At 41.9% G+C, this 230,686-nt stretch carries 168 protein-coding genes, 3 tRNA genes and 2 pseudogenes (2 of these 173 only partly in view); 30 read left to right on the top strand and 143 right to left on the bottom strand.

Going from position 1 to position 230,686, the window contains the following annotated elements; all coding sequences use genetic code 11:
• Positions 1–934, bottom strand: partial view of a polyribonucleotide nucleotidyltransferase gene (gene pnp / locus F1644_RS19705; RefSeq protein WP_118304273.1) — the 5' end (the start) only. The gene continues 1,313 nt to the left of window position 1, outside the view; the window shows 934 of its 2,247 coding nt (coding positions 1–934); its start codon is at positions 932–934; its stop codon lies beyond the left edge, outside the window.
• Positions 935–1,053: 119 nt separating this feature from the next.
• A complete protein-coding gene (gene rpsO, locus F1644_RS19700) occupies positions 1,054–1,323 on the bottom strand; it encodes a 30S ribosomal protein S15 (protein WP_087422516.1) in 270 nt (89 codons plus the stop codon).
• A 132-nt stretch (positions 1,324–1,455) separates the two neighbouring features.
• Here rpsO and F1644_RS19695 point away from each other — a divergent pair, with 132 nt between their 5' ends.
• Both F1644_RS19695 and F1644_RS19690 read left to right on the top strand, forming a co-directional pair.
• Positions 1,456–2,151: a DUF1573 domain-containing protein gene (locus F1644_RS19695; protein WP_118304274.1), complete on the top strand. Its 696-nt coding sequence runs from the start codon at positions 1,456–1,458 to the stop codon at positions 2,149–2,151.
• Positions 2,152–2,185: 34 nt separating this feature from the next.
• Complete coding sequence (locus F1644_RS19690; protein WP_118304275.1) at positions 2,186–4,672, top strand: endonuclease MutS2; 2,487 nt, start codon at positions 2,186–2,188, stop codon at positions 4,670–4,672.
• Positions 4,673–5,126: 454 nt separating this feature from the next.
• Here F1644_RS19690 and F1644_RS19685 read toward each other — a convergent pair whose 3' ends face one another.
• The gene (locus F1644_RS19685) at positions 5,127–5,465 is read right to left on the bottom strand and encodes a helix-turn-helix domain-containing protein (RefSeq protein WP_087422464.1); all 339 of its coding nucleotides are present in this window, start codon (positions 5,463–5,465) and stop codon (positions 5,127–5,129) included.
• A 190-nt stretch (positions 5,466–5,655) separates the two neighbouring features.
• Here F1644_RS19685 and F1644_RS19680 point away from each other — a divergent pair, with 190 nt between their 5' ends.
• From F1644_RS19680 to F1644_RS19670, 3 genes are all read left to right on the top strand, one after another.
• Positions 5,656–7,869: a hypothetical protein gene (locus F1644_RS19680; protein ID WP_118304276.1), complete on the top strand. Its 2,214-nt coding sequence runs from the start codon at positions 5,656–5,658 to the stop codon at positions 7,867–7,869.
• A 55-nt stretch (positions 7,870–7,924) separates the two neighbouring features.
• Positions 7,925–8,674: a BT1926 family outer membrane beta-barrel protein gene (locus F1644_RS19675; RefSeq protein ID WP_118304277.1), complete on the top strand. Its 750-nt coding sequence runs from the start codon at positions 7,925–7,927 to the stop codon at positions 8,672–8,674.
• A 470-nt stretch (positions 8,675–9,144) separates the two neighbouring features.
• The gene (locus F1644_RS19670) at positions 9,145–10,434 is read left to right on the top strand and encodes an arginine deiminase (RefSeq protein ID WP_087422467.1); all 1,290 of its coding nucleotides are present in this window, start codon (positions 9,145–9,147) and stop codon (positions 10,432–10,434) included.
• Between the two features lie 196 nt (positions 10,435–10,630).
• On the opposite strand, the gene ubiE is transcribed toward F1644_RS19670, so the two are convergent.
• The 4 genes from ubiE to F1644_RS19650 all read right to left on the bottom strand — a co-directional run bounded on the left by ubiE (position 10,631) and on the right by F1644_RS19650 (position 14,418).
• A complete protein-coding gene (gene ubiE / locus F1644_RS19665) occupies positions 10,631–11,323 on the bottom strand; it encodes a bifunctional demethylmenaquinone methyltransferase/2-methoxy-6-polyprenyl-1,4-benzoquinol methylase UbiE (RefSeq protein WP_118304278.1) in 693 nt (230 codons plus the stop codon).
• A 143-nt stretch (positions 11,324–11,466) separates the two neighbouring features.
• Positions 11,467–12,507 carry a DUF2776 family protein gene (locus tag F1644_RS19660; RefSeq protein WP_087422469.1) on the bottom strand — a complete coding sequence of 347 codons (1,041 nt, stop codon included), beginning with the start codon at positions 12,505–12,507 and terminating at the stop codon, positions 11,467–11,469.
• A 96-nt stretch (positions 12,508–12,603) separates the two neighbouring features.
• The gene (gene obgE, locus F1644_RS19655; RefSeq protein ID WP_087422470.1) at positions 12,604–13,596 is read right to left on the bottom strand and encodes a GTPase ObgE; all 993 of its coding nucleotides are present in this window, start codon (positions 13,594–13,596) and stop codon (positions 12,604–12,606) included.
• Positions 13,597–13,863: 267 nt separating this feature from the next.
• Positions 13,864–14,418 carry a phosphoribosyltransferase gene (locus F1644_RS19650; protein WP_118304279.1) on the bottom strand — a complete coding sequence of 185 codons (555 nt, stop codon included), beginning with the start codon at positions 14,416–14,418 and terminating at the stop codon, positions 13,864–13,866.
• Between the two features lie 107 nt (positions 14,419–14,525).
• Between F1644_RS19650 and purE the strand changes: the two genes are divergently transcribed.
• Positions 14,526–15,032 carry a 5-(carboxyamino)imidazole ribonucleotide mutase gene (gene purE / locus F1644_RS19645; RefSeq protein WP_087422472.1) on the top strand — a complete coding sequence of 169 codons (507 nt, stop codon included), beginning with the start codon at positions 14,526–14,528 and terminating at the stop codon, positions 15,030–15,032.
• A 198-nt stretch (positions 15,033–15,230) separates the two neighbouring features.
• Here purE and F1644_RS19640 read toward each other — a convergent pair whose 3' ends face one another.
• From F1644_RS19640 to F1644_RS19600, 9 genes are all read right to left on the bottom strand, one after another.
• Positions 15,231–16,223 carry an IS110 family RNA-guided transposase gene (locus tag F1644_RS19640; protein ID WP_118594402.1) on the bottom strand — a complete coding sequence of 331 codons (993 nt, stop codon included), beginning with the start codon at positions 16,221–16,223 and terminating at the stop codon, positions 15,231–15,233.
• Positions 16,224–16,658: 435 nt separating this feature from the next.
• Entirely contained in the window at positions 16,659–17,795 is a 1,137-nt protein-coding gene (locus F1644_RS19635) for a metallophosphoesterase (RefSeq protein WP_118304281.1), read from the bottom strand.
• 98 nt (positions 17,796–17,893) lie between these two features.
• Positions 17,894–19,261, bottom strand: a complete 1,368-nt coding sequence (locus F1644_RS19630) for a DUF4302 domain-containing protein (protein WP_158572090.1) — start codon at positions 19,259–19,261, stop codon at positions 17,894–17,896.
• A 5-nt stretch (positions 19,262–19,266) separates the two neighbouring features.
• Positions 19,267–20,127, bottom strand: coding sequence for a zinc-binding metallopeptidase (locus F1644_RS19625; protein WP_087422476.1), 861 nt, complete (start codon positions 20,125–20,127; stop codon positions 19,267–19,269).
• Between the two features lie 26 nt (positions 20,128–20,153).
• On the bottom strand, positions 20,154–21,713 hold the full coding sequence (locus F1644_RS19620) for a RagB/SusD family nutrient uptake outer membrane protein (protein WP_118304283.1): 1,560 nt from the start codon (positions 21,711–21,713) through the stop codon (positions 20,154–20,156).
• A gap of 33 nt (positions 21,714–21,746) precedes the next feature.
• Complete coding sequence (locus F1644_RS19615; protein ID WP_087422478.1) at positions 21,747–25,352, bottom strand: SusC/RagA family TonB-linked outer membrane protein; 3,606 nt, start codon at positions 25,350–25,352, stop codon at positions 21,747–21,749.
• 147 nt (positions 25,353–25,499) lie between these two features.
• On the bottom strand, positions 25,500–26,684 hold the full coding sequence (locus F1644_RS19610; protein ID WP_158572089.1) for a FecR family protein: 1,185 nt from the start codon (positions 26,682–26,684) through the stop codon (positions 25,500–25,502).
• A gap of 129 nt (positions 26,685–26,813) precedes the next feature.
• Positions 26,814–27,392 (bottom strand): RNA polymerase sigma factor, encoded by a 579-nt coding sequence (locus F1644_RS19605; protein WP_087422480.1) that lies wholly within the window; start codon positions 27,390–27,392, stop codon positions 26,814–26,816.
• A 155-nt stretch (positions 27,393–27,547) separates the two neighbouring features.
• On the bottom strand, positions 27,548–28,480 hold the full coding sequence (locus F1644_RS19600) for a calcium/sodium antiporter (RefSeq protein WP_118304284.1): 933 nt from the start codon (positions 28,478–28,480) through the stop codon (positions 27,548–27,550).
• A 142-nt stretch (positions 28,481–28,622) separates the two neighbouring features.
• Here F1644_RS19600 and F1644_RS19595 point away from each other — a divergent pair, with 142 nt between their 5' ends.
• Positions 28,623–29,885 (top strand): Nramp family divalent metal transporter, encoded by a 1,263-nt coding sequence (locus F1644_RS19595; protein ID WP_118304285.1) that lies wholly within the window; start codon positions 28,623–28,625, stop codon positions 29,883–29,885.
• Positions 29,886–30,067: 182 nt separating this feature from the next.
• Here the strand turns inward: F1644_RS19595 and F1644_RS19590 are convergent, their stop codons facing one another.
• The 9 genes from F1644_RS19590 to F1644_RS19550 form a co-directional block, all read right to left on the bottom strand.
• Positions 30,068–31,207, bottom strand: a complete 1,140-nt coding sequence (locus F1644_RS19590; protein ID WP_118304286.1) for a TlpA disulfide reductase family protein — start codon at positions 31,205–31,207, stop codon at positions 30,068–30,070.
• 22 nt (positions 31,208–31,229) lie between these two features.
• Positions 31,230–32,825: a PKD-like family lipoprotein gene (locus tag F1644_RS19585; RefSeq protein WP_118304287.1), complete on the bottom strand. Its 1,596-nt coding sequence runs from the start codon at positions 32,823–32,825 to the stop codon at positions 31,230–31,232.
• 38 nt (positions 32,826–32,863) lie between these two features.
• Positions 32,864–33,604 (bottom strand): DUF4843 domain-containing protein, encoded by a 741-nt coding sequence (locus F1644_RS19580; protein ID WP_118304288.1) that lies wholly within the window; start codon positions 33,602–33,604, stop codon positions 32,864–32,866.
• A gap of 5 nt (positions 33,605–33,609) precedes the next feature.
• On the bottom strand, positions 33,610–35,037 hold the full coding sequence (locus tag F1644_RS19575; RefSeq protein ID WP_118304289.1) for a RagB/SusD family nutrient uptake outer membrane protein: 1,428 nt from the start codon (positions 35,035–35,037) through the stop codon (positions 33,610–33,612).
• 12 nt (positions 35,038–35,049) lie between these two features.
• The gene (locus tag F1644_RS19570) at positions 35,050–38,343 is read right to left on the bottom strand and encodes a SusC/RagA family TonB-linked outer membrane protein (RefSeq protein ID WP_229782419.1); all 3,294 of its coding nucleotides are present in this window, start codon (positions 38,341–38,343) and stop codon (positions 35,050–35,052) included.
• 148 nt (positions 38,344–38,491) lie between these two features.
• On the bottom strand, positions 38,492–39,640 hold the full coding sequence (locus tag F1644_RS19565) for a FecR family protein (protein ID WP_118304291.1): 1,149 nt from the start codon (positions 39,638–39,640) through the stop codon (positions 38,492–38,494).
• Positions 39,641–39,772: 132 nt separating this feature from the next.
• Entirely contained in the window at positions 39,773–40,330 is a 558-nt protein-coding gene (locus tag F1644_RS19560; RefSeq protein ID WP_118304292.1) for an RNA polymerase sigma factor, read from the bottom strand.
• A gap of 158 nt (positions 40,331–40,488) precedes the next feature.
• Positions 40,489–41,700 (bottom strand): ornithine--oxo-acid transaminase, encoded by a 1,212-nt coding sequence (gene rocD, locus F1644_RS19555; RefSeq protein WP_118304307.1) that lies wholly within the window; start codon positions 41,698–41,700, stop codon positions 40,489–40,491.
• A gap of 125 nt (positions 41,701–41,825) precedes the next feature.
• Complete coding sequence (locus F1644_RS19550) at positions 41,826–46,262, bottom strand: translocation/assembly module TamB domain-containing protein (protein ID WP_118304293.1); 4,437 nt, start codon at positions 46,260–46,262, stop codon at positions 41,826–41,828.
• A gap of 237 nt (positions 46,263–46,499) precedes the next feature.
• On the opposite strand from F1644_RS19550, the gene tsaD reads away from it, so the two are divergent.
• Genes tsaD through F1644_RS19535 form a run of 3 tightly spaced genes read left to right on the top strand, consistent with a single transcriptional unit; the run spans position 46,500 to position 49,114 of the window.
• Complete coding sequence (gene tsaD / locus F1644_RS19545; protein ID WP_118304294.1) at positions 46,500–47,528, top strand: tRNA (adenosine(37)-N6)-threonylcarbamoyltransferase complex transferase subunit TsaD; 1,029 nt, start codon at positions 46,500–46,502, stop codon at positions 47,526–47,528.
• 24 nt (positions 47,529–47,552) lie between these two features.
• On the top strand, positions 47,553–48,482 hold the full coding sequence (locus F1644_RS19540) for an NAD(P)-dependent oxidoreductase (RefSeq protein ID WP_118304295.1): 930 nt from the start codon (positions 47,553–47,555) through the stop codon (positions 48,480–48,482).
• Positions 48,482–49,114: a SagB/ThcOx family dehydrogenase gene (locus F1644_RS19535; protein ID WP_118304296.1), complete on the top strand. Its 633-nt coding sequence runs from the start codon at positions 48,482–48,484 to the stop codon at positions 49,112–49,114. The genes F1644_RS19540 and F1644_RS19535 overlap by 1 nt, the downstream gene beginning before the upstream one ends.
• Before the next feature lie 47 nt (positions 49,115–49,161).
• On the opposite strand, the gene F1644_RS19530 is transcribed toward F1644_RS19535, so the two are convergent.
• Positions 49,162–49,737, bottom strand: a complete 576-nt coding sequence (locus F1644_RS19530; RefSeq protein WP_118304297.1) for a DNA-3-methyladenine glycosylase I — start codon at positions 49,735–49,737, stop codon at positions 49,162–49,164.
• Positions 49,738–49,965: 228 nt separating this feature from the next.
• Here F1644_RS19530 and F1644_RS19525 point away from each other — a divergent pair.
• Both F1644_RS19525 and F1644_RS19520 read left to right on the top strand, forming a co-directional pair.
• Positions 49,966–50,047: transfer RNA gene (locus F1644_RS19525), tRNA-Tyr, on the top strand.
• Between the two features lie 7 nt (positions 50,048–50,054).
• Positions 50,055–50,127: transfer RNA gene (locus tag F1644_RS19520), tRNA-Gly, on the top strand.
• Between the two features lie 278 nt (positions 50,128–50,405).
• Here the strand turns inward: F1644_RS19520 and F1644_RS19515 are convergent.
• The 21 genes and pseudogenes from F1644_RS19515 to F1644_RS19410 form a co-directional block, all read right to left on the bottom strand.
• Positions 50,406–51,551, bottom strand: a complete 1,146-nt coding sequence (locus F1644_RS19515; RefSeq protein WP_273493712.1) for an IS256 family transposase — start codon at positions 51,549–51,551, stop codon at positions 50,406–50,408.
• Positions 51,552–52,342: 791 nt separating this feature from the next.
• Positions 52,343–53,422: a DUF4925 domain-containing protein gene (locus F1644_RS19510; RefSeq protein WP_158571878.1), complete on the bottom strand. Its 1,080-nt coding sequence runs from the start codon at positions 53,420–53,422 to the stop codon at positions 52,343–52,345.
• Between the two features lie 28 nt (positions 53,423–53,450).
• Positions 53,451–53,963, bottom strand: coding sequence for a hypothetical protein (locus tag F1644_RS19505; RefSeq protein WP_147344471.1), 513 nt, complete (start codon positions 53,961–53,963; stop codon positions 53,451–53,453).
• An 84-nt stretch (positions 53,964–54,047) separates the two neighbouring features.
• Complete coding sequence (locus tag F1644_RS19500; RefSeq protein WP_087422497.1) at positions 54,048–55,148, bottom strand: thioredoxin family protein; 1,101 nt, start codon at positions 55,146–55,148, stop codon at positions 54,048–54,050.
• 33 nt (positions 55,149–55,181) lie between these two features.
• Complete coding sequence (locus F1644_RS19495; protein WP_087422498.1) at positions 55,182–56,609, bottom strand: ABC transporter permease; 1,428 nt, start codon at positions 56,607–56,609, stop codon at positions 55,182–55,184.
• The gene (locus F1644_RS19490; RefSeq protein WP_087422499.1) at positions 56,606–57,730 is read right to left on the bottom strand and encodes an ABC transporter permease; all 1,125 of its coding nucleotides are present in this window, start codon (positions 57,728–57,730) and stop codon (positions 56,606–56,608) included. Before F1644_RS19490 ends, F1644_RS19495 begins: the two co-directional genes overlap by 4 nt.
• Positions 57,731–57,734: 4 nt before the next feature.
• Positions 57,735–59,367, bottom strand: a pseudogene (locus F1644_RS22750) (ABC transporter ATP-binding protein); the annotation flags it as partial.
• Positions 59,368–59,401: 34 nt separating this feature from the next.
• Positions 59,402–60,304 (bottom strand): HlyD family secretion protein, encoded by a 903-nt coding sequence (locus tag F1644_RS19475; protein ID WP_118304963.1) that lies wholly within the window; start codon positions 60,302–60,304, stop codon positions 59,402–59,404.
• 51 nt (positions 60,305–60,355) lie between these two features.
• On the bottom strand, positions 60,356–61,705 hold the full coding sequence (locus F1644_RS19470; RefSeq protein ID WP_229128218.1) for a TolC family protein: 1,350 nt from the start codon (positions 61,703–61,705) through the stop codon (positions 60,356–60,358).
• A 152-nt stretch (positions 61,706–61,857) separates the two neighbouring features.
• Positions 61,858–62,865 (bottom strand): hypothetical protein, encoded by a 1,008-nt coding sequence (locus F1644_RS19465; protein ID WP_140402606.1) that lies wholly within the window; start codon positions 62,863–62,865, stop codon positions 61,858–61,860.
• Between the two features lie 4 nt (positions 62,866–62,869).
• The gene (locus tag F1644_RS19460) at positions 62,870–64,414 is read right to left on the bottom strand and encodes a RagB/SusD family nutrient uptake outer membrane protein (protein ID WP_158571879.1); all 1,545 of its coding nucleotides are present in this window, start codon (positions 64,412–64,414) and stop codon (positions 62,870–62,872) included.
• A gap of 12 nt (positions 64,415–64,426) precedes the next feature.
• A complete protein-coding gene (locus F1644_RS19455; protein WP_118304961.1) occupies positions 64,427–68,104 on the bottom strand; it encodes a SusC/RagA family TonB-linked outer membrane protein in 3,678 nt (1,225 codons plus the stop codon).
• 287 nt (positions 68,105–68,391) lie between these two features.
• Positions 68,392–69,891: a hypothetical protein gene (locus F1644_RS19450; protein ID WP_118304960.1), complete on the bottom strand. Its 1,500-nt coding sequence runs from the start codon at positions 69,889–69,891 to the stop codon at positions 68,392–68,394.
• Between the two features lie 289 nt (positions 69,892–70,180).
• Positions 70,181–72,553, bottom strand: a complete 2,373-nt coding sequence (locus F1644_RS19445; RefSeq protein WP_118304959.1) for a S9 family peptidase — start codon at positions 72,551–72,553, stop codon at positions 70,181–70,183.
• A gap of 17 nt (positions 72,554–72,570) precedes the next feature.
• The gene (locus F1644_RS19440; RefSeq protein WP_118304958.1) at positions 72,571–73,713 is read right to left on the bottom strand and encodes a TlpA family protein disulfide reductase; all 1,143 of its coding nucleotides are present in this window, start codon (positions 73,711–73,713) and stop codon (positions 72,571–72,573) included.
• Positions 73,714–73,734: 21 nt separating this feature from the next.
• On the bottom strand, positions 73,735–75,399 hold the full coding sequence (locus tag F1644_RS19435) for a S8 family serine peptidase (protein ID WP_118304957.1): 1,665 nt from the start codon (positions 75,397–75,399) through the stop codon (positions 73,735–73,737).
• Between the two features lie 197 nt (positions 75,400–75,596).
• A complete protein-coding gene (locus F1644_RS19430) occupies positions 75,597–76,751 on the bottom strand; it encodes a FecR family protein (RefSeq protein WP_118304956.1) in 1,155 nt (384 codons plus the stop codon).
• A 114-nt stretch (positions 76,752–76,865) separates the two neighbouring features.
• A complete protein-coding gene (locus F1644_RS19425) occupies positions 76,866–77,423 on the bottom strand; it encodes an RNA polymerase sigma factor (RefSeq protein ID WP_118304955.1) in 558 nt (185 codons plus the stop codon).
• 429 nt (positions 77,424–77,852) lie between these two features.
• On the bottom strand, positions 77,853–78,710 hold the full coding sequence (locus tag F1644_RS19420; protein ID WP_118304954.1) for an AraC family transcriptional regulator: 858 nt from the start codon (positions 78,708–78,710) through the stop codon (positions 77,853–77,855).
• 83 nt (positions 78,711–78,793) lie between these two features.
• Complete coding sequence (locus F1644_RS19415) at positions 78,794–79,201, bottom strand: pyridoxamine 5'-phosphate oxidase family protein (RefSeq protein ID WP_118304953.1); 408 nt, start codon at positions 79,199–79,201, stop codon at positions 78,794–78,796.
• A 71-nt stretch (positions 79,202–79,272) separates the two neighbouring features.
• Complete coding sequence (locus F1644_RS19410; RefSeq protein ID WP_229782453.1) at positions 79,273–80,268, bottom strand: helix-turn-helix transcriptional regulator; 996 nt, start codon at positions 80,266–80,268, stop codon at positions 79,273–79,275.
• Between the two features lie 79 nt (positions 80,269–80,347).
• Here F1644_RS19410 and F1644_RS19405 point away from each other — a divergent pair, with 79 nt between their 5' ends.
• From F1644_RS19405 to F1644_RS19380, 6 genes are all read left to right on the top strand, one after another.
• Positions 80,348–81,226, top strand: coding sequence for a Cbp1 family collagen-binding glycoprotein adhesin (locus F1644_RS19405; RefSeq protein WP_118304952.1), 879 nt, complete (start codon positions 80,348–80,350; stop codon positions 81,224–81,226).
• A 137-nt stretch (positions 81,227–81,363) separates the two neighbouring features.
• Positions 81,364–82,104, top strand: coding sequence for a L,D-transpeptidase family protein (locus tag F1644_RS19400; protein ID WP_118304951.1), 741 nt, complete (start codon positions 81,364–81,366; stop codon positions 82,102–82,104).
• Between the two features lie 60 nt (positions 82,105–82,164).
• A complete protein-coding gene (gene map / locus F1644_RS19395) occupies positions 82,165–83,004 on the top strand; it encodes a type I methionyl aminopeptidase (RefSeq protein ID WP_027200060.1) in 840 nt (279 codons plus the stop codon).
• 10 nt (positions 83,005–83,014) lie between these two features.
• Positions 83,015–84,958, top strand: a complete 1,944-nt coding sequence (locus F1644_RS19390; RefSeq protein ID WP_118304950.1) for an AAA domain-containing protein — start codon at positions 83,015–83,017, stop codon at positions 84,956–84,958.
• Positions 84,959–85,046: 88 nt separating this feature from the next.
• A complete protein-coding gene (ppk1, locus tag F1644_RS19385) occupies positions 85,047–87,116 on the top strand; it encodes a polyphosphate kinase 1 (RefSeq protein ID WP_118304949.1) in 2,070 nt (689 codons plus the stop codon).
• Positions 87,113–88,015, top strand: coding sequence for a Ppx/GppA phosphatase family protein (locus F1644_RS19380; protein WP_209279541.1), 903 nt, complete (start codon positions 87,113–87,115; stop codon positions 88,013–88,015). The genes ppk1 and F1644_RS19380 overlap by 4 nt, the downstream gene beginning before the upstream one ends.
• Positions 88,016–88,085: 70 nt before the next feature.
• On the opposite strand, the gene fldA is transcribed toward F1644_RS19380, so the two are convergent.
• Entirely contained in the window at positions 88,086–88,592 is a 507-nt protein-coding gene (gene fldA / locus F1644_RS19375) for a flavodoxin FldA (RefSeq protein ID WP_027200058.1), read from the bottom strand.
• A 113-nt stretch (positions 88,593–88,705) separates the two neighbouring features.
• Positions 88,706–90,901 carry a B12-binding domain-containing radical SAM protein gene (locus F1644_RS19370; protein ID WP_118304948.1) on the bottom strand — a complete coding sequence of 732 codons (2,196 nt, stop codon included), beginning with the start codon at positions 90,899–90,901 and terminating at the stop codon, positions 88,706–88,708.
• A gap of 117 nt (positions 90,902–91,018) precedes the next feature.
• On the opposite strand from F1644_RS19370, the gene F1644_RS19365 reads away from it, so the two are divergent.
• Entirely contained in the window at positions 91,019–91,528 is a 510-nt protein-coding gene (locus tag F1644_RS19365) for a bacterioferritin (RefSeq protein ID WP_087421841.1), read from the top strand.
• A gap of 17 nt (positions 91,529–91,545) precedes the next feature.
• Here F1644_RS19365 and F1644_RS19360 read toward each other — a convergent pair whose 3' ends face one another.
• Positions 91,546–92,844 (bottom strand): NAD(P)/FAD-dependent oxidoreductase, encoded by a 1,299-nt coding sequence (locus F1644_RS19360; RefSeq protein ID WP_118304947.1) that lies wholly within the window; start codon positions 92,842–92,844, stop codon positions 91,546–91,548.
• A gap of 132 nt (positions 92,845–92,976) precedes the next feature.
• Positions 92,977–94,437, bottom strand: a complete 1,461-nt coding sequence (locus F1644_RS19355; protein ID WP_118304946.1) for an OmpP1/FadL family transporter — start codon at positions 94,435–94,437, stop codon at positions 92,977–92,979.
• Between the two features lie 163 nt (positions 94,438–94,600).
• On the opposite strand from F1644_RS19355, the gene F1644_RS19350 reads away from it, so the two are divergent.
• The gene (locus tag F1644_RS19350) at positions 94,601–94,807 is read left to right on the top strand and encodes an RNA-binding S4 domain-containing protein (RefSeq protein WP_118259665.1); all 207 of its coding nucleotides are present in this window, start codon (positions 94,601–94,603) and stop codon (positions 94,805–94,807) included.
• A gap of 70 nt (positions 94,808–94,877) precedes the next feature.
• Here the strand turns inward: F1644_RS19350 and F1644_RS19345 are convergent, their stop codons facing one another.
• From F1644_RS19345 to F1644_RS19330, 4 genes are all read right to left on the bottom strand, one after another.
• Positions 94,878–95,087 carry a heavy-metal-associated domain-containing protein gene (locus tag F1644_RS19345; RefSeq protein WP_087421837.1) on the bottom strand — a complete coding sequence of 70 codons (210 nt, stop codon included), beginning with the start codon at positions 95,085–95,087 and terminating at the stop codon, positions 94,878–94,880.
• A 17-nt stretch (positions 95,088–95,104) separates the two neighbouring features.
• Complete coding sequence (locus F1644_RS19340; protein ID WP_027200034.1) at positions 95,105–95,533, bottom strand: Fur family transcriptional regulator; 429 nt, start codon at positions 95,531–95,533, stop codon at positions 95,105–95,107.
• Positions 95,534–95,539: 6 nt separating this feature from the next.
• The gene (locus tag F1644_RS19335; protein WP_118304945.1) at positions 95,540–97,417 is read right to left on the bottom strand and encodes a heavy metal translocating P-type ATPase; all 1,878 of its coding nucleotides are present in this window, start codon (positions 97,415–97,417) and stop codon (positions 95,540–95,542) included.
• Positions 97,418–97,549: 132 nt separating this feature from the next.
• Positions 97,550–97,903, bottom strand: coding sequence for a winged helix-turn-helix transcriptional regulator (locus F1644_RS19330; protein WP_118259671.1), 354 nt, complete (start codon positions 97,901–97,903; stop codon positions 97,550–97,552).
• 165 nt (positions 97,904–98,068) lie between these two features.
• Between F1644_RS19330 and F1644_RS19325 the strand changes: the two genes are divergently transcribed.
• A complete protein-coding gene (locus F1644_RS19325; RefSeq protein ID WP_087421835.1) occupies positions 98,069–98,599 on the top strand; it encodes a DJ-1/PfpI family protein in 531 nt (176 codons plus the stop codon).
• A gap of 210 nt (positions 98,600–98,809) precedes the next feature.
• Here F1644_RS19325 and F1644_RS19320 read toward each other — a convergent pair whose 3' ends face one another.
• From F1644_RS19320 to F1644_RS19305, 4 genes are all read right to left on the bottom strand, one after another.
• A complete protein-coding gene (locus F1644_RS19320; RefSeq protein ID WP_118304944.1) occupies positions 98,810–99,778 on the bottom strand; it encodes a DUF5106 domain-containing protein in 969 nt (322 codons plus the stop codon).
• A gap of 112 nt (positions 99,779–99,890) precedes the next feature.
• Positions 99,891–100,850 carry a helix-turn-helix domain-containing protein gene (locus F1644_RS19315; protein ID WP_168044421.1) on the bottom strand — a complete coding sequence of 320 codons (960 nt, stop codon included), beginning with the start codon at positions 100,848–100,850 and terminating at the stop codon, positions 99,891–99,893.
• A 14-nt stretch (positions 100,851–100,864) separates the two neighbouring features.
• Positions 100,865–101,128 carry an HU family DNA-binding protein gene (locus F1644_RS19310; RefSeq protein ID WP_087421833.1) on the bottom strand — a complete coding sequence of 88 codons (264 nt, stop codon included), beginning with the start codon at positions 101,126–101,128 and terminating at the stop codon, positions 100,865–100,867.
• Between the two features lie 351 nt (positions 101,129–101,479).
• Complete coding sequence (locus tag F1644_RS19305) at positions 101,480–102,448, bottom strand: helix-turn-helix domain-containing protein (RefSeq protein WP_118304943.1); 969 nt, start codon at positions 102,446–102,448, stop codon at positions 101,480–101,482.
• A 238-nt stretch (positions 102,449–102,686) separates the two neighbouring features.
• On the opposite strand from F1644_RS19305, the gene F1644_RS19300 reads away from it, so the two are divergent.
• Positions 102,687–103,271 carry a DUF3575 domain-containing protein gene (locus F1644_RS19300; RefSeq protein WP_118304972.1) on the top strand — a complete coding sequence of 195 codons (585 nt, stop codon included), beginning with the start codon at positions 102,687–102,689 and terminating at the stop codon, positions 103,269–103,271.
• An 8-nt stretch (positions 103,272–103,279) separates the two neighbouring features.
• On the top strand, positions 103,280–104,350 hold the full coding sequence (locus tag F1644_RS19295) for a DUF3868 domain-containing protein (RefSeq protein WP_118304942.1): 1,071 nt from the start codon (positions 103,280–103,282) through the stop codon (positions 104,348–104,350).
• A gap of 477 nt (positions 104,351–104,827) precedes the next feature.
• Here F1644_RS19295 and F1644_RS19290 read toward each other — a convergent pair whose 3' ends face one another.
• The 7 genes from F1644_RS19290 to F1644_RS19260 form a co-directional block, all read right to left on the bottom strand.
• Positions 104,828–105,598 (bottom strand): exodeoxyribonuclease III, encoded by a 771-nt coding sequence (locus F1644_RS19290; RefSeq protein WP_118304941.1) that lies wholly within the window; start codon positions 105,596–105,598, stop codon positions 104,828–104,830.
• Between the two features lie 94 nt (positions 105,599–105,692).
• The gene (gene gpmA / locus F1644_RS19285) at positions 105,693–106,382 is read right to left on the bottom strand and encodes a 2,3-diphosphoglycerate-dependent phosphoglycerate mutase (protein ID WP_118259686.1); all 690 of its coding nucleotides are present in this window, start codon (positions 106,380–106,382) and stop codon (positions 105,693–105,695) included.
• A gap of 123 nt (positions 106,383–106,505) precedes the next feature.
• Positions 106,506–107,399 carry a phospholipase A gene (locus F1644_RS19280; RefSeq protein ID WP_118304940.1) on the bottom strand — a complete coding sequence of 298 codons (894 nt, stop codon included), beginning with the start codon at positions 107,397–107,399 and terminating at the stop codon, positions 106,506–106,508.
• Between the two features lie 3 nt (positions 107,400–107,402).
• Positions 107,403–107,651, bottom strand: coding sequence for a GlsB/YeaQ/YmgE family stress response membrane protein (locus F1644_RS19275; protein WP_118304939.1), 249 nt, complete (start codon positions 107,649–107,651; stop codon positions 107,403–107,405).
• A gap of 129 nt (positions 107,652–107,780) precedes the next feature.
• Positions 107,781–108,815, bottom strand: coding sequence for an inorganic phosphate transporter (locus tag F1644_RS19270; RefSeq protein ID WP_118304938.1), 1,035 nt, complete (start codon positions 108,813–108,815; stop codon positions 107,781–107,783).
• Positions 108,816–108,820: 5 nt separating this feature from the next.
• Positions 108,821–109,471 (bottom strand): DUF47 domain-containing protein, encoded by a 651-nt coding sequence (locus F1644_RS19265; protein ID WP_087421825.1) that lies wholly within the window; start codon positions 109,469–109,471, stop codon positions 108,821–108,823.
• Between the two features lie 90 nt (positions 109,472–109,561).
• Positions 109,562–110,560: a 4Fe-4S binding protein gene (locus F1644_RS19260; RefSeq protein ID WP_118304937.1), complete on the bottom strand. Its 999-nt coding sequence runs from the start codon at positions 110,558–110,560 to the stop codon at positions 109,562–109,564.
• Positions 110,561–110,635: 75 nt separating this feature from the next.
• Between F1644_RS19260 and F1644_RS19255 the strand changes: the two genes are divergently transcribed.
• The gene (locus F1644_RS19255; RefSeq protein WP_118304936.1) at positions 110,636–112,900 is read left to right on the top strand and encodes a cation:proton antiporter; all 2,265 of its coding nucleotides are present in this window, start codon (positions 110,636–110,638) and stop codon (positions 112,898–112,900) included.
• Positions 112,901–113,014: 114 nt separating this feature from the next.
• Here F1644_RS19255 and F1644_RS19250 read toward each other — a convergent pair whose 3' ends face one another.
• From F1644_RS19250 to F1644_RS18955, 60 genes and pseudogenes are all read right to left on the bottom strand, one after another.
• The gene (locus tag F1644_RS19250; protein WP_087421822.1) at positions 113,015–113,470 is read right to left on the bottom strand and encodes a hypothetical protein; all 456 of its coding nucleotides are present in this window, start codon (positions 113,468–113,470) and stop codon (positions 113,015–113,017) included.
• A gap of 188 nt (positions 113,471–113,658) precedes the next feature.
• A pseudogene (locus tag F1644_RS19245) lies at positions 113,659–114,744 on the bottom strand (DNA polymerase III subunit gamma/tau); the annotation flags it as partial.
• Between the two features lie 642 nt (positions 114,745–115,386).
• A complete protein-coding gene (locus F1644_RS19240) occupies positions 115,387–116,142 on the bottom strand; it encodes a tetratricopeptide repeat protein (protein WP_087421818.1) in 756 nt (251 codons plus the stop codon).
• 53 nt (positions 116,143–116,195) lie between these two features.
• Positions 116,196–118,013 carry a BatD family protein gene (locus tag F1644_RS19235; RefSeq protein WP_118304933.1) on the bottom strand — a complete coding sequence of 606 codons (1,818 nt, stop codon included), beginning with the start codon at positions 118,011–118,013 and terminating at the stop codon, positions 116,196–116,198.
• 48 nt (positions 118,014–118,061) lie between these two features.
• A complete protein-coding gene (locus F1644_RS19230; protein WP_118304932.1) occupies positions 118,062–118,895 on the bottom strand; it encodes a tetratricopeptide repeat protein in 834 nt (277 codons plus the stop codon).
• 17 nt (positions 118,896–118,912) lie between these two features.
• On the bottom strand, positions 118,913–119,965 hold the full coding sequence (locus F1644_RS19225; RefSeq protein ID WP_118304931.1) for a VWA domain-containing protein: 1,053 nt from the start codon (positions 119,963–119,965) through the stop codon (positions 118,913–118,915).
• 84 nt (positions 119,966–120,049) lie between these two features.
• Entirely contained in the window at positions 120,050–121,042 is a 993-nt protein-coding gene (locus tag F1644_RS19220) for a vWA domain-containing protein (RefSeq protein ID WP_118304930.1), read from the bottom strand.
• 85 nt (positions 121,043–121,127) lie between these two features.
• Positions 121,128–122,171, bottom strand: a complete 1,044-nt coding sequence (locus F1644_RS19215; RefSeq protein ID WP_118304929.1) for a hypothetical protein — start codon at positions 122,169–122,171, stop codon at positions 121,128–121,130.
• A gap of 26 nt (positions 122,172–122,197) precedes the next feature.
• Positions 122,198–123,076 (bottom strand): DUF58 domain-containing protein, encoded by an 879-nt coding sequence (locus F1644_RS19210; protein ID WP_087421813.1) that lies wholly within the window; start codon positions 123,074–123,076, stop codon positions 122,198–122,200.
• A gap of 150 nt (positions 123,077–123,226) precedes the next feature.
• Positions 123,227–124,219 carry an AAA family ATPase gene (locus F1644_RS19205; protein ID WP_027199954.1) on the bottom strand — a complete coding sequence of 331 codons (993 nt, stop codon included), beginning with the start codon at positions 124,217–124,219 and terminating at the stop codon, positions 123,227–123,229.
• Positions 124,220–124,659: 440 nt separating this feature from the next.
• Positions 124,660–127,116, bottom strand: a complete 2,457-nt coding sequence (gene priA, locus F1644_RS19200) for a replication restart helicase PriA (protein ID WP_118304928.1) — start codon at positions 127,114–127,116, stop codon at positions 124,660–124,662.
• A gap of 18 nt (positions 127,117–127,134) precedes the next feature.
• A complete protein-coding gene (gene pfkA, locus F1644_RS19195; RefSeq protein WP_087421811.1) occupies positions 127,135–128,115 on the bottom strand; it encodes a 6-phosphofructokinase in 981 nt (326 codons plus the stop codon).
• A gap of 88 nt (positions 128,116–128,203) precedes the next feature.
• A complete protein-coding gene (locus F1644_RS19190) occupies positions 128,204–129,055 on the bottom strand; it encodes a 4-hydroxy-3-methylbut-2-enyl diphosphate reductase (protein WP_118304927.1) in 852 nt (283 codons plus the stop codon).
• Entirely contained in the window at positions 129,039–129,740 is a 702-nt protein-coding gene (gene cmk, locus F1644_RS19185) for a (d)CMP kinase (RefSeq protein WP_118304926.1), read from the bottom strand. The genes F1644_RS19190 and cmk overlap by 17 nt, the downstream gene beginning before the upstream one ends.
• A gap of 87 nt (positions 129,741–129,827) precedes the next feature.
• Positions 129,828–130,658 (bottom strand): hypothetical protein, encoded by an 831-nt coding sequence (locus tag F1644_RS19180; RefSeq protein WP_087421808.1) that lies wholly within the window; start codon positions 130,656–130,658, stop codon positions 129,828–129,830.
• Between the two features lie 592 nt (positions 130,659–131,250).
• Entirely contained in the window at positions 131,251–133,785 is a 2,535-nt protein-coding gene (locus F1644_RS19175) for a zinc-dependent metalloprotease (RefSeq protein WP_118304925.1), read from the bottom strand.
• Positions 133,786–133,791: 6 nt separating this feature from the next.
• A complete protein-coding gene (locus tag F1644_RS19170) occupies positions 133,792–134,673 on the bottom strand; it encodes a zinc-binding metallopeptidase (RefSeq protein ID WP_118304924.1) in 882 nt (293 codons plus the stop codon).
• A 16-nt stretch (positions 134,674–134,689) separates the two neighbouring features.
• Complete coding sequence (locus F1644_RS19165; RefSeq protein ID WP_118304923.1) at positions 134,690–136,099, bottom strand: RagB/SusD family nutrient uptake outer membrane protein; 1,410 nt, start codon at positions 136,097–136,099, stop codon at positions 134,690–134,692.
• Between the two features lie 12 nt (positions 136,100–136,111).
• Positions 136,112–139,630 carry a SusC/RagA family TonB-linked outer membrane protein gene (locus F1644_RS19160; protein WP_158571880.1) on the bottom strand — a complete coding sequence of 1,173 codons (3,519 nt, stop codon included), beginning with the start codon at positions 139,628–139,630 and terminating at the stop codon, positions 136,112–136,114.
• A gap of 135 nt (positions 139,631–139,765) precedes the next feature.
• Positions 139,766–140,917: a FecR family protein gene (locus F1644_RS19155; protein WP_118304921.1), complete on the bottom strand. Its 1,152-nt coding sequence runs from the start codon at positions 140,915–140,917 to the stop codon at positions 139,766–139,768.
• 53 nt (positions 140,918–140,970) lie between these two features.
• Complete coding sequence (locus F1644_RS19150; RefSeq protein WP_118304920.1) at positions 140,971–141,522, bottom strand: RNA polymerase sigma factor; 552 nt, start codon at positions 141,520–141,522, stop codon at positions 140,971–140,973.
• A 119-nt stretch (positions 141,523–141,641) separates the two neighbouring features.
• Positions 141,642–142,721: a TlpA family protein disulfide reductase gene (locus F1644_RS19145; RefSeq protein ID WP_158571881.1), complete on the bottom strand. Its 1,080-nt coding sequence runs from the start codon at positions 142,719–142,721 to the stop codon at positions 141,642–141,644.
• 23 nt (positions 142,722–142,744) lie between these two features.
• On the bottom strand, positions 142,745–143,884 hold the full coding sequence (locus F1644_RS19140; RefSeq protein ID WP_158571882.1) for a TlpA disulfide reductase family protein: 1,140 nt from the start codon (positions 143,882–143,884) through the stop codon (positions 142,745–142,747).
• A 6-nt stretch (positions 143,885–143,890) separates the two neighbouring features.
• Positions 143,891–145,348, bottom strand: coding sequence for a hypothetical protein (locus F1644_RS19135; RefSeq protein WP_118304917.1), 1,458 nt, complete (start codon positions 145,346–145,348; stop codon positions 143,891–143,893).
• Positions 145,349–145,351: 3 nt separating this feature from the next.
• A complete protein-coding gene (locus tag F1644_RS19130) occupies positions 145,352–146,092 on the bottom strand; it encodes a DUF4843 domain-containing protein (RefSeq protein ID WP_158571883.1) in 741 nt (246 codons plus the stop codon).
• A 12-nt stretch (positions 146,093–146,104) separates the two neighbouring features.
• Positions 146,105–147,541: a RagB/SusD family nutrient uptake outer membrane protein gene (locus F1644_RS19125; protein ID WP_118304915.1), complete on the bottom strand. Its 1,437-nt coding sequence runs from the start codon at positions 147,539–147,541 to the stop codon at positions 146,105–146,107.
• 12 nt (positions 147,542–147,553) lie between these two features.
• Entirely contained in the window at positions 147,554–150,790 is a 3,237-nt protein-coding gene (locus tag F1644_RS19120) for a SusC/RagA family TonB-linked outer membrane protein (RefSeq protein WP_168044425.1), read from the bottom strand.
• Between the two features lie 153 nt (positions 150,791–150,943).
• Entirely contained in the window at positions 150,944–152,113 is a 1,170-nt protein-coding gene (locus F1644_RS19115; protein ID WP_158571886.1) for a FecR family protein, read from the bottom strand.
• 319 nt (positions 152,114–152,432) lie between these two features.
• Entirely contained in the window at positions 152,433–153,011 is a 579-nt protein-coding gene (locus tag F1644_RS19110; RefSeq protein ID WP_118304912.1) for an RNA polymerase sigma factor, read from the bottom strand.
• Between the two features lie 808 nt (positions 153,012–153,819).
• Positions 153,820–154,914: a thioredoxin family protein gene (locus F1644_RS19105; RefSeq protein WP_118304911.1), complete on the bottom strand. Its 1,095-nt coding sequence runs from the start codon at positions 154,912–154,914 to the stop codon at positions 153,820–153,822.
• Positions 154,915–154,932: 18 nt separating this feature from the next.
• Entirely contained in the window at positions 154,933–155,946 is a 1,014-nt protein-coding gene (locus F1644_RS19100; RefSeq protein ID WP_118304910.1) for a hypothetical protein, read from the bottom strand.
• Between the two features lie 34 nt (positions 155,947–155,980).
• Complete coding sequence (locus F1644_RS19095; protein ID WP_087421789.1) at positions 155,981–157,429, bottom strand: RagB/SusD family nutrient uptake outer membrane protein; 1,449 nt, start codon at positions 157,427–157,429, stop codon at positions 155,981–155,983.
• 11 nt (positions 157,430–157,440) lie between these two features.
• Positions 157,441–161,013 (bottom strand): SusC/RagA family TonB-linked outer membrane protein, encoded by a 3,573-nt coding sequence (locus tag F1644_RS19090; RefSeq protein ID WP_118304909.1) that lies wholly within the window; start codon positions 161,011–161,013, stop codon positions 157,441–157,443.
• Between the two features lie 83 nt (positions 161,014–161,096).
• On the bottom strand, positions 161,097–162,272 hold the full coding sequence (locus F1644_RS19085; RefSeq protein WP_118304908.1) for a FecR family protein: 1,176 nt from the start codon (positions 162,270–162,272) through the stop codon (positions 161,097–161,099).
• A 136-nt stretch (positions 162,273–162,408) separates the two neighbouring features.
• A complete protein-coding gene (locus F1644_RS19080) occupies positions 162,409–162,945 on the bottom strand; it encodes an RNA polymerase sigma-70 factor (RefSeq protein ID WP_087421786.1) in 537 nt (178 codons plus the stop codon).
• Positions 162,946–163,107: 162 nt separating this feature from the next.
• Positions 163,108–164,430 (bottom strand): TlpA family protein disulfide reductase, encoded by a 1,323-nt coding sequence (locus F1644_RS19075; RefSeq protein ID WP_158571887.1) that lies wholly within the window; start codon positions 164,428–164,430, stop codon positions 163,108–163,110.
• A gap of 14 nt (positions 164,431–164,444) precedes the next feature.
• On the bottom strand, positions 164,445–166,733 hold the full coding sequence (locus F1644_RS19070; protein WP_118304906.1) for a Gldg family protein: 2,289 nt from the start codon (positions 166,731–166,733) through the stop codon (positions 164,445–164,447).
• Between the two features lie 21 nt (positions 166,734–166,754).
• Complete coding sequence (locus F1644_RS19065; protein ID WP_087421783.1) at positions 166,755–167,678, bottom strand: ABC transporter ATP-binding protein; 924 nt, start codon at positions 167,676–167,678, stop codon at positions 166,755–166,757.
• A 171-nt stretch (positions 167,679–167,849) separates the two neighbouring features.
• On the bottom strand, positions 167,850–168,554 hold the full coding sequence (locus tag F1644_RS19060; protein ID WP_087421782.1) for a fibrobacter succinogenes major paralogous domain-containing protein: 705 nt from the start codon (positions 168,552–168,554) through the stop codon (positions 167,850–167,852).
• Positions 168,555–168,561: 7 nt separating this feature from the next.
• Positions 168,562–169,497: a hypothetical protein gene (locus tag F1644_RS19055; protein ID WP_118304905.1), complete on the bottom strand. Its 936-nt coding sequence runs from the start codon at positions 169,495–169,497 to the stop codon at positions 168,562–168,564.
• A 5-nt stretch (positions 169,498–169,502) separates the two neighbouring features.
• Complete coding sequence (locus F1644_RS19050; RefSeq protein WP_087421780.1) at positions 169,503–171,044, bottom strand: RagB/SusD family nutrient uptake outer membrane protein; 1,542 nt, start codon at positions 171,042–171,044, stop codon at positions 169,503–169,505.
• Positions 171,045–171,054: 10 nt separating this feature from the next.
• On the bottom strand, positions 171,055–174,576 hold the full coding sequence (locus F1644_RS19045; protein WP_229782454.1) for a SusC/RagA family TonB-linked outer membrane protein: 3,522 nt from the start codon (positions 174,574–174,576) through the stop codon (positions 171,055–171,057).
• Between the two features lie 135 nt (positions 174,577–174,711).
• Positions 174,712–175,893 (bottom strand): FecR family protein, encoded by a 1,182-nt coding sequence (locus F1644_RS19040; protein ID WP_087421778.1) that lies wholly within the window; start codon positions 175,891–175,893, stop codon positions 174,712–174,714.
• 57 nt (positions 175,894–175,950) lie between these two features.
• Positions 175,951–176,547 carry an RNA polymerase sigma-70 factor gene (locus F1644_RS19035; protein ID WP_087421777.1) on the bottom strand — a complete coding sequence of 199 codons (597 nt, stop codon included), beginning with the start codon at positions 176,545–176,547 and terminating at the stop codon, positions 175,951–175,953.
• A gap of 168 nt (positions 176,548–176,715) precedes the next feature.
• Complete coding sequence (locus F1644_RS19030) at positions 176,716–177,879, bottom strand: TlpA disulfide reductase family protein (RefSeq protein ID WP_087421776.1); 1,164 nt, start codon at positions 177,877–177,879, stop codon at positions 176,716–176,718.
• 12 nt (positions 177,880–177,891) lie between these two features.
• The gene (locus F1644_RS19025; RefSeq protein WP_087421775.1) at positions 177,892–179,517 is read right to left on the bottom strand and encodes a PKD-like family lipoprotein; all 1,626 of its coding nucleotides are present in this window, start codon (positions 179,515–179,517) and stop codon (positions 177,892–177,894) included.
• A gap of 19 nt (positions 179,518–179,536) precedes the next feature.
• Positions 179,537–180,334, bottom strand: coding sequence for a DUF4843 domain-containing protein (locus tag F1644_RS19020; protein ID WP_087421774.1), 798 nt, complete (start codon positions 180,332–180,334; stop codon positions 179,537–179,539).
• A gap of 11 nt (positions 180,335–180,345) precedes the next feature.
• Positions 180,346–181,740: a RagB/SusD family nutrient uptake outer membrane protein gene (locus F1644_RS19015; RefSeq protein ID WP_087421773.1), complete on the bottom strand. Its 1,395-nt coding sequence runs from the start codon at positions 181,738–181,740 to the stop codon at positions 180,346–180,348.
• 11 nt (positions 181,741–181,751) lie between these two features.
• Positions 181,752–185,192 carry a SusC/RagA family TonB-linked outer membrane protein gene (locus F1644_RS19010; protein WP_087421772.1) on the bottom strand — a complete coding sequence of 1,147 codons (3,441 nt, stop codon included), beginning with the start codon at positions 185,190–185,192 and terminating at the stop codon, positions 181,752–181,754.
• Positions 185,193–185,292: 100 nt separating this feature from the next.
• The gene (locus F1644_RS19005) at positions 185,293–186,453 is read right to left on the bottom strand and encodes a FecR family protein (protein WP_087421771.1); all 1,161 of its coding nucleotides are present in this window, start codon (positions 186,451–186,453) and stop codon (positions 185,293–185,295) included.
• Positions 186,454–186,545: 92 nt separating this feature from the next.
• Positions 186,546–187,079, bottom strand: a complete 534-nt coding sequence (locus F1644_RS19000) for an RNA polymerase sigma-70 factor (protein ID WP_168044427.1) — start codon at positions 187,077–187,079, stop codon at positions 186,546–186,548.
• A 148-nt stretch (positions 187,080–187,227) separates the two neighbouring features.
• Positions 187,228–188,571, bottom strand: a complete 1,344-nt coding sequence (locus tag F1644_RS18995) for a TlpA family protein disulfide reductase (RefSeq protein WP_087421769.1) — start codon at positions 188,569–188,571, stop codon at positions 187,228–187,230.
• Between the two features lie 28 nt (positions 188,572–188,599).
• Positions 188,600–189,766, bottom strand: coding sequence for a TlpA disulfide reductase family protein (locus F1644_RS18990; RefSeq protein WP_087421768.1), 1,167 nt, complete (start codon positions 189,764–189,766; stop codon positions 188,600–188,602).
• A 13-nt stretch (positions 189,767–189,779) separates the two neighbouring features.
• Positions 189,780–191,414, bottom strand: coding sequence for a PKD-like family lipoprotein (locus tag F1644_RS18985; protein ID WP_087421767.1), 1,635 nt, complete (start codon positions 191,412–191,414; stop codon positions 189,780–189,782).
• A gap of 12 nt (positions 191,415–191,426) precedes the next feature.
• Positions 191,427–192,215, bottom strand: a complete 789-nt coding sequence (locus F1644_RS18980; RefSeq protein WP_087421766.1) for a DUF4843 domain-containing protein — start codon at positions 192,213–192,215, stop codon at positions 191,427–191,429.
• Between the two features lie 41 nt (positions 192,216–192,256).
• Entirely contained in the window at positions 192,257–193,657 is a 1,401-nt protein-coding gene (locus F1644_RS18975; RefSeq protein ID WP_087421765.1) for a RagB/SusD family nutrient uptake outer membrane protein, read from the bottom strand.
• Between the two features lie 11 nt (positions 193,658–193,668).
• Positions 193,669–197,148 (bottom strand): SusC/RagA family TonB-linked outer membrane protein, encoded by a 3,480-nt coding sequence (locus tag F1644_RS18970; protein ID WP_118304904.1) that lies wholly within the window; start codon positions 197,146–197,148, stop codon positions 193,669–193,671.
• Positions 197,149–197,230: 82 nt separating this feature from the next.
• Positions 197,231–198,388, bottom strand: a complete 1,158-nt coding sequence (locus F1644_RS18965; protein ID WP_118304903.1) for a FecR family protein — start codon at positions 198,386–198,388, stop codon at positions 197,231–197,233.
• Positions 198,389–198,792: 404 nt separating this feature from the next.
• On the bottom strand, positions 198,793–199,299 hold the full coding sequence (locus F1644_RS18960) for a TlpA family protein disulfide reductase (RefSeq protein ID WP_229128226.1): 507 nt from the start codon (positions 199,297–199,299) through the stop codon (positions 198,793–198,795).
• Between the two features lie 41 nt (positions 199,300–199,340).
• Entirely contained in the window at positions 199,341–199,913 is a 573-nt protein-coding gene (locus F1644_RS18955; RefSeq protein ID WP_229782455.1) for an RNA polymerase sigma-70 factor, read from the bottom strand.
• A gap of 196 nt (positions 199,914–200,109) precedes the next feature.
• Here F1644_RS18955 and bla point away from each other — a divergent pair, with 196 nt between their 5' ends.
• Together bla and F1644_RS18945 are read left to right on the top strand one after the other, a co-directional pair.
• Complete coding sequence (bla, locus tag F1644_RS18950) at positions 200,110–201,030, top strand: class A beta-lactamase, subclass A2 (protein ID WP_118304902.1); 921 nt, start codon at positions 200,110–200,112, stop codon at positions 201,028–201,030.
• A gap of 4 nt (positions 201,031–201,034) precedes the next feature.
• The gene (locus F1644_RS18945; RefSeq protein WP_118304901.1) at positions 201,035–201,562 is read left to right on the top strand and encodes a GNAT family N-acetyltransferase; all 528 of its coding nucleotides are present in this window, start codon (positions 201,035–201,037) and stop codon (positions 201,560–201,562) included.
• A 30-nt stretch (positions 201,563–201,592) separates the two neighbouring features.
• On the opposite strand, the gene F1644_RS18940 is transcribed toward F1644_RS18945, so the two are convergent.
• The 12 genes from F1644_RS18940 to F1644_RS18885 all read right to left on the bottom strand — a co-directional run bounded on the left by F1644_RS18940 (position 201,593) and on the right by F1644_RS18885 (position 219,430).
• Complete coding sequence (locus F1644_RS18940; RefSeq protein ID WP_118304900.1) at positions 201,593–203,011, bottom strand: alkaline phosphatase; 1,419 nt, start codon at positions 203,009–203,011, stop codon at positions 201,593–201,595.
• An 82-nt stretch (positions 203,012–203,093) separates the two neighbouring features.
• A complete protein-coding gene (locus F1644_RS18935; RefSeq protein WP_118304899.1) occupies positions 203,094–204,443 on the bottom strand; it encodes a TolC family protein in 1,350 nt (449 codons plus the stop codon).
• Between the two features lie 38 nt (positions 204,444–204,481).
• On the bottom strand, positions 204,482–207,532 hold the full coding sequence (locus F1644_RS18930) for an efflux RND transporter permease subunit (protein WP_087421758.1): 3,051 nt from the start codon (positions 207,530–207,532) through the stop codon (positions 204,482–204,484).
• A gap of 154 nt (positions 207,533–207,686) precedes the next feature.
• The gene (locus tag F1644_RS18925) at positions 207,687–208,763 is read right to left on the bottom strand and encodes an efflux RND transporter periplasmic adaptor subunit (RefSeq protein ID WP_087421907.1); all 1,077 of its coding nucleotides are present in this window, start codon (positions 208,761–208,763) and stop codon (positions 207,687–207,689) included.
• 151 nt (positions 208,764–208,914) lie between these two features.
• Positions 208,915–209,841, bottom strand: a complete 927-nt coding sequence (locus tag F1644_RS18920) for a magnesium transporter CorA family protein (RefSeq protein WP_087421757.1) — start codon at positions 209,839–209,841, stop codon at positions 208,915–208,917.
• Between the two features lie 137 nt (positions 209,842–209,978).
• Entirely contained in the window at positions 209,979–210,992 is a 1,014-nt protein-coding gene (locus tag F1644_RS18915) for an endonuclease/exonuclease/phosphatase family protein (RefSeq protein WP_118304898.1), read from the bottom strand.
• A 2-nt stretch (positions 210,993–210,994) separates the two neighbouring features.
• Positions 210,995–214,099 (bottom strand): ATP-binding protein, encoded by a 3,105-nt coding sequence (locus F1644_RS18910; RefSeq protein ID WP_118304897.1) that lies wholly within the window; start codon positions 214,097–214,099, stop codon positions 210,995–210,997.
• Between the two features lie 88 nt (positions 214,100–214,187).
• On the bottom strand, positions 214,188–214,544 hold the full coding sequence (locus tag F1644_RS18905) for a carboxymuconolactone decarboxylase family protein (RefSeq protein ID WP_087421754.1): 357 nt from the start codon (positions 214,542–214,544) through the stop codon (positions 214,188–214,190).
• Positions 214,545–214,561: 17 nt separating this feature from the next.
• The gene (gene rseP / locus F1644_RS18900; protein WP_118304896.1) at positions 214,562–215,896 is read right to left on the bottom strand and encodes an RIP metalloprotease RseP; all 1,335 of its coding nucleotides are present in this window, start codon (positions 215,894–215,896) and stop codon (positions 214,562–214,564) included.
• A gap of 16 nt (positions 215,897–215,912) precedes the next feature.
• Positions 215,913–217,079, bottom strand: a complete 1,167-nt coding sequence (locus F1644_RS18895; protein WP_087421752.1) for a 1-deoxy-D-xylulose-5-phosphate reductoisomerase — start codon at positions 217,077–217,079, stop codon at positions 215,913–215,915.
• 33 nt (positions 217,080–217,112) lie between these two features.
• Positions 217,113–217,979, bottom strand: coding sequence for a M23 family metallopeptidase (locus tag F1644_RS18890; protein WP_087421751.1), 867 nt, complete (start codon positions 217,977–217,979; stop codon positions 217,113–217,115).
• A 212-nt stretch (positions 217,980–218,191) separates the two neighbouring features.
• Positions 218,192–219,430, bottom strand: coding sequence for a mechanosensitive ion channel family protein (locus F1644_RS18885; RefSeq protein ID WP_229128227.1), 1,239 nt, complete (start codon positions 219,428–219,430; stop codon positions 218,192–218,194).
• Positions 219,431–219,648: 218 nt separating this feature from the next.
• On the opposite strand from F1644_RS18885, the gene F1644_RS18880 reads away from it, so the two are divergent.
• Entirely contained in the window at positions 219,649–222,465 is a 2,817-nt protein-coding gene (locus tag F1644_RS18880; protein ID WP_118304895.1) for a M16 family metallopeptidase, read from the top strand.
• A 93-nt stretch (positions 222,466–222,558) separates the two neighbouring features.
• On the opposite strand, the gene F1644_RS18875 is transcribed toward F1644_RS18880, so the two are convergent.
• The gene (locus F1644_RS18875) at positions 222,559–222,846 is read right to left on the bottom strand and encodes an HU family DNA-binding protein (protein WP_087421749.1); all 288 of its coding nucleotides are present in this window, start codon (positions 222,844–222,846) and stop codon (positions 222,559–222,561) included.
• Positions 222,847–223,111: 265 nt separating this feature from the next.
• Here F1644_RS18875 and F1644_RS18870 point away from each other — a divergent pair, with 265 nt between their 5' ends.
• Both F1644_RS18870 and F1644_RS18865 read left to right on the top strand, forming a co-directional pair.
• Positions 223,112–224,029: an arginase family protein gene (locus F1644_RS18870; protein ID WP_308424609.1), complete on the top strand. Its 918-nt coding sequence runs from the start codon at positions 223,112–223,114 to the stop codon at positions 224,027–224,029.
• A gap of 480 nt (positions 224,030–224,509) precedes the next feature.
• Positions 224,510–224,582, top strand: a tRNA-Lys gene (locus F1644_RS18865).
• 96 nt (positions 224,583–224,678) lie between these two features.
• Here the strand turns inward: F1644_RS18865 and F1644_RS18860 are convergent.
• From F1644_RS18860 to F1644_RS18845, 4 genes are all read right to left on the bottom strand, one after another.
• Positions 224,679–225,278, bottom strand: a complete 600-nt coding sequence (locus F1644_RS18860) for an IMPACT family protein (protein ID WP_118304894.1) — start codon at positions 225,276–225,278, stop codon at positions 224,679–224,681.
• A 15-nt stretch (positions 225,279–225,293) separates the two neighbouring features.
• Complete coding sequence (gene dnaA, locus F1644_RS18855) at positions 225,294–226,721, bottom strand: chromosomal replication initiator protein DnaA (protein ID WP_087421746.1); 1,428 nt, start codon at positions 226,719–226,721, stop codon at positions 225,294–225,296.
• A gap of 374 nt (positions 226,722–227,095) precedes the next feature.
• Complete coding sequence (locus tag F1644_RS18850) at positions 227,096–228,283, bottom strand: MlaD family protein (RefSeq protein WP_087421745.1); 1,188 nt, start codon at positions 228,281–228,283, stop codon at positions 227,096–227,098.
• A gap of 22 nt (positions 228,284–228,305) precedes the next feature.
• Positions 228,306–229,490, bottom strand: coding sequence for an N-acetylmuramoyl-L-alanine amidase family protein (locus F1644_RS18845; RefSeq protein ID WP_118304893.1), 1,185 nt, complete (start codon positions 229,488–229,490; stop codon positions 228,306–228,308).
• A 116-nt stretch (positions 229,491–229,606) separates the two neighbouring features.
• On the opposite strand from F1644_RS18845, the gene F1644_RS18840 reads away from it, so the two are divergent.
• Positions 229,607–230,686, top strand: the 5' portion of a protein-coding gene (locus tag F1644_RS18840; RefSeq protein ID WP_229782456.1) for a putative LPS assembly protein LptD. The gene runs 1,545 nt beyond the window's last position; only the first 1,080 of its 2,625 coding nucleotides appear in the window; it begins with the start codon at positions 229,607–229,609; the stop codon falls past the right edge of the window.

The following is a 230,686-nucleotide window of genomic DNA, read 5'->3' as shown; positions in this document are numbered from 1 at the left end:
AAATCATTCTCCGGACAGCCTCTTTCTCCACGTCATGATAATAACGGGCAACCATATTCTTCTTCGCGTCTCTCTCTTCTTCCGGAAGTGATTCCAAGTATCCTTCTTTCACTTCGGTAAATAACTTTTCGCGTAAATGCTTGTCGGCATTACATTGACGGGCAACAGCATACGCTTTATCGTAGCATTTAGCCCAGATGTCTTTACGCAACTCTTCATCATTCACTTCATGACAATAAGCCCGTTTTTCTTTATTCACGGCTTTTGCCAATTCCATTTGAACCAAACAATGATCTTTAATAGCTTCATGAGCAAATTTAATAGCGTCGAGCATTTCTTTCTCGGAAACCTCGTTCATCTCGCCCTCAACCATCATGATATTCTCGTAGGTTGCAGCAACCATAATATCCAAATCGGCAGTTGCCAACTCGCTCTTGGTAGGGTTAATCATAAACTCCCCATTCACACGAGCTACACGTACCTCGGAAATAGGACCGTGGAAAGGAATATCACTCACGGCAATAGCTGCAGAGGCAGCCAATCCGGCCAAACAATCCGGCATAGACTCTTCATCTGCCGAGTACAACGTTACCTGCACGAAAGTTTCTGCATGGTAATCATCCGGGAACAAAGGTCTCAGAGCCCGGTCAATCAGACGGGATACCAAAATCTCGTAATCGGAAGCCCTTCCCTCTCTACGGGTGAAACCACCGGGGAAACGTCCTACCGCTGAAAATTTTTCTTTATAATCTACCGACAAAGGCATGAAGTCCACGTCCGGACCGGCCTCTTGCGCGGAACAAACCGTAGCCAACAACATCGTGTTGCCCATTTTCAGCATGACAGCACCGTCCGCTTGCTTGGCTAACTTTCCGGTTTCCAATGTTATTACCCGACCATCTTTCAGGGTAATGCTTTTTTCAATAATGTTCATAGAAATAATAAAACTGTTAAAATACTAAACATTTTAACGGAATTCTTTTTAGATAAAAGGAGGAGGAGGGGAGGATTAAAAGTAAAACGACCCGGACGACCCGGGTCGTTTTTATGTAATTATTTACGTAAATTCAATGCTTTAACGATAGCACGATATCTATCGATATCTCTCTTCTTCATGTAATCAAGCAACGCTCTACGTTTTCCAACCAATTTAATCAAAGATCTTTGAGTAGCGAAATCTTTGTGGTTTTTCTTTAAATGCTCAGTCAAATGAGCGATACGGTAGGAAAATAAAGCTACTTGTGACTCAACAGAGCCGGTATCTTTATTAGACTTCCCGTACTGTGAAAAAAGTTCTTCTTTCTTTTCTGATGTCAAATACATGATGTACAGTCTTTTATATTTAATAATAATTTTAACGCCGCAAAGATACGTTTTATTCCGACATAAACCAATCTTTTCCAACCCTTTTTGTATTTTTGTATTCCAATTTTCCACAAACAAAAAGAAATACAGATGAAGATATTTATATATGTAATATTACTTTTCATCCCCACGCTATCATTCGCCCAGCGGGCCAAGATCGCGTTCGAAAAGACCACGTTCAACATGGGACTCGTGCAGGAAAACGGGGGAAAAGTAACTCACGAATTTAAATTTACAAACAAAGGGAAAGCACCCCTGTTGATAAAATTTATCGAAACCACGTGTGGTTGCACTACTCCCAAATGGAACAGGAAACCCATTCCTCCCGGAGACAGTAGCGTGGTCACCGTCACGTTCAACCCGAAAGACCGCCCCGGCGTGTTCTCGAAAAAGATTATCGTGTACACGAACGCCACTCCCCCGAACATCGTATTGCGTTTAGAAGGAGAAGTCATCACGAAATCGGTTGACATCCCGACAACCTACCCCATCGTGGTGGGTAACTTACGTTTCACCACGGACACGATCCACTTAAAACAGGCAGAGACGAAACACCAGATCATAAACCTGATCAACACGGGCAAAAAGAACATATCGATCCTGTCGATTTTCAAACCCGACTACCTGGAAGTGGACTGTACCCCCCTCACGTTGGGCAAGGAAATGATGGGTAATCTCATCATCCGGTATCTCCCGAAACACGCGGACAAGATCAAGCCGGATGATTACGTCCTCATCAAAACAGATCAGGGAACGACACACAAGTTTATGATCTCGAACAAGTAATTTTCAATTTTGTACTTTCAATTTTCAATTCAATATGATTTATCCCGAAAATTTTGAATCTAAAATAAAATTCGACAAAATAAGACAACTTATCAGCAATAACTGCTTGAGTGACATGGGCCGGGAACTGGTCAGCGACATCAAGTTCTCCACCAATGCCGGATGGATCGAAACCTCTTTGGCCGAAACCTCCGAATTCATGCGGATCTGTCAAGAGGAAGAGAACTTTCCGGTCTCCTATTACCATGATGCCCGTCCCTTCTTGTTGCGTATAAAAGTAGAGGGTTTGTTTCTGGAAGTAAACGAGCTGGTTGTCTTAAAAAATTCACTGGAGTCGCTGAACGCCATCATGCGTTTCTTCAACACCAAACAAGAAGTTTACCCTCATCTGGTAGCCCGGGCCGGAGACGTACGAGTATTCCCCTATATCCTGCAACGTCTGGACTCGATCGTTTCAAAATTCGGGACAATCAAGGACACCGCCTCACCCGCTTTAGGCAACATACGTCATAGCATTGCTAAAAAGCAATCCGGAATCTCCCGACGTATGCAATCCCTGTTGCAGAAAGCACAGGAGGAAGGATGGGCCGACAAGGACAGCAACATTGCTATCCGGGACGGTAGAATGGTGATTCCCGTGCCTGCCGCCTTCAAGCGGAAATTAAATGGTATCGTGCATGATGAATCCACCACCGGGAAAACCTCTTATATCGAACCCGCGGAAATCATCGAGACGAACAATGAAATCCGGGAACTGCAACTGGAAGAAAAACGGGAAATCACCCGTATTCTCCGGCAATTTGCCGACGACTTGCGTCCTTATATATATGACTTGATCCCGGCATACGATTTCATGGCATTCGTGGATTTCGTGCGAGCAAAAGCACTCTTTGCCATCCGGGTGAATGCCATCGTCCCCCTTTTTGAAGATACCCCTTCCATGCTATGGTACAGGGCAAAGCATCCCCTACTCTACCTAAGCTTGAAAGCAAACGGGAAAGAGGTTGTTCCCCTGGATATTGAAATAAATGAAGATCAGCGAATCATCCTGATTTCCGGTCCTAACGCGGGTGGTAAATCAGTCTGCCTGCAAACAGCCGGTTTATTACAATATATGTTCCAATGCGGCGTACCCGTACCCGTGGAAGAATCCAGTAAATTCGGGATATTCCACAAAATACTCATTGACATGGGAGACGAACAGTCTCTTGAAAATGATTTGAGTACATACAGCTCGCATCTGGTAAACATGAAGAATTTCATCCGTTACGCCTCGCAAGACACGCTTATCCTGATCGACGAGTTCGGTACGGGAACCGAACCCATGCTAGGCGGAGCGATAGCTGAAGCCATTTTAAATGCTTTAAATAACAACCAAACGAGAGGTGTCATCACGACACACTACACCAATTTAAAACATTTTGCCTCTTCAGCTTCCGGAATTGCAAACGGGGCCATGCTTTATGACAGCCATCGGATGTTGCCGCTTTTCCAACTGGAAATCGGAAAACCGGGTTCGTCTTTTGCATTCGAAATCGCCAAGAAAATCGGGTTACCCAAAGAAATTTTGGACGATGCCGCCAGCAAGATCGGTGAAGACCGGGTAAATTTCGACAAGCACTTGAAAGAAATCCTACGGGATAAACGTTACTGGGAAGAAAAACGGAAACGCATCCATGAAAATGAAAAACGCTTGGAAGAAGTGCTGGAGCGTTATAAAAAAGAACTGGACGATGCCTCCAAACTCAGGAAAACAATCATCCAAGAAGCCCAAGAGAAAGCCAAAGAACTCATCTCCGGGGCGAACAAAACGATAGAAAATACCATCCGGCAAATCAAAGAAAGTCAAGCCGAAAAGGAGCAAACCCGACTGGCCCGACAAACATTCGAGGAAGAAAAACGACGGTTACTGTTCAGCGAAGAAGAAGAGGAAGAACGCCTGAAGAGAAAAATCGAGAAATTGAAAAACCGGGAAAAGAAACAAAAGGAAAAAGGGAAACGCTCCCAAACCTCCACGTCGGAAGAGACCGATCAACAGCAACAGGCGCCAACTTTCAGCAAAGGAGATCTCGTGCAACTGGATAATAAAGCCGTGGGTGAAATTATCGAAATTAACGAGAAAAACGCTGTTATCGCTCTCGGCGGTCTCATGACTACCGTGAAAGTGGAACGCCTCTCGAAAATATCGAACAGTGCAGCCAAGAAAATCACGCAAAACAGGACGCCACGCCCCTCTTCCAATTACCTGGAAAACATCAGCCAGAAACGCATGGATTTCAAACCGGAGATCGACGTACGAGGACTACGGGGAGACGAGGCGCTCATGAAAGTATCGGAATTCATTGACAATGCCGTTATGCTAAACATGAAAGACCTACGCATCTTGCATGGAACAGGTACAGGGGCCCTCCGGCAAATCATACGGGATTTTTTAAAGACCAATCCGGTCGTGGGTTCCTGCGGGGATGAACATGTACAAATGGGAGGCTCGGGAATTACCGTGGTGAAACTGGATATATAAACCACACGCGGTTATATTCCGGATAAATCCGCATCCTTGATATTCGCGAAAGCGAGGGCAACCAACAAAACGAGAATTATTCAAGAATACCCTAAATTCGTGTTTCAACACTCACGGATTTAGGGGTGTTCTACAAAAATTCAATGCAAAATAATGTAAAATAATGTTACCAAAACAGGATTATCTTGTTATCATATTGCGAGCCGCTCCCATTCCGCTCCCATTCCTCCCCTATTCCGCTCCTATCAAAATAACAATATATTAAATTACAATAGTAATTATTAACATCCGAATAAGTCTATCATAACAATTTGAAAACAGGATAATAACCCCATCAGATAGAAATTTCATTTGAATGCCCACTTTACTGGGACAAATCACTATTTCCCCGACTACCTATGAGCGTGGAAACAATTGTTTGTATCGAATTCCGGAATTAAGAATAATTGAAGGGCTATATGTTTAATGCTTTTTGGATCATTTTTTGATACTCTTCATCATCCAATTCAATCTCCAGCATAATCTTTCGTTTGGACGATACACTCTCTGCTTTTTGGGAATGACATGCCCCAATAATATTATTTTCTTGTCTCAACTTCTCCGAGAACAGACTAAACAAGTCCACATTCAACACCATGCAAATCTGATACAACAAATCTGTATCAATAGATTGACGCTTGAAAAGATGATATACCAACGTCCTTTCTTTGTTAATCATACGAGCGAACTGGCTGGCACTCAAACCACTTTTCTCGAACTCTTGCCTTATAATCTCTCCTATATCCAATTTCATAGTTCAAAATTACGAGAATTATCATGAGAAAAGTTTTAATAAAGGTAATATATAACTACAAAAATGTTGAATATTATTTGCACATGTAAATTTTATACCATACTTTTGTCAACAAAATACAACGAAGCGTTTGTAAATGTATTAAATAAATTATTGAATTATTAAATGTTTAATTAAAAAACAAGGTGTTATGAGAAAAATAAGTTTATTATTTGTGTTGATAACTGTCGCCTTATTGTCATCCTGCGTGGATGACAAAGAATCTGCTACAGTTGAACAAATCCGTACCGCAAAAACGGAATGGCTGAAGGCACAAGCCGAAATGCTGAAAGCCCAAGGAGAGGCTCAAAAATTACTGGCAGAAATCGAAAAATTGAAAGTAGAGAATGAAGCTAAAAATGAAGCAGCTCGCCTTGAAATTGAACGTTTGATCGCAGAAGCCAATGCAGCCAAAACGGAAGCTGAAGCTGAAAAACTACTTGCAGAAGCTGAAAAGATTCGGAATGAAGCAAAAGCAGCAGAAATAGCAAATGAATATCAACAAAAAATTTATGAACTTGAATACGAAACTCGTAAAGCCGAGGAAGCATACAAGCAACAAGATTTTTTGAACAAATTAAATGCCGCCATTATTGCCGGTAAACTCAACCCGGAACTAGAGCAAATGTATGCAGACTATGTCAAAGCCCTGCGGAAACTTCGTAATAATCAAAACGAAATCGCCAATAACGAAGACAGAGTAAATCGGTACAAGAATCTCATTTCTGATAATTTCGAGGTGCACCTCGCTAGTTTCCAAGAAATAATAAAAGAAAATCAAGAAAAAGTAACCACTGCAAAAGAAGCTATTGCTGAGCTTGAAGCCTCAAAAACGCTGACAGACGCCGCTATTGAAAAAAAAATCAATGAACTTAATACAAAGCTTGAAGAACTTACCAAAGAGCTTGATTCCAAAACGGCAGAAATGATCAATACTGCTGACGAAGCAAAAAAATTATTGAAAGCTATTTGTGATGCAGAACAAGCAGTGGAAACGGCCAAGCAAGAGGCTAGTACCAAAGAAAAGGCTTACGAAAAAGCAAAAGAGGATTACAACAGCAATCCCACGAAAAAATTGGTCTCTCCGTTCGAAATAACAGTTATAACAAGCAAAGGAACTGAAAGAACATTCCCTTTCCCAGGATATCCTGAATTTGAACAAAATATCACAACCAAGATTACTGCCGAGAAAGAGAAACAAGCAACCACTATTGAAATGAAAACGACAGCAAAAGAAGAAGCTGAAAAAGAACTAGCTGAAACAAAAGCAAATTTAGGAAAATTAGAGAAAGCAGCAACAGCTGCAAAAGCTGCTTTGACACCACTTGAAGAAATAATCAACGAACAAAAAACGAAACTTGAAAAAGCGACAAAAGACAAAGCTACTTACGAAAGTAAAGTAAGCGAATTAAATAATAAAAAGACTGCTGCCCAAACAGATTACGATGCGAAAAAAGGCGTGGTGGTAAAATATACCAACGAGCTGAAAGATCCGGATCTTACTCCTGAGAAGAAAGCCGAGCTAGAAGCTTTATTGGGTGTTGCCAAGACAAATGAAGCAAAAGCTTTAGCTGAACTGACTAAAGCAAGCGATGCCGTAACAGCAAACGATGCCGCATTAGCAACAGCTAAAAAAGATATCGCTGATGCCACCAAAGCTCTTGAAGAAAATGAAACAGCATACGAAAAGGCAAAAGAAAATGTCACAATCACACAAAAAGCATACAATGATGCTGTTGCTGCTGTTTCGGAAATCAATCAAGGTGAACTTGTTGTTAAGGTACAAAAAGCAATTGATGAATTAGAAATCGCAACGTTACTAGCCGATGAATTCAACACGATCGTTGACAATGCAGCCAAAACAACCGAAACGTTACTGGCAGAGATGAATCAAGCCAAAGCAGATTGGGATGAAGCGGTAGCCAACATTGAGGCGGCTGAACAGAAAAAAGAAGAAGCAGAAGCGGCTTTAGAGAATTCAGCATACACCACATTAATAAGAGAAGCTAATGAATTAAGCTCCCAAATAGAGCGTATTAATCACCTGTTGGAAATTCTAACTTCTTCAGACATCGAAGGCATCAATGAGCAAATAGAGACCTACAAAAAAGAGATAAAAACAGCAGAAGAAGCCATCGCTAAAGCAGAGCAATCCATCAAAGAATTCAATGCTCTTGCAAGTGACGAAGAAAAGAACGAAGAATTAGAAGCTTGCATCAGAATACAAAATGAAGAATACCAGGCAGAAATTAATGTTCTCAACAACGAGATTTCAAAACTCAAAGAAATCCAACCTGAACTACAAGCACGTGTTGACCGTTTACAAGCAGCTATTGATGCCGCAGAAGCAGCACTTGCCGAATAAGTAAAACCCAATGCCAGTGGGGAAATCCCCACTGACATTCACTAAATTTGTATATATGCTAAAAAGAGTATTGACAATTGCTATCATCATGACAGGATCGGTACTGCTTGCCAACGCACAAACAAAAGATGACTTTACACCAAAGAAAGGGGACAAATCCGTCTCTTTAAATTTAGGTGTAGGCTCGTTTGTCGGTATGGAAGCCCCGGCCCCGGATTTGAGCACCTACAATATCTCCGCCCCACAAACCAGCTGGTTCGATAAACAGTTGTCACTGAATTTCGAATTCAGATGGATGTTTGCGAAAAAATGGGCGCTGAAAGCAATGGGAGGATTTTCATTCAAGCATAATCCCGAGTACCAAGCTTTACCCGGTAACAGCACGGATGGAAAATTCGAAACCGGAGACATTCCAGATTACAATTTCGTAACATCAAAAGATAAAATAAAATATTCTATCGTCCTCGGAGCGGAAAGATTCGTGAAAACCAAATATGACAAACTATTTTTCCGTTATGGAGGTGAATTCGGATTCTCTTACGGGAAACAAGAAGCAAAAGCGGATGACGAATCCTATCTAGGAAAATCTATTGGAGAAGCTTTCGGGTACCGGGTTGCCGGTGTCACCGGATTCGATTATTTCGTTTCCAAAGCATTTTTTATTTCTATCGAAATTCGACCGATTGCCTATGACTACACGGTATATAACATCCGACCACAAGTCGGGTTGAAACTCCTATCATCAGACACTCACGGATTTGATTTTCTATCTAACCCGATGTTGAAAATTGGATTTAGATTCTAAAGTTCACACATAAAAAATAACCCATCATTTGCAAAATTCCGTTTGGGTTATCAAAAGCCATCCCAGGTTATCTTGGGGTGGTTTCTTGTATTACAAACACAAAACAAAGCATTACACCAATAGTCCCTACCAACCGATAATTATGTTGACGTTTATTTGTTATTATCAATTTTAAATTATAATTTTGCAAAGAATATTTAGGTGAAATATTCCACGATTGAAATGGATGTATATAGACAATTCTGAAAGTGATGGAAAACGTTGAATTGTATACTCAAAATATTTAAGATGCAACCAGCTCGGAGAGGCCGGACAACTCTTCGAGATATTGAAAGGGGTACGTCATGTATCCCTTTCTCCTTTTAAATAGTGCATATTTATTTTCACCTTTTGCATAATTATAGTGGTGATTTATAAGGTTTATCAACCTTTATATCGTAATTTTGCCATGTAATCAAAAAAACACATATATGTCTAAGATTGTAGAGGTAAATGTTCAATCCGAAATCGGAAAACTGAATGGAGTAATACTCCATACACCAGGCGAGGAGGTAGAAAACATGACTCCCGAGAACGCTGAGAGGGCGCTCTATAGCGATATTCTAAATTTATCAATCGCACGAAAAGAATACAAGCAACTCAGTGAGGTTTTAGGTAAAATCACGAAAACCTACCAGGTCAAAGACCTCCTGACAAACATTTTAAAAGACGATGCCATCAAACTGGAAGTGTTGAACCGCATCGAAAAGATAGAGCCTTTTATTGCCGAAGTAACTCCCAAAGGATCAATTAAAGATCAATTGTTGGATGAAGATGCAGAAAATTTGGCCCGTTTGCTGATCGAAGGGGTTGAAATGAAACGCGACACGTTGACCAAATTCTTGAATAAAGATTGGTACGACTTGCGCCCGTTACATAATTTCTTCTTCACCCGCGACGCCTCCATGAGTATGTACAACGAAGTACTTATTGGTAGGATGGCTAACGCTGTTCGTGATCGCGAGGCAATCATCATGCAATCTATTTTTGACTTCACGCCCGGATTTAACACCAAAACGTTAAGTTTGAACACGGAATCTGATCCCCTTCGTAAATTAACCATCGAAGGTGGTGACGTACAGATTGCACGGGATGATATATTGGTTATCGGTAACGGTATGCGCACGTCAACCCGCGCTATCGACGCCTTGATGTATAACTTTATCAACCGAAACGAAGACAAGGTACAACATATTCTTGTACAGGAACTACCCCATTCCCCGGAATCCTTCATTCACCTGGATATGGTGTTCACTTTCTTGGATAAGGACAAATGTATGGTTTACGAACCCTTGATCATGAGTCCGGGCAATTACCAGACGGTTCACATCAAGATTCAACACGGGAAACTAATCAGCATCCGCCGGGAAAAGACATTGTTACACGCCTTGAAAAAACTGGGTATGGACTTGGAACCCGTGTATTGCGGTGGAGAAGACGAAACTTGGAACATGGAGAGAGAACAATGGCATAGTGGTGCAAACTTCTTCTGCGTGGCCCCGGGTAAAGTGTTAGGCTACGCACGCAACAATTATACCGTTGAAGCCATGAACAATGCCGGTTTCGAGATTATTCGTGCTAACGACGTGATCAGCAACAAAGTCGATCTGAGCAAATACGAAAAATACATGATTACCATCGAGGGATCAGAACTTCCCCGCGGAGGTGGTGGTGCAAGATGCATGACCATGCCGATCAACCGCGATGCTGTTGAATGGTAAAATAAAAGAGGATGTGTCAAAAGTCATTTTTCAAACTCCCTCCCCCCTTCGGGGTACTCCCTCTATAAACAGAGGGAGAGTTGAAATACTCCCTGTATTCGGGAAGAGTCACCAGCTCCTCCTCTGTTTATAGAGGAGGTGGCACGAAGTGACGGAGGAGTTTTTGAGGATAAAATACCTTTTGACACAGCCTCTTTTATTTCTCTCCTACATATAAACTGGCAATTCCAAAAGTCAGCCGCTGTTGCGAAACATTCGAGTAACCGGCACTCCGCATAATATCCAGAAAATCCTTCCCCTGCGGAAACGCGAACACGGAGGCTGGCAAATATTCATACGCCTTCCGGTTTCCGGAAATCACGCCTCCCACAAAAGGCAGAATATGTTTAAAATAAAAATTATACAACTGTTTCATCGGGAAATGTTCAGGCGTCGAAAATTCTAGAATAACCACCTTTCCCCCGGGTTTCAGCACCCGACACATTTCTGTCAGTCCTAATTCAAGATGTTCAAAATTACGCACGCCAAAAGCAACTGTCACGGCATCAAAAGTATTCGAGTCGAAGGTGAGGTTCTCGCTATCCCCAAACTGAAAATCAAGCTGATCAGATAACCCCTTTGCTTTCGCTTTCTCCCGTGCCACGGCCAGCATATTTTCCGAAATATCGGCCCCGACCACTCGTTTCACTCCATGTTTCAACGCCTCGATCGAAAAATCTCCCGTCCCGCAAGCAATATCCAACACCAAATCCTTTCGCCCCGCACCAACAACTTTCATTGCCTTCTTACGCCAACTCTTATCTATACCCATAGACAACAGATGATTCAACAAATCGTACTTCGGTGCGATCCCGTTAAACATCTCCTGTACCTTCTCTTTTTTAGCCATGACTTTATTCTTTTATTTCGGAGGCGAAAATAACGAATTCTACCACGTTTTAAAAGATTACAAACAAAGAATCGCGAAAACTCTCCCAAAAGAGTTTCCGCGACTCGGAAATATAAACTCAAATCAAAACCTCCAAAAGGATATTATTTACTGGAAGTCCCGCTTTCCAGAATACTGACAATCGAGAACAGGGAGAAACAAATACCACCCAAACCGATCAGTACCCGGGCAGGCACGAAAAATGCATTATCAACCGTCGACTCTTCAAAAAGGAATGCGCCCAGAAAAAGAGCCAACAAGGCAGTCATCACGGGAATCAACGGGATGCGATTCGCCAACTTGAACTCTTGACGCCACACTTTGGCTAATAACAGAATCTTACTGGAAATACTAAAACAGACAAGACCTAAACCGATCAGAATAAAACCGGTTGTATTCACGGGGACAGGTGCTGCCAACAGCTCAACAATTCCCCCCACGATACAGATTGTCCCCATGAAAAACACCAGTCTTGGCCAATACTTCCGATCCTTCTCGCCATAATCATTCCTGATCTGACGAGATATACTTGCAACCAGCCCGATCAAACTCGTACAAATACAAGCCAATCCGGCCATCACGCTCCCAGCAACCAAATGATCACCCCCGGAGCCTGACAATAATACTATCGCCCAAACCCACGCTACCGTGGAAAACAAAACGGTTAAACCGATCAACACTGTTTCCGTGGTAGCCGAGAAACCGTTAGGATTAATTTTATCGCTTGTCCCGTGTGAATTCACCGGAATAAGTGTGAATTTAGTAGATGAAGTTGCTGCCGTTGAAATACAAGCCGCAATCAACGACACACCACAAATCACGTGTCCCGGGACAAATAAATTCTGCGGTTCAGGAGAACTGAACAGATAAATACCCCAAATCATCGTTCCTAAAGCGAATAAATATCCCATACCGGGTAATAAATATTTCGCAACAGGGTTATACGTGTGGATCAATTGCCGAATAATCGTGGCTGCCGTGGCAAACAACGCGATACAAAGTACGCCTAATGAAAATACGACCGGCCCCGCTACCCACCGTGCTTCATCATTCCCGAATCCAAAAATATACCCTCCAAAGAAAAAGCAAATCAACGCCATCAACAAGGGAATAAATCGAAACAATACACTAATTCCGTAATTCATAAGTCATTTATTTAAATTCTTATGAATATACGGCGATTAACATATTCGGTTACCCCGTTTACTTGAAAAAAATATAAAATAAGAAAAGGCCGTTCGCTACTCTTCGTTCAAGACCCTCCACAGCATATCTTTCAATTCCATGATTCCACTCCCCGTCACGGAAGAAATGAACACGTAGGGAATATCCGGTAAATCTTTCTCCATTTCAGACATCAGCTCCTTATCAATAAAATCCGATTTACTGATAGCCAGAAGTCGTTTTTTATCCAACAACTCGGGATTATACTGTTTTAGCTCGTTCAACAAAATTTTATACTCCCCGTGAATATCCTCACTATCTGAGGGAACCATAAACAACAATACCGAATTTCGTTCGATATGCCGCAAGAAACGAAGTCCCAAACCTTTTCCCAGATGCGCCCCCTCAATGATTCCGGGAATATCAGCCATCACAAAAGAACGGTTATCCCTGTAATTCACAATTCCCAAATTCGGAACCAACGTGGTAAACGGATAGTTCGCAATCTCCGGTTTTGCCGCGGAAACAACGGATAACAATGTCGACTTACCCGCGTTCGGGAAACCCACCAATCCGACATCGGCAAGCACTTTTAATTCCAGAATAACATTCCGTTCCACCCGGGGTTCTCCCGGCTGCGCGTAACGAGGCGTCTGATTTGTAGCTGAACGAAAATTCCAGTTACCCAAACCACCACGCCCCCCTTTGACAGCAACACAAAGCTCTTCGTCTTTCGTGATCTCGCAAATCGTTTCCCCGGTATCCGCATCCCGAGCAACAGTTCCCAGTGGAACATCTATAATGACATCTTTCCCGTCAGCTCCCGTGCATAAATTTCCACTCCCGCTCTCCCCGTCCTCTGCATACACGTGGCGCTGAAATTTCAAGTGAATCAAGGTCCAGTAATTCCGGTTTCCCTTTAATATCACGTGTCCTCCGCGTCCACCATTACCACCATCAGGTCCTCCCTTGGCAGAACGTTTATCTCGATGAAGATGCATAGATCCCGGCCCCCCGGCTCCACTACGACAGAATATTTTCACGTAATCGACAAAGTTCGTTGATGCCATTCTTTTTATTTTAGATTTATAATTTTAAATTTTAAATTAAACTCCTCCGTCAGCTTCGCTGCCACCTCCTCTATAAACAGAGGAGGAGCTGGTAACTCTTCCCAAAGTCGAAAAGTAATTCAACTCTCCCTCTGTTTATAGAGGGAAACCAGCGAGTAAGCGAGAGCAATGGGGAAGCTTGCTTCCGAATTGCCGAGCAAGAGCTGGTTCGAGACCGGTTTCCGGGCTCAATACCCCGAAGGGGGGAGGGAGTTTGTTTTTTCATTTTCAATTTTCATTTGTTCCCTCGTCCACCACGTACAAGTCAGGATAATTACGCCCTAACCCGTCATAATCCAACCCATGCCCTACCACGAAATCATTCTCCAACGCAATACACTTGTAATCGATCGTTAGGTCGTACTTCAACGCTTTCGGTTTGTAGAACAAGGCAGCCACCTTTACTTGTTTCGGATGTTTCTCTTCCAACATTTTTTTCATATGCATAATGGACTCTCCCGAATCAATCATATCCTCCAGAATCACTACAGTTCGTCCCGTAATATCTTCCCGTAACCCGATCAGGTCCTGAACCTTTCCCGTCGAGGACAATCCGGCATAAGAAGCAATCTTCACGAAACTGATTTCCGCCCCCTCAATCGTGATATGTTTCAACAAATCAGCCACGAACATAAACGCCCCATTCAACACTCCTAGAAACAAAGGACGTTCTCCTGCCAGTTCCCGATTAATTTGAGTCCCCACCCTCTCTATTTCCCGGTCGATCACGTCAGCCTCAATCATCAGTCGGAAACACCGATCATGCAATTTGATTCTTTTCATCCTGTGCATATTTCTCTTTTGAATGATAGACCTATCGTCTCTCTAATCCATTTTTTTATTTAACTTTGCGCAAAAGTACAACTTTGAATTTAAAATCCGGTAAAAATATGGACCCAAAAGTAAGTATTATCATGGGTAGCACGTCAGACCTGCCCGTAATGGAAAAAGCCGCAAAAGTGTTAAACGACTTTTGCATACCTTTCGAGATCAATGCCCTCTCCGCTCACCGCACTCCGGCTGAAGTGGAGTCTTTTGCCAAAAACGCACAGAAACGGGGTATTGAAGTTATCATCGCCGGAGCCGGAATGGCCGCACACCTACCGGGTGTTATCGCTGCCATGACACCAATTCCCGTGATAGGTGTTCCCATCAACGCCTCTCTCGACGGAATGGACGCTCTTTTAGCCATCGCCCAAATGCCTCCGGGCATCCCGGTTGCCACCACCGCCATCAACGGGGCCATGAATGCCGGTATTCTGGCTGCACAAATTCTGGCTGTTGGCGACAATGCATTGAAAGCTAAAATCGTGGACTTCAAAGAATCTTTGAAAAAGAAAATCGTTGATGCCAACAACGAACTGGCAAAAGTAAAATACGATTACAAAACGAACTGATCTCCCCGGAAAGAATCAATATAACAAGGGGCTGAATTCTAAGTCTCTTGCAACTATTTAATGAAGAAAATCGTGGTAAAATGTATTTTTATTGCGATTTTCTTTCCCCCCACAGCTTCTTTTTCTTTTCAAAAATCTCGTGATTCGCGAGAGACTTTCGAAAAGAAAAATAATCTTTCCCTCGCGCGTGTCACCGCCCTATGCTCTTAATGTAACGAATGGAGTTTTCCTTTTAATAACTGCAAAACACCTTGCAATAATTTTCGCCCTGACGGCATTAATCACTGATGCCTTGTGCTTTCCTTCTCCCGTTTTCCTTTTATAGTATGCTTTAATTTGCGGATCCCATGATATAGCTGTTATGGCAGCCCTGGTCAAGTATACTTTCACTTCCCTGTTGGCTAGATTAGAAGTTTTCGTTTTACCCCGTATAGAGGTTCCTGACGAGTGTTCAAAAGGAGCCACCCCACAATAACAGGCAAATTTTCGCGGATCAGAAAAACGGTGAAAATTACCCGTGACACATAAAAGGACAATGGCATTAATGGGGCCGATGCCTTTTATACTTGTTAGTAACTGGTAATTTGTTAAAAGAGCAATATTCGAGGAAATGATTTTTTCCATTTCCTGTTCGACATAAGAGATTTTCTCTTTTACCAGGCTGAGCTGTTTTTCTAAAAAAGTCATGGCAGTCACAAGATCAGCCAGACCGGAAGTTTCACGGGGCAGTTCCAGTAGTTTGCGGGAAGATACTTTTTGTTTTACCAGGTTATCTCTTATGACCATCCAGTTCCTCAACCTGACCAGATCTTTATCAGGTAATTGATATAACCTGAGTTTACGGTAATGCAAACAGGCATACCGCGCGATTCGCCGCGCGTCGATCCGGTCATTTTTGCCACGTTGCAAGCCGATCGATCTCTTTATTGTCAAGGGACATTCAAGAGCCAGGGGGAAATGGAACTGGTAGCTGGATAAACACAAGTCGATCACGTGACTACCCATGTTTTCAGCACAAAAAAGGGCGGTTTCAACTTCCACCCCATGCTGTTTTACCCGATGTAATAATTCTTCGATGCCTCCAGGGGTATTGGGAAAGGTATGATGACTTAATTCCTTGTCTAAAGAAACCAGGCAGGCATCAAAGGACTTTTTTCCCACATCAAGACCTACAAAATGAGAATAATTCATACTTTTGCATTTACAGTTAAACAAAGAGGAGAAGTAGTTAATACATTTAACAGGCCTTAATGCCTAAAATTCTAACTGGCTAAATTCTCCGAAAGTTAGAGTTGCAGTCTGATTCAGCCTGTAGTCCTGAAAGACTAGTCCAAAAATTAGTGCACTGCAACTCTTCTTTTTCAAAGATACACGATTTTTCGTGTTATTGAATAGTGCAAAAGTAAATGTCCAAGAAGTCTTATCCAGTATCTACAGACTACCCACTCCAACTCCCCCTTACACAGGGGGAGTTAGTGGGGGGTAGTTGTTTAAATTGGAGCTGGTGACTCTTCCCGAAGACAGGGAGTATTTCAACTCTCCCTCTGTTTATAGAGGGAGTACCCCGAAGGGGGGAGGGAGTTTGAAAATGACTTTTGACACATCCTCATTATTGAAATAAAACAGCTAGAATTTACGAGGCTTACCCTTATCGTATATAACATACAGGGTATTTCCCTGCATCAAGATTCCCCGGCCTTTACCTGCCTCCCGGTTCTTTTGATTATTCACGTTCACGGCCACGACTTTCCCGTCAAAGAAGGGAGTCACGTCATCAAATATCGTGTGTCCCACGAATATACGGTCTACACCGTATTGTTCCAAAATACGCTCCACATCCTCCGGCGTGGAAGGACGATATTTCTCCTCATCTTTCACCATCCCCCGGAACCAAAAAGGTCCCCGATCACAATAGATGGAATCAGACAAGGCAGACAACTCCTGCCGTTCTTTTTTCGGCAAGAAAATAGATCTCGCCATCTCTTCGTTTACTTCTGTCACGGCATTTCCCATTCCGGTAAACTCCTTGCTCAGTCCGGCATGGACGAACAAATTCTTTCCCACGACCTGAATCAGATTACGAGAACGCAACCAACGCCCCAACTCGCTCTTCTCATGCCACAAGTCGGCATATTCCATCCCAAGTGATGTTGCTAAATCCTTATACTTGCTCCGGGTATATTTTAAGTTACCCCGCAACACCATTTCCTCGTGATTCCCTAACATAAAAGTCATCACCCCTCCCGCATCCTTCGCCTCCTGTTCCAACTTATACATCAACCAGAAAATGGGCAACACGTCCTTTCCCCGGTCAAAGACATCACCGATAACAATCACCTGATTCTTACCGAACTTCCATTTATAATTCTTTCCGATCACGCCATTGTTGCGCAACACGGAAACGAAACTCTCCAAGTCCCCGTGAGGATCAGAAATAATCAATGTTTTCTCCCGCTGCCCGGACTTCCAAAGTGGACGCTCCACGGGATGTAGTTTCACCTGAAAACGATGGCCACCTTTCTGCGAAACCACGTTTAGTTTAAAACCTTCCGGAACCTCATCGTAAACACGATCTTGTAATACTCCGTGTTCATCAACATGAATCACCCTCATTCGTCCGGTTTCATCGTACAACACATAGGGGCCATCCACAGACGCCACTTTTGTCGTTGTATCTTTATTTTGTTTTAAATCTCGTGCCAAACACACGTCCCACACTGTACCCAACAACAGGCACAACACCCATATCTTTAATGTTTTCATCTTAATTCTTTTTATAAGCGAAATACAGCCGAGACCCACCGAAATCCCGGCTGTCAAAAAAACAACTAATCCTTCATAGGACGACACACAGCTCTATTTTAATCAGCTTCCAGTTTCATCCAAACTTCCGGATTCTGAATACTCCTAATCCAGAAGATCTCTTCCGAATCCCGAATCACCGTGAAACCTTTACTATCAAAGAAAGCATTATATATTGCTCCCACACGAGCATTCTCACCAGCATCATATAACGCTTTATCCGTGAAACCGGAAGAAGTAGAATGACTCTTCTTGCTATTATCAAACCGTACTTGATTCACCGTATTATTCAACAAGGTAAAGGCTCCAAAGTCATAATTATGGCTTTTGGATTTTCCGTCACCACTATTGATAGCCGTCACCCGGAACGACCCCTCGTAACCGTCTTTACGATCCATCTCCAACGTAAATTTCTCAAAATTCGGTAACTCAGCCTGCAAAGCTTCCCATTCAACCTTCAAGGAGGCACTCATGTCCGTAATGATATACTCGTCATGGCTTTTCAACATATCCACAGAGGCTATGTATTTGTTAGGTACAAAGGTCGGCACTTCTGCCGGAGTCAAATTCAAAGGGGAAAGATCCATAATAAAGAAACGAATTGCCTGATCCGCATCATTGGATACGAATTCCCGATTAGTCACCCCGTTACTCAGATCCACGGTCAAACCGGAAAATTTCACCCCGGCCACTTCCACTTCGTTCTCAAACAAGCATCCTTCATTCGTGATTATATACGGAGTCTCCACGGACACCGTGTTTCCCTCTTCATCTTTGTAAGCCATTGTACACAAATGGAATATATCGTTCAATTCTACACGTCCGCCAATAGCTAATTCCCCGTTCACCGTCATGCCTAACCCACTATTTCCCAACACAAAGTAGCCAGCCATCTCTGCTAATTTTTCCACGGTAGTCCAATCCGCAGCGGTAGCCTTCTCCAACTTTACCTCCACACGGGTTTTCTTACCAATTAATTCAATAACATCTTCCTTTACCTCCTTCACGATAAATTCGAAATCACCTTCCAATCCGTAACCTTTATCACCGTCGTGAGCCGGTGCCCCGTAATTGGGATTAGACAACTGGTGAATCGGACTATCAGAATCAAAAGTCAACACCAACCCCTCGGAGAGATTCAAATTATAAGAATAATCTCCTTTTATCGGTTCGAAATCACTGATCATCTCCACCCGGTTCTTCTCACTGAATCGAAACACAAAAGTAAAACCACCATACACACCCTTTTGGGGATAATAAACAAGTTTCCACCCGTCGGTCGCTCCTCGCAGAGTTGTCTGGCACTCCTTCTGGAAAGCCTCTATCCGCTCGCTCGGTAATTCCGAAAACACGTATTCGTCATCATCAGAACAAGCCGTTACCAACATCATGCTTGCAGCAATGAATAAATATATAAGATTTTTCATACTCATCAAGGATTAACAGTTACACCATTAACAACATCATACAAGGCTTGTTCACATTCAGCCTGCAATGCGTACAAATCAACATTCCAAGTGTCCCGGTAATAAATCACAACCATCTCCACCTTCTGTTTCAATTTATCTTTCGCCTCCTGCGAGGTCGGGTAATCCAACATTTTCTCCCAGTCCTCCGCACTATTAGAAAGCATGAAGCCAACAATCTCTGCAAAATCCTCACCCGGTTCACTCATCGCATAACCGGAAAGAAATCCTTGATCATAAGCATCTTGATCTTTGATCTTATCCCATCCCTCCACGTAATTCGGAGTGATATTCTCGAACTCCTTCGGATACTCTACCGTTTGTGCCGCAATATGAGCAAACTCATGGTGAATTGTCTTCATATAGCGTTTCAGGCGTGTCGCATTTGTCCTGTCATACTGGTCAACCTCGAAAATGACAATCTTACGTCCCCCCTCAGCCGTACCCTTAGTTACCGTCCCACTACTCGTGTAACGAGAAGAACCGATGAACAGCAACTGTTTAGGGGACAAACTTTTGAAGAAGGATTCCCCTCCGATTTCAACATATGGTTTACACCAAATATTCAGTAACACATCCGCCAATCCTTTCGCATTGTCTTCCTTTGGTGGAGTCAGGTTGTACTCCATACTCGTTTCAACATCACGCCACTTGTAAATCACCTCTATATTATAGGGTTCCACAAAATTTTTCTGCATCCAAAGATCCAGCTCCGTCAACTCTTCAGTAGTGGTATCAAAGATGGAAGGTCCCAGATCATCGTCCGAACATGCCGTCACGCAGAACAGCAATGCCAACAGTAATAAGTTAAATATATACTTTTTCATAATCTACTGTATTTACAATTATTATACTAACGAGGATTCGCCTCCACTCCAAAAGCCTGTGCCTCTGACGGGATCTGTACGGCACGCCGAAGATCATCTTTTGTAAGCGTAATCGACGGATCACCCGAAACGGTAAACGTATGTACAACCGGTAAATGGAAACGCTTGATGTCAAACCAACGTAATCCCTCCTGCATAAACTCTTTTCGCCGCCAATCAACCACACATTTCAACATAGACATCTGGTCCTCTGAAATCGTACTTGCATAGAACGGTTCAAAATCAGGGAATTCCTCTTTTCCATCATAAAATGCCTTTATCTTCGCCAAATTCACTTTATACGGTGTAAAATCCGCATGAGGATCATCTTTATCCACACGCACCCGTTCAGCAAGATATAAATTAATATCCTCTAAAGCCAAATCAAACTGATTCTTCATCACGTAAGCTTCTGCCCGGTTTAAGAGAGCCTCTTCACTGGACAATAGGGTTGAAACCGTATATCCCTGTCCGGAACTGGAACCAATAGAACTACGGATAAATAATTCGTCAAATTTATACATCCGCGCACAACCTGCTGAATTTGTCGAGATCACAAAGAACGTGGCATACGTCCCGGTCACCGGACTACCCGTAACGTTCTTTTCCGTGAACAAAGAAGCATGCTCATCCTTTTTCATACTATAACACAAGCTGAATGACTGCCCATCCCTTGCCCACCAACTCTTAGCCGAGATCATCAGGAAAGGAGACGGTTGAGTTACTTTAAAATATTTAGCCGCATAAGCGTCCTTATCTCCCCATTGCCCGTTAGCTTGATCCGGATTTCTCAAATCACGTAATTTACTCTTCGGATTACTTCCCAAAGCTGCCGTCGAGTGTACAATCACACTGTCCCATTCGCCCTTATACTGATAGAAACGAGCGGCAAAAGCATGAGCCGCAGCCTTTGTGAAATGATATTTTGGAACCTCGTACGTCTGATCTTGTAATAACGGTAGTCCCGTTTGCAAATCTTCTTCAATCTGGTCATATACCTGCTTCAAGTTATCACGTTTGTAATACACGATAGCTTGTGTTTCCGGTTTCACACAATAAGGAATTCCCAACATTTGCTCTGCCTTATCCGGATCATAATGTTCCGCAAAAAGATTCACCAGGATAAAGTGACAAAACGCACGACAAACCAACGCTTCCCCTTTAATTGCCGCATACTCTTTCGTATCGCCCTCTTCTTCCACGGCTTCCAATGCCAGATTGGCTGCAGCTATCGCCTCGTAATAATTTGTCCACACGTAAACCGGGTAATCCGTTCCCGTACCGGTTCCGTCCATCCACTGATACATTTGCTTGTTCAAGGTCGCCCGGCTATGCGTTCCACTGACCAAACGTTCCGCAACATTATCACTCATCACCTCACACATGTGGTAATAGTGAGCCTTCGGATAAGCCGATACCAGCAACTCCTTGATCGCTTCCGGGCTATCCAATTCGGTACGGTTATCCGGAACAACATCCAGAAACGAGTTACACGCTGTCACCAAAAGTGCAAACATCCCGACCGTTAATATTTTATATGCTTTCATTTTCTCTGTTTTAATGATTTAATATTCTTCACGTCAAAATCCTACTCTCAAAGAGAATGTCACTTGTCGCGGAACAGGCAATGCCACTCCTCCGGAACGGAAGAACTCCGGATCCTGTCCGTGTAATTTCTTATCTCTATACAATAATGCCACGTTGGACATGATGCACTTTAATGACATGGAACCAAGCCCGATGCTCTGTACCCACTTGTCATCAAATTTATAGGTCAAACTAATGTCTTTCAAGCGAATGAAAGAACCATCAGCAATTCGTTCCGTGGAATAATTATAAGCATTATAAACTTCCTTATACTCGCTCTTTGTCCGGGAATTCTGACGTGCAGAAAGGATTACAGGAACCGAAGTACGATTCTCGTCTCCGGGCATCATCCAACGATCCAAAAAATCTTTCGGCATGGCTGTCAAATCATTATACTCGTTTTTAAAATAATTATGTAGCCGAACTTTATTTCCAAATTGATAATTCAAGAATACGGCCAAAGTCAAATTCTTATATTTGAACGTGTTCTCAAATCCTCCCGTAATTCTCGGATCAACGGGGCCTTCATACTTCAGAAAGTCAAGCTTGTTCGTTTCCTGAAAATTAATATCCCCGACGCTAATATTACCATCCGGATCCATGACCGTGGGAATTCCTTCATTTGTCAATCCCATAAAAGGAACCGAAAATATAGCTCTTACCGCATATCCCTGCCTGGGCGCCCCCTCTGCTTTTACCAAATCCATCACACGAGGACGGGATTCCAAATTCGTGATTCTGTTTTTATTATAGGAAAATGTCCAATTCGTAACCCAACTAAAAGAAGAGTATACTAGATTCTTCGTGTTTAACGTGAATTCTACACCATGAGATTTCATATCGGCATAATTCGCTTTCTTGGACTGTTGTCCCCCGATACCGGAAACCCGCACACTACCAATCAGATCAAATCCTTTTCGCCAGTACACATCGGCACTCAAGCTAATTCGGTTATCGAAAATTCCCAGATCAACACCCACATTCGTTTCATATTGTTTCTCCCAAGTCAATTCACTATTTTCCAAAGCACTGATATAAATACTATTTTCCTTCTCCTGTTGCGTGGGGCGTTTCGTTACCTCATTGTACAACACGGCCCGGGAATTACTTGAAGGTCCCATACTGGCCGTCAAACCATACGTGGCACGCAAAGTCAAACGGGAAATCTTCTCCAATGATTCCATAAATGCCTCATTCGACACGTGCCAAGCCCCACTAATATTCCAAGTCGGTAACCAACGAGCGGAACGGGATTTTCCCAAACGATTGGAACCATCGTAACGCCCGGTTGCATTAAACACGTAAGTACCATTATAACTATATCCCGCCGTGGCAAAGAAAGCTACGAAACGATCAAACTCCTCTTCCATCGAGTAATAAGACAAACCTGACTCTATCTGCTGTTTCAATAAATCAGGATCTAGGAAAGCAACTCCACCGCGATCCCACTGATAACCAAATCCCTGATTACTGGCATACGTCCGGTTCGTGTAACGTAGTTCCTCTCCTCCCAACACGTTCAAAGTATGTTTTCCGCCATCAAAAGAGGCATTATAATTCACGATCATCCGTTGATAATAGTTCAACATGGAATTCTCGTTCCGATTATAAAGTCCCCCTTTCGGCATCACCACCTTGGCAGGGTAGCCTGGCATATCCGGATCCTCGTATAACAACTTGTTTCCATCCCGAATCGTGGCATCCCCGGCAGCACGATAAGCCTCCGCCGCATTGGATGTATCATAAATCCGGTGTTCCCGTGTCGTCTTCACGTAACGAACAGCCCCCAACATCTTCACGTCCAACCCGGTCAATGGACGAAACTCCAATTCCATCTGGAACTTCGTATCCAACATATCAATTTTCAACTTATTATTCTCCAACTCGTGTAATATACTGAATGGAGCGTAATTCATCGTGTAGAACTCGTAATTACCATCATCATCATAAGCACGTAACGCCCTACTCGTGTTCAGAGCATAACTAAACGGGTTAATGTCAAAAGAACGCTCCACTTCACCACTCACGGCATTCGTGTTCCGGCTATTGGTTCCCGGAGCATCCTGCATACGTAACGAACCATTGGTCAATAAATTCACGGTCAACCATTTCTTTATATCAAAAGAAGCATTCATGTTCGCCGTGTAGCGTTCCACCTTGTCGGCAATTGACCATCCCCCGTCATTAAAATAACTCAAGGAGGCATAGAAACGAGATTTATCTGTTCCTGATGACAAACTCAAAGAATGTACTTGCTGTAAAGAATTACGGAAAAGAATGTCAAACCAATCCGTATTTGCCATCTCGTACTTCTGCAAGAAAGCATTCTTGGCCTGTTGGGTATTCTCCAAACCAAATTTCCCGGTAGTCTCATCATACGTGGAAATCAAATCAGCCATTTTCTTGTAAACACCACCGTTTTTCTTACGAGAAACATCCGCATAATTCAGCCACCCTTTCGCCTCCATCTCTTTATACACCATCATCTGTTCCTGTGAATTCATCAGGTTATATTGATCATAACTCGGTTTCATGCGCACCGTAAACTCTCCACTGTAATTTACCTTCATCGTCCCCTTCTTCCCCTTTTTCGTGGTAATCACTACCACTCCGTTCATTGCTCGTGCCCCGTACAATGCTGTTGCGGAAGCATCTTTTAGAATCTGGAAACTCTCGATGTCATCGGCATTCAGGCCGGCAATTGCAGAACTGATTAAAGTTTCCGAATCTCCCGATGATAAATCATCGGCAGAAACCTCTACCACGTCTTCCAGTACCAACCCATCAACAACCCACAACGGTTTCTGGTTCCCGTTAATGGAAGAAGCTCCCCGCACTCTCATCTTAGGAGAAGCTCCGAAAGTTCCGGATACATTTTGTATCTGTACCCCGGCCGCTTTTCCCTGCAACATACGACTTACATCTATTGCTCCCTCAACCATCGCATCTTCCGCTTTAATTACTGCTGCGGCACCGGTAAATAACTTCCGGTCAATTCGCTGGTATCCGGTCACCACAACTTCTTCTATATTCTTCAACTCTTCTTTCAAAACGACCTTTTTCAAGGATACCGTGTCGGATGCTGCAATCAAACGAGACACATAACCGACAAATGACACCTCCAACATCACTTTCCTATCCGGTACATTTAACGAGAATTTCCCGTCCGGCCCTGTTACCGTACCTATCAACACGCCGTTCCCCTCGTTTCCTTTCACCTTGACCGTAGCCCCAGGCATCGGATCTCCCTGTTCATCCACCACCAAACCTTTCACGTCTATCCCCTTCTTCGATTGATCGTTTAATCCATAGAGAATGATCGTACGATCTTTAATCCGGTAAGCAACATTCGAGCCTTTCAGACAAGCCTTTAAAACAGCCTCAATATCAGCCTGCCGCATGTGTAAAGTAATATCTTTCAAACTCATCACCATTGCATCGTGAAAGAAGAAAGTGAATTCTGTCTGTTTTTTCACTTGTTCCATGAATTCGGCGAAATTGGCTTTCTCCAAATCAATATCCAAACGCACCTCTTGAGCGTGGACCATCCCAAATGAATGGCAAACCGTCAGCATGAGAAAAAGCATCGTAGCTTTCATAATCCTACAAATTTTTTTTAATGACCCCAACCTAGGAGGGTCATATTCTCCATTTTTTTTCATACATTTGTGTCGTTTAAGTTATTATTGCTGATAAACTTACTCTTAGAGCGACCCGTGTTCCAGCACGAGTAGCTCTTTTTATTATTAATATACTACTATTGTCTTACCTTTCACTTGAAAGCGCGCAATCTGCGTCATCTCGATAACTTCCAATATTTCGGAAAAATCCTCATACTTCTGCACCTCTCCGGTAAACGTGAAATCCTTCAATTCCGATCGGGAAAAAACAATATCCACATCATACCACCGGGCTAAACGTCGTAACATATCTTCCAAACGCACTTTACTGAACACCAAACGCCCTTCTCTCCAAGCCGAGTACATCTCCGTGTCCACCTCCCACTTTGTCAACTCTTTGCCCACCAAGCAAGCTTGTTCACCCGGTTTTAAACGTATTTCAGAACCTGTTTCACGAACTTCCATGCCGATCGAACCCCGTACCAGAGTGGCCGTCGTTTTCTCTTCGTCCTCATAGGCAGAAACATCAAAAGATGTTCCAAACACCTTGACATCAGCGTGTTTCGTTTCTACAACAAACTCAGACTCTTTATCCTTAGCCACGTCAAAAAACGCTTCCCCTTCCAAATATACCCTTCTTTCCTTACCGACAAACGTCACCGGGTAACGTAAACGACTCGCTGCATCCAGCCAAACACGAGTCCCATCACTCAACACTAGCGAAAACTCACCACCCCGCGGAACCGAAATGATGTTAAACTGCGGAATTTCTTTATCTTTTGCTTTATCAACCCGGTATTCGATTACCCCGGAATCCTGTTTAATCTCGATTCCATTTTCTTGCTTTATACGTTGTGTCGTTCCCGCAGTCAGCATAATCTCCTCTCCCGATGCAAGCTGGAGCATAGCCCGTGGTTTGCCGGCAGGTAAAACAACAACCTCTTTCACGTCTTCCATACTTTCACCGGAATCTCCCCTATGAATATGTAGCATGAAAGCAATAGCCAAAGGTAGAATAACGGCCGCCACTCCTGTCGCCCATGTTATAAAGCGACGCTTTTTCCTCATCTGCTCCATTTTCCTCTTCTTCCTCAACAGGTCTTCCAATGCCTCATATAAATCAATCCGTCCATAAGCCTTTATTTTTTCCGATTTTTTAGCCTCTTTCACTAAATCCTCAAACAAATACTTATGATCCGGTTTCTCATCCAGCCATCGTTCCAATTGCTCTTTTTCCTCATCCGCCAATTCTCCCAGAATATACCGGAAAATAATTTCTGACACTCGAAAAGTTTCATTTGCTCTATTCATAAACATTTTTATTCATGTTTCTATAAATAAAACACCCTTTGAAATAAAACGGGGGGGATGAAAAAGAGAAAAAATAAATAAAATTTTCTCTTTTTATTTTTTATAACTTATGATTCAATGAAATTGTATCTAGAAAAATAATTGCACGAACATACTTAATCCTAATGTCTGCAAACGAGTTGTCAATCGTTTTTTACTCTCTTTTTTATATTCTTTCGCCGTTTCAAGAGAAATTCCCATTTTCTCCGCAACTTCAGAAATTTTGTATCCTTCCAACGAAAGTGTCATCACACTCCGGCATTGCTTGGGGAGTTCCTCGACCATCTCCATCACACGGGAATAAACATCTTCTTCCAACACTCGGTCCCAAAACAAATCCACATCATCGAACTCCTGCATCACGAAAGCCTCGTAACGCCCTTTTACCCGCTCATGCCGTAAATAGTTCGTACACCTATTCTTAACCGAACTATAAAGATAAACTTTTAATGCTGTAACATTCTCGAATTCTTTTTTTAGTCCCAACATGGAAATAAAGAACTCTTGTACTACATCCTTCGCCTCCTCCTCATTATTAATATATTTACTAGCAAAAAGCACCATCGGAACGTAGAATTGCTTGTACAATAGAGTATAAGCCAAATCACTATCTTTGGCTAAATGTTCCAATAATATTTGTTGCTCATTCTGCATGAAACTTCCCCCCATAATTGTGTTACTCCTTAAAATACACCACTACCAAGCACTCAAGTAACGCAACCAAATTTAAGGAAAATAACCCATTCCTACCAAGAAATAAACATTCTTTTTATTCCCTCACACTTTTTTTCTCTCCTCTAAAGGTTTCATATACCAACAAACAATTAATAAACAAGCAAATAGACGGTATAAGCGATATAAATAACGAACAGCACGACACCTTCCCCCCGCCCGATCTTGAATCCCGTTCGCATGAAAGGCAACAGAAGTAAAGAAGTTCCGAGCATCACCAGCATATCCGTCCAGTTAATCTGGTTGGTCTCCACGGGTGCAATCGTCGCCGTTAATCCTAAAACAGCCAAAAGATTGAATATATTCGAACCGATCACGTTACCGATGGCAATATCCGTACGTTTTTTCAAGGCAGCCACCACGGAAGTTGCCAGTTCCGGCATACTTGTCCCTGCTGCCACGATCGTCAAACCGATCACCGCCTCGCTCCATCCCAAGGCTTTCGCGATAATCACGGCATTATCGACGAGCAAGCCCGATCCCCATACCAACAAAGCAAGTCCCGCGATCACCAACACGACATCCAGCATCCAGCTCTTCGTGGGTTTGATTTCCTCGTCCCCTTCAACCACCTCTCCCCGCTTGGCCTTGTACACGCAGTAAATCATATAGGCACATATCCCGGCAAAAAACAATATCCCGGCCCATCTTCCGAAACTCCCGTTATGAAATATCCCCACGAACAATAACGTGGCCACCAGCATCACGGGTGCATCCAGCCGAATCAACCGGGGATTCACCCTCAACGGGTAAATCATCGCTGAAATTCCAAGAATAGCACAAACATTGAATATATTAGATCCCATCACGTTTCCCACGGCAATTCCCGGATTACCTTCCAATGCCGACTGCACGCTAACCAGTAACTCCGGTGCGCTTGTCCCGAATGCCACCACGGTCAAACCGACAACTAAAGGAGATATTCCAAAACGCACGGCCAGCGATGAACTACCTTTCACCAGAAAATCTGCCCCGAAATAAAGTACCACCAAAGAGGCCACGACAAGAAGTACAGGAATCAACATGAAAATCAAAAGTTAAAAGTTAATACTAAAAGTTCACGGTCACGAGAACAAATATTCATCGTTATTCGTACTTTTGAAGTTTCAAAAATAATAATAAAATTACACGATCGGCTTTTAACCTTTAGCTTTTAACTCGAACAACATGTTAAAACAATTCAAAGAACTACTGAACACGGCAAAACATAACCCGAAACTCGGGGGACTGGAAATATTTAAATATATAGGTCCCGGCCTACTTGTCACCGTGGGCTTTATCGATCCGGGAAACTGGGCCTCCAACCTGGCCGCCGGTGCCGAATTCGGTTATTCTCTATTATGGATGGTCACCCTGTCCACGATCATGCTGATCGTGTTGCAACACAACGTGGCCCACTTGGGAATTGCCTCCGGCTTATGCCTTTCGGAAGCCGCCAGCGAATACTTGAAACCCCGTTATGCCAAAGGTATTCTTTACTCTGCCATGCTCGCCTCCATCTCCACCTCTCTAGCCGAAATACTAGGTGGGGCCATTGCCTTGCAAATGTTATTCAACATCCCGATCCGGGCAGGATCAATACTCGTATTGATTTTCGTGGTTATCATGTTGTTCACGAATACCTACCGGGTGATCGAGAAATGGATCATTGCTTTTGTTTCCATCATCGGCTTATCGTTCATCTACGAACTCTCCCTCGTGGAGATCGACTGGAATACAGCCTTGCCCGTATGGGTTACCCCCGCTTTTCCCGAAGGCTCCATGGTCGTTATCATGAGCGTACTCGGGGCCGTGGTCATGCCCCACAATCTATTCCTTCACTCGGAAGTCATCCAAAGCCGTCAATGGAATATACAAGACGATAAAATCATCAAAAAACAATTACGCTACGAATATGCCGACACGATCCTCTCCATGGTGATCGGTTGGGCCATCAACAGCGCCATGATCCTACTGGCTGCTGCCGCATTTTTCGGAACCGGAACTCCCGTCACGGAACTGGAACAAGCCAATTCCCTGCTGGCACCATTGCTTGGGAATAATGCCTCCGTGATCTTTGCCGTGGCTCTCCTGTTTGCCGGAATTTCTTCTACTATTACCTCAGGTATGGCTGCCGGCTCCATTTTCGCTGGAATATACAAGGAGCCTTACGACATCAAGGACAGTCATTCCCGCATCGGTGTGCTAACTTCCCTCATCCTCGCTTTTGCCCTGATCATGGTAGTATCGAATCCTTTCCAAGGGTTGATTTACTCGCAAATGGCTCTAAGCGTACAGTTACCGATCACCATTTTCACGCAAGTTTACCTCACTTCCTCGTCCAAGGTCATGGGAAAATACAAAAATTCTACCTACACGAAATGGCTCCTGTACGTGATCGGGGGAATTGTCACCTTACTGAACGTCATGCTACTTATCAGTTTTTTATAGCCCAAATAAAGTAGAAATCAAACCCAGCTAAAGACTTATCCGACACGTACAAGTGTTAAAAAAAAGAGATAAAGACGACTCCACTTGGCTTTAAGTCGTCTTTATCTCGGCTATATCTCGTCTGTATCGTCCTTTTACGGGACTTTCACGAGATATTCACGATTGAATTCGGGTTAATTCGTTTACTTCACAAATTGATCCGGCACGTCTATCAAATCCTGCCCCCTCAACTCCTTGGCCAGAATCTTCCCGTCCGGTCCGACCAGTATGATATGGGGAATTCCCTTGATGCAATAGCGATCCATCACGTCATCCCCTTTCTCCAACATCAGATGATCCCAATAACTGCCATCCTCGTGAATCGCATCCATCCAAAGTTTCTTCACCCGATCAGAAGACACTCCTAGTATTTTGAAATTCTTCCTGGCAAAATGCTCCAGGGCCCGTTTCAATGCCGGTGTTTCCTCCCGACACCAGTGACAATACGAGTTCCAAAAATCAACCAGCACGTAATTTCCACGCAGATCACTTAACTTCAATTCATTTCCTAACGTGTCCTTCCCTACAATTTTGGGAGCCTCGTGACCTATCGCACATCCTTCATATTTACCTAATTTTTCCATTACCCAAGGAAGATAACGGGTATTCTTCGCGGCTGCCCCGAAACTCTCGATATAAGCCTTTTCCGCTATAATCTCTTCCAGCATTGGAAAATCTTTATGCTGAAATTGCTTGTAATAATACAAATACATTCCAAAAGAATTCTCTTTATTCTTTTCCAAAACCTCTTTCACTAAAGCAGCACTTCTTGCTCTTCCTTCGTCGTAATAATATATGGATTCCTCCTTTATCCTAGCCATTTCTTCCCGGTTCCCCGCATCACGAGCCTGAAAAAAGAGCGTATCCAAAGAATCGGTTATCTGCTTAAAAGTCGCCTCATCCCATTGCTCCATAAAAGCTCGATATTTTTGATCCAAAGAAGAACCCTCGACTTTCCAAAGAATTTCTTCTTCTGTCACTTTTTCCGGTTGCACCTTTATTCTCTTCCCATCCAGAAAAAAATACCCTCCATGATTCGGAGAATCCCCCAAAAAATAAAGTTCCGGCTGCACATTCTCCAATTCAAACATGAATTTTCCGTCTATCACATCTACCGAGTCCACGGCTCTATGAGATTTCCAATAATCACTCACGACCTCGCATAAATACATTTTATTTGTATTCAAATTACCCGTTTCCCCTTGGATTATTTGCTTGCCCGGTTGACAAGCAAATAACCCACAAGATATTAAAACGACAAAACTTTTTATACTTGTCTTCATAAATCAAATTATTAATCCTTTTTCAATTCGTTTTTTCCACCGTAGCAATCACCTCATCGCAGAAACCAGTCTTGGCATACATTTTTTGAGCCGAAATTCCACCAATACTGTTTAAACGATACACGGCAATCCCTCCCGATTTAGACGATAACTTTTTATCTTTAACTCCCAAAGTCAATTGCACGAACGATGCTTTCGGATCAGTCTCTGTCGGGGCGGCCACTTCTGTACAATCGACGCTTGTCACCGTGTAACCCTCCGTATCTCCATCAATCAATACACCTCCGGACAAAGTCTTCACGTTAAAAGCCATTACTTTATTATTGCTTACAAAAAAGAATATATCCGAAATTCCTTTAGCGCTCATTTCCCACGGATTCATGTGTCCGATCTTCGGTTTCGTCCCCGGGATAAAGATTGATGCACTATAAAGATCGGCATTTGACGCTTTAGAAAGTGCCGATTTTGACAACGAGAAGAACGTGTAACTAGTCCATGCAACAAACGTGAACTTGTACGTGATCACAAAGTACTCATCTTTATTCTCATCTTTCATCAATGCCCAAACCTCATCAAGCGTGCTATTCATGCTCCCGGACAAAATCATTTTAACCCCCTTTCCCATATTATTAGGATCAAATTTCGAGAAATCCGAATCTACCCCTGCCAATGAACTAAAAAATCCACCCTGTTGGTTAAATGCAAACCGCCCGTTTAAATTATCATAGAATAACGGAGAGGCGTAGAATGGATGATCTGTCGGGTGAGCCGTGTAATTTGCCATGGAATAATCTGTCGGGTCTGCAAGAAAAACTAAAGCCGGATTCCAACTCACGTTTTCTTCAGAAGACCCGTATTCTCTGACATACACTTTACCATTCATTGTTATATAATCCGTTCCTTGGCCTTCGGCATATCCCGTGATAGCCAATTTCCCCTCCAACTCGTCACCAAACATAAACTTATTTTTCATATCATCCTTTCTCTCGAAAATAGTGGGATCAAGATAAACACCCCCTGTCTCGTCATCACAAGTAACAATAACAGCTTTATACGCCAACGGATTTCTCGGATAAAGATCCGTCTGGAAAATACGTTTAGATGCAGTTCCCAGTTTTTCGCCATTATTTGCCGTAGCATAAATATTCTCGTACAACGTCGTCCCGTCTTTCTTCAACATGGCCAAATCCATTTCCCCATCCGTTTTACACAAAGCCAACGTTCCGCCCGAATATTTACCTACCGTGGTGAAAGTAGATTTATTCAACGCATAAACACCCGTTTGATCGTCAATCACTTTAAAGACCAATGTATTTTCAACACCCGGTAATACATCACCGATAACAACACTCAAATCTTTCTCCCGGGACAAAGTATCAGCCACATGCTGCTCTTGATTGTATTTATACCACACGTAAGAAAGTTTCGATTTCTCTCCGAATTTAGTGGTCACCACCGGAGAAATTTCCAACTTGGAACCGACCTCTATTTCCCGACTTTTCTCTATACCTGTAATCACGATTTCATCTATCTCGGTATCACTAAATTTCGACTTGTCATCAATACATGAAAACGGGACAAGGAGCAATAAAATCAATATATATTTCAAATTTTTCATAACAATCTCATTATTAATCCATCATAATTTCTTACTATTTAAGGAACCATCCACCCCTGCATGACCTTTCCATTTTCATCCTCTATCCTATTCTCCGTGATGATCTTGTATAATTTTCTGGCATACGGGGTATAATAACCGGACTCGTAATAAATTTTATAATCATCGTTATAATCAGGCCTATCCCCATAACCGAGATCCCAAAAATCATGCCCGGTCAACTCGATAATCATCGTATGTTTTTTCCTTGAATACTCACCGAACAAACCCACGAAGGCCCCCATATCTTCATAATACGCATCTCCTTCCGGTTTCCGGAGCATATCCGATATAATCAACCGCACAACGGAACGATTCTCGTAAGCAATACCCAAACCGGCAACCGGAACAAGACGCAACGCCAAGATAACCGGAGCTTTCGTGATCCCCTCATCTCCTTTAATCAATGTCACCGGCATTTTGTACTCAAACACCCCGGTAGGGAACTCGTATGTTTCAGGAAGTTTCTGGTAATGAACACCCTCTTTCGCTGTCGTTTTTCCCGGAATCACCTCCAACTTGAATTTTTCCGAGACACGCAACGTATCACCTAAAAGTTTGACATTAATTGTTGTCGTCAATTCCCGTTCTGCCGTCAGTAAAGACACGAATATACTGTCTTTGTCCTTTGTCACGTCAGAATAGTATATATCATGCATTCCCTCACTATATATCAAACGATCATTCTCGCTGCAAGAATAAAATACGATTCCTAAAAGAAGAATAAATAATTTTCTCATAGCTTCTATTTTTTTATGTTTCCAAAATCAACTTCATTCGTGGGGATCGGTAAATTATAAATCGCATTAGGATTCTTTATTGCAATGTTATTATCCGCTCCGATCACTTGCATCACCTTACGTTTATAGTAAAAGAACATTTGTCCTTCTCCTATAAATTCCCGTCGGTACTCCTGAAAGATATTATCTTCAAGATCTGCCGTCGGTGCTACATTTGCCAATCCCCTATGATTCCTCAATTTATTCAAATAACCATAGGCCTCACTTCCTGTTGCCGTTTCTGCCGCAATCAGATAAAGCTCGGAAAGTTTAAACATCGGAATATATTTCATGTCTTTATATTTTCCCAGAACATAAGAATCTCCATCAGTTCCCGACGTCATCCACGAACTTCTAAAATCACTCTCCAATCCCCCGGAATTAAATATATTTGCCTTACCGGACGATGACATGGAAAGTATGCTGGAAACAGAATTGGAGTTTTCTGTAAAATAAACCTCACTCAAATCTTTCAATTTTTGCACATCCAAGGTGAATATCAGCTCCGAACTAAACATCGGATTTCCCGAAGTAGCAGAACTATTGGCCAACTCGTAAGAAGTGGGGTTCTCACCATTCACTTCCCCAATAATCTCCTTCGCCTGTGCAAGTGCCAATTCTCTCTCGTTACCATAAAGATACACGCGGGCAAGAAGAGCCGTCACCGCATAATAATTCATTCGTTGTCCCCGGTTATATTGGGGATCAGAAGACTCCATCAATCCCTTGAACACTTCCAGACCTTTCATCAGGCCTTTAGCTGCCAAAAGATCGGTTTTTACCTTCTCCAACACCCCTTTCACCGTCAATTGAGGCCGGGCAACATTCGTGTAAACATCAACGTAAGGGATTGCCATCGAATTCAAACCATTACCGTTATCCATGCTCGCCGATGACGCAAAAAGACGCAACACGTCAAAATGTAAAAACGCTCGTAAGGCCAAAAACTCCCCTTTATATATCTTATAAATATCTTCCGAAGAAAACACGTCCTTCTTCTTATCAATATATTCAAGAGCCAGGTTAATATTGGCGATCGCCGTAAAATGGTTTTGCCAAATAGCCAGAATCCGGGCTTCTTCCGCTGTTTCCTTGTAATTATACTCAGCCGCTTTCTTGAAATTATGCTCATATCCCGAAGAGGTCAACTGATGGGGACTCTTGTAATATTGAGCTAGCACGTCGAGATAACCATACGTCAAATCCCTTGCATAACTGTCCTCCCTGCACATTAGCGCATAAACACCGATCAACCCATCCCGGAAACCTGCCTCGGTCAAAAACAGATCGTCCGCTTTCATATCTGATTTCGGCGAAACATCCAACCAATTGTTACATGCCGTAAGTACGAGAACCAGTGAAAGAATTATTGCTTTATTCATTCGTTTTTTCATAATGTTACCTGATTAAAAAGTTAATTGGGCCGAGAGAGAGAAAGTACGTGCAAAAGGATACGAAGTACCTCTTTCCATTTTCACCGTTGACGAGGTAAAAATATCATTACCGATCGCAGAAAGTTTCAAACGCTGAATCCCTATTTCTCTCAATTTATCACAACTGAAATCATAACCAATTGACAAAGATTGTAATTGAATGTAGTTTTCTTTCTCTATAAAACGTGATGTCGGGTTAGTCACGGACACGTCACTCACTTTTTTAAATTTAGCCACATCCCCCTCTTTGTTCCATCGGTCATACAAAATCCGTTTATCACCATTCTCGTTCGGGTTCACGTTCTCCACCTTATCCACGAGAGTTGAATTGTAGATATAACCGCCATATTTATAATACAGGTGTGCATTCAATTCCCACTTTTTATACGTGAACATGGTTCCTATCGTACCGTAAATCTTGGGGTCCGTAGATCCGAATGGTTTGTAATTCGCTGCATCCCACTCGTTCACTTTATTCCCGTTCATATCCAAAAAAATTTCCTCCCCGGTTGCCGGATCGATACCTAGCGACTCGTTGGCCCATATCGTGTTCTGTGACAAGCCTTCTTTATACCGTATCACCGGTTTATTCTTCACTTCTGCATCTTGCTTGTCATTAAAAGCAGTCAATGCCTGATTGATCTTCGTCACCTTGTTTTTATTATGAGCCAGATTATACATGATGTCCCAATAAATTTCACGTTCTCTATCCCGAATTACCGTACCTTTCAATGTTAACTCGACACCACTGTTTTTCACCTCTCCCAGATTCTCCTTGTAAGAAGAAAATCCCAGCGAGGGAGCAAGAGTCACGTCAATAAGTACATCCTTGGAAATATCATCATAAACGTTGAAAGACCCCGTCAAGCGTCGGTCAAACAACTCGAAATCCAAACCCACATTTTGTTTTTCAACCTTCTGCCACCTCAAATTTTTATTACCGAAAGCCTTCAATATAGCTCCAATATAACCACTATATGAAATCGCACCAATTCGGTCATCGTTATAAGAATACATTGCCATGGATTGATACGGGTTAAAATTTTGTCCCCCGGTCGTTCCGATAGATCCCCGAATTTTGAGCAAGTTGATAAATGTCAAACGTTCCATAAATTTCTCGTGATGTAAATTATATCCCAGTCCTAACGACCAGAACGTACCCCAACGATTATTCGATCCATACAAAGAAGAACCATCACTACGAACGGAAAAATCAAGCAGAAATCGCTCGTCATACGTGTAACCCAAGTTACCCACAAAACCCACCAAACGGGTCACATCGTAAGCTCCACCGGGTTTATCACCCTCTTTAAACCCGGCACCCATCGAAATATGGTCCATGTTGGCATTCGGAAAACCAAGCGCATACACATCCGTCTGATCATGATTTGTTTCACGCAGGTTATAAATAAACCCGGCATTCAAGACATGCTTTTTAAACGTTTTGAAATACGTCAATATAATATTTACATCATAACTGAAATCCTCGTATTGTCCCTGCGAGTAACTTCCCTTTTTCTCTTTATCAATAAATTCCGTGTTTTCATATGGCTTATAAACATCTGTCCTTCCATTGTCAACACTTAACGATAAATTCGCCTTTAACTTCAACCCTTGAATAATATCATACTCGATAGCAAAATTATTCAAGAAACGATTTGAGGTCGATTGATCTTTAGAAGGTAAAACAGCATTATACAACTCATTGTACATCTTTTTTGTCTGAAATCCCCGGTCATAATACGAGTACTCGTAAAGCATCTTTTTCACATTCCCATTCTCATCATAAGGATTATAATAAGGATTGTAATATTGATAAGCACTGAAATTACCATAAGGAGAATTCACGGATTTCACGTGATCAAACGAAGCATAATCCGTAAACTTCAACTTTTTCAAATTATACTGAAGTCGTATTCCCCCTCCGTATGTATCACGTTTGGAACCTTTCATCACACCTATTTTATTGGAATAAGAAAGGTCTAAAGCATAACGAAACGACTCGTTACCACCTTCCGCAATAATAGAATGTTTGTGACCAACTCCTAACTCCCTCACGGGAATGGCCAACCAATCCACATCATTTCCTTGCTTAACAAGTTTCAATTTTTGATTATACGCGTCAAACGTGTCATCCGTCCAATCAGGCCTGTCTTCTTTATCATACAGTCCCGCACGAACTTCATATTCCAATTTTTCTTCCGCATTCATCAAATTATAATCGGAAAGATCAGCCACCTCAAAATTCATGCTCCCGTTATAAGATAATTGCAATTTTCCCGGTTTCGGTGCCTCTGTCTCAATAACGACAACCCCATTCGCCGCACGAGAACCATAAATAGCCGTTGCTGCTGCATCTTTCAATATCGTGATAAAACGTACCCGAGTCGGATCAAGGTCAAACACTTTCTCCGCCGACACCTCAAAACCATCCATGATAAATGTCGGCATATTCGGATTCCCGTCAAAATCAGCTTTCAAACTACTGGAACCGCGAATCTCAAAATTAGGAATCGTGTTCGGGTCACTCCCCATCTCATTATTCACCACTTTCGTAAAAGAAGGGTCAAGCATGGACAACGTGTTCAAAATGTTCCCCGTGGATACTTTTCTCAAATCATTCCCAGAGAAAGTCGTAGAAACACCCGTGTAACTCTCTTTTTTCCTGGTGAAATAACCATTTACCACCACCTCATCTATTTTTTCGACATCCTCTTTCAACACGACGTTAATCGAATCCTGACCGGTATATCGAACCTCCACCGGAACCATCCCGACAAACGAGAAAGCAAAAACAACCTCCTTCTTATTCTCTGGAATCGTGATGGAATATTTCCCGTTTATATCCGTGGCAACCCCCACGCTCTCGCCTTTAATCAAGACGGAAACACCCGGTAATGTCACCCCATGCTCATCTTTCACCGTCCCGTTCACCACCTTTTTCTTTTGCTGCTCACTCTTTCCCTCTCCTTTTTGGCGAATCAAGATCACGTTATTAAAAAATTCGTATTCCAAGTTGACTTTACCCAACACCATACTCAGCACGTCCTTCAACTCTTTGTTTTCAACTTTCACAGAAATCTTCCCCGCCTGACGGATAAGAGACGAATTATACATGAATTTAAGTGACGTCTGCTGTTTAACCGCCTTCACAAACTGTTCAACGGATACATCAGATAAATCCAGCGATACAATATTCTTTTGAGAATACACATTCGCAGACAAGTTCAAAGTGAACAAGCAGATAAAAGCAATACACCATTTCATAATCATTAAATTTTTCTTGTACCTTTTTAATAGGCCAGGAAACCTAATTAATCGATTTTTTTTCATATTATTGTAGTTTATATTAATAATATAAATCGAGAAGGGACAGACGCCGAACCTGAGAAATTTGTTGTCTGTCTTTCTCTTTTTATTTAAATAGGACAATTGTATTTTTCTTTATTTCATACCGAATTTCTTTTAATTTTTCCAACAATTGCAAGAATGTATTAATAGAATCATATCTTTCAAGACTACCCGTGTACTCCAATTCTTTCAAGCTTTCATCCTGAAAAATCACGTTTACTCCATACCAACGCTCCAATATTTGCATGATTTCAGCCAATGTTTTATCCTTGAAAATGAACACTCCATCTTTCCACCCGACAAACTCTTCCACATCCACGTTCCGTTTTTCCAGATTTCCAGAAATATCAACTACAGCCTGTTCCCCGGGAGTCAAAACAACTTGTTCCTGTCGTAGAGAAGTAAAACGGACACTTCCCCTGACCAAAGTCGTGTAATTCGGATAACCCGGGTAAGCACTCACGCCAAAAGAGGTTCCCAATACAGTTATATCACCACTTTCCAGACTTACAACAAAAGGACGAGTATCCTTTTTCACATCAAAATAAGCCTCTCCCGACAAGATCACTTCACGACTTTCCCCACTAAACGCAATAGGATATTTCAATTTTGAATCTGCATTTAGCCAAACTTCCGTCCCATCATCCAAAAGAACATGACACTCTCCACCAATAGGCACAACCAACTCATTGTAGGCATCCTTTATCGCACATTCTTCTCCGGATGAATAAGAAAGACGTCCGTTTTCATATTTCATCACACTTCCTTGAGCATCTTTAAGTTCCAGTGGTTGTTCCCCGATCTCGATCATTCTCCCATCAGCCAACTTTAGAATAGCCGCATTACTCCCGGGAGGTATAATATGTTGCGTTACTTCAACTAATTCCTGTACCTCATCATGATATTCCCAAGGACGAACCAACACAAACACAAGAATCAAAATCGCAGCAATAGACGATCCCCAAGCTATCCACTTGCTCATCCGGGTATGACGCTGGTAAATTTTCAACTTATTAAAGGCAGGTTTATAGCTATATATTTCAAATTCCCGGAATTTATCCAGTACAAAAGTTTCATCCGATAATTGATCATATACCTCCTTCAAACAACCATCTTGCAAGGTTTCGTCCAATTCCTCTTTTTCTGCATCGGAAAGTGAAGTCGAAAAAGATTTTCGAAACAACTCTACCACTCTATGTAAATCCAATTTCATCTTCTATTAATTTATATCATCCAAGCATTTACCACAATTTTGAGAAAAAACTCGAAATATCAATAATGGATCGTTTAATTGTATAATACATGAAGTCATAAAGAGTATGACAAAAACGATAAAAAATTTCGGTCAAATTAAAAATAACAGCACGGAATCTTTCAACTTCTCTCGTAAATACTTGAAGCTCCTACTTTTCTGTGTTTTCACCGTATGAATCGTGATCCCTAACTTTTCTGCAATTTCAGGCCCGGACAACCCCAAAACACTTAATTCCATTATTTCCCTGGCACCATCCGGTAATTCCTTGATATAACAATACAACTGTCTCAATAACTCATCTCTCACGGTAATAGCAAAAATCTCATCAGAAAATTCCACCTCTGCCTCCAATACGATTTTTTGTTCTATACCCTTACGGATTTGAACATTACGCTTATAAATCAACGCATTGTTATAACAAGAACGATATAAATAAGAAGTCAGTTCCTTCATATCCCCAAACTGTTTGGAAGATTTCCAGACAGCCACCAAAACATCCTGCACAATATCCTGAGCCTGATCCCGATCCCGCAAGATATTGTTCACGTAAGAACACAGCACGGCATAATACCCTGCATAAAGCTCTTCCCACGCCCGCATATCTTTTTTATTAACGCCTTCCAATAATGAATCGAAATCTATTGACATATAAAAGGGATATTTAATAAAACAAATATACGCGGAAAAATAAACTTTTCACAATTTAAAGAAATAATATACGCTATTGTTGGACTATATAAAAAAGCATCTTTCCAAAATCAAACTCGTGATCATGAAAAGATGCCTAATAATAAATTCAAATCCGACTACTCGAACTCTTTTAATGTTTTCTCGATAATACCTATCGCTTCAATTAATTGCTCTTCATTGATAACCAAAGGCGGGGCGAAACGAATAATATGCTCGTGAGTCGGTTTAGCTAACAAACCGTTATCACGTAATTTCAAACATACATCCCAAGCCGTCTTACCATTCTTCGGGGTAATTACCACCGCATTCAGCAAACCTTTACCGCGGACAAGTTCCACCATATCGGATTTAATCGCTTTCATTCTCTCCCGGAAAATCTTACCCAGTCTTTCTGCATTCTCTTCCAGTTTCTCATCCTTGATTACCTGTAAAGCAGCCATCGACACTTTAGCTGCGATAGGATTTCCCCCGTAAGTCGAACCATGTTCTCCCGGCTTGATGGTCAACATGATCTCGTCATCTGCCAACACGCAGGAAACAGGCATCAATCCTCCGGAAATAGCTTTACCCAGGATCAAAACGTCCGGACGTACCCCCTCGTGATCACACGCCAGCATTTTACCCGTACGGGCAATACCGGTCTGCACTTCGTCAGCCATAAACAACACGTTATGAGCCTTACACAAATCATACGCTTTCTTCAAATATCCTTCATGCGGTACATAAACACCAGCCTCGCCTTGAATCGGTTCTAACAGGAATCCGGCTACGTTCGGGTCTTTCAACGCCTCTTCTAAAGCAGGAATATCATCATACGGTATTCTCACGAATCCGGGAGTAAAAGGTCCGAATCCGGCATAAGAAGAAGGATCGTTAGAAAGCGTAACAATCGTGATTGTACGACCGTGAAAATTATTATCGCAAACAATAATCTTAGCTTGATCGGCAGGGATACCCTTCACGTCATATCCCCAACGACGGCATAATTTTAAGGCCGTCTCGTCAGCCTCGGCACCGCTATTCATCGGCAGCACCTTATCGTACCCGAAATATTTGGTAATATATTCTTCCCATTCACCCAGCACGTTATTATAGAAAGCCCGGGAAGTCAAAGCCAACTTTTGGGCTTGTTCCGTCATTGCCTCTACAATCTTCGGGTGGCAGTGTCCCTGATTCACGGCAGAATAAGCCGACAGAAAATCGAAATAACGCTTTCCGTTAACATCCCACACGTAAATACCTTCTCCTTTTTCTAACACCACGGGAAGTGGATGGTAATTGTGAGCGCCATATTTAGCCTCACGGTCCATGTACTCTTGTTCGGTCATTTTTTTCATGATATAATTTTAGTTAGGTTCGACGTTTTCACGTAACGAGTACAATTTGATGAAAAAAATTGGAAAAAACAATGACAAAGAATAAAAAATTGGAAATTGGAAGTTAAAAATGGAAACTACTGCTTAGTATCAGCGGATTGCACGGGAACTGTCGGTTGCTTTTTCCGTTTAAAAATAGCCAGATATTTACGGAATAATTCCCGGAAAGTATCGAACGTCTCCTGATAAGAGACACCGACTCCTTGCACGGTTTCGGTTGCGTTATAGGTGATCTTCTCATCGGTATGCGAATAGGCCTTTAGATGTAATGTACCTTGGCGATTCAACTTCACATCCACATCAAAATCTCCTGTAATCGAGGTATTGGAATTAGTTTTTGCTTTCTCCATCATGTTACCATTTGCAGAAATCGTCACCCGGTTATTCCAGATCTGGGTCGACAGGGCCAGCTCGAACTCGTTTGTCGTCACCTGATCACCCGGACGATAAGAAAAACCAATATCAAAATTATTACTGATCTGCGATAACCAACGGGATAATTGATTTGACAGCAACTCACTCGCCGTCGTCACCCCCATCTGGTAGCCCGTGTTCCGTTCTTCCAGCTCGGCATCCTTATCAACATAATCCGGAGTATAGAACTTGTTCAATATCAACAAAGAAAACATCTGTTTATTAATCTCATCCTGACTGGAAAAAAAGCTCTGCATCAGACTTCGCATCTGCACGTCAAGAGAAGGGAAATTAATGCCGAATTGCACGTTGGGATTCATCAGATTCTCCCCCAACTTCAACTCGCACTCAACAGGCACTTTCGTTGTCTTATCCACCGTTGTCGTGGTTCCGGCAAGCAAATCACTCAAAGAAGTACGCAAATTGTATATAGCGCTCACGTCAATCGTGGCATCATACGGCGAGCCATTCCACCTGATGCTTCCCCCAGGGTTCAGCACGAACTTCTTATTAATCAAATTACTCAACGTGAACAAGTAATCCCCCTTTTCAATCTTATATTCCCCGAACATATCCAACTCGTTATCTTTCCCCAAACCGAAACGCAGATTACCACTTCCCACCGTTTTCAAAATATCCCCGATCGTGGGGTCAAAAATAATCTGAACCTCCAGATTATTATTGATCTCGATATTAGCATTCAAATCAAAATTGGAAACCAGTGAAGAGCGCTCTTCATCCGGACGCCGCCCCTCATCTGCCTGACGATTATTTATAAAATGTAGGAAACTCCCGTCTTCCTCTGTCAACGCAGAGGTTAACGGGATGTAAAGTACGGAATGTGCCTCCGGTTTCAAATTTACGGATAAAGCTCCATCGCCGGACAAATTATTCATCCGGGTCTGTCCCGTGATATACAGTTGCCCGTAAAACGCATCATTCTGGTTCGCCTTGGTATTCAACACCCGGAAATTATTAAATTTAAGCGACACATCGTATAAATTCGAATTCAGATCGTAATACCCCGAACAAACAGACGCATGCCCCTTGGCATCATATATCTTGAAATTATCCAACACGACCCGATTATTTTTCACGGGTAAACGCTCATCGACTTTAAAAGCCGTGTTCAACCCGGCTACCGTAAGCGCCACGGAATCCATTTCCAAAAAACCGTCAATTGAAGCTTTTTGTGTTGTTCCCTTCATAACCAGATTACCCGAGATCGTACCCTCACCACCTTTCAACATATCGGGGAAATAACCGGCCAGATAATTCACCTCGATCTGGGAAAGTTCCAGATTCACGTTCAAACTATCCGTTGAAGGCTTATAATACCCGAATACTCCTATCGGGGTTCTCTCCTTCATCCGGTTAACCATACTTATCTCCAAAGCACTATTCGATGCATCCCAACGAGAATTCAAATCCAGTACCCCTAATGTATCCCGGTTAACTCCCCACTGATCCACATTCACGTTGGCATATATCAAATTATCATTATACAAATCTTGAATTCTCACTTCACCATTCACCTGACCGAAAAGTTGTAATTTATTATCAAAAAGGATCTTGTTAAACTCGGTCAAACTGAAATCATGAAATTCCAAAGAAAGAACATCACGAGGATTATCCGTCACTCGTCCCCATAAACGAAAACGCTGTTCACCCCGGCTGATTTCAAAGTTATTCACGAAAATATCATCGTCCTCCTTCAAAATCATGGATCGTGCCACGTGCCATGTACTATCCGCCATAACAAACGTACTCGGATGAATAAACACCTGGGTTAAATGGCGATCCCCGTATTTCAACAAACGCAAGTTAGCAGCAAACGACCCGCTATAACTCTCCCTCTCCCAATTACACCAAGTCAGACGCTCGCTCACGTTATTCGTGTTTACCTCTATCACGTTTCGCACGTTATACAACTTCCCGAAATTCATATATTTCAATTCATCAGCAGAATACGTGCAGTGCAAGTTTATCCCGTCCCCATTCAGTTTCATCCGGGAATCACGTAATTTAAAATCACCATAGGAAATTGTATCTGCCACTAAAGACAACTCTACCTGACGATCGGCATAATGATACTCACAGGCCAAATTCCCATCCCGGGACAATTTCAGTTGCGGGTAAGCCACCTTCAAAAAAGGATTAATGTCATTTAAATGCACATCCAGCATCAGGCTCGTACCCTCCGGCAAAGCCCTGTCAACGGCGTACTTATAGTCGGGCAAATAACTTACTAAAAAACTATTCCATAAATCCGTCACTTTCAAGGAATGGAAAAAACCTTCCATCGTCACGTCCACCACATCCGACTGCAATTGAGTGAAACTATACTCGCCCAGTATAGTCGTGGAGAATTTCAAGGAATCGGTACTCCACGTCCCCCTGCTGTTCTCGTATGTCAACCCCGGCACCAGCAATTCCACCCAACGATTATCCTCACTTTGTTTCAAACTACCGCTAAAATCAAATTCAATAGACTCTCTCTCCCCAAAAACAGAGGGAGCCCACGAATCCCACCGACGCACGTTCACATAGCCTTCAGTCTTTGCCAAGCTCAACGTGTCGCCCATGATATAATCCAAAAGAACATCAGCCTGCAAACTATCATTTTTCACGGAAGAAAGTAGATACAAGTGTTCTCCTTCCGTTCCCAACGTCAAGCGAATATCCCGAATTTCCTTATCATATAGCTGCAAACGACGTACATTACTCGACAAATTAAATCGAGAAGTTGAATCCCCCAACACCCCATCAAACTTCCCGAAAAATGACCCTCTACCCAAAAAGGATTGTTCCGTGAGAAATCCGAATTGCACCTGTCCTAAACCGAACCAACCATCGTAACGAATATCCCCGATACTGTCCATCACGCAATTAAAAAGCACACTTCCCACCATTCCGGGAGTCGTGGTACGAGCCTTAACAGCAAAATCCTCAATCTTTCCCTGAAAATTCCCGTCGAAAGTAAAGACATCATATTTATGCAAGATTTCCGGTATTTTCACGTAATGACTTCTAAGCCAAGGCATATAAATAGCCTCCAATTCCGGTGGAGACACCTTCGTGTCTGTGAAATCGATATTGAAATCCGTTTCGAAAAAAGCAGGTAACCCGTGCGATGCAAATGAACCATGTAGCACGCTTTTATCACCCAAATAAATCTCTAAATCACGCCCTTCCAGATTATTTATCGTGTTAAAGACCACCCCGCTACCGAAAACGGTATTATGCATCCCCAATAACTTCCCGTTAAAATACGACAGATCATCAAAACTTACCCTAGAATCGGTAAACACGTAACGCTGTTGCATCCTCGTGGTAAAATTACGCCAGTAATCGTGTTCCGGAACCCAGTTATACTCCAATGTATCCAGGTAAACCTTACTCCGTTCCGTCTGTATAAACGTATTTGTTATCAACAAATTATCATCACTCGCCACGACGTCCCCCCCCATATTGGTCACCTCGAAACCGGACTTTTCCCTGAAACGAAGTCCCGCAACTTTAGCCCGATATTGTTTGTTCGAAAAATCAATACCTGAAATACGCACGTTCAGATTCTGACACTCAACGTCTGTCCAGTTAATCCCGTAATCTGTCGGTTCATAATCGCTCTCGATATACCGGAAACGACAATCTTTCAATATTACCTGAGTCAGATTCACGTTCCACCCCGAAGAGGTTTGAGGCACGGTATCGACCTTGGAAGATGAAAAAGAATTAATGAGCTGTTCCACGTTTGTAAGACTCTCCCCTCCATCTTGCCTACGTTCAATCCATAAATTAAACTTGGCTTTTTCGAAAGCAGCCTCCGTGATCGTGAAACGTCTTTTCACGAAACTCACGGAATCCACCTTCATCACCAGTCGCTCGCAAAACACAAGTGTATCTTGGCGACAATCCCGAACAAACACATCATTTAGAATCAATGACTCTATCGGGCGAAATTCCACTCGTCCGATAGAAATCGTGGTTCCCGTCCGTTCCTCTAAAATACGGGTAAAATAATCCACTAACCTCGTCTGCACAAACGGGGTCATTAAAGCCATGTATGCCGCAAAGGTCAAAAAGACCAATCCTATCACACACCGAGATAATATGGAGATTATTTTTTTTATGCTGTCATTATTTTAGTTTGCACGCAAATTTATTAATATTGCAGGACATTTCATCTTAATAATTGAAAATTAAGAAAAATGTAAAACGAATTAATTTCGTGATGACCGATTTAATGATTCAGTGATTAATAATCACTAAATCTAAAATCACCAAATCATGAATTATGCAATCTAAAATTTAAAATCTAAAATCAAGAAATTAAAATGGGCATTGTAATTCTCGGTATTGAATCTTCTTGCGACGACACCTCGGCCGCTATACTAAAAGACGGGGTTGTGCTATCGAATGTTATTGCCAGTCAAAAGGTTCACGAGGCCTACGGGGGAGTCGTACCAGAATTAGCATCCCGGGCACACCAGCAAAACATTATCCCGGTGGTAGCGCAAGCTTTAAAACAAGCCGGAGTCTCAGAAGATGAAGTAAATGCAGTGGCCTTTACCAGAGGTCCCGGATTACTGGGCTCCCTCCTTGTGGGAACGTCCTTTGCCAAAGGATTCGCTATTGCCAAACAAATACCCATGATCGAGGTTAATCATTTGCAGGCACACATTCTCGCAAACTTCATCAAAGAACCGGGTGTGGAATCCCGTCACCCGAAATTCCCGTTCCTAACCCTACTCGTGTCCGGGGGAAACTCGCAGATTATTATCGTACGGGATTACCTGGACATGGAAGTTATCGGGCAGACCATTGATGACGCAGCGGGAGAAGCCTATGACAAATGTGCCAAGGTAATGGGACTCTCCTATCCCGGAGGTCCGGTAATCGACCGTTTGGCAAAAGAAGGTAACCCGGAAAGATTCACGTTCAACAAACCGAATATCCCCGGATTGGATTATAGTTTTAGCGGGCTGAAAACCTCGTTCCTGTACTTTATCCGGGATGAAATCAAAAACGACCCGGATTTCATACAACATAACCTCAACGATCTTTGTGCCTCACTGCAAAAAACGATCGTTGATATTCTCATGGCCAAATTGAAAAAAGCCGCTAAACAAACCGGGATCAAACAAATCGCCATTGGAGGCGGAGTATCAGCCAACTCCGGGTTACAAAAAGCCGTGTATGACGAAGGCGCCCGCCTCGGTTGGGAAGTTTTCATCCCCCGGTTGGGTTTCTCGCTGGATAACGCAGGGATGGTTGCCGTTACGGGATATTACAAATACCTGGCATCACAGTTTATCGGCTTGGAAGCCCCGGCAGATGCCCGCATGAGTTTGAGAAAAGTTTAGAGTTTAAAGTTTAAAATTAAAAATATGAAAGTTCTAGTTACTTACAACATTCCCCGCGAATCATTCGCCAAACTGGGAAAAGAACACACGATCACAATGCCGGAAGGCGAGTATTTCACCACGGAAGAATTAATCAAACTTGTTCCGGATTACGACGTTATTCTAGGCATCTTCACCCGCTCTATCGATAATGCGGTTATCGAGGCCGGGAAAAAGTTAAAAGTAATTAGCAATTTCGGTGTCGGTTACAACAACATCGACATCAAATTCGCCCGTTCCAAAGGAATCGCTGTTTGTAACACCCCGAAAGCCGTATGTTTCCCGACAGCAGAAATGGCCATGGGCCTCATGCTGAGTGCAGCTCGCCGAATTACCGAATGTGACCGCCGCATCCGGGTTGAAAAAGAAAGCATGTGGGGCGTTATGAAAAATCTCGGTTTCACGCTGGAAGGGCGCACGTTGGGAATTATCGGCATGGGGAATATCGGCAAAACAGTGGCTAAACTGGCAGAAGCATTCCGAATGAATGTTATTTACTACAATCACCGGAGTACAGTAGAAGGATACGAGAAAGTCGATCTTGACACGTTACTGAAAAGATCGGACTTCGTCTCCATTCATACCCCACTGACAGATGAAACCCGCCACATGATCGGGAAACGGGAAATCGAAATGATGAAACCGACAGCTATTCTGGTAAATACTGCTCGCGGGGCAGTCATTAACGAGAAGGAACTAGCCATCTGTTTACAAAATAAAACGATCGCCGGGGCCGCCTTGGACGTGTTCGAGGATGAACCCCATGTTACTGAAATGCTCTACGGCTTGGATAACGTGATCCTTGCCCCTCACAACGCTACAGGCACTATCGACACGCGCATTGCCACCGGGCAGGAAGCTGTTGATAACATCCTGAACTTCTTTAATGGTACACCCACTAATGTTGTAAATTAATGAAAACAATTATCACAATGCTGGTACTAACAGTATTAGGCGGCGCAGTCAGCGCCCAGAACATCAAATTACCCGCCCCGAAAAAGAGCGGGGGGAAAGCACTCATGGACTGTTTGAACGAACGGCAAACAGACCGTAATTTCGACTCGAAACAACTATCCTTACAAGACCTTTCCGACCTAGTGTGGGCAGCAAACGGTATTAACCGTCCGGAAAGCGGCAAACGAACAGTTCCCACCGCCACGAACTGGCAAGAAATGGTGCTTTACGTGGCCACGGCAGATGGAATCTATCGCTATAACGCAGAGAAACACGAACTGGAACTCGTGAAGAAAGGAGATTTCCGTAAAGAATGTGGTCCACAACCTTTCATGGGCGTCGCTCCCGTGTGTTTTATCTACACGGCCGACCATAACAAGGAAGGGCGAATCACGAACCCGGAACACCAGAAAGAATACTCTTACCACCATGCCGGCTACATGGCACAATCCGTTTATTTGGTTTGTGCAGCAAAAGATATGGCAACCGTGGTCATCGGTTCCGTGGATAAGGAAGAATTAGCCAAAGTCATCGGACTCCCGGCAAAACACATCGTTATCTACACGCAACCCGTGGGATACAAAAAGAAATGATTAAAACCGCCTTCGGGCGGTTTTCTTTTTCTCCTCTTAAAAAAATATTATTTATCCCTCCGACAAATACAATCTGCCAAATGATCGTTAATGAACCCCGCAGCCTGCAAATGGGCGTAGCAAATCGTGGTCCCGAAGAATTTAAAACCCCGCTTTTTCATGTCCTTACTCATGGCATCAGATTCAGGAGAAGACGCCGGAATCTCGCTTAAAGACCGAACGATATTGACAATCGGTTTCCTGTTGGAAAAAAACGACAGCGTGTAGTCATAAAAACTACCGAATTCCTTTTGAATATCAATAAATAGTCTTGCATTCGTAATTGTTGATTTGATTTTTAGACGATTTTTCACGATACTATCAAACTGCATCAACCGTTCAACATCTTCATCCGTCATTCGTGCTACCCGCTTGACATCAAAATCACAAAAGGCTTTGCGGTATCCCTCCCGTTTCCTAAGAATAGTTATCCAACTCAATCCGGCTTGAGCGCTCTCCAACACTAGAAACTCGAATAATTTCTTGTCGTCGGTCACCAATTTTCCCCACTCTTGATCATGGTATTTTACATACAGTTCGTCCGTTCCGCACCAACCGCAGCGTCCGTTTATTAAATCTTGCATAATTATAATATTTATAACACATTACAAATGTAGTTATTATTTCATCCATACATACAATTATCAAACGTAAGAATACTATTTACGCCATAAACTCCGTCAAACAACCCTCTGAACTCCTTTACATTATTAAAGAAATTAAATATCGACACGCAAAAAATCACCAAAAACTATTGCGCCAAAACCAAAAAGCTGTATATTTGCACCCGAAATAATTGTTCTTTGAACAAAGGGGAGATACCAAAGTGGCCAACTGGGGCTGACTGTAACTCAGCTGACATCGTCTTCGTAGGTTCGAATCCTGCTCTCCCCACTTATTCGCGGAAATAGCTCAGTCGATAGAGCACTAGCCTTCCAAGCTGGGGGTCGCGGGTTTGAGTCCCGTTTTCCGCTCTCATTTTAAAGCACTTACGATTGTAGGTGCTTTTTTTATTTCAGGCCATTTTCATGGTTTTTACCCCCTCATGTAAGCAATGATGTAAGCAAAATGAGCCCCCGTGTAAACCAAGATGTAAACCAAATCATTATCCGGCTCCCCGTGTGCGCGTTAAAATAAAAGAAGTAATGGTAATCCTACCGAGAATGAAGAGAGAAGGTACCTCTTTTTCGGATAGTGTTTCAAAAAGTGTGTAAATTCCTTCTTTTCTCATGACTGCAAAATTATAAATAGTTCAATAAAATAATCTTGATTCTAAAAAATTATAAATAGGATATTTATAAATATCTGCATTTTGGGCTACCGTTCCCATTAGGAGAATAACGGCTTGGGGGTTTGGCATGGCGCCCCTCATGTTGATGACCCTCTTGTAATCCCTGTTCAGCCTTTCGATCCAGTTTGTGGTGTAAATCATCCCCCTGATTTCCCTCTCGTACTTGAAGTAGGTGAAATAGAACCTGTACCTGTCGTGGCAATATCTTTTCAAAACGGGATAACTTTTCTGCCACCTGGCAATAAACTCTTTAAATTTTTCGAAAGCCTTTTCCGGGGAGATCTCCCACTGGTCGGGAGCGCAAACCTGCTTGAGTTCTTCCATGACCTGTTTCTTGTCCCTGGGCTTGACTTTCCCAGCTATATTCCTCTTCAGGTGCACGGTACATAATTGTAAATCTGCTTTTGGAAAGGTTTCTGCCAGCACGTTTTCAATACCGGGCAATCCATCACACACCAGGAGATCAATCACGGCCACGCCTCTTTCCTTGAGGTCTTCAAACACGTCCTTCCAGTTCGTGGCACTTTCCGTGGGGAAATTCACCACGGCCAGCACCTCGCGGGTTCGGTCTTCTTTCACCCCCAAAACCGTGTAGTAAGCCTCGTTGGAAACGGAATCATCACGACGGGTGAGGACATAGGTGGCATCGATGTAAATTATCGGGTAACGATTATCCAGTTCACGACCTAGCCAGGCATTTACATCCTCGCGGGCCGTGTTCAACAAGCGGCTAACCTGGCTTTTACTGTAATGTTTGCCGTAAAATTGCTCGTAAATTTTACCCACCTGTTCCGTGGTTAAACCGCTGCAATAAAGGCTACTCACTAGCTTTTGAGCCTCTTCTTCCTGGTCTTTTAGCACCCCCAGTAACATCGGGTAAAAATGGTTGTTACGACTACGCGGGACCCGAAGCTCGAAGACCTTACCGCCATGACATACTCGACGACCACGAAAACCGTTACTCACGTCACCACGTGTCTCGTTATGAAGATCACGTTCCGATAACATTAAACTCTCTAAACCTTGTTTAACCAAGCCTTGTAAACCTAGTTCACCGTTTGTGATTTCGGAAATTATTTCCGAGATTTGTTCATGTGTAAATTCCATAATTATTCATTTTTGAAAATTGCATTACAAAAATAATCAATTCGGAATTTACACACTTTTTGAAACACTATCCTTTTTCGAAACTGATTCAGAGCTTACTCGTGGCTCGTGCAGCCCGGATAGAATAAGCTCCGCTTAAGCTCTGAATAAGCAACGAATGAAAGGTAGCTTCTCGATTACTTCACGGTTAGATTACGCCTAGTTTTCTACATAAACTGGAAGGCTGAACAAAATAAATTCAGGCATGGTTCAATTCCAACAAGAGTTAATTCTGTTTACAATAAACTTTTTAAGATGAAATACAAGCAATGCAGGGTAAAATTTCATTAAGGATTCGATGTACTCGGGAATCAAAGACGTTCATGAGTGTCTTTAATATGTTTTTATGAATAATTTATGGGTGATTTTGGGATGGAGAGAAAATTTTATGCAAGATAAAAAAACTGTTTTCATCGAAACAACAACGCTTCTTGATCAGGTTGTATTAATCGGTTACATCTGATTCAAATCATGCAAATGCCAATCTTCTCTAATCATATCATAAGGGGCTGTGCCAGTTTGAACACAGCCCCTTTTACTAAATTGATGACGAGCTAAATCTAAGTAAGTTTTTTCAAAACTAACCACAATTGCGGAACCAGCAAAAACTTATTACACCTATTCACTTTGTAAATCAGCATCTTACATCTGAGTATTTTCTAGACACCTTCATCATTCTTTAAAGAAGAAACAGGAAAAAAGAAGTACCCTAAAGATCATATCAAATCCTTACAGGCACTTCATTGAATTTATCAATTATTCTCAACAACAAAATTCAATCCTACGTTCATACTTTCCGTTTTTTCCAAAGCCTCCGGCAAATTGGTCATAATTTCCTTTAGCGAAATATATATGGAATCACTTACGGGTATCAGTGTATCCTCTGAAATCAAGGTTCCCGCCAATTTTATAAAAGGGATCAATTGTTTAAAGAACTCTTCATTCAAATACATATACAAAGCATCTTGTGTCGCTTCAGTTCCTTCGGACAACTCGAAATGACAGGGGATTCCATTTATCAGAAGTTGCTGAAGAAGAACAACATCGATTGTTCCACCTGTTTCCATTTGATGCATAATCATTTCCAAGTTCGGGTAAACGCAACAAACATCATCCTTTACACGATAATGAGCCTGATTCAGATTCGATGTTTTCCAACTATCCTGTGTTTCGGCTCCATTCTCGCCTTGTTTCGACGCATTATATGTAGCAATAATATTTCCATCTTCCATGAATGTCACATCCTTCAAATATTTCGGCAACAATTTTTTCAATGTCGGTAGAGCAAACGTTACAATATTTTTTGTGGTCAACCTAAGACCCAGAGGTTTCCCTTCTACATTCCTTATTTGTGCCAACTGAACAGATTTACCATCAACAGTCATCCACGTCATGGCCATCGAGTTCTCTTTATTTAACAACCACTTACCGATTAAATCATTATTAAACTTTGCATTTACCTCCAATACTAATTTTCCATTCTCCACGCCACCCACGAAATCTATCGTACGACTATCATTTTCATCTTTTGTCGTAAATTTATAACCAGCATCATCCGAAATTAATTCAACATCCGAAAGAACAGTCTCCATTTCCCCCGGGATAACCCCATTCAATTTTAAAGTCGCTTTTATTCCATCTGCCGTATGAAATTCGACCGTCTTCCCAAAAAATTCGGAATTACTGTATTTCAAGTCTAACACGTTACCTGTACTAGCATTTGCATAAATCCCGTTCAAACTTTTTGGATTCATTCCATCATTGTCATCGCTACAAGCAAAAAAGGATGCAACACTGCACAATGCCATCAAAAATAAAAATACATTTTTCATTTTAGTATAATTTATAATTCCAAAAATGTTAACTTTTCGCCCCATCAAATACAATTTTCACCCCCAATAATTTAGGTATTATATAAACGGTTCCATCCAAATGAATATCGGTACCTTCTATTTTTCCCTCGTGTTCATAAGATAGAGAACCTTTTGTCCCCAGAGACACTTTACCTTCGCCTTCCAAAACAAATGCTTCACCCTCCTGACTTACCCGACAGGAAGAAGGGGTTAATTCCATCCCTTTCATCGGCATTTTGAAATCAACCAGTTCAATCGTTAACTCTTTATTCTTATTTTCTTTTATTTCCAATTTACAAGGTATTGGCCCGTCTGGAATCGGACTTTTCCCCGTGGAATCCGGTTTCACCATTTTCTTTAGATTTTCCGGAATCTGGAGTTCTGCCTGACCTTCATAAATACCCGGTACTTTAGAAATATCATCCACCCTCTTATCTCCACAACTGCGACAAGCAACCATCGTGTTGATCACAAAAGTAATCATCAAACAAACGCTACAAAAAAACAAAATTCTTTTCATACTAAATTTCTTATATTAGTTTCAACAATAACTTGATTCATACGCTCAAATCCAAATTTATTTTCATGAATAAAAAAGAGCAAATCAATTAAATTTCTCAAAGTAAGGATCTAACCTTTTCAGAATGCTAGGAGAATTAGCAAAATATCCCTGAATTCTCGTTTTCAATGCTAAAATTCGCTTGCTATCCACTTTCCCCTCTTTCACATTCACAAAATCCAAAGTCGACAACATAACCCATAAATCGTAATTCCATTTAGGAACCAACTGCTTGTCCAATCCAAACTCAAGACAAGAAACAATCTGTTTGGAATCCTCTGCAACACAAGCACCAAGCAATTTCAATTTATTCTGTAACCGTGCATCCGGCACCCAGTCCATAGAGGACCATTCTTTTGAAATTTGATTAAACAAATTTTTCATCGCTTTTTTATCGGCACCACCCTTCCGTTCGAATTCATTATCAAGAACTTTATGAAAATTTTTCAATAAATAATCATGTATTTTCTCTTCCCCTACATTTCTCTTAAATTCAGAATAGTGAGTAGTGACAAAATTAAACCCAGAAGATCCATAAGGTTGTCCTTCCGTCAAAAACCAGTAATCCGCTTGCAATCGGTCATGATCATCCAGCTTCCCTTTCAATACCTCCAATACCACTTTACTCTTTTCTTTTTCACCCGCACAAAGAAGGACCCAGTAATAATCCAACAATTGCCTTTTATTCATCGTCCCTTTTTCATACTGTTTATTTAGAAAATCAAGAGAAGTCTCCTCGTGTAGCCCTCTCTCGACCCAGCCAAGGAAAGAATTTAATGATCCGGCACCTCCGACTTTATGTTGTATACTTCCATCAGGACGTATAATAAAAAACGTTGGAAAACTCTTCACGTTAAATTGTTTTGCCAGTTCTATCCCTTCCCCCTTTTCCATATCATATTTGATATTCACGAAACGAGGATTGAAAAAATCACCGGCTTCCTTTTGGACAAAAACGGTATTCAACATTTTCTTGCAAGGCCCGCACCATGAGGTATAGCAATCCATAAACACGAGCTTATTTTCGGCTTTTGCTTTTGCTAAAGCCTCTTTAAAAGTTAAATCCTCAAATTTCACTCCTTCCTGAGCGTTCGTTACGACTCCTGTAAACATCATAACAAACAACAATAACCTAAATTTCATCATATCACACTTTATTATACATACAACATTCAAACATTATCTAGCTTTTCGAAAATTCCAAATGGCCCAAGTATTAAATACCACGATAAACACACCCAACGCCCCGATCTGAGGTAACACATGTCTCAACTCGCTACCGTAAGCAAAAAAAAGCCGCATCACTTCAATATAATAGCGCAATGGATTTATATCCGCAATAACCCTGGCCCAACCCGGCATACTATCTATCGGGGTCCACATCCCACACAATAAACAGATGATCAACAAAAAGAAAAAGCAAAGTAACATCGCCTGTTGCTGATTCCGACAGGCCGTAGAAATCAACACACCGAACCCGACCATTGAGACCAGGAAAAGAAAAGAAACCAGATAAATGCTCCAGTAACTACTCTGTGGAACAATCCCGTACATCACCCGCACGATAATCAACCCGAGGGTCAAAATCGCCATCCCGATCACCCATGAAGGTATAATTTTCGAAAAGATAAAAGCGCCTCGTTTAACCGGGCTCACGTTCATTTGCTCGATAGTACCACTCTCTTTCTCCGTCACGATATTCAACGCTGCCAATACCGTTCCGATAATACATACCAATATCGCCAAAAGAGAAGGAATCTGGTATAAACTAGATTCTCCATCCGGATTATAACGATGATTCACGATCATGTTAACTTGCTCAAACTCTCGATTCGCAGGCTTTTCCATAAACGGAACACTTACATCCGACACGCCCGAATTCATCATGACCCGGGGAACAACGATTTCCTCATTCGTTTCCCATTGATTCATTTTTGATAATTTTCGGAAAGACCCGGATTCTTTCGCCTGTAATGACACTATTGATCCCTCCTCCTGCCTCTTTACCTGATTAGACATCTCCTCGTGTGCTTGGGCCGTTCGAACTTGAGATTCCGCCTTTTCTTTAAATCGCTTTATCATTTCAGCTTGGGCCTCGGCCTCTACCCGGGCTAACACTTCCTCCTGTGATTCTATCCGAAAACCCGGTTGGAAACCAAAACCATCTGCATACTCCCCAATATACTGTCCCAGAATTTGCAAAAAATAAAATGATGAGAGTCCTGCTGTTACCCCATTCACGGCATCAATTTCCAACATAATGGGAGCCTCAACCCGCTCCATGATATTCTTTTCAAACCCTTTCGGGATTTCAAGAATCCCGGAAGTCTTACTTCTCTCCAAGACCTCCAGCCCTTCCTCGTAAGTATCCACGTAAGCCCCAATAGCAAATTGTTTCGAACTCGTCAGTTTTCGCAGGAAATTAGAGGAAGTTGTCGTCCGGTCATGATCCACCACGCTCAACGAAATTCGTGACGTACGCACTTTAGCCGCCGGCGGAAGAATAAACAACAGGATCACCGTGATTAAAAACAATATCAATAATATCGTCTTATCTCTGAATATCTGGATAAACTCCTTTTGTAATAAAAATCCTAGTATCCTCATGATAAGCGGTTTTTAAAACATTTAATACTAATAGCAATTAAAACCACGGTAATCACAACCAAACCGCACAATTCCGGATAAACGGCCTCCATTCCCAAACCTTTGATCATGATATTCCTCGCAGAGGAGATAAACAAGGTCACCGGCATGGCATGAACAATCACCTTCATCCCCATGGACAATGAATCCAAGGGAAAAATAAAACCGGATAATGTAATTGCCGGTAACATCAACCCTGCGATCGAAATAATTATCGCACTCCGTTGTGTTTTTGTCAGGACCGAAACCATGATTCCCAGCGCCAATGATGATAACGTGAAAATCGTACCGACAAAAAATAGTAAAAAGATATTTCCAGCCACGGGAACTTTTAACACGAAGACCGAAATCAACAAAATAACCACGATATTAATCATTCCGATGAGCAAATAAGGCATTAGTTTCGCCAAGATAATCACAGGTGGCCGTACAGGAGATACTAGTAACACTTCCATCGTTCCCGATTCCTTTTCTTTCACGATTGCCAGAGAGGCCATCATCGAACAAACCAACATCAACACGATACCGATCACACCCGGCACAAAATGAAAAGCACTATTCAGCCGGGGATTATAACGCATCTTCACCTCCGGAATAATCTGGATCGGTAATTCACGCCCCGCATTTATTTTTTGCTGGTACGTCAACAAGGTTGCCAGAATATAAGACTCCAACGTCGATGCATTAATCTGTAAACTAGCATCCATGATAACTTGCATATTTCCCTTTCCCGTTCTTTTAATCTCCCTCTCGAAACCGGGCATAAACACGAGTACCAGTGACAACTTTCCGGACTTAAACAATTCATCCACTTCCTGCATGGATGACACATATTCCACAATCTTAAAAGTAGAACTTGCATCAATCTCCGACACGATTTGCCTGCTCATCCGATCATTTGACATATCCAGCACAGCTGTTGGCATTTCCGTCAAACTGCTATTCAAAGCAAAACCGAATATCAATAATTGCGAGATAGGCAAAACCACCAGGACCAACAAGGTCTTCCTATCCCGTAGAATATGAAAAAATTCTTTTCGAGTGAAAGCCAAAAACTGATCTATAAACGTTTTCAATTTCATACCATCACTCCTTTCTTTGGGCTTTCCGAGCCAATAAATAAAAAACCTCCTGCATCCCCGGAACCTCGTACTGTTGCTTCAATGCCGAGGGTGAAGCCAATGCTTGAATCCGTCCATCCACCATGATCGACACCCGATCACAATACTCGGCTTCATCCATGTAATGCGTAGTCACGAAAACAGTAATACCTTCCGCAGCAGCCTGATATATCAACTCCCAAAACATCCTTCGCACGGCCGGGTCCACCCCTCCGGTCGGTTCATCCAAAAACACGATCTGAGGCTTGTGGAAGGTAGCCACGGAAAAAGCCAAACGCTGTTTCACCCCTTGTGGCAACAAACGTACAAGCGTATTCCGCTCGGACAAAAGCCCCAAGTATGCCAAAACGTCATCCATCTTGTTTAGAATCTCGGAACGCCGCATCCCGTAAATACCGCCATACAAACGTATATTTTCCTTTACCGTCAGACTTTCATACAACGAAAACTTCTGACTCATGTAACCGATCCGGCTCTTTATCTTTTCTGACTCCCGGAGGATATCGAACCCGACCACTCTTCCCGTTCCGAAAGTAGGTTTACTCAACCCGCACAACATACGCATAGCCGTCGTTTTCCCCGCCCCATTCGCACCTAAAAAGCCAAATATTTCCCCACGTTCCACGTAAAAACTGATATGATCTACTGCCGTGAAATTCCCGAATTTCTTTGCCAACCGTTCCACTTCAATAACCCGTTCCATCACTAATATCATTCGTTAACATCATAAAATAATCTTCTATCCCGGTTTTGATATCACGCCATTCCACGTCGGCATATCCAGCCTCTTTCAAAGATAACGTGAATTCCTCCACAGGAAAATCGTTCTCCTCAAAGGTCGTGTGCAGGGAATCACCAAACGTGAAACAAGAATAAACACCCGGTGTTTTCCGAATATCTTTCAACAAACGGTACATATCTCTTGCTCTAAAAGCAACTAACTTTTTGTCGTGTTTCCCGATCAATCGATTCGGCGTATCAACATCCAGTAAACCACCATGAAAAATCAACCCGATCCGGTCACACAAACGAGCCTCGTCCATATAAGGAGTTGACACGAAAACGGATATTCCGTCCTTGCTCAACCTCTTCAACACGTCCCAAAACTCTTTACGAGAGATCGGATCCACCCCTGTTGTCGGCTCATCCAAGAACAACACCCTGGGTTTATGAATCAAGGCACAACACAACCCTAGTTTCTGTTTCATTCCCCCGGACAAAGCTCCGGCCTTTCGATTCTTAAAAGGAGCCAATTGTTCGTATATATCCTTCACCTGGTCATAATTAGCCTGTATCGTAGTGTCGAACACACTGGCAAAAAAGCGTAAATTCTCCTCTACCGACAAATCCTGATACAAAGAAAACTTTCCCGGCATATACCCCACGATATTTCTCACTTCCCGGTATTGATTGATCACATCATATCCCCCGACTGTAGCCTTCCCTCCGGTAGGCAGAAGAAGGGTTGTCAAAATTCGAAATAACGTGCTTTTCCCTGCCCCATCCGGACCAATCAACCCGAAAATTTCCCCCTCTTTCACTTCTAGAGAGATATTTTTCAAGGCAACAATCTCTTTAAGTACCTGACGGTACTTCATATTTATATCTTCCGCTACAATCATATCTTCTGGATTACAATGCGTTAAATTTCACGTCCGCATACATCCCCACACGCAAAACACCATCATTTTCCACGTGAATTTTCACGGCGTATACCAGATTATCTCGCTCGTCCTGAGTATGTACAGTCTTGGGTACAAACTCCGCATCCGAGGCAATCCACGAAATCTTTCCCTGGTATTCCCGTTCTTCCCCTCCACCCAGTTGGGCAAACACCTGCACGGCATCCCCAACTTTCAGGCGGTTTGCCTGACTACCCTCTACATAAACCTGAAGATACATATTTTTCATGTCTCCAATCTTGTAAAGAGCCTTCACGGGAGCGGTAAGCTCTTTCTCTTCCGTGTACTTCGCTAAAACGACACCGGATATAGGATTCGTAATAATGCAACGACGAATCTGATCACTCACCTGATCCACCTTCAAAGCAATAGCTGCACTTTCTGCCTTGGCACTTGCGATCATCACTTCTGCTTGGTGAGTTTGTCCGGCTAAAGCGGAACGCCCTTCATCCACCATTGCTTTCACATCATCATACTGCTTTTGCGTTGCTGCCTTTCCTGCCAACAAGCGTTCCACCCGAGCCAACTCCTTTTCCCCTTTCTCCAATTTTAAACGATAAACTTCCAGCACCTTATCCAAATCCGGAATTCGTTCATTCACGGCTACAGCCGCTTGTTGCGCTTGCACTTTCAACCAATGTAACTGCATCGTGTCAATCACCCCCACCACTTTCCCCGCTTCAACATAGTCCCCTTCCATAATATCCAGACGCTCCACTCTTCCACTGATTTCCGACGAAACAACGATCTCCCTCGTTTCGAACATTCCCGAAACTAGACGTTCTTCAGTCTTATCTTTGCAACCAACTCCTAAACAAACTAAAACAACAATACTTAAAACCTTATTTTTCATCACTCAAATACTTTAAACTTTATCAATTCGCTTGAATTATGACTTTGTGAACTACAAGCCTAACGTTATTTTTTTCGAATAAATCATCATTTTCAACTCAACCTCACGTAGTAATTTCTCCTGTTGGGCAATCAACGCTTGATTCACATCAGTAATCAACTCCGAAATAGTATATACCCCATTAGCATACTTAACCTCTGATGCTTGCCGGATAGCCTCACGTAAATCGACCACCCGTTCGTCACTCTCCACCATTTCTCGTAACTTCCTAATTTCGGAATCCTGCATCAGGGCCTCCATTCTCGTGTTAAAAATAAAACTCTCCTGCTCAACCCTCACGCTCTCTTGCTGTATTTGTTTCAGCTTTCGATCATTCTTCAATGTATTCAATTTTCCAAAATTCCAGCTTAACATCACCCCCCCAATAAAATAAGGCTTGAAATCCCGATCAAAAGTATTCAGTCCTGATTTCCCGTAACCACCCGTGGCAAACAGACCTAACTTCGGCATATTCTCAGCATTCTGCATCTTTAAATCTGCCTCCAAGCGCTTGATCTTACTATCCAGATATTTCAACTCCGGCCGCTTGATTTCACCTTTTTCCAATTCTACTTCCAAGGGCATCTGTAATCTCGTCTCTTTGGATAATGGTCGGCGAATCAACATGGACAATACCCCTAGACAAGCCTCACGCTTAGCCTCCAATTCCATCCGTAACTGTCTGTACTTGATTCGTTCGACTTCTATCACATCCAAATCCGTTTCATAAACGACACCCTCTTTCAAAGCAACTTCTGCCCGAACGCGTAAACTATCCAAAATCTCGTCCGCCCGGTCTAATTGCTTTTCTTTCCCCTCTATCATTAATAAACCGAAATACAATTCTTTTACCTTATCCTTAATCTCGTATAACTGGGCGTCCAACCCCGCATGCATCATGTCGATTTCTCTTTTGGCTGCCTCTTTCCCCGCTTTCACCCTTCCCCCGGTCCACAAAGCCTGCTTCAACGACAACGACATATTATATCGATCCCGATCACTCACCGGTATCGACATTTCGGGAATGGACACCGGAATATTCACCGGCCCGTTTAGATCCATACTGATATTCACCTTTTCCGGCATTTTCAAATCCAATTCCATCCTCTCCGACTGCCACGAGGCTACTCCCGACAAACCGAACTCCGGCCGATAAACCCGGGCAATATTCGATAAGGTATACTCCTTGGCTTTCTCCAACAGATCGTGTTGTTTAATTGCCGGGTAATTCTCCATTGCCCATTGCTGACACTCCTCGATCGAGATACTTTTCTCTCGCAGGCTGTCTTTAACGACTTCCTGCCCTCGAAGCGAAACGCTCAACAACACGATACACACAAAAGGGAACATCCTCTTTCTCATAAGTTTCATTCTATTCATGTACACTTCACTTAAATTTTAATCTAGAACGAACATCTAGTAAAAATTGGGTACAGGAACTATACTATTTTCTAAAAAAAATCCCCACTTGGCAAACAGCCTCATGGGGATTTATCATATTACGGAATTATCTGTTATCCTTTAATAAACTGGATCAAACCACTTTTTTTCAACAATTCCACCAAAGCCTCGTAGCGTTTAATAAGTAGTTCATACTCACCATTCTCCACTCGAATTTCGGCATCTGTCTTCGTGTAAATCATGTTTATGAAAGAAGATAAATCTTCTAGGAAAGTAGGAAAATACACGCTATATTTATCATATTTCTTATAAAGTAATACGCCATATTTCCGAGGTTCATTCAAATCGAAATCGTATCCTTTCAATCCGGTCACGTAATTATACGATTTATTGATTTTTGCTATTTCAAAAAGATCATAATTATACCCCTCCAAATCCGGATTCTCTTTTGTCATGTCAAAATATGCACTAATTTCATCCGGATAAGAATTTTGGAAATAACGTAACAGCTCATATATCGCCAGATTCCATCCATATTTCACCTTTTCCGCCTCTGTCATCTCGCTCACGGAAATAAACTTATTCGTTCCCCTAGTACATGTATACCGGGTACTTAACACCAACACACCTAAATCTAAATAGAGAGAATCAGCCTTTTTTCCGCTTCCCGTAAGTAAGGTATCTACAAATAGAAAGGCAAGCGGTCCGTACTTTCCTTGATCAAGAGAAACACGCTCCTTCGAAAAATAAGGTTCCAACACATATTCATCAAGCAATTCCACCATTTGCCGTAACCTATTTTCATCTCGTTCTATAGAATAGACAGGGGCCGTCGTTCTATTCGTAAATATATACCCAGGTTTAAAAACCTCATAATACGTGTAAGGATTTCCCCCCTTATCATACCGAGTTTGAGACCCGATCGTATCACTATAAAAAATCGGGAATCCGGTTCGATCATAAACCTCATATATCAGGCGATCCAGCTCGCTAGCATTAGGATCATATTCTATAACATACCAGTTTTTTTCCATGTGTGAAGGAAACGCTTCATCATTATCTCCACAAGAACAAAACAACATCAAGGCTAAAAAACCTTCCAATAATATATTTATTTTCATCACATTATTCATAAAAAAGACAACTTTCTCTATCATTATTCACTATACTACCTTCCGTTTGTTCAATCTCCTGCGTCGGTATCGGCAACACCCATCCACCATCCGGATAATCCGGCAACTGATAATATCCCCTGTACACACCGGGTGTACTCTTATCCCCGTACGCGTAATCATAAACTACATGTTTGATGCTCTTCGTCTCCGGAAATTTGGAAGATACGGCATAACGTCTCAAATCAAACCATCGTTGTCCTTCAAAACAAAATTCCCGACGACGTTCCTTCCGAATTAACCGGATCAAGCTTTCTCCCGATTCCGTAATCGGTGCCAGATCAACAATCCGTTTTTTCATTAGTTTTTCCAATACATTGCGAGCCTCACCCTCACGGCCTGTCATCGCCAAAGCTTCCGCCAAATTCAAGTAAGCCTCTGATAACCGGAACGTAAAATTATCCGAAACGAACGAAAATTCCTCACTCGGCATACTGGCCCTCACCTTACGAGGAATATAAATCGTAAATCCCTCCACATCAATCGTATCTACCGATAACATCCACCTCTTATCTTTATTTTCATCAAATATTTGATGCAATTCATCAGAAATTCGGTACCCCGATATTCCATCTGTAGAATTCTCATACTCTCCTTTAAAAACAAAATTTGTGGAATGACTTCCTTGCGAGAAAATAATCTCGGGAGAATTCGCATCGATCCAACCGGTATCTTTCGTTACAGTCAAATCCTTCAATTGATATTTTTCCCGTGCAAGAACAGATTCACATAACGCCGGAACGGAATCCCATTGCCCCATATAACAATACACGCGACTCAGGAACAACTGGGCAGCACTCTTCGTGGCTCGCCGTACGGTTTTTGGTTCATAACCATCCAAATAATGAATAGCCTGTTTCAAATCCCGCACGATCTGGTGGTACACGCTATCCACAGGGCTTCGCTTGTAATCAATATCCTCTACGTATGGTGTCAACTTCAACGGGACACCCAAATCAGTGGCCGCGGAGATCGGATCATAAGGTTTCGCATAAATATTCACTAACAAATAATAATACGTGGCCCTTAAAAAATGACTCTGTCCGCGTATGATATTGCGATCCTCTTCTGTATCATGAGTAAACTCTTCCACTTTGTCCAAAATCACATTCGTCACCGCAATATGTTTATATAGACGTCCCCAAGTCGGGTCATTAAAAAGAACTCCTGCCTCATTAAAAGGATCCTTCTCCCATGTATAGAAAGGATTCAGCTTATAACGGGAATTGGTCTCCGTATAATTGCCTAGCACGACCTCCTCTACATCATCATCCATCACGTGCAACCAAGGAAAATAAGGTCCGCTAGCCGTTTTTATCGTAAATTTTGTATTATTGTATGCAACTTGATGCTCCATATAGCCGCTTCCCACCAATAACTCATTTAAATCACTACAAGAAGTTGCGTACGTATTCTCTTTCGAATCTTCTTCCAAGAAATCACTACATCCGGTTAGTCCCCAGAGACACATCCAAACTAAAAAATATACTTTTTTCATACACTTCATCTTTTAAAATGCCACATTAACACTTATAGTATACGTTGCAGGTACCGCCACGTTAATTTTAGACGAAGAACCGGATTGCGAAGTTGGGTCCTGTCCTCTCAATTCCTTTGCACTCCACGTGAACAAATTCGTCCCCGAAAGAGAAACATAAAGTGAACTTACGTTTAAACGTTTACACACTTGGTCAGAAAACACGTAACGTAAATTCAAACTCTGTAATTTCAAATAATTTCCACTCACGACCCGAATATCCGAATAATTATACATCTCCCAGATATTCTCCGCAAATGCATACGGCTCACCATTCCACCATGGGGTTAATGTTTCCGTATAAGCCGATGCGGACAACAATCCCGGTATATTCGTGTGCTTTTCGTCCCCCGAAGTCTGCCACCGCTTTACCATCTCTTTTCTTAGATTCTGAATAGGCTCAACGGCAGCACTCTTCGCTTGTGGATCATACAATTTTAGCAAACGAATTTTGGAACCGATACTATATGCTAGATTAAAATTCAACACGAAACCGTTCCATTGGATTGTATTGTTAATACCTCCTTGTAAATAAGGTACTCGGCACCCGGAATATCTCATCACCTTCGTAAATACCTTTGATTTTGGCATATCCACGTAATCTGCAAAATACTCCTCTCCCACACGAGCAAAAGTAGGACGGCCATCCTTCTGACTCAACCCCGTAAACTCATAAGAATAGAACGAATTAAGCGGCTTACCCGACACGTGAGCAGAACCATTTAAAAAATCCATATACGTGTAATCATCGTGTAACGGGTCATATTTATCCGTCTCAAGCACTTTGTTAATTAACTTATTTACAACTTGCCCTAATTGCGGGTCAATCCGCCACGAAAATCCTTTACGATTGCCACCAACGGCAGTATTAATCGGGTTAATATTTAACGCCACTTCTAGCCCCTGATTTTCTACCGTACCCTCGTTTACCGCATAAGAAGAAACCCCATTCACCTGTGCAACCTTCTTATTTAAAAAAGCATCTGTCGTTTTTTTGTAATAATAGGAAAACGAGCCATTCACCTTGTTATTAAACAAAGAAAAATCAATACTTGCATTTAAATTCATCGTTTTCTCCCAAGCCAAATCCGGATTTGGGAATGATTTAATTGTCGATGAAAACTCCCCGAAAGCCCCATTCAACTCTCCTTTCGTCAACTGTAACTTCGGACTTTGAGTGGAATGTGCCGTACCTTGATACCCAAAAGAAGCTTTCAACGCAAGATCATTCACCCAGTACACATCTTCCATTATATCCTGTTTCACATTCCAACGGCCGGATACAGACCAGATCGGCAAAAACTTCTCCCGGGACCGATCTCCAAACTTATTGCTATAATCCACACGCATATTGGCATTCAAAATATACAGATTTTTATAACTATAATTTATTGCACCATAAGCAGAAACCTGATTATTCAAATTATCCTTCAACACTCCCCGGGCATTTTGATCTGTTGCAAGCCAATTTATATAAGTTTTATACTTCTCCGTATCTACATTCCCGACGAGTAATCCCCGTTCCGGCTGATAACAGCGAAAAGTTTTGTTCAACCCCGTGTAATTTGATGATGACAACTCCCCCCCTGCCATAATTTGTACCAGATGATCATGATTCTCATCCAAAAACAAATTATAATTCACCTGTACACGTGCCATATAATTTTTGTTCCGTGTCTCGTTCCGTTTCAACTCCCCACCGTAAGGCAAGAGTGTTGCCGTCATCCATGAAGAAGATTCATAATGCCCTGCGGGATCCTTAAAATCCTTTTTAGCCAAATTCAAACAATAAAATGTATCCTCTCCATGATAAACATCCTCATTTGTATTTGAAATGGCATAAGAAAATGTCGTACTCAACTTTAAATCATCCAAAATATTATAATCCAATTGAGCAGAAAAATTAAGTGAATTCTTATCAATATTCTGGTAAGAATTATCACGCTCATTTAAAATATTAAACCAAGGTTTCCCATATCCACCTTGTTTGGGATAGAAATACAATGACCCGTCCTCGTTATACAATGGCACGGCACGGCTGGCATTGTGGGCATAATCTGCCAACCCCACGTCCGAAGGGGTGTGTTCTTGCTCCTGAACGTTCCCCCCCAATTTGAATTGGGCTTTAAAACGATTAAAATTTAAAGATACATTCATATTAGCCGTGTAACGATCCCCATTCTCTTTTCGTAACACACCATTCGAACGATTATACCCCACGGATGCATAATACTTTGCATTAGAGGAACCACCCGAAAACGATAGCGTGTGATTATGTGAAAAAGCATCCCGGTAAATGGCATCCAACCAGTCCATATTTAACGTTTCATAATACTCCGTGGCATCTTGGAATTCCTCGGGACTTAACAATCCGTTACGATAATCCTCGTAAGCTTTTTCATAACCGATCCACGTATTTTTATTCGGATAAGCCATCTGTTTTTCCAACAATTCTCTCGAAAACGCCACTCGTTCCGCTGAATTCATCACGTTCATTGTCCGGTCCGAATAACGAGGCCGGCGAGAATAAGTTCCACCGAAACTATATCTCACCATCGGGGGACCCACTTTACCTTGTTTCGTAGTAATCACGATCACACCATTAGCTGCCCTCGTTCCGTACAAAGCCGTCGCAGAAGCATCCTTTAACACGTCGATTTGCTCTATATCCTCCGGATTCAATCCAGATATGGCATTACCCAACAAATTCACGAAGTCCAAATCATTCAACTGACTAGGATCCACGTTCACCGGTTCCTCTTGAATAATCCCGTCAATCACCCACAAAGGCTCCTGTGATCCCATCACCGTGGAAGTTCCCCGGATCCGTAAACGCGGAGTTGCCCCCACTTGTCCTGAATTCTGCATAAAGATCATTCCCGGCACATGCCCTTCCAACATCTGGTCCAACGTCCGCATACCTGGAGCCATAATATCATCCATCTTAATCGTGGTCACGGAACTGGTTAACTGCCGCTTGTCAATCTTCAGATAACCGGCATTCACAACCACTTCTTCCAATTCTTCTGTACTATCTGACAATTTAACATTCAACGTTTTTTGTCCCGTGTACTTCACCTCTTTTGTCTCTTTACCTATAAACGAGAAACACAACACAACATCATCCCCATCCGGTAGTATAATCGTATATTTACCGTGAATATCTGTCGTCACCCCTTTCGACGTTCCCTTTACAATTACCGTCACTCCCGGTAACGTATCTTTTACATTCTGCCCGGTCACATACCCCGTAACTACTCTTTTTTGTTGTTGCTGTTGTTGGGCAACAACCTTCCTTAAAATAATCAGATTACTTTCGATCGTGTAAGTCAATTCTGTCCCACTTAATGCAATATCAAGAACTTCACGAATGGTCTTATCCCGGACATCCATCGTGATCCCCGTGACGGATTCCACCTCCGCGGCAGAGTAAATAAACGAAAAACCCGACTTTTGTTTTAGTAAATCCATCACTTCGATTAAGGATTTATGCTCTACCCGTAAGTCCAATTTCATGTCTTGTGCTGCAACGTTTGCGAAAAGCGCGCTCACTGACACCATCAAAAAAACAATAATTAGCTTCATTGTCCTCACCAATTTGATCAGTTCCGGATCGCCCCGGAACGAAGAAAACACATTCTTTTTTCCCATAAATTTATATTTGGTTCATAAAACACTAACACTTTCCCTCAAGGAACTCTGTTTACTGTTATCAAAACGAACACCTTCGATTTTATGGGTACATAAAACTAGCTTTTTTATTTCGAAAAACAAATTTTCACAAACAGAAACTACAACGAAAAAGCCGGAATAGTGACATTCCGGCTCCTCTATAAAATTAATTACTTATAGTAACATCATATTACTTTCACAAATATACTCGTGGGATTTCAGAATTCCCTTTACGATAATTCTCCACTTTGTATCACTTATCATTGCTACTTCTCTTCCCACGTGCCGTATCGAGTCGCTATATCATGTAAATAAACAAATTCATTTGTAACCCCAACAGAAAATTTCTTTGATGTCACCTCATATACATTTCGAAGTGGCGGTTCAAATGCTCCTTTCAACGAAGTAGCCACGTGTGGATAAGCCATGCCATTCTTCCCAATAAAACGGAAACGCAACTCTCGATTAAAAACTTCCGTCGCACCTCTAGGATTCCGACCTAAACATGCAGAAAAATTAGCCATAGGGATCGTGAAGTCAACCACGTAACTATTCCCTCCTGTATTCGTAAACATGGTTGAACTGACATATATGCCATAAGCATCCCAACCAGACTCGTAATTCTCGTCCTCATCCAAATCAACCCGCCACTTTTGAGGATATTCGTAAGTTCGCCACGGATCATCAAACAAAACGACTCCACTTAACTCTGCCATTGTCGAAAAAGAGCACCTTACATGTAAAGTATCGGCCTCCATCACTGAAAGCAGCGTGGATGTGGATGTCACGATAGCCGTATCAATTCCGGCCTTCGAAAGAATTTGTACCTCGTCTATCGTCACATCAAACGGATCGTAAGAATAATCATCATTAAACAACTGCGTCCCTTTCAAATACATGGCATCCCACACCATCAATCGTATTTTATCCGGTGTACCCGCAACAAAAGAACTACCGGAAGTAATTCTACTGGTATATTTTAAACAATTATAAGACGGCAACATAAAAGTAGGTCCGGATGCTGCAGTATTCGATCCAGCTCCTTGTACTTCAGTCGATCCCATCAACGACAAAAACGGGGAGTCCAACCCGGAATTACTCTCCGGCACAAAACACGCTTGACAAAACGCTTTTAATATATATCCCAAATCATACAAAAAACTAGCCCTAGCCCGCGGTGAATCAAAATACTTAATCTTAAACCGATCCGTGTCACTCCCAGCAAATACCATTCCTTGATCCGCACTCGGGTAGTAATGTTTCACAAAACTTCCCTCGTACGCTGGCATATACACCAAATAGTGATTACTCTTCTTCAACTCCGGACGTTGATTAAAATAATCCAACACCTCTTGTGCCATCTCCGGAAGATTCTTCTCCTGCATATCAATACAATTCCGAGTACTTTTGATAAAATGAATCTTCACGAAATCCGGATTTACATCGTTCACCTCCAACCCAAATTTAAACTTATCGGCAGCCTCTCCCGAAAGATGCATATAGCGGTTAATATTCTCATAAAAATAATTCTGCATATGCAGAGTTATTCCCGATAGACGATAATGCCAATCATCAAATTCCATCATATCTGCCGGTACATAATACACCACGTTCAAGGTATATTTTCTCTGTGCAGTATACGTCTCCCCTGGGGGTACAACGACCTCTTCACTTTCTGCATCTGCCTCTTTGTATACATCCGTGCAAGAAGAAATCACGAAAACGGATAATAAAACCCCTAACAAATATCCCACATTTTTTTTCATAATTCATTGGTTTATATTATTACGATAAAGTTACAATCTTCCTCTAAAACGAACAAAATAAAAAAACAGGGTACAACGATTGTAATTTTTATTCGATTTTTTAAAAAGTGGGCTGTCCCCAAAAGTCATTTTATTTCAAAAAACTCCTCCGTCACTAGTTCCGAAGACAGGGAGTATTTTCAGCTCTCCTTCTGTTTATAGAGGGAGTACCCCGAAGGGGGAGGGAGTTAAAAAAATGACTTTGGGAACAGCCCCTTTTAAAAAACACAAAAGAAACAACTATTATGACCTATTCCAACCGCATATAAGCATCAATCTCCTTAAACCTCTCCGACGAATAATCATCTAAAAGATATTTCCCGAAATGAAACCACATTTTTCGTCTAAAAAAATCCAGAGCCTTACCATGATATTTATGTCCCTGTCCCGGCAGAATAACCAAATCAAAATCTTTCCCGGCTTTAATCAAGGCATCCACCATCCGGAACGTGTTTGCCGGATGCACGTTATCATCAGCATCCCCAGCTACCAACAGCAAATGTCCTTTCAGACGCTCCGCCAATTCAATATTCGTCGGGATGTTCGGTTTCTCAAATTCCACCTTCTCTATCGTCACCGTGGAATCCTTACCCGTTACCGGATTTTTCACCTTTCTCTTCTCGGCAACCACCTTTTCCTTTATCCCGTGATGAGTTTCACCCCACCAGATATTATAAATATTATTATCGTGATTCCCGGCAGAAGAAACAGCCGCCCGGTAAAAATCCGGGTAAGTACAAATTGCCGCGGTGGACATAAAACCACCCCCGGAATGTCCGAAAATACCCACCCGGGAACCATCGATAAAAGAATAACGATCGGCTAACTGTTCAATCCCGTACTTATCATCCTCCAAAGGATAATCACGCAAATTGCCATAACCATACGTGTGATACCAACGATCCCGCAAAGGGCTTCCTCCCCTATGCCCGAAAGTCACCACGATAAAACCCACCTGCGCCAACGCCGCATTATTAAAGCCCGTTACAACACTAAACTCCAAGGGAATCGCCTCGGTCTGGGGCCCCGGGTAAACATAGGAGATAATAGGGTACTGCCTCGTGGAATCAAAATCCGCGGGTTTCCACATATACCCATACAAATCCGTCACGTTATCAGCCGCTTTCACCGTGAACATCTCCGGCATCTTCCATCCCGTTTCATAAAGACGGCTCAAATCAGGCGACGCCAATTCCAGCACGACCTTCCCGTCCGTATTTCTCAACACGCTGCGGGGTGCCATGTCAGCCCGAGAATAATTATCCACGAAATAACGTCCTCCGGTCAAAAAATGCACCTTATGCGTTGCTTGCTCCGGAGTTAACAACTTCACCCCACCCTTTCCATCCAGACGCACTTTATGCAGACGGGCAAAATAAGGGAATCCTTCTTTCTCCTGGCCATATGCCTCAAAATAGAGAGTCTGTCTTGCAGTATCTATTTTTACGACCTTTCCGGCAGTCCATCCCCCTGAAGTTATCGCATTCTTCAAATTGCCATTTTTATCGTAACGGTAATAATGCCCGTGCCCCGTACGTTCCGACCACCAAACAATCTCTTCTCCTTCGTACAACAAATGTAATTTAAACAATTGATCATTAAAATATGGCTCACATTTTTCATGAATGACCACTTTTACCTCTCCGGTCTCTGGGATAACCCGACAAAACTCCATCTCGTCACACGTACGTTTTTTACGTAAGAAATAAAGATTTTTCGTCGGTCTCCCAGCTTTATAAACAGTCAAGGTCTGGTCTTTCCATTTTTCAACAGGTAACTCCACTTCTTTTTTTTGCTCCACGCTAAAAAGATGCAATTCATTTCTTTGCACGTGTTCATCTCCCGGCATGGCAAACTTGTACTCGTTCAAAGTTGGGCGCCCTTTGCCCAATGTGTTAACCAGATATAAAGACGCCATTCCACGTTTATCCTCCCGTTCCACATAAAAATGCTTGGAATCAGCCATCCACTCGACATTGGCAGTTACCATCTTACCGGTTGTATCCCGATTCTTCCCAGCATAAGAATAATTGGGAACCCCGTCTGTTGTTAATTGAATTTCCACGGAATCCTCGATGAAAAACAAATACAAATTATGATTCTTGGCGTAAACCGTGCAACAGCTATCTGGAGAATACGTCCCGATCCACTTGGTAGACTTGACCGAATTTTTTTTAACTTGCTCTTGTTTTTTCTTCTTTCCCTTGATAGAATCAACCGGCATCATCTGGTTAGAGCATAAATCATAAAAAAAATCTACTTTTTCAGACGTGAATCGCATCGTCTTGCCATCCTCATCTAGACGAAATCCCGATATTTTCAGATTCTTATAATTTATTGGCTTATGCGTTACCCGGCTAATCTCTCCTGCCACGTATTTCCGATCAAACCACTCTCGATGTATCCTAGCCCCAGGGTCCACGAAATAATAGCGAACTCCCTCCCCGGTCTCGTACTTATACCAAAATTTATCCGTCCCTTTCAAAGAATTCGGCACGATAGTGGTCGTGCCAACTAACGATTCCAAATTTAAAAAACGTTCGGCTTGTCTATAATTAGCTTTTTGCCCTGTTGCCGTAAAAACGAGACAACAAGGCAGAAACCATAGAAAAAATTTTATCATCACGTGCTACTTAATGATTATTTGTATTTAGCAATGATCTCCTGAATCTTTTTCGTGGTCAAATCAGTACAAAGTCCCTCCCAACGAACAATTCCCTTCGGATCGATCAATTGAACATACGATAAAACATGCAATTCCATCGTATTCCATATTTTCCCCTCTGGCTCACTAGCCAAATAATATTCTATCTTAGGCTCAATCTGGCGTAATCGATTAATGCCGTCTTTAGCACATCCTACCACGATCAGTTCATCGGCAAACTTTTTACTCCATTCATTCAATTTCGGAATCGCCTTCCGACAAGGACCACACATAAAGCTAAAAAAATCACGTAACACAAATTTCCCCTTCACATTCGGCTCCTTCGGGAACCATTCTTTCACGGGTAACTCTGGTGCCTTTTCCCCTAAAAACGGTTTTGCCCATGCTCTCTGTACACCCCCATCCTCGTAATCATATTTCGTAATTAAATTCTCGATAACCTCCGCGGTCAACTCATGTCCCGATAACACGGGATTCCCCTCCCAACGAACAATCCCACGTGTATCCAGCAATATAGCATGGGGGTAGCCTTTTATTTCGAATTTACCGATATACTCTTTCTTCGTGTCAATGGCACTATAATACTCGATCACGGGTTCTTTCATCGCACGCACTTGCTCTTCCTTGTTCAACGATACCCCGATCACCACCAATTTATCCTTGAATTGCTTGCTGAACCGGTTCAAATCGGGAATACTCTTCCGACAAGGACTGCAAGAAGGTCCCCAGAAATCAATCAACACGAACTTACCTTCCGTATCCGGCACTTCCGTCAACCATTTTTCAACCTTCAACTGCGGAGCTGCCCGGTTCAAATAAGATTTCGCCCACAATTGTTTCCCGTTATTACTCTCCATCGGACGATCCTCAGGACTCACTTTCTTAACCTGAATTTTAGGCTGATTGACAACCGACTTGTTCATGACCTGCACGTTACCGCCGATAGCTTTTACCAAATTTTGTAAATCCTCGGCGTTCTTGATTTCCACCTTGATCGTTTTACGAACCTGCCCGTTACCAAGCGTGTCAGTCTTCTCCACTTTAACATCCTGCGCCCGACCGTTATAAAACATACTTAACACGGCAAATACTGCCACAATAACTTTCATTTTTTTCATACATCCCTTTTTTTAATCTGATTATCGATTGAACTTTTTCACGTACATTTTTTCCGCCAATTTCACCGCCTCCAATGCGTTCACGATACCTCCCGTGCGGCACAAACTATCAAAATCAACTTTTTCCCCATTCCCCGGGCAAGGAACCACGTCTCCCTCGCGGGAAGTAACTCCACCCAACACAGCCTCTTTCACCTCCTCTGCCGTCAATTCCGGGAAATAATTCCAGATCAAGGCAATCACTCCCGTCACAACCGGAGTTGCCATACTTGTACCACTCATGGCTCGATATTTAAACCGTTTATCGTAAATCGTGGAATAAACATTCACCCCGGGCGCAAACAGATCAACCTCCCTCTTTCCATAATTACTGGAAGAAGCTGGATTTCCATCCATATCAATAGACCCCACGGCAATCCAATTTTGTAGAGTTTTGTTTTTCGAAATATAACGATTCGGATAAAAATCACGTACATCCAAAGACATCCCGTCATTTCCAGCCGCGTGCACCAACAATACCCCTTTTTTCTCCGCGTATTTCATCGCTGCTATCATCCATTTATTATGATGAGAAAAAGGCTTTCCGAAACTCATATTTATAACCCGAGCCCCATTATCAACGGCATAACGAATACACAAAGCCACTTCCTTATCATGCTCGTCTCCGTTTCCCGGCCCCACACGCACAAACATCAAATCGACATCAGCCACACCATCAACCCCGATACCGTTATTCCGGGTTGCCCCAACAATTCCACCCACGTGCTGACCATGCACTGCACTCTCTGCCAGCAGATTATTATTACCATAGAAACGATCTTTTACATTTTCCGGATCATCCCCTAAAGTACCCCGATTTGCCAACCCCGCGAAATAAGAATCTTTCAACTTTTCATAATCTGCTCTTACCTCTTCAACCACTTTATTTCTATTATTATAGAACTGCTCATCCCACACCAAACGATTCTTCCGCCGATAAAAACGTTTCAGGAAAAAATTATAAGCTGAAATTCTTTCCTCATTTGTTTCCCCTTCTTTCAGCAAAGGGGCAAACTGCTTGATTTCAAATCTTTTCCCCTTCGGATAGAGAGTTTTCAACTCCCGGTTAAATATTTCCGCATATTTCACGGCTGCTTCAGCCACTGCGATTTCCTGGTAAGCCTGACAAATAAACGAGAATTTACATACATCTTGAAAATAATCGTACTCCCTTCGCTCCTTGGAAGATAAAGAAGTCGTGTCCACGTTTTCATACCTCTCCCTCAACCGCATATATTCGTGATCCGCCATCGTGTACCCGATCTCCATCTGTTTCCCATCGGGCGTACCCAGAAAATTCCACCCGTGTACGTCATCCACGTAACCATTCCCGTCATCATCAATCCCATTGCCCGGAATCTCTCCCGGATTTCGCCAAAGTACATCCTTCAAATCCTCGTGAGTAACATCCACGCCACCATCAACAATCCCCACGACAGTTCTCGCCTTCGGTTTTCGGTCCTTCAAATACTCGTAAGCCTGATTTACCCCGGCTCCATACACCCCATCCGTCTCGTACGAACGTAAATGCCACCCTTCAAAAGAGGCATTCTTTTTCCCTTCTGTCATCTTCACCTTTTGAGCCTGGACCTGGCAAAACATTCCCGATAACACCAGCACGCCCAAAATAATTTTACTTGTTCTCATACAGCAATTTACATTTAAATACCCTGTAATTACCCCGTACAATCACAGGTTACAATATTTCTAAATTTTAAAATAAAACGAATCAGTCGTGAAAATTGGGTACAAGAATTCCGATTACTTTCAAATTTTTCTCAAAAAAAGTGACCGGGGAGAACATCCCCGGTCACTTTTCCTTTAGTCCAAACGATACAATTTTTTTATTTCATCATTACATTGATCACGTTCCCTTTCACTCGGAATTCAACTTGTCCCGTTTTCTCGAATTTATCCAACAACTCGTTCATATCACTATATCGATCAATATTCGCATAAAAACGAATATCCTTGGCCTCCTCGTTCACGTAAAACACGTAAACATCATACCACTTGCTCAGCCGATTCAGAATATCTTCCAGACGCCTGTTACGCACGTTCAATTTCCCACTCTTCCAATCAACAAATTCTGACACGTCGACCTCTTTCGTTTCAAGCGTGTTATTCTTTTTATCCAACACTGCTTGATAATTCGGTTCCAAGATACAAGACTCTTTTCCCGCATTCACCTTTATTTTTCCAGACACTAAAGTAGCCTCGACATAATCTTCATCCGCGTAATCCCGAACATTAAACGACGTGCCCAGAACTTCCACGTCCAGGTTCGTCATTTCCACCACAAAAGGATGTGCCGTATCACGAGCAACATCAAAATATACCTCTCCCGAGGCCTTCACCACGCGCTTAGCCCCGTCAAAAGCCACGGGATATTCTATTTTCGAGAGAGCTCCCAAATAAACCCGAGTCCCGTCAGCAAGAGTTATCCCATACTCTCCCCCCCTAGGAGTTTCTACCTTGTTCATCACTCTTCCCTTCAAAACGGTATCTTGATTCTTCTCGTAACTCAAAACAGAACCAGAATTAACAATTCTCACAGATGCCTCCTTCAACTCGTCCACGTTATTTTCCAATTCCACTTTCTCACCGTTAGACAACCACAAAACAGCCTTGCTTCCCCCAGCAACAATAGTCTTCGTCTCTTCGGACAAAACTGAATTATCCCCTCCCATCCAAGTAGAAATCAGTACTCCCACCAACAAGCAAGCTGCCACCCCAGAAATAGCCCAGTAACGTAACGTTCGTCTTTTCCGCCTTTTCTCTTCTTTCAACTGTTCGGTAAACTTACCCCATGACATATCTACATCTTGACCCGTAATTTCTTTTACGAAACCATTTTCCTTATAAAATGTCTCCAGTTTATGAAAATAAACCTCATTCTTCTCACTTGCCTCAACCCATTCCCGAAAACGGATCTCTTCATCCGAAGACAACACTCCTTCCAGCTTACGTTCTATAATATCCCATTCTATTTGTTTCATAATTCACCTCCTCTCAAACCGGTACTAACCCAGTTTACATAGTTCATCTGTTGTTGAAAACGAACTCGATTCCATTTCGGGGTACAACAAAACAATATTTTTTTCATAAAATCTCTATTTTAACATCAAATGTATGAACGCAAGGAGAAAAATCAAATGACTCTTGATATACTTATACGCACGCTTGATATGCGTATGTACCGTACCTTCCGCTATATTCAAACGTTCTGCCACCTCCTTGTACTTCAACCCCTCCATGACACTTAATTCCAACACCTGCCTCTGCATATCCGGCAATTCTCCCAAAAGCTTTCTTATCTTAAGTTCCCGCTCTGATTCTTCTTCACTATAAGGAAAATATACCATAGCCTCTGACTCAATCAAATGTTTCTGATACTTATCCACAATATTCAGTTTACGATGATAATCCACGCATAAATTTCTGGTCGATATAAACAAATAGCGCTCTAAAGGGATATCACTGCGCATATCTTTTCCCTTATTCCATAATCCCAGAAAAACCTCTTGAACAATATCATCAGCTAGAGTCTCATCCATTAAAAAATTACGGGCGAAAATGAATAAACGTCTGTATATCTGCTTATACAATCTTTCAAAATGAGCAGAATAACTCTCATTTAACCATTTCACCGTATATAGTTCATTATCCATATATTAATAGCATTCACGCCCTTTTTGTTTTCATTCTGAACAAAAATCGCTCACGACTTAGGAGCAAATATAGAAACTATATTTTTATAAAAAAACATTACAAAACAAGAAATCAAGTTTTCACGCCCTATTCCCATGAAAATATGTTACTTACAATCTAATCTCATCATATTTATATTATATCAACTCCCATTCAACTCCTATTCATCTCCAATTCAACGCTAATTCATTTAAAAGATAATATATAAATATAAGATTATAATAAAATGACTATTACCTCACAAATAGATTATAACACAATTTGAAATAAATTCTATCAATAGGAAATCAACTTATCAAGGGCTTGAAAACAACTATAATAGAAAACCCCTCTCCAATCCCAATAGCCGGGACATAGAGAGGGGGCATTCTATTTTTTATTCACGCTCGCTATTGTACCGGGATACAAATCTCGGTGACCAGATTTTCCGGGGCTGTATGATCCGGATGATTCAGATATTTTTCAAAACCGGGGGTATCTCCCAGCTTATACCCTTTCTCGGGAATCCATTTTGCATAAATCGTATCGTAAACGGCATGAAGGTTTTCATACGGTCCTTGGTAACGGAAGATCGCATATTTCCCGCCGGGAATTTCTTTTACTCCCACCTCTCCTTTCGGTTTCCTGACACGGGGTAACACGAGGCACACGGACGTGCGCAATTTATCCTGTTCCGTCACTTTCGGATCATCATGGTACACGCAGAGGAACTCCACATCCGGGGCAAAAAGATTTTCCTCCCGCACGTAATTCCACAGTTTTTGCCATGCGGCACAATAATCCAACTGGTTATATGCACCTGTCAGCCAAACGTAAATCACTTGTTTCGGGGCCAACACCTGTTCTTCAAATTCTAGTTTCAAATCGGGTCTTACTTCTACTGGTTTCATTATCGTGTAATTTTTATTATTACGGTATCCATTCGGCGAAATACCATAGAATTGCTTGAAACTTTTCGACAAAGAAGAAGGCACGTCATACCCGACCCGATAAGCAATATCCTGCACGGACAAATCGGAATAGCGTAACAAGCGAGCTGCAGTCTCGACACGTACCCGGGTGATGAAAGCCCCGACAGGCTCTCCCAGAAAGGCTCGCACGATCCGGTGGAAATGCCAGGGAGAAAAACCGGACATCTCGGCTAACATCCCGAGATCGATATTCTCATCCAGATGATTGTTGATATATTCCACGATCACGTTGATCCTTTTCAAGTACTCTTCTTTCGTTGTCAATTTCTGTTCCATATTCTTTTGTATTTCGAGACAAAGGTAAGACCCTGAATTGGGAGAGACTTTTCCGATCTTGCTAAATTAGTTTGTAAGGTTCTCTACACCTCCCCCTTCACAAATTGAAAGTCCAGCCAATAAGTTGCCCGCTTTGCCGTGAATTTCAAAACACAATAAGTCGGGTCGTTCACCCCGCCCGGGAAATGCTCGATAAACCAATCCTGCCACAAAGCTTTCTTTTCCGCCTCGTCGGTAACAATCTCGATGTACCCGGTCAACACGACACTGTTAATCTCCTTCTGGAAACACACTCCCGCTTTAGGATTCACCCGAAAGTGTTCCGTTTTCTCGGAATACGTTCCGGTAGCAAACCAGATTGTAGTTATCCCTTCTGCTTTCACCTTTGACATCGGTACAGGACGAGGAAAACCATTTTCGTCAATAGAAGTCAATACCACACTTTCGCATTGCTCCAGTAATAATTCCGCTTTTCGTTTCAATTCTTCCATATATCCATTTTATTAATTATAAATACAAAAGTAGAGTTCCGGGAAAAGAATCTTTTGTAAAAAATCGACTTTTATTCCCCCAAATAAGTAATCGGAGTATCTGCCGGCAAGGACGTGAAAACCATCGGGGAACTACCCGACAATTTCTTGAACTCCTTCACCAAGTGAGAAGAATCATAATACCCGCAATCAACCGCCACGGAAAAGAGGTTATTCCCGGAAACCTGACGAAGTACATCCATTGCCCGACGAAATTTCACGACCCGGCTATACTCTTTTGGCGTGTAACCCGTGGCATGTTTAAAACGACGTTCAAAATGACGTTGACATATACACACCCGACTCATCAACTCCCGAACAGGCAACAATCCCCCTGCCTGACGGATCACCCCGGTTGTCCACACGATTTGCTTGTCAACCTCTTCGGCATATTTTAACCGAGATATCAGAAAAGTTTCGATCACTTGCAACCTTTCCTCCAGCGTACTTTTCTCCCTTAAAAGAGAGGCGAACTCTTCATGAAAAAGAAATCCCACGTCCCTCAAATGAAGTCTCTGCCCACTCAACTCCCCCAAAGGCTTTTTCGTGAAAATAGTCAACCCGCAGGGAGTGAATCTGACCCCGATCACGTGTAGTGATCCGGCACAAACCGACAACTCCGAGTAAGTCTTCATCGCTCCCACGAAATAACCGTGTAAAGGATCAACACCAAACCGATTTTTATCCTCCAGGTTACGTGCATCATCCAAGTTAAAAATGAAATCGGTACAACCATCAGGCAAAATTTTCATCTTCTCACCCATTTCCGGTGAGCCTTTCACCTCCCAATATTTGTCTATATAAGGAGATAACACGGGATGAGGGGGATATTCTTGGTACATGAGTTCGATTATTGGTATCAAGGCAAAGCTACTAAAAAAATCCGGGACGACCATACCATCTCCAACACAGGCATCATTTGGAGAAAAGTCCCTTCCACAGGTAACTTGGGGAGAAATTCCACAACTGGGGCAAAATTTTCCACAATTGTGAGATTCGAACAAATACACGTACAAACTGTTTTTCAACACGTTATCATTTTACCACACGAATGGCACGGGCCTTGCCTTTATTTAGGCATAGAATAAAACATCAAAACAAAAAACTATGAGAACGTTTATTTTTTTAGCAGTCAGTTTGTTTTCCATCGCCTTCCTCGGAAGTTGCGTGGAAAGTTCACAAAAATATAAAGCTTTGCAAGCAAAAGCAGATTCTCTACAAGCCGTTAGCAACGGACAAAGTGACGAAATGGATAAACTTTTAGCAGATCTGAATGACATTTCCGCCGGAATGCAATCTATCCGCGAGGCCGAACACATTCTGGCCATCGAATCACAGAGTGACACGAAAAACAGCAAGAGTAAAAGCCAGATTACCGCTTTAAAAAATGACGTACAAGCGCTTTCTGACGCTATCGCCGGTTACAAAGAAAAAATTGCTAAACTGGAAGGGACTAACAAAAGACAATCCGCTGAATTCAAGAAATTAATCGCCGGGTTAAACGAAGAGTTAGCCATCAGAGATCAAAAGATCAATGAAATCAACCAGATTTTGGCTGCCAAAGAAAAAGAACTAGGTATCAAGACTCAACAAATAGCAGAACTAAACCAAAACGTGAGCAATTTGCAGGAGGAATCGACCGCACAAAAGGAAATGATTTCCGGTCAGGACAAATCGCTCAACACGATCCACTATCTGTTAGGTTCCAGAAAGGGGCTAAAAGAAGCTAACGTGATCTCAAGACAAGGAATCTTCTGTCCGCCGATCGTTTCTTCTCAAGCTCAAAATGCAAAATTCGTGGATGCCGATATGCGTGAATTGACATCCATCCCGTTAAACTCCAAGAAAGCAAAAATCCTTTCCGTTCACCCAAGCGAATCATACGCGTTGGAAACCGGGGATGACGGTATGCAGACTTTGAAGATTAACAACCCGAGTGCATTCTGGAAACAAACAAAATACTTGGTAGTGATGATCAACGAATAAGGAAAGATTCACACACTCATATACACACAACACACACAGGTAAGGTGTTCGGGGTCCTCCCGGACGCCTTTTTTCATGCCCGTTTGTTTTTTCCCTTTATTTTACCGTTATTTGTAATAACCTAATTATACGGACCCATGAAAATAGCCTTGCTCACCTTGTTATGTGTTATCGCTAGCAATGAACCGGACTTCGTCAGCCAGCAAAAGAAATATCCCCGGGTACGAAACGCCTACCACGAAAAAGAGGCATTACTGACCCGAAGATTAAAAGAACACAACCTTTCGTTGGACAACCTGAATATTCTTATCATGGCGTATAAAACAGAATGTGTCATGGACATCTATGCCAAGAAACGGGAAGACAAGGTGTATAAAAAGGTTACAACGTATAAGATATGTGCCCGTTCCGGATCCCTCGGCCCAAAACGTCGTCAAGGAGACTTACAAATCCCGGAAGGCTTCTACCATATCAACCACTTTAATCCCACGAGTAACTATCATCTCTCTTTGATGATCAATTACCCGAACCATTCAGATAAGCTGAAAAGCAAAGCCTCCCATCTCGGGGGTAATATCTGTATTCATGGAAATTGCGTCACGGTGGGCTGTCTTCCCATGACAGACGATAAGATCAAGGAAATATACATCTATGCCATACAAGCCCGTCAATCCGGCCAGGAAAAGATACCCGTGTACATCTTTCCCTTTAAATTCTCGGACGAAAAGAATAAAAATTACAGCGAAACCTATCGTGCCTATCCAAACATATTAGATTTTTGGAAAAATCTCGAAACAGGGTATAATCTATTTATCAAGGATTTAAAGGAGTTAAACATCTCCGTGGACAAGCTCGGTAACTATCAATTTTCAAAATAACGGAATAACCTGTCTCTAAAAACACTACCTTAGTGCCTTATTACAAAAGGAGACAGCAATATGCTATTCAATAAAAACGAAAACAAACCGGCATCCTCCATCGAGGAAAAAATCAAACTCTATCGTCGTCAGGGTCACATTGTTCCCCCCCGAAAGATTATCAAGAACGCAGAACAGATAGAAGGCATCCGCGAAAGTGCAAAAATCAACACGGCCGTGTTGGATCACGTGGCGGCTAACATCCGAGAAGGAATGTCAACCGAGGATATTAACACGCTGGTATACGATTTCACCGTGGCACACGGGGCTATCCCCGCACCGTTGAATTACGAGGGTTTTCCCAAAAGTGTATGTACTTCCATTAACGAAGAAGTATGTCACGGAATACCGGACAAGAATATCATTTTAAGAAGTGGTGACATTATCAATGTTGACGTTTCCACTATATACAACGGTTACTTTTCAGATGCATCCCGTATGTTCATGATCGGGGAAGTTGCGGAAGATCGCCAAAAACTGGTACGTGTCACGAAAGAATGTCTGGAAAAAGGCATCGAGGCCGCACAACCCTGGCGTTTTCTCGGAGACGTGGGCGCCGTGATCCAGGAACATGCCGAAAGTAACGGGTACTCGGTTGTCCGGGAATTCTGTGGACACGGGGTCGGCTTAAAATTCCACGAGATTCCGGAAGTGGAACACGTGGGAAGACGGGGTACGGGAATGCTGCTCGTTCCGGGCATGATCTTCACGATCGAACCGATGATTAACATGGGAGAACGGGATATATTCATCGATGAAGATAATGATTGGACGGTTATTACCGAAGACGAACAACCTTCCGCTCAATGGGAAAACACCATATTAATCACGGAAACCGGGAACGAAATATTAACCTGGTAACCCGTTTAACATGGCTAGCGAACAAATACCTTCCCCCCTGGTTGATCTCCTGCGGCAATACAAACTGTTGCAAGAGGAATTCGAGTTTGAAAAAGAGACATTCTACCAACAAACACAACGTGCAGGAATCCCTAAACGGATTCAGCAAGGCGTTTGCTGGTATCCCGTGTCAGCGAATAAAAGTTACTACAACTCGTTAAACCAACTCATCATCGAGATCAAACGGGATGAGAATGACGACACGGATCATAATTTCGAATACGGTCGTCCGGTTTGCTTTTTCCGTTTTAACCAAACGGGGGATTTGCGTTATTCCAGTTTCGCGGCAACCATCAGTTACGTTCATGAAAACACGATGCTCGTCGTGTTGCCCAACTCCAACAGCCTTTTGGATATTCAAGGATGCCCGGATCTGGGCGTACAACTCTACTTTGACGGGACCTCCTATAAAACCATGTTTTCTGCCCTAACGGAAGTCATGGAGGCCAAGAATAACCGCCTTGCCCGCTTACGAGAAGTCATACTGGGAAACGAGATGATGGAACAACGAAAACTTCAACCGATTCACTTGATGTGGCTGAACCATTCACAGGAACAAGCGGTAAACCGGGTACTGGCAGCCAAAGAGGTTGCAGTTGTTCACGGCCCTCCCGGAACCGGAAAAACAACCACACTCGTCGAGGCCGTCTACGAAACTCTGCGACGGGAGAATCAAGTAATGGTCTGCGCCCAAAGCAATACAGCCGTGGACTGGATCGCCGAAAAGTTACTGGACCGGGGAGTCAATGTACTACGAATCGGGAACCCCACACGGGTAAACGACAAGATGCTGTCATTCACGTACGAACGCAAATTCGAATCCCACCCTGCCTACCCCACGTTACGAGCCGCGAGAGCATCCATCCGGGAACTCTCCGGACGGCTGAAACGCTTGAAAGGAGCCAAACGGGAATCTGCCCGCCGGATGCTGCATGATTTACGGGACCAAGCCATCAAATTGGAAATCAAGATTGATGCCCAACTCTTCGGGGAGGCCCGCGTGATTGCTTGTACGCTGGTCGGTTCCGCCAATAAACAATTAAACGGGAAAATGTTCTCCACCTTGTTTATCGACGAGGCCGCACAAGCTTTAGAGGCTGCTTGCTGGATTGCCATATCCAAGGCCTACCGGGTAATACTTGCCGGGGACCACTGCCAGTTACCTCCCACCATCAAATGTTACGAAGCTGCGAAAGGTGGGTTGGATCGTACGCTACTCCAAAAGATTATCCAGCGTAAACCCGAAACTGTTTCCATGCTCGAAACACAGTACCGGATGCACGAAGACATCATGTACTTTCCCTCGAAATGGTTCTACAAAGGCCGTTTGCAGGCATCTCCGGAAGTACGACACCGTAATATTCTCGAATACGACACTCCCATCGAATGGTTCGACACGGCCCTCTGCGAGTTCTCGGAAGATTGTGTTAACGAAACGTATGGACGAATCAACAAGCCGGAAGCCGAATTGTTGGTAAAACAATTACAAGAATATATCGAGAAAATCGGTATCGAACGAGTGCTGGATGAAAGAATCGATTTCGGGTTGATATCCCCTTACCGGGTGCAAGTACAATATATCCGGCAAATCATCAAACGGAACCGCTTCTTTATCCCCTTGCGGAAACTCATCACGATTCACACCGTGGACGGATTCCAAGGCCAAGAACGGGATGTTATCCTAATCAGTCTCGTACGGGCCAACAGCGAGGGAAACATCGGATTCCTGAATGACCTGCGCCGAATGAACGTGGCCATCACCCGAGCCCGCATGAAACTCATTATTCTGGGAGACGCCACCACGCTCACCTCCCATCCGTTTTACAAGGCCTTGTACGAATATATCCGGGAGAAAGGAAAGATCATCGAAATTCAACCGGAAACACCCGACACGGCCCCATCCAAACAAAAGTAACTTCATTGCAACATTATTTTCATTCAAATGTAACAATTCTGCACCTACTTTGTCCTCGTAAAAAACAGAATGTTATACTAGATGAAGTATGTTATACAATAGAGAATTAAGTTGGCTTTCGTTTAACGAACGTGTGATGCAGGAAGCCCAGGATAAGAGCGTCCCGCTTATACAACGCCTCCGTTTCCTCGGAATCTATTCCAACAATCAAGATGAATTTTTCAAGGTGAGAGTTGCCAACCTGGAACGGCTGGACAAGAAAAAGAAAGAAAAGGATAAAAAACTCTCCGGAAACCTAACCTCGCTGGAACTACAACGCAAGGTGTCGGAAAAAGTCTGTGAATCCCAAAAAGAATTCGAGAACACCTACACGCAAATCCTGGACGAAATGGTCAGCCACCACATCTACGTGGTTCATGAAAATGCTCTGGATGAAAACGAAAAACAATTCTGCAGACAATATTTCTCGGAGAAAATCAGTCCGTTACTCGTTCCGCTGATGTTGAGAAAAAGCGTCCGTCTCCCTTACCTGCAAGACGAGCGCATCTATCATGCCGTTAAAATGGTCAACAAGAATTCTACGAAGAACAACCGATACGCCATCATCGAAATACCACACAACAGCCTCTCACCCCGGTTCATCGTACTGCCTTCCCCCAACGACAATACCCGGATCATCTTCATTGATGACATCATCCGTCTTTGTCTGGATGATATATTTTTCATGTTCTCGTACGACGAGATCTCGGCCTACACCTTCAAGTTCATGCGGGATGCAGAGCTGACACTAGATGACGACGTATCGAAAAGCCTTGTTGAAAAAATGGAACAAGGATTGAATAAAAGACTTTATGGCCGTCCCGTTCGTCTCGTCTACGACGAGGCGATGCCCGGAGATCTGCTTAACATCCTCACTGACAAGTTAGGACTAAGTAAAAGTGGTAATCTTACCCCCGGCGGACGCTATCATCTGATGCGAGATCTGATGAAATTTCCTAAAATTAATCCGGAATTAGAATACGAAGAGGTTTCCCCGTTACGCCATCCAGCCTTTAAACCTTTTTCCAGCGTGATCGACGTGATCCGGAAACAGGACATTTTGTTAAATTATCCCTATCACACGTTCAACCATTTCATCGACTTTATGCGGGAAGCCGCCATGGACCCGCACACGGATTCAATTTACATCACGCTATACCGCACGGCCGAAAGGTCAAAAATCATCAACACGCTAATCAATGCCGCCAAGAACGGGAAAAAGGTCGTCGTGTTACTGGAATTACTGGCCCGATTCGACGAGGCCAGAAATATCGACAATGCAGAGGCATTAAGACAAGCCGGAGTAAAAGTAATTTACGGGATACCGGGATTGAAGGTCCATTGCAAACTCGCCTTGGTCAAACGGCGGGAAGGCTCTCAATTAAAGGGATATGTACACGTGGGAACCGGAAATTTCAACGAGGACACCGCCAAAATATACAGTGATTTCAGCCTGTTCACTGCCAACCGGACCGTGGCGGAAGATGCGGAACGTGTCTTCGAGTTCCTACAAAATAATTACAAACAACTCGATACGGACCTGCTACTGGTCTCCCCATACAATATGCGGGAACGTTTCGAATCCTTGATCGACAACGAAATCAAAAATGCTAAAGACGGGAAAAAGGCTTACATTTACGTAAAATGTAACAGCCTCACGGACGAACGGATGATCGGACTACTCTACAAGGCCAGTAAAGCCGGGGTACGTGTACGCCTAATCGTGCGGGGAGCCTGTTGCTTGATGCCCGAAGTAAAAGGCCTAAGCGACAACATCAGAGCCATCAGTATCGTGGATAAATACCTTGAACACGCCCGCCTGACCTTGTTTTACAATGGGGGAAAAGAAAAGGCGTTTATTCTCAGCGCAGACTGGATGACCCGCAATCTGAGCCGCAGAGTGGAAGTCGGTATCCCGATTCAAGATAAAACCATACTGAACACGCTAAAGAATACTTTTTCCATCCAGTGGAAAGACAAGGTAAAAGCCCGGAACCTGAATTTAGAGGTTATAAATCAGCGGGTGTCACCTTCCTCACCGGATGAAACAGACCTGCAAACTCGCTCACAAGTGGCACTATACAATTTTTACGCATCACAAAACGAAACACAAAAATGACCATAAACACGAAAACACTAGCCGCTATCGATATCGGCACGAATGCAATCCGACTTTTCATATCCAACGTGGAAGAATACCCCACGGAAACCCTGTTCAAAAAAATAGCCTTTCTGCGAGTACCCATCCGGTTAGGAGAAGACGTATTCACAACAGGAGAAATAGGACAACAGAAAGGGAAACGCCTATGCGAAACCATGCAGGGATTCTCGTATATCATGTCTGCATTCAACGTGGAAAGCTACAAGGCATACGCGACCTGTGCCATGCGAGAGGCTCGAAACGGTAAATCCGTGGCCGAACAGATACAAAAAGAGTGTGACCTAAACATTGAAATCATCAGCGGGACCAAAGAGGCAGAAACCATTTTCGCCGGGGGCATGAACGAGGTGGTGGATGATGACAAAACCTACTTGTACGTGGATGTCGGTGGCGGTAGCACCGAAGTAATTGTTTATAGTAAATCCGTCAAGGTCGAGGCTTGTTCTTTTCCGCTGGGAACCGTGCGTATGTTAAATGACGCCGTGGACAAAGAGGAGATGAAACACTTCAAAAAATGGTTGAAAAACATCACGGAAAAATATACCCCGGATGCCATTATCGGGTCGGGCGGAAATATCAACAAGATTCATAAATTACTGAATAAAAAGGAACGGGAACGAATCACATACCAGGAACTGGATATTCTTTACGAATACATGAAATCCTTCAACCTCGAAGAACGGGAACGGATCATGAAACTGAACACCTACCGGGCCGACGTGATCATACCCGCCATGAAAATATTCCTCACCGTGGGAAAAATATGCAAGATAAATGAAATCATCGTCCCCAAACTCGGATTATCTGACGGGATCATCCGGTTGCTATACGAGGAGGAAAAGAGAGGGAGAGTATAGACTTTACAAGCAGAAAGCGTGTTAAAATGCCTTTTAACACGCTTTCTTAAATCAAAAACAACAACTAGACTCAACAGATCACTTGCTTTAAACCACTAATCCAAGCATCTATTCTCTTATCAGTCTGGTCAGATTCATTGGATTCATCCAAGGGAAGCCCCACGAACTGACCATCCACACAAGCCTCGGAAGAGTCGTAACTATACCCGTCGGTATCCACCGAACCGGCAAATTGACACCCACTTCCTTGTAGCTCGTTATAAATTATTCCGATAGCATCGCAGAATGACCCGCCAAAAGAGGCAGAATCCCCGCATCCGAAGATTGCCACGGTCTTACCCGACAAATTCTTCGCTTTCAGCTTATCCAAGAAATCGTTCCAATCATCCTGCAACTCTCCGATTCCCCATGTAGAACTACCCAGTAACAAAACATCGTACTTGTCGACCTCGTCCACTTTTGTAGTTCCCACGTTATGTATATCTTCACTTGCAACACCCAATCGAGCCGCAATCGTTTCAGCTACTCCTTCGGTTGCTCCCGTTGTGGAGCCATAAAATATTCCAACTTTCTTCATCTCGATGTATTATTTTATTTTGTACATGACAAAGATAGCGCACCCGACAATACCGGTAAATCCCTATATATGATTAAATTTACCCCCGCCAACCCCTATTCATGGGGATGTGGTTAAAGCAGTAACAAACCATGATCCCGGATCGCCTGCATCTCTTTACTATACCAGAAAGGCAGGAAGTCATCGTTAAACAGGATCTCGTAATTCCGACTAAAGTCTTCCAGCAGATAAGGATTCACTGCATCCACTCCCACCTGCATCAGCGACTCGTGGATAAAATGAGCCCAGTCACCCCTCATTTTGATCGCCATCTCCCGGTTATTCGTATGTAGCAATAACACGATCGAATATTTTCCTTTTTTCACGCTCTCCGGCCCCAACTCCACCCGACCTCCTAACCAGTATAGGCGCCGGGAATGTAATTTTTCCACGGGTTCCTGTTCTTCCGCCATGTGTGCGACAAAGCGAGGCGGAATCGTGGTTGCCGGAATCTTGCAGTCAAACCATTTTTGTAAAGGCAAGTCAAACCCCACTCCCCGCATATAATTATATAGTGAACGACTTAATCCACCCCCCAGTTCGTCATGATCACCTCCTTGTAAATCCTCGAACGCCACGTCATTCCGGGCAAAGCCCCCGAAAGGCGGTTCCGTAACCCGGGTTCCAAATCGTTCGGGACACAAACCTACCGGACTATGCGCAGTCATGGCAAAACGATGCCAAAAACCGGAATGGATATATCCCAGCTCGAATAACTGGCGCACCACTTCAAGCGAATCGACAGTTTCCTGTGTTGTCTCCGTCGGGAAACCATACATCAAGTAAGCGTGAACCATGATTCCCGTCCCCGTGAAATGATTGGCCGAACGGGTCAGTTGCTCCAGAGTAACCCCTTTATTGATCAGGCCCAACACCCGGTCAGACGCAACCTCTACCCCGCCCGACACGGCAATACAGCCGGATGCCTTCAGTAAACGGCACAAATCCCGTGTATAAGCCCGTTCAAAACGGATATTCCCCCACCAGACGACCGTCAGTCTTCGGCGCAATATTTCCAGTGCCATCTCTTTCAATAAAGCGGGAGGTGCAGCCTCGTCAACAAAATGGAAACCACCTTCCCCCGTCTGTGCCATCACTTGTTCCATTCGGTCAACAATCGTTTTCACCTCGTTCGGTTCATAGCGCCGGATATAGTCCAGACTCCCGTCACAAAAACTACATCTTCCCCAATAACACCCGTGAGCCAGAGTCAGTTTATTCCATCGTCCGTCACTCCATAACTTATGCATCGGGTTTACGATCTCGATCACCGAAACATACCTGTCTAACAACAATCCGGAATAATCGGGTACGCCGACTTCCTTCTGCGGGATCATCACGGCCGACTCATCATTCAAAAACTCGACCCTCCCGTCTCGTAAGCAAAATGTGCGTACCAAATCGGAATCCCCGATCTGTCCCGTCACGTGTTCAAGCAAACGCCATAACGGCAACTCACCGTCATCCAACAACAAGTAATCGGTAAAGTGGAAGAAACGCACATCTGCCAACGACCGCAATTCCGTGTTGGCAAATCCCCCACCCATCACCACCGTGACTTCCGGGTAATTAACCTTGATCCACTCCCCGCAACGCAAAGCACTATAAAGATTCCCGGGGAACGGGACTGTGATAGCCACCACCTCCGGACGATACTCTTTCATCCGGGCCGCAAGCAGCCTTATCAGGTAATGATCCGTGAAAGTCAAGGGCTTTGCCAGCTCCGCATTCAACTCATCAAAAGAAGAGGCCGAACGCCCCAGATGCTCCGCGTAACGACTAAACCCGAAATGCTCATCCACGGTCTCTTGCAAGAAATCGGACAAATCTTCCAAGTACAAGGTGGAAAGGTAACGAGCTTTATCCTCCAACCCCATCACCCCGAAGGCCCATTCCGTATCTTCCTCCTGCTCGAAACGACTTGCCCGGGGTAGAAAATAAGATTCGCAAATCGAGTAAGCCAGCGTCCGGTTCCTTCCTTGCAGAAAAGCCATGACCGCATCAATTGTGCGCTTGTACTCCTCCTGCAAGGCAAAAATACGCCGGGCGTTATCCGACAAACGAATTTCCCGGGCTGCCACCTGTTGAAAAAGCTCATGTAGCCCCCGAGATGAAAATATTTCCAGAATCACTTCCAAGCTCAAATCAACCTGCACGGAATCAACTCCTTTCGTGTTCAAAAAACCTTTCAAATACATCATCGCCGGGTAAGGTGTATTCAACTGCGTAAACGGTGGTGTCACCAGCAACACCTTAGGGGAAACATTCATTATCTTGAATTTATGATTAAACAAATGTACACTTTTTTAATTCCAAGACAAAATTTAGGATATGCCACTTTTATTTCTTAATTTAGCGAATCGTAAAACTACTAACATTTAGCTATTATGAGTAGAAAGGAAAAAAGCATTGAATTATTAAACAAAGCAGTTGCCGACGAATTGCTTGCCGTACACCAGTACATGTATTTTCACTTCCGTTGTGACGATATGGGCTACGACCTGTTGTCCGGGTTATTCAAACGTACCGCCATCCAAGAGATGATGCACGTGGAACAGCTTTCAGAACGTATCTTGTTCTTGAAAGGAGAAGTGGAAATGAAAACATCCGGGGATGTTCAGAAAATCCACGAACCGAAAGAAATGCTGGAATTGGCCACGGCCATGGAAGAAGGTAGTGTAAACGACTATAACGCTTGGGCTCAAGAATGTGCTGCCAATGCGGATGCCGTATCCAAGAAACTATTCGAAACGCTTGTTGCCGAAGAAGAAATTCACCAAGATCAGTATGAAACAGAACTGGACAACTTGGAGAAATTCGGAGCCAATTATTTGGCCCTGCAATCTGTTGAACGCAGTAAAAGCGTGGCCGTGGGAACCGCTCCCGCAGGAGAATAAATGATTAAGAAAGCGACTCAGAACGGGTCGCTTTTTTTCACCTCGGGCTTTATCAACAACCGCAATGACTGGTCGTACGTCACGTAACTCCACATCCAGTTGATAAATATAAACAATCGGTTTTTCACCCCCACGATACTCATCAAGTGAACCAACAGCCACAATAACCAGGCAAAAAATCCACTGAAACGAATACCGGAAATCTCTGCCACGGCGTCATTCCTCCCGATCGTGGCCATGGATCCCTTGTTCATGTATTTAAAAGGACGCAAGGGTTTCCCCTTGATCATGTGTCGTAAATTCTTCGCCAACAAACTAGCCTGCTGTATGGAAGGCTGCACGACTTGCGGGTGACCGTTCGGGTAGTTCTCCGCCACCATCAAGGCGGTATCCCCCAATGCGAATATATCCGCCATCCCCTGTACCCGGTTGAACTCGTCCACGAGAAGACGATTTCCCCGACCGTAGACATCTTGAGGTAACCCTTCCAAACTGTTCGCCTTCACCCCAGCCACCCAGAACACGTTGTTCGTAACAACCTGTTCACCATCCACGAACGTCAATTTCTTTCCGTCATACTCTTTCACGAGCTTTTTCAACAGTACCTCTACCTTCATATTCTTCAAATTCCGAATAACGTCCTCCGAGGATTTCCCCGAAAAAGCGTTCAGCAACCGTTCTCCCCCGTCTACCAGGAGAATCCGCATCTCGTTCCAATCCAATTCCGGGTAATCCTTCGGCAACACGAACTTCCTCATCTCCGCTAAAGCACCTGCCAACTCGATTCCCGTGGCCCCACCTCCCACAATCACGAACGTCAGCCAATGCCTCCGTTCTTCCGCATCCGACGTGTTCAACGCCCGCTCGAAGCTCTCGATCATCCGGTTCCGGTTAAACAAGGCATCCGACGTCGTTTTCAACTGCATCGTCCGTTGTGCCAACGTCTGATCCCCGAAATAGTTCGTTCCTGCCCCTGTGGCAATTACCAAATAATCATAAGAAACATCCCCGATGGAAGTCTCCAAACGATTTTCCTGCGGGATCACCCTTTCTGCCGTGCATATCCGCACGTGAAAATCATGTCGTCTCTTGAAAATCTTTCGGAAAGGGAAAGAGATCGCACTCGGCTCAATTCCCGATGTTGCCACCTGATACAGCAAAGGCTGGAAAAGGTGATAATTATTTCGATCTAATAATATAACTTGAAAATCCCGGTCATTCAACCGACGAGCCAATTTCAACCCTCCAAAACCACCCCCCACAATAACAACTCGTTTTTTAGTTCCTTTACTAGGAATATTGCTCATTGCTTCCATACACGTAATAACTTTTATCTTCAGTTATACGTGATATTTCATTGAATCGTTCCGTTCCCGGTTAAAAATAAAAGTTTATAAAGTCCATAAGGTTTATAAACAAAGAGGAGGGATAAAACCCCTCCTCTTATATTAGAACCGATAAGAAATACCTATTGATGGCGAGAATGCCGTGGATTTATATTTTCCCTCGAACATTTCATCCGCTCCCGTGACCACGTTCTTGTACGGGTACTTTCCGTGTTGGCTGAACCCTTGAATGTAAAGGAAAGCCACGTCAAATTGCAATCCCTTGTAAGGCTCGAAAGTCAATCCGGCAGAAAGCCCTAATTTGTCCATTCCCGGAGTTTCCGGGTTGTACAACTTCTTACGAATCGGGCTTTGGTCATAATATACTCCGGCACGTAACACCAAACGATCGGTTGTCTTGTAGCTTGCCCCGATACGGTAAGTCATTGAATTTTTATAATCTTTCTCCGCTTTAATCGGTGCGATTCCCAATTCCGCCTCGTTAAAATACACGTTCAAAGAATCGTAAGCATTCCATCCCACGTATTGTAAATCCAGTGCCAATTCCCAACGATCAGTGGGACGATAGCTCACTCCCAACGTCGTGTTGGAAGGTAAAGGCAATTCTGCATGGAAAGTACCCTCATCATACTTCGGGATAGAGATATTCGGGATCGTCACTCCCGGTAACTGATTCAACATCGGACCGTATTTAGCAAGCAAATCTTCCATATTGGCAAACAAATCTTCAATACGACGGTTGGCATAATTTAACGATGCCTCCCCTTCTTTTACCCGCATTTTGATCTTGGAACGATAAGACAAACCGACAGTCACTTTATCACAAATATCGTACATGATTCCCACGTTAAAACCCACTCTCATGTGTGCATTTCCTTCCAAACGAGCATAAGCCGGTGGAACCTCCGTCCCTTTCATCAATGCAACCATCTCCTGCATTGCCTGTTTATCCGCATCCGGAATTATATTCGAGGGAACACCTGCCAACAATGGTAATAAACTTTCAAACTTCGTTCCTATCCCCTGCAAATCGCTCGCCCCCATCAATGCCCTAGAAAGATTCACGTTTCCCCAAGCCAGTTGCAAACCGACACCGATACTCAAACGATCCGTGATCTTATAAGAAAGCGTTGGTTGAATCACGTATGATTTCAGGCTAATATCCTGAATCAACCCTGCCCCGGCCCAGTTCTTCGGCCACTTCAAGGAGTTCCCGTAAGGAGTGGTCAGGCTGATTCCGGCAGCCAAATTATCGTAAATCTTGAACCCGGCGTAAGCGTATAGCGGCGTTCCTACCGGGTTATCCGTCTTGGCCGAATACCCGTCGTAACTATATTTAGCCTTGGCCATGATAGCAGATATACCTAATGAAAAATCCATATTGGTACGCAAAAACACCAGTCCTGCCGGGTTAAAATGCATACTCTCCGCACCCAATTTCATCCCGGTCCCCACGTGTCCCATTCCGGTCTGTTTCGTGCTTAACAAATTGACTTGGTATCCTTCGGCAAAAACCGTCATGCTCAAAATAGAAGCCAATACTGCAATGACTAATCTCTTCATAAAATCTTTTTTACATTATTACTTAACGATCAAATCATTAAAACAATCTAATCATTATTTTCTAAATTTTAAGGCGCAAAAATAACATTCAACTCCTTAAGTTGTTTCTACTTTACGGTATGCAACAAAAATTGGTTACCTTTGCGTCCAAAATACAGACACCATGATCACGTTTGAAATAGACACCGAATACATTGAATTAATCAAGCTGCTAAAGGCCACCCGCATCGCTGACAGCGGTGCCATGGCCAAGATTCTCGTGGAAAATGGAGAGGTTACCCGCAATGGAGAACCCGAATTCCGCAAACGTGCTAAAATCACCAAAGGAGAAATCATCACCGCTTTGGGACAAAGCGTGAAGGTAGTATAAGTGTTTTTGAAAACCCCGCCCTCCTTATTTGTTAATAAAAATGGCGGAGTAATTTTATCAGCACAAAATCTTATCCCAATTTCTCAGCCTTAAATCCGGCCTCTTTCACCAGCTCGATTACCCGGTCATCTGACAAATCGGAAGTAATCGTCAACACCCGGTCGGGAGTGGAGAGATCGATATTCCATTGGTCACGAGCGACTACTTTATCCAGCGTTTCACCGATCTTGGCAACGCATCCGCCACATTTGGCGGTGGTTTTGAATTTACTTGTTTTCATATCCTTCTTGTTTTTAATTACGATTCCACCCGTGAAGAACATTCGGCACATAACCCCTTCAACACGTAGTTTATACTTTCTAACGTAAAATCGCCGGGCAAGGCCACCGTGGGCACGTGAATTTTTCTTAAACAAAAGGTCTTGTGGCAATTCCGGCAATAGAAATGAGCGTGAAGATCATCGATAGAACAGGTACATTCATTACTGCATACCGAATATTTCAACGAACCGGAACCGTCATCAATCACGTGAATCAAGTGATGATCCAAAAACAGATTAATCGTCCGGAATATCGTCGATTTATCCACGGTATCCAATTCCGTCTCTAGGTCCAGTAGGCTAAACGCCCGGGTAAAGCGGGTCATCGCCTTCAGAATCAACAGCCGCATGGCCGTCGGCTTGATCTCCCGCTTTTCCAGTTTTTCCAAATATACCTTCTCGTCCATAACACTCTATCTTGCTCGTTTCTGTATTCTTATCGCGTTCAAAATTGCCAACAAGGCTACCCCGACATCGGCAAACACGGCCTCCCACATGGTGGCGAGTCCCCCGGCTCCCAGTACCAACACGATCAGTTTTACCCCGAAAGCCAGCGTGATGTTCTGCCAGATGATCCGGCGGGTCTCTTTCCCGATCCGGATCGCCATGGCCAACCGACCGGGCTGATCCGTCTGGAGAACCACATCCGCGATCTCAATCGCAGCATCACTTCCCAAGCCCCCCATGGCAACTCCCACGTCGCTCAGGGCAAGCACCGGGGCATCATTAATCCCATCACCCACGAAAGCAACACGCCTTCCCGGATCGCTCTTCAATGCCTCCACGTGCGCCACCTTGTCCTCGGGCAACAAATCCCCGTAGGCCTCGTCCACGCCCAAATACCCTGCTAATTTAGAAACAATTGTTTGTTTATCTCCCGATAATATCTGAATATTATCAATATTTAATTTTTTTAATGCTGCAACGGCTTCTTTAGCATCTTCTTTCACGGTGTCCGCCAGCAACAAGTGACCGACGTACTCGCCATTTACCGCACACACGACAAGCGTTTCGGGAACCCCGGTCAGCTCGGACGGGAACGAGATCCCGTACTTCTCCAACAAACGAGTATTTCCCACCAGTACCTCCTGCCCATCAACGAGTGTCTTCAATCCGTAGCCTGCCAGCTCGGAGACCTCCACGTCACGCCGGATGGAGATTTGCCGGGATTTAGCATACTGCTCGACCGCCTTGGCTATCGGGTGATTGCTCCTGCTCTCGACAGAGGCAATTGTTCGCACAACCTCCTCTTCGGTAAAACCCTCCCGAACGTGTACTTGCTGCACCTCGAACACACCCTTCGTCAACGTCCCGGTCTTATCGAATACAACCGTGTTAATCTTCGTGATTGCATCCAAGTAGTTTCCCCCTTTAAAGAGAATTCCCTGCCGGGATGCCGCCCCGATTCCCCCGAAATACCCCAGCGGGATACTGACCACCAGCGCGCACGGGCAGGATATTACCAGGAACACGAGCGCCCGATACAACCAATCATTCAGCACGAAAGAGAAATCCGGTTGTACCCACGACACGATCCAAGGAACCAGCACGATCAACACGGCCAACCCCGTGACCACGGGCGTGTAGATCCGGGCAAACTTCCGGATAAAAAGTTCCGCAGGAGCTTTACGCTCGGAGGCGTTCTGTACCATTTCCAGAATCCGGGCCAGAGCACTCTGATCATAGGGCTTCGTCACCTTCACCCGCACAACCCGGTCGGTCACGATCATCCCCGCCAGCACATCCTCTCCCGCGCGGATGTTCCGAGGCACGCTCTCCCCGGTCAAAGCCGCCGTGTTAAAAGCCGCCACGTCACCCAGCATGATCCCGTCCAAGGGTACCCGTTCCCCCACCTTGATCTCGATGATCTCCCCGACACGAACTTGTTCCGGTTTCTCGATCTTTTCTTGCCCGTCACGAATAACCGTTGCCTGCTCCGGACGTACATCAAGTAAAGCCCGGATATTCGAACGGGCCCGGCTCACCGCACTATCTTGGAATTTCTCACCGATGGAATAAAATAACATCACGGCCACGCCTTCCGGGTACTCTCCAATATAAAAGGCCCCGATGGCTGCCAGTGACATCAACATGAATTCGTTAAAGTATTCCTTTTCCCGCAAGCACTCCACGGCCTCTTTCAACACGGGAAACCCTACCGGAATAAAAGCGACCAAATACCATACAAATCGCACGATTTCCGTCTGAAACCAAGCGACATTCCCCCAAGATAAACCGATTCCGCAAAGCAGCAACCCGAAGGAAATCAATTCTGCACTATATTTTTTCATCATTCTACTGTTTTAATTTTCCGTAAAATTACGATTCATTTCGTGCAACTAAATTGCAAAAAACAGAACGCACATGAACATGATCCCAGATCATCCCACATGCGTTCCTCCGAGCTGACACTCCATAGTTGATTATTTGGCCATCACTTCCCGATGTTTCATGATTTCACCCATGTGTTCCAATGCCCAATCCACCAGCATCTGCACCCGCGGCATCAAGCTTTCACCCAGCTCCGTGAGCCGATATTCCACCCGCGGCGGCACCTCGGCATATACCTTTCTCGAAATTAACCCGTCGGCCTCCAACGTCCGCAAGGTGACCGTCAGCATACGCTGGGATATGTCGGCAATCGCTTTATGAACATCACAGAATCGCATGGTTCCGTTCGCATTCAACGTCACGAGGACGAGCATTGACCATTTGTCACCCAAGCGACTCAAAACATCACGAATGGGACAATTATCGTTCGTGTAAAAATTTTCCATTTTTTTCTTCCCTATATATGGTTTAGTATCAACAATAGTTATCTCCGTGTAACTATCTTATCTATAAGTTCGTTCTTGTTTATGCAAATCAAATAGCTTACATTTGCTAAACAAAAGTAATAAACTTACTTTAAAGAACTATTGTTTAACTAAAAAAATTTACCCATGGCAAAAAAAGTAGCCGTATTGGCAGTTAACCCGGTAAACGGGTTCGGTTTGTTCCAGTATCTGGAAACATTTTTCGAAAATGGCATTTCCTATAAAGTATTTGCAGTGGCAGAAACGAAAGAAATCAAGACGAATTCCGGCATTGCCCTCGTGGCTGATGACGTGATTGCTCACTTGAAAGGACACGAGGACGAGTTCGACGCTCTTGTATTCGGCTGTGGTGACGCTGTACCTAAATTCGGGGAAAACGCCGGAAAGCCTTACAACCAAGATATGTTGGCCGTGATCAAAGCTTTCGGGGAGAAGGGTAAAATCATGATCGGCCACTGCGCCGCTGCCATGATGTTCGACTCCGTGGGCATCGCCACCGGAAAGAAAGTAGCCGTTCATCCTCTTGCCAAACCGGCCATCCAACATGCAAAAGCCTCCGACGAGAAATCCGAGATCGACGGCAATTTCTACACCGCTCAAACGGAAAACACGATCTGGACCATGATGCCGGAAGTGATTGCGGCGCTGAAGGAATAAAAAGTTTATAAGGTTTATAAAGGGGTTGTCCAAAAAGTCATTTTTCAAACTCCCTCCCCCCTGCGGGGTACTCCCTCTATAAACAGAGGGAGAGTTGAAATACTCCCTGTCTTCGGGGAATGTCACCAGCTCCTCCTCTGTTTATAGAGGAGGTGGCACGAAGTGACGGAGGAGTTTGATGGAAATAAAATGACTTTTTAAACAGCCCCTTTATAACCTCTCCCCCAAATAGGTCTCAATTACCCGGAAGGGAGCATCCTTCAACAAAACCCGTTTCTCTCGATCCAACAAATAGAATGTCGGGATCGCCCGCAAATCATAGAGGCGTTCCTTCGTGATCACTTGACCGTCATCATAAGTACACATCCATTCTTTCGGTTGTTCCGGCAACATTCGCCGCCATACCTCCAGCTCGGGATCAGGGAATACAGATAAGAATACCAGTTTCTTCCGGTTACCCTGTACTTTGGTATTCAACAAGTTCTTCACCACCCCGGATGCTTCCACCTCGGCCTTAATGGCCCGGCAGGCATTACAATCGGGATTATTGAAGAAGAGAATCGTGTAATCCGCGTTTATGCCCGACAACTTCCCTTTCTTCCCGGAAGGTAATGTATAGGTGAAATCGGTTGCCGGATTCCCCACCCGATTCTTTAGCGCCATCTCCAGCCGAAAAGCGGGACGCATTTTATCTATCTCTCCCACCCGTTCGGAATTCACGATATATCTCAGCACGGGAATATAAAGTTCCTCGTTCAACATCGGGGAATTCGGGTTATAAAGATATTTATCATACAACACCGTAAAATAGGCAAACATCAGCGTATCAGCCGATAATGCCTTATCCAACATCCCGGAAATCTCTTTCTCGGCATCGGTATACGAGACATAAGGCAACACCTGCAAGAAATCCACGAAAGCCTGTTCCGTGATCTCTGGCATCCGGATCAAAGAAGTATCGGCAAAATTAAACTTATCCCAGTAATGAGTCACCAAGTATTTCGCCCGCTCCCGCTGGTCGGTATAAACAGGTGGAATTTCCGGTGCCTGAAATGATTTGATTTCTGTATTTTTAGGTTCCTCTTTTCCCTGTTTTTTAGGGGAAGAAGAACAAGCGGAGATTACTAGCGATAAACACGCGACAGTAATCCAAACCCGAACGATCCTACTCTTACTCATAATTTAATCTTTCATTTTCCTACACAAAGATACATTTTTATCCGAAAAACGAGGAACAAAAAAAGAATCCGGGAGTCACCCCGGATTCCATCCTAAAATTTACACGTTCACACTATAACGCGTCTACTACTTTCTTTTGCTCATTAAAAAACATCATCCGTTGAATCTCTCCACTTTGCGAAATCAGCGTGGAATGTCTCTTCAACGAATGAATCCATTTCTTTTGATAATCACATATTTTACTATCTCGCGAATCCATCGAGTTGATCGAATAAACCCGCAAAAAACATATCTGAAACCCGACCTTCTCCACGTAGCTATACGTTGCTTCAAAATTCACGTTAGAGAGATAAACCGACAAGGCGTTCCCATTGTGAAACGATCCTTTTTCAGACAATATTTCCAACTCGCGTAAAAGCTGGTGTAACTCCTTTTTCATGTTTTGCACGTCGTTCGTCGAAACCAGTCCCAATTCAGAGAAATACTTGATCTCTTTAACAAACGAACCGAAGAGATTTTCATCCAGTATAAAACAAGTCCTTCTGACAAGCCTTAAATCTTCAATTAATTCTTTCTGAACTTTTACTAATTTTTCCGGAAGAACGATGTCGGACAAGGACGCGGGAGTTCTCAAGCGTTCGTTCTGATATAACCACCTGCCAATCCGGAATTTTGACAAATGTTCGTAAGGGGCGTAAAATGTATAAGGAATCGTGTTCGACGCGGTCACTATCTCCGTTGTCGAGTCCGTCTTCACATAACGAAAAAGTTTCTGATAGCGCACCAGAATATCGTAATAGTTATCCATCGGATCCGCTGGATTGAGCACGTTCAAGTCGAACATCGCCCCACCGGACATACTGTTACCAATAATCTTATCCAACGATATGCCCAGCTGACTGGCGATGATCGCAACTTCGCTGAACGTAAAAGCAACCTCACCCCTTAATCTCCGGTAAATCGCCTCCTTACTCATGCACAAAATATCCATAAGGACATTAGCAAGATTACCCTCTTTAGGGGTAACCTCGCGCATCGTGCTGATTAATTCATTTACCACGGCATTCTTCATAGGGGTATTATTCCTTAATCAAAAAAGTATTTACCTATAGAAAATTTAACTACTTTCTTAGCCGGAATCACCATGTTTTCCTTGCTATTCGGGTTATAACCGTTACGTTCTTTACGTTCTCTGATAGCGAAAGATCCTAATTCTAACAAGGATATTTTTTCACCTTTTTTTAACGTCTCAGCCATGGTTCCGATTACAGCGTTTACAGCCTTAGCTGCTTCTACTTTACTGGTTCCGTTTTTCTCGGCCACTTTTTCAATTAATTCTCGTTTGTTCATTGTAAATGGTTTTTAATTAATAAATAGAGTTTATTGCCACATATCACGAAACCGCGTCCGGTGATTACTCACCCGACGCGGTTCGATTCTAATTGTATTTTTGTCTCATTGATTCGCACGTTTAAAATTCATACTATACAAGTGGCATCTCGCTCACTCAACAGTACAAATATGAAGTATATTCTTCACAATTCTGTGCTACATTCAGGGTATCAACGATATACTAACTTTCTAATATCGTACTATGTTTTACATTTTAATTTATTTTGTGCAACAAACAATTCTAATCCCCGATCATCATTTCACTAATCGAAACGGAGACAAAAACACTCTTTCAAAAATTGAACCAGCCTAAACACACAATCCCTCGACGATTTCCCGCTGCGTTTTAAAGAATTTGATACGTTGCATTTCCCCACTCTGGGATATCAAGGTTGAAAATTTCTTCAACGAATGAATCCATTCTTTCACACTGTTAAAAACTTGCTCGTCACGCGTCGCGAAAGAGTTGATCGCGAAAACCCGAACCAAACTGATATGGTAGGCAGGAGACGCTATATAACTATAGGTAGCCTCGAAGTTTATATTAGATATATATATACATACCTCCTGTCCCGTTCTGAACGTCCCTCTCGTGGCAATCTCTTCCAACTCATCGAGCAACTGGAGTAATTCCTTTTTCAGTTTCTGAACATATTCCTGAGAGATCAAATGCACACTGGCAAAATACTTGATATCATTGATCAGGTAAATGAACAATTTATCATCCCATATATACTCCGTGTGCTGGAACTCCTGAGATTCCCGCACGAACTCCCGCTGCTTTTCCAACAATTTGTCTACGATCTCTATATCCTCGAAATGTTTATCTATATCAATCTTTTCAAATTGATATATCCATTTAAACATCCGGAATTTAGACAAGAGTTCATATTTTAAATAAAAAGTCTGAGGAATCATATTCGAGGAAGTACAAAGCTCCGAGGCGGGATCATGGTTCAAGTCCCGGAAAATTTTCACGTAATTGTCCACGATAGAGTAATAGGTCTCCAACGGATCGGTCTGACGTATAATATTCAGATCAAATATAGCATTCGAATCCACGTTCGTCCCAGCCAGCTTATCCAGCGACACTCCCATTTTCTGGGAGATCGCGGCAGCCTCTGCCAACGTGAAGGGCACTTCCCCTCGTAATCTACGATACACGGCCTCTTTACCTAAATATAACATATCTATTAGCGTATTCGCCAAATTAGTACCATTCGGTAATTTTTCATTCATAGCTTTGATTAACTCGCTATTGTAATTATAAGTTGTCATGATTTGAGTTTTGATTAATACAACTATTTGATTTATTATACGAGTCTGTATTTATTTCTGTTGCGAAATACGAAATAAATATCTTACAAATTTAATAAAAATCTCGGAAAACAAGTCAAAATAAAAATGTAATTCCTTCATTAGAAAAGATTTACTTCTAAAATACACCTTTATGGTCACCAATCCAAACGTTTCATCAGATACTTTTGTAATAACAAAAAACAAAGCAAGCAGGGATATGATGAGGAAAGTAATAATCGTAGCAGGTCTGATTCTATTTATGGTGATAGGCAGATCTCACGGACAAGAAAAAAAGTTTTACGACGCTCCTCTAGTCGGAGTGAAAACAAATGCCCTTTACTGGTTGACGACCACCATTAACGTCGGGGCTGAAATCGGACTGGGGCGCAAAACGACGGTGGATTTACTAGGGACTTACAATCCTTGGAGTTTTGGAGATAATAAAAAAGTAAAGCATTGGTTGATACAACCGGAGTTTCGCTACTGGACCTGCGAACGCTTCAACGGCCATTTTTGGGGACTACACGCTTTTTACGGCGAGTTCAACATGGGAGGAATCAAGATGCTGGGAATGAGGAAATACCGTTACGAGGGGACTCTTTACGGGGCCGGAATTGCATACGGTCACCAATGGATTCTCGGGAAACGATGGAACTTAGAAGCTACGATCGGGGTAGGCTATGCACGTATCGAATACGACAAGTATGAATACCAAACCTGTGGACCATATATTAAAAAGGGTACGAAAGATTATATCGGCCCCACGAAAATAGGGATCAATTTTATATATATTATAAAATAAGTAAGGTGATGAAAAGAGCGTTTATATATACTATATTCTTGTTGACTGCCGGGCTGTTCTTCACGGAACTCAAGGCTCAAGAAGTATATTTGGGAGAGGTGAAAATTATACAAAATCGTTTCGAGCAACGGGGAGACAGCGTTTATATCGAGATGAACGTGAACTTGAACGGTTTACCCGTGCATAAAAACCAATCTTTCATCCTGACCCCGGTGGTTGAAACTGAAAAAGCATCCGAGGAACTCCCGTCCATCGTGATTAACGGGAAAAGACGGGAAAAAGCCTATCAACGGGCGCTGGCTTTCAATCACGGACACCCCCCTTTCCCGATTTACACGACGGTTATCGTTAATCAATGGAGCCGGGAGAGAATTGCCTATAACGTGGTTGTTCCTTATGAGACGTGGATGAAGGACGCTAAACTGAATTTACGGGAGAACTTCTGTGAATGTGGTGGGGAAAAACGACTGATTTCCATCAAGATGCTAGCGCAGACTATCAAGCTGGAAAACCAAGAGGAAACAACCGTGAAGATAGTTTCTATCGAAAAGGAAGAAGACGAGAAAAACATATATTACAAGGAAGGTTCAGCATACCTGGACTTCCCGCTAAACCAAACTTACATTCTCCCCGATTTCAGAAGAAATCAGAAGGAGCTGGACAAAATCAGGGTAACGCTAGATTCTATCACGAGCAACCCCGACTACGAGATCACGGGAATTTACCTCACCGGCTATGCGTCACCAGAGGGATCATACGCGCAGAACGAGGTGTTATCCAGAGATCGCACGAGAGCGCTGAGGAATTACTTGCTCCGCAGGTATTCATTCCCGGAAAACCTTTACCACGTGGATTGGCGAGGGGAAGACTGGATCGGATTAAAGAGATTAATTCTCCTGTACGGGATGCCAAATGAAGAGCAAGTACTCTCGATTATGGAAAACTACAGCGTGTTCGAGGGAAGAGAGAAGCGCCTCATGGATTTGAACAACGGGAAACCATACAGGTACATGATGAAACATTTCTTCCCGGAATTGAGACGAGTGGATTACAAGATCACGTACAAGGTGATTAAATAAAGAAATTAAAACTATGACTAAACCAGACTAAAAATAATTCCTGAATGCCCCCCGGTATAACAAACGCCGATCCCCACATACACCTCTTACCGGGGGCATTCTTCTAAAAAATTAAAAGGCTATCCTTGAATGTCCCCGGTTGTAACAAACGCCGATCCTCACATACACCTTCTTAACCGGGGCATTCTTCTAAAAAATTAAAGGGCTATCCTTGAATGCCCCCCGGTTGTAACAAACGCCGATCCTCACATACACCTTCTTAACCGGGGGCATTCTTCTAAAAAAATTAAAGGGCTATCCTTGAATACCCTTCGGTTGTAACAAACGCCGATCCTCACATACACCTTCTTAACCAAGGGTATTCATTTACAAGGGCTGATCATTGATCAGCCCTTTTTTCATTCATTCCCAACTCTAAACTTTTAGCTTTTAGTTTTTAGCTTTTAGTTTTTAGTTTTTAGCTTTTAACTTTAAACTTTAAACCTCCCCTATCACCAGCACGCAAGGACAATGATCCGAGTGATGCACTTCCGGCAAAATATAAGCATCTTGCAGCCGGGATTTAAGACTTTCGCTCGCCATACAGTAATCAATACGCCATCCCTTGTTATTTGCCCGGGCGTTAAACCGGTAACTCCACCAAGAATACTTCCCGGCCTCTTCGGGGTGGAAGTAACGGAACGTGTCGATAAAACCGGTATCAATAAATCCCCCGATCCATTCCCGTTCTTCCGGTAAGAACCCGCTATTCGTGGCATTCCGCACCGGATCGTGAATATCTATCGGCCGGTGACATATATTGTAGTCCCCGCACAAGATCAGATTCGGCCGTACCTTTTTCAGCTCCCCGATATAATGCTGAAAATCCTCTAACCATTTCATCTTAAATGCCTGCCGTTCGTCGCCGGTAGTCCCGGACGGATGGTACACGCTCACGACAGAAAGATCACCGTAATCGGCACGGATAAAACGCCCCTCGTCATCATAAGCCGGAATACCCATCCCGTACTCCACGTGGTCGGGCGCCACCCGGGTCAGGATGGCAACCCCACTATACCCCTTTTTCTTGGCTGAAAAAAAGTACGACTTGTAACCTAACGCCTCGAATTCCAGTGTAGGTATCTGATCCGGCTGAGCCTTCGTTTCCTGTAAACACACGACATCCGGCTGTTCTTCCTCCAGCCATTGTGTAAAACCTTTGGACAAAGCGGCCCGTAACCCATTCACGTTATAAGTTATAATTTTCATACGATTCATTTTACAATTTGCCTCAAACTTACAAAAAAGAAGTGAACCCCAAAAGCCGGGTATTACTTTTAGGGTTCACTTCACACGTGGAAATCTATTCCAGATATTTACGAGATAAGGGATGCAATTGCTCATCCAGCTCATACAATTGGGGAATACCCGTCGGTATCTCCAACTTGACGATCTCCTCGTCGCTAATATCATCCAGATATTTGATCAACGCCCGCAGGCTATTCCCGTGGGCCGTTACCAGAACCGTCTTCCCTGAAAGCAACGAAGGTGCGATATAATCCTGCCAGAACGGGAGGACCCGCGTGATCGTCAATGCCAATGATTCCCCCAAAGGAAGAACGGCCGGATCAACATCCCTGTACTTATCCTCGAAAACGGCACAACGAGAATCATCCGGCTCCAACAATGGTGGTGTCACATCAAAACTCCTTCGCCATATATGCACCTGCTCCTCCCCGTATTTCTTTGCCGTCTCCGCTTTATTTAATCCCTGTAATGCCCCGTAATGTCGCTCGTTCAAACGCCAGTGATGAACTTCGGGTACCCACACCCGATCGGCAACTTCTGCCAAAATATGCTGCGTACGAATCGCACGTTTCAACACGGAAGAATAAGCTACATCAAAGAAAAGATCATGTTTCTTAATTAGCTCTCCCGCCCGGCGTGCTTCCTGTTCGCCCCGTTCACTCAGGTCGACATCCGTCCACCCGGTAAACCTGTTTTCCTTGTTCCAGACACTTTCCCCATGCCGTACCAATATTAACTTGTACATAACGCTTTTATTATTTAATTGTTAATAGAGTATACGAAAACGGGAAGAAAAAGTTGGAAAAGCGTGGGCTTGTGAGTGGAAATCTAAAATTTAAAATCTAAAATCAGTAAGGACTTTATGAACTTAGTAGTAATTTCTCAAAACCGGCTTGATACAAATACCCACTCGCACCATTGACACGTAACGATCGTATTCCAGAAGATTCTCCGCGTACCCGTTATAGTATTGTAAAAAGAAATACTCGTTAGCTTTCGGTGAAGGCTTGAAATTGATCTCCAACGTTGTGTTCATGTTAATAAACTTCCGGCGGGGATTAATCACGGCCGAACACCATAGACGCTCGTCTGCACTCTGGTAGTTAAACGCCATGAATCCGTAGCCTTTATACTTCAACAAATCGGGATTTCCTTCTTTATCGACCCATCCAGCCCATAATTTCATCTGGGCAGAAAAACGGTAATCAATAAACCACGAACCCGAAAGAGAGATGTAATTCCAACTGCGAGAGGCCAGCGAATCCCGGCCGTTCGACTCGTGTTCAAAGGAAAGAACCGCTATTCCCATCAGTTGCTTACGATAGATCAACGCTTTACTCAAACTAAGCCCCGGATTAAAATTATTATCCAGAAACGGACTGGACTTCCCGTAAATATCCCAGAACGAACGCTGCGTGTAAGTTAAATACAAGAAGGTCTTGAAAGGCAAGATACTTTTTGTCAGACGTTGCCGGATACTGATCTGAAACTTGGCATCCGCACTGTGCTTGTCAATCTTCCGGTTCGTAGGCACCCCCGTAACGAAATAATTATCCCGGAAAATGCCAAAACTCGGCGTGTTATCAAACAACTCCAACGCAGTCTTCTCATCAACAACCACGGAACCGCCTTTTTTCTGCTTGCTGATCTCCTCCCGTTCCTGCAATATCCTCTTCTCCTCGTCTGTCTGGGCTTGCAACACCAAGGGCGTAAACACGCAAAAGCATAAAAGTATATAAATACCTCGGACCTTCTCTTTCATTATCTACGAATTTCTTTTACTGAACAACGAAACAATCGCCAGCAAAACAATCGCCCCCACGGTCGCCGTGATCAAACTCCCGATAACACCCGTTGTCCATATTCCCATGATGCCGAAAAGCCAGCCTCCCAACACGCCACCAATGATTCCCACAATCAGGTTCACCAACAAACCCATTCCACCTCCCCGGACAATTTTTCCTGCCAGATACCCGGCAAAAATACCAATCAAAATATACCATATAAACATCATAACTTATAAAATTTAGGTTAATCTATCTATTTAAACTTGATAGAGCCCCAAAAAGTTATGATATTATGCATAAAAAAGTTCATAAAGTAGAACCTTATGAACTTTATAGACTTTACGAACTTTATAGACCTACTCCGGCAAGGTCAGGAACAACCCCATCACCCAGTAAACAAGACCGGACATCACGATGGTTGCCGGAATCGTAAGAATCCAAGCAGCCACTATATTCGTGGCCGTAGCCCACCGAACAGAAGCAACCCCTTTCGTGATTCCAACCCCGATAATAGAGCCGGTAATCGTGTGAGTCGTACTCACGGGAATCCCCAACACAGCTGTTCCCATCAATGTTAAAGCTCCCGATGTCTCGGCACAGAATCCCTGCACGGGTTTCAACCGGGCCAGCCCGTCGCCCAAAGTCTTGATCACCTTCTTTCCCCCGATAATCGTACCTAAAGCGATCACCGAGTAGCAAGTAACAATCAACCAAGCGGGGACATGAAACTCTCCTGTATTTTCGTACAAATAATCACTCACGAAAGTATTACTTCCTGCAACACTATATAACAAGATGGCAATGATACCCATCGTTTTTTGCGCGTCGTTAGCACCATGTCCCAAACTGAATATAGCAGAAGAAAACAACTGCAATCCCTTAAATAACCCTTCCACTTTCATCGGGTGTTTTTTATGAAACACGAACATCGTGAGACACATCATGAAGAATCCCAGTATCATACCGATCAAAGGGGACAGCACGATAAAGATGGCAATCTTGAATATCCCGGAAGCAACCAGAGCGTCGCCCCCGAACGTGAACCATACCGGACCGATCAATCCCCCGATCAAAGCGTGGGACACACTGATCGGCATACCGAAATGAGTACACAACCAAACCCAGATCACCGAACCGATCAAAGCCGCCAAAATAAGATATTCATTGATTTTCGAGGGATCCACGATTCCTTCGCCCATCGTGTGAGCCACGCTCACCCCAAAAATAAAGATAGCGGCAAAGTTCCAGAATGCTGCCCAGCAAACAGCCATCGTGGGAGAAAACACACGTGTCGCCACGATCGTAGCGATCGAATTGGCCGCATCATTCATTCCGTTCAAAAAGTCGAAAAGAAGAGCGATCACAATAGCTAAAAGAACGATTGTCAACATAGCGATCAGGCAAATTTAATAATAATACCTCGCACAATATCCCCCACGTCCTTTGCCCGGTCGGTAGCGTCTTCCAACACCTGACCGATATTCTTAAGTTTCACGAGTTCGATAGCGTCCTTCTCGTTCGCAAACACATCACTCATAAATTGTTCATACAAATCATCCACGTCATGCTCGATCTGTTTGATACGAACACATTTCTCGTTAATCTCCTGCGGTTTTTTCTGGATATACTCCAATCCATTCATAATATCCTTCAAGATACGAGCATCTTCCACGATACATTGCCCCATCGCAATCAACAACTGGTTCACACTCTTCGGACGGTACATCAACATTCGTTTCGCGGCATCGTGAATAAAATCAAGGAACGTGTCCATACGGCCACTCAACAGATTAATATCCTCACGATCGAAAGGGGTAACAAACGTCTTGTTCAATTCCTCGTACAACTTAGCGGTGATCATATCTCCACTATGCTCGAACTCCTTGATGTCCTTGTACAGCGCTTTCTGTTTTTCAGGGTCTTGCTCTTGTAATAACTCCACCAAAAGTTTGGCTGCTGCCTCTATATTAGCGGCTTGTTCGATATACAAAGGGTAAAACTTTTTTTCCTTTACCACAAATAATTGAAGAAATCGGTCTATTTTCATATTTTTTATTGATTAGCACACAAATGTAGTATCCCTACGCGGATATGCACGTTAAAAAAAACAAAATATGCAATCTTTTTTTCCACATATTTACACCCGGGCAATAGAAAGGAAACACGTGAAAAGTACCAGTGTAGTCCCCAACCAAAGGCGTTCCGCCAATATAGGAGAGATTCCCCAAAAATGATACTCCAAGGCATCATGACCGCATCCCGCGAGACAATCTCCGCACAAAGTACAGTTGATTGCCGGACGCCCTTTCAGCACGTCTGCTTTCGACAGAGCCCCATACCGACACACCCGCGTACAAGCCATGCAATGCCGGCAACGATCGTTCAGACGCAACCGCCATGGAGACACGTGTTTCAAGTACATGACCAACGTCCCCGCCGGACAATAGGAGGAGCAATGCATGGCAACATGACGCCTTTTAGACACGAACCCAATAACCATGATTCCCACCATCCCGGCAAAAGCCGCAATCCCCGTGGAGTAAATCACCGGAACCCCGAAACCTCTCAACGCGGAAGCAACACCTATAAATACAAACAATACCGTCCAACGCGTTCGGGACCTCGTTTTAGAAGAAGGGACCTCCCGTTTTCCATTTTTTCCCGCTGCCAGACTATCCCACGCCCCGAAATAACAGAGCTGGCTGCACCACGCACCCCCGGACAATAGAATCGTTACGAGAAACAAAAACGGCATGAATGAAACCTCTCCCCGGTAAAATACTCCCGCCGGAATCAGTCCGGGTATGGGGAAATGAAGTTTTCCCGACATCAGAAACACACTATCCACGAAAATCCCTAAAAATAACTGACTAAAGAACACGATCGAGAAGAGTAGCCAAATACGCCTCCGCCACACGCCTCGTCGTTTCCGGTCGAACATCTGCAAATATAGCCATCCACCGAAAAGAGCTACCAGCACAATTTGAACCCATCCTCCACCCGGCAACAATCTCTCCCCCAACAGCAACGGTGGTTTCACGACAACCTGTACCACGGAAAGCAACATTCCCGCGACAATCGTCGTGAGTATCGCCCCCAACACGGCCCCTTTTTGAATGTTGATTTTTTTTCTCATATCCACACAAAGATAATTGATATTTATTCATCCAAATCAAAAATCATTAACTTTGCTCCCGCAAAAATAAACATCATGTCAGACATTCCTGTCCTAATATCGGATTTGGCGATTATCTTATTTTCCGCCGGATTGATAACCATCCTCTTTAAATGGCTAAAACAACCTGTCGTGCTGGGCTATATCATGGCAGGTATTATCGCGGGCCCCTACACGTTTGGCGGCCCCATGATCATGGATGCCGAGAATATTCATATCTGGGCTGACATCGGGGTCATTTTCCTCCTGTTTGCCTTGGGACTTGATTTTAGTTTCAAGAAACTCATGAACATCGGGGGAACCGCCATGATCAGCGCCCTCACCATCGTGGGTGCCATGATGATGTTGGGTTACATCACCGGGCTGTCACTCGGATGGGGACACATGAATAGCCTCTTTCTCGGGGGAATGCTCTCGATGTCATCCACCACTATCATTTTCAAGGCGTTTGACGACATGGGGCTCCGTAATCAGCGTTTCGCAGGAGTCGTCTTCGGAATTCTTGTCGTGGAAGATCTCTTCGCCGTAGTCCTCATGGTATTACTTTCCACGCTGGCCGTCAGTAAACATTTTGAAGGTATGGAAATGGTCGACAGCATCCTTAAACTCATCGCCTTCCTCGTTTTCTGGTCTATTACCGGGATATTCCTCATCCCGACCTTCCTGAAAAAAACGAAACAATGGCTCAACGGGGAAACATTATTAGTCGTGTCACTCGGACTCTGTCTCGGCATGGTTCTACTTGCCGTGAAAGCCGGTTTTTCCTCCGCACTGGGGGCTTTTGTCATGGGGTCCATCCTGGCGGAAACCATCGAGGCCGAAAACATCGAACACCTCATTAAACCCGTGAAAGATCTCTTCGGGGCGATCTTTTTCGTCTCGGTCGGGATGATGATCGATCCCGCCATGCTCGTCGAGTACTGGTTCCCGATATTACTGATCACCGCAGTCGTCATGGTCGGACAAATCACGTTTGCCGCATCCGGTGTACTCCTGTCCGGGCAAAGCCTCCGGATTGCCATCCAATCGGGATTCTCGTTAGCACAGATTGGAGAATTTGCTTTTATTATCGCAAGTCTAGGTATGACCCTGCACGTGACGGACAAATTTCTCTACCCCATAGTGGTTACCGTCTCCGTCATCACCACCTTTTTCACCCCCTACATGATTCGCTTGGCAGACCCCGCCTACCAGTTCGTGACCAAACACCTACCGACCCCTTGGATTCATTTCCTTGACAGGTATAGCACGGGAACGAACACGATCCACCATAAAAGCACATGGCACCAACTACTGAAAGCGTTATGTCGCATAGTGATCACCTACACCATCCTGTCGGTCTTCACCATAGCTCTTTTCCTACAATACCTGACCCCGTTAATCCGCAAGGAACTTCCTGGCATACAGGGTGGCCTTGTTAGCGCCGTTGCCATCCTGCTACTTATCTCCCCCTTCCTACGGGCGATCATGATGAAAAAGAACCATTCGGAAGAATTCCAACAATTATGGAGTGATAGTAAATACAACCGGGGACCACTCGTATCCCTCATCGTTCTACGGGTAGCACTCTGCATCGGGATCGTGATGTTCGTCATATCCAGCCTCGTGAACGTCGCTGCCGGCCTTCTGCTGGTGATCGCCACCGCAGTCATCCTGTTCTTCATCTATTCCAAACGGTTAAAAAAATACTCTATACAACTGGAACGTCGTTTCCTGCGTAACTTCACGGCCCGACAAAAGGAACAAGAACGCAAGTCTCCCATCAAACAACGTTTTGTCAAACATTTACTTGACCGGGATCTCCACCTCGCTGACTTCGAAGTGTCGCAATCCTCTCCCAGCGTCGGCAAAACGCTAAAGGAATTGAATTTCCGCCAGACCTGTGGGGTCAGCGTGGTAACAATCATCCGGGGAGAAGAACGAATAAACATTCCCGGTGGGGAAGAACGCCTGTATCCTTTCGACCATATCATCGTGGCCGCCACGGACAAAGAAATTAACGTCTTCCGTGAGTTTGTCGAAAACCGCGTAGAAAAACGGAAACACGAACTTGAACAACAGCGTCCCCCGGAAGTCAGCTTGGAACAATTCACCATTGAGGCCGACACACCACTCGTGGGACACACCATCCGGGAATCCGGCATCCGTGATAAAGCCGCCTGTCTCGTCATCGGCATCGAACGCAACGGCACCTCCACCATGAACCCCACCCCGGACACAACCTTCGAGGCCGGTGACGTGGTTTGGATCGTCGGTGAAAAAGACAAATTGCTCCATCTCGCCGCAGGAGAAACTATTTAACAATTGAAAATGAAGAAAAGTTTAAAGCTTAGAATTTAGTATGGAATCAAAAGGCATCGTCCCACCCCGTGCGACTGGAAATTTAAAATCTAAAATCTAAAATTTAAAATTACATCATTCTATCTCCAACCCGAACAAGGCTTTCAACTCACTCACGGCTGGATTGATCTCGACAAAATGATCGAATTTATCCTTAGCCGTGAAAAGCCGTCTTTTCTCCTCGCCATTTTCCGGTTCCGTGTAAACTTGAACATTCAGGGTAATAAAACCGTTATTCAGTCTTTTGGTAAGGAAGGAGAGCAAGTAAGGATGTATATCCGTCACCTTGGACAATAAAAAGTCATTATCAACCTCAAGCGTGATGACAAACCCTTGTACTTTGGGTGTGTGAGAAGTCAAGGCAATCTTAACGGTCGTATCTTCCTGCGAAGTTGCGACGTAAGTTTCCAACGCGGAAATCACATCCGCCACCGTAAATTCGCTTTGTGCTTTTACCCGGTTATCCTCAACCTTTGCACCTCCCTCTTCCTGCCGGACCTGCAAGCTCTCCCGGGTCTCCGCCATTGCCATTTTCAATTTAAATGAATGTGGCGGTTCTGCCTTATAAGTATTCGTTTTTCCGGCAGGGACAGAAGGCTTTTCCCCGGAAACCGGAGCCGTTGTCCCACCATCCGTTTGTTGGAATTTCCCATTAAAATCAGCTATCTTTAATAGCCCGGTAAATTCCTCTATGCTAAGACTTTTTTTTTTAGTTCATTAATTTGACATAACTTGATCAAGGTGAGTTCCACACATAAACGTTTCTCCACACGCATTTTATACTGCATCTCGCATTGCTCGATCACTTTCAAGGCATCAAATATGAATTCGGGAGTTACAGTTTTCGCTTGTTTCAAATAACGTTCCTTGATGGACGCACTCACCTCCAGCAATTGCACGGTGATTTCTTCTTTAGCAACCAATAAATCACGGAAATGACGTCCCAACCCGGAAACCAAGTTACCGGCATCAAAACCTTTCTCCATGATCTCGTTAAAAAGCAAGAATGTTTCGGCTACTTTACCATCGTGGAATAAATCTGTCAACTTAAAATAGTAATCGTAATCCAAGACGTTCAGATTCTCGATCACCTTATCATAGGTCAAATCCTTCCCGCAAAAACTCACCACTTGATCGAAGATCGACAAGGCGTCACGCATGGCCCCGTCGGCCTTCTGCGCGATCACGTTCAGTGCCTCTTCCTCGGCCTGTACACCTTCTTTGGCTGCAATTCGTTTCAGATGCTCGATCGTGTCGGGTACTTTTATCCGGTTAAAATCATAAATCTGACAACGTGACAAAATCGTCGGTAATATCTTATGCTTTTCGGTCGTTGCCAGAATAAAAATGGCATGGGCAGGCGGCTCTTCCAACGTTTTCAAGAAAGCGTTGAAAGCCGAGGCACTCAACATATGCACCTCATCAATAATATACACGCTGTATTTCCCCACCTGCGGTAATATCCGCACCTGATCAACCAGACCTCGAATATCATCCACGCTATTGTTAGAGGCAGCATCCAACTCGTGAATGTTCAACGAACGCCCGCTATTAAACGCCTTACACGACTCACACTCATTACAAGGTTCGGCATTCGGTTGTAGATTCATGCAATTAATCGTCTTGGCAAATATACGGGCACAGGTTGTCTTGCCCACCCCACGGGGGCCACAGAACAAATAAGCCTGAGCCAGTTGTTTATTAAGAATCGCATTCCTCAACGTGGATGTAATCGAGTGCTGCCCGATCACCGTGTCGAAACTTGCAGGTCTATATTTACGCGCCGAAACAATAAAATTCTCCATGATAATCTATTACAGGTTGTTACCCGGCACGAGTAAAAAATCGTACCGGATTACAAATTTACAAAGTAAAATGATTTATCACGCCACAAAACCTAATAATTTTTCTTATCACGCGAAACTATGTACGATTTAATGTGAATTCGATATAATCAAAACAAGGCTACTTTTATCACGATATCAATATTATTCAAATAAATATATCAGGAGATGCATCCCTTCTCCCAGCCCTTTACCGGGGATATAATGACCCGCAATATTATTCTTGAACGTGAATAGCCTTGTTATTGGCCCGGTTGACAGGTTATTCGAGTATGTTATTTTGCTTATTATCTGTTAAAATGTCGGTGATGATCGGGCGATAATCGGGCGACAATCGGGCGATGGCGCCTAACTGTCGCCTAACAGTCACCCTACCGTCATGTTACGGGCATGGATCACCCCGGGAAAAGGGTTGTTAGTCATCCTGTTAACTTTAGAACCTACTAATTTTTTGATTTAGTGATTTCCGATTTAGTGATTCCGACCCTCTACCCTACGATCTTTTAATCACTTAATCATTTCATACAAGCTTCCAATAATAAAGGAGCTAACTGCTTATTTTTGCAGCTATCCCCTTCACTGTACATTTTATGTATCCCGCTACTATATCTTTTCCAAATCCGTTTTAGCAATCCACCCCTCGTTTCCATCGGCCAAACGCACGTTGTACCAATCTCCTAGAGTTCCGATAACCTGTACTTTCAGTCCTTCGTGAATCACAAACAATTCGGTACCGCTATTATCCGGAGCCCCTCGTACCACCACGCTGGGAGTCATAATAATACCGCTATCCCTGTCGGTCATCCGATGATATTGTTTCAAAGCAAAGAAAATGGTCATCACGGACACCAACAGCATGATTATCCCTAAAGTGAACCAACTTTTCTTTAAAGATATGGATGTTGCATGAAAGAACAACGCTGCCATGATCAGAAATCCTATAAACAGGATGACAGACACGTACGCCCATTGATCAGCCGTGAAAGCGGTCACGAAAGCATTATACCAACGTACAAGGAAAAGTTCCGGTAATACCTTGATATTGTCAACCGTGGCCTTTTGCGCCATCGTCAGATTATACTTTATATCATTATCGCCCGGATGCAACAATAAAGCACGTTCGTAATTCAATATAGCTTTCGCAGTCTCCCCTTGCTTGTAATAACAGTTTCCCAAATTGTAATACACAGTTGCGGATTCCATGTCATCGGACAACATCTCGTTATACAAATCAATCGCTTTCTGATAGTCGCCTTCCTGGTACATTTTAGTTGCCTCCTCCGCCAGCGTCTTGACATCAGTAGCATAGGTCACCACACCGGATAAGAGCAACATCAATATTATATATATCCTTTTCATTCTTTTCAACTTTTAGTTTTTAACCTTAGTTTTTAGCTTCTAACTTTTAGCTTTCAGATCGCTTTATCCAATTTCGTGATAATAGATATACTATCCTTGTACACGTTATCCATCTCTTCTCCTTGATTAGCACCCGGGGCATAACGAGCGTACTCGCAATGATCGAGCACCTCGATAAAGCTCTGAATTAACGTCGCGTCTGCCCCCCGACGAGTCAGGTGATCACTGATATTGTCCCGATTCAATTCTGATGCAGCTATGTTCAATTTATAACTAACATATCCCCACAAAGCGTTCAATGTCTCTTGATAGAATAGCTCGGAGTTTCCGGCTTTCATCGCGACAGAGGCTGCCCGCAAACGTTTCTGAGCCATTTTGTTCGCCGTTTTACTCTTCACCCGTACCAAATCGGCATTTGCCTTGATCCGGCGACGATTAAGAATCATCCCGACCACGAAAAGTACAAAAGGAATCAAGAAACTCAACCAGTATTCCATTGTGGCGAAATACAACACTCCCTTCGGACGGAGATCGTTCTTGTGTGTCTTGATGTAGCGAATATCCTGTCCCAACATCCTGACATCTTCTTTCTTGAACGACTGTAAGGCTGCCTCCCCGGATCCTTGACTGGATTCATTTCCCTTTTCAACCCGAACAGAATACTCCTTTCCCTTCAACATCTTATAAGCCCCGGCTTGCGGGTCAAAATAGGAATATTGCACGGCTGGAATCTTGTAATCCCCCGCATAACGAGGAATCACGAGATATTCAAAAGTGACGGTTCCGGACGTTCCGCTTATATCCCTGGTCACTTTCGGATCGTACACGTCAAAATCATGCGGGAAAGTGATTTTCGGAGCCTCTAACAATTTCATGTTTCCATTCCCGCGTAACACCACCTTGTACGTCAACGCGTCATTCGCTTTCAAGGTATCTGTTGACATAGAGGTTGTCATGGCAAGGGTTCCCACCATACCGCTAAATCCTAACGGCTTTCCGGCCTCTGGTAAAGGTTTCACGGTAATCTTCACGGGTTTGCTCTTGCAGAGTACCCGGACATCACGGGAATTCCCGAAAAAGTCATCAAAGATACTACCACCACGACTCCCCACCCGTTGGCGAACAAGACAATACAACTCGTAAGGCTCTATCGTCAACGTCCCGGCATGTTGCGGGAAAAGAATCGTTTTTTGTAACACGCCTACCCGATCATATATTTTCCCGTTATATTCCTCACGTTCCAAATGAATCTGGGGAATCTTCACGTCTTCTGTCAGGAACCCGTCAAAAGGCGGGATCTTTTTCCCCTGCACATCGACCAGATTTACCCGAGCATATACTTTCAACGTGGCAGTCAAACTCTCACCCACGTAAAGCGTGTTGCGGCTCACATCCATTCGCAGGAACAAATCATCATCCGTAATCGAAGTACTTCCCCGGTTCTCAGAAACATCCCCAGAACTTTGGGTATTATTCCGAGGTTTCCCGGAACCTTTAATCACTTTTATCTTCAAGGGCTGGGACTTATACTCTTTACCATCCACGGTGATCGTGGCCGGCTCGATCGTAAACTCTCCTTCTTCCTGTCCTTCCAAAATATAAGTGTACGTGTACTCTTGATTTTGTTTCATATCGCCATTGATAATCGTGATGTTAGAAGACGTACTCAATGACGGTCCTGCCAGTAAATCAAACCCTTTTATCGTGGGAACCTGTAAGTTCTCCCCCTTGTTGTTCAACACGAAGGAAAGACGGAATTGCTCCCCGACTTCCACAACGGAAGGCGCGGATGCGATAAATTCTGTCTTTTGGGCAAATAACTTAGCCCCACCAATAACGCATAATAGCAATATGATAATGAATGACTTCATTTGTTTATCTTTTAATTCTTTATTATCTCTATGGAAAAACGTACAAAGTTACCAGTTTTTCTCAATCTTCATCTTCTTTGCCTTTTGAGCTTGAACTTTATCTTTCTGTACCTTTTCCTGTGTTTTCTTTTCATCTGCCTCCAAAGCCTCTAACAAGCGTTTGGCATCCTCTTTAGAGATTTTAGGCTGGGCCTGTTGGTCCTGCTGTTGTTGATCCTTATTCTGCTGATCCTTGTTTTGCTGGTCTTTATTCTGTTGATCTTTCTGATCTTGATCCTGTTTATCTTTATCTTGTTGATCCTTATTCTGATCTTGCTGGTCCTTGTTTTGATCCTTGTTTTGATCTTTATTCTCGTCCTTATTCTGATCTTTGTTCTGATCTTGATTCTGTTGATCTTTATTTTGATCCTGCTGGTCCTTATTCTGGTCCTTATTTTGATCTTGATTTTGTTGATCCTGTTTCTGCTTGCGGGCAAACTCCAGGTTATACTTTGTCTCTTGGGAATTCGGACGGTTTCTCAACGACTGTTTATAAGCCTCGATACTCTCATCCAACTTGTTCATGGCCAAAAGAGTATTTCCGATGTTGTGATACAACTCTCCTAATTTTTCCTTGTCTTTTTCATTCTGTGCCAACGATTGGAATTGTTGTAATGCCTCGTCAAACTTTTTCTGTTTATAAAGCGCATCTCCCAGATTAAACGCACCCTCGTATGATTTCACTTCCGCATCCAAAGCCTTACGATACTCCACTTCAGCCTTCTCAAAATCCTGTTTATTAAACAGATCATTCCCGCCCCGAATAAATTTTCGTTCCTGTTGCGCAGCCGATGGTAAACTTATAACTACAGCTGCTATCATCGTTATCAATATCTTCACCATAATGTCTCGTTTAAAATTTACCGATTCGTTCCAACACTTTTCGTCTCACTTCCAAATATATTGATCTTCAAGAAATTCTTGTTTTTACGTCCCAATACCATGAAATCCAGCAACACGAATATCAATGCCATGATCAGGAAATACTGGTATTTTTCAGCATAATCACTGAATACCCGTTCTTCCAACAATGTCTTGTCCATACGATCAATCTCGTCCAACAAGGTGTTTAATCCCACGTTCGAATTACTTGCCCGCACGAATATTCCCTCTCCGGCCTTGGCAATCTCTTTCAATGTTTCCTCGTCCAACTTGGATATAATCGGGTTACCACTCCCGTCTCTCATGTATTGTCCGGGATTTCCCTTCTCCGGGATCGGTCCTCCTTGTGCCAATCCCATCCCGATCGTGTGTACGTAGATACCTTTTTCCCGGGCAGCTTTAGCCGCGGCAATCGCATCGTCCTGATGGTTTTCACCATCCGTGATCACGATAATCGCTTTCGATGCCTCCGTGTCCGGGGTAAACGACTTCGCAGCCAAATCTATTGCCGTTCCTATCGCCGTACCCTGTATCGGGACAATATCGGTATTGATTCCAGATAGGAATAATTTAGCCGAAGAATAATCCGTCGTGATCGGCAATTGCACGTAAGCATCCCCTGCAAACACAATCAATCCCACTTTATCATCACTTAATTTTTCCACCATTCGGGAAATGGCCTGTTTCGCCGCATCCAACCGGCTGGGCTTTATATCCTGCGCCATCATGGAATTTGACACATCCAACGCGATAATTAACTCCACGCCCTCTTTTTTTACTTGTTGCAATTTTGACCCGAACTGAGGACCTGCAACCCCAAGAATGACGAAAAACAAAGCTACCAGAACAAGTATAAATTTTAATGTCTCCCGCTTATAAGATTGCAAAGGCATCAGTGTTGACAGTAATTCGGGACTCCCGAATTCAGCAATCGCTTTTTTCTTCCGAATCCTTGCTACCACGTAAAAAATAATCAACAATGGTATGATAATCAGCAAGTATAATAATTCAGGATGTGCAAATCTAAACATAACCCTTTTAATTTTAAATTTAATGATTCTAGATTTTAAATTCCGGATTGCATCAATTCACAATCTAAGATTTAAAACTTACAATTATGGAATTTTCCTCAACAACGTGTATCGCCCTAACGCCTCCACAATTAATAACAAAGCCCCGATCAAAGCAAAATAGAAATACTGCTCGTTCTTACGACTGAAATGTTTGACTTCTACTTTACTCTTCTCCAATTGATCAATCTCCTGATAAATTTGCTCCAGTTTTTTGTTATCTGTTGCCCGGAAATATTTACCGCCTGTCATGTCAGCAATCTGGGTCAATATATCTTCATCTATCTCAACCGGCATTCGCTGTAATTGCATCCCAAAGGGCGTTTGCACGGGATAAGGAGCCTCACCCAAAGACCCGACACCGATCGTATAAACCCGGATACCAAAAGTTTTTGCCAATTCTGCAGCCGTCATTGGTGCAATCGCTCCCCGGTTGTTGACTCCATCCGTCAAAAGAATGATCACCTTGGATTTCGCCTTGCTGTCCTTCAAACGATTTACCGCATTTGCCAACCCGAGGCCAATAGCTGTTCCATCTTCAATCATCCCGCTATGAATATCCTTCATCACGTTGACTAACACGGCTTGATCCGTCGTCAAAGGACTTTGCGTGAAACTTTCCCCGCTAAAAACAACCAGCCCGATACGATCCTGAGGACGCTCCAATATAAACTTAGTCGCAACCTCCTTGGCTGCCTCCAGTCGATCAGGAGTAAAATCTCGTGCCAACATACTACCGGAAATATCCAATGCCAGCATAATATCAATACCCTCGCTGTTATAGGTCTGCCAACTCGTGCTGGATTGCGGTCTAGCCAATGCCAGAACCAAAAATAGAATGGCCAAAACCCGAGCTGCAAACAACAAATGACGTAACCAGATCCGGCTACCCCGTTTCATTTGCTTGAACACCCGGATTGAAGAAAACTTCAAATCAGCATGCGAGCGTTTCTCCTTGAATATGTACCAGATAATCATTGGTATCAGCACCAACAACAACCAAAAGTACTCGGGATTTGCAAATTCATATCCAAACATATCTTCTATTTTAGATTCTATTTAATTTCTTGATTTAAGGTTTTGATTGCAAACAAATCATAAATCGTAAATCATAAATCATAAATTAATTTCCGTTATCTTTCTCCTCTCCGGTTTCCTTCTCTTCCTTTTCCGCCTTCTCTCTCGCCTCCCGCTCCTGTTGCTCTTTCAACTCCTGCTCCAGACGTTCTTTCTCATGCTCGGCTCGAATTGTATCATTAGTTTCCTGTACAAAATCATAGGCAATATCCAAATTCCGTACGTTCTCATCCTGCAACGGTTCCGCTTTAGCAAACTTCACGAAATCAGCCGTTTCAAACATATCTGCCAACTTATCCCGTTGCTTTGCACCTACCTGCTCACATTTCTCCAAAGCCTTCAAAGTCTCGAAAGAAGTCTGTTCCATCGCTGAGATACCCAATTCTCCATCCAAATAATTCCGGATCGTGTCAGTTAATTGCGTGTAATACTCTTTGGTCTTTCCACTCTGCCATAACTTCTCCTTCTTGATCTCCTCCAAAGCCTTCATGGCCAACACGTACGGAGGGATTGCCGGTTTTTCGTGATGGAAAAGACTCTTACGGGATTTCCGAACTTTGATAATCCAGACAACCAGAAGAATCACCACGATTCCCAACAATGTCCATAACAAGTAAGGTAATATCTCGGCAAATGTCCACGGGGCAGCCAAAGGCATTACAATATCGTAATTTCCTTTCTGCTGATCAACCACGAAAGTATTCACGATCAAGTGCAACGGATCGGTCCTGAGCGTGTTATTATAACTTTCCTGTTGAATTTCGATAGGCATTGGCGGAATCACGAACACGCCCGAATCAAAAGAAGTTATCACGTAACTTTCCTGCACGAGTACCCGTCCGTCCTTTTCCATGATAGAATCTCGAACTGGCCCGGATATAATCTCGATTCCTTGTGCTATCGTGTCCTTCAGTTGAGGGAATGCCACTTTCACACCCGGTTCAGCCTTCACTTTCATCCGGAAATGAATCTGATCCCCGATCATGATATAGTTTGTGTCAATCTCGGCACTATATTCCCGATTTTGTGCTTTCAAAGCACTGACACAACCTAGTAGGATAATTACGAATAGAATAATTCTATTTTTCATTTTAATTCTCCATTTTCAATGTTCAATTAATATCCAGCCCCTCTTCTCTTGAATAACGTGATCAATGACCTCACGTAATCTTCATCAGCGCTGATAGATGCCATGTCGACACCGGCATGTTTGAATATCCGATCCAGTTCCTTGTCTCGTTCGATGCCATACGCTTCGAACTCGTCCCGGACTTTCTTGTCGGATGTATCCACCCAAACACTTTCTCCCGTCTCCGCATCCGTCAAGTACATCAACCCGACAGGAGGCAATATTTTCTCTCTACGATCGTACAATTGCAAAGCCACCACGTCATGTTTCTTATTGGCAATAATCAACGGGTGTTCGAAATCGTGATCATCCATGAAATCGGAAATCAGGAAACAAGTACACCGTTTCTTGATCGCATTTGTCAGATATTGCAACGCCACAGAGATATTCGTTTCCTTGTGTTCCGGATAAAAATCCACCAATTCCCGGATGATATGCAAAATATGTGTCCGTCCTTTCTTCGGCGGAATAAATTTCTCGATCCGGTCAGAAAAGAAGATCACGCCAATCTTATCGTTGTTCTGAATGGCAGAGAAAGCCAACACGGCCGCAATCTCGGTAATCTGATTCTTTTTCAGTTTCGACACCGTACCGAAATTACGCGAGGCACTCACGTCAATCAACAACATCACGGTCAACTCACGTTCTTCCTCGAATATCTTCACGTAAGGATGGTTATAACGAGCGGTCACGTTCCAGTCAATACTTCGGATGTCATCCCCGTATTGATAGGCCCGCACCTCGCTAAACGTCATTCCCCGACCTTTAAAAGCCGTGTGATACTCCCCCGCAAAGATATTACTCGATAACCCCCGAGTCTTTATCTCAATCTGCCTGACACGTTTTAATAAATCTGAAGTCTCCACCTTAGTTAATTTTAGATTTAAAAATTTTAGATTTTAAATTCCAACCCTCTTTAATTTATGATTCTAGATTTATGATTTCCGACCGCAAATCAATGCTTTTTTAAACGTAAATCGTAATTCACAAATCGTAAATTAATCGGTCTTCAATCACTAAGGTACCTCTACCGTGTTCAAAATTTCACTGATAATATCCTCGCTGGTCAAGTTATTCGCTTCAGCCTCGTAGCTCAAACCGATACGATGACGCAAAACGTCGTGACAAACAGCACGAACATCTTCCGGGATTACATATCCGCGACGTTTAATAAAAGCGTACGCTTGTGCTGCTTTGGCCAAACTGATACTAGCACGAGGAGATGCCCCGTAAGCAATCATGGAAACGAATTTTTCCAAGCCATGCTCTTGCGGGTAACGTGTTGCAAAAACGATATCAACAATATATTTCTCGATCTTCTCGTCTAGGTAAACCTCCTTCACCACCTCACGAGCCCGCAGAATATCTTCCGGTTGTAGGATCGTGTTAGACTGGGGATAAATTTTCTCCAAATTCTGACGAACGATCAATTTTTCTTCGTCTTTTTTCGGGTAATCAATCACCACTTTCAACATGAAACGGTCAACCTGAGCCTCGGGAAGAGGATAAGTACCTTCCTGCTCGATCGGATTCTGGGTTGCCATCACCAAGAATGGTTCTTCCAACTTGTAAGTCATATCCCCGATAGTCACCTGACGCTCCTGCATCGCCTCCAACAAGGCCGATTGCACTTTCGCCGGGGCTCGGTTAATCTCATCCGCCAGAATAAAGTTAGCGAAAATCGGTCCTTTCTTCACCACGAACTCTTCTCTTTTCTGAGAATAAATCATCGTACCGACAACGTCAGCCGGTAACAAATCCGGGGTAAACTGGATTCGACTGAATTTAGCATTAATAATATGTGCTAGTGTATTTATCGCCAAGGTTTTCGCCAAACCGGGAACTCCCTCCAACAAAATATGTCCATTAGAAAGCATACCGATCATCAGTCCTTCTACCAAGTGCTTCTGTCCGACGATCACTTTGTTCATCTCCATACTAATCATATCCACAAAAGAACTCTCTTGCTGTATGCGCTCATTCAATGCTTTGATATCAACCGTATTCATATCATTGATTTTTATATTGATTTATATTACTACTTTGTCTAACGTAAATATTCCACTTCGGTTTCAATCTCCTCAAAAAGAGAATCTATATCTTCACCGTTTTCTGTTTTTCCAAAAATAGAGATTATTCCGCCAAATGTTAAAATCAAAGACACTAAATAATGTTAAAACAAATTTTAAGGTTTTCCCAAATAATTTCTAATCTCCTCTTAAAATGCAGAACATTACTAAGATATGGCCTATTTTTTAACATTTCACCTTTTCTCATGACACACTTGTTAACAGACCACTCTCAAAAAGTAAGCAAAAATCAAGGTTTTACGACTTAACAATAACCTATACTATTTTTCGACGAAACAGTCGGAACGGCCTTCGTTCCAAACAAAGATAAGAAATAAATCATGCTCAACGTCCGATACTAGCGACAAAATACAACCTAATTATAACGGGTCAACATCGAAATAAATACGCACTCCCTTACCAATGGGAGTTTTCACCAATTCATCACTTTTCTGCTTTAAGAAAGCTTTCAATTTTGACAGGGAAAGACCTTGTTCCGCCTTTATCAGAATTTGTATCCGATACATTTTTCTAACCCGGGACACATCCGGTTCTGCCGGGCCACATACCCTACGTTCCAAGCGTTCCCGCAGCAATCTAGCTAACTCGTTTGCGGCATTTCTCAAAACCACCTCATCCACATGCCTCAACTCTACCTGAATCAACCGGGAAAAGGGGGGATAGTTAAACATTTCCCGTTCTTGGGATAACTGAGAGTAAAACTCTCTATAGTTTTCCTTCCTCACCAACTGATACACTCGACTTTGCATATCTGTTACCTGAATTACCACCTTTCCGCGCTCACCTTTTCGTCCACTGCGTCCACTCACTTGCATCAACATATCATAAGCCCGCTCCTCTGCCCGAAAATCAGGAAAACCCATCAAACTATCGGCATCCATCACCCCGACAAGTTTCACCCGTTCAAAATCCAACCCTTTCGAAACCATCTGTGTGCCGATCAGCACATCCAAATTTCCACTTTCAAAATCATCGATTAAAGCCCTGAACTTTGCCTTATTACTCATCACATCCAAGTCCATTCGGGCAATCCGGACCTCCGGGAAATACTGTTTCACGTCTTCCTCGATCCGTTCCGTTCCCGGAGTACGATTCACGTAATGTCCCTGTCCACACTCCTGACACACGGCCGGAACAGCCCGCAGGCTCCCGCAATAATGACAATTCAGCGTGTTCCGGTAGCGATAATAAGTCATACTCACATCGCAATGTTTACATTTCAAGATGGAACCGCAACGGTCACATTGTAAATAAGTCGAATACCCCCGTCTATTCTGGAATAAAATCACCTGCATCCCGTTCTCCAACACCCGTTTCATTTCCTCGTACAAAACCGGAGTAAAACTCCCTTTCATCATCTTTTTACGACGATACTCCTTCATATCCACGAACAACAGTTCCGGCATCATCACTTCCCCGTAACGGGTTGTCAGTTGCACGAAACCATATTTCCCGCTTAGGGCATTCTGATAACTTTCAAAAGAAGGTGTTGCAGAACCCAACAATATTTTTGCCCCACTCATCTTTCCAAGCATTATAGCGGCATCACGACCGTTATAGCGGGGTGCCGGTTCTTTTTGCTTGTAAGAACTTTCATGCTCCTCGTCAACAATGACCAAACCCAATTGTTTATATGGCAAGAACACGGATGACCGCACACCCAACACCACGGGATAAGGATTCGTACCATTCTGTTTACGCCACATCTCCGCCCGGGCACTATCCGCCATACCCGAATGATAAACGCCGACTTGATCCCCGAAGACCCGTCGCAGACGTTTCACGATCTGTACCGTTAACGCAATTTCCGGCAACAAGTACAACACCTGTTTTCCTTGCCTTAGCGTCTCTTGTATCAGATGAATATATATTTCAGTCTTACCCGAAGAAGTTACACCCTGCAACAAGACACAATCCTTCTCCTTGTAATACCCTTGAATGTCGCCCAAAACCTTTTCTTGCGCCCCCGACAAAGCGTGTACATCCTCCACTTCCCCTTTAGATACCTCTAAACGGCTGACTTCCTGCACAACAATTTCCAACACGCCCCGTTCACACAATCCTTTCAAGGCTGAGGCCGAACTACCGATTTGCTGAATAAACTCCGTTCTAGGCAACCCCTCGACTCGATGCTCGTCGCTATAATACACCCAATCACACAGCATTTTGTATTGAGCCCTCGCCCGTTTTAAGCTATCAAGAATCCCGTCCAATTCTTCACTCGTGAACTTTCGTTTCCATCTCACCAAACGCTCAATTTTAGGCTTGAACAGATCATCTACCGACTCCTTGATTCCGATAATTTCTTTTTCCAATAAGGCTCGAACAGCAACATAGACATCCTTTCTCCTCAAGAGTTTTTCGACTTCGGCCATACATATCTCACCTCTTTCTCGAAATACTCCCATGATCTCCTTCTCTTCCCGGCTTAATTCACTTTCATCTACCAACCGCTCTTCCCAGCCGTTCACCAAACTCAAACTCGTATAACTCTCCAAGCGCATCGAAACAGGTAATGCTGCACGCATAACCTCTCCCGGTGGTGTCATGTAATACTCGCTGAGCCACAATAGAAATTTCAAATGAGAACCAGAAAGAGCGAATCCTTCCTCGATAACTCGTTCTATCGGTTTTGTTTCAAATCCGACAGGCGGATTCGTATGCAACGCATAGACAACACCCGTGTAACGTTTATTCTTAACAAATGAAACGACCACGAGCGCACCTACCGTTACCGAATGTTCATATTCTTCCGGTACCGAATAAGTAAAAAAACTTTCCACTCCCAGAGGGATAATGACATCCGCGTACAACAAACGAATTAATTTTAGATTTTAAATAGACAAGACTTCCGTAATGTCCAACAAATTATGATTTAACGGTTTTGAATTCTTGATAGCCTTGTTAAAAGGAACATGAACAATATCCTTATTCATAATCCCAACCATGATACTGGTCTGGTCATCCAACAAAGCATCCACTGCCGCCACTCCCAACGTGCTAGCCGTCACGCGGTCAAAAGCGGAAGGTGATCCTCCTCTTTGGATATGACCTAAAACAGTTACCCGCACGTCATATTCGGGATGTTTTTTAGCGATCTGATCGGCAATCGTATATGCTCCACCTGATTTATCACCTTCTGCCACGATCACGATACCACTTGACTTATGAGGTTTATAATCATGTTCTAGGTAACGATCCAAGTCATTCAAATCCGTCTCGATTTCCGGAACCAGTACAGCCTCAGCCCCCGTGGCCACGGCCGACCGTAACGCGATAAATCCGGCATCCCGTCCCATAACCTCGATAAAGAACAAACGATTATGAGCACTTGCCGTATCCCGGATCTTATCCACGGCATCCACCACGGTGTTTACCGCCGTATCATATCCAATCGTGTAATCCGTCCCGTAAAGATCATTATCTATCGTACCGGGAATCCCGACAATATGCACGTTATGCTCTTGACAGAACAACCGGGCTCCGGAAAAAGTTCCATCTCCACCAATCACGACCAATGCATCAATTCCCAATTCCTGCATCTTCTCGTAAGCTTTCGTACGTCCCTCCGGCGTACGGAATTCCTCGCTACGAGCCGTCTTTAAGATCGTTCCTCCTCGTTGAATAATATTACTCACGTCATGGGAATGCATACGCACAATATTTCCCTCGATCAATCCCTCATATCCATCGTAAATACCATAAGCCTCACAGCCATTAAAAATAGCGGCCCTCACAACCGCCCGAATAGCGGCATTCATTCCCGGAGCATCGCCTCCTGAAGTTAAAACTCCTATTTTTTTAATCTTTCCCATAAAAACAATGTTTAATTGAAAATTGGAAATTAAAAATGTTAATCTCTATACCCCCAATTCTATAATTTATTTTTTTAGCTTTTAGTTTTTAGTTTTTAGCTTTTAACCCCTCCTTTATCTCTTCCATCACCCACCTCGGTGTTGAAGTAGCCCCACTGATCCCGACACTATCGGCTTTATCAAACATCTCATCACGCAGGTCTTTCACCCCCTGCACAAAATAAGTCCGGGAATTCACCTCCCGACAAACCTCGAAAAGTTGCTTCCCGTTGGAACTCTTTTCCCCGCTAACAAACAAGATCACATCATGTCTTGCCGCAAAATCTTTCAACTGCGGGATTCGATTTGCCACCTTACGGCAGATTGTATCGTTTACTACCACGGAGGCCCTCGCATTCTCCTTCACCAACTCCACGACACGCTTGAAACCATCCAAACTCTTGGTTGTTTGGGAAAACAGAATTACCGGACGGGAAAAATCGATGGATTTCAAATCTTCCTCTTGCTCGATAATCAGCGCCTCATCATTCGTCTGTGCAACCAACCCGTTCACCTCGGCATGTCCTCTTTTTCCATAAATCACGATCTGCCCCCCGTTCGCTCTCACCTCCTCGTATGCCTCTCGTATTTTCTTCTGCAAATTCAATACCACGGGACACGAGGCATCAATCACCTCAATCCCGTTCTTCTTTGCCAGTTCGTATGAACTCGGTGGTTCACCATGAGCCCGGAACAACACACGACACGCCTTCAACCGGGCAAACTCATCATGATCTATCGTACTTAATCCCAGCTGTTTTAATCGCTCCACCTCTAAACTATTATGCACAATATCTCCTATGCAATACAATCTTCCATGTTGCAATTCTTCCTCCGCCTTGGCAATCGCATTCACAACCCCAAAACAGAAACCGGAATTTTCGTCAATTTCTACTTTCATATTTCGAACGAATGATCTTTAACATCTCTTCCACTTCTTCCTCCACGGTCATATCGCCATTATCAATCAACACAGCATCCGACGTTCTCACCAAAGGACTTGTTTCCCGGTGTTCATCTATATAATCCCGTTTCCGGACATTCGCCTCCACTTCTTCATAAGTCACTTGTTCTCCCTTCTCGATCAGTTCCTTGTAACGTCGTTGAGCCCGTACTTCAGGACTTGCCGTCATAAAGAATTTCACCTCTGCGTGAGGGAACACAACACTCCCAATATCCCGTCCATCCATGATTACACCACCCTCTTTTGCCATCTCCCGTTGTTTCTCAACAAGCAACTCCCGCACGTAAGGCAATGCGGCGATCAAACTCACGTTATCAGAAACCTCTAATCCGCGAATGGCCACCTCTACATACTCGCCATTCATGTAAGATTCATAACGTTTTTTTTCCTCGTTATATTTAAAACCGAAAATAATTGTCGGAAGAACTTCTTTCAATTTTTCATCATCCACGTTCCCGTTTCGGATTAATCCTTCACGCATTGCTTTCAACGTCACGATCCGGTACATGGCTCCCGTGTCAATATACGTGTACCCCAAACGTGCAGCCAGTATTTTGGATACCGTGCTTTTTCCCGTAGAAGAATGGCCGTCAACGGCAACAATCAAACCTTTCTTTTCCATTTTCAATTTTATCTGTTCAGATTGCGAAGATACAAAAAAAGGGAGTAATCATGACGATCACCCCCTGCTATATTTTTGTTACAAATTCTAGTTTACCAACTGCAACAATTTCTTTGCCTTCTCCATCATGGTCTGGTTAGAAGACTCTTCTGCCAAAGAAGTCGCAATCTTAGCATATCTTTTAGCAACATCCTCAAAACCACATTTGTTAGAGATCAAAGCATAATTATAAAGGGCATCAAAATCTTTCTTTGACTCGACGGTTTTACCTGCCCACAATTGAATCACCTTCAAACGGGAAACATCATTCATGATCTCCAACGCACCATCGGTGATCTCCTTGATCATCTTCCTGTTCTCGGGGAAATAACGGAATAATTTTCTAGCTTTGTAGAAATAATCTTCTGACTTACGCTCTGCCCGCAATTGCTTGATGTAAAAATAGTCAGCCACCACGTCATAATGCTCGTAACCGCTACTCTTCAAGAAATCCAGATACTTGTTATACTCGATCTTGTTACTGTTGTAGTATTGTTCCAAATGACCGACAAACACGTTATCCAACTTCTGAAACACATCATCTTTCGAGAAGTTCTGCATGAACTTGGACTGATTGTTAAACAAATATTTAATCTGGGGAGCATTCACATCATCCACGTAATCCCGGATGATTGACCAGTTATAATCCTTCAAGTAGTCCGCCTCCTTCTGAGTCTGAAAATACCTGTTCACAACATCACGATTCGGCTTCCCTTGGTTTTTCAACTCTCTCAGAAGTTGAATTGTCGTTTGGGGGTCCGCAGGATTCGCCTCGAACTTCTTCACTAAATTATCCAATGAATCCATCTCCTTCTCGTGAGCTTGCACTCCAACAAGATTGAATAATAAAACACCTACGATTAATACAATTTTCAACATAATACTTGATACTTAAATTTGAACTTACACCCATATAACACCTTTAGGAGCAAAAAGGGTGACTCAAAAGTCGATTTTAACTTAATATTTAACATGAATTAATTATTTTACTTACAAAAACGAATCAAATCCCCCCTTTAAATAAAAATTTATAACCTTCTCATTCTTTTTCTCTCTAATCCGTGAAATATTTAATATTTACGGTGTTATATACGGACTAAACATATTGTATGTTTCACCCGAATCCCTCTTTTTACATGAGAATCACTTAAATTTTAACAATCTTAATTTTCAAACACTCCACACTGATACAGAAATGAATGTTTTGTTCAAATTTATCTATAAATTGGATGCCAATATTAACCTACCTCTTTTCCTCGACAAATTCGTCAACACGTAATATCAATAAAATCCTCGGAAATCATTGGAAACTAATTTTTCTGATTGCTCCTTTTTAATCAAAAAAATTAATACATATAACCGTTCCATACACTTGATTTTAAGAAAATTTCAAAGGTATGACTAGACAACGGAAAATGGTATTAGCGAGATTGACCAAAAATTTAACTTTTCAATCAATCTCGTCCTTATTCTAATTCTCGAAAAACTTCGATACCTCGAAATACAAATTACGATAATGTGCCCGTGTATCCCGGTCTCCAGAATTCATTACTCGTTTTAGTAATTTATAAACTTTTTCCAACTCATAATGATAAACAGCATTCGCCACTATTCTCGTGTCAGAACCATCGACTGGACTCATAGCCATACGTTCATGCAAATGGCTTGTCGAACAAGAACATATATCAGTATGATCACCTTCAACCAAAGAACGTCGTCCTTTCTCTCCCGTGATCCCTTTTCCCTCGGCCATCATTAATGACAAGATGTAATTGTACTGCATCACCCGTTCGTAATGATTAAGATCCTGACGTTTTAGCGTTGGTTCCATCACCAGATTATAAACATCATCCATATACTCGACTGGCGTATAAGCATCTTGACCATCCTGTTTTTCCCATACTGAAAGATTCGATAATATACCACTTGACGTTAAAGAACCAACAACCAATCCCATATACTCAGCCACTTTTGTATTCCCGAATGAGAAATTTCGTTCTATTTCGGGTTGACAATACCAATCTGGAAATGCCCGTAATTGTTCTAATACAAAAGCTAATGCTTCCTGTTGTTTTTCCTTGCTTACGAATTTATAAGCTTTCTTTTGATCACCCATAACCGGAGCATCCAAATAAACACCTCCCAAATAAACGAGAATATGTTCAATATACCTCCTATATTGACTGAATATTTCCCGATAAAGTTCTTCTGGCTTCTCAAAAGTCACTCCTTCATCATACGTCCATTCTAACAAATGGCTCGTAATATATTTCAAGTTTTCAATCCCGTAACGATTAGCTTTCATACAATCATTACCCAAAGATTCAGATAAAGCAGACGGGTCTACAATCGAAAACAAAGAAAACTGCTGAGGTCCATAATGATACATTGGATCATCTTGCTTTTCTTGTATCCATTTATTCAGAATCGGACGTTCTGCCTCTGGATTCTCTACTGCAATAGGCGCATATCCCCATTTTATGGCGTATTTATCATAAACTCCCAAAAGTGGGGGAAGTAAATTTACACCTTCGTCTCCCGGTTGCGCCACATAATTAAAACGAGCGTAATCCATGATAGAAGGAGTTGTTCCATATTTCCGAGTAAATGTCACGGAACGCAAAGAATCTACCGGGTAAGCATAAGATGCCCCCATATTATGCATCAATCCAAGTGTATGACCAATTTCATGAGCTGCGACATACCGCAATGCTCGCCCCATCGTTTCCTCGTCAAACACTTTTGCCCTCACTTTAGGGTCAACCTGAGCTAATTGAACAAATTGCCAGTTATGCAACAACTTTATCACGTTATGGTAGAATAATACATCAGCCTGTATGATTTCTCCCGAACGAGGATCAATCCAAGCCGGCCCCATTGAATTGGCTGTTTCTGTAGTAATATAACGATAACACGAGTAACGAATATCATCCGGATCAAAATTCGGATCATCCACCGGATAATCTTTAGCTACTATCGCATTCTTAAAACCAATTTCTTCAAAGGCCGCTTGCCAATCTTCAACCCCTAACTTAATGTATTTTCTCCATCGTTCCGGAATAGCGGGATCAATGTACCACACGATCGGCTTCTTCGGTTCCACAAGTTCTCCATTACGATAGCGCTCCACATCCTCATCTTTAGGCTCGATTCGCCATCGTTGGATATAATCTACTTTTTTCAACTCGTCCACCTTTTCCGTATAAATATGTTTTCGTAACGGGAAGTACCCGATTCGGACATCAGATATACGCGGTCTCATAGGCTCATCCGGTAACAGAATGATCGAACGAGTCATAATAGCTGTAAAAGGATAATCATCAACGGTATACACTAACCGACTTTTAATGTTCAGATTTAAAGGAAATGATTTCACTTCTAATATCGTCGATTTATCACTAGAAAAACTCCCCTCCAAAGGATTCTCCCCAAGAATAAAACTCAACGGGGTTCGCGGTTTAAAAGGACTTAATTCTTTCTGGTCCGAACAAAAGAAAAAAGAAACATCAATCACAATTCCGGTAGAATCTGCATTCTCACACACGATTTTAAAAGCCTCCATTATTGGCTCGACATTATTTCTTTGCAATGATTGATAAATCGGGGACATCGGGTCGCATTGATTCAACGGACTCAACCGATGTAAATACACTTGTTCATCATCCCGTGTAAATTTCACCAATAACGGATGAAGAGGCATTTCTCCTCCCGACACGTCGGTATTATTACTTGTAGCCGTTACCCGTGAAGAAAGCAACATTTCCTTATCCAACAAACATTGAGGTATTTCAAAATACACTTTCTGTTTTTTCTTGAATATTTTAAACATCCCTTCATGCACCTCCGCATCTTTTAAAATATCGGCATAATTACTAGCACCCACCGCCGAATCCTGCTTGGTTGTCACGGGACTCAACTCTCCCAACTTTTTGCCAAACAACTGAGCTTCACTAGTCTTTGCCAGTAATAAACCGGCAAAGATTAGTATTCCTGTCCTTACATTCATTCTTGATTATTTAAATTGTTTATTTCCAATAGCAACAAGATCAATCTGATATTTCATTTTAAAATAATTTACCAAGATGTCATATTTATCTTTCAATTTACTATGAGCATCTAGCACGGGTTTTAACTCTTCATAAGGAACCGTCAGAATTACTCCCATAAAATCTTTAAAATCACCTTCTTTATTAGGTGTCACCAATGAATAAGAATTTGAAGGATCTCTATACCAGAAACCATAATCTCTTACATCCACATCAGTCACACCCTCATTTTCCGGTAAATATTCCAAAAACGATTGATAATACCCTTTACTCACTTCATAAAAACTCTCCGGAACTTGAATAATACCATTTTGTAATAGATACTCTTGCCAGAACACTCCGTTAGTTGACTCGCGCATGCTTCTCAACTCTTCTTCTGATAAATTCTCTACCCCTTCCCGTATTTTTCCTAAAGCCAAATAACTAAGACCTGCTAAGGCCGCATTATCCTCCAGTACACCCCAATTCATCCGGCCCACTTGTTTTCCAATCAACAATTTCAATGGAAAATACTTCTTTTTAAAGTCTATATCATAGATATTTAAAAATGTCTTTTCCAACATAGAAAACCCCTTCATCAAAACTACTCGGTCTTCTTGTTTTGTCAGATAAACATTTTTTGCTAGTCCACTCATGTTCCACTGGTAATCAATCGTATCGTAATCAACCATAATAATTGATCCGTTCTCTTGATAAAATTTATAAATATATTGATCGACCGCATCCCCTCCTTCCTTCAATTCATAAGGAATATCTCCCTTCGTCGTATGAATGTCATTCTCATCATAACAGGCTGAAAATCCCATACCTAATACAATGATTAACGATAGTAATTTATTTGTTCTCATCCTATTCTTCTTTTAATTATTGTACAATAACCCCTTTTCTCTCCGGACGATTGATATTCTCCAGATTATAGTCAAACTCTTTTACTTCCACAGGTAAAGGTAACGTATACGCTTTATCGTTTTCTTCAAGCACGAATTTCTCTTTTTGAGAACTGTTCACGTCTGTCGTGTAAATATGCTCTATCCTCGGCCGATCCCAGCGCCGAAGATCAAACCAACGATGTTGCTCAAAACACAACTCGAAACGGCGTTCCTGCCGAACCAACTGAATAACATCCGTTTTTGTAGAAACTGTTATAGGCACCTCTGTCTCAAAACGATATTTTCTAAGATGTACAATATCATCTAAGGCCAAATCCGTATGTCCTAACTCCGCATTAGCCTCAGCTCGATTTAAATAGGCCTCTGCCGTACGAAAAGCAAAGCCATATACTCCTGTATTTGCAGCTCCTTTTCCAACAATCAAATCACCCCAATCATCTTTCACATAAGTCCGTTTTCGGGCATCATTTGCATGAAACGAATTATAAAATGCCATTGAAACAGGAAAACACCCACGATATGCAGCACTAAGATAATTCACTTCATAATCACCATACGTCCAAATAATTTCAGGATTTTCTTTTGTAAACACATAATCTTCTTCCGTTAATGTTCGAATATCATATAAAGCTGAATTTATCGTTAAAACTTTATCCGCATAAGAAATGGCTTGTTCATAATCCTTTTTGTATAAATAAAATCTGGAAGCTAGCAAATAAGCAGCACCTTTTGATATCCGAAAAACCGTTTTCGTATAATCCGTGGTTTCAAGAAGGTGAATTGACTTTTTCAGGTCGTTTTCGATCAATTCGTAAGAACGTGCCAATGTTTCCCGTTTATATGTCCGTTCCCTCACGCTATGCTCATAATTAAAGGGTATACCTAAAGCTTTATCAGCCGATTCTTTCTCGTAAGGTTCCCCGTACAGATTTACTAGCATGAAATAACAATATGCACGTAAAAAATAAGCTTCCCCTAGCAGATCATCTTTATCGCTCTGCGTTCCTTCCGCATCATCCAACAAATCAATAACATTATTAGCAATAAGAATCTTACTATAATACGTTTCCCAAGCATTATCCGCATTCAACGCCCCGGTAAAACGATACTCCGGATTCGGTTGCCAACAAAAATAACCATACCCATCCCCCCGAATATCTGACTGCATAACGGGCCAGGTATTCGCTTTTTCTTCAACATCATCCGTCATAATATCCAAATACGTATGAATCGACGTATTATTTCGGATATACCCCTCCCCAAACAAAAATTCACTATAGTCCTTTACCGTTTTAGGAATAATTAGGTCTTGAGAACTCTCTTCCAGAAAATCTCCACACGAAGAGAAAAGTACTACAACTATTATATATATCAATTTCTTCATAACAGTCTCGTTTTAAAGTGAAATATTTAATCCAAAAGTAAAACTCTTCGTCGGAGGTACTGTTCCGGATCCCAAAGTCATCTGTTCCGGATCCTGGCCTCGTAATTTCTTATTAGCCCACAACCAAAGATTCCCAGCCTCTAAACGCAAACTAACCCCAGACACTCCGATGTGTTTATAAAGATGTTCCGGCAAATTATAACTCAACGAAATATTTCTCATCCGTAAGAAATCACCTGATACCACTCGTAGATCCGCATTATTATACATCTCCCACATATTACTAGATATAGTATATTTCCGTTCCATATCAGAATAAGCCAAGCTCAAATCAGACAAAGCCGGGATATTTGTATTTTCATTTACACCTTTTCTCCAACGGTGTACAAACTCATCCGACATATTTTGTTGTGGTAAAGGCAACATCTGTCCTGTCGACTCATATAAATTATTCAATCGAACTTTTTTACCCACAGAGAAAGCAAACAGTGCATTCAGTGTAAAACCTTTAAAACTGAAATAAGTGGAAAATCCTCCGTTAAAATCAGCCACTCGCTTCCCGGAATAAGTAAATGCTTTAGCAAACATTTCCTCTTTCGAGATCCCGTCCGGCTCATCTATATCTTTAAATTTCGGTAATCCCTCTTCATCCAAACCATCAAACTTATAGGAATAAAAACCATCCAGAGGTTTAGACTCCATGATCAAATTTCCTTGTAAATAATCTTTATAATCATAAGTCTGTGTCTGATTTTTACTAGTTACTTTATTATAGTTCTGATACATATTCAAAGAGAGTCCCCATGTAAAATCCTTCGTTTTTATCGGAGTTCCATTTAACGTAAATTCCCAACCCTTATTTTCCACATCACCCCCGTTAATTGAAACATCTCTTTTACCGGAAACCATTGAAACTCGTTTGGTTATAATCTGATCTTCACCTTTTTTCAAATAATATTCAGCATAACCACTGATTCTATTATTCAAAAATGCAAACTCTAAAGCTAAATTATAAGATTTTGTCTTTTCCCACTTCAAATATGGATTCTGAAGTTTATTTAAAGATGACATATATTCTTTAGAAACATCATCCATTCCACTCATGGACACGATCAGATCCGGAGTCTGGTCCGAATGTACATTACCTTGTACCCCGTATGATCCTTTCAATGCCAATAAATTCATCCATTGAACATTACGAAAGAACACCTCGTTATGAATATTCCAACGAACAGCAGCAGACCATACTGGCAAGAATTTCGTACTCTTATCCTGTCCAAATTTATTGGATCCATCGGTACGGATATTAAAATTAGCCGTGTAACGGTCATCATAAGTATACGTAAAAGTCCCATAAAAAGAAACTACATTAGTCAAACGATCCACCACCACATCCGGATTAGCCATCAACCATTCGTTATACAAAGGCCATTCTGCCGCATTAATAGCAACAAATTTCTTACCTCTATCCGGCAAATATCCACGTTGCACAGTAGATATTCCATCATATTTTACAGAACGAGCTTCTGATCCCACATTCACGTCTATTTCGTGCGTTTCGTGCAATCTTTTGAAATAATTGAATCCAGCCCTTACCGTGTATGTAGATGATAATGTATTATCATTTTTCAATTCCCCACCATAAGGTAAACGGCACCTAGTCTCAACAAAATTACGATCGGTCGGCAATTCATCACCATAATTCACACCCCGTAAATCCGCAATATAATATGATTTCTCGTTTGCCCATTCAGAATCCTTCGTATTAGCTTTTGATAGAGAAAACACTCCGGAGAATGTTAATCCTGACAATATTTTATAATTTACATCTACCATGAAATCAATTGTCTGATTCTTTATCTTTCGACCGGTATTATCTCGTTCATTAAGGATATTATAATTCAAGATAGTTTCATAACCCTCTGTTTTATTATAGAATAAATAAGATCCATCCTCATTATAAGCGGGAATCGCACGAGAAGTATTATAAGCATAACCATATGGATCGATAGAACCATGCAAATATTTCTTTGTTGCCGCATAAGCCCTCAAAGATAACCCGACATTCAATCTTTTACTCAATTCTAAATTTAACTTCAAAAGAGCATTATAATTCTCCACATCAGAACCTTTCACCACGGCATTTGTATTTGCATATCCTGCAGAAAAATAATAATTCACAAACTCCGAACCTCCCGAAATTGATAATGAATGTTTATGAGACACGTCCGTTCTAAAAAGCTCATCGTACCAATCAGTATTCACCTTTTCAAGATCATACACCCGATCCACAAATTGTTCTTGAGTAATCCGTTTTGCATACAAATCATACAGAGCTCCCTCATAACCGATATTAGAAGGTTTTATTCCGAACGTCAATCCCCTCTCTTCAATCTCCTTAGACACATCTATTCTTTCTTTGGAATTCATCCGATTCAAATTATTATAACTCGGCCTCAAACTAATTCCCACATTACCAGAATAATGCACTGTTGGCTTTCCATATTTACCCTTTTTTGTCGTGATCACAATCACACCATTAGCCGCTTTCACTCCATATATAGCCGTGGCTGACGCATCTTTCAAAACATCTATACGATCAATATCTTCCGGATTAATACTGGCAATTGCATTACCGATCAAATTCACGTTATCCAAACTGTTCAACTCTTCAGCAGAAATAGGCACCGGATCTTCTAAAATAATTCCATCTACCACCCAGACCGGTTCCCGATTTCCAGAAATAGAAGAGGCACCCCGGATTCGTACTTTCGGGGCTGCACCAGGAGTTGAAGTCGGATTGATAATATTCACTCCTGCCAATTTTCCCTGTAACATATTATCAATCGAAATAGCAGCACCTTCTTGTAACTCAGATCCCTTCACGCTGATCACGGAACTGGCATTTTTACGTTTATCAATACGTTGATACCCGGTAATAATAACCTCATCCATCGTATTTACTTCCTCCTCCAGCACCACATTAATCGTATCTTTACCCACATATTTCACCTCTTGTGTCTTCATTCCGACAAAAGAAAATTGAAGGACAAAATCTTTCTCTCCTTGGGGAATAGCCAACTTATAACTGCCATTCACGTCTGTAGCCGTCCCAACAGATAACCCTTTGAGCATCACTGTTACACCCGGAAGAGGCCCCCCGCTTTTATCTGTCACTCTCCCCGTGATCGTTCTTTGTTTTGCCTCTCCATTTCTCTGCTCCATTTCACTCAAATTACGGATCACAATTGTCTGGTCCACGATCTTATACCCCAATCTCGTCCCTTTTAAACAAACTTCCAATATTTCCTGAACGGTCACATTTTTCAGCTCAACCGTTAAGTTATCTACTTTAACTACATCTTCATGACTATAAAGGCAAGTATAGTCACTTTTTGATTCAATCATCTTTAAGACTTCCACCAAAGAAACACGAGTCACATTTACGCTTAACAATGTCTCTTGAGACTTCACCACGGCATTCACTTGAAGCACCGTAAGCAACATAAATAACATGAAAAATTTCATCATAAGACAACATTTTCTCAGGCCAGAACACCAGCCCTTGCATTTGAACTTTTTTTTCATACATTTGTAAATTAGATAAGTTACTGTCCTGAACTCGTTTCAGGCTTAGGCAGGTGATATTGGCGTATCACCTGTTTTTCATTCATTACTTCTTACAAAAACATTTCTATCTTTAATCTTTATATCTATTTTATTTATAAGTTTCAACATACTAACAACCTGCTCCAAATCACCGTATCGTTTTATATTTCCCGTGAATAAAATGTCTTTCACCGAAGAACTCTCATAGAACACATTAATATTATACCACCGGGCAATCGTGTTCATGATCACCTCTAAACGTTGTTTCTCGAAAACAAACCTTCCATCTTTCCACGAGCAATACAAAAGCACATCAACGGTCTCAACCGTTGTCTTTCCATCTTCTTTATTCAAGCGTAATTGTTCTCCCGGTTTCAAATAGCTATAATTACCTTCCCTTTCAAAAGCAACTTTCCCGTTTACCAAAGTTGTTTCTAAAAAATCTTCATCTTGATAATCCCTTACATTAAAAGAAGTCCCTAACACACGAATATCACCTTGATGGGTATGAACCACGAAAGGAGCCAAAGAATCCCGGACTATATCAAAATAAATTTCTCCCTTCATAAAAACTTCCCGTTGTCCCTTCTCAAATGTTACCGGAACCCGAATTTCAGATTCTGAATTCATTCTCAAACGACTACCGTCACTTAATAGTAAATCATATTCTCCACCCCGGGGAATCGTAATCGTGTGATAAAGAGTTTCTCCCACCTCTTTCTCTTCCTCATTCTTTCTTGACATCACACTCTTTTGAACAAAAGCGAGAAACGTCGTGTCTGAAATATCTATTTTTGTCCCATCTGGTTCTGTCAATATCGCCTTACAAGATCCCGGTTGTATTTTCTGAACGAAAACAATGGATTCATCTTTAGTATCGTGAAAAAAATAAAAACTTCCACCTAACACAAATAATAATACCACCGCAGCCACATAACGATATAATACCAAAGTTCTCTTCTGACGTTTTGCCTGTTTCACTCGTCCTGCAAATTCTTGGTAAGCTTCTATAGCACTGTATTCCTTGATAAATTCAAATTTGCGAGCGATAAAATCCGGTGATTGATAAAGATTATACAATCGTAAATGCTCGGGACTCTCATGTTTCCAATTTTCAAGCTCATTTCGACCGGCATCATCAATTTTCCCGGTTAATTCCGCTATAATCAAATCGGCAATATAAGTAATATGTTTATCCTGCTCCGTCATATTTTCTTGTGTTTTACTACAAGACACGGAACATCATAAAAAGTGACAAAAATCTACAAGAAATTTATTAGCAAAAGCAAGAACGGGTGATTTAGTTTTTCTTTTAACTGCTCTTTTCCCCTCTTTTTCTGTTGTTTAACTGCATCAATAGATATTCCCAAACGCAGGGCAACTTCTTTATCACTCAATCCCTCCAAATTCAAATTTATGACTTTCCTATATTTCTCCGGAAGTTCTTCAATGGCTTGTTGCAAACGAATAAAAATCTCCTCCTCCAATACCGTGTTATAAAAGAAATCTTCAGAAACGACCTCCGCTCGATCACGATAACGATCCTCCACTTTCTTATCCCGAATATAATTCAAACATTGATTCTGTACGGAACGATACAAATAAAAACGTAAATCCGTGGTCGCAGAAAATTTATGAGGTGTAGTCCACAATTTAAAAAAAGTGTCCTGCACAATATCCTTCGCCACCTCACTCTCCACATATTTACAAGCGATGGCAAGCAATGTATGAAAAAACTCTTCATACAAAATTTTAAACGCTTCTTCATCCCCCTGAAAAATTCGTTTAGCTAATAATCCATTGTCCTTATTCATTCTACACCTTCACATTCTAAATGCAAAGATATGACTTTATTTTATACAGACAAGAGTCGCCCGAAATTCTCGGACGACTCTTTATTTTAAATCCAAATATTTCCTGTTATACCAATATACTACTTGATCGCATTTTTAATCTCTTCCAAACTCGGCCCTGTAATCAACACGTCTCCATCAGGATCAATCAGATATACCGTTGGCACCCCACTCACCTTGTAATCAGCCCTAACTTTACTTTTCTCGAACCCATCCAGATCTACCAATTGTAACCAAGCGACCTGATCTTCTTCCATTGCTTTTACCCATTTTTTACGGTCATTATCTAAAGAAACCGACACGACATTTACTCCTAGGTCTTTTAATTCCTGATAATATTTATTAAGTTCTTTATTCTTAGCTCGACAAGGAGCGCACCAAGAAGCCCAGAAATCAATTAACAAATATTTCCCTTTAAAATCCTCTAATGTATACATTCTCCCCTCCACGTCAGGCAAACGAAATACAGGAGCTTTCCCCGTGAGTTGCCGCCCTTGTGCTTGACGATAAGCTTCCGTTATCTTATCTTTCAAATCTCCTTCAGGAATTGAATCTCCCAATGCTTTCATCGCCTTTGTAAAAAAACGATAATCAACCTCACAGAGATACATTAGCTCATTAATAATATTCAAAGCGATTTCTGTTCCTGCAAATTCTTTTATACCTGAAATAACCTGATCATTCCGTAATGCAAACTCCCTTTTCATCTGATCTGAAAGTTGAGCCTTCCGATTTATATCAAAAATAGTATCATAACCATGACTCAATCGGTTATAAGTCGCATCCAATGAATCTATTCGACGCATATACTGTACATACCGATTCTGTAAAGACTCTTTTCTGTCGGAAACAACGAAATACTTATCATTTTCTTTAATCACCCGATAATGCTCTTTTTCAACATACAAGGGAAGATGTTGGTAACCAAAATTAAGCGAGGCTGCTTTACCGGGAATAATTTCTCCGGTCAACAAGAAATGACCACTTGAATCCGCTTGAGTCGAAAGAAAGTATTGACGTCCCGGAGCTGTCGGATATCTTAATCCAACGGTACGTTCTCGCAGAACTTGTTCACTATTCCCCTCCAATTCAAAAACAGCCTCTCTTTTACAAGCTATCAAGCTCATAAAACACATTAAAATCAAAATATTTTTCCCCATCAAACACATATTTTCAAATTCATTTACTTCAAATATTCCGTGATTTTCTCTCGAATATTCTCACCCCGAAGTCCCTTCTCCAATATAATTCCCTCCGGAGAAATCAATATAATAAAAGGAATTCCATTATAATTATATAATTTAGAAGTAATCCCCTCCGGGTCATAAAGTTGCAAATAATCCATATTCTCCTCCTCTAACGCTTTCTTCCAAGCCTTATCGGAACTATCAATAGAAACACCCACAACTTGTAATCCTTTGTCCTTAAATTCCGCATATATTTTTTTAATATTGGGAATCTCTCGACGACAAGGTCCGCACCAAGAGGCCCAAAAATCAATGAGTACATATTTCCCACGAAGAGAAGACAACGCAATTTTTCCACCAGTAGAGGTAATCAATTCAAAATTGGGAGCCTCATGTCCAACTGCACAATTTTTGCCACGCTGAATTAAGTTCTCTAATTGCTTTAACGCATAACAATGCCGAATTGAAGGATCAAATTGATTCCACACTTTTTCCGCCTCATCAATGTTATCAATTCCAAAATAAGACGAAATAATGACAGCGAAAGGCATACTCGTCGTATATTGAGGTAACAAACCGAATATCTCCTCACGTCTTTGCCCTTGCAAAACATCTACCGCATGACTTGCCGCTTTCAATTCTTTCATATTTTCCTCAGTCTGTTCGACCTCGTTATATTCATGAAAAGCTTGATTATAACGATCATACACCTTCTGAATCGTCAAACTTGATGGCAAAGATTCCAGAATTCTATTATGTTCTTCCCATCCCGGAGATCCTTTCAAAGACTTTAAACGCATCTGTTTATCTTTGAGTTCAGCCACCACGGTTATTTTAGGAGAATCAATAAAAAAGTGAATCGTAGGAATTGCCATAGAAGGGCCTAATGGGCCCACCGATGGCGCATAAAGAATATAATAACGTAGATCCCCAGTCTCCACTTCTGTCACGATCTCGAAATGATCGTTTTTCGTTTTCGTACGGGTTATTTCACTTCGGTCACTATTCATAAGAATCAATTCTTCATTACCAAGACCTTTTATGGCTCCTTTTAAAGTTACCTTCTCAACTTTAGCCACGAGAGTGGCTGGAACAAGTAAACCAACCACACAGATAAAAAATACAATTTTACTCATCATTATTTATTTTACTTTATACATTACTTTAACCGGTTCGTCTGCAACTCCTTCATAAGGCTTTCCAATAGCTTTCCCCGTATCACTATCATAAATATACAAAGAACCTTTCAGATCGGAACGACTACTATTATAAGTCCCGACATAAAGCTGTTTATGATCTGCAGACTGGTTCATGCATTTAATAATCTCACCGTCAGGCAAGGTAATAAAAGCCTTTGATGGAATTTCCGATTGATTGTAAGTCCATTTATATACCATATTCTGATTTCCAAAGAAAAGACAAGAACTAGGATCGTTAACTTCAAATACAGAATTTTTATTGAATAAGGTTGTATTCTCTGTACACACCCTTTCATACACCACATCCAGCTGCAACGTTTCAAAGCTCGTTAAAGTTGATCCGATCTTAGTTAAATAATACTTATCCTCTTTAATCGTGTAGACCAACATATTTCCATCCACATCGAAAAATACTTGAATAATCTCACGTCCATCAAAATAGTCATAACAAGGGAAATAACTGAAACTAAAATCCGCTGCATTAAAACCACTTGCGTATATCTTACTATTCACATCATCAATAAAAGCGATCACTTTAGAGGCAGAATAATTCGGTCTATCATACGTCCGGGTAAATTTTATGTTCTGTGGAAGATCCGTGTACGGGAAAATTTCCAAATCGGCAATTTGTACCTTGGCAACTCCACCATTAGGAGAGGTACTATAAATTTCACGGCAATACTTGGAATCATAGGAGATTAAATCCTGAGGTACAAAATCATTTCCATAGATCGAGTAATCAAACACATGTACCAACTGAAACGATTTCGCATCTATCTGATACAATTTTTGAGCTTTACCACACATAATATAAAGTTTATCGTACACTTTATCGCAATCAATGGGTCCTTCACCCAATTCTTCTCCATCATTCGTGTAAGCAAAAAGATTTTGTCGAAACTCCGGTTGTAATCCTTGAGCGATTTCTTCCGGTGTCAAAGTCTTCATAAAGGCGAGGCTCCCCTTTCCATCTTCTCTTTTACCCAAGATCAAATATCCTTCTTCGAATTCGGAATTAACAAACACGTGATAATATCTAATATCACTCCCATATTTATTGGTAGTCACCAAACGAAGGAAATAATGTCCCAAATCCGTTGTTTTATATTCCAAATCCGGCTCCGTACTAATCTCTTTAAAGACAGTCGACACCTGATCAGTTACCGCATTTTCCGTGTATTTACCGATACTCCATTGCCAACTGATGTCATCTCCCGTATAAGAATACTGATTTTTAATGGAAATGTTATCTCCCAAATATAGATTAATGGTATCCTTCACGTTACTTGTTACCTGAATTTCCGCAATCTCTTTCACGGCAAGAGAAGAATCATCATCATAACAAGAATTGAACAAAAACAGAATAACTAGAAATGATATGATATAATATAATCGTTTCATGGCTTAATTATTAGGATTAGGAATTTGATACATCGGATCATTACTCTCTAAATAATATTCATACATCGGGGTCAAAATATAACGATTCAAATATCCCTGATACTGATAGATTGTCAATAAGTTCGTTGCCGTCCCTTGATCTAAGTTCTCCCCCCATGTTTCTCGAATAAGTTCATAGATTACAGGACTCTTTTCTTTAGACTGGTGATAAAAATCAACGAACAGAATTAACTTTTCCTGATTATATTCCCCAAGTTTACCGGATTGCCACCACACGGGAGCTTCTATATCCTTGTTGCTAAACAAGATTATACACTCTCTAATATCCGTCGGCACGTAATTTTCATTCTCTACCAAACGTAACGTCAACACGTATTCTTTGTTCTTCTCAAGTTGTAACTTGTGAAAATCCAAAGGGACATACGCCACCGCCGAATCTTTAGGAATCGTGTTTTCCTCTGCCAACGTGAAATGTTCTCCTTCTAAAGCTGTCGTCTTCTCTTTCACGATCTCAACTTTAAACGTCTTGTTCTGTGACAGATCCACAAAACCAATTAAATTCACTTCCACATTCAAATCGACATCTTGATCCCGGGTTAACCCATAAGTAAACTGGACAGAATCCTCCGTAAAAAACAGCTTATCTTTCTGATTCTTATCGTATATCTGGTAATCGGTATCTTCACAAGAAAATAACGAAATAAGACCACTAAAAAATAATAAATATACAAATGCTTTTTTCATAGTCATATCGAATTAATATCTGTATTCAGTTTCATTTTCCGGGAGCGGAAGTACATAAATGTCATTAGACGCCTGATAGATTTTACCGCTTTTAGGCTCATAAATATTTTGATTATATCTCTTCTGTGTGAAAAAATATTGACCTTCACAAACAAGCTCTTTCCTTCTTTCTTGAATAACTTTTTCTAAAGTAAGCGTAGCACCTTGACGATCGGCATAACCTGTAAGTCCTCTGGAAACTAACACTTTGTCGAAATACTTCACAGCCTCAGTCTGATTATCTATACTTAAATAATATTCGGTAATAATGTAATACAATTCTGGCAAACGAAGCATATTCACACCCTTCACTCTGGCATCCGAACGTGTTGCATAATTCAATTCATAAGTATCCAAAACTTTAATACAACGCATACCACTTGCTTCTATGGCACTATAATTCTTAAACCATTTTTCATATCGATAATCCGTACCCTCTTTATCAGCCATGTAAGTATCATCATGATCAGCTTTCAAGAACAAACTAGAAGAACCTCCAGACAAGTAGAGATCAGCCCGAACATTCGTGTAAAAATTGGCAGAGAATAATCCCCAAATTGTTTCTTTAGGAGAAAGAACTCCATTTATCAAATCCTCAATTTCAGATTTATCAACCAACTCAAAATATTTGCAATCCAAAATCTTTTGGGCATACTCTGCTGCCGTCTTTAAATCACCCTTCATCCAGTACACCCGAGCCAACATTCCTTGAATAGCGTATAAATTCATATGAATCTGGCGATCTTTCAAGAATTCATTATTTTGTTTATCAGCGTCGTCGAAATACTCCCCGTTTTCCTGCATAATTTCTTCCGCAGCTTTCAAGTCTTCGATAATTCTCCTGTAAGCGGCCTCTGCCGTTAAAAACGGACTAACAGTCAAATCATATTTATCCACGTAAGGAATACCTTGAGCCGAAGGGTTATTCACTATATTCTCACAGAAAAATCGAAGAATGTCGAAATGCATAAAACCTCTCAAAGCCAAACATTCCGCTTTATACACGTTATACAATGGCAAAGAACTCTCACTATGATGGCCCAAATTTTCCAGAATATTATTAACATAGGAAATATTTTTATACATCCCACCCCAGATCTGATCCACCGTCGGACGAACCAAAGCATCCTTATATTCGAAGTTACAAATCTTCAGCGTAACGTCTCCCGGCCAATCATGAAAGAAATATTGCGACAAAACGTCATTAAAATTATAGGTCATCGTACGCCCATAAAAAGAAGGCCCGGCTAACGTCGAGTATACTCCGTAAATAGCATCCTCAAAACCCGCTGCATTTTTAAAAAGTTCATTGTTCACCACTTCACCTTCCGGCCTTACATCCAGAAAACTATCACATGAACAGTGAAACGTGAAACAGAAAATAATCAGTATATATTTCAATTTTTTCATGACTCTTGTGGTTTAAAAAGTTGGACTAATCGTGAAAGAAAATCCTCGACTGAAAGGATAAGAAGTTCCTCGCTCGTATTTCACTGTCGACAAACGGGCTATATCATTCATTCCAGCCGATAAGCGTAACCGTTTAAAACCAATTTGTTTAAGCCAATTCGAACGGAATTCATAAGCAATTTCTATCCGGTTAATTTCTAATATATCATCATCCTCTACAAATCGACTACTCTGATAATTGGTCCTTGACTCCGTGTCTGCAATATCCAAATAAGGGAAAAGATCATTCACGTTTGTCCATCTCTCGTCAAACGCCCGTTGATCCACGTTCTTCCTCGGGTCCACGTTTTCAACATTCTCGGCACGAGTTAAATTATAAGTTTGTCCTCCAAATTTATAAGACATACTAATATTTAACGACCAATTCCTAAAAGATAACATCGGGAAAATAGATCCCTCCAATTTAGGAGCCTCATCTCCAATAACAACCTTGTCGTCTGTATTATAAGTTAAAGTATACTCTCCGTTCTTGTTGATAAAAACCTCTTTTCCCGTGGCTGGATTAATTCCGGCAGAACGAACCGCGTATATCGCTGTCGTGGATTGTCCCTCTTTATACAATACTTTCGGTTTACCGGCACTGGATTCATTAGCCACATCATTAGTCGCTGCCAAGGCATTACTGATTGCCAAAATTTTATTCTTATTGTGAGAACCATTAACTTTCAAGCTAAATCGCCAATCTTTATTTTGAACCAATACGGCAGAAATATCAAACTCGTAACCTTTATTGCGTTGTTTTCCCAAGTTACTCTTGACCGTCGTTTCTCCAATAGATGGCGGAATCGTCTGGTCTATCAACAAATCATCCGTTGTTTTAATATAATAATCAAAAGTCAAACTAAAACGACTATCCAAGAAATCCGCATTCAAACCGATATTATGAGTTTTCGTCGACTGCCAAGTAAGGTCCTTATTCCCCATCTGTTTTGGAACGGCACCCATACCATGTAAATAATAATTATCCTGGTTATAAGTATAGGTCGTAATAGCTTGATAAGACGGGAAAGAAATATTCCCAGTTACTCCGTAAGAATAACGAAGTTTCAACGTACCAAGCCATTCTCTTTGCAAGAACGATTCATTATGCAAATTCCAACCTGCACCAACAGACCAGAAAGGAGCATAACGATTATTCGCCCCGAATTGAGAAGAACCGGAACGACGGATCGTCCCATCAACAAAATACTTATTTTGCAGGATAAAATTAAGATAAGCAAAAAAACCGGCTCTAGTCGTCAAGCTTTGGCTGCCACTAGGACGTGAATCTTCTTGATACGTTGCGGCATATTGCGGTGAATGTAATTCCGGTTTCAAGAATCCCGTTCCAACAAAACTATGAGATTTCGAATCATCTTTATAAATATCACCACCAACATTCACGGTCAACAAACTGTTATCCCCGATTGGCCGATTATAACTTACAACAAAATTTCCACTCAAATTCAAAGATTTCTTATGACTCTCTAATAACTGTCCCTTTTTCGTCAAATCCTCTTCACTCAGATAAACGGCAGAAGTCGGAGAAGTAAAAATCTCTTGATTGGATTGCCCCGTCACAAGCGAACCATTAGCCGTCAAATACAAACCTTTCATAATATCCCAGCGGATATTAACCGTATTCGTAAATGTATTATCAGAAGTCTTGTCAAAATTGCCACATTTCGCCTCATACAAAGGATTATTGACATCCCATGACAATTTCTGAACAAGAACACCGGTTTCATCGTAAGGACTATCATAAGGATTTAAAGTCACGTAATCGGAAAAGGTCCCATAAGGACTATTTTTTGACTTCACGCCGGAATAATTACTTTGGTAAGAAACCGTTACTTTATTGGCAACGTGATAAGACAGAAATACACTTACACTATACGTATTTCGATAATCGCCCTTCATAACCCCCTTCACATTTCTCAAATTGGCATTCACCCGATAAGTCATATCATTTCCCTTACCGCTAATTCCGATCGAATTACCGATCGTATAACCTGTACGCAAAGGTTTGGACATCCAATCCGTATCCATTCCTTTAGAAATCAATAATTTTTTCCGATTATAATCCTCCAAATCATACTTATTCTCGAAATCATACAACTTGGCCCTTCGTTCAAATTCCAACTTGTCCGCCGCATTCAAATAATCATACGTTGTCAAGTCAGGAAAATCAACCGATCCATCCAGATTGTAAGTCAAGCGTAACTTGTCATTCAAGATTTTTTTCCGCTCAATAACAATGACTCCATTGGCAGCCCTCTCCCCATACAAAGCGGATGCCGACGCATCCTTCAACACATCAACTCGTTCAATCTCGTTAATATCAAGATCATACAAATCCCGAAGCGTAATTTCAATACCATCTAAAATAATAATCGGCTGATTCGGATTAACATCCGCCTCGGTAGTCAAAGAAGAAGTTCCACGAATGACAATCTCCGGAAGGTGATTCGGATTCGAACCGGCTTGATTATTCTCCACAAGCTTGAGGCCCGGTGTCAACATCGCTAAAGCACTGATCAAATTCGTGTTGGAAACTGCTTTGATTTCTTCAACTGAAACTGTTTTTACCGATCCGGTAAAACTCTGCTTATTTTTCGTGAAAAATCCGGTAACCACCACGTCATCCAAGGCCGTACGAGACTCCTGCATAATGACATCATACACCTGACGTTCAGGAGTAACCTTAATTTCAACATTTTCCATTCCAACAAAAGAGAAAACCAAGATAACCTCCTTCTGATCCGGCAATGTGATCTGATACGTTCCTGCCGTATCCGTCACGACACCGATAGATGTTCCCTTGATCAAAACCGTTACTCCCGGCAGAGAAGCCTTTGCATTATCAGTCACCCGCCCCCTAATCGTTCGGGCCTCTTTTTGTTGATTTTGGGGAGCCTCTTTAATAATAATCATATTATTTTCGATCTCTGCCACGAAACCAGTACCCGCCAATGCCTTTACCAGAACTTCCGACAACAAAACGTTTTGCATACTCACCGTGATATTTTTCACGGATTTCGTTTTGCTGTAATCATACAAAAATCCCATGTCACACTGGCTCTTGATCGCCCTAATCAATTCCTCGATACTCGCATTCTTTAACTCAATACTTACTCGCTGGTTCTGAGAATGAACCGCCGCATTCAATCCGAAATTGAACACGAACAAAAAAATACAAAGGTGTTTCATTAATAAAAGAATTTTTTGACACCACCTTTTTTGAAAAGGTGTGCACAGTTTACCTCTTTTTTTCATAGATTTGTAGTGTAAAATTAAACAATCAAATAAGCTTGCCGGCTTATATGTGACAGGAGGATATTGCCGTATTCTCCTGTTTCGCTTTTATCTCATTACTTGTACTATCTTTTTATCTATAACAAACTTCACATCACTCGTACGTTCTATCAATTGCAACAGGTAACTGAAGTCATCAAACCGCCTCAGCTCACCAGAGAACAAGACCTCCTTCACGTCTTCGTTTCGATAGAAAACCTCAAAATCATACCACCTAGACAAGGTGGATAAAATATCCACCAAACGTTTCTGTTTAAATACATATTTCCCATTTTTCCAAGCCACAAATTCCGCAACATCCACTTTCTTCTCCGTGGCAACATCACTCTCTTTATTATATACAACCTGCATTCCCGGTTCTAACACAAAACTTTGCTTTCTCCGCTCAAAATCGACTTTTACTTTTCCTGAAACCAACGTCGTGTAATCATTTACCTCACTAGCATAACAACTAATACCGAAACTCGTTCCCAACACCGTCACTTTTTGTTCACCGGAATGAACAATAAAAGGTCTATCCACATCCCGTTGCACTTCGAAATAGGCCTCTCCCTCCAAATACACTTCTCGCATATCATTAAAAAAAGCAACCGGATACCGTAAACAAGATTCCGAATTCATCCATACTTTTGTTCCATCTTCCAATTCGATCCGGTACTCCCCCCCTCTGGGCACGCTCAATTTATTGTACACGATCTCTTGAGGTATTTCCTGCTTGTTACTCACGGGCAGATAGCTCACCAGTGTACTATCAATCTTTATCAGCCTCCCCGTTTTCTCTTGCAACGAGCCTTGTTGCTCTCCCAAATGGTATGTGGACCCATCAGCCATTTCCAAAATAGCATTATACTGTCCCGGCACAATATTTTGTACGGCTATATTCATGTCCTTCCTCGTGTTGACCTGATAATACATTATCAAACAAAGCACGATCACCACAGATGCCGCCACACTCATTCCCCACATCCAACGCCGTTTCCTCTCTACACGCCACCGTCCTTGTACACGCTTTTCAAACATCTCCCATGCATCCTGAATTTTTCCTACCGCAACTTCCTGCATATTCTCTTCCTGATATATTCTCTGCATCCGCTCGTAGTATTCCCGATGTTCCCATCCCTCTTTTAGCCATGCATCAAAACGTTCCTCCTCCACCGCAGAAAGCTTTCCTTTAATCTTTCGGTAAATTAATTTAGCCGGTATAGTTTTATCTTCCATAATTCCAGTCTTAAAAACATACCTATAACGGACAGCCATTTATTTTGTGTGACAAGAATTTCAATTTTTTTCCGAATAATATGAAAAATATTTTTGGAAAGACTTCATCCATCCCTCGTAATACTTGTAAACAAGTCTCACCGATGTCTCGTTAATACTTTCATTCAATTTCAAGACAAAATCAAATAAAAATCCATTGTCTGCATCGTTAACCTATCGTTGACCTATCGTTAACCTATCGTTGACCTCTTAACGAGACACTAAAGAAACTATAACGTAAATATCCTGCAAATATCCCGGATAACATGAACGAATTCGGCTATTTATTTTTCAGAAACATGAAAAATAAAACAGAAGAATCGACCTCTTCCGAGAGAATATCCCGCAATTTCTTATATCCTCTGGACACCTGTGTACGAATCGTATTAATCGTGATTCCTAATTCTTCTGCAATTTCTTGATATTTCTTCCCCTCCAACACGTTCAACTTAATAATCAACCTACATTGTTCCGGCAAACTCTCTATAGCTAAATTCACTTTAGCGTACACTTGTTCGTCAATCTCTTCATCTATATCCGGGATACTAATCATCGCTTCTGCCATCAGAAACTTATACTTATCCTCCACTTGCAGGTGACGCAGATAATCAACCGCAGCATTACGGGCAACTCGATAAAACCATGATTTTAGCAGAAAATCATCAGGCAGGGAAGAACTACTTTCAAATAACTTAAAGAAAATATCTTGTACAATATCTTTTGCAACATCCTCATTACCAATATGACGCACAACAAACATAACAAGTGGCTGATAGTATTTTTTAAATACGACCTCATAAGTTCGGGTGTCTCGTTTCCGTAACCCCGAAATATATGACCGATCTTCATCCAAATTCATTTCCAACTTCTTACGTCTTAATTGATCTACAATTTATCAAGCAATAAACGAACGTTTAATGCATCTTAAAATTGCATGGAGTAGGAAAATAGTTAAATATGATAATTCTTTGGTGTTGAGATATATGAAAGATATGAAATTATTGACCAACAATCAATATTGCTATACTGCGAAAATTTTATTAAACGTTCGTTTATTGATCTTCAAAAATATAAAATAATTCAAACAGACCAACCACTTATCGCCATTTTTCATATACCTACTTGAAAGCACACTTTTTCGCTCCTTTTTTTGTCTTCCTCCCTACCCAAGCTTACATCCTACTATTATCCCTCCCATTTCCCTTCGTCATCTCTTCGTTCCTATAGAAGCCAGTTTCAACGATAGGATAACGAACACATAGCGACAAAATGTAAGCTATAACATTGATTATAACAACATTTACCCAAAAACAAGTTAACCTACTAAATATTTTTCCTCACGCCGGATGCGGGTATTTCCAACCGATGAACAACCATTATCATCCCCAGTAAGTCCCTTAAAGACGAGACAAAGACAAGATAAAAACGAGATACGAACGACTTATCTCGTTTTCATCACCTTCATGCATCCTAAAAGTCCTCCTCATTTCTATCTATATCCCTACATAATCAAGACTTAAACGGTTTCTTTCAATATACTATAGTAGCACTTGTTATTTCTCAAATAGCAAAAAGCAATTCCTTGTCCTAAGACATAAAAAAAGTGATCCGGGGAATCCCGGACCACCCAACCACCACACGGTCCATCCAAAAAGCAACATTCAACCCTACATCTGCTTTTCCAACTCGTCAAAATAATAGGTTACGTAGTTTACATTCTCCTGTATTTTCAGATTTGGAACAACAGTCCTCCCCACCGGTATAAATTCTCTCAACGCCGCTTTATCCTCTTGGGTACGGAAATAGACCGATACGGGCATTACCATCATCATCACGTCAGCATCAGAGAAAACTGGAAATGCCTTTTTACTGATTTTCAACAATTCACTGGTATTCTTTTCCTTGTAAGCATTAGCCAAGCTCACGTACGCTAACAATCGTTTTTTATCATCCGTTTTCAACGTCCGAATCACTTTCCCGATCTCCTGTACATCAGCAAATGTTGTTTTCGTGTCACGCCCCCAAACAATGGATGACAAAACACCCGTGTAAAGCATCCCTAAACGTCGGTCAACCTTTTCCTGTCCTACCTGTTGACTGAATTGTTTTCTATGCGCCAGTAAAAACCAATAATTCTCAGAATGAAACGGAGCCAAATCATTATTATCAAACAAAATCCAACACGTGGAGTCAATCTTCTCAATATCCGTCAACTGCCCGGATAAAATTCCGGCAACCTCTCTCAACCGGCGAACCTCACTCGCATCCGACAAAGCCCGTAAGTACTTCAACAAAAAATCCTTATCCCGCTCGCCTTGTTCATAGCGAACGGCTAATGTTCCCACGGTCTCTGTCTGTTTCATGGAATGTTCCACCCGTTGAATAATTCCATCAACATCCATCCCACCAACCAACTTATCATGAACCACACCATCCGGCCGAATCAACACGAAGGTCGGATACGCCCCGATACCAAGTTTTTTTGCCAACTCTGGGCCTTCCCCCTTCTCCATGTCATACTTCACGTTCACGAAACGGGAGTTAAAAAACACTCCCGCTTTCGCTAGCGTAAAAACTTGTTCTGCCATCACCTTACAGGGACCACACCAGGAAGTGTAGGCATCCAAGAAAATCCACCGATTTTCTTCCTTCGCTTTCTGCAAGGCCTCCTCGAAAGTAAGCGATTCGAACCTTACCCCCTCTTGCGCCCGCAGTAAGGTGAGGGACAAACAACACAACAACATTAAAATTATCCTTTTCATTCACTAAAAATTAACGTGTTAATCCCCGTCGGGTAATGACGCCTTGTACTTGTCAAATTCCGTCCGGTACTTATTTCCCGCAGCTTGAATATCCCAACCGTATTCCTTGAAATACTTAGTTATAATCTCGTATTTCAACGCTCTCGATTTACTATTATCCAAGTAATCCTTCTTGATATTCTCGTATGACTCCATCACGAGTAAACGTAACCATTCCGAGAAATCCCCCTCGAAAGAACGAGAACTTCCTCCCGTGATATATCCCCCGTTCCGGCACAACTCGGCCACGGCATTTTTGTATTTGATCACGTACGGACGACTGTTCACCTCGTCTTCGTCTTCATCATCCGCATCCGGATTTTCCTCTTTCCATGCCTCCTCATCCTTGTCATACTCGTTACCCAATTTCTCGTAAGCTTCACCATCATCATAAGCCTTACCACCGGCCACGAACTCCTTCAAGGGTTCTTCCATGCGGGCCACGATCATTGAACCCAACTTTCTCCACACCTCGGAAGTCAACACGGAATCCTGATAATAATGGTTCACCGGATCTGTCACCGGAATAGCACCATCCGTGGTATTAGGCCACATCAGGATTAAGCGACTACGTCCCAACGCTTTCACGGGATAAATCCAATAAAGAGCGCCATATTGTTTCACGTAGAAAAACTCTAACGGGAAAAATGAATTGGCATACTCTTTAGATACATTACTTAGCAACGCTTCTGAATAATTTAATACTTCCGGAATCTTTTCTTCCTCCAAATTCTCCGCCCCACGCATGGCGACAATAGCATCTTCAGCCAAAATTGAATTCGTCAGTTCGTCAATACTACTAAAATAAGTACGTACCCAAACCCCGTAATCATTATACATCGCTTTCACCCGGGGATCGGCATTTTCATCCGGGGAAAACATATCGACAATCCCCAAATCTTCCGTCGGTGACAATTTATTTTCCTTGTCACAACCACTCAAAAATAACACAAGAGCGGTCAACAACAAATAGATATTTCTAGCTTTTATCATGATATTCTATATTTATAAATATTAAACCAACTGTTTATCTAGGATTCAACGGCATATTGGGACTATTCAACTGTTCCGATTCCGGAATTTGCAACACGTAGCGCAAATCTCCCTGCTCCAGCGTGTACACTTGCCCGTTCTCGTATGCATGTTGAATTCTCGGTTTTCCCAATCTTCTCAAATCAAGCCAACGCATTCCACCGTCAAATGCCAACTCAACCCGACGTTCTTCCAATACTCTTTGCAAAGCAGTCTCATCCGTGAAATTAGCATTATCCAACGCAACATAATCCTCCTTCTTGATGCGGGTCACCAAAAGACGATTCAAATCAGCAATAGCCAAGTCTTTCTCGCCTGTCCGGGCATACGCCTCCGCTCGAGTTACATAAGCCTCGCTCAATTTCAACCCGATATAATAGCAATCACTTTGTTGGGTAGCAAACATCCGGTACACGGTCGGTCCCTGTTCCACGTAATCAGCACTTTCCGGATCGGCATTTGATTCGAATATATACCGCCTGTAATCGACCGTATTGGGATCACGTTTGCAGAGATTTAGTAATTCTTCTGCCGGTTTAAACCGAGTTTTGTAATAATAATACGGGTTATTGTTAGCTTTACCTCCCACGAAAAACAACACCTCATTCCGGTAATCCGTGTCTATAAACCCGTAATTATAACTGAACGCATTCGAAATTTTATCCAATCCGTCCAAATAAGACTGGATTTCGTTCATATCAAACAAAGCTTTGGCATCAATCACGTACGAAGCCGCCTCAATTGCCTCTTCATATTTATTCATGAACAAATAAACTCGAGCCTTAAAAGCCTGCAAGGCAATGTAATCAAAACGATACTTACTCTTACTTTCCTTCCCTTGCAAATCTTTGGTTGCTTCATCCAAGTCTTTCTCTATTTGTTCCCATACCTTACCTACCACAACACGAACGTTATTCTGCGTATTCTGATGTACATCCGTAGCGCTTAATGGCATCGGAACACCGGGTTTCTCCAGATTCTCCGTTGCATAATTCTCAGCGTAAAGATTCACCAAATAAAAATAACAATAGGCACGCAAAGCATAAGCCTCACCTCTTACCGTTTCAAACAAATTTTTTTCCTCGGCAGAGGGTGTCTTTCCTGCAAATTCATCCAATACCGTGTTTGCATAAAATATTGATTGATACAACTGTTGCCAGTAACCATCCTCGGCTCCGTTATATTGATGCGTTGCCGCCCAGATAAACCACGGTTCGTATGATTTCGTTACAGCAGCCGAAGCATTCAGGTTTGCATACACGTTATCAGTAGCCAAATCGGTATTAATAAAGAAATTCGACCGCGGGTACCCACCCAATAAAACAGATTCGAAATCTTCCACGCTAACCGGTAACATACTGTTCACCGGCTTTATATCCAGTAAATCACAACTACTAAACAACGTAAGTAGCATCAACACGTGAGTATATAATATTTTTTTCATAATCAATAATATTAAAATTGCACAGATAGCGAGAACGAATATGTACGCGACAATGGCAAATACGTGTTCCCAAAAGAAACATTAGCACTACTCGTTGATCCATATTTCATGACAGCTCCCGTTGCCTCAGGATCTTGTCCTTTTAACCTCGAATCCTTCCACACATGCAAGTTATTTCCTTGTAACATAAAGCGAATGTTCTGAATACCTAAATCTCGTAGTTTTTTCAAATTCAAGTCATAACTCAAGGAGATATTCTGCAACCGCACGAAATCGCCCTTCACCGTTCTTAAATCACTGTTATTATACATCGTTCCATTTGACGGGTAGGGATAGAAAACGGCATCATCAAACTCATTCGCCTCCAGTCTCGGCACATCCGTGAACGCCTCGTCTCCTGGTTTTCTCCACCTAGAGGCCCACTCCTTAGACATATTTTGTGTTGCCTCCGGGTAAGCAAAAGCCTGTCCATCCGTCATGTTCCGTAAACGAATCACGTTTCCAAAGTTTCCAACTAACAGCACGGATAACGTCACATTTTTATACATAAACGTGTTGGTAAAACCACCTTGAACCAAAGGCATAGTCGTACCGGAATACTCCAATCCTTCAACATTATTCATCCCCTTCAGAACTTTCTCCCCTTTCTCATCATAGAACTGGGCACGTCCCTCTTCATTCAATCCGGCATATTTATATGACCACAATCCGTTAATCGGTTTACCCACGATAGCGGCAGATGCATAATCTGTCCGCTGAGCATTAGTCATAGAACTATATGTCGGGGTTGAATACGCGTCCAGTATTTCATTATAGTTATAACCAAAATTGAAATTAGAGGTCCAACGGAATCCATCCATATCAAGATTTATCGTGTTTAAAGAAAGCTCCCAACCGGTATTCTTCATAGATGCCCAGTTTACAGAAACCGACGAGAACCCGGATACCAACGATACTTGTTTACTTCCAAGTAAATCAACTCCTTTTTTGTAGTAATATTCCAACGTACCGGCTATTCTACGATTAAATAGTCCGAACTCCAAAGCTAAGTTAGTAGAATAGTTCTTTTCCCATTTCAAATTCGGATTCTTCGGGGCAGAAATAACCAAATAATTTTCGTTTTTAACAGCGTCAATCGTACCCACTTTCGCTACTAAATCAGAATAAGCATCTGCCACGTTTCCCTGACTACCGTAAGAACCTTTCAAGGTTAAATAAGTCAACCATTTCACGTCTCTCAAGAAGTTTTCTTCCTTCACCTGGTAATTAAACCCAACAGACCAAAGCGGTTGGAAAAGGTCATTTGTTTTCATTCCGAAACGATTAGAACCATCTGTACGAGCATTGAAACTGATCGTGTAGCGATTCTTATACGTGTAACCGGCTACCCCGAACCAAGAAACAGCCGCCGTTTCATTCAGGTCCTCAGTCCAGTAAGGAACACCTAATTTTGCCATCAAATCCAATTGCAGAATTTGTTGATGTCCCCGATCATGAGCATAACCGTAAATTTGAGTAGTCTCTTCCTCATATCTAGAAGTCCGTATTTCCTGACCGACCATCACATCGAAACGGTGATCTTCGTTGATAACGGGCATATATGAAATCTGGTTACGGAAAGTGATAGAACTATTATTCGTTCCCTTACTCTGACGATACCCGCCATCGTGCCATACCGGTTCGAAAGTGGTATTATCATACATATCTTTCTGACGGGCACGAACAAAATAACTATCCTCTGTTGCAACATCCACATCAGTCGTGTTCGATTTAGAGAAAGAGAATAAACTGCTGAACGTCAAATCCGGCAATATCTTCCATTCGATATCCACGGTTCCCTTCAACCCGAAACTTTTGGATCGTCTCCAAGCTTGCTCCCGATTTTCCAAGAAGTTAAATTTCAAATCATTATAATACATGTAATTGAAATTACCATTCTCATCATAAGCATTATGAGCCCGGGTCGTGTAGATCGCCCATTCGTAAGGATTTTCACGTGAATCGGACGCAAAGAAACTCTTGTTATTACGCATATTCACGTCCAACATTCCCCCGATTCTCAAATTATGTCTTAACTTGGTGAACACCTTTGCTGCCATTGTATAGGTATCCATTCCCACGCTTTTAGCAGTTGCCTGCTCATCCATATAACTACCGGAAAGATAAAACGTCGTGGTTTCCGATCCCCCGGAAATACTAATACTGTGACGATGGGTTATCGAATTTCGGAAAAGATATTTAAACCAATCCGTATTCACGGTTTCCAACTGATTCACTCTATCCTGGAATTGTTCCCAACTCATCTTATGATCATGTACATCTATAAAATAACGTTCAAAATCGGAAACAGTACCATATTGGCCGGCACTATTGGAAGAGGCCTTTAACAACCCTTTTTCCAACATCTCCATGTTCACGTCAATACGTTCCTTGGAATTCATCATGTAAGCATCTTTCAATTTCGGACGCATACCGATCGTGATACTCCCGTTGTAAGTCACCCTAGTTTTACCAGCCGTACCTTTTTTAGAGGTGATCACGATAACACCATTAGCAGCCCGCGTCCCGTAAATAGCAGTTGCCGCGGCATCTTTCAAAACGTTGATCGATTCAATATCATCCACATTCACGCCTCCGATACCGGATGCGATCAAATTTCTATTGTTCAGAAGATCATCGACATTAGCATCCACCGGATCTTCAAGAATAATTCCATCAACCACCCATAACGGTTGAACGTTACCACTAATCGTGGATGTTCCCCGGATTCGTATTTGTGGAACGGCTCCCGGAGCCCCTGAAGTACTCACGATCGTCATACCCGGTACCTGCCCTTGTAATAATTTATCAATACTCGGCTGATTCACCATACGCAAACGGTCCATATCCACCGTGGTAATTGAAGACGTCAACTTACGACGTTCGATTTTCTGGTAACCGGTCACTACCACCTCTTCCATTTCACTCACATCCTCTTCCAACACCACGTTGATCTCCTTCTGTCCCGTGTAAGTCACCGTTTTCGTTTTCATACCGACAAACGAGAATTCCAACACGATCGACTGTTGATCCGGGATAGACAATTTATAGGTTCCGTTTATATCCGTGGCCGTACCTAAACTGGTACCTTTCACCAGAACGGTTACCCCCGGAAGCGGAGCGTTGTCCTTGTCCACCACTTTACCCGAAATCTCCACGGATTTCACGTTCACCTGTGTTGCCGGTTTTCGAGAAACAACAATCACGTTATCGACCAATTCGTATCCGAAATTCTGTCCGAACACCAATCGAACGAAGTCGGCTACCGAGGCATTCTCCAGATCAACGGACACTTTCTTATTCACATCAATCTCCTGTTTATTAAAAAAGAAATCCTGTTTTAATTGTTTTTCCGCGCTTCGGACGGCCTCTTCCAAGCTGACATCTTTTAATTTCAGATTAATAACTGCATTCTGACTGGAAGCCGTTGCCGACACGTGGGTTAACCCCACCAGCATCAGGAATATCATAACCCTCACACCATGGAATAGGTTAAAAAATCCCCTGTATGTACCGGAATGGCACAAACTAAACTTTTTTTTCATAACTTTGAATTTCAAATTAATTATTGAGGTTCTCTTTTGGAGAATCAGACGAGGGTTGTTGACGGCAATCCTCGTTTTTTCTCCTATTTACTTTTTATTGTCACTTTTATTGTTCGTCCATTTATATCAAAAATAACATTACTCGTTTTTTCCACGATAGCTAACACGTTTTTCAAATCCATATCCCGGTTAATCGCTCCCCGGAATTCATAACCTTTCGCCTCCGGAGCCAGATAAACCACATCAATATCATACCACCGTTTCAACTGACACATCAAATCCCCTAAAGTAGTGGAAGGAAAAACAAAACGTCCCTGCCGCCAAGCCGTGAATTGCTCGACCTCCACCTCTTTCAATTCTGTTTTGCCCGATTTCAAGTTCAAAACACTCTGCATACCCGGCCGCAAAGTCACCTCTTCATGTTCTTTCTCCGAGGTAAACCGCACCTGCCCCTCCACCAGCGTGGTATATATATAGTCTTCATCCCCATATGCCTTAACATTAAACGAAGTTCCCAGCACGGTAACATTCGACTCTCTCAGATGAACAACAAAACGTCGGGATGTATCTTTCCGCACGTCAAAATATGCCTCTCCCCTTAAATACACCTCCCGTTTTCCCACACCGAATTGTACAGGAAACCGTAGTTCCGATTCGGCATTCAACCAAACCCGGGTTCCATCACTTAGTTCTAATTGATAAAAACCTCCCGTCGGAACTTTCAGCGTGTTGTATAAAACTTCCGTCACGTTTTTATCCAACGCCTTTGCTTGCACGTAAGTCAATCCCTGCAAAGAATCATCTTTGATACCGGATACGCCATGATCTTGAATTTGTTGCCCGGAACCATCCAACAGGACACGCTTACCATCTGCCAAAATCAATTCCACGTTAGCCATTTTATGCTGGGTTAAATTAACCTGTTGAGGAAATTTTTGTTCAAAAGCCCAATAGGAATCATTCCACAAATACAATACACTTAACGCAACACACAACACGACGGATGCCGCCACGGACCAGCGCGTAACCAGTTGACGTTTTTTCTTTCGACTAATGGCTTGATGTAAACGTTCCCGCTCTTCTCCCTTTACTACCTCAAAATTCCAGTTCGTGTATTCCTCCCGGATCGCAACAAATTCCCTCAACATCTCCACGTGTTCCGGATCACTCATCCAAGCCTCAACTAGCCCGTTATCCAATTCATTTCGACGTGTAAGGATCTGATTAGCAAACTCTATATCTTTCTCGCTATACTTCATCTCTTTCTATTTTTTACAGCTAATACACGCACCCCTAAAAAATGGGCGACAAGAGAAATAAAGTTTTTTGAAAAAAATTCAGCATACTGGTTACAGACACCCGTCTATAACAAATAAATAACTGAACACATGAATATTACATTCCTTTTAGACACAAAAGAAGCATGATCAGATCCTCCTGCAATTCATCCCGTAAGAATTTCAAGGCGCGGGTAATATGCGTTTTTACAGTGTTCACGGTAATGTCTAATTCTTCCGCCACCTCCTTGTACTTCTTCCCTTCCACCACACATTTTACCAATACCTCTCGCTGTTTTTCCGGTAATTGCGCCAATTTTTCCTCCAAACGCACCAATCGTTTCTCATAATCGTCCAATTCCTCATTTGCAGCCTCCAGTAATTCAGTCACGGCTTGCTCGTTACCGGTCACCACACGCAAATGCCTTAAATAATTCAATGCACAATTCTGGGCCAACGTGAACAAATAAGATTTCACCGGATAAACCGGATTTAGACGTTTCCGGTTACTCCACAACGTCAGGAAAGCATCATGAACAATATCCTTTGCCACCTCTTCATCCCGCACGTAATTAAACACGAAACCCATCAGTTTCGTGAAATGCAATTCGAACAAATCCTCAAAAGTCTTATTGTCTAAAAGTTCATTCGCCATATAGTATTCGTAATTAATACGCCCGGGACTTCGTTTTGACAAAATTAATTAATTTATTAAACTAAAAAAATAACATACCAAGATAATGATTTACAAAAAAAGAGGAATTGCTGCTCGGATGCCGCAATTCCTCGATAAATACTTTAAAATTTCATTCTACAATCAAATCCCTTCTAATTGATTCAAACGTTTTTTTGTTTCCGAATCTGAAGGAGCCGTCATGTCAGCTGTAATAATATTCAATTCCTGATCCAACAATATAAACCGAGGGATCAGTTTTATCTGAAAAACTTCCATGAACTTTTTCAAATCCTGAGGTACAAACAAATGTCCGTCAAGTTCCTCCTCTTGAATCGCTTTTATCCAAGCTTGTTTGTTTCGATCTGTCGAGACGCTCAAAAAATGAATATTTTTCCGGACAAAATCTTTCTCCAACATTTTCAAAAAAGGTAACTCTTTACGACACGGAGGACAAGTTGATCCCCATACATCAATATAAATATATTTCCCCTTGAAATTCGTTAATTTTACCGCCTGCCCTTCCACGTCCAGAAATTCTATTTCCGGAACTTTCCTTCCCTTAGCTATTTTATCCCAACGAGCATATAAATCAGCAAATACATTCCGATAACGTTCGGACTTTACCCAACGTTCATAAATAGGGAAAATCTCCGAGAAATGATCGATTCCTTTCTCTCCCACGTAGGCCATGATCAATTGATAAACAAAAAATTCACCGACTTTATCATTTTTCAGATGCTCATCAATCCATTCCAACTGAGCTTTAGTCATCAATAATAAATCAGATGGGTCTATATTCTGAGTACTCAATGTTTTCACCAACAAGGCCATGGCATCTCGATATTCCTGCAAATTCAGAAGAGTAGAATCCTCCCGAATAACACCAAATAAATAAGCAAGATATTCTTTTGAAGGTTTATAATTGTCAACCTGATAACGGTGCATCATCAAATAATAACACAATGCCAATTCATGGAGAGCATAGAGGCGTTGCTGTTCTATTCGCACAAAACGAGCATCCAAATGTAACGAATCCAAAAAACGATAACGTTCTTCCAAATAACGATTTTCCCACTGTATAAAAGCCTGCTCATCCAACTGATCAGCACGTTTCGGAACCCGAACCCGAGAATCATTCAAATAACGATTTTCTTCAGCTAAACTGCCATCAAAATGCAAAGATTCCATGGGCTCTTTCATGTCAAAAGAAAGTTTTAACACTCCACCTTCATAGATATACACCGGTATTTGTGTGTAACCACATTTCACGACACCATATCCACTTCCATATTGGTCCAGCAAAATCACACATTTACCCGTTGAATCCAAGGTTAGTTCATACCTAATCGTGTCAAATTCCAAGTACACATTTCCTTCCTCCGGATAATTCAAAAGTGTTATTCCGAATTCCGTGGTCGTCGATTTACAGCCCACCAGGGCCATAAACCAACAAATACACATCATAATGTTATATTTCATCATCTTCCTCTCCTATGGAACCATAAACACAAGTAAACGACCATTAACAAGAGCGAAAATCCCCAGAAGGCATAACGTGTTATCTTCATCCCGTCTACCCCTACGTAAAGATCATTATCCGGAGTCGCCGGACGACGCACGTCTATCGGAAACTCTCCATCTGTCAGCCAGTTAAATATTCCGAGTATAAACATCCCGTTACCGGCATTCACTCTATCCCGATTTGCCTTCATTTCGGCATTACTCATACAATCCGCATCCCCCAAAATCACGATCTTTTGCTGTTTTCCCGCAATCTCCCGGGATAAAGCTAAAGCCAACGGATAAGCTTGTTCAACCTCCCCTACATTCACGTTTAACTTAGCCTCCTCATCTATAAAATTCGTTGTTTCCACCTCGTTCCAACATCCCCGTGTTTCACTCATTAAAAGAGGTGTTATCGTAAATCCCGGCTTTTGTTCATATTTCAATCCCACACATCCCGGCATCGTGATGACTCGTCCCCCCAATGCATCAAACATATAAGACAAATTCCCAAGATCCTCTTGCGGTTTGGCAAAAACCAAATCCATCATAAAGTCTTTATTCTGCTGCACGATCTGCCCTGTCATAAATTGAACACCCAAAGATGCAATGATAGGATTCATCACGGAGGCTCGCCCAACGTCTCCCGCTATAATCAAATTACCACCTCGAGCAATATATTTTTCCAAAGATTCCATTTCCTCCGGAGAAAGCGCTGTCTGCATATCCGCAATAACAAGAATATTTACTTGTTCTGGAATTTCATCATCCAAATTAACATTTTTAATAGCAAATCCTTGATTTATCAATGCCCGTCGATAAACCCGTTCTTGAACAAAATAACGATAATCTCGATCTCCTGCTTTTTCACTATTCCGAACCCCGTGACTAGTTAAAAATCCCACAACAGGAAGCTCATCATCAACCAATTGACGAATAGCTGCAGAGACTTCTGCCTCACTCGGATAAATCCACATATCACGGAACATCCGAAGAAAAACTTTTCGTCCATTCTCCCGTTCCAATACACGCACGACATGGTTATCTTCCGATGACAAGTCAATGATTTGCTTTAGCTCTTCCGGTCTCAAGTACATATTTGTATCAAGCCCTTGTGCTACACTTAGTTTAACCATAATTTCCCGATCTGTAAGTCCCGGATTCAGAGAATAAAGTCTTTCATTTTGACTTTTATCATAGAAATACACGTATTGCATCTTTATTTCCGGTTTAAAACGAGTATATTGTTCGAATTGTCTCTGATCATACAACCTATTTCCCGGTTCGCCCGTCCAATTAAATTCATCCAGACAATTCACGTAAGTCGTCATTGTTAACCCACCCGCAGCCATATTCAGAATTTTCTGACTATTCTCTGTCAACGTTTGTTGTTTGGTCCGAGTCGCATCATAAAAACATTTTAATGAAGGACGGGCACTGAAATAGCCGATAACCACAGCAACTATCACAACTGCAGTATATTTACCCAAAGAAATCTTCCAAGGTGTCTTTTGACGAATGGCTTTCAAACGCAAAATAGAAAGAGTTAGAAAAAGAACGATCACGATCAGAAAATAAAGTAAATCTTCACTACAAATCATACCCCGCACGAACTCGTTACAACGACCGTTAATCGACAACCAATAAGTAATTTCCCGTACAAAGTCAATATTTTGCCCTATTCCCTTGATCACGTTCAGCAAAGCAAATATAGCCAACGTCCCCATAGCAGCCACCACCTGATAAGAGGTAATACTTGACATGAATAAACCAATTGCAGCATAAGCGCAAATCAACAGATAAACTCCCAGTAAGCCAGTCAAAACCATGGAAACATCCAGTTGTTTTACAACAAAAGCGGAATAAATCACGTACACGCAAATGATCCCTATCAACACCAAACCATACACCAGCATAGACAAGTATTTTCCCAAAATAATCTGCGAATTACGAACCGGAGAAGAATACAACAATTTTATCGACCCACTGCTAAGCTCTCCACTCATTAATCCCATCGTCAATAACGGAATATACAGATATAAATACTCTTGCAATGTTTTGAAAAAACCATGCATACCCGCATAAATATCAAGAGTAAGATTACCAACACCATATCCCATAGCTTTCCGTACCACATTTGCATCCACTACTCCCGTAAAAGCAAAAGAACATTGAATTGTAAACACGATTAGAATCAACCAAGCTACCGGAGAATAAAAGAGAGATTGTAACTCCGCTAAAGCTATTCTATATATAATTTTCATAAATCCCTGATTTTAATATGACTATTTCTTTTTTGATAACTCGGCAAAGATGGCATCCAACGATTTTTTTTCAACCCCAACTTCTACTAACTGCCATTTTTTCTCCACACTCGTCTCCACCAAGCGTTCCACCACGCCATTCACATCTTTAAAACTCAACCGAAAACGATGATCTCCCATTTCTTCCCCATCAACAATCCCTTCCAATTGTAACAATTCATTCAAAGGTGGAGCCTGTTTCAAAGTTACCAGCAAACTATTCGGAACAATATAATTATTAAATTCGTCTACCGTTCCGGAAAAAACCAAATGTCCTTCTTCAATCATTCGGATATGATCACAAATAGCTTGCACTTCTGTCAGCATATGTGTAGATAAAATCACAGTTCGTTCTTCCGCAATCTCTTTGATCAAATGTCGGATCTCGACAATCTGGTTTGGGTCCAACCCGTTAGTTGGTTCATCCAACACAACAAGAACCGGCTTATGAATAATAGCTTGTGCAATACCTACCCGTTGCTGGTATCCTCCTGATAAATTCCGGATCAAACGCTTTCTGAAATGGGTTATCTTACATTTTTCCATAGCTTCCTCCACGGCCTCTTTTACTGCTGCAGAAGGAATCCAACGTAAATAAGCACAATATGTCAAATACTCCTCCACGGTCAAATCAATCCGTAAAGGTGGATGTTGGGGTAAAAATCCGATAAAACGTTTTGCCTCCACGGGGTTATCCTTCGTGTTCATTCCATTTATATAAACATCCCCATCCGTCTGTCTCAACACCCCGCACATAATATTCATCAGTGTCGATTTACCCGCACCGTTAGAGCCCAATAATCCTTGAATTCCATTTTTCTGAACATCAAAACTAATTCCTTGAATCGCCCATTGCACACTATAACGATGGGACAAATTCACCACTTTTACAATAGCTTCTTCCATACAATTTAATTAAAATCTTTCATACAATTTTTACATACAATCTTTTAAACACATGAAACTCCCCAGGTATCCCAATAGTCATTAAGATACCTTTCATGATCAACAACCTCAAAAACTAAAGACACAATTAAGTAAACGAGAGAACTGGGGATTCCCAGTTCTCCAAGCACACTACTCTATCGACGTTGCATCACGTACACATCGAATACTTAACAAGTTATTTTTTGTCATACTATTCCGTACAACTTTGGAAGAATTATAAATAATCTGTCGATAATAAATCGTATTACCTCCCACCTTGGACTCGTCAATCGTTGCAGTCCAGTAGAAACCATACACACTCACGAAAGAGTACACCTCCATAACCCGATTATCCGGTATCAGATAGCCGGATAATTGCAGATTAATTCCGGTTCCTTCTATTCCCTGTTGCAACAATTCCCCTTGAACACTTCCCCGTTTTCCCGATTGTTCCAAATCACTAATACTCATTCCTAAAGCCTTTTCCAACTTTAGCCAATCATCATCCGTGGGTAATCTCCATCCTTCCGGAATTGCGGCTAGAGCCGCCTCGTAATCATACAATCCTCCAAAATTTTTATAATACTCGGCATTTCTTTTATCATTATAATACCCTTCCGGTAGTGGGGTCAAATCAGGAGCAAAAACACCTTTGTCCGGAATAAACTTCAGGTTCTCTGTCATCCACTCCAAACCGGCATAACGAACCCAATGATATTCGTTTCCATCTCGCACATCTGTATAACTTCCGGTTGCCTCTGGTTGCATACTAATTTTATTATCCGAATCATCACATGCAACACATCCAAAGAATATTACAAGTAATAATAACACATATTGTTTCATAGGTTTCATCTGTTTATTAATTAAAAATCACACCTAAATCCTCAATAATCTTTTTCAATATCTGATATTTTTTGATCACAATAGGATAGTTTGCATTTTCATTCATAAAATCTTCTTCCGGTCTGTCAAACAGCGCATTCGTGTAATCCTCCAAATCATAATTTTTAGCTTTGAAATTTACGATATAAGTATAACCGTTAAATCCATAGCCATAAGTACTTAAAAGGCCCAAATCTTTTTCCGTCGGATATTGTGCCATAAACTCTTTTACCGGCTCCTCTCCCATAATATAAGTGCTATAATATTGCGCACAGAAAGAATAAAATTCATCAAACATACTTTGGTCCAATGTTGCCACTTTATTGGCAACCATACTTTTCAACAAAGAAGATTTATAAGCCCTCTGTTCTTCATCCGTCATTTCACTGACTCCTTCGACCGCAATAGCCGTACACCGCCAACCGGCATACACATCCGGATTCTGTAACACGTAATCTTCATAATTATAAACATATTGATCAATCCTATCTACCAATAACACAGAATAAGGACGTAAACCACCCCCTAATGACGGCAAAACCAGTTCTTTAATAAACTCAACAGCTTCTTTTTTCTCCACATCTGATTTTATATATTGATATTCAAATATATTCATATTACTAGTAGACGTATTCAAACCATAATTTATATCTACCAAATGAAAAGAATATACCGCGTTACCTTCCGGATCATTTCCCAAATATTCTCTCTTCAACGTGTCATTAAAAAGAAGATAAACCTTTTCCTGGGCATAAAATTCCTTTTGCAGAGCCGCATCAGCTTCCGAGACCCCGTAAGGTTCCAGAAAATAATCGGTATCCGATTCATTTGGAGTCAAACTATCTTCTGTACAACTGAAACACACTGTAATGATCAAAATCAACCCTATTAGATGACATAATAATCGTTTCATAGCATTTAATAATTAATAGTTTCTACAACCGGACGGACACCTCGTTCATTATTCTTCATTCCCGTATTATATTCCAATACTTCTTTAGGAATTGGTAACGTGTAAGCAGCATCATTTTCTTCCAATTGATATACCACTGTTTGAACAGGAACATTTGTCCAAGACACGTATTCGAATGTCGTGTAACTTTTTCGTATCGTTTTCGTGTAGGGTTGCTTTTCACATACCATATATCTTCTCAGGTCAAACCACCGATGTCCTTCCAGACACAATTCACGTTCTCGTTCTTCTCGTATCAACTTGATTAAATCTGCTCCACTCTCTTCTGAATTAGCATATTGCTCCACGGACAAACGTTTCACTCTCAAATCATTTAATGCCTTACGAGCATCATCTTCTTTCCCTTGATAGGCCGTAGCTTCTGCTAGATTCAGATAAGCTTCTGCTGTACGGAACAAGAAATTAGCAGATAATGATGTACGGGAAAAATCAGCAATAGCACCCCCCTTCACATATTCCACGTATCCTCCGGACTCATTATATTTTACAAAATAACTCTTTCGTAAATCATTATCTTTATACAAAGCATAAAGTTCATCTGAAATCCCCAAATCTTTTGGTAAACCGGAAATCGTATACCTTATTCCCCCCATTCCCATCGTAAATATTACTTCCGGTAAAGTAGTGTCCAAAAAGAATGGGATCCCTTCCATCATATTCAAATCGCGTAAATCATCTTGTTTAGATAAGACTTTTTTCGCATAAGATTCAGCCATTTCCCAATTTTGCATATACAAATGAACCCGGCTCAACAATAAGTAAGTTGCTGTTATATCAGCCCGGTAAATTGATTTATGGACCGTTTTTTCCAAACATTTTTCAGCTTCTCCTAAATCTGCCAACACTTGTGCATATACCTCTTCCACGGTATTTCGGCCATACACTTTATCTTCTATATATTCCGTATTCTTAATTGGCACACCCAAATCATTTTTCGCTCCGGTCTTCGTGTAAGGTTTACCATATAAGTTTACCAAGATAAAATAATAAGCACCACGTAAAAAGTAAGCCTCCCCCTTGATCCTCATCACTTCCAGCTCATCTTCCTCCTTGGGTGTACTTTGTTCATCAATAGAGGCAAGTATCATATTGGCAATGTTGATATGTTTATAGATTCTATTCCAATCCGAGGATTCTTTCCGAATAGAAGTTCCTAACGCATCAATCCCCACTTGTTGCTGCCATGTATAATAACCGAAATAACGTTCTCTCGCATCCCATAAAGCTCCGCTACTAGAACTTCTGATATTTTCTTGTACCTCATCCGTCATCAAATGAATATAAGGATAATACCAACCATCCGTTCCGTAAGTATACCCCATATGTTCCGGGGCATTAGTAGGCATATACACGCTCCCCAATAATAATTCATCCAAATCTTCATATCCCCTCACGTAAGCAGTATCTTGAGAATACTCTTCCAAAAAACCGGAACAAGAGGCGAACATGAAACTCAACATACTAATAATGATATATATTCTTTTCATAATTCAAACTTTAAAATGAAACACTTACACCTACCGTATAAGTCGGTCTATCCGTCAACTGAATCTCGGCGAAACCACTCTGTTGCGGGGCCTGTCCTTTTAACTTATTGGAACAAATTGTAAAGAGATTAGTCGCCGAAAGATTTAAAGCTAACCGGGACAATTTAATTCTTTCTAATTTTTCCATCGGGAACTCATACGTTAGACTCATTGTCGAACACTTTAAGTAATTACCACTTACTACCCGGATATCGCTATAATTATACATATCCAGCGAATTATTGGCTATCGTCGGGAGCTTTTCCCCCGAAGAAGAGTAATGCGTCAAATAACAATTGGGAGCAGGAATAACCGTATTTTTTTCATCCCCTGTTTTCCGCCATCTCTTAACAAACTCTCTTCTCACATTATTTTCCGGAAGGAACGTATTAGAGTCAAATAATTTAAACAATCGTACTTTTGAACCCAAGCTATAAGCCAAGTTCATATTCAATCGCCAATTTTTATATCTTAACGTATTATTAATACTTCCGGACATCGTCGGCTCCCGGTTCCCCGTCGCTTTCAGGACACGAGTATACACATCATATTTTGTCAATCCTTCCAACTCTTCCTGACGTTCTTGCATATCGTCAAATATCGGGTAACCATTCGTTGGATTCAATCCCACGAATTTATAAGAATAAAACGTTCCTACTGGTTTTCCCTTTACCAGAGCTGTTCCATTCAAAAAATTGTTTAATTCAAACTGCTCTGCCCCGGGTAATGTTTCCATCTTGTTAAAAACATTCGAAAATGAAGTTGCCAAAATCCAGTTGAAATCACGTGTTTCCACGGGAATAATCGTTGCCGCAATACTATATCCCGAATTCTTGACATCTCCTGAATTCACCACATATTCCTCCAAACCATTTACTGTTGATATTTGCTTTGTCAAGAAAGCATCCTTTGTACGTTTATAGTACACGGAAGTCTCCATCTGTAATCTTCTCTTAAACAAAGAGAAAGTCAATCCTCCATTAAAAGAACTCGTTTTTTCCCATTTCAAATTCGGATTCGGGTACACGGAAAGTTCCGAAACCAATTCATTATAAAGTGGATCTGTCGGTAATTGTTTGATAATCATAGTTGGCGATTGGCCCTCCAACATATTTCCCTGATATCCAAAAGATGCTTTTAACATAATATAGTCAATCCAGTTTCTTTGCAACCACTCATGCTCGGAAATCGTGTAATTTCCGGATATGGACCAAATGGGTAATAACTTATCATTACTCTGGTCTCCAAATTTATTTGAGCCATCAAAACGTACGTTACCATTCAAAGTAAAAAAACTTTGATAACTATAAGAAACCGTAGCATAAGCAGAAAGTAAATTTGTCAGATTATCCGAGATCGTCGGATAGGCATTAGCCTCTAGCCAAGCCTTAAAAGCCGGGTAATCATTTAAAGTCGTTATAGAGAATTGTTTTCCTCTATCTTTATAATATCCCCTCATCGTACTACTATTTCCCTTATACTTTGTAGAACTCACTTCATACCCCACACTAGCATTAACATTATGCTTATCCTGCCCAAAATACTTGTCCAGATTCAACTGAACCCGTAGCATATAATTTCTATTCCGAGTACTATTCGTGGTCAGCTCCCCACCGAAAGGTAATGCGGACTCCGAGTCGTCTCCTTTTGCCGGGGCATCTCCATACTCGGATTGGCGTAACAAGGCCACATGATGACTTTTCTCTCCCCACCATCCCTCAATATCGGTATTTGAAGTTGAATAAGAACCCACGACACTCGCATTCAGATAATTCGTGAATTTCACGTTTAAAGTCATATTAAAAGATATTGAAGACCCTTCCTGATCATACGAACTATTTTCAAGTTCATTCAAAATATTATAACGAAAAGAATTTGCCGTTCCACCCGAATTCTGATAATAGTAATAATCTCCGTTCTCATCAAAAGCCGGAATAGTGCGACTGGTATTATAAGCATAATCCAAAGGAGCAATTTCATCTTGTGAATATTCTCTGGAAGTCACGTTACCATTAATCCCCAACGAAGTTGAAATACGAGGAGACAAATCCGCATTTAGATTCAAAGCAACAGTATAACGTTCGTTATTATTTCCTTTAATCACGTCATTGTCTTTCGCATATCCTACTGACGAGTAATAACGTACGGTCTCCGTTCCCCCTGAGATACTTACCGTATGCTGATGCGAAAACGCATCCTCTGTCAACAAATCAAACCAATCCGTATTCAAACATTCCAAATATTGTACTTGTTTCGTAAACTCATCATAAGTTAAAGCTCCTCGATAAAGTTGATTTATAAGCCCTTCATAACCGACCATATTCATTCCACCTGGGAAAGTGTATCCGGAATCTACTAAATCTTTAGAAAACTCCATCCGTTCTTTCGAGTTCATCAAATCAATCTGGCGATCCGTGTAACGAGGGCGACGTTTGTAAGACACGTTCATATTATAACTGATGATCGGTTTACCGATATGTCCTTTTTTCGTGGTAATCACAATAACCCCGTTAGCAGCTTTTGCTCCATACAGAGCCGTGGCTGCCGCATCTTTCAATATATCCAGACGTTCAATATCCTGAGGATTTAACCCGGCAATAGCATTACCGATCCGATTCACGTAATCAGGATTATTTAACTCCTCCGGACTAATATTCACTGGATCTTGCAACACGATTCCATCCACCACCCACAAAGGTTCCCGGTTACCAATCAATGTTGACGTTCCCCGGATTCTAATTTTAGGCACAACACCCACTTCCCCTGAATTACTCATAAACATCATATCTGGAATTTGCCCTTCCAGCATTTGATCTATGGATAATACTCCCGGACGCATGATCTTATCTGCATTAACAGATGTAATAGCGCCTGTCGATCTTTTGCGATTAATCGTCTGATAACCGGTAACCACCACTTCTTGCATCTCCTCTACATCATACTCCATGCGGATTCTATACGAATCCTTGTCCGGTAGCAATTTCACGTATTGAGTCTTCATTCCCACAAAAGTCACGACTAAAGAATCCACACTTCCGGTCACTTCCAATACAAACTCCCCCTTCGTGTTGGAGGCCGTACCAACACTTGTCCCTTTCAACAATACGGTCACCCCAGGAAGTGGTTCATTCGATTTATCCGTAATAACTCCTCGAATCGTCCGACTTGTTTTTCCTGCTGTCACAGTTTCAACCTTCCGAATAATGATAGACTTCATTTCAAACTTACACGTGAAAGGTTTTCCTTCAAATAACTTCTTCAACGCAACCTCAACCGTCACATCCTTCACGTCCAAAGAAACCATTCCGATCTCATTCAACTGCATAGCACTATACACGAAATCCAATCCCGTCTGCTTATTAATTTCCTTAAAAACCTCTTGAATCTTTACTTGCTCCAAATGAATGGTAACCCTCTGATCCTGTGCCATTACATCCCACGAAATCAACAACATAATCTGCAATAAAAATACCTGTAAGGTTTTACACTTCACATTTTTTAGGTATAAAATACCCCTTAAGTAAACCCATCTTCGTTTTTTTTCCATAAATTTGTCATTTACTATTTAACACTGGATGTAAACTTACATCCTATCATATACCGAGAGTTGCCCCACAACTTTCGGTTTTTATTTCACGGTAACAGTATCTCCTTGAATGCGGAACTCCACGGCGGCAGTCTCTTCCATCAGATGAAGTACATCTGAAATATCTGCAAAACGAGTAATAATTCCTGTAAATGTATGTTTTTTAATACGTTCATTAGCATAGAACACCTTCACATCATACCAGCGACTCAAGCGTTCCATGATCTCCTCAATCGGCTCATCTTCAAAAACAAACTTACCATCCTTCCAAGCAACTACTCCATAAGAGTCCACATTCTCGACCTGTATGGATTGAGTGGCCTTCGTGAATAATGCCATCTGGTTAGGCGAAAGCCTCATTTCTTCTCCCGTGGCACTTACCCGAATCCCGACTTTACCATTTACCAGCGTAGTTTTTACCGTTCCTTTCCGATAGGTATCTACATTAAATTCCGTCCCATATACTTTAACTTCCATACCTTCATCCGTGGCAACAATAAAAGGATGTACCGAATCCCGTGCTACCTCAAAATAAGCCTCTCCGGTCAAATACACCTTCCGTTCTTCTCCGGCAAAAGTTACTGGGAAACGAAGTCGCGTGAGTGAATTCAGCCAAACCTTTGTTCCATCAGCCAATTTCAATTGATAAAATCCTCCCACCGGAATTTGCATCGTGTTATACACGATCTCTTCACCAATTTCTTCCCCCTGAATCTTTGCTCCCACGTAATTCAATCCTGCCAAGGAATCATTTCGAATTCCGGATTCTTTCATTCCCTCTATAAACTCACTCCTTTGCGCTAAACACACCCTTTCGCCCGTGGACAAGATTAATTCGGCCTTCACCCCCGGAACAATTCTTTCCGTTTGAGCAATCCCTTGATCAGCTTTCATCTGGCTCCACTCGTTGAGTGCAAATCCCACAAACACCCCCACCAACAAAACAACAGATGCTGCCACAGGCCAATAATGTATTATTCTCCGTTTTCGAACTTTACCAACATATGACTGATGAATAGATTTCAAGAAACGTTCTTTCTCCTGTTGCTTACGAGTAGTAGATAATGTCGGACCACTTGTCATGTTCCATATTTTCTTCCATTGGCGAAAATATTCCCGATGCTTCTCACTCTCTTCCATCCAGCTTTTCAACTCACGGATCTTCCCCTCTGACGCTTTCCCGTCAAGTACATTCCATATTAATTGATCAATCTCATTCGTCATAGTTTCTCTGTTTATACTCCTATGACAACTTGAAAAGAAAAAACCCCTACGCTATACTCAAAAATTTACAAAGAAAATCAAGCTTAACAACCATTCCAACTCTTTCCGTAAACGAGACAACGCTTTAGTCATCTGAACCTCAACTGTTTTCACGGATATTCCCAAGCGTTCAGCAATCTCTTTATTCGACAACTCTTCCATCTTACTCAACATGAAAACTTCCCGGCAACGTTCCGGTAACTTATCAATCGCCTCCCGAAGAGCATTATTTATATCCTCTCCCAACAACGCTAACTCCGCTTCCGGTGTCTGTACGATCTCAGAAAAATAAAAATCCAACAACTCCCGATCTGCATAATTACTAACCACCTTTTGATGCTTGATCTCGTTCAAACAACTATTATAGACTGATTTATAAAGATAAGATTTTATAGACAAATGAATATTCAAACTTGCATGATCCTCGTACAACTTACAAAACGTCTCCTGCACCAAATCATGAGCCAGCTCCGTCTCCCGAACAATACGCCCCGCATAATTCAATAACCCTTCGTAATATCTGTCAAAAAGATACTCGAAGGCCTTCTCTTCCCCTTTTCGCAGGGCTTCCAACAATACGTCATGGTTATCAAAAGGATGCATATTCATTTCCATAGATTTCACAAATCTAAGAAAAAACAGAATATGCAGAGATTATTTTCTCACAAGAATTCATTATTCCCAATCAAAAATACATTTATCACACTAAAAACCAAAGATATGGCATAAAAAACATTGTCCCAATAAATTGAGACAATGTCATTTCAAATATTTAAAAAGAAATTATTCCCCAAATAATTCTATCAATTTCATATTTAACCATCCTCCCCTGGCAGCAACATCAATCACCTTTCCTTGAGGATCAATTAGAAATCCACTGGGAACAGCATTTACACCAAACGCTTGCATACATTCCTTCCCATATTTTACCCCTTTTGCCCCACAAACTTGAGTCCATTCCATCCCTTCCCTAGATACAGCACTTTTCCATTTATCCATTTCATCGTCAATAGATACACTCACAATATCAAATCCCTTTTCATGGAAACGTTTATAAGTCTCCTTTAAATGAGGAATGTCATGCCGACAGGGACCACACCAAGAAGCCCAAAGCTCCACTAGAGTATAGCGCCCCTTATGAACACATTCTGATAGTTTTTTCTCATTCGAGTTAATATCCATCACTAAAAAGTCTGGCATCATATCATGCACATACAACGGCTTGCCTATTAATTTTTTTTCTAATTGTTCGCCCATCTCGCCTGTCCGAACCTGTGAGGGGAAAAGTTCCAAAACCCGTTGAGCCTCTTCCCGTCCATATCGTTCCACCGCCAATTTATTCACGACGTAAGTTGCCACAGGAGAATCACCATGCTTACGAATAAAATCAACGCCACAATGATAAATACTATCACGCAACATATCCATTTCCTTCACACACTTGATAACATCTTGTTCAGATCCCTTACCTCGATAATATACTTGTCGGTATTGATCGAATACTCCATCAAACTTCAAATTCAATGGCTCGATCTGTTGAATGTACCCCTGATATAAATCATGCACACCAGAACCCTCGATACATAAAGAGACCGGTACTTTTTTTGCCAATTTTGAAGGCATTTCTGCAAAAGGGATGGATACCAATATTTCTGAATTCTCAACATACACGGGAATACATAAAATATTAGCCCAACCATACACGCGCCGTGTCGGATCCTTATAAAAGATGATTTTCCTTAACTCCGGTAAATTCACTTTTCCCCGAAATTCAAACCGCCCATCATGTAATTGAACACTATCATAATATTGATGTTGATCAACGTCCATCAAATAAATCCATTCGTTCTCAGGCGCCCCCGCTAATTCCCCTTTAATCACATAACCATCATTCGATTGACAACCAACTAACAGCTGTAAAACAATTATAATAAAACTCCACTTCATTTCTTTTGTCTATTATAAAAATACAACATCAGTAATTTTTCCAAATTCGTGATACACTTGTTTTGCAGGATAGTGTTCACTATCCGTCCCAACAGAACCTGTCGATGCCAGATTCAGTACCACAAAATCACACGATCCATCTTCCATTTCAAAAACAACCCCCAAACTTCGAGCCAAATCAAACTCGTAATTCTCATATCCTGTTTGCTCATTACGAGTACGAGCAAATTTCATCCGTGTAACCTTGCCTCCTTCATGCGTGTAAATAGGAGTTGCTTTCCCTCCTTGCTGTACAAAATCCAATCGATATACAGTATTCCCCGCTGAATAAAAAATAATACCGCTATAAGCAGCTGAAGAAGCAAAGCAACTATTTTCATCCAATCCTTGTGGTATGGGCAACCGATAATAATTACTCAAACTTGGATTCTTCCCGTATGACATTCCCATTGCATTAAACTCGTATACGATACAACTATCCTGCTCTCTAGTTGCTACCGCATAAGCATAAGAATAGGAGGCATTACTCTGGTTATAATTGTAACCGGATCCAACATACAACACCTTATGTTTCGGGTTCAGTTTGTTAGGATCTGCCGCAGTAGAATTATCTGTACTTTGGGGTATCGCTCCTAATTCCACCTTGTTCTCTTTTACCGGATCAAAAAGAATCGGATCAGGACCACCACTATTATTCATATGCCACAAACAACCAAAGCGATGTCCTTTCCGGTCGTACACCAAGGAAACATCCGCAACCTTTGCGGCAAGCGATATATAATAATCTCCACCAAAATTATCTTTATTCCGTGCTGGTTCATACATTTTCATTGCGGCAGGAGTCTGGTAATACTTTCCATTTGCCAACATCAATCCTCCCCGAGATCCCTCTCCATCTATCAATTCCACTTTATCCGGAGCAAAATCAACCGCATCTGCAGAATATACCATTCTTGACAGACTATCCATTTTTTCAAATTGCCTCCATTGACAATATACACCGGCCTCATCAGGAATATCCGTTATCACGGAAAACATCTGAACCTTCGAGGAACCATAATAACTACTCTGTAAAGAAACTCTTCCCAAACACAGTGGTTTCCCTTGTAAATGCTTGCCGGTTGCTTGATAATAGGCATCTTTGGTATCAACAATATTCTCCCCGATATATTCCACGGATCCCAATTCCGTTTGTCCATCTTTACTATGCAACAAAACCCAAGCCCCATCAAACGGTTTGACCAATTTCATCATTGTATTTACCGGATACTCTATCCCTGTTAACTTATCATACACGTTCAAACGAAAATAATGTTCATACTTTAAGGCCTTATCTTCCGGATCAACATGAAACTTCAGTTCCTCTGTCATACAAACCGTATCACAATCCTTTATCGTGTAAAAATTAGAATTGGTCGTTGAATGTAACCACATGAATTCTAGATTATCCTTATTTTCCTGCAAAGATTGTGATAATCTAGGCTGAATCGTGATCACCGTGTCTCCTGCAACCCGCACGGAATACATCTCATCCAACCCGACATCCAAAATATTAATCTGTTTATAATCATAATTACCCTTATCATCATAGCAGGCCGTTAAAAGTAAAACTGCCAATATGTATATAATCTGTTTCATACTTTTCTTGTTTAAAATATTACTTAGCTTGGCTAGGGAACTCTATCCACTCTCCCGTATTCTCATCTATAAACGTAGGTTTAGAGGGATCTTCTTCACAAGCTTGTTTATAGGTTTCCAAATCCGTAAACAACATATTATAATACATTGCTAACATATAACCATTGCGAAACCATCCACTGAAAGAAGTCCCACCATATTGTTCCCCGTATTGCGTGATCACGTATCTGGCCTTTGCTTCACTATATGTCCCGAAATAGTCTTTATACATTTCCCAAGTTCGGTCATCTACCCCCCAAGATTCTTTACTCACAACATCTTGTATCACTAATTCGATTACTTGACGCTCCTCCAATCCCTCTTCGAAATCGGAATTCTCGTAATCAAATGTCAATTCGACAAGACATTCTGTTCCCCGAACTGCAGGACGTTCAATAACAATTCGAAATACCGCAGAGGTCGTATCTGCATCAACATAATAGGCATCCGGGAAAAGTACATTCACAACATTCTCTTCCGATGATTTTGTTGTTAGTGCCACTTTACGCGGAACATTCGCAATATCTCCCATAATTTTCACCCCAACTTGAACCGTGTCATATCGCAAATACTCTCCTTGCTTGTTTATTCCGAAATTAAAACTATATTTCAATTCGACATCATCAGACCAATAAGGTTCTTTAAAAGTCCCCGGATTCGCCCAATTCATATCTCCAACGAAATTTATCCTAGCGCCTTGGTCATATTGCACCATTTCGTATTTGTCACAACGAACCAAAAGTATAACGACTATCACTAGATATAATATCTTTTTCATACACGTATCAATTAATTTGTATAACCAAACAAAATCTCATTCTCCGGCCAAGAGAACATATAGTTACTTTCAATCAGATTCTGTAACGGACAATTCACAAAAGTCGGCCGTCCTAAACGTTTGTAATAAAAGAACACTTGACCTTCACCATAAAATTCTTTCCGATACTCTTTTTCAATCTCAGATTGTACGGTTTGAGACGTACAACTCACCGGGTCTATTCCCCGAACCTCTCTTACACTATTTAAAAAGTTAGAAGCCTCCTCCGGAGTTTCCGCACATTCGGCTAAAATATAGTACATCTCAGACAAACGAATTAATACTACCGTATTCTGTAACGACGGCCATACATTCTCTTGCTTATATTTCAACATTCTCTTCCCAGAAGGCGTGTTCTCAAAACTAACCCCCTCACGAACTCGAAAATCATTTAGTCCATCATTCGCAACATCAAAAATTTCATTAAAAACGCTATTATCAACAATATAAGAAGTAGTTGTCATCATATTTTCAACCTGTTGATCAAATTTGTCAATATACACGGAGAAAATGATCTCTTTCGAACGCAACACATCATTTGCATTGCTCAACAATTCAAACAAATCGCTATCAATTACCTCATTAGCATATTTAGCTGCCAGTTCTTGATTTCCGGCATACAAGTACACTCGCGCCAACATAGCTTTTACAGCATACAAATTCATTCGTTTATGACGATACACGAGGAAACGATCGCCTTCCATATTACTCTCTTCCGATGTCGTGATTGGGAAATCAAACCTCAAGGGATCTGTATTTGTCAATAAAACTTCCGCTTTTTTCAAATCGGCAATAATACTATCCACTACAACATTTGAAGATTGCATTGATTGAGCGTCTTTAGTAAACTCTGTACGGTAAGCAATTCGTTTCGCTCCCGGATTTTCCTTATAAATAGGCCCATACATTCGTAACAAATCAAAATGCAAAAAAGCTCGTAAGCCTAAAGCCTCTCCTTTTATGATCTCGTAGTAATCCGGTGTCGTAAACACAGATTTATTTTTATCGCAATAATACAACAGATTATTCAGGTTAGCGATAATATTATACATATTTGACCAGATACTCTCACAATAAGACTCTACCAAAGAAGAGGGATCCGGGGCAAAAGTATAATAATCTTTCTGATTTGTTCCCTGATTATAACGTCCTCCCAACACATCCAGAAAACCATAACTCAAATTCCTTGCGTACAACCCCGTAGAGGCCATTTTTATATAGGCTCCGGTTAAGGCTTCTTTAAAACCTAATTCTCGACTAAACACTTCTTCTTCCTTCACGGTGGTCTTTGGCTCCACGTTCAACCAATCCGAGCAAGAAGTAAAGAACAGCATACTGAAACAAATGCCTACAATATATTTTTTCATAGTCTACAAATTTAAAAGACAACATTCAACGACATGGATATCTGACGAGAGAAGGGGTAGTCTATACCACGTTCCATCTTTATCGTGGAAAAACGACAAATATCCTCCATATATAATCCAAGTGTAGCAGAAGTAATCCCCACACGTTTCATCCAATCAAATTTTTTACCATCCAAGCGATACGATAAATTCACCGTAGAAAAATAGAATTCATTATCATCCATCACGAAACGAGAGCTTTCTTTCGTATCCGCTTTAGAAACATTTCCATCTATCGCCTTAAAAAACACGTGATCTCCCGGTTTTTGCCAACGATCATACAACGCCCGTCTATCCGTGTTCAACCGAAGATTAGCATTCTCCACTTTGTTAATCAACGTCTTATTAAAGGTCTGTCCTCCCCAATGATATTGCCCGGCAAGAGTTAAACTAAAACCTCTATAAGTGAAGGTTGTTGAGACAGAACCTTGAAATTTCGGTTCAGAATCTCCAAAAGGAATCTGATCCGCTGCATTATAGTCATTCGTTAATTTACCATCACGTGTCATATAGACTTCCCGTCCTGTTGCCGGATCAATACCCATTGAACGTACCACCCAGATGGTTGTTTGCGAATAACCATTTTCGTAACGAGGTAATGGATATTTCTCCCGTTTCCCCTCTAAATCTCCGGGCCTTTCATATGCCATGGCTTGTTCCATCTGTTTCTCATTCATCACTTTCAAGGCATTAGAAATCTCCTCTATCCGTGATTTATTATGCGAGCCAGTAAAAATAACTTGCCAATAAGCCTGTTTCGCCGCATTACTGTATGGCATCAAACGTAGTGTCACCTCATACCCTTTATTAGAAATCTCACCTAAATTCTCTTTCATCGTAGCAAAACCAACAGATGGTGCCATTGTATAATCCAACAACGTGTTTTTCGTGTATTTCTCGTAATACTCAAACCTAGCACTAAATATATTATGAAACATTGTGAAGTCCAACGATGCATTATAATTCCGTGTTTGTTGCCATTTCAAATCAGGATTTCCCAATCCATATATTTCTGTCCCGACAACATCCGAACTTTTATAAGTCTTCATCAAATTGGAATAAGTATACATCTGCAAAGATTGATAGGGAGTAAAACCTTGAGATCCCGTAATCCCATAAGTCCCACGCAAGACCAGCTCATCAAAAATACCCAAATTCGATATAAATTTTTCTTTTTCAGCATTCCAACGTACTCCTACAGACCAGAACGGCGCATAACGATTGTTCTCGCCGAACTCAGAAGAAGCGTTTATACTCATACTATAGTCAAAAGCATAACGTTGTTTGTAAGAATAATTCAATGTCATCATAAAAGCTAAAGCACGGGAAACACTCTCACTACCACCTGTTGTCTGATATTCCGTTCCCATGTACACTTCACTCAATTTATCATTCGGGAAACCTTTCATGGAAATAGAAGTCAAATTATTCGCACTCTCATTAATACTATAACGAGCAAAAGCAGACAGCAAATGATCCGATCCGAATGCTTTATTATAAGCGGCAGACAAACTCAATCGATAACTAGACCCCTCAGACTTGGACCAATAATAAGAACCCTTTTCTGCCGGATCTGCCACGGAATAAAAATCATTATGCTGGGCTGATTTAAAAGTTTCCACTGTGGCATCAGTACGAGATAATGTAAAATCCAAGCTTAACCGCAAATTATCAAATGGTAAATATTCAACCTTCAAAGCCTCTCGTAGATTAAAACTACGACTATCATTTTTTGAATCAAATTGAGCATTCCATAATGGATTCAACGTTGGAGTCTTATAATCTGCGATATATGAATCCCCCACTTTATGATCATCCAATACTTGCTTGACATTCCCATTCTCATCTGTTTTACGATAATAAGGATTTATTTGTGCATAATCTTGAAAACTTCCATAAGGAGAAGTCCGGGCTCCATCAGAATAATCTACAGACAATGAATTATTTATTAATATCTTACTAGCCCGGTAATTCAAATCAATTTTTCCAGTCTTTGTGTTCAAATCAGACTCTTTCATTACACCCGGAGCCCAACGGGCTCCTAAATAAATTTTATAACGTAATGTTTTATCTCCACCTTCTGCCGTCAGACCATGACGATGAGAAAATGCCGTACGAACAGGTTCAGCCAACCAATATGTATTCACCCCACTCAAAACCTCTTGTTTTATACGGTTATAATAATTACGCAAATTCACATCATTTTTATTGTCATAATAACCGGCCAACTCCTCTATTCGTAATTTTTCCTCTGCATTCATCAGATCATACACACTCAAGTCTGGCCATTCCAACTCGTAATTCCCGTTATAAGTAAAACGTAACTTCCCTGACACGGGAGCTTTTGTTTCAACCACAACCACGCCATTAGCCGCCTCCGAACCATAAATCACCGTGGCTGCAGCATCTTTTAACAAAGTGATTGACTCTACTTGTTCCGGATCTAAGTCCATAATCGTTGTTGCATCTACCCCAATCACACCATCCAACACAAATAACGGCTGATTGGGACGTGTATTTACATCACCACGCAAAACAACCACATCTGAACTTTCATAATTTCCAATACTTGCCTGCCCGCGCATCTGGAAGTCCGGTATCGCATTGGGATTAGAACCGGCCAAATTACTGGAATTCATCTTAAAACCCGGATCAAGCATTTGTAATGCTTTCAACACATTACCTGAAGTCATTCGCTTTATTTCCTCTCCTGACACTCTTGTTGCAGAACCTGTAAATCCTTCTTTTTTCCGAGTAAAAATACCAGTTACCACCACTTCCTCCATGGACTCCACAGTCTCCTTCATTACCACATCAATCTTCTGCTGCCCCGTGTATTTCACCTCTTGAGTCTCCATCCCGATAAAAGAAAACACCAGCACGACATTCTCAACCTTAGTAAAACTCAACTTATAATTTCCATCCACATCCGTTGCGGCCCCCAAACTAAGTCCCTTCAACATAATCGTCACTCCGGGCAAAGGATTTCCCCCAGCATCTTTCACGGAACCAGTCACCGTTACAACTTCTCCTTTTGTAGCAACCTGTTTTTCCTTACGTTTGATTAATATCGCTCCACTCTCAAAACGATACTCGAAAGGTGTATTGGCAAATAATCGTGATAACACGGCATCTACGGTCACATCCTTCATACTCAATGTAATTTCTGACATTGAAGCCAACTGATCTGGATCATACACGAAATTCAATTTCGTTTGCTCTTTAATTTGTCTAAAAACCACAGAAACATCCACCTGTTTCACGTCAATTGAAACCTTTTGCTGTTGAGCTACACCAAACAAAGGACAACCCAAAAACATAATCAGCAGGAACAATTGTAGTCCCCGAAAAAGTTCTGATCTTTTTCGTTCGAAAAAACCAGAAAAAACAAACCTAATCTTGTTTTTTTTCATAAATTTGTGAATTAACTATTAGAATTTACGGATGCGCAAACATCCTATATCAAACCGTAAGCGTGTTGACGCACCTTACGGTTTTTATTAAACATCATAATTATTGACCTCCTTGTACTGTAACTACGTTACCTTTTATCTCGAAATGTAATGTCGCCGGTCCCTCGATTAAATGAAGAACCTGTTCTATATCCTTATAGCGACTAATCGCCCCAGTAAATCGTTTTTGTTTCAAAGATTCATTCGAATAGAAAACTTTTACATCATACCATCTACTCAATCGTTCCATGATCTCTTCTATCGTCTCCCGTTCAAAAACAAACTCTCCATCCTTCCAGGCTACATACTTATAAGGATCAACATTTTCAACTTGAATTTCTCCTGTTTTTTCCCGGTACACAGCCATCTGCTCAGGAGCCAACACCACTTCTTTACCGAGAACACCACCTCGGACTCCGACTTTTCCTTTTACAAGCACGGTCTGTACAACACCTTTCTCGTACGTGTTCATATTAAATTCTGTTCCGTACACCTTTACTTCCATTCCGTCCGGAGTCTCTACAATAAATGGATGCACCGAATCGTGAGTCACCTCAAAATAAGCCTCTCCTGTCAAATAAACTTTTCGCTGTTCCCCCGTAAAAGTCACCGGAAAACGAAGTTCCGTCATCGAATTCAACCACACTTTACTCCCGTCAGACAAAGCCAACTGATAAAATCCTCCCACCGGGATTCGCATGGTGTTATACATGATCTCTTTCCCCTCCACTTTCGCCGTCGCATAATCCAACCCGGTCACGGAATCATTTCGAATCCCCATCTCGTTCAAACCCTCTATTGCTACATTCTTTCGATCCAAAACAACCCGTTCTCCAGTACTCAAAATCAACTCAGCTTTAGCACCCGGCACGTTTCTTTCCGTTTTTGCCAGCACTCGAGCATCATCCAAATCCCTCCATTCGGTCACCGTACGTCCCACAAATAAACCAACCAACAAAATTATAGAAGCCGCTACCGACCAACGCAATGTCATTCGACGACTCTTCCGTTCGTAAAAATCCCTCTCCAACCGAGCAAATTCTTTCTCTTTATCTCGGTCAAAATTCTTATTCATACGAACTTGATAAGCTGTAGCAAACTCCTGCAATAATTTTACATGCTCCGGATCTTCCATCCACGCATTCACCTCCGCATCGTCTAAATTCTCCCGGTCTGTCAGAATCAAATTAGCAAATTCTATATCTTCGTCATTGTATCTCATAAATCGTCATTTTGCATCTATCACACGCTCCCTCAAAAAAAGGGTGACACAAAAAGCAATTTTTTATATAGAATTTGAAAATAAAAAGATAATCACTTCTTTTTCAACACGAAAAGTAACACAGTTTCATCCTGCAATTCCCCTCTCAAAAATTTCAAGGCGCAAGTCATATGCTTTTTTATCGTGTTAATACTCACGTCCAACTCATCCGCCACCTCCTGATACTTCTTCTCTTCCACCACACATTTCAAAAAAACTTCCCGCTGCTTCTCCGGTAACAAAGCTAACTTTTCCTCCACCCGGGCAAACCGTTCATCGTATTCAGCCAATTCCTCTGAAGCCGATTCCAACAAAGCCGTCACCTCACGCTCGTTCACCTCCACGACCCGTAAATGCCTCAAATAGTTCAATGCATAATTCTGTGCTAATGTAAATAGGTAAGATTTAGCCGAATAAGACAAATCCAAATGTTTCCGATTCGTCCAAAAAGTCAAAAACGCATCATGCACAATATCTTTGGCCACCTCTTCATCCCTCACGTAGCCATACACGAATCCCACCAGATTCCCATAATGTAAATCAAATAACTCCTCGAAAGCCTTATTTTCCAACAGATCTCTTGCCATAACGCAATTTTATCCACGACATCCTCCCCACAAAAGTAACCTATTTGTTTTATTTTTCAAGAAATCTTCCAAATATTTCAACAAAAAGAGGAGTTATCCCAACACCGAGATAACTCCTCCAAAAACAATAATTAGAATGATAATTTCCTTATTTATTATACTTTTCCAACAACGGTGTAATCACATCTTTTTGAGAAGGACGAGGAGCGGAAGCCGCAATAATCGTGAAATCTTTATCGATCAACAAGAAACGAGGAATTCCCGTAATATCCCAACCTGTCCGCACCAATGGATCTTTTGAAAATAACTCCAATACTTTCCCATGATCCGAATCACCCTTCAATTTATTCAACCAAACTTCCGTGTTATCATCCAATGACACGCCAACAAACTGGACATTCGGGTACTTCTTACTTAATTCATTAAAGAAAGGCATTTCACCCAAACAAGGCATACACCAAGTCGCCCAAAAATCAACGAATAACACCTTTCCCTTATAATCACTCAATTTCCCCTCTTTCCCGTTCATATCCACGACAGCAAAATCAATAGCCGGACGTCCTTCCATCAATTTCGCCCGTTTCTCCAACCGTCCCATAAACGCCTGCTTGAAATCAGCATTTTTCAACTTCGAACCGAAAGCATGCAATTCATCGTAGAGAGGTTTAGTCATTTCCTCATCCATACGCTCCCCAGTCACGTAAGCATCATTCAATTCTTTCAATCGCTGAGACTTCGGGAAATCAAAAATAGAAGCATCCATATCATAGCAACTCAACAACACATCTCTCACCACGGCAACTTCCAAATACTGATCTTTAGCAGAAATCTCTTTTAACAACGGATTGATATATTCCCGGATAGATTTGTTAAAATCATTCGCAACCTTTCCTCCCTCTTCCCTTGTTTTACAATCCTTTAAAAGATCAGAATACCATAAATATGCCATATAACTATTCGCCACATCTGCCTTGATACGCATCATTTCCAACTCCACGAACTCCTTGCTTGCGTTCGGCAAAGCCTTCAATTCTTTCTCCCGTTGGGCAGCCCGCTCGTCAATATATTTTTTCGTCTCTTCGAAACTACCTTTCACGTTTCTCCCCGCCTCTAAAAATGATCCAGCCTTCGGAAACAAACGTCCTTTCATGTAATTATTCACGTCGGCACCTTTCCCTTTAAACCAGCTTTGTGGTTGTGATGTCCCTAAATATACCTCCATATCATCTCCCGGGGTTAAATACAACGTGTTCCGCCCCACCGAATAATATCCCGGCTTTTTCAAGTCAAAAGAAAAATCAAAACTACCATCTTTATTCACCATGATCTTCTGACTCCACTCTTTGGAAATTTCCCCTGCAGCTCCATCAAAATCCATCGAAACCACATTCGTACCAAACTCTTTCAAAGAACCGTGCAACCGCACGTTTTTCCCTACACTATAACCGACAACGCCGATCATAAACAATACGACTAACAATACATTTTTCATACAATACAAATTTTATAAAACCGAATCTTTATTCTTTAAACAAAGCGGCCAACTTCTCGTTCAACCATCCCCCGCGTGCATTTGTACTAATTACCCGCCCCTCCTTATCAATCAAAACACATGAAGGTACACCGCTAACACCAAACAAATCCATACATTCTTTTTTATAACCTTTCCCGTTTGCTCCACAAACCTGAGTCCAAGGCATACCTTCTTCTTTTACAGCTTTCAACCATGCATCCATATCATCGTCGATAGAGATACTAACCATTTCAAAACCTTTTTCATGATAGCACTGATAAGTCTCTTTTAAATGAGGAATATCTGCCCGACAAGGTCCACACCAAGATGCCCATAATTCCACCAACGTGTAATGTCCCTTTTGCAATAGCGTTGACAACTTTACCGTTTTCAAATCTACATCCAACACATCAAAATCAGGCAACACATCTCCCACGTAAAGCGGCTGTTCCAATAAAGCTTTCATAGCTTGCTGTCCCATCGGGGTGGCTTTCACGTTTTCCGGTAAGAACCCGACCACTTCTTTCGCTTTCTCTCTATCGTAAGCTCTTACCCGTAGATTTTTTGCCACATATAAAGCTACCGGAGACTCCTGATGTTGCCGGATAAATTCAACCCCCACGGCAAAAACACTATCACGCATAGCATCCATCCCCCTCACACAACGGAACACATCATCCTCCGTCCCTTTCTTATAATAATAAGCACGACGATAAGCATCAAACAAACTATCATTTTTTACAACAAAAGGCGTTACCCGTTCTTTATATTTCGCATATAAATCATGAGCATAAGAACCTTCTACACGCAAATTTTCCGGTACTTTTTTCTCTAATTTTGAGGGTAACTCTGCAAAAGGTAAAGAAACCCGAATAGTAGAATTTTCCACATATATCGGTAACTCCATGATCTTATCCCACCCATAAATTCGTTGCGACGGATCGTTAAAATAAGTAATACAACGTAATTCCGGGTAATCCACTTTCCCTTTAAACTCAAATCTTCCTTTTTTCAACTGCACACTATCATAATACATCGTCTGCCCGGTATTCATTAAATATACCCATTCATTTTCCGGTGCACCTTGAAATTCTCCTTTTATCACGAATCCTTCAGGCTTACTCTGGCATCCCACTAATGACAGTAACCCCCATATAATAATCATCCACTTCATCTTAATACCTTTTTTAAATAAATACAAAATCAGCTATTTCTCCAAAATCAGAATATACCTGTGTTGCCGGATAAGTTACACTATTAGCCCCAACACTACCGGTTGATGACAAATTCAAGATAACGAAATCACTCTTGCCATTTCCCATATCAAACGAAACACCTAAACTACGTTGCAAATCAAACTCATAGGCTGCAAATTCTCCTGCTCCGGGAGCCTTCCGCTTGGCAAATTTCATTTTCGTAGCTTTCCCTCCTGTATGAGTATAAATTGCAGTAGCTTTTCCGCCGGCCTGTTTAAAGTCTAAACGATAAACAGTATTACCCGATGCGTAAAAAATAATACCACTATAAGGTGGCGTTGAAGCAAAACAAGCATTTTCATCTAATCCTTTAGGTAAATCTATCTGATAATAAGCATTAAAAGAGGCATAATCAGCATAAGTAAACCCTCTTGGGTTAAATTCATAAACAAAACATTTGTCATCACTTTTAGCCAAACCATAAGCATACATACTTGTCCAACCTTGATCAAATTGATATCCGGTTCCTACATACAACACTTTTTGATCCGGAGCTAACTTGTTGGGATCCGCACCCGTAGCATTACCATCTCGAACCGGAATAGATTGAATCAAATCACTATTTTCCTCGCTCTCATTAAAGTACAAAGGATCATATTTCTTCACGCCCAATCCGTCACTTTTATTATAATAGAATGCAAAACGATGTCCGGCCTCATCATACAACAAAGCATTGTTAATAACTTTAGATGCCAAGGTAATCTTCACATCCCCGGTCAACCCGCTTCCCGGTTTATACACTTTACCGGCCCTAGGGATCTGATAAAGAACTCCATTGGACAACAAAAGAGCACTGGCACTTCCATCACCATCCATCATCTCCACATGTCGGAAATCAAAACCCGCTTGAGCCATCGGGGCAACCATTCGAGACAAACTATCCTTTTTCTCGAATTTTTTCCATTGACAATAAACTCCGGCCTCTTTGGCGACATCAGTAAGCACATAAAACATGTTCCAGCTACTCCCAGTTCCATAATATTTAACCGACGTTGTATATTGTCCCAAACAAAGTGGTTTACCTGTCAATCGCTTGCCTGATTCTTTATAATAGGCATCTTCATTCACCACGATATCAGCACCGATATATTCAATCGACCCCAATTCCGTCTGTCCGTTTTTACTATGTAAAACCATCCAAGTTCCATCATAAGGTTTAATCAACTTGATCGTCGTATTTACCGGATATTCAATTCCCGTTACCTTGTCAAACACATTCAAACGAAAAAAATGCTCGTATTTCAAATTTTTCTCTTCCGGGTCTATATGAAAACGTAAACTAGGTTCTATACTCACCGTGTCAAAACCTTCACGACTTGCCAAACCATAGAAATTATGATTGATAGTAGAATATAACCAAACATAACTCAAATTTTCATCGTCCTTTTGCAAGAGCTGTGACAGCCGGGGTACAATGGTAAGCGTGGTATCCTTGTCCAAACGCACGGAATACAACTCATCCAATTCAACTGCTACCGTATTAATATCTTCATAATCATAATTTCCCTTATCATCATAACAAGAAACAAACAGTAACAAAGCCAGTATATAAATTAATCTTCTCATAATTTCTTATTTTTAAAGTAATTCTGAAATATCAGGAATCTCAATCCATTCACCCGTATTTTCATCTATCAAGGGTGCATTATCAGGATCTGCTTTATACTCTTCAAAATCCAGGTAGAAGCCATTCGAGTAAAGAACATCATAAAATTGATTCGTCATCGTCCATTCATTCAATACCGTTCCCCCGTATTTCGTGATTAAATAACGAGCTTTCGTCTCGCTATAATCTCCAAAAAACATCGCGTAATATCCATCCCATTCTTCTTGAGAAGATCCCCACAATTCCAAATTGACAGAATTTTCTACCCTCAATTCAAAAGTTTGTCTTTCAACAGTACCCGCTTTAAAATCCGATTTCTCGTAATCAAAAGTCAGGTATGCAGAATATTCTGTATTTCGTTTTTCCGGACGTTTTATCAAAACTTTAAACACGGCAACACCCGTGTCTGCCGGAACATAATACTCCTCCGGGCATACAATCTCCAATGTATTATCACCCAGTTTTTTCGTGGTGAACGCAACCTTTCGAGGATGATCTGCAGGAACTCCACTTATTTTAACCCCTACCAGAAGAGTATCCAATAACAAAGAATCTCCACGAGGATTAATCCCGAAATTTGTCTCATAATGCAAATATTCTGTTTCATCCACCCAATACGGTTTCTTCTCTTTACCTAAATAATAATCAGCCATAAAATTAATCTCGTTTCCCTCTCCATATTGCACCATCTCGTATTCCTCACAACTCTGAAGAAAAAGTAACGTGATTAAAACCTGTAATATAATTGCCATATTTTTCATAAATCTCTCATTTTATCAGTAAATACAACATTCACGATGTCTTAATTTGTTTTACCAAATAAAGTTTCATTATCCGGCCAAGAGAACATATAATTACTTTCAGCCATTTGGTTCACGGGGCTATGCAAAAATGTCGTGTAAGCATGACGCTTGTAGAAGAAAAACAATTGCCCCTCCCCGTAAAATTCCTTGCGGTACTCTTTTTCAATCTCATCCAATCTGTTAGCTTCCGTACAAACAACCGGATCTACCCCGCGTATATTTCGTACTTTATTCAAGAACTCAGCCGCTTCACCCGGAGTTGCCGCACATTCCGCCAAAATGTAATACATTTCAGATAAACGTATTAAAACAACGGTTCCTTCCGTGGATGCCCATAAGTTTTCTTGCTTATATTTCCGCATTTTGATTCCGTTTGTTCCGTAATCAAATCCAACACCCTCTCTGATTCTCAAATCATTTGTCCCATCATTAGCCACATCAAACATTTCATTCAAGAAACTCTCCTTAACGATCAAATAGGATGTACCATTGGTTATATCCGTCACTTGTTGATCAAACTTGTCCACGTAAACAGAGAACACAATCTCTTTTGAACGTAAAACATCTGTAGCATCCCCGATCAGATCAAAATACTTCCCGTCAATAACTTGATTCGCATAATTAACCGCCTCCGTCTTATTTCCTGCATACAAGTAGACTCTCGCCAACATCGCTTTCACCGCATACAAGTTCATTCGCTTGTGACGATACTCCAAAAAGCCATCTTTTCCCGTTCCACCATTCCCATCTTCTGTTTTTGGAAATTCAAAATTCAACGGATCTGTTTTTGTCAGTAAGATTTCAGCTCTTTTCAAATCAGCAATAACACTATCCACCACTACATTAGAAGGTTGCATTTCCTTCGGTTCCTGATTAAACTCCGTCCGATAAGCAATTCGTTTTGCTGTTGGGTTGTCTTTATATATCGGTCCGAACATCCGTAACAAATCAAAATGCAAAAACGCTCTCAAACCCAAAGCCTCCCCTTTAATAATTTCGTAATAATGTTCCGTGGTAAACACATCTCTGTTTTTATCACAGTAGTACAACAAATTATTCAAATTAGCGATCACGTTATACATCTTCGACCAAATCGCTTCCGTGTAACTTTCCGTGTATGTAGATGGAAATGTATACCACAGGGGATTCTCATAATTTGCCACTGCATTAATCTGGTAACGTTGTCCCAATATATCCAAGAAACCATAACTCAAATTTCTGGCATACAAATCAGTTGACGCCATCTTTATATACGCACCGGTTAAAGCTTCTTTAAAACCTAATTCCCGGCTAAAAACCTCTTCTTCTTCCACCGTCGTCTTCGGTTTTACATCTAACCAATTAGAACAGGAGGCAAACAAGAACATTCCTAAACAAATGCTAACTATATACTTTTTCATCGTTTATCAATTTAAAAAGTTACATTCAACGACATGGACACTTGACGAGAGAAAGGATAGTCAATTCCTCGTTCCATCTTAATCGACGAGAACCGACAAATATCTTCCATATACACTCCAATTGTCGCAGCACTAATCCCTACCCGTTTAAGCCAATCACATTTCTGCCCGTCCAATCGATAGGATAAATTTATAGTTGAAAAATAAAATTCATTATCATCCATCACGAAACGCGAACTCTCCTTTGTATCCATCTTAGCAATATCTCCATCTATTGCCTTAAAAAACACCTGATCCCCAGGATTTTTCCATCGACTATACAGAGCTCTCCGATCCGCATTCATTCGTAAGTTAGCATTTTCCACCTTATCTATCAGCGTCTGGTTAAAAGTCTGGCCCCCCCAATGATATTGACCGGCAAGCGTTAAACTAAACCCTTTATAGGTAAATGTCGTTGAAACAGAACCCTGAAATTTAGGTTCAGTATCTCCAACCGGGACTTGGTCAATTGCAGAATATTCATTTGTCAGTTGACCATCTCTAGTCAAAAATACCTCCCTACCGGATTGTGGATCTATACCCATCGAGCGAACCGCCCAAATCGTAGTTTGAGAATAACCGTTCTCATAACGGGGTAAGGGACGTTTTTTACGTTTATCTTCTAAACCGGTAACGTACGGGTCTTCAACCTCATCCGCAATTTCCATTTGTTTTTCATTCATCACTTTCAAGGCATTAGAAATTTCCTCTATCCGTGATTTATTATGAGAACCGGTAAAAATCACGTTCCAATAAGCTTGTCTTGCAGGATCACTATATGGCATTAAACGTAACGTCACCTCATATCCCTTATTAGAAATTCTTCCCAAATTCTCTTTCATTGTCGGGAATCCGACAGACGGAGCCATCGTGTAATCCAACAACGTATTTTTCGTATATTTCTCGTAGTACTCGAATCTTGCACTCAGAATATTATTAAACATGGTAAAATCCAATGATGCATTATAATTTTCTGTCTGTTGCCATTTTAAATCCGGATTTCCCAAACCGTATATCTCCGTCCCCACCACATCCGAACTCTTGTAAGTTTTCATCAAATTAGAATACGTATACATCTGTAAAGACTGATAAGGAGTAAATCCCTGAGATCCCGTAATACCGTAAGTCCCCCTCACCACCAATTCATCAAAAATACCTAAGTTATTAATAAAAGGTTCTTTTTCTGCATTCCAACGTACTCCGGCAGACCAGAACGGGGCATAACGGTTATTTTTTCCAAACTCTGAAGATGCATTGACACTCATACTATAATCAAAAGCATAACGTTGTTTATAAGCATAATTCAAGGTCATCACGAAAGCTAAAGATCGAGCAACACTCTCGCTTCCTGATGTGTTCTTGTATTCCGTTCCCATATACACTTCACTCAACTTATCATTCGGAAATCCCTTCATGGACAATGTAGTCGATTTTGTAGAATTTTCATTCACACTATATCGCAAATAAGCTGTCAACAAATGATCACCCAACCCTTTAGTATACGCTCCCGACAAACTTAATCTATATTGAGTTCCCTCTGTTTTAGTCCATTCATACAATCCTTTTTTAGCCGGGTCTTCCTCAAGAAAGAAGTCATTATGCTGGGCAGAGTTAAACACCTCTACCGTTCCATCCTTCCGAGTTAGCGTAAAATCCAAACTTAAACGGAAATTCTCAAATGGCAAGTACTCCAATTTTAAAGCCTCCCGAAGTTCAAAATTCCGGCTTTCATTCTTTGAATCAAACTGTGCATTCCACAAAGGATTTAAAGTTGGCGTACCATAATAAGCGACAAATTCATAATTATCACCAATACTATGATCATCCAATACTTGCTTAATATTTCCATGTTCATCAGTCTTACGATAATAAGGATTTATTTTCGTGTAATCTTGAAAACTTCCATAAGGAGAAACCCTAGTACCATTTGAATAATCCACAGTCAATTGATTATTAATCAAAATTTTATTATTACGATAATTCAAATCAATCTTTCCTGTTTTAGTATTTAAATCCGTTTCTTTCATAATACCGGGTGCCCATTTGGCTCCCAGATAAATTTTATAACGCAACGTATGGTCTCCCCCTTCCACAGTCAAACCATGTCTATGAGAAAAAGCAGTCTTCACTGGTTCTGCCAACCAATAGGTATTCACACCCCGCATCACCTCCTGGCGAAGATTATTATAATAATTCATCAATCCCAAGTTATCCTTTTGATCATAATACCCCGCCAACTCCTCTATTTCCAGCTTCTCTTTCGCATTCATCATATCATAAACATTCAAATCCGGCCATTCCAGTTCGTAATTACCATTATACGTGAAGCGTAGTTTTCCCGGTAGCGGGGCTCTTGTTTCCACGACTACCACTCCATTGGCAGCCTCTGAACCATAAATAACCGTCGCAGCCGCATCCTTCAACAATGTAATTGATTCCACTTGTTCTGGGTCAAGATCCATGATCGTAGTTGCATCCACGCCAATCACTCCATCCAACACGAACAACGGTTGATTCGGACGAGTATTTACATCTCCACGCAACACAACCACGTCATCACTCTGGTAATTACCCATGCTAGCTTGCCCTCGCATTTGAAAATCCGGTATTGCATTTGGATTCGAACCGGCCAGATTACTCGCATTCATCCTAAAACCGGGATCTAACATCTCTAACGCCTTCAAGACATTACCGGAAGTCATTCGTTTAATCTCATCCCTAGAAACCCGTGTTGCTGATCCCGTGAACCCTTCTTTCTTACGAGTAAAGATACCCGTCACCACCACGTCTTCCAGATTTTCAGTTTGTTCCTCCATCACAACCTTCAAATCCTTCTTACCGGCCAGAATCTCTTTATCCTTAATATCTGCCAGTTTCACCTTTTGCGTCACCATCCCGACAAAACGGAAAACAACCACCACATCCTTTAGCTCTTTAGGCAAAGGAAGACTAAACTTCCCGTCAATATCCGTGGCGCATCCCACCGTTGTACCTTCAACAAGAACGGTGACTCCGGGTAAAGGATCTCCTCCTTTATCCACCACCTGCCCTTTCATCAGAATCGTTTTCTCTTCCTCCTTGGCAACAACCGCTTTCGGGGTAATCACGATCAAATTGTCAACCAAGCGGTAGCCGAAACTTTCTCCGAAAATCACTTGTACCAACTCGTCCAGCGTTGCTTGGTTCAGATTCACGGAAATCTTTCTTGTCACATCCACCTCTTTCTTGCTAAAAAAGAAATCCTGTTTTAACTGTTTTTCGACCTCCAGAATCACTTGTTCAATCGTAGCATCTTTCAGCTTCAGACTAACCGATGCATTCTGGCTGCGAACCTCTGCTGAAAGGTGGGTCAGCCCTATCAGCATAAATAAAATCACAATTTTCATCACTCGCAATAGGTTAAAAAGTTCCCTGAATGTGCAATTCATGCACATACTTCGTTTTTTTTTCATAGCTTTGTAATTGAATTAATACTTGAATTCTCTTCGGAGAATGAACACGGGGGTTGTTAGCGGCAATCCCCGTATTTCTTTCCTAACGTTTTATAATAGTTATCACTTTTCCTTTTACCTCGAAATCAACATTTGTCGTTACTTTAATCACGGACAACACTTTATCCAGATCCATATCCCTTTTGATCACGCCCCGGAACTCGTAGTCTTTCAATTCCGGATTCTGGTAGAACACCTCGAAATCATACCAGCGTTGCAACTGGCGCATGATCAAATCCAGCGTCATCGCCCGGAACACGAACCGCCCTTCTCTCCATGCCACGTAAGGCTCCACGTCCACCTCTCTCACCGTCAATTGTCCCGATTGCACGTCCATCACGCTCTGCATTCCCGGTTTCAGCACCTCTGCCTGCCCGTTCTTCACGGAAGACACCCGGACCGACCCGTTCACCAGCGTCGTGTAGATCTGCCCGTCATCCCCGTAAGTGTTCACGTTAAACGATGTTCCCAGAACAGTCACTTCCGACCCGTTCATCCGAACGACAAAAGGACGCAAACTATCTTTGTGAACCTCGAAATAGGCCTCACCTTTCAAATCAACGATTCGTTTTCCGTCACTGAATTCTACCGGATATTTTAATTCGGAATCCGCATTCAAAAACACCTTGGTACCATCCGATAATACCAATGAATACTCTCCCCCGATAGGCGTTGTCAACTTATTATACTCTTCTGTCACCACCCCTTTTCCATGCTCTTCATACACGATACCCCGACTATTGGTAGCCACCCGAACCCGTTCATTCAACAAAATATTCAAATTCTGCCCTTGTTCCAACACCACCTCTTTCCCGTCAGCCATCATTAAAATAGCCTTTGACGTTCCGGGTTGCATCACGTTCTTCACTAACACTTGTTCCTCATGCATATCCCGAACCTCATTTATCGTACGCCCCACGAATAAACCGACCAACAATATAATCGAGGCGGCAATCGACCACCGCAAAGTCATCCGGCGACTCTTCTGATCATAAATACTCTTCTCCAAATGCTGGAATTCTTCTTCACCATTCTCTCCATAGCTTTGTCCGGACAACTTCTGCCGGATCGCCGCGATCTCGTCCAATAGCTCAACATGATCTTTCTCTTTCAACCATGCAGTCACTTCCTCGTCATTCAACTCTTCCCGTCGAGTAAGTAACCTATTGGCAAATTCTATATCGTCATTCTTATAATCCATTTTTGCTATTTTTTACAATAACACAACAAGCCACCTCAAATGGGTGACAAAAAATTGAATATTTTTTTATCTAACGGAAAATAATCGGATTTGTATGGGTAATCCCATCACAAAAATAAATTTTAATTGATCTTTTTTCGTAATTATATTATACCAACTCCTATTCAACTCCCATTCATTTCCTATTCAACTCTAATTATAATAGATAATAACATATAAATTTAAGATCGTTATAAAATGAATATTACTTTATAAATATGATAGATATAAAACTATAATCTTTATTATACAACTTAATACCTTTTGATAACGTTATAAATTCCCACTTATGAATACCCGACAAAAAAACAGGACTTCAAAAAAGTCCTGTCTTCAAATTATCCTGTAAAAATAAAAAAATACCTCTACTTATATTTCTTCATTATTTTCTCGATAACCTCTGCCGTTAACTCATGCCCCTGTAATAATGGAAAACCTTCCCAACGAACAATGCCTTTCGGATCAATCAAAATCACGTGAGGAATCCCCTTTACCCCAAGCGCTTTCTTCATTACCCCCTTGGTGTCTACCGCACTGTAATATTCGATATTCGGGTCTTTCATCTCTTTTACTTTATCGGCAGTTTCATCGGAAATTCCGATAACAACCAACTTTTTCCCGAATTTTTTAGCAAACTCGTTTAATTCGGGTATCGCCTTCCGGCACGGGCCACACCATGTTGCCCAAAAGTCAATCAAAATAAATTTTCCCTTCAATTTCGGCTGCTGGGAAATCCACTCTTCCACCACAAATTCCGGGGCTTTCTTATTCAAAAAAGAATCTGCCCACAATTTTTTTCCATTATTGGACTCTTGTCCAAAGACGTTTGACAGGGTCAATGTCAGAACGATACATACAATTAACTTCATCATTTTTTTCACTATTTTAAATTAACATCCCAATTTTCAAACATTTATACTCGTTCCCGTTTCAGCAGGAATAACATCACCATTTCCTCCTTCAACTCGTTTCGCAGGAATTTCAATCCTCGTGAGATATGAGTCTTCACCGAATTTACACTAATTCCCATCTCGTCAGCCACGTCCTTGTATGTTTGACCTTCAACAAAACATTTCATCAGTACTTCCCGTTGTTTTTCAGGCAATTCGTCGAGTTTTTCGTTCAAGCGGGCCATACGTTGTTCATAATCATCCAATTCCTCATCAGCATTCTGCAACGCCTCGACAACTTCCCGTTCGTTCATAGCCACGACACGTAAATGTTTCAAATAATTCAAAGCGTAATTCTTGGATAAGGTGAACAGGTAGGACTTCAAAGAATAAGAAGTATCCAATTTCTTTTGATTCTTCAACACCACGAGGAACACATCATGCACGATGTCCTTGGCCACCTCTTCGTCGTTCACGTAGCTACATACGAATCCGACCAAATCCCCGAAATGGGATTTAAATAAACTTTCAAAAGAATCACTATTTAAATCATTTCCTATCATGATACGCATATAACTAACACGACCTCTATCCATGCAAAAGTAAACTTTTTATTGAAGACGACAAACAACTGGCCCAATTATAAAATAAACTGTTCTCGTGTCAACATGGGAAAAGACATTGACAGGTTTCAAGGGATTCGGATTAATTTTGTAAATTTGCTGACAGGTGGGTAAGGATTTTCCCCGGACAAGGCAAAAAAACAACATCATAAATCAAAAACAGGCTCGCATGACACACGTTAATATAGCACCCCGAAAACTATTTTTTATTCTCTTTTTACTCGTGTTACCGGTTGTAATCAAGGCCGAGCAGAAGGAATTAGAGGAACAATTACGAAAAGTCATCGCGAATAAAAAAGCACAAATTGGTATTGCCGTAATCATTAATAGTAAAGACACGATCACGATTAATAATGACGCACGTTACCCGATGATGAGCGTGTTCAAGTTGCATCAAGCTTTAGCAGTTGCCGATTATTGCGAGAAGAAGGGCTTGTCTTTCGATACACCTATTTATATTCGTAAGGCTGATCTGAAAACGGACACGTACAGCCCGCTCCGAGACCTGTACCCGGATGGAGAAATTTCTCTCCCGATAAAAGAATTACTAGAGTACACCTTGCATTTAAGCGATAATAATGCCTGTGATATTCTTTTCCAGCAAACCGGAGGCACGGAGGCTACGGATCACTACATCCGCTCCAATTTGGGCATGAGACATTTCGCGATCAAGGCCACCGAAGACGAGATGCACCAAGATAAAAACAAATGCTACCAGAATTGGAGTACCCCACTTGAAACGGCAAGAATAATTGAATTACTGTTGAACGTGCGGCTATTCGATGACGAATACCAAGGATTTATCAAAACGACCATGATGTCCTGCGAAACGGGAAAAGATCGGTTAGCCCGCCCTCTGCAAGGAAACAAAGCAATCATCGGTCATAAAACCGGGACCGGTGACCGGAATAACAAAGGACAAATCATCGGGATGAACGATGTCGGGTTCGTGTACTTACCCGATGGCCAAAGCTACACGATCGCTGTTTTTATAAAGGATTCAGAAGAAAGCGAGGCCGCAACAGCCCGAATTATCGCAGATATTTCAAAAACGGTATATCGACACGTTACGAATAACAGTCACGAATAAAACCATGAAATTTGTATTCAGGAAAGCCACAAAAAAGGATATTCCCGCTCTCGGTCGGATGATGCGGGAGGTTTGGGAGACCATGGAGCAGAAGGAATGGTTTGCCCAGTATGATGCAGAGAAATATATCACGGATTTATTCAATACACGAAAAGGAGATGTCTGGCAAGCAACAGACCCGATAACCCGACAAGTAGCAGGCATTTTCATCGCGACGTACCCGGGACGTGGGAACGAGAATTTGGGATACGACATCGGGTTGTCCGACCCGGAACTTTCACTCGTTGCCCACATGGACACAATTGTCGTACATCCTCTCTACCGGGGCCAAGGCTTGCAACAGAAACTGACTGCATTAGCGGAACAGGATTTATGCTCCCGAGGATTTCGGTATTTCATGTGTACGGTTCACCCGGACAATAAATATTCAAAGGACAACATGGAAAAACAGAATTATAAAGTCGTGAAAGAGGCGCTCAAATATGGTGGTTTACTGCGACTTATATTTCTAAAGATCGTATCTCAACCATGATATTCTTTTAAATAAATTCAAACACACAGCTCAATCCCAACCGGCAGATTCCGCTATTATCCGGGGAATATCCGTGTTGTTTAACGGACTTCCATCAAAACGCCATGCCCCGGCTCCGATAGCGTATACAGGCACCCGTGTTCCCGTATGCTCAGGGGTTGTCCATCCCATCCCGGCTTTGTTGTTTAACAGTTGGACGGCCTGTTTGGCCAAAGGTTCCACAACAGCATACAATCCCCTTAGAGCAGCCCCCGCTTGTAGATAAGAACATTCAAACTCTGATTTCAGGACGTCTTCTTCCTCTTTCGTGATCTCTATTTCATTCCAAAAACCCAGTTCTTCAGACAATACAGTTTTCACTTCTTCCCATCGGACTTTACCTCCCCGTTTTTCCCGCAAAGAAACCAAGCGCTCGGACAGCACATCCAAAGAATTTTGCTGGTAAGATAAAAGTTTCAGATTCAAATCATATCCTCGCGTGCCAAGCCCCACACCTCCGGTCTCATGATCGGCAGTCACGACAACCAGCGTTTCGTCCGGATGTTGGTGGTAAAATTCCAAGACAACTTCCACTGCATCCGAGAAATCCATCACCTCATTCACCATTGTCGCCCCATCGTTGCTATGGCAGGCCCAGTCTATTTTACCACCTTCTACCATCAGAAAAAAACCTTTATTTGATTTTTGAAAAAGATAATCTATTGCTCCCCGGGTTATTTCAGACAACGTTAAATCCCCCGGTTTCCGGTCGATCGCGTAAGGCAAACTGAATGGACTCGCCCCTGTTTCCTGCACGAAAACCATTTTAGTTGCTTTTTCCCGTTTACGATTAAAATCGTCATATCCCCTGGCAATCGTGTATCCCGCATCCTCGAAACTACGATACACGTCCGGGGCTGTTGAATCCGTCATTGAACGAGTCTGTAAAAAACCACTTCCCGCATAAAGGTCAAATCCCGTCTTAACGGCATCCATAGCGATCTCGTAGTACATGCTCCGGCTAGACTGATGAGCATAAAATACGGCGGGCGTCGCATGATCGATACTCACGCTAGTTGTAATACCCACGCTCAAACCTTTTTCCTTCGCTTTTACGGCAATACTATACACGTCTTTCGAGTGAATAGCATCCTTACCGATAGTTCCGTTTGAAGTGCGGGTTCCGGTAGCTAAAGCTGTTCCCGCCGCAGCCGAACAAGTAATCGCGTTAAATGCCGAGTACGTGGACATCATGTTTACTACTGGAAATCCGGTAAAAGATAACGAATCCAAACCGATCCGTCCATCCAGTTCTGCCCGGTAAAACTGAGTTCCGGTCACTTGCCCGTTCCCCATCCCGTCTCCAATCAAGAAAAATATGTAACGTATTCCATCTCCCTTGCCGGAAGTACAGGAATACCCGAAAAATACCATCATTAAAACACTGAACCACACGATTATTTTCATCATTTACTCGCTTTAAGATTACAAGCCAAAAGTACAAGTAGGATATGACAAAAATATTACCGCGTGGTTAAGAACTGATAACAGATTACTCCGACACGAACGAGCCTCGAATATCCCCGCTAAGAAGCAGTAACGATAATTCGGAAACTTTTGCCTGGTAGATAGCGGATAACTTCCGGTCAACGGCATCAATGTAACTACGTTGAAATTCCCTGAATTCGATTCCGGAAAGCGACCCGATCTTGTATTTTTCTAAAGCCGCATCCAAGTTGGCCTCGGCTACACTAGCGCTTTCAATCTCGAAATTTACCATCAGCAGGTTGTTTTCATAGGAATTATACATCAACGCCAAATCTCCCAGTGTTTCTTTTTCCGCCTCCTGATAGGAAAGTTCCGTATTTTCCAATTCCAGTTTGGCATTCTTGATCTTCGTCCGGTTTTGTAAACGACTGAATATAGGGACATTTAACGAAAATCCCCAGTAAAAACCGTTTGACCGGTTCAACGTGGTACTGGAAGAAGGTGTATCTGTCTTGTTATAGTTGTACCCGGAATTGAAATCCAGCGTCGGGAACAACACGGCACGGGCATTTTTTAAATCCAGCGCGGAAATTTTCTGATCTTTTTTAGCGATCAACAAGGTGGTATTTCCTGCCAGAGTTTTTTGTTCCAAGGTACCCAATGCCAGTTGCGGGCCCAGCAAGATCGTGTCCTGCACGTAATTCACCATTTGTAAATCCGTATTCATCAATTTGTTCAACGTGATATAGGCACTTTTTAAAGCCTCCTTTTGCCGTACGTAAGTCGAGCTGTCCGTGTTCAAATCAATTTTTGCCTGTTGAGCTTCTAGCCCGGATCTATTCCCGATCTTGTAACGCACTCTGGCCTCGTCGTAACGTTCATTCGAGAGTTCCAGTGAATGACGGGCCGCCATCAATTTATGGTGTTGTACCAGCACGTTATAATAGGCTGCACTCACGTTCAAGATCAAGTTCTCCACGGCTTGCTGCACGGCAAGTTCTCCCATTGCCAGTAGCTCTTTCTGTTTTTCATGGGTGGTGAACATCTCTAGCCCGTCAAATATCCGCCAGTTTAGAGCAACACCCGCGGTGTAGTTATCCGTTTTTACATCCGACATTTTATTCACTTCACCCGCGCTATTCTCGGTCTTCGTGTCATTGCGGGTCTGTGTCTGTTTCGCGGTTCCTTCCAACGTCGGTAGGAAAGTCGAGTAATTCAAATTATTCTTATCCATCCGAGCCTCGTTCCGGATGATTTTAATGGAAAAATTTGATTCCAAGGCTTTTTCCAGACATTCATCCAAACTTACACGCTGCGCGGAACAATCGAAAATTGAGAATTGAAAATTGAAAATGAACAATAAAACGATCATTTTCCCTATCCATTTCATATATCGTAAATTCTGTTTTTTCATAGTCATTCTTTATTCTACTCGCAAAATTTTCAATTTGTTCAATCTTCTATCTCTTCTATTATTTTTACTTCTTTCGACGAGAGGTAGGTGTAAATAGCCGGGATCACGAAGAGTGTCAACAGCGTGGAGCATACCATACCTCCCACGACCGCAATACCCATGGCAACACGGCTCTCCGCTCCCGCACCCGTGGCCATTGCCATCGGAAGAATACCTAACACGGTAGACAAGCTCGTCATCAGGATCGGACGTAAACGAGACACGGCAGAATCCTCGATCGCCTCACGCATGGATAAACCGGCTAACTTACGCTGGTTGGCAAATTCCACGATCAAGATACCGTTCTTCGAAACCAGTCCGACCAACATGATAATTCCGATCTGGCTGAAAATGTTCATGGTCTGCCCGAAATACCACAAAGCAACCATTGCTCCGATCAATGCCAACGGAACTGTAAACATGATGATTAACGGATCACGGAAACTTTCGAACTGTGCGGCAAGTACCAAATAGATAAATACCAACGCCAACATGAAGGCGAACATCAAACTGGAAGAACTTTCCACGAAGTCCTTGGATGTTCCCGATAACGTGGTTTTAAAGTCATCGCTCAAGACCTCTCCTGCAATACGATCCATCTCTTCCAGACCTTGAGAAAGGGTCACGCCCTTTGCCAGTCCGGCAGAAACAGTTGCCGACACGAAACGGTCATAACGGTATAGCTGTGGCGGCATGGAACTTTCGGACGTTGTAATCAGGTTATCCAAATGAATCAGGTCTCCATTATTATTCCGCACGTATATTCCTTTCAAGTCACTTGGTTTATTCCGATCCTGACGTTCCAATTGGGAAAGTATCTGGTACTGTTTTCCATTCATGATGTAATAACCCACCCGTTGTTCACTCATGGTCAACTGAAGTGTTTTGGCTATGTCCTGCACGGAGACTCCCATACTGGCAGCCTTGTCCCGGTCAATATTAATGGTCAATTCCGGTTTCGTGAATTTCAGGTTCAAATCAGATGCCGAGAATACCGAACTCTTGTTCACCTCGTCCATAAAGATAGGTAATATCGCCTTCAAATCATCCAGATTTTTCGCTTGAATAACATATTCAACCGGAAGTCCCCCCCGCCGACCGCCAAAGGTCTGTTGCTGGGAAACCAAGGTACGGCCTCCGGTAAATTCACGCACTTGTACTGCTAACTCGTCGGAAATTTCCTGTTGGGTACGCTTCCGCTTGTCGGCATCAACCAACCATAATTGCAAACTTGCCCGGTTCGTTTGTCCGCCCCCGACAAATTCAATTACCTTCTCTTGTTCCGGCACCGTCTCTTCTATGAAAGTCGAGATTTCATCTGCATAACGAGCCATGTACTCGTAAGTAGCACCTTCCGGAGCGACAGAATTCAAACGAATATTCGAACGGTCCTCCAAAGGAGCCATTTCCGAAGGAATCAATAACCACAAGAAATAAATGGCTACACCGGAAGCCCCGAGTATAATGATTGACCAATAACGAACTTTCAAAAATCGTTGTAACCAACGACGGTACACCCGGTTCATTCCCTCGAAGAAAGGTTCTGTTTTCCGGTAAAACCAGTTTTGCGTGGCATTCCGGGTCAATAGTTTCGTGGAGATCATCGGCGTAAATGTCAACGCCACGAAAGAGGAAACTACCACGGCTCCGGCAATCACCACGCTAAATTCACGGAACAAACGCCCCGTGGTTCCTTCCAAGAAAACGATCGGAAAGAACACGGCTACCAACACCACTGTCGTCGCGATAACGGCAAAAAATATCTCGTTTGATCCCTTGAATCCCGCCTGCAACGGGGACATACCTTGCTCTATTTTCGTGAATATATTCTCCATGACCACGATAGCATCGTCAACCACCAAACCGATGGCCAGCACGACGGCCAGTAAGGTCAATATATTGATGGTGAACCCAGCCACGTACATGATAAAAAAGGATGCAATCAATGATACGGGGATTGCCAAAACGGGAATTAACGTCGTCCGCCAACTCCGCAAGAAAAGGAAAATGATCAAAACAACCAAAAGGAAAGCCTCGAAAATCGTGTCCTCTACCTCGTTGATTGAACTCCGGATAAATACCGTGTTGTCGAAGGCTATCGTGGCATCAATATCTTCCGGCAGGTCCTTTTCCAAATCCTGCATCACGAGATAGGCCCGGTCCGCAATATCAATGTAGTTTGCTCCCGGCTGGGGAATCAAAGCACACATCACCATGGGAAGGCCGTTACGCTTGGCTATACTCCGGGTGTTCTCGGCATCCACTTCCGCCACACCAATATCTTTAAAACGGACAATTTTTGATCCTTCTCTCGAAATAACCAAGTTATTGAAATCCTCGATCGACATTAATCGTCCCAAGGTACGGATTGTCAACTCGGTATTGTCTCCTTCCACTCGCCCGGAAGGTAATTCGATGTTCTCTTTTTCAACGGCAGACTGCACGTCCATCGGGGTCAACCGATGTGCTGCCAGTAAAGCCGGGTCCATGCGCAAACGCACGGAATAACGTTTTTCTCCCCAAATATCCACGCTACTCACACCGGGGATAGTCTGTAACCGTTCTTTGTAATAGCGTTCGGCATATCCGCTCAGGTCGATCAACGAACGTTGACCACTACGCAAAGAAACAGCAAAAATAGGTTGGGCATCCGCATCCGCCTTGTACACGGTCGGGGGATCTATATCCTGCGGTAACCGACGTAACGTTCCGGAAACTTTGTCCCGGACGTCATTAGCTGCCGTTTCCAAATCCACGCTTAATTCGAATTCTATCGTGATCCGGCTCTGCCCGTCACGGCTCGTACTACTTAACGAACGGATTCCCTGTATACCGTTAATAGCCGATTCCAGAGGCTCGGTAATTTGTGTTTCAATAACATCGGCGTTAGCCCCCACGAACGAGGTCGACACGGATATTACCGGGGGGTCCACGCTAGGGTAGTCACGCACGCCTAAATATAGCAACCCGATGGAACCGACAATGACTAAAATCAAGTTTAACACGGTTGCCAGCACCGGACGCTTTATACAGGTTGAAGATAAACTCATACCACTGATTAATTTTAGATTTATGATTTTAGATTTTAGATTGCATGATTCAGTGATCTTAGATTTTAGATATTGTAATTCTATTCATTCTAAATTTTAAATTCTAAACTCTACATTACCTGAAGCACTAAATTTTAAACTCTAAACTTTTTCTCTATTTATTCAACTTGACATTCACGATCATTCCCTCACGCAATTGCATCAAGCCTCCCGTTAACACGGTGTCACCCACCTGTATTCCGGAAGTTACTTCCACGAACTGGGAATCCCGACTGTCTGTTTGCACGGGTACGCTGGTAGCCTTTTTATTTTTCACTACCCACAAACGTTTCCCATCCATCTCCGGCACGACGGCCTCTGTCGGAACAAGTATATATTTCAAATTCTCAGCCGTCATCAATTCCCCTTTCACGAACATTCCGGCTACAAGATTTTTAGTATTCCGGTAACGAGCCCGCAGATTTATAGTATGAGTTGCCACGTCTGCCTGTGGATCAACAGCATACACTTCCGCCTCGATCTGATGTTCCATACCGCTAGGCTGGAAGGTAAGTTTTCTACCCACTAAAGGCAGATCAATATATTTTTCAGGAATAGAAAATTCAATTTTCAGATAAGAGTTATCAACAATCGTGGACACCTTAGTACTCGGTTGCAAGTAACTCCCCTCACTCACGAAACGGAATCCCATTCGACCGTCAAAGGGAGCCCGGATTTCAGTTCGAGCAATTTTAACCTTTAATAATTCAATATCAGCCAGATTCATATTGTACTCGGTCTCCAACTGTTGAAATTCTTCCACGCTGATGGATTCCCGTTTTAATAGTATCCGCTGTCTTTCCAATTTGGCAGCCAATAATTCTTTCTGGAATTCGGCACGAGCGAGTTGAGCCTGCAAATCCGAATCATCCACTTTCACCAACAAGGTTCCTTTCTTCACCAACGTCCCTTCTTCAAAAGCGATCTTCACAACTTTACCGGCCGTTTCCGAAACCAGTTCGACTTCTTCATTTGCAACCAATAATCCCGTTACGGGAATTCCATTACCGGAAGTTGACATAGATGCCACGATACCCGATACCGGTAAAGCTCCCCGGTTAGCCGCCTTGGGAGCTGTTGTCGGGGTTGACGTCTCTTTATCCGAAGAAAAATCCAAACGAGGGATCACGATCGCTCCCACGATCACGACCGGAATTCCAATTTGTAAAACTCTCTTTAAACCTTTGTTCATATTTTTAATCATTACATACCAAAAATGCCTGTTTCAGCCGAGCCTAGACAAGTATTCACAACACTGTTGTTATGACATCAAATATCCCCAAAAGTTTATCAACAAACCGTTAATAGTTTGTTAAAATAACGAGATGTTTTAGATATTTTATTTAAAACCAATGGCGCCATTTAAACACGATGAAACCGAAGACGGAAAAGAGTATCGAGATAACAATCACGATCAAAAATCCGTATGGATTTTCCTCCAAAGAGTTCGGGACATTCATCCCGTACAAACTGGCAATCAAGGTCGGTAACATTAATATAATCGAGATGGACGTCATCCGTTTCATCACGATATTCAAGTTATTGGAAATTACCGAAGCATAGGCATCCATTGTACCGCTTAAAATATCGCTATAAATACGGGCCGAATCCTGAGCCTGCCGCAATTCGATCTCCACGTCCTCCACCAAATCCTCGTCGAAAAATTGCCGCTGCACTTTCAAGGTCTTCATTTTGATCAACAAATTATCATTCCCACGCAAAGAAGTGATAAAAAATACCAACGATTTCTCGATTTTTAGCAACCGTTGTAATTCTTCATTCCGGATGGAACGTTCCAATTCGACCTCTGCCATGTGCATCTGGGCATTGATTTGTTTCAAGTATTTCAAATACCACACGGAGGCAGAAAGAAACAAACGGAAGACAAGATCCCAGTTATTGGCAATCTCCAAGTTTTTACGAATCACGTAATTGATGAAATCGGGAATCATTTCTGTCTCGTAATAACACACGGTTACGAACATATCCTCCTTCACGATAATCCCCAAAGGCACCGTGATGAAAGGAATACTTGTATCTACCGACTTAAAAGGAATACGCAGGATCATCAGCGTCCATCCATCCTCTACTTCCAAACGGGAACGCTCGTCCACGTCTTCAACGTCATCAATAAAAGCCTCCGGAATTCCCATTTCGTCGATCAGGTAGCGAAGATCGTCCTGAGTGGGTGAAACAACATTAATCCAGCAATTGGGTTCCCATACTTTCTTTTCCACGAACCCTACTTTACCCATTAGGAAAGTTCTCATAATAATCCTCCTTCAATTTATGAATAGAGGCATTTATCGAGAACCCCTATTCAGATTAATACTGTTGATGATAGTCGTCCATATCTTGTTCTATGAATTTTGCCACAAAAGTAATCTTTTATTTTTAAAAACAGCAATTATTTCTTTAAATCGATAAAGACCGGAAGATGATCGCTATATCCTCCAATGTAGTGAGGCCCCCGATAGGTCGGTTTCGGACGAACACCGAAAGTCCCTCGCTCTTCTTCAAGTAGAAAATCCGCATCATAGATACCCATTCTTCGGGATACCTGCAAATCAGCTTTCCCGTTCAACAGGTTCCCGGAAACGATGATGTGATCCAGCGTCTGCCACTCTCCCTGGTAACGATAACTACCATAGTTTTTCCCCAGCAAGTAATACCCGGTGTTGTAAAAGTTTTCAGATTTAATTGTCCCGGATTCCGGATCTTGAGTTTTCAACGCCTTTTGCGCGGGTGTATTCGCCCGCCCGTTCAAATCTCCCAAAATCAAAATCATGGCCCGGGGATGAAGATCCTGTATAGAATCCACCTTCTGCCTCACGACAGACGCCGCTTTTACCCGTTTCCATTCACTTTTCGCCTCCCCACCCCGCATGGAAGGGAAATGACAAACAAAAACATGAAGAGTATCGTTTGGGGCCGATATCCCCTCACAATAAAGTATATCCCGGGTAGTCTCCCCGCTTTTCAAACGGACTGGAAAGAAAGCGTTATGCAATAACCGGAATGAATTTTTCCGATAGAGTAAGGCAACATCAATTCCCCTTGCATCCGGGGAGTCGGCATGTACAATACCATAATCACCATCCGCCAACACCGTTTTGTTTACCAAGTCGGAAACAACATCCCGATTCTCCACCTCGCTCAAGCCGATGAGTAGCGGAAACTTTCCCGCCCCGAGACTGTTTAACACTTTCGAGATATTGAGTAACTTTCGGGTGTAACGTTCCCGATTCCAATGCTGTTTTCCCCGGGGAGTAAAATCGTCATCTGCCGTCAGCGTGTCGTTTCGGGTATCAAATAGATTTTCCGTATTATAGAACACGACTCGTTCCCGCACCCCCGTCTGGGCGTATGAAACACAGGAGACACACAATAAAAATACCTCGATGCAGGCCTTTAGAAACATCACTAGAGTAAAATAAGATGTTTCTCCAACAAAGCGATAATTTTACTCCTTAATAAATTTGCATTAATCGGTTTTGCCGTGTAGCCGTCAAACCCGCTGGCCATGATTTTCTCTTCATCAGAGGCATAAGCATAGGCTGTAACCGCAATCACGGGAACCGTCCCGGAAATCTTGCGGATTTCCTGCACGGCTTGAAAACCATTCAACTCCGGCATATTTATATCCATTAAAACCAAATGTGGATCGTGTTCTTTAAACAATTCAACGGCCTCCCGGCCATTCCACGCGTGTATCAATTGATAATCCTTTTTCAATATGGATTCAAAAAGCATGTAATTACTCGGATTATCTTCAGCAACCAGTATCTTAAGTTTATTTTTCTCGACTACTTGCTGAACGATTTTCTCTTCCTTTATTTCTTGACAATGCAATTTTACAGCCACATAAGGAATCGTAAACCAAAAAGTTGTTCCTTGTCCTACTTCCGATTCCACCCCGATTTTACCACCCATCCGTTCCACGATAGTTTTACAGATAGACAAACCAAGCCCTGTTCCCTGTGCAAAATTGTTCAACTTCACGAATCGTTCAAACACGGCATCTTTTTTATCCGCGTCAATACCGCATCCCGTGTCGGACACATAAAAATAAAGAGAGTCTTTCTCCAAAAGATGATAACCGAAACGAATCGTTCCTTCTTTCGTGAATTTTATCGCGTTATTGATCAGATTGGAAATCACTTGTGTTAATCGATTTTTCTCTGAACGAATGCAACAATCCGGAAGATATTCATCAAATTTAATTTCAACTTTTGCGGAAGTTAATCGTAAACAAGAGGTTTGTTCTAATCCTCGCATCAGGGCATTTAAGTCAAATTCCGAATAGGCAAACTCCATCGAACCGGACTCAATCTTGGAAAGATCAAGAATATCACTAATTAATTGCAAAAGTAAGGTGTTATTATTCTCGATAATATTAATGTATTCCCGTTTCTCCTCTTCAGCTTCCGTCGATGCCAATATATTAGAGAATCCGACGATAGCATTCAACGGGGTACGAATTTCGTGACTCATATTAGCAAGAAAGGCAGATTTTAACCGGTTGGATTCTTCCGCATGTTCTTTCGCGTCACGCAAAGCCAGTTCCATCTGTTTTCGAGTGGTAATCACAACCGAGGATCCCACCAAAGATAAAGGTTTCCCATTTTTATCCCGCTGATCCACGGTAGCCTGCGCCTCTACCCATTCGTAAGAATAATGATGTTCACTTTTATCCAAAACCCGGTATTCCTCCCTGATCTTGGCTACTTTTCCGGCAATTAAAGCCGAATAAGCCGCTTTTACACGTTCTCGATCGTCTTTATGTATCTTTGAAAAATATTGTTCTTCAGGAACCGCTAAAGAATCCTCATTATCAGTACAATGTTTTAGTTCAATCGGACGATTCACATCACACAAGACGGTATGTCTTTCCAAATCCCAACGCCAAGGAGTTATATTCGCCACGTCGAGAGCCATTGACAATTTATAGTTCACGGATTCCAACATAGATCTTGTTTTCCGCAAATCAGTGACATCCACGCAAAAAATATCGACCATTCCTTTTTCCGTGGATGCGATATTTATTATTTCATAGTATTTCTGTGTTGCACTGTAATAATATTCAAAGGTAAATGACTTTTTCTCGATAAACATTTTTTTGTACAACACGACGAACTCGTTATATCGACTTCCCCGTAGTTCACTGCCTTTTTTACCGACCACCTTCTCCGCTTTGGCAAAACATTCTTCAAACATCGGGTTTACTTCTTCCACTTGATAATCCACGACATCCCCTTTTGCATTATAAATCAACCGATGTTTCATGTAAGCCAGCGGCATATTCGTGAAAAGCGCTTTATATTTTTCCAGAAGAACCAACTCCCGATCGTGTAACACTCTCTCTTTTTTCAACAACCGTAACCGTATCCATAACAGATACGTGATAAATAGTAAAACGATAATGGCTAGTAACATATAACGAGCCTGCTCCCAGAATCCTTCCGGGGCAAATAAATAAACCGCATTATCCGGATACAAAGAAGTCGGGATTCCGGCCTTCTGAAGAATCGGATAAGAGAGATAATAATTCGGTTTTCCCGCCACCTGCAAAGGAATATCTTTTGCCTCCTTTCCATCCAAGACCTCCCTTAACGTCCGCGTGACCGTATGTGCAAAATCTTTGCCCAAGTAAAAATATCCTCCAGCCATATCCCCATCATGGATTCCATTATCTTCCAACGTAAAAACCGGGTGATTATCGAAATAACTGATAGCTTTATGGTTGTTCGTGGACAAATATTTATTTCCGGCAATTTCCTTACGTTGAACCCATGAAAAATAAAGTAACCCGACCTCATTCATGTCATACGAATAAATAGAATCCAGCATTTGATCCATATTTATCTGCCCTTCAATAAAATAAGACACATCCAAATCCGGAAAATATGTCTCGCACACGTGTCTCATTTTCTCCCGTATCTGCGCACTCACGTAGTGTCTATCCGATATTAAGACAATCTTCTTCATGTTCGGGAGCAAACGTTTCATTTCGTCAATCGTTTCCCGGATATAAACGGGACACTCGATAAGCGTAACATTCAATCCGTTCAATTTATCCTGTAAAGGGATAATATCCTTCGGGTTGATCTCTTCTCTTTTCAACATGACATCTAACGGACCGACATAATCTTCCCGCACACAAAGAATAACAGGAACATCTTTCCAGATTTCTTTAAAAACATCCTCGAACACGCACCAGATACTATTTCCCAACATGACAACACATCTGGGAGCGGTATCATATTTTGCCAAAATATAATCCCTTCTTTTCTGCAATCCCGTCACACTATCCTCCAAAAGCATGTTCAAGGATTCAACCCAAATATCTTCTTTTATCGAATGATCTTTTCGTATACTGTCGATAGCATGGTTTGCCCACACATCAGATTCTGCATAAGAATTCAGAATTAATATATACCCTCGATCATGGATATTCGCTTTTGTCAAAAAAACATGACAACAACAAATAAACAATAAGCTTATCCGCAAAACATTTTTCGTCGACATGACAATTCCCTTTATACAAATATTGCACAAAGGTATAAAATCTATTTATGAACCCATCCTATTTTGCTCGAATTCGGCAATATATTAATTAGTCATTCCCGGCCATTCCCTGCAACTCCTCCCAATATTCCAAAGCCCGCCGTGTATGAGGGATCACGATGGTTCCTCCCACCAGATTGGCAACAGAGAATATTTCGAACAACTCTTCCGTGGTCACCCCGTACTGATGACATTTTTCCAAATGATATTTGATACAATCATCACAACGCAACACCATTGACGTCGCTAATCCCAACATTTCTTTTACTTTTGAGGATAAAGCTCCGTCCATATATGTATTGGTATCCAGATTATAGATCCGTTTGATCACTTTATTATCGGCTGCCAGTATTTTCTCGTTCATTTTAGCCCGGTATGCCCGGAATTGCTCAACCATTTCACTCATAATTGTACATTTTATAGCTAAACAAATAATTTCAATATATCGTTGATGTTCGCGAACAACAACAAGAACAACAAGAAGAACATTCCCACGATCTGGGCGTTCTCCATAAATTTCTCATTCGGCTTGCGACGTGTTATCACCTCGTAGAGCAAGAACATCACGTGCCCTCCATCCAATGCCGGAATAGGTAAAAGGTTCATTACGCCCAGAATAATGGACAACATGGCCGTTAATTCCCAGAAAGCCCGCCAATCCCACACGCTGGGGAATATGTTCCCGATAGAAATAAATCCTCCCACGGACCTGAAAGCTTCCGGGTTTTTAAATAATTTGAATTGTTTCAGATAGGACTTGATCCAGTCAAATCCCATGTTAATTCCCGCGGGGATAGCACCAAAGAAGGAGTATTCTTTCACGGCGTACTCGAAATCGTTTATCACTTTCGGATACACCCCGATCACTTTACCACTTCCAAGAGCAATAGGGATAGAAAGGGTATCGCTCCCACGCAATACTTTTGTATTCAATATACTGTCCCGGTGTGAACGTATCAAATCAATATACTCGTCATAGAAAGTAAATGAATGTCCGTCTAATTCCAGCACCCGGTCTTCTTCCAACATTCCGGCATTCCGGGCAGGTGATTCATCGGCAAACCCTTGTATCGAACCGTCATATTTATAACGGGGTGTCAGTAAGGCTATCCGCTTAAACCCTTTCGAGGAATAGGCCAGCATCTCCCCGATCAATGTAGAAGGAAGATTTATATTCATCACCTGACCATCCCGCATAACCTGTATCGTCTTCGGGTTTTCCATTAAGATATACCCCGGAATTTCGAAGAAATTCTCTACTTTTTTATTGTCCAAGGATAAGATCATATCCCCATTTCGCAACCCGGCATTAAGTAACAAGGAGTCGCATACAACTCCATATTTCGCATTCTCGGTAGGCAAGTACTGCTCTCCCCACGCGTAAAGAATCATGATGTAAATGAAAAACGCCAGGATAAAATTAACAAGTACCCCGCCGATCATGATGATCAATCTTTGCCAAGCCGGTTTGGAGCGGAACTCGTAAGGTTTTGCCGGTTCTTTCATTTGCTCCAGATCCATGGACTCGTCAATCATTCCTGCAATCTTCACGTATCCGCCAAGAGGCAACCATCCCATCCCGTATTCAGTTTCTCCCCTTTTAAAACGAAACAGGGAAAACCACGGGTTGAAGAAAATAAAAAACTTCTCCACTCGTACTTTAAATATTTTTGCCGCCACAAAATGCCCCAACTCATGCAACATAACCAGAATCGAGAGGCTCAACAAAAACTGTAATATCTTTACTAATACATCCATATACCTATTTTAGATTTTAAATTTTAGATTTTAGATTGAGAAATTCCTCTTTTGCTATTCGTCGGCCTTCTTGGTCTGAAGCGATATAATCTTCCAAGGTAGGTTGGACAATATAACTCACTTTTTCCATCGTTCGTTCAATCACATCCGACATGGCCGTGAAAGAAATTTCATCTTTCAAAAAGGCTGCCACCATAATTTCATTGGCCGCATTTAACACGCAGGGGGCATTCCCTCCACGGTTCATGGCCTCGTAAGCCAATCCCAGATTTCGGAAGGTCGTTATATCCGGTTTTTCAAACGTGAGATCGGAATAAATACCAAAATCCAAACGCGGTATCTCCGAATGTACCCGTTCCGGGTAAGTCAGTGCATACTGGATCGGCAAACGCATATCCGGAACTCCCAACTGTGCCTTTATATTTCCATCCTGAAACTGAACCATCGAGTGAACAACGGATTGCGGGTGTACTAACACCTCTATTTGTGAAGGTTTTACTCCAAACAACCACTTTGCCTCGATCGCCTCGAAACCTTTATTCATCATGGATGCGGAGTCGATGGTAACCTTTGCCCCCATGTTCCAGTTCGGGTGTTTTAATGCTTGTGCTGCCGTTACGGACTTCAAATATTCATAATCCCGTCCCCGGAAAGGTCCACCGGACGCTGTTAATAATATCTTCTCCACCGGGTTGTTGTGTTCGCCCACCAAACACTGGAATATAGCCGAGTGTTCGGAATCCACGGGTAATATCGCCACCTTGTATTCCTCAACCAACCGGTTAATTAAATCTCCGGCAACAACTAAGGTTTCCTTATTGGCCAGAGCGATCGTCTTACCCGCCTTAATCGCGTTGATCGTGGGTAACAACCCGCTATACCCAACCATGGCAGTAACGACCACATCAATCGTGGATGTTTGCACGACTTGAGCAATAGCTTCGCTCCCGGCATATACCTTTATATCCTCGTCCTTCAATAACTCGGTTAACTCGGAATATTTTGATTCATTTCCGATCACAACCATGTTAGGCTTGAACTTTCTGGCTTGCTGTGCCAGTAATTCCACCTGATTATTTGCCGTGAGAACCTCTACATTAAACCGTTCCGGATTAGCGTCAATCACCTGCAATGTCTGCGTTCCAATTGACCCGGTAGATCCCAATATTGCTATATTTTTCATTTCAAAACAATCTCCAAAACCACTATTCGCGAATCATTTAAACTTAATGAATGTTTCCGGATTCAATGCTTTTCCCGCTTGCCACAACTCGAAATGTAAATGCGGTCCGGTTGTTTCTTCGCCCGTGTTCCCTACCACTGCAATCGCCTCTCCCGCACGAACAAAATCTCCCTGCTTTTTCAACAATACCGAATTATGCTTATATACTGAAACCAGATTTCCATTATGCTGTACTTGAATCACGTAACCCGTCTTAATTGTCCAATCCGTGAAAATGACCACGCCATCCAGCACGGACAAAACATTTGAATTTTGCTTGGCCACCAAATCCACCCCGTAATGACGAGTCGTTTCATCAAAATGATTGGTTACCACCCCATCCAATGGTGAGAAGAAATGATAAAAATCATCATCGGAAGAACTGACATGCCCAAGGGTTAAATTGTATTTTTCTTCTTTTTCCACGATTTCCCGAAAACCGGCCTCTTCTTCCGACATACCTAACATCGAAGTATCATAGGTTACCTTTACATTCTGCTGCATCGACACGAAACTCGTCGTGTCCAAGTTTTCGTCTCTCAAAATAGTTTGTATGGAATGGAGAAAACGATCCTTCTTCTGCACCTCGTTTAATAGGGAATCAACCCGTAGAGCGTTTTGTGTAATCTGACGTCTCAACTGTTGGCTCGGGTACCCCGGGATGAATTCCCGCAAATTCGTGAAAGCAATCAACATGATAGTCAATATAATCAAGACGACGGCCAATGTACTTAATGCCGTGAGAACGTGCAACGGAGAGAGCCGAAGGTGCATTACCTCCTCGTAAGTAGACTCGTTAAATATCGTCAACTTATAGCGGTTCCTCAGCTTATTCCAATATTTTCGTTTTTTACTGCTCATCCAATTATTTTTAGCCTTCAAAAATAGTATAAAAATCCAACTTTCCCAGCCAGAGGATTCATAAACTTTATCGAGGCAGTAGAAAAGAGTTTAGAATGAAAAAGATTTTGTAATTGCCGATTAAACGATTACGTGATTGAAAAGAGCATTAAATTGAGAGCAAGAATCACTGAATCGGAAATCATAAATCAAAAAATGGATCGGTTCTTGAATCAATTCGGGGTTTTGATAATCTCCGGGTATTGATAGATTCGCAAGTTAAAATAAGGAATCACGGCTAACAGATGATCGAATATATCGGATTGAACCTTCTCGTAGGCTACCCATTCTTGAATCCGGGAAAAACAATACACCTCCAGAGGAATACCTGTTGCCGTCGGTTGTAATTGCCGGACCATGTATGTCATATCTATATTCAAATCGGGATTGGCTTCCAGCCAGCGCACGGCGTACTGTCTAAACACGCCTAAATTCGTCAACTTCCGTTTATCCAACACGTCAGATATTCCTTTATTTTGTTCGTCCAACTTCGGCAACATATCTTCAATATACCCTTTCAAGACATTCGATTTACGTAAAGTATCGATTTCTTCATCCGAAAGAAAATGGACGGAAAGCATATCTATATTAATATAGCGCATAATCCGACGACCGGCAGACTCCTGCATTCCCCGCCAGTTCGTGAAAGAAGCGGACACTAACTGATAGGTGGGAATCGTCGTGATCGTCATATCCCAATTTTGTACTTTCACGGTATACAAGTTGATCTCCAACACCGTCCCGTTTGCATTATTGCTCGGCATCACGATCCAATCCCCGATACGCACCATCTGATTGGCCAGTAATTGAACTCCGGCCACAAAACCTAATATCGCATCTTTGAATATCAACATTAAAACCGCAGCAAACGCCCCCAACCCGACCAGTAAATTACGGGGGGACTCCCCGATAAACTCGCTGACGATTGTAATGATAATAGCAGAAATCACGAAAATTTTAATCACCTGCACGAAAACTTTTATCGGACGATCTTTCGCGATCGGGTACGAATCATAGATTCGGTTTATCGCATCCAGCACGGCAACAATCACGAAACCGGCAACCACGAGTATCCAAGCCACGATAAACCGATGAAAAAGTTCTATATGTTGCCACTTCCCGTACACGATTTTAAAAGCAAAATCTATAAATATCGGCGGTATCAGATTAAATATTTTCTGAAAAACACGCTCCTCGAAAAAAATATCATCCCATTTGGTTTTCGTACGACGCACCATTCCCCCGATCACCCGGGTTATTCCCTTGCGCAGAAAGAATGTAAATAAAAAAGCAATCAGACAAATGACTGCGATCTGCAAGAGGACCTCTACTGCCGAGGCCGTGGAAGGGTCTTTAATACCCAAATTCAACCAAGAAAACCATTTGTTTATATCTATTTTCAACAGCATCATATCTTTCCCAAAGTTTTACAGGCGTATACGATAAACCACCGGATAAGTTAAACCCCATTAACAACGAATCGTTCTAAATAATCTAAAAACCCCTCTATTTTTCCCTATTTTCACACTTAACCCCTAAATTAACGTTAAAGAATTAACGTATCAGAACAAAATTACTTACACTTTGCTATATTTGCAGACACAAACATTAAAACATTAAAATAATTCGTATGGCAAAAAAATTATTAATCGTGTGTGCTTTATTGGCATTGATCAGCACTAGCTTGTTCGCCCAATATGACATGAAGGCACCACTTCCCATGGATCCGAACGTTCGCATCGGGAAACTAGCTAATGGATTGACTTATTACATCCGCCATAACGCGGAACCCAAAGAACGAGCAAGTTTTTACATCATCCAAAACGTGGGAGCTATCCTGGAAAATGATGATCAAGACGGTTTAGCTCACTTCTTGGAACACATGGCATTCAACGGGACCAAGCATTTCCCGGGAAGAAAAGGTATTACCAACATGTTGGAAAAACACGGTGTTGAATTCGGAAGAAACGTGAATGCTTACACGGCACAAGACGAGACAGTTTACAATATCAGCGAGGTTCCTACAACCAATCCTGATTTATTAGATACTTGTCTACTCGTACTTCACGACTGGTCGCATTATCTTTTATTAGTCGATGACGAAATCGATGGCGAAAGAGGAGTTATCTCTGAAGAATGGAGAACCAGAAGAACCCCGAGTTTCCGTATCCGTGCCCAAATCATGCCGGTATTACTGAAAGACTCTAAATACGCGAAAAGAGATGTTATCGGTAACTTGGACATTATTAAGAATTTCAAATACCAAACCCTTCGTGATTATTATCACAAATGGTATCGTCCGGACCTGCAAGCTATCGCTGTTGTTGGTGATTTCGACGTAGACCAGATGGAGAAAAAAGTAAAAGAATTATTCTCCAAAATCCCGACTCCGGTGAATCCGGCCGTGAGAGAAGAGTTCACGGTTAACCCTCACGACGATATTTACTTCGTATGCGCAACGGACAAAGAAGTAACTCAATCGTCTGTCAGCGTGTATATCAAATACCCCTCTACCCCGAAAGAAGAAAAGAATCATGAATACCTGAAAAATAGTATTCTTCAATCTTTCTACAATACCATGTTGGGACAACGCGTTTCTGAATTACTTCAAAAAGGCAATCCTCCTTTCATTAACGCACAAGCCGGATTCGGTGGCGGCATTGTAAGAGGATGGAGTACTTATATTATTTCTACCACGGCAAAACCGAATGAAGAAGCAGCAGCACTGGAAGCTATCTATCGTGAAAACGAAAGAGTAAAGAAATTCGGTTTCACGGAAGGCGAGCTTGAAAGAGCAAAAACCAACATGCTAGTAGGTTTGGAATCTGCTTACAAACAAAAAGACAAAACTACCTCCGAAGATTATATCGGTGAGATGCAATCTAACTTCCTTGAGGGAGAGCCTATCATAGACTTCGATTACTATTACAATTTTGCTAAAGCTATTATCCCGACCATCACCGTGGATGAAGTTTCAGCTTTAGCTAAAAAACACCTTAACCGGAAAAACATGGTGATCGTGGCACAAGGCCCGTCTGAAGGAGTTAAACACATCACGAAAGAAGAAGCCATCGCCGTGTTGGACAAAGTTGAGAGTTCTAATTTAGAGCCTTATAAAGACCAAGTAACAGAGGCATCTTTAATCAACGAGGACTTGAAAGGTTCCAAGATTATCGCTACCAAAAAATTACCGCAATTCGATGCTGAAGAGTGGACCTTGGAAAACGGGGCAAAAGTAGTATTCCGCAAAGCCGACTACGAAAAAGACCAAGTACAAGTAAGTTCTTACAGTAAGGGTGGTACTTCATTATATGGTATCGACAAATTAGCATCTGCCCAAGTCACAGATCAATTTATCGGGGCTTACGGATTAGGAGACTATGACGCAATAACCTTGAGAAAATTATTAACCGGGAAACAAGCCCAAGCCGGTGTAAGCATTGGCGGTCTTTCAGAATCAGTCGGTGGTGCATCTACTCCGAATGATTTCGAAACCTTGATGCAGCTGATCTACTTGCGTTTCGAGAAGCCTCGTTTCGACAAAGAAGTACACAATACCATGATGCAACGTAACTACGCTGCCATCGAGAACTCAGCCAACAATCCTCAAAAGATTATGCAAGACTCTGTTAGCATGATCATGAGCAATTATAACCCGAGAACATTGTTGTTCGGTAAAGAATTTTTAGATAAAGTCAGTATTGAACAAATCGAGGAGATCTACCGCGACCGTATCAAAGACATCAGCGACTTTACATTCTTCATCGTGGGTAACATTGATGCAGAAACCGTAAAACCATTGGTTGAAAAATACTTGGGATCTGTAAAATCTTACAACCGGAAAGAAAATTGGGTGGATAACAAAGTGAGAGGACCGAAAGGAAGAACTGAAAAAGTTATTGAACTGGATCTGACCACTCCGAAAGCAACTGTAATCACCAGTTTCTCTAAAGAGATGAAAACAAGCATTCACGACAATCTTTGCTTGAATATCTTGAAAGGCGTACTGGATCAAAGATACATGACCAATATCCGTGAAAAAGAAGGTGGAACCTATGGTGTAGGTGTTCAATCTGGATCTTCTAAAGAACCGTACGAAAGCTACAGCATGAGCATGAGCTTTGATTGCGATCCGGATAAAGCAGAACATTTGAAATCATTAATCTATGCCGAAATCGACAAATTAATGAAGGAAGGTCCGACACAGGAAGAGATCGACAAGGTAACTACTATCCTGAAGAAAAATAATGAACAAAGCAAACCTCACAATGCATATTGGATGAGTGCAATTCAAACTTATTATCTTCGTGGAATTGATGTAACTGACCCGAAAAACTTCGATGATATTATTGACAAGATCACAACAAAAGACGTGAAGAAATTCACCCAGAAATTATTCAAGGGTGCCGATGTTGTTGATATGATCTTCCGACCGAAATCAAAATAAAATTAGGTTGCAATTTATATAAAAGGAAACGTCCGGGAATTACTCCCGGACGTTTCTTCATTCATACAGAATTCATCAAGTGATGAGTTCGAATTACTCCTCTCCTACTCCATCTGCCTTAAACTTAAATTGTTTCGCCACCCTAAAAATAACTTTTTTATTTTCGGGGTACAAAACGACTTTTTGGGTTGAAAGAACATATCGATGACGAACAGCACATTTTTTCACGTTGAAAGATCCAAAGCCCAAAACCCCCACATGCCCCTCTTCTTTTAACCCTTCTAACATCGTACTGAAAATTTCATCAAATACCATCGTCACATCCTTTTGTGACATGCCATTTTTTTTGGCCACAATCTTAACTATTTTTCTCTTGTCCATATCTAATTGTAAAATGATTTTTCCTCACACGATAAATACTGACTCATGTCTGTTCAACATTTATTCCTAACAAAGTTAGAGATTAAAAGATAAAATACAACATTTTCCATCCAAAATGCAACAATATAGCAAATATGACTACAAAATACTCCCTCAACAAACCGAGTCAACCGAAACTTCCGTTTTTTTTTGAAGATTACCCCAATAATCTATACGGAATAATTTACCAATACTTGTTTAAGGGAAAAAGACTATGTAACTTTGTATGAAAACAATAAAGGGGCAAAATAGAATAAACCAGCAGAATATGGAAAAAGAAACAAAAACAATTCGTTTGATCTATCCTCAATGGCAAGGTGCCAATATCGTAAAATTGATTACAGAGGTTGAAAATCCCGATGATGCCTCAAGGGGATATGTCTTGGGGGCACAACTCTTAAATTTCCTGGCCCCGGACAATGGTCAAGAAACACTAACCGTTCCAGTTTCGACTGAAATCACGGATCGAAAGGTGATAGACGGAGTCCTCGACCGGGATATTATAGTCCGTCAAACAAGAGCTGCATTAAACATGCTACAAGTCAGTAATCCCGATAAAATCGTAACACTCGGCGGAGAATGTTCGGTCAGTGTCGCTCCCTTTACCTACTTGGCTCAGAAATACAAGAACGATGTTGCCCTAATTTGGATTGATGCACATCCCGACATCACACTCCCCGGAGACATCTATCCCGGATTTCACGCCATGGCCGTAACTGCCTGCATGGGATATGGAGACACCAAAATTCTAGCGGAATTACCCACCCGATTTACCCCATCAAACATATTACTCGTGGGATTACGCAACTGGGAACGTGAAGAAATCAAAGAACGCCAAAAGCAATACGGAATAAAACATCTCACGCCCAAAGATGTTGCACAAAACAGTGATGCAATCAAAACTTGGTTGAAATCATGCGGAGCGTCGAAAGTCGTTATCCATTTTGATATGGATGTACTTGATCCTGCCGAAATCATCGCTGCTGTTGGTACAGACCCCGATGGGATGAAAATGGAAGAAGTCATTCGGGTAATAAAGGACATTGCCGCAGAAAAAGAATTAGTAGGCCTGACAATTGCGGAACCCATGCCTCGCACGGCAATCAGGATCAAAAATATGTTACATCAATTACCTCTATTATAATAAAGGACAAGCCACAAAATTTTATTTCAAAATAACGCCTCTCCCTGCCAGGAGAAACTAAAAGATGAATCTGCAACTTGTAGCCTATAACTCGCCGAAGGCGAACATTCGTCCATAATTACTCCGGGGTTAGGCTAGTGATGGGCTATGACAAGTACCAAGCACACACACAGCAGGAACATAGCAAGAACAATCTCCAGTGTACTTGCTATGTACCTACAATGAAAATGATTTGTTCTTTTCCCTGCCCATCGGCGGCCAAAGTGTAGCCCGCAGATAACCATAAGCGGACAAATGGCGAATGCTCCGAATATCAAAAGTCTTAACGTGACATTCGGGTATATCACGATAAAAAGAGCATCTATGGGGGCTAAAGTATTCTTTTTATCTTGTCTTTTTTTTGTAAAAAATCCTTTTGTCCTTTGGAAATTCGAATAGAATACCTATCTTTGCAACCGCAATTGAGAAACACAATTGAAGGATTCAGTAGCTCAGCCGGTAGAGCACAACACTTTTAATGTTGGGGTCCTGGGTTCGAGTCCCAGCTGGATCACAGTTCGAATGACAATCCGCTATAATAAACGAATTATAGCGGATCCTTTTTTATACACCAATGTATACTCCCAAAGGGAGGGGCAAATGAAATTCGCTATTCTTCGATACTCAAAGACTCGATTTTCAACAAACGTTCTCTAAGACGAGGCATATCTTTCTGTCTGATAGACAAAGTCATCTCACATTCCATCTCAAAATTTCGGGATAAAATGTCCGGTTCTTCTTCTTTCAATACTTTCATCACGTCATTCATCACGACATAAGTAAAACGCACGTGAATAACTTCATCTACCGTTCGCTCCACGATCTCTGCATGATTGATCGCATCGGCAGCAGCTTCTTTATAGGCTTGAATCAAACCGGATACCCCTAACTTAATTCCCCCGAAATACCGGATCACCACGATAAGCACGTTGGACAAGTCATTGGAAATAATCTGTCCGAGGATAGGTTTACCCGCCGTAGAAGAAGGTTCCCCGTCATCATTCGCCCGGAAACGCTCCCGGTTTGCCCCTAGGCAATAAGCATAACAATGGTGTCGGGCATCATAAAACTTCGTCTTAAGCCTGGTAACAATATCTTTAATCTCTTCTTCGGATTTCACGGGATAAATAAAAGAAATAAAGCGACTGCCTTTTTCCTTGTACAGGCCTTCGGCAATCGCGTTTACAGTTCTATATTTATCCTCCTCCATAAAGGAACGTGATAATTAGTTACGGCAATAAAGTTTCTTTTGGAGTTCCTCCACTTGAGCCTTAAAAGCACGATCGGTCTCCATCAGATCGGTAACAGCCTTACAAGCATACAACACGGTTGTGTGGTCCTTCTTACCAATTTGTTTACCGATGTATGCCAACGATGCATTCGTGTAAGTCTTGCTGAAATACATGGCCAGCTGACGAGCCTGAACAACTTCCCGCTTTCTCGTCTTCTCTTGCAACATTTCGGGAGCCATGTTAAAATGATTACAAACAACCTGCTGAATATGTTCCACGGTCAACTCGACTTTCTGATTCTTCACCATTTTACCCAAAATATCCTTCACCACATCAACTGTCAGATCTTTATGGTTAAATGTAGCCTGGGCCAGCAAAGAAATCATTGCTCCTTCCAATTCCCGCACGTTATTACTTACATATTTACAGATATATTCCAATACCTCATCCGAGAAGTCAATACCATCTTTATGCGCCTTAAAACGAGCAATTTCCATACGAGTTTCAAAATCAGGAGCTTTTATCTCGGCAGACAATCCCCAACGGAAACGGGAAAGTAAACGTTCTTCCAAACCACTCAATTCAGCCGGAGAACGATCGGATGTCAAAATCAATTGCTTTCCCGATTGATGCAAGTGATTAAATATATGGAAGAATGTATTCTGCGTGGCAGTCTTACCGGCCAACTCATGAATATCATCCAGAATCAACACGTCAATTAACTGATAGAAATGTAAGAAATCATTTATCTCATTTTTACGTACGGCTTCCGTAAATTGAGTCTGGAAAACATTCGTGGTCACGTACAACACAACCTTGTTGGGATAATTTTGTTTTACCTCCATACCGATAGCTTGAGCCAAATGAGTTTTCCCCAATCCGGACCCCCCATATATTAACAAGGGATTAAAAGCCGTACCTCCCGGATTTTGTGCAATAGCCACGGCAGCAGATTTTGCCAAACGATTACAACTTCCCTCGATATAACTGTCCAACGTGTAAGAAGGATTCAATTGAGGGTCTATCTGCAAACGATTATTATTACGCTCAAAAGGATTTTTAGGGGCAACACTATCCGGTTTACCATTCACGTATACCGTGTTTGGTTCCACCTTTTTCATGTTATTGGAAGGCATCGTTACGGAGAGAGGGTCACGAGGATGGCTCTCTTCTACTACAACCGAATATTCAAGTTTTGCATTCGGACCAATAGCGGTACGAACAGCCTTTCTCAATATATCCACAAAATGCTCTTCCAAACATTCATAAACATATTGACTCGGCACTTGAATTGTCAACACATCATCTTTGAAACTCAATGCACGAATCGGTGCAAACCAAGTTTTAAACGTTCTTGGCAACACCTGCTCCTTGATCAAGTCTAGACATTCCGACCAAACACTTTTACAATCCCTTTTCATTTATCTATTAGTTTATATCCCTATCTCATTTCTAGGAAATGGAACGCTAAATTCGAAAAAAAAATCCTGGAAAAAAAATGATGCTTTCACTTGTTTTTTATCGATTCTTGCTTACGTTTTAGGTATCAATCCTTTAGATGCAAACCATTGACAACCAAAACTTTAATCCAAATCAACACAATTACCTATCGTCTCTTTTTTGCAACAGATTCTTAACATAAACGTAACATTCTAATTAACCTATCATAGGGATAAAGCTTTAGCACCTAAGGAAAAAAAATGAACTACGCTATATTTTTTTGATTCTTAAAACTAGTTTTTTATGTTAACAAAATTCAGCCTCCCAAAAGCATTATTTAGAACAATTCTAATTTTCAAATAAAGTCAATTTTAACAATATAAGCATCATTATAACGCTTTATAACATCGTCTAATTTCCTCTGGGCAGGTTTCAATTTCTTGTAGCTATCAATGATGTAAAGATATTTATCCTTATACTTAATCTCCTTCAATCCAGGATTTTGCACATACAATTCAGAATTAATATCCAATCGTTCTGAAGACTCGAAAATCACCACGCCATATTCTTCAAGAGCATTTTTTCCTGAAGAAAAATCAATCAGAGAAAGATTTATAAAGCGTTTCGGATTATACCTGAACTCAACTAATAAACGATTCAAATTTTCACTCACTTGATTCAAATTATAATAGAGATCATTATCATTTAAAAGAGCACCTATCGTTCCCTCTCCTCTATTTATTTTATTCATTATCGAATCGGTTGTAGCCAAAATATAATCCAAGCTCATCAATGTCTGGTGTAAACTTGCCTGCCGTAAAGAATCGCTTATCGCGGATACATTCCCCAAAATAGTAGAAATCTCTTCGTTATTATTTCTCAAATTACCCGTGATGCTATTTACATCCTGCAAGATAGAACTGATTCTCGCGGACTCCCCTTGTATTAAGGTATCCAAATTTCCCGAGGCTCCCTCCAAATTACGTAACGTTCGATCAATACTTCCGAAACTATTACTCAAATTCTTTTTTGTTTCCTCATTAAACAACCCTTGAACAATTAACATCACTGAATCCAATGATCCCAGCAAACGCTCGGCTTTCTGTTTCAATGGCAACATTTGCTGGCTTACCTGTTCCATAAGTCCACGCTCCACCTGGGACCGCAGGGTGTCTCCACTTACCGCAGTCACGTGAGAATCTCCCGGTACCAGAGCAACGACTTTTGAACCCATTAAATCAGCACTCTGAATCATGGCCAACGTGTTTGATGGCAACTCCAACCCTTTATCCACCGAAAACTTCACGAGTACCCGATCGAACCGTTCTCCCGTAAATTGAATCGAAATTACTTGTCCTACCTGATAGCCCCGGTAAATAACGCCACTAGACACTTTCAATCCTTCTACACTATCATACACACCATAAAATGTACTTTTGGATTCAAACAAGGACGAACCTTTCAAGAAATTTATTCCCCAAATCAAGATAAAAACCGCAGCCAACGCGGTCAGGGCTAATTTCGCTTCTCTTCTTATTTTCATGAGTATTATTTTATTTCTTCATTTATTTCTTCTGTTCTAACTTTCTTGCCTCAGCCACGGTAATTTGTTTTCCCTTATAGACAGCAATAATAAAGCAATCCTTTACCGTTTTCCGAACTTCTTGTTGAAACTCTAACGCTTTCTCGTAACTCGAAGTTCTCTTCACGTAATACCGATAACGGTCTGTTCCCTTCAACTCCTCCACCTTATCTTTCAATTTCAGATACCGAAGATCTTTTATTTGTGTCTTGGAAGAGGCAACTTGTATCGCATAAAACAAATCATTCTTACCAGAAGTCGTAACATTCTTCTCTACTTCTTTCTTTTCTACCGTGGAAGTTTTCTGGTTTTGCTTTTGCACCTGCGGAGTTTGTTTTGGTATCACTTTTTGTTCATCCTGCCCACCGGTCAACACGACACTGTTACGTTCCACGTTATTCTTATAGGTCTGAAAAGCCGTAAATATAGCCCGGGCAATATTCGTTTGTCCCGATTCAGACGTTAAAATCTTTTGATCACTCGGATTCGAAATAAAACCGGTCTCAATCAGAACTGCCGGCATCCCCACGTCCATCAACACGATAAATCCCGCTTGCCTTACTTCCCGATCCGGCATACGAGTTCTCGCGATTAACTCCTTTTGTATAGGTGCGGCAAATTCCATACTATTCTTCAAATGACTATTCTTCAAAAAATTAAACATGATATATGACTCTGCCTTTTTCGGATCAAAACCATCATATTTCACAGAATAATCCTCTTCGTAATGAATAGCCTCGTTCTCTTTCATGGCAACCTGAAAACTGGCCTCCGACTTATGCAACCCCAACACGTATGTTTCCACGCCTCTCACGCTTGATTTGGAAAACTTATTCACGTGAATGGATATAAACAATTGCGCTTTGGCCTTATTTGCAATCCGTCCCCGTTCTCTCAAATCTACGGCGACATCTTTTGTTCTCGTGTATACGACATTCAAATCAGGATAGGCACTCTTCACCATTTTCCCCAATTTCAGGGCAATTGCCAACGTTATATCTTTTTCTCTCAGCTTTCCACTGATAGCTCCCGGATCTTTTCCTCCATGTCCGGCATCAATACAAATACAATTAATTTTACCCAAAGCTTCTTGTGCAATCAAAGAATTTGAACCTTCTAATAAAAAGATTACCAACAAGAAACATATGAACCTGCACTGATTTATCATGTATTTAAAACTTTTTAAAAAGAATCATGAGCATTAACAACCATTATTTCTTACATTTGCAAAGCAAAAATGCAATATGCGTGATGCAATAATTAGTCACAAAAATAATTATAAAATTGCAAGTTAGATTATATACAGGGCTTTTTATTAAGAAATGTATCATTTTAACAATGATCGCCCTGCCCATAATACTCTCATCGAATGGCTTGGCGTCCGAGATTATTTTCGGACAAAATCTCTTTATCACGGCCATTGACACAACGGGACAACCCGGTGATAGCATTCGTATCGTTTATGATTCTGCAGGAATCCCGATAGACACTATTCGTAACGATTCCACACAATCCAAACCTCTATTCGACGACTTGATCGATTATAACGCGGACGATTCTGTCAGATTTTCAATACAAGAGAAAAAAGTATATCTATACGGAAATGGTTTCGTGAAATACCTCACAACAGAGTTAAGAGCCGATTACATCGAACTAGACATGGATAAAAAATTAGCCATGGCAACCGGAGTACCCGATTCTGTCGGGAAATTAAAAGGAACACCCAAATTTAAAGATGGTGGTCAGGAATTTGAAAGTACTGAATTACATTATAATTTTGACACGAAAAAGGGTTACGTAACCGAGATTATCACCCAGGAAGGAGAAGGTTATATTCAAGGAAAAACAACCAAAAAGATGAGTGACTCCGTCTATTGCGTGAAACACGGTATGTACACGACCTGCGACGAACACGACCATCCTCACTTTGGGCTAAACATGAGCAAAGCGAAGATGATCAAGGACAAAAAAATATTCGTCGGTTTCACCAATTTGGAACTGGAAGGAATTCCTTTACCGATCTTTATTCCTTTCGGCTTTTTCCCGATCACGAAAAAAGCCACGTCGGGAATTATCATGCCCACTTACGGAGAGGAACGAATGAGAGGATTTAACTTGAGAGGTGGTGGATACTATATTTATATCAATGACTATATTGATATGAACATCACCGGGGATATTTACACCAACGGTTCTTGGGGTTTACAATACGCAACCCAGTACCGTAAAAGATACAAATTCAACGGTAATCTGAACTTCACGATCAGTAAAAACTATGTCAGTGAAAAGGGGTTGCCTGATTATCAGGAATCATCTGACTGGTCTGTACGCTGGACCCACACGCAAGATGGAAAAGCAAACCCG

The organism is Butyricimonas paravirosa (assembly GCF_032878955.1).
GTDB classification, from domain to species: Bacteria; Bacteroidota; Bacteroidia; order Bacteroidales; family Marinifilaceae; genus Butyricimonas; species Butyricimonas paravirosa.
The sequence above is the reverse complement of the archived record's forward strand: the minus strand, read 5'-3'. Positions and strand labels throughout refer to the sequence as shown.

Bases quoted from the DNA above. Each gene is read 5' to 3' on its own strand.
- F1644_RS19215 (WP_118304929.1), bottom strand. From the start codon at position 122,171: ATGAAAAATAGAATTATTCTATTCGTAATTATCCTACTAGGTTGTGTC.
- F1644_RS19370 (WP_118304948.1), bottom strand. From the start codon at position 90,901: ATGAATGTTTCCCCTAAGGTGTTGCTGGTGACACCACCGTTTACGCAG.
- rseP (WP_118304896.1), bottom strand. From the start codon at position 215,896: ATGGATGTATTAGTAAAGATATTACAGTTTTTGTTGAGCCTCTCGATT.
- F1644_RS19615 (WP_087422478.1), bottom strand. From the start codon at position 25,352: ATGAAAGCTACGATGCTTTTTCTCATGCTGACGGTTTGCCATTCATTT.
- F1644_RS19595 (WP_118304285.1), top strand. From the start codon at position 28,623: ATGTTAAAACAATTCAAAGAACTACTGAACACGGCAAAACATAACCCG.
- F1644_RS19600 (WP_118304284.1), bottom strand. From the start codon at position 28,480: ATGTTGATTCCTGTACTTCTTGTCGTGGCCTCTTTGGTGGTACTTTAT.
- F1644_RS19335 (WP_118304945.1), bottom strand. From the start codon at position 97,417: ATGAAAAAATATAGTGCAGAATTGATTTCCTTCGGGTTGCTGCTTTGC.
- F1644_RS19420 (WP_118304954.1), bottom strand. From the start codon at position 78,710: ATGGAACAGAAATTGACAACGAAAGAAGAGTACTTGAAAAGGATCAAC.
- F1644_RS19065 (WP_087421783.1), bottom strand. From the start codon at position 167,678: ATGGAAGAAGCTATTGTAAAAGTGGTGAATTTGTCCCATCGTTATAGT.
- F1644_RS18860 (WP_118304894.1), bottom strand. From the start codon at position 225,278: ATGGAGGAGGATAAATATAGAACTGTAAACGCGATTGCCGAAGGCCTG.
- F1644_RS18975 (WP_087421765.1), bottom strand. From the start codon at position 193,657: ATGAAAAAGTATATAGTTAGCATTTGTTTAGGAATGTTCTTGTTTGCC.
- F1644_RS18940 (WP_118304900.1), bottom strand. From the start codon at position 203,011: ATGATGAAAATAATCGTGTGGTTCAGTGTTTTAATGATGGTATTTTTC.
- F1644_RS18935 (WP_118304899.1), bottom strand. From the start codon at position 204,443: ATGAAAAAACAGAATTTACGATATATGAAATGGATAGGGAAAATGATC.
- F1644_RS19225 (WP_118304931.1), bottom strand. From the start codon at position 119,965: ATGTTTAGATTTGCACATCCTGAATTATTATACTTGCTGATTATCATA.
- F1644_RS18985 (WP_087421767.1), bottom strand. From the start codon at position 191,414: ATGAGAAGATTAATTTATATACTGGCTTTGTTACTGTTTGTTTCTTGT.
- F1644_RS19305 (WP_118304943.1), bottom strand. From the start codon at position 102,448: ATGACAACTTATAATTACAATAGCGAGTTAATCAAAGCTATGAATGAA.
- F1644_RS19250 (WP_087421822.1), bottom strand. From the start codon at position 113,470: ATGGCAATGGCGGAGACCCGGGAGAGCTTGCAGGTCCGGCAGGAAGAG.
- F1644_RS19020 (WP_087421774.1), bottom strand. From the start codon at position 180,334: ATGAAAAAGATATTATATCTAGTGATAGTCGTTATACTTTTGGTTCGT.
- F1644_RS19000 (WP_168044427.1), bottom strand. From the start codon at position 187,079: ATGGCAAGAGATCTGTTGGAAAATAAGGCTTTCGAGGAGTTATTTGAT.
- F1644_RS19355 (WP_118304946.1), bottom strand. From the start codon at position 94,437: ATGAAGAGATTAGTCATTGCAGTATTGGCTTCTATTTTGAGCATGACG.
- F1644_RS19320 (WP_118304944.1), bottom strand. From the start codon at position 99,778: ATGAGTAAGAGTAGGATCGTTCGGGTTTGGATTACTGTCGCGTGTTTA.
- cmk (WP_118304926.1), bottom strand. From the start codon at position 129,740: ATGGAAAAGAAAGGTTTGATTGTTGCCGTTGACGGCCATTCTTCTACG.
- F1644_RS19315 (WP_168044421.1), bottom strand. From the start codon at position 100,850: ATGAAGAATGCCGTGGTAAATGAATTAATCAGCACGATGCGCGAGGTT.
- F1644_RS19635 (WP_118304281.1), bottom strand. From the start codon at position 17,795: ATGAAAACATTAAAGATATGGGTGTTGTGCCTGTTGTTGGGTACAGTG.
- F1644_RS19500 (WP_087422497.1), bottom strand. From the start codon at position 55,148: ATGATGAAATTTAGGTTATTGTTGTTTGTTATGATGTTTACAGGAGTC.
- F1644_RS19685 (WP_087422464.1), bottom strand. From the start codon at position 5,465: ATGAAATTGGATATAGGAGAGATTATAAGGCAAGAGTTCGAGAAAAGT.
- F1644_RS19560 (WP_118304292.1), bottom strand. From the start codon at position 40,330: ATGTCAATAGATTTCGATTCATTATTGGAAGGCGTTAATAAAAAAGAT.
- F1644_RS19115 (WP_158571886.1), bottom strand. From the start codon at position 152,113: ATGGAAGATAAAACTATACCGGCTAAATTAATTTACCGAAAGATTAAA.
- F1644_RS18925 (WP_087421907.1), bottom strand. From the start codon at position 208,763: ATGAACAAAGGTTTAAAGAGAGTTTTACAAATTGGAATTCCGGTCGTG.
- F1644_RS19620 (WP_118304283.1), bottom strand. From the start codon at position 21,713: ATGAAAGCATATAAAATATTAACGGTCGGGATGTTTGCACTTTTGGTG.
- F1644_RS19425 (WP_118304955.1), bottom strand. From the start codon at position 77,423: ATGGATAATGAACTATATACGGTGAAATGGTTAAATGAGAGTTATTCT.
- F1644_RS19295 (WP_118304942.1), top strand. From the start codon at position 103,280: ATGAAAAGAGCGTTTATATATACTATATTCTTGTTGACTGCCGGGCTG.
- F1644_RS19460 (WP_158571879.1), bottom strand. From the start codon at position 64,414: ATGAAAAAAGTATATTTTTTAGTTTGGATGTGTCTCTGGGGACTAACC.
- F1644_RS19095 (WP_087421789.1), bottom strand. From the start codon at position 157,429: ATGAAAAAAATATTATATACTCACGTGTTGATGCTACTTACGTTGTTT.
- F1644_RS18960 (WP_229128226.1), bottom strand. From the start codon at position 199,299: ATGATGAAGTTAATTGTATGTATCGTTCTGACATTGACCCTGTCAAAC.
- F1644_RS19585 (WP_118304287.1), bottom strand. From the start codon at position 32,825: ATGAAAAATTTGAAATATATATTGATTTTATTGCTCCTTGTCCCGTTT.
- F1644_RS19290 (WP_118304941.1), bottom strand. From the start codon at position 105,598: ATGAAAATTATAACTTATAACGTGAATGGGTTACGGGCCGCTTTGTCC.
- F1644_RS19580 (WP_118304288.1), bottom strand. From the start codon at position 33,604: ATGAGAAAATTATTTATTCTTCTTTTAGGAATCGTATTTTATTCTTGC.
- ppk1 (WP_118304949.1), top strand. From the start codon at position 85,047: ATGTTATACAATAGAGAATTAAGTTGGCTTTCGTTTAACGAACGTGTG.
- F1644_RS19455 (WP_118304961.1), bottom strand. From the start codon at position 68,104: ATGGGAAAAAAGAATGTGTTTTCTTCGTTCCGGGGCGATCCGGAACTG.
- F1644_RS19265 (WP_087421825.1), bottom strand. From the start codon at position 109,471: ATGAAAATAGACCGATTTCTTCAATTATTTGTGGTAAAGGAAAAAAAG.
- purE (WP_087422472.1), top strand. From the start codon at position 14,526: ATGGACCCAAAAGTAAGTATTATCATGGGTAGCACGTCAGACCTGCCC.
- F1644_RS19610 (WP_158572089.1), bottom strand. From the start codon at position 26,684: ATGAATAGAGCAAATGAAACTTTTCGAGTGTCAGAAATTATTTTCCGG.
- F1644_RS19035 (WP_087421777.1), bottom strand. From the start codon at position 176,547: ATGGAAATGAATATGCATCCTTTTGATAACCATGACGTATTGTTGGAA.
- F1644_RS19365 (WP_087421841.1), top strand. From the start codon at position 91,019: ATGAGTAGAAAGGAAAAAAGCATTGAATTATTAAACAAAGCAGTTGCC.
- tsaD (WP_118304294.1), top strand. From the start codon at position 46,500: ATGGGCATTGTAATTCTCGGTATTGAATCTTCTTGCGACGACACCTCG.
- F1644_RS19145 (WP_158571881.1), bottom strand. From the start codon at position 142,721: ATGGGGAAAAATATTTTGATTTTAATGTGTTTTATGAGCTTGATAGCT.
- F1644_RS18870 (WP_308424609.1), top strand. From the start codon at position 223,112: ATGAAAACAATAAAGGGGCAAAATAGAATAAACCAGCAGAATATGGAA.
- F1644_RS18895 (WP_087421752.1), bottom strand. From the start codon at position 217,079: ATGAAAAATATAGCAATATTGGGATCTACCGGGTCAATTGGAACGCAG.
- F1644_RS19660 (WP_087422469.1), bottom strand. From the start codon at position 12,507: ATGAATTACGGAATTAGTGTATTGTTTCGATTTATTCCCTTGTTGATG.
- F1644_RS18990 (WP_087421768.1), bottom strand. From the start codon at position 189,766: ATGAAGTGGATGATTATTATATGGGGGTTACTGTCATTAGTGGGATGC.
- F1644_RS19125 (WP_118304915.1), bottom strand. From the start codon at position 147,541: ATGAAAAAATTGAAATATATACTGATTATTTTCTGTTTCACGTTTCAC.
- F1644_RS19010 (WP_087421772.1), bottom strand. From the start codon at position 185,192: ATGAAAAAAAACAAGATTAGGTTTGTTTTTTCTGGTTTTTTCGAACGA.
- map (WP_027200060.1), top strand. From the start codon at position 82,165: ATGCTATTCAATAAAAACGAAAACAAACCGGCATCCTCCATCGAGGAA.
- F1644_RS19300 (WP_118304972.1), top strand. From the start codon at position 102,687: ATGATGAGGAAAGTAATAATCGTAGCAGGTCTGATTCTATTTATGGTG.
- F1644_RS19150 (WP_118304920.1), bottom strand. From the start codon at position 141,522: ATGAATAAGGACAATGGATTATTAGCTAAACGAATTTTTCAGGGGGAT.
- F1644_RS19140 (WP_158571882.1), bottom strand. From the start codon at position 143,884: ATGAGTAAAATTGTATTTTTTATCTGTGTGGTTGGTTTACTTGTTCCA.
- F1644_RS19495 (WP_087422498.1), bottom strand. From the start codon at position 56,609: ATGAGGATACTAGGATTTTTATTACAAAAGGAGTTTATCCAGATATTC.
- F1644_RS19205 (WP_027199954.1), bottom strand. From the start codon at position 124,219: ATGAATACGGTTGATATCAAAGCATTGAATGAGCGCATACAGCAAGAG.
- F1644_RS18995 (WP_087421769.1), bottom strand. From the start codon at position 188,571: ATGAAAAATGTATTGTTAGTCGTATTGTTTATGATCGGCGTTGTCGGT.
- F1644_RS19330 (WP_118259671.1), bottom strand. From the start codon at position 97,903: ATGGAAAATTTTTACACGAACGATAATTGTCCCATTCGTGATGTTTTG.
- F1644_RS19430 (WP_118304956.1), bottom strand. From the start codon at position 76,751: ATGAAACAAATAGAATGGGATATTATAGAACGTAAGCTGGAAGGAGTG.
- F1644_RS19325 (WP_087421835.1), top strand. From the start codon at position 98,069: ATGGCAAAAAAAGTAGCCGTATTGGCAGTTAACCCGGTAAACGGGTTC.
- F1644_RS19130 (WP_158571883.1), bottom strand. From the start codon at position 146,092: ATGAAAAAAGCATTTGTATATTTATTATTTTTTAGTGGTCTTATTTCG.
- F1644_RS18970 (WP_118304904.1), bottom strand. From the start codon at position 197,148: ATGAAAAAAAAACGAAGTATGTGCATGAATTGCACATTCAGGGAACTT.
- F1644_RS18965 (WP_118304903.1), bottom strand. From the start codon at position 198,388: ATGGATTATAAGAATGACGATATAGAATTTGCCAATAGGTTACTTACT.
- F1644_RS19275 (WP_118304939.1), bottom strand. From the start codon at position 107,651: ATGATGTTTATATGGTATATTTTGATTGGTATTTTTGCCGGGTATCTG.
- F1644_RS19540 (WP_118304295.1), top strand. From the start codon at position 47,553: ATGAAAGTTCTAGTTACTTACAACATTCCCCGCGAATCATTCGCCAAA.
- gpmA (WP_118259686.1), bottom strand. From the start codon at position 106,382: ATGTACAAGTTAATATTGGTACGGCATGGGGAAAGTGTCTGGAACAAG.
- F1644_RS19680 (WP_118304276.1), top strand. From the start codon at position 5,656: ATGAGAAAAATAAGTTTATTATTTGTGTTGATAACTGTCGCCTTATTG.
- F1644_RS19565 (WP_118304291.1), bottom strand. From the start codon at position 39,640: ATGAAATTGGATTTACATAGAGTGGTAGAGTTGTTTCGAAAATCTTTT.
- obgE (WP_087422470.1), bottom strand. From the start codon at position 13,596: ATGGCATCAACGAACTTTGTCGATTACGTGAAAATATTCTGTCGTAGT.
- F1644_RS19100 (WP_118304910.1), bottom strand. From the start codon at position 155,946: ATGATAAAAGCTAGAAATATCTATTTGTTGTTGACCGCTCTTGTGTTA.
- F1644_RS19475 (WP_118304963.1), bottom strand. From the start codon at position 60,304: ATGAAAAATAAGGTTTTAAGTATTGTTGTTTTAGTTTGTTTAGGAGTT.
- F1644_RS19050 (WP_087421780.1), bottom strand. From the start codon at position 171,044: ATGAAAAGAATATATATCATTATTAGTATGTTGAGTTTCATGTTCGCC.
- pfkA (WP_087421811.1), bottom strand. From the start codon at position 128,115: ATGGGAAAGATTAAAAAAATAGGAGTTTTAACTTCAGGAGGCGATGCT.
- F1644_RS19240 (WP_087421818.1), bottom strand. From the start codon at position 116,142: ATGAAAAGGATATATATAATATTGATGTTGCTCTTATCCGGTGTGGTG.
- F1644_RS19310 (WP_087421833.1), bottom strand. From the start codon at position 101,128: ATGAACAAACGAGAATTAATTGAAAAAGTGGCCGAGAAAAACGGAACC.
- F1644_RS19165 (WP_118304923.1), bottom strand. From the start codon at position 136,099: ATGAAGAAATTGATATATATAATAGTTGTAGTACTTTTCTCTTCGTGT.
- F1644_RS19025 (WP_087421775.1), bottom strand. From the start codon at position 179,517: ATGAAACAGATTATATACATATTGGCAGTTTTACTTTTAACGGCCTGC.
- F1644_RS19060 (WP_087421782.1), bottom strand. From the start codon at position 168,554: ATGAAACCTATGAAACAATATGTGTTATTATTACTTGTAATATTCTTT.
- F1644_RS19390 (WP_118304950.1), top strand. From the start codon at position 83,015: ATGGCTAGCGAACAAATACCTTCCCCCCTGGTTGATCTCCTGCGGCAA.
- F1644_RS19445 (WP_118304959.1), bottom strand. From the start codon at position 72,553: ATGATAAAATTTTTTCTATGGTTTCTGCCTTGTTGTCTCGTTTTTACG.
- fldA (WP_027200058.1), bottom strand. From the start codon at position 88,592: ATGAAGAAAGTTGGAATATTTTATGGCTCCACAACGGGAGCAACCGAA.
- F1644_RS19235 (WP_118304933.1), bottom strand. From the start codon at position 118,013: ATGAAGTCATTCATTATCATATTGCTATTATGCGTTATTGGTGGGGCT.
- F1644_RS18910 (WP_118304897.1), bottom strand. From the start codon at position 214,099: ATGTCGACGAAAAATGTTTTGCGGATAAGCTTATTGTTTATTTGTTGT.
- F1644_RS19440 (WP_118304958.1), bottom strand. From the start codon at position 73,713: ATGAAAAAAATGAAAGTTATTGTGGCAGTATTTGCCGTGTTAAGTATG.
- F1644_RS19695 (WP_118304274.1), top strand. From the start codon at position 1,456: ATGAAGATATTTATATATGTAATATTACTTTTCATCCCCACGCTATCA.
- F1644_RS18875 (WP_087421749.1), bottom strand. From the start codon at position 222,846: ATGGACAAGAGAAAAATAGTTAAGATTGTGGCCAAAAAAAATGGCATG.
- F1644_RS19135 (WP_118304917.1), bottom strand. From the start codon at position 145,348: ATGAAACGATTATATTATATCATATCATTTCTAGTTATTCTGTTTTTG.
- F1644_RS18905 (WP_087421754.1), bottom strand. From the start codon at position 214,544: ATGAGTGAAATGGTTGAGCAATTCCGGGCATACCGGGCTAAAATGAAC.
- F1644_RS19515 (WP_273493712.1), bottom strand. From the start codon at position 51,551: ATGGAATTTACACATGAACAAATCTCGGAAATAATTTCCGAAATCACA.
- F1644_RS19270 (WP_118304938.1), bottom strand. From the start codon at position 108,815: ATGTTGACAATCGTTCTTTTAGCTATTGTGATCGCTCTTCTTTTCGAC.
- F1644_RS19650 (WP_118304279.1), bottom strand. From the start codon at position 14,418: ATGAAAAGAATCAAATTGCATGATCGGTGTTTCCGACTGATGATTGAG.
- F1644_RS19015 (WP_087421773.1), bottom strand. From the start codon at position 181,740: ATGAAAAAATATATTGTAGGCATTTGTTTCAGTATGCTGTTCTTTACT.
- F1644_RS19105 (WP_118304911.1), bottom strand. From the start codon at position 154,914: ATGAAAAGGATAATTTTAATGTTGTTGTGTTGTTTGTCCCTCACCTTA.
- F1644_RS19490 (WP_087422499.1), bottom strand. From the start codon at position 57,730: ATGAAATTGAAAACGTTTATAGATCAGTTTTTGGCTTTCACTCGAAAA.
- F1644_RS19380 (WP_209279541.1), top strand. From the start codon at position 87,113: ATGACCATAAACACGAAAACACTAGCCGCTATCGATATCGGCACGAAT.
- F1644_RS19030 (WP_087421776.1), bottom strand. From the start codon at position 177,879: ATGAAGTGGAGTTTTATTATAATTGTTTTACAGCTGTTAGTTGGTTGT.
- F1644_RS19110 (WP_118304912.1), bottom strand. From the start codon at position 153,011: ATGAATTTGGATGAAGATCGGTCATATATTTCGGGGTTACGGAAACGA.
- F1644_RS19625 (WP_087422476.1), bottom strand. From the start codon at position 20,127: ATGAAAAAGTATATATTTAACTTATTACTGTTGGCATTGCTGTTCTGC.
- F1644_RS19175 (WP_118304925.1), bottom strand. From the start codon at position 133,785: ATGAATGTAAGGACAGGAATACTAATCTTTGCCGGTTTATTACTGGCA.
- F1644_RS19535 (WP_118304296.1), top strand. From the start codon at position 48,482: ATGAAAACAATTATCACAATGCTGGTACTAACAGTATTAGGCGGCGCA.
- F1644_RS19670 (WP_087422467.1), top strand. From the start codon at position 9,145: ATGTCTAAGATTGTAGAGGTAAATGTTCAATCCGAAATCGGAAAACTG.
- F1644_RS19220 (WP_118304930.1), bottom strand. From the start codon at position 121,042: ATGTTTGGATATGAATTTGCAAATCCCGAGTACTTTTGGTTGTTGTTG.
- F1644_RS19530 (WP_118304297.1), bottom strand. From the start codon at position 49,737: ATGCAAGATTTAATAAACGGACGCTGCGGTTGGTGCGGAACGGACGAA.
- F1644_RS19170 (WP_118304924.1), bottom strand. From the start codon at position 134,673: ATGAGAACAAATAAATTACTATCGTTAATCATTGTATTAGGTATGGGA.
- F1644_RS19465 (WP_140402606.1), bottom strand. From the start codon at position 62,865: ATGAAAATAAATATATTATTGGAAGGTTTTTTAGCCTTGATGTTGTTT.
- bla (WP_118304902.1), top strand. From the start codon at position 200,110: ATGACACACGTTAATATAGCACCCCGAAAACTATTTTTTATTCTCTTT.
- F1644_RS19360 (WP_118304947.1), bottom strand. From the start codon at position 92,844: ATGGAAGCAATGAGCAATATTCCTAGTAAAGGAACTAAAAAACGAGTT.
- F1644_RS19640 (WP_118594402.1), bottom strand. From the start codon at position 16,223: ATGAATTATTCTCATTTTGTAGGTCTTGATGTGGGAAAAAAGTCCTTT.
- F1644_RS19590 (WP_118304286.1), bottom strand. From the start codon at position 31,207: ATGAAGACAAGTATAAAAAGTTTTGTCGTTTTAATATCTTGTGGGTTA.
- F1644_RS18920 (WP_087421757.1), bottom strand. From the start codon at position 209,841: ATGAGAACTTTCCTAATGGGTAAAGTAGGGTTCGTGGAAAAGAAAGTA.
- F1644_RS19230 (WP_118304932.1), bottom strand. From the start codon at position 118,895: ATGGTGAAGATATTGATAACGATGATAGCAGCTGTAGTTATAAGTTTA.
- F1644_RS19570 (WP_229782419.1), bottom strand. From the start codon at position 38,343: ATGAAATGGTGTATTGCTTTTATCTGCTTGTTCACTTTGAACTTGTCT.
- rpsO (WP_087422516.1), bottom strand. From the start codon at position 1,323: ATGTATTTGACATCAGAAAAGAAAGAAGAACTTTTTTCACAGTACGGG.
- F1644_RS19470 (WP_229128218.1), bottom strand. From the start codon at position 61,705: ATGAGAAAGAGGATGTTCCCTTTTGTGTGTATCGTGTTGTTGAGCGTT.
- F1644_RS19120 (WP_168044425.1), bottom strand. From the start codon at position 150,790: ATGAAACACCTTTGTATTTTTTTGTTCGTGTTCAATTTCGGATTGAAT.
- F1644_RS19575 (WP_118304289.1), bottom strand. From the start codon at position 35,037: ATGAAAAAACGAATGAATAAAGCAATAATTCTTTCACTGGTTCTCGTA.
- F1644_RS19190 (WP_118304927.1), bottom strand. From the start codon at position 129,055: ATGAAAGTAGAAATTGACGAAAATTCCGGTTTCTGTTTTGGGGTTGTG.
- F1644_RS19605 (WP_087422480.1), bottom strand. From the start codon at position 27,392: ATGGGGGGAAGTTTCATGCAGAATGAGCAACAAATATTATTGGAACAT.
- F1644_RS18945 (WP_118304901.1), top strand. From the start codon at position 201,035: ATGAAATTTGTATTCAGGAAAGCCACAAAAAAGGATATTCCCGCTCTC.
- F1644_RS19055 (WP_118304905.1), bottom strand. From the start codon at position 169,497: ATGAAACGATTATTATGTCATCTAATAGGGTTGATTTTGATCATTACA.
- F1644_RS19350 (WP_118259665.1), top strand. From the start codon at position 94,601: ATGATCACGTTTGAAATAGACACCGAATACATTGAATTAATCAAGCTG.
- F1644_RS19630 (WP_158572090.1), bottom strand. From the start codon at position 19,261: ATGAAAAATCTTATATATTTATTCATTGCTGCAAGCATGATGTTGGTA.
- F1644_RS19405 (WP_118304952.1), top strand. From the start codon at position 80,348: ATGAGAACGTTTATTTTTTTAGCAGTCAGTTTGTTTTCCATCGCCTTC.
- F1644_RS18980 (WP_087421766.1), bottom strand. From the start codon at position 192,215: ATGAAAAATATGGCAATTATATTACAGGTTTTAATCACGTTACTTTTT.
- F1644_RS19005 (WP_087421771.1), bottom strand. From the start codon at position 186,453: ATGAGATACAATGACGAAGATATAGAATTTGCTAATTTGATTCTGACA.
- F1644_RS18880 (WP_118304895.1), top strand. From the start codon at position 219,649: ATGGCAAAAAAATTATTAATCGTGTGTGCTTTATTGGCATTGATCAGC.
- F1644_RS19070 (WP_118304906.1), bottom strand. From the start codon at position 166,733: ATGAAAATTATATATAGAATAGCTTTAGCGGAGTTACAATCTCTCTTT.
- F1644_RS19675 (WP_118304277.1), top strand. From the start codon at position 7,925: ATGCTAAAAAGAGTATTGACAATTGCTATCATCATGACAGGATCGGTA.
- F1644_RS19400 (WP_118304951.1), top strand. From the start codon at position 81,364: ATGAAAATAGCCTTGCTCACCTTGTTATGTGTTATCGCTAGCAATGAA.
- F1644_RS18850 (WP_087421745.1), bottom strand. From the start codon at position 228,283: ATGAAAATAAGAAGAGAAGCGAAATTAGCCCTGACCGCGTTGGCTGCG.
- F1644_RS18890 (WP_087421751.1), bottom strand. From the start codon at position 217,979: ATGAGCAGTAAAAAACGAAAATATTGGAATAAGCTGAGGAACCGCTAT.
- F1644_RS18955 (WP_229782455.1), bottom strand. From the start codon at position 199,913: ATGGATAGAGGTCGTGTTAGTTATATGCGTATCATGATAGGAAATGAT.
- F1644_RS19345 (WP_087421837.1), bottom strand. From the start codon at position 95,087: ATGAAAACAAGTAAATTCAAAACCACCGCCAAATGTGGCGGATGCGTT.
- rocD (WP_118304307.1), bottom strand. From the start codon at position 41,700: ATGACCGAACAAGAGTACATGGACCGTGAGGCTAAATATGGCGCTCAC.
- F1644_RS19085 (WP_118304908.1), bottom strand. From the start codon at position 162,272: ATGAAGTATAGCGAGAAAGATATAGAGTTTGCTAATCAGATCCTTACA.
- F1644_RS19075 (WP_158571887.1), bottom strand. From the start codon at position 164,430: ATGATGTGTATTTGTTGGTTTATGGCCCTGGTGGGCTGTAAATCGACG.
- F1644_RS19450 (WP_118304960.1), bottom strand. From the start codon at position 69,891: ATGAAAAAAAATGTGGGATATTTGTTAGGGGTTTTATTATCCGTTTTC.
- F1644_RS19280 (WP_118304940.1), bottom strand. From the start codon at position 107,399: ATGAAAGAGAAGGTCCGAGGTATTTATATACTTTTATGCTTTTGCGTG.
- F1644_RS19260 (WP_118304937.1), bottom strand. From the start codon at position 110,560: ATGAGAAAAAAAATCAACATTCAAAAAGGGGCCGTGTTGGGGGCGATA.
- F1644_RS18930 (WP_087421758.1), bottom strand. From the start codon at position 207,532: ATGAGTTTATCTTCAACCTGTATAAAGCGTCCGGTGCTGGCAACCGTG.
- F1644_RS19510 (WP_158571878.1), bottom strand. From the start codon at position 53,422: ATGAAAAATGTATTTTTATTTTTGATGGCATTGTGCAGTGTTGCATCC.
- F1644_RS19505 (WP_147344471.1), bottom strand. From the start codon at position 53,963: ATGAAAAGAATTTTGTTTTTTTGTAGCGTTTGTTTGATGATTACTTTT.
- F1644_RS18845 (WP_118304893.1), bottom strand. From the start codon at position 229,490: ATGATAAATCAGTGCAGGTTCATATGTTTCTTGTTGGTAATCTTTTTA.
- F1644_RS19255 (WP_118304936.1), top strand. From the start codon at position 110,636: ATGTCAGACATTCCTGTCCTAATATCGGATTTGGCGATTATCTTATTT.
- dnaA (WP_087421746.1), bottom strand. From the start codon at position 226,721: ATGAAAAGGGATTGTAAAAGTGTTTGGTCGGAATGTCTAGACTTGATC.
- F1644_RS19340 (WP_027200034.1), bottom strand. From the start codon at position 95,533: ATGGACGAGAAGGTATATTTGGAAAAACTGGAAAAGCGGGAGATCAAG.
- F1644_RS19155 (WP_118304921.1), bottom strand. From the start codon at position 140,917: ATGACGGAGCAGGATAAACATATTACTTATATTGCCGATTTGATTATA.
- F1644_RS19040 (WP_087421778.1), bottom strand. From the start codon at position 175,893: ATGACGAATGAGATTGATCAATTAATATGGAATGTACTTGACGGGAAA.
- F1644_RS19090 (WP_118304909.1), bottom strand. From the start codon at position 161,013: ATGAAAAAAAAGTTTAGTTTGTGCCATTCCGGTACATACAGGGGATTT.
- F1644_RS19435 (WP_118304957.1), bottom strand. From the start codon at position 75,399: ATGAGAACAAGTAAAATTATTTTGGGCGTGCTGGTGTTATCGGGAATG.
- F1644_RS19690 (WP_118304275.1), top strand. From the start codon at position 2,186: ATGATTTATCCCGAAAATTTTGAATCTAAAATAAAATTCGACAAAATA.
- ubiE (WP_118304278.1), bottom strand. From the start codon at position 11,323: ATGGCTAAAAAAGAGAAGGTACAGGAGATGTTTAACGGGATCGCACCG.
- F1644_RS19160 (WP_158571880.1), bottom strand. From the start codon at position 139,630: ATGATGAAATTTTTCATGTTATTTATGTTGCTTACGGTGCTTCAAGTG.
- F1644_RS19180 (WP_087421808.1), bottom strand. From the start codon at position 130,658: ATGTTGAAAATTGTATTAATCGTAGGTGTTTTATTATTCAATCTTGTT.
- F1644_RS19415 (WP_118304953.1), bottom strand. From the start codon at position 79,201: ATGGAAGAATTGAAACGAAAAGCGGAATTATTACTGGAGCAATGCGAA.
- F1644_RS18885 (WP_229128227.1), bottom strand. From the start codon at position 219,430: ATGATGCTGTTGAAAATAGATATAAACAAATGGTTTTCTTGGTTGAAT.
- F1644_RS18915 (WP_118304898.1), bottom strand. From the start codon at position 210,992: ATGTTTCTAAAGGCCTGCATCGAGGTATTTTTATTGTGTGTCTCCTGT.
- F1644_RS19080 (WP_087421786.1), bottom strand. From the start codon at position 162,945: ATGGCGAATGAACTTTTAGACAATAAGACTTTTGAGGATTTGTTCGAA.